Consider the following 230686-nt stretch of genomic DNA (forward strand, 5'->3'; position numbering starts at 1 on the left):
GAGCGGTTGTCCGCTGTGATCCGGCGCACATCGCGCCCCGCTTTATTCCAGTCCCAGCTCGTCTTTTAGCTCCTTGAGGTAGCGGCGGCTGACCGGTACCCGGGCCCCGCTCGGGGTCACGATCTCCGCCAGCTGATTCTCCAGCAAACGGATTTCGAAGATGGCGGCCGGGGCCACCAGATACTGGCGGTGACAGCGCAGCAGCGGGGTCTTCTCCTCGAGGGACTTGAGGGTGAGCTGGGTGTGAAACAGCTCGCCCTGGCAGGCGACATGGACACCGCCGAGATCGGAGAAGGCGTACTCCACCTGGGAGGTTGGGAGCAGCCGCACCCGGTTGTGCAGGTATCCGGGGATATGGTGGATGCTCGGAGCCAGGGTCCCGACCGGTTGCGGGGTGATGTCCTGCCTGAGCCGCGCCAGGGTCTTGGCGAGGCGGGCCGGCTCCACCGGCTTGAGCAGGTAGTCGAAGGCGTTCTCCTCGAACGCCTGGATGGCGTAGTCGTCGAACGCGGTGACAAAGACGATGCGGGGCAGGGGATCGAGCATGGCCACCAGCTCCATGCCGCTGAGCTTGGGCATCTGGATATCGAGAAACACCACATCCGGCTTGCGTTGCTGGATGAGGCCGAGCGCCTCGATGGCGTTGCCCGCCATGCCCAGGATCTCGATGTCGGGATCGCTGGCCAGCAGCTCTGCCAGCTCCTCGCGGGCATAGGGCTCGTCATCGACGATCAGGGTGCGGATCATGTCATCTCCTTGGCGGTAGTGCGGGGTTGTCGTGGGAGCGTCAGGGAGACCCGGGTCCATTGCTCTGGCTCCCACTGGACGTCAATGCCATAGCGCTCGCCAAAGGCACTCTTGAGGCGCTTGTCCACCAGGCTCATCCCCAGACCATCCCCCTGGCCGGATGGTTGCCAGGCCCCGGCGTTGTCTTCGACGCAAAGGGTGATCGCCTCGGGGGTCTCCCTCGCGAATAGGCGAAGTCGCCCCTCTCCCAGCAGGGAGCAGATGCCGTGCTTGATGGCATTCTCGATGAGGGGCTGCAGGGTGAAGCTCGGCAGTTGCACCTCGGCAAGGTGGGGCGGGATCTCGTTGATGACGGTGAGCCGCTCGCCAAAGCGGGCCTGCTCTATCTCCAGGTAGGAGAGGCAGTGCTCCTGCTCCTCCCGCAGCGTGGTCAGGCCGCTCTGGCGCTTGAGGTTGTTGCGAAAGAAACGGGAGAGGTGCAGCAGCAGCTCCCGTGCCCGTCCCGGATCGCGGCGGGTAATGGCGCTGATGGTGTTGAGGGTGTTGAACAGGAAGTGGGGGTTTATCTGTGCCTGCACCAGCTTGAGCTCGGATTGCACCAGCAGGCGCTGCTGCTGCTCCAGGCGGCCTGCCAGCAGCTGCTGGGACAACAGGTTGGCGATCCCTTCTCCCAGGGTGTGATTGATCTTGAGGAAGAGCCGCTTCTTGGGCTCATAGAGCTTGATGGTGCCGATCACCCCCTCGTCACCCTGCAGGGGGATCACCAGCACGGAGCCGAGCTGGCACTGGGGGGAGATGCTGCAACGATAGGGCTGGCTGTTGCCATCGGCGAACTGCACCTTGTTCTGGGCGATGGCTTGCAGGGTGATCGCCGAGGTGATGGGAGTGCCCGGCTTGTGGTGATCTTCCCCGGTGCCGATGAAGGCGAGGATTTTGTCGGTGTCCGTGATGGCGACGGCGCCGACGCCGGTCTCTTCCTGAACGATATGGGCTATCTTGCCGCTGGCCTCCGGAGTGAACCCCTGGCTCATGATGCCGACGGTGCGGTTGGCGATGGTGAGCGCCTTGGCGGAGAAGACCCGGGAGAACTTTTCGTACATCCGCTGCTGGTCGCGGATCATGCTGATGAAGAGCGCCGCCCCGCAGGAGTTGGCGAGGATCATGGGGGTGGCGATGGTGCGCACCAGCAGCAGGGACTTGTCGAAGGGGGTGGCGACCAGCAGGATGATCACCATCTGCATGATCTCGGCCACGAAGGTGGTAAAGAAGGCGACCCTGGGTGCAAAGAGGTCATTGACCCTGCCTGCCCGCATCAGCCGCCAGTGAACCAGCCCCCCCAGCAAGCCTTCGCAGGTGGTGGAGATGGCGCAGGCGAGATCGGTGAACCCCCCCAGGGTATAGCGGTGCAGGCCGCCGGTCAGCCCCACCAGGAATCCCACCAGGGGGCCGCCCAGCAGTCCCCCCAGTACGGCACCGACCGCCCGGGTGTTGGCGATGGCGTCATCGATGTCGAGGCCCACATAGGTTCCCAGGATGCAAAAGCAGGAGAAGATGACATAGATGAGCACCTTGTGGGGCAGCCTGACGGAGTAGTTGGCCAGAGGACGCAGCAGGGGACTCTTGGAAAAAAGATAGGCGATGACCAGACTGACGCTCATCTGCTGGAGCAGAGAGAGGACTAGTTGCATAAAAAAGCTTCCTCAAACACCATGCCGGAGCCGGGCGTTGTCATGACGCAGGGTGAGCCTGAGCCCGTCTTGATGCGGGCTGCGGGCTGAACGCTGCGGCAGTTTGCCAGAATGGAGAAATAAAACCATATAAAATCAGCACGTTAAATTGATATTTGTGTAACCTGCGCCCGCTTGATATTGCTGATGCGAGCATGAAGGTATCCACCGGATACGCCACACGGAGGTGGCATGCTCCGCCCGGCCATCGGCTGGGCGTTTTTTATCCAGCTCCAATGGTGGACGATTTCGAGGGGACCTGAGCAATTATTCAGGTTTGTCCAATGAGTTATCCCCAGCTTCTGGGGATAACTCAGAAGGCGAAATAGTAACAGACCCGCCGACCCAGACCGAAAAAGGCGCGTTGCGCGTCGTCCAGCTCTTCCTGTCTGAGGGTGGCGACGATGCTTCGCGCATCTTCCCGCAGATCGATCATGGCCACCCCTTCCGGCCGCTGTCCCTTGAGGTAGGGCAGCACCTTGGGTCTGAGGGGCATGCTGGGCTCGGTGGAGAGCACCAGGGCCAGGGCATCGTCATCCAGGCGCACCAGGGAACCCGGTGGATAGACCCCCAGCACTTTTATCAGCAACCTGACCTGGGTTTGCTCGAACTTCTTCTGGGAGAGCTTGTAGAGCTGGCCGATCACCTGGCTGGGTCCCGGCGGGTTGAGGCCGCTGCGCGGGTGAAGCAGCTCGTCATAGTGGTCCACCAGCCCGATGAGGCGGGCGAGGGGGGGGATCTTGTCGCCCTTGATCCCGAGGGGAAAACCGCTGCCATCGAGGCGTTCGTGATGCAGGTAGGCGACCTCGCGGATCCTGGGTTCGAAAGCCTGCAACTGGTTGAGCATCTCCAGTCCGTACTGGGGGTGCATGTTGAGGAAATTCTGCTCCGCCTTGCTGAGCTCCCCCCGCTTCTGGATGATCTGGCTCGGGATCCTGAGCTCGCCGATGTCGTGGAGCAGGCCCGCCAGACCGGTCTCCTCGATCTCGACGGGATTCATGCCAAGCTCCCGTGCCATCAACATGGCGATGAAGGCCACGCTCAGGCTGTGTTGCAGCAGGGTATCCGTGTTCTGGCTGCGGATGAGGTGCAGACCGAGCAGTCCCTGGTGTTCTGCCAGACGGGCGGCGGTGCTGCGCACTATCTGCGCGGTATTGGCCAGGCCTTCGTCCGGTTTGAGGTTGAGGGCGCCAAGGGCGTCGCGAAGATCTGACAGGGATTGACCGAACGCCTTGTCCGCGATGCGAAGGGAGCGCCTGAACGCCTTTTCGTCGAAGGTGGGGCCCTCAGAAGAGGGGGCGGTATCCCCGGTGTCGCTCATCTCAAGAGAGGGAACGGGTTCGGCCCGCAGCAGGGGCTCTACCGGCAGATCGCTCTTGTCGGGATCCACCATCAGCAGGGGCAGGTCGAGGTGGCGGATGATGTCGAGCTGCTGCTGGTCCTTGATTTTGAAGGCGTTGAACATGAAAGGGTGGCTCGTCCATCCCGTGGGAAGATGGATGTAGTGGCCGACTCTCAACTGCTCGATAGAGGCCTGTATCAGCGCCATGGACTAGCTCTTCTGTCGAATTTGCCTATCAACAAGCTAGCAAAATTAAACAGATAGACAAACAAAAAAGCCCGCGCATGTGCGCGGGCTCTTGTCATCCGTGGCGTTTATCAGGCCTTGGATTTTTTCTTGTTGTCCACCTTGGTGTCGACCTTGGCTGCAATCGGGGCGGCAGCAGGGGCTTCCTCGATGAAGGGACGGCCGTAGTAGGTGTCCATCAGGATGGCTTTCAGCTCGGTGATCAGCGGGTAGCGCGGGTTGGCGCCGGTGCACTGGTCATCGAAGGCTTCCAGGGCCAGCTGGTCTACCTTGGCCAGGAAGTCCGCTTCGTTCACGCCGGCTTCGCGGATGGAGGCCGGGATCCCCAGGGTGGCCTTCAGCTCGTCCAGCCAGGTCAGCAGCTTCTCGATCTTGGCGGCGGTACGGTCACCGGCAGCGGTCAGGCCCAGGTGGTCAGCCACTTCGGCGTAGCGACGGCGAGCCTGCGGACGGTCGTACTGGGAGAACGCGGTCTGCTTGGTCGGGTTGTCGTTCGCGTTGTAACGGATGACGTTGCTGATCAGCAGGGCGTTGGCCAGACCGTGGGGGATGTGGAACTCCGCACCCAGTTTGTGGGCCATGGAGTGGCACACACCCAGGAAGGCGTTGGCAAACGCGATACCGGCGATGGTGGCGGCGTTGTGCACCTTCTCGCGGGCAACCGGGTCGTTGGCGCCGTTGATGTAGCTGGAGGGCAGGTAGTCCTTCAGCAGTTTCAGGGCTTGCAGCGCCTGACCGTCGGAGTATTCGTTGGCCAGCACGGAGACATAGGCTTCCATGGCGTGGGTCACTGCGTCGATACCACCGAAGGCACACAGGGATTTGGGCATGCCCATCACCAGGTTGGCATCCACGATGGCCATGTTCGGGGTCAGCTCGTAGTCGGCCAGCGGGTATTTCATGCCGGTGGCGTCGTCGGTCACGACCGCAAACGGGGTCACTTCAGAACCGGTACCGGACGTGGTGGTGATACAGACCAGTTCGGCCTTCACGCCCATTTTCGGGAACTTGTAGATACGCTTGCGGATGTCCATGAAGCGCATGGCCAGGTCTTCGAACGCGGTGTCCGGGTGCTCGTACATGACCCACATGATCTTGGCGGCATCCATGGGTGAACCACCACCCAGGGCGACGATCACGTCCGGCTTGAAGGAGTTGGCCATCTCGGCGCCCTTACGGACCACGGACAGGGTGGGGTCGGCTTCCACTTCGTAGAAGATCTCCACTTCCATGTTCAGCTTCTTGAGCAGGCGAACCACTTCATCGGCATAGCCGTTGTTGAACAGGAAGCGGTCGGTCACCACCATGGCGCGCTTCTTGCCTTCCAGGTCGCCCAGGGCGATCGGCAGGGAACCACGACGGAAGTAGATGGATTTCGGAAGTTTGTGCCACAGCATATTTTCTGCCCGTTTTGCGACTGTCTTCTTGTTGATCAAGTGCTTGGGACCGACGTTCTCGGAGATGGAGTTACCACTCCAGGAGCCGCAACCCAGGGTCAGGGACGGGGCCAGCGCGAAGTTGTACAGGTCACCGATACCACCCTGGGTGGAGGGGGTGTTGATGAGGATACGGGCGGTCTTCATCTTGTCGCCGAAGTACTTGATGCGGTCGGCATTGCGATCCTGGTCGGTATAGAGACCGGAGGTGTGGCCGATACCACCGATGTTGACCATGTCGCAGGCCATTTCGACGGCTTCTTCGAAGTTCTTGGCACGGAACATACCCAGGGTCGGGGAGAGTTTCTCGTGAGCGAACTCGTCCTCGGCACACAGCTCCAGACCTTCACCGATGAGGATCTTGGTGGTGGCTGGCACGGTCACACCGGCCATGGCGGCGATCTTGGTAGCAGGCTGGCCCACGATGTCGGCGTTCAGGGCGCCGTTGATCAGCAGCACTTTACGCACCTTGTCCGCTTCGTCCTTGGAGAGGATGTAGCCGGCGTGGGTCGCGAAACGCTCCTTGACCTGGTTGTAGATGGCGTCGACCACGATGACAGCCTGCTCGGAGGCACAGACCACGCCGTTGTCGAAGGTCTTGGACATCAGGATGGAGGCGACGGCACGCTTCACGTCGGCGGTTTCGTCGATGACGATGGGCACGTTGCCCGCACCCACGCCGATGGCGGGTTTGCCGGAGGAGTAGGCGGCCTTCACCATGCCCGGGCCACCGGTGGCCAGGATCAGGTTGATGTCGTCGTGACGCATCAGGGCGTTGGAGAGTTCGACGGAGGGTTGATCAATCCAGCCGATGATGTCTTTCGGCGCACCGGCAGCCACGGCAGCATCCAGTACCAGCTTGGCAGCGGTATTGGTGGAGTTCTTGGCGCGGGGATGCGGGGAGAAGATGATGGCGTTGCGGGTCTTCAGGGAGATGAGGGCCTTGAAGATCGCAGTGGAAGTCGGGTTGGTGGTCGGTACGATACCGCAGATGATGCCTACCGGCTCGGCGATGGTGATGGTGCCCATCTCGTCATCTTCACTGAGGATGCCGCAGGTCTTCTCATCTTTGTAGGCGTTGTAGATGTATTCGGAGGCGAAGTGGTTCTTGATAACCTTGTCTTCGATGATACCCATGCCGGATTCAGCCACGGCCATCTGGGCCAGGGGGATACGGGCGTTGCTGGCGGCCAGAGCGGCGGCGCGGAAGACCTTGTCTACCTGCTCTTGCGAGAAGCTGGCGAATTGACGCTGTGCTTCTTTGACGCGGGCAACCAGTGCATCCAGTTCAGCCAAATTGGTTACTGCCATGTTTATCTCCTGATGATTTGAAAACTGTTTAGTAAGACCTTGGCAATGCCCGGCAATTATAGCCACCTTGTCAAGGCGAGAATCACCATAACGGGGTATTTACATGCCTTAGTAAACTGTTTTTCTGACTCGATTATAGGGTCGGGATGTGTCAGAAAAGATTGATCTGGATCATATGTAACAAAAGAACAAAAGAAATTTTGTTTCACCCCTTATCGCACCACTATGTTACGGGAGTGTGTCATCCTTTCTTGGCATCACGAGCTGCTGTCACGCGCCCTTGAAATATCTGCTCAGGGAAGGGGATCCGATGAATTCTCGCCTTGACCGGGATGGGGGAAGGTGGCATTGCCATGATGGCGGCAGAACGCCTAGCCCCCTGACGTTTCATTTATGTTGAGAAAGGGGTTGTTGTTTTCATCCAGTCGCCCTGGCGAAACAGCACATCTGGCGGTGGCAGGGAGCTTGTCACCTCTGCACAGCCGGCCCCACTGGCACCGCACCAGGGTGAGAAAGGCCAAAATCGGGGTCACAGGAGCGGGTGGGGGCGGCAAGCAGGTGTGGTGAGAAGCAAGGGTGCCATTTGCCGAAAATATCGTTTCTTGGCTGAGGGTTGATATAACGCGCTGTCATGGCACCCGGCGATGTTAATGGTGGCCACTCTCCCTTAACAACCCGATATGTTGAATTTTGTCGATACATTAGCGGAACTAACTAAAAAGCCCCGGTAAGGGTGAGATTATTTGATTGGAGAAGGGAAAAGCCATGGTGTAAATTTACGCGTAGTTTGGGGGTTGGCCCCTTGTGGCTCGTATTGGTTCTGGATGGCGCCTATGGCAGCAATAGACTTCTCTTTATACCTGAAATTTTTCGTCGGCCTGTTTGCGATCATCAACCCGCTGGGTCTGTTGCCGGTTTTTGTGAGCCTGACGGGCCACATGTCGCCGGAGGAGCGACGCAAGACCAACACCACCGCCCACATTGCCGTGATGATCATCCTGATGGTCTCCATGTGCATGGGACAGCTCATCCTCGACAGTTTCGGCATCTCCCTGGCGTCGTTTCGCATTGCCGGTGGCTCGCTGATCACCCTGATCGCCTGGTCGATGCTGCAGGGCAAGCTGGGGGAGGTGAAGCACAACAAGCAGGAGAAGGGGGAACTGGCTGCGCGTGAATCTATTGCCGTGGTGCCCCTGGCTCTGCCGCTGATGGCCGGACCCGGTGCCATCTCCTCTTCCATCGTCTATGCCAGCCAGAAGACCCTGCCCCAGATGGCCGGCATGTTCGTGGTGGTGGTGGCGTTTGCCTGCTGCTCCTGGCTCATCTTCCGTGCCGCTCCCCTGCTGTTCAAGCTGATGGGCAACACCGGCATCAACGTGGTGACCCGTATCATGGGTCTCATCATGATGTCCCTTGGCATCGAGATCATCGTGGCGGGCATCAAGGGAGTCTTCCCCGGTCTGGTGTGAGCCAGGTCCGTTTTTGTCGGAGCCGGTCCTTGTGACCGGCTTTTTATTGTTTCTTTTTTGTTGGTCATTTCCTAGAATCGAGCGGCCTTGTACGAAAAATGACCGCTGCGGGATATTTAAATGCTGAATAAATGGTTTTAAGTTGTTTTTTTGACCATGAAAGCGGCCTGTTCCTGATGATATCTATTGCATTATCAGAATTGTCAGGGAATTATGCGGGCAGCGAGGTGTTTATCTCGTGGATAACAAATGCATGGAATGTTCTTGTTGGAGTATGGAAATGACTCATAGAAAAACAATTATTAATACCCTTTTATTGACTGCACTTTTCGGTGGCGCCACCCTGGCTCACGCCGCCGATGTCCCCGCCGGTACCAAGCTTGCTCCCGAGCAAACCCTGGTGAAAGGCAATGGTTCCGAACCCGCCACCCTGGATCCCCAGAAAGTGGAAGGTACCCCCGAATCCAACGTATTGCGTGACCTGTTCGAAGGTCTCGTCTCCTCCGGCCCCAAGGGTGAGACCCTGCCCGGCGTCGCCGAGTCCTGGGAAACCAAGGACAACAAACATTACGTGTTCCACCTGCGCAAGGATGCCAAGTGGTCCAACGGGGATCCCGTCACCGCTCATGACTTCGTCTTTGCCTTCCAGCGCGCGGTGGATCCCAAGACGGCCTCTCCCTACTCCTGGTACATGGAGATCCCGACCATCGTCAATGCCTCCGACATCATCGCGGGCAAGAAGCCGGCCGACACCCTGGGCGTGAAGGCGGTGGACGATCACACCTTCGAGGTGCAGCTGGAGAAGGCGGTGCCTTACTTCGTCAGCATGCTTTCCCACACCACCACCTATCCGGTCCCGAAGAAGGTGATCGAGAAGTTCGGTGACAAGTGGACCCAGCCCGGCAACATGGTATCCAACGGCGCCTACGTGCTGAAGGACTGGGTGGTCAACGAGCGCGTCGACGTCGAGCGCAACCCCAACTACTGGAACAACGGCAAGACCGTCATCAACAAGGTGACCTACCTGCCCATCCAGTCCACCAACGCCGAGCTGAACCGCTATCTGGCTGGCGAAGTGGATCTGACCTACAACATGCCCATCGAACGCTTCAAGCAGATGAAGAAAGAGCTGCCGGACGAAGTAAAGGTCAGCGGTTATGTGGGCACCTACTACTACCAGTACAACTTCAAGCACAAGCCGTTTGACGACGTGCGGGTGCGTACCGCCCTCTCCTATGCCATCGATCGCAACGTGATCGCCGACAAGGTGATGGGCAAGGGTGAGACCCCGGGCTACACGCTCGTGCCTGACTTCGTGGACGGCTTCAAGCCGGTGGCGCCGGCCTGGTCCAAGCTGACCCAGGCAGAGCGCGATGCCAAGGCGAAAGAGCTGCTGACCGAAGCCGGTTACGGCCCGGGCAAGCCGCTCAAGTTCGAGCTGCTCTACAACACCGACGACAACCACAAAAAGGTGGCCGTGGCCGTCGCCTCCATGTGGAAGAAGCTCGGCGTGCAGGTGAGCCTGGTGAACCAGGAGTGGAAGACCTACCTGGAGACCAAGAAGCAGGGTAACTTCGACGTGGGCCGCGCCGGCTGGATTGCGGACTACAACGAAGCCTCCTCCATGCTGGATCTGATGCAGACCACCCACGGCAACAACGACGGCAAATACTCCAACCCGACGTTCGACAAGCTGATGAGCGAGTCCCGCAACCAGGTGCATGCCGAGGCGCGCAACAAGCTCTATGTCCAGGCCGAAGAGATCCTGGCCAAGGACATGCCGATCGCCCCCATCTATCAGTATGTGACCTCCCGCATGGTCAAGCCCTACGTGGGTGGCTACCCGGCCAACCCGCTGGACAACATCTACAGCAAAGACATGTACATCGTTGCTCACTGAGTAAAGAAACAAGTCGCATAACAAGCAGGGCCCGCCAGACGGCGGGCCTTTATTACAACCGCGACCCTTTGGAAGCAGTACAGGACAGGAAATGTCTATGTTGAAATTCATCCTTAAACGTCTACTGGAAGCGATCCCGACTCTGCTGGTCTTGATCACCGTCTCCTTCTTCATGATGCGCTTCGCCCCGGGTAACCCCTTTACCAGCGAACGCGCCCTGCCGCCGGAAGTCCTGGCCAACATCGAAGCCAAATATGGCCTGGACAAGCCCATCGGCATGCAATACCTCACTTACCTCGGCAACCTGGTCCAGGGGGATCTGGGGCCCTCCTTCAAATACAAGGACTTCACCGTCAATGATCTGGTGAGCCAGGCCCTGCCTGTCTCCGCCAAGATAGGCTCGGTCGCCTTCCTGCTGGCAGTGACCCTGGGGGTCACCTTCGGCACCATTGCGGCCCTGAAACAGAACACCCTCATCGACTACCTGTTGATGTCGTCGGCCATGGCCGGGGTGGTGATCCCCGGCTTCGTGCTGGCACCGCTGCTGGTGCTCTTCTTCAGTATCTATCTGGGCTGGTTCCCGGCGGGGGGCTGGCAGGGGGGCGGCGCCCAGTTCATGGTACTGCCGGTGTTCGGCATGATGATGTACTACATCTCGGCCATCTCCCGCATCATGCGCGGCAGCATGATCGAGACCATGAACTCCAACTTCATCCGTACCGCCCGCGCCAAGGGGCTGCCCCTGCGCCACATCATCCTCAAGCACGCGCTGCGCCCGGCCATGCTGCCGGTGGTCTCCTACCTGGGACCGGCCTTCGTGGGCATCATCACCGGCTCCGTGGTCATCGAGACCATCTTCGGCCTGCCGGGGATTGGCCAGCTGTTCGTCAACGGTGCCCTCAACCGTGATTACTCCATGGTGCTCGGTCTGACCATTCTGGTCGGCGCCCTCACCATCACCTTTAACGCCGTGGTCGATATTCTCTATGCCGTCATCGATCCCAAGATCCGTTACTAAGCCGGGAGTTCATCATGGTAGTCACAACTGAAAAGCGCGAAGCCGTCGAGGCGTTCGCCCAGAAAGTGGAAGTGGTGGAAGGACGCTCCCTGTGGAAGGATGCCCGTCGCCGTTTCCTGCGCAACAAGGCGGCCCTGACCAGCCTCATCATCCTGACCATCATCGGTCTGGCGGTGATCGTGGGGCCCCACCTGTCCCAGTACACGTTCGATGACCCGGACTGGGGGGCCATGCAGAGTGCCCCGGACATGGAGACCGGCCACTGGTTCGGCACCGACAGCCTGGGGCGCGATCTGTTCGTGCGTACCCTGCTCGGCGGGCGCATCTCGCTGATGGTCGGCATCATGGGGGCCCTGGTGGCCGTCATCATCGGCACTCTGTATGGCGCGGCCTCCGGTTTCATCGGCGGCCGGGTCGACAGCCTGATGATGCGGGTGCTGGAGATCCTCAACGCCTTCCCCTTCATGTTCTTCGTGATCATGCTGGTGACCTTCTTCGGTCGCAATCTGGCCCTCATCTTCCTCGCCATCGGCGCGGTGAGTTGGCTCGACATGGCGCGGATCGTCCGCGGCCAGACCCTGAGTCTCAAGAGCAAGGAGTTCATCGAGGCGGCCCACGTCTGCGGCGTCTCCAAGTGGAAGATCATCACCCGTCATATCGTGCCCAACGTGCTCGGCATAGTGGCGGTTTACGCCACCCTGCTGGTGCCGGGGATGATCATGTTCGAATCCTTCCTGAGCTTCCTGGGTCTGGGCGTGCAAGAGCCCATGACCAGCTGGGGCGCCCTGCTGGATGAAGGCTCCAAGTCGATGGAAGTGGCCATCTGGCAACTCCTGTTCCCCGCCGGTTTCATGGTGGTGACCCTGTTCTGCTTCAACTTCCTCGGGGATGGTCTGCGTGATGCCCTCGATCCCAAGGATCGGTAAGACGCAAGCAATGCCGTAGGACCCGTCCGCTGGTCACATAGCGCCAGCGGGATGGGCAGGCCTGCCTCACGACAGATCGATAAGGAGTGTTTATATGAAATTACTGGATGTGAAAGATCTGCGGGTCGAGTTCAAGACCCCGGACGGCAATGTGGTGGCCGTCAACGACCTCAACTTCTCCCTCTCCGCCGGCGAAACCCTCGGGATCGTCGGGGAGTCCGGCTCCGGCAAGTCCCAGACCGCCTTTGCCATCATGGGGCTGCTCGCCAAGAACGGCGTCATCACGGGGTCGGCCAAGTTCCAGGGAGAGGAGATCCTCAACCTGCCGGAGTCCAAGCTCAACCGTATCCGCTCCGAGAAGATCGCCATGATCTTCCAGGATCCCATGACCTCCCTGAACCCCTACATGAAGGTGAAGGATCAGCTGATGGAAGTGCTGATGCTGCACAAGGGGATGACCAAGGCCGCTGCTTTCGAGGAGTCTGTGCGCATGCTGGACGCGGTGAAGATCCCCGAGTCGCGCAAGCGGATGAACATGTACCCCCACGAGTTCTCCGGCGGCATGCGCCAGCGGGTGATGATCGCCATGGCGCTCCTGTGCCGCCCGCAGCTGCTCATCGCCGACGAGCCGACCACGGCGCTGGACGTGACGGTGCAGGCCCAGATCATGACCCTGATGAACGAGCTCAAGCGCGAGTTCAACACCGCCATCATCATGATCACCCACGACTTGGGCGTGGTGGCCGGCATCTGCGACAAGGTGCTGGTGATGTACGCCGGCCGTACCATGGAATACGGCAAGGTGAACGACATCTTCTATCGGCCGAGCCACCCCTACACCGAGGGTCTGCTGCGCGCCATTCCCCGTCTCGACACCGAAGGGGAAGTGCTGCCCACCATCCCGGGCAATCCGCCCAACCTGCTGCGTTTGCCCACCGGTTGCCCCTTCCAGGAGCGCTGCCACCGGGTACACGAGATTTGCGGCCAGCAGTCCCCCATCCTCACCCCGTTCAACGACGGCCGGGAGCGGGCGTGCCACTGGGTATCGGATGCCATGATCAAGGGAGTGAACTAAATGGGTACTGACAAGAAACTGCTGCTGGAAGTGTCCGACCTCAAGGTTCACTTCCATATCAAGAGTGACAAGGCCTGGCCCTGGGCCAAGCCCTCCGCCCTGAAGGCGGTGGACGGGGTGACCCTGCGCCTCTACGAAGGGGAGACCCTGGGCGTAGTGGGGGAGTCCGGTTGCGGCAAATCCACCTTCGCCCGTGCCCTCATCGGCCTGGTACCGGCCACCGACGGCAAGGTGGTGTGGCTTGGGCAGGACTTGACCAAGCTCGAGCAGAACGCCCTGCGGGAGAAGCGCAAGGAGATCCAGATGATCTTCCAGGACCCGCTGGCCTCCCTGAACCCCCGCATGACCATAGGGGACATCATCGCCGAGCCCCTCATCACCTTCTACCCGACCCTGCCAAGGGAAGAGGTGAAGGAGAAGGTGCGCGCCATGATGACCAAGGTGGGTCTGTTGCCGAACCTGGTGAACCGTTACCCCCATGAGTTCTCCGGCGGCCAGTGCCAGCGCATCGGCATCGCCCGGGCGCTCATCCTCGAGCCCAAGATGATCATCTGTGACGAGCCGGTCTCGGCTCTGGATGTCTCCATCCAGGCTCAGGTGGTGAACCTGCTCAAATCCCTGCAAAAGGAGATGGGGCTCTCCCTCATCTTCATCGCCCACGACCTCTCCGTGGTCAAACACATCTCCGATCGGGTGCTGGTGATGTACCTGGGCAACGCGGTGGAGCTCGGGACCGGCAAGGAGATCTTCGCCAATCCTCTGCACCCCTATACCAAGGCGCTGATGTCGGCGGTCCCCATCCCGGATCCGGATCTGGAGCGCAGCAAGGTCATCCAGATCCTGGAAGGGGACTTGCCATCCCCCATGAATCCGCCCTCCGGCTGCGTGTTCCGCACCCGCTGCCCGGTGGCAGGCCCGGAGTGCGCCAAGACCAGGCCCCAGCTTGAGGGCAACTTCGACCACGCGGTTTCCTGTCTCAAGGTGGATCCGCTCTGAGAACCTGTTAACGATCTTGCTGCGAGGCCGTGATCAAGGCTCATGCGCTGTTCGGAATCCTCATGTATTCATATACATTCCGGTTCCTGCGCTGCTCTTTACCTTGTTGACGACCTCTCGCGACAGCTCGTAAACAGGTTTTCAGGAGAACCGTATCGAGAAGGGCGCGTGCTGGCGCCCTTTTTATTGCATGGGGGATAAGATGCCTCTTGGCGCCAGCGGTTGTCGCTGCTACTATCCGCCGCACAAGGGGAGTAACTTCTCGCCGGTTTGTCGTCATTACGGTGCACCCATATCCTGCAGTGCACCCGGCAGCCGGGCAGTCGATGTCAATCGGCTGTAAGTGAGACCTTGCCGAGAGGCAAGGTGTATCTGCTCCAAACGCGAACCCACTGCCTCCCGGCCGTGGGTTTTGTCGTTTTGGGAGAAGTGAAAATGGGTGAATGGTGGATGTGGACCGGTTTCTTCAGCATAGTGCTGGTCCTGTTGTGGATTGATATCCGCTTTGTCGGTGGCGGCAAGGCGCACAAGGTGTCGCTGAAAGAGGCGGGCATCTGGTCTCTCATCTGGGTCAGCGTGGCGCTCCTGTTCAACCTAGCCATCTGGCTCTGGCTGGATCACAGTGCCGGGCGCGAAATCGCGAACCAGAAGGGGCTGGAGTTTCTCACCGGTTACCTCATCGAAAAGGCATTGGCGGTGGACAACGTCTTCGTCTGGTTGATGCTGTTCGGCTACTTCGCCATCCCGGCGGAGCTGCAGCGCCGGGTCCTGCTCTACGGGGTGCTGGGGGCCATCGTGATGCGCGCCGGCATGGTGTTCGCGGGCAGCTGGCTCATCGAGCAGTTCCACTGGATCCTCTACCTGTTCGGGGCCTTCCTGCTGCTGACCGGTGCCAAGATGCTGTGGGCGGCCGACAAGGAGCCGGATCTCGAGAACAATGCCCTGCTCGGCTGGATGCGTCGTCGCTTCAAGGTGACCGAGACGCTGGAGGGAGAGAAGTTCTTCGTCTGGCGTGACGGTGTGCGCTACGCGACCCCGCTGCTGCTCATCCTGGTGCTGGTGGAGGTGAGCGACCTCATCTTCGCGGTGGACAGTATCCCGGCCATCTTCGCGGTGACCACGGATCCCTTCATCGTGCTCACCTCCAACATCTTCGCCATCATGGGGCTGCGCGCCATGTACTTCCTGCTGGCCGGGGTGGCCGATCGTTTCGCCCTGCTCAAATACGGCCTGGCGCTGATCCTGATGTTCATCGGGGTCAAGATGTTGCTGCTCGATATCTTCAAGATACCGACCGGCATCGCCCTTGGCGTGGTGGCGCTGATCCTGCTGGCCTCCATGGGGCTGAGTCTGCTGATGACCCGCAAAAAGACGGCATGAACGGCGCAGTAAAAAGGGCTCCCTCGGGAGCCCTTTTTCATGTCAGCAATTTGCTTAGCGCTTGATCTTCTTGGGGTTGGTGTAGCCCCAGACGGTGTACATGTCCGCCAAGAGGGCACCGTTGTACTCCTCCAGATCGGATTGTTTCACCTCGGCATCACCCTGGCGTCCGAACAGGACCACCTCGTCACCGGGTTTGATCCCCTTGATGTCGGTGACGTCCACCATGGTGGTGTTCATGGAAGTCTTGCCCACGACGGGGGCCTTCTGGCCATGGATCAGCACATAGGCCTTGTTGCTCATGGCGCGGCGGTAGCCGTCGGAGTAGCCCATCGGCAGGTTGGCCAGCAGGGAGTCGCGCTTGAGGGTGAAGGTGCGGTCATAGCCGACGGTGTTGCCCGCCGGGTAGTGGTTGACGGAGGCGACCTGGGTCTTGAACGCCATCACCTTCTTGTACTCGTTGTAGGAGGGAATGGTGTCGCCATAGATGATGCCGCCCGGGCGCACCATGTCAAAGTAGGCTTCCGGCACTTCCAGGGTGGCGAAGGAGTTGGCGGCGTGGATGGTGAGCTTGCTGCGATCCAGCTTGCCGGCGTCGATGAGCCACTGGTAGTCCAGCTTGAACTGGGCCAGCCCCAGCTTGACGTCCTCTTTCTCCTCCACCGGGAAGTGGGTCATGATGCCGACCGGGGTGATCCCCTTGAGCTTGAGCATGGCCAGGGCATCGGCCTTGGCATCGTCCTGGCGCAGATCGATGCCGTTGCGGCTCATGCCGGCGGAGTTCAGGCCGATGTGCACCGGGACGTTGGTGTGATGGCGCTGGGCGATGTCGGCGATCCCCTTGGCGCTCTCCAGGCTGCCGATGAGCTCTTCCAGCTTGTAGGGCAGGGCCTGCTCCACTTCATCCGGGGTGGCGGCACGCACCCGCATCAGGCGACCTTCGAAGCCCTTCTCGCGGGCAACACGTGCTTCTTCGTTGCTGGCGATGCCGATGCAGGGGATGCCTGCCTTGACCACGGAAGGGACCAGCAGGTCGATGCCGTGACCGTAGGCGTCCGCCTTCATGATGGCGCAGATCTGCGGGCCCTTGTCACCGAGGCGATTCTTCAGGGTCTGGATGTTGTGCTCGAAGGCACCGAGATCCACTTCCAGCCAGGCGTTGGCGGCGGTCTGTTCCTGACCGTTGCGGTGGTCGTCGGCGAGCGGCAGATAGGGGGCGGCGACCGCCTGGCCGGCCAGCAGGCCAAAGATCAGGGTCGCGAGCAGTGTTTTCTTGTGCATGGGGCAAGTCCTTTCTTATTGTCTTGAGTTGAGGCTGGGCTCATCGCTGAGGCGAGCTGCGGCATGGCTGGTCATAGCATGTTGCTATGCTAATGATATATTTCACTTTTTATCCAGATGCCGACTCTGGGAGTGTATCTCAACGGCGTCAATCGTGGCACGTGTTGCAGGAAGAAAATATGAAGCTGACGTTGCGGATTCCACCGCTGCTGCTGTTCGTCGTCATCGTGCTCGCCATGTGGCTGGGGCGGGGCGAGGGGAGGGCAGCGCCCCTGTGGCTGGTGCTGGTCGCCACGCTGTGGCTGGCGGGAGCCCTGCTGGGAGGCGGTGCGCTTCTGCATTTCTGGCAGCAGCGCACCACCGTGCACCCCCAGCGGCTGGAGAGCAGCCGGGTGCTGGTGACCCGGGGCGTCTATCGCATCAGCCGCAATCCCATGTACCTGGGGCTGCTCTGCTGGACCCTGGCGCTGGCGTGCTATCTGGGAGGCATGGCAGTGTGGCTCGGGCCGCTGCTGCTCTGGGGCTGGCTTACCCGCTTCCAGATCCTGGCGGAGGAGCAGGCGCTGCGGCGACAATTCGGCGATGCCTATGACGACTATTGCCGACAGGTCAGGCGCTGGTGCTGAGGCGCGGCGTGCCCCATCAGGCATATGACAACGGCCCGCAGAGGCGGGCCGTTGTCATGGGGGTCAGGGGATCACGCCTTGGCGGTGTCCACCTCGCCGAGGGGAGCGGTCTCCCCCAGGCTGTCTTCGCTCTTGGCCACCACGCTCGCGGCGATGGCGTTGCCCAGCACGTTGGTGGCGGAGCGCCCCATGTCGAGGAAGTGGTCGATACCGAGCAGCAGCAGGATGCCCGCTTCCGGGATGTGGAACTGGTTGAGGGTGGCGGCAATCACCACCAGGGAGGCGCGGGGCACCCCGGCCATTCCCTTGGAGGTGACCATCAGCAGCAGCAGCATGGTGATCTGCTGGGCCGTGGAGAGCTCGATGCCATAGGCCTGGGCGATGAACATCACCGCGAAGGTGCAGTACATCATGGAGCCGTCAAGGTTGAAGGAGTAGCCCATGGGGAGCACGAAGCTGGCGATGCGCTTGTCACAGCCGAACTTCTCCAGCCTGTCCAGGGTCTTGGGGTAGGCAGCCTCGGAGCTGGCGGTGGAGAAGGCCAGCAGGATGGGTTCGCGAATGAGGGCGAGCAGAGTCAGGATGCGGCGGCGGATGAAGAGGCTGCCCATGGCGATGAGCAGCAGCCAGAGGCAGCCGAGCGCCAGATAGAACTGGGCCATGAAGGTGCCATAGGTGGCGAGGATGCCGAGCCCCTCCTTGGCGACCATGGCGGCGATGGCGCCAAACACCGCGAACGGGGCGAAGTTCATCACGTAGCCGGTCACCTTGAGCATGATCTCGGCGCCGCTGGCCATCAGCTTGACCACGGGCTTGGCGTCGTCCCCCAGGGCGGCGGCGGCCAGCCCGAAGAAGAGGGAGAAGACCACGATCTGCAGGATCTCGTTGGTGGCCATCGCCTCGACCACGCTTTTCGGGATGGCGTGGGTCACGAAATCCTTGAGGGAGATGGCAGTGGCAGCCACGCCGGAGCTGGCGCCGTCATCGGGCAGGGAGAGGGAGAGCCCCACCCCAGGTTGCATCAGGTGGACCATGACCAGCCCCAGGGTCAGGGACATCAGGGAGGCGAGCATGAACCAGCCCAGGGTCTTGACGCCGATGCGGCCCACGGTGCGGGTGTCGCCCATCTTGGCGATACCGACCACGAGCGTGGTGAACACCAGGGGGGCGATGATCATCTTGATGAGGCGCAGGAAGATGTCGGTCAGCAGGGTGATGTCATCGGCAAAGCCTGCGGCCTGTGCGGGCGCGAGCAGGCGATAACCCTGCCCGGTCACGATGCCAAGCAACATCGCAATGAGGATGGCAACGGTCAACTTGTTCATTTTCATGGGGGAGTTCCGGTTTCGATAGGTGCAATGCCTGTGCAGGCGGCGAGGGGCCGCCTCAGTCCTTTTTTGTGAACCGGGCGGTGGAATCCAGACAGCCGGTGTGCTGGAGCATGCCTAATCGCGAAGGGGAAATCCAGTGACTTGTTTCGGAGTTTTGCGCTGTTGTTAGCTGCATTTGATATGCATCTTGTGATTTATTTGTATTAATCGCTGTTTATTTTAATTTTTGCGAGATAAACGGCTTCCATGCTCTGTGCGTCCCGGGGGCTGGCCTCCAGGGTGAAGACGAGCAGGGCCGAGGTGCGATGTTCCACCTGCATGTCGTCCATGAAGGTGTCTGGCTCGTACTCGTCGAACCCGAATTGGGGGCGGGTCGGGGTGACCCTGACGGCATCCCGCGACAGGGTCAGCGTCTCGACCCGAATCCAGGGGTATCCCTTTGCCAGTGCCACCTCACCGGCCCGCTTGAGCACGTATTTGCGCGCCGTTTCCCTGTCCACCAGATCGTTGCCCACAAACTCCAGTTGCCAGCGGGCCGGGCCAAGCTGGGTCTGTGAAAAACCGGTCTGGCCATTCCAGAACGATTTTTCACTGTCATAGGCGGTGGCGCAGCCCGCGAGCTGGCCGACCAGCAAGGCGCTGAGGGCAAGGGTGCAGAAAGTACGAAGGGAAGGCAACATGATGCGGGCCGCTTGGCAAAGGGGGTTTTACTACAGCATAAAGGGGTTGGAGAGACAATCGCGGTGGAAGACCATAAAAGAAAAGGCCTTGTCGTCTGACAAGGCCTTTCTCGGGGAATTTGGTCGGTGTGAGAGGATTCGAACCTCCGACCCTCTACACCCCATGCAGATGCGCTACCTGGCTGCGCTACACACCGACGGAGTCAGCTCGGCTGACGGGGAGGGAGTTTATGGAGATGCCCCGACCCTGTCAACAGGGGAAATTCAGGTTCGAGATCGTTTGCCTGCTTTGCGAGCAACTTCGGATCAAAGTGCGACCAGTGGTGCATTTTGTCGGCACCTCACCGCTGTCTTGCAGTAAAAACGGCCACCCGGAGGTGGCCGTTTGGCGTGATGCTCTCAAGCCGAGATCAGCGGTTGAAGGTGAGTCGCTTGCCCAATACCTTGTCGGTGACTTGGCCGTTCTGCCAGGCTATTTGCCCGTTGACCAGGGTCATCTCAAGCAAGGCGCGCTGGAAGCGGTCATCATCCAGATCAGCGGTTGAAGGTGAGTCGCTTGCCCAATACCTTGTCGGTGACTTGGCCATTCTGCCAGGCTATTTGTCCGTTCACCAGGGTCATCTCGATGGTGCTCTGGAAGCGGTAGCCGTTGAACGGGGACCAGCCGCACAGGTAGAGCAGGTTGCTGTCGGTGACCACATAGGGCTTGCCGAGATCCAGCAGCACCAGGTCGGCGAAGTAGCCTTCCCGGATGTAGCCGCGATCCTGCACCTGGAAGCGCTCGGCCACCGCGTGGGAGGTCTTCTTGACGATGGTTTCCAGGCTGAAGACCCCGTTGTGGTAGAGCTCCAGCAGCGCCTGCAGGGAGTGCTGCACCAGGGGCACGCCGGACGGCGCCTTGAAGTAGCTGTTCTGCTTCTCTTCCCAGGTGTGGGGGGCGTGGTCGGTGGCGATGATGTCGAGCACGTCGTTGCGTACCGCATCCAGCAGGGCGTGCTGGTCGGCAGCGCTCTTCACCGCCGGGTTGCACTTGATCTGGCTGCCCAGGGTGTCGTAGTCCGCCTCGTTGAAGAAGAGGTGGTGGACGCACACTTCGGCGGTGATGTTCTTGTCCTTGAGATCCTTCAGATCCGGGGTGGCGGTAAAGAGTGAGAGCTCTTTCGCCGTGGTCAGGTGCAGCACGTGCAGCTTGGCGCCGTACTGCTTGGCCAGGGAGACCGCCATGCTGGAGGATTTGTAGCAGGCGTCCGCGCTGCGGATGCGGCCGTGCTCGCGCATGGGCACGTCTTCGCCCCACTTGGCGCGAGCTTCGTCTTCCAGCACCTTGATGGACGGGGTGTCCTCGCAGTGGGTGACGATCATCACCGGGCTCTCGCGGAAGATGGCTGCCAGGGTCTCCTGGTTGTCCACCAGCATGTTGCCGGTGGAGGCCCCCATGAAGATCTTGATGCCGCAGGACTGCTTGGGATCGAGTTTCTTGATCTCTTCCAGGTTGTCGTTGGTGGCACCCAGGTAGAAGCTGTAGTTGGCGGCGGCGGAGTTGGCGGCGATCTGGTATTTGGCTTCGAGAGCGTCGATGGTGGTCGTCTGGGGATTGACGTTGGGCATTTCCATGAAGCTGGTGGTGCCACCGGCCACGGCGGCCCGGGATTCACTGGCGATGGTTCCCTTGTGGGTCAGGCCGGGCTCCCGGAAGTGGACCTGATCATCGATCATCCCGGGGATGAGATGGCGGCCCGTTGCATCGATCACCACGGCATCGGGGGCACTGATGTCCGGGGCGACGCGGGCGATCCGCTCACCCTCGATCAGGACGTCGGAGGCATAGATGCGGCCTTCGTTGACCAGGGTGGCATTCTTGATAAGCAATTTGTTCATGGGGGAGTCCGGTTCCTTTGTCAGTGATCGCGGGTCATAATAGCGCAAACCGCCCTTTCTCTGTAGCAAGGCCTGAGTAATGAAGTTATTTGTTAGAGATTTGACTGTGATCGATTCCAGCTATTTATGCGAGCGCCGCGGCATGGTGGGCGAGAGCTGGCTGGTGGACATCGAGATGAGCGGCGAGCTCAACGAGATGAGCATGTTGCTGGACTTCGGTCGGGTGAAGAAGCTCATCAAGTCCATCATCGATGAAGAGGTGGATCACAAGCTGCTGGTGCCGACGGAATGTCCCCTGGTCCATGTCCACGCGCTGGACAACGACGAGAGTACCGTGGATCTGCTGCGTCCGGGTCGCGCCATCCACCTGCGCTGCCCGACCCAAGGGTTTGCCTTCATTCCCGCCCCCCAGGTGGATAAAGAGTCGGTGACCCGCTATCTGCTGGGGGTACTGGCCAAGCGTCTGCCCGGCAACATCAAGGATCTCTCCCTGACGTTGCGTTCGGAGCGCATCGAGGGCGCCTTCTACCACTACAGCCACGGCCTCAAGAAGCACGACGGCAACTGCCAGCGCATCGCCCACGGCCACCGCTCTCCCGTCGAGATCCTGGTGGACGGGGAGCGTGACGAGGAGCTGGAGTTCAACTGGGCCGAGCGCTGGGCCGACATCTACCTGGGCACCGAAGAGGACAGGGTGGCCCTTGGCGAACTCGCCCTGAGCGAGTGGGCCGAGGCGTCACTGAAAGAAGGGGACGCTCACTACATCGGCTTCAAGTACGTGGCGCCCCAGGGGCTGTTCCAGCTCGCCATGCCGGCGGCGGAGGTGGAGATGATCGACACCGACACCACCATCGAGTTGCTGGCCCACTACATCGCCCGAGAGGTGAAGAAGCAGGTAGGGGACAAGTTCGTCAAGATTGTCGCCTATGAAGGGGTCGGCAAGGGCGCCATCGCCTACGCCTGATCCAGGTTCTTCGCTGCCATGAAAAGGCCCCGCCAATGCGGGCAATGCTGATCAGTTAAGGATCCATTGACCGATCCTTCTGCTGTAGGACAATCCGGAACCAATCACTAGTTCCGGATTTTTTATGTCTATTGCAAACGATCTGAACGATGTTGTTGAGGCATCTGGCGACATGCTGGCTCGGCTGGCCATTTTTGCCGACCATATTCCCGACGAATGGATTACTGCCGCTGCCGCCTTGTCTGAAAAGGCCACTATCCGCCGACGCCGCTTACCTTCTGATATGGTCTTGTGGCTCGTCGTGGGGATGGCCTTTTTCCGCAATGAGCCCATCTCCGAGGTCGCTCGGCGCCTCAACATCTGTGCAGAAGGGTTGGCCAATGATGCCTTGCTCGCGGACAGTGCCCTGTCTCAGGCCCGTCAGCGACTCGGCAAACAGCCGCTCGAGTGGCTGTTCAAACAGTGCGCCGATGTGTGGGGGCGGGAACGTTATCCTGAAGACCATTGGCACGGTTTACAGGTCTTTGCCATCGATGGGGCCCTGTTCCGAACCCAGGATATGCCTGAACTCAGAGCACATTTCGGCTCGGGTAACACCTCAACCAACCGGCAGACACCCTACCCGATGCTGCGGTTGGTCACGCTCATGAATGTCCGCTCGCATGTCATTGCCAACGCGGCCATCAGCCCGTACCGCAAAGGGGAAATCCCCCTGGCCAGCGAGTTCATTCACTCATTGCCGGACAAGTCAGTGACCCTGCTGGATAAAGGCTTCTTCGGTGCCGACCTGTTGCTGCGTATTCAGGCCGAAGACACCGACCGTCACTGGCTCATCCCGGAACGCAAGGGGCTGGTATACACGGAACTTGAGCGCTATGGCGACGGTGACCGTCTGTTGCAAATGACGGTCTCGCCTCAGGCTCGCAAGAAAAACCCGGCGTTGCCGACACACTGGCAAGTTCGCGCAGTGACCTATGAGGTGGCAGGCAAGGAGAAAACGGTCTTTACCTCCCTGCCCGTGGCGCGATTCAGTGCAGCTCAGGTGGCGACCCTGTACCACGAGCGCTGGGAAATCGAGCTGGGATACCGGGATATCAAAAGCGCGATGCAGCACAACGCCATCACGCTGAGAAGCAAGAAAGTGAACTTGGTCTATCAGGAGCTGTGGGGATTGCTGCTTGGATACAATCTGGTCAGGCGGGAGGCCAGCCAGGCCGCCGTAGCCCATCAGCGAGCGCCCAATGAGGTGAGCTTTAAGTTTGCCTGTCAGTTCATCGCGAACCAGATGGCAGTGATGGCGGGCGCGTTATCGCCAGCCCATACGCCACGGAGGTTGGCGGAGTTGCGGGGCTGCATAGGCGTCATGTTCATAGAAAAACGCCCCAGGCCATCGAGACCCAGGGCGGTGAAGATATCAAAGACCCGTTTTCCGGTAAATCGCAATGCGGCTCCGCTTAAGTGAACAGCATTGCCGCCAATGCGGGGCCTTGTCGTATCGGGTCGTGGCCATCAGGCACTGAGGCGGAAGCGCTGGACCAGCCCCTCCTGCTGCTCGGCAAGGGAGTCGAGCTGCTGGCTGGTCTCGGCTACCCGCTCTATGCCCTGATAGTTGAGATCCGAGATGTCGGAGATGCGGTTGAGGTTGGTGGCGATGTCGGCGCTGGTGGCCTGCTGCTGCTCGGCGGCGGAGGCTATCTGGCTGGACATGTCGCTGATGAGCACCACGATGCCCTGCACCTCTTCCATGGCGTTGTTGGCCTGGGAGCTCTGATCCACGCAGCTGTCCATCTCGCGGGAGCACTCCTGCATCACGTTGACTGCCCGGGCGACGCCTTGCTGCAGGTTCTCGATCATGGTCTGGATTTCGCTGGTGGACTGGGCGGTGCGGCCAGCCAGGTTGCGCACCTCGTCGGCCACCACCGCAAACCCGCGTCCCTGCTCGCCGGCACGGGCCGCCTCGATGGCGGCGTTGAGGGCCAGCAGGTTGGTCTGCTCGGCGATGCCGCGGATGACGTCGAGGATGTTGCCAATCTGGCCGCTCATGGCGCTCACGTCGCCAATCACCTTGCCGGTCTGCTGCAGCTTGCCCGCGAGCTGGTGGGTGGTGGTGATGTTGCCTGCCATCACCTTGCGCCCCATCTCGGAGGCTTTCTCCACATCCTGCACCCGCTCCAGGGTCTGGTTGGCGGCCTGGGCAACCTCCCGCACCGAGGCCTCCATCTGGGTCATGGCGGCGGCGACCGAGGCGGTCTCCTGACGCTGTTTCTCCAGATCCGCCCGCACCGATTCGGTGGTGTGGCGGTTGTCGTGGGCGGCGCTGTTGAGCTGGGTCGAAGCCTGGGAGAGCTGCTTGAGCACATCCCCCATCTGGTGGATCAACAGGTTGATCTGGCTGGCGAGCTGGCCGAATTCGTTCTGGCTCTTGAAGCCGACGCGCTGGGTCATGTCACCCTGGGTCACCTCGGTCAGCACCCGCAGCAGCTCTTTCAAGGGGCGGCGGATGGCCTTGCCCAGGGTGAAGGCCACCAGGATGGCGACGAAGATGGCGATGGCGATGCTGATCCCCTGGGTCAGGGTACTCTGGGTCTGCACCCGATCGGAGGCCTGGATGCTGGCGTTCATCAGCTGCTGGCTCTGGGCGGTGATCCCCTCCAGCTTGTTCTGGATGCTGAGGATGAGCTGGCTCGCCTGCTTGCTCTGCTCGCGCATGGCCTGCTGCTGCTTCATCAGGACCAGGTATTGGGAGAGCACGCCGTCATTGCCCGTGGTGTCGCGCACGAAGCCATGGACGTAGTGGCCCATGTTGTTGTCGAAATCCTTGAGCTCCCCCTGGAGATCCTTGATGGTGCTGTTGAAGCCCTCGATCTGCATCTTGTTGCGCTTGAGAGCCGCCTCGATGGGGGCGGGGATGCTCTGGTTGAGGGCATCCATGGTGGAGAGCTCGATGGCGGAGAGCTTGGTGGTCAGGGTCTCGGAGAGCATTTTGATGAAGCTGTCGTCGATGGTGACCATCATGTCCCCCAGGTTCTTCTTGAACTGGGGCAGGCTGACCTGGAACTGGCCCTTGGCCTGATTGACCTTGTGCAGCCGGGTGAGCAGGGCCTCGTGTTCGCCGGGCAGGGTCTGGGTCAGTTGCAGGTAGTCATCCACCAGCTTGACGAGGGCAGTCATGTCCGCCTGCAACTGGGGATGAACCGCCACCTGCTGTTTGAGGCTGGCGACCATCTTGTCGACCTGGCCCTTGGCCTGTTGCAACTCGGCCACTTCCGCCGGCAGTTGCTTGAGATCCTGCTCGGTCAGCACGTCGGTGAGCCATTTGTTGGCGCTGAGCAGGCTTATCTGGGTCTGGCTGCTGGCGAGTACCAGCGGCATGGACTCCTGGGTCACCTGATCCAGGGCGCCGCTGAGTTCGCTCTGGCCGCGAAAGGTCAGTACCGCACTGGCGACCATGACGGCGACCAGGATGGCAAAGCCCAGATAGACTCTCTGTAAGATCGAGAGGTCTGACATTGTTTGTTTCATTATTGTCCCGCTGTCTGTGCAAAAGTCCCTTGCCTGAGTACCCCGTCCCTTTGATACCCTGCATGCCCCGAAGGGGATGCCGTTGTGGTTCGCGGGACGTCTCCTCGCTATCGGTATTCTTCACAATAACTGAAGCGATTGGGACAACGGCTGTGCCAAATGTCGGCTTGTGTCACACTTGGCGCGTTGCGGCGGCCTGTTTGGGAGCCGCTTGAGCTTTGTATTGAATTTTCTTTTTCCTATAAAGGAGTTACCCATGGCGCAAGAAACCATTTTCAGCAAAATCATCCGCAAGGAGATCCCCGCCGACATCCTTTATCAAGACGATCTGGTGACCGCGTTTCGCGACATCCAGCCCAAGGCCAAGACCCATATCCTGATCATTCCCAACGTGCTCATCCCCACCGTCAACGACGTGGAGCCGGATCACGAGCTGGCGCTGGGCCGGATGTTCACCGTGGCCCGCAAGCTCGCCAGCGACGCGGGCATCGCCGAGGACGGCTACCGCCTCATCATGAATTGCAACCGCCACGGCGGGCAGGAGGTCTATCACATCCACCTGCACCTGGTCGGTGGCGAGCCCCTGGGACCCCTGCTGAGCCTGTGATGCGCCTCGTCCCGTCGACCGGCCTGCTGTTGGCCGGTCTGCTGCTGGGGGGCTGTGCCTCCCAGTGGAAAGACATGTTCGTCTCCTACTCGGATCAGATGGTGCCCCTGCGCAACCAGCTGCTGCTGGGCCATGCCGCCGAGGCCCTGCCCGAGGTGCGCGAATCGACCCCGGGGGACGACACCTTCGTGCTCGACCAGCTGGAGAAGGGGCGCATCGCCTGGCTGGCGGGTCAGGACGGCCCCAGCAAGCAGGCCTTTGCCGCCGCCGACAGCCGGCTTGCGTGGGAAGACAATCAGGCCGAGTACCGCCTGAGCCAGGGACTGGCCCAAGCGGGCAGCCTGCTCACCAACGATCAGACCCTGGCTTACCAGGCGCCCGATTACGAGCGCACCATGCTGCACCACTATCTGGCGCTCAACTACTTGCAGCGCGGGGATGCCGACGGCGCCCTGGTAGAGGTGCGCCGTGCCAACCAGGTGCAGGAGCAGGCCCTTAAACGGCGGGCTGACGAGGTGCGCAAGGCCGCGCAGGAGGGGGATCGGGAGGACGAAGCCGGGGAGATGCGCCAGCTGATGTCGCGCGGCGCCCCCGAGCTCGATCGCCTGATAGGCCAGGTGAAAAACGGTTTCCAGAACGCCTACACCTTCTATTTCTCCGGCTTGCTCTACGAGGCGGCCGGGGATCTCAACGACGCCTGGGTCGATTACCAGCGCGGCTACCAGATAGCGCCGGACAACCAGAGCCTGCAGGATGCCTTGCTGCGCCTGGCCCGGCTTCGCGGCTCTCCCGAGGAGCTCAAGGAGACCGAGCAACGGATGGGCCGCAAGGCGCCGCAGCCGGTCAAGGATGAAGGACAGCTGGTGGTGCTGTTTGAAGATGGCCTCATCCCGGCGCGCCGGGAGCTCTTCCTGCCGCTGCCCATCTCCACCTCCAGCGGCGATTTTCGTACCTTTACCGTGGCGGTGCCCTATTACGACAATCGGGCCAGCGACGGCGCCCCGCTCACCCTGTCGGTGGGCAAGGGGGTGGCGCAGACCAGCGAGCTGGTGAGGCTGGAGGCGCTGGCGGCCAAGGATCTGCAGGAGCGGCTGCCCGGCATGCTGACCCGGCAGGCCCTGCGGCTGGTGGCCAAGGAGCAGGTACGGCGCACTGCCGCCAAGGAGGGGGGGGATGTGGGCAACATCCTGGTGGGGATCTTCAACACCCTCTCGGAGCGGGCGGATACCCGCAGCTGGCTGACGCTGCCCGCCAAGGCCTCGAGCTGGCAGGGGATGGTCCCGGCCGGGAACGTCACCCTGACCCTGGGGGCGGGCAGCGCCATGCGCACCCTGCCACTCAGCGTCCACGCCGGGCGCACCACCCTGGTGTGGGTACAGCGCCTGGGGAGCGGGCTCACGACCCGGGTGATGCCCCTCTAGGGGGAACCGGATATGGCAACTCAGATGAATGACCGGTCAGGCCGACGGCCACCGGCAAGGAGAGCAAGATGAAAGCACAAGGGTTGGCCCTGGGCCTGGTTCTGCTGCTGACGGGCTGTGCCACCAATACTTCCGGCGTGGCGCTCTATGGCGCGGCCGGTGCGGCGGCGGTGGCCGAGCAGCATCAAAACGTCAACGTCACCCTGACCGAACTCAGCCGGCGTCAGCAGAACGGCCTGTTGCAGGTCAACGTGGCGGCGGCCAGCACCCAGCGTGGTGACCACACGCTGCAATATCTCTTCTACTGGTATGACGACGCGGGGCAGGAGGTGGCCAGCGATGGCCGCGGCTGGACCCCCCTCAAGCTGCATGGCTACCAGACCCGCACCCTGTCCGCCCTGGCGCCGAGCCCGGCTGCACGGGGTTACCGGATTTACGTTCGCGAAGTGATGGAGGAATCCTACTGATGAAAATGAATCATGCCCTGCTGATCCTGACCGGCGCCCTGCTGCTGGGCGGCTGCTCCAGCACCACCGTCAGCTATGGCGATCCCACCGAGACCGAGACGGTGACCGTCGATTACGGCTCCTCCGACTTGCAGGCCATCGCCGACAAGATGGCGGATTCCATGCTGGCGTCCCCGGCCACCAGCGAGATCACCGCCGGGGGCCGCCCGGTGATGTTCATGGACTCCATCCGCAACAAGACCTCGGAGCACATCGACACCGAGGCCATCACCGACACTATCCGCACCAAGCTGCTGCGCTCGGGCAAGTTCCGCTTCGTGGACATGAGCAAGGTGGCGGCGGTCAAGCAGCAGCTCGAATACCAGCAGGGCAGCGGCATGGTGGATCCCGCCACCATGGTGCGGCTCGGCAAGCAGACCGGTGCCCGCTACATGGTCTATGGCAACCTCGCCAGCATCGTCAAGGACAACGGCAAGGTGAAGGACGTCTACTACCAGATGACCATGAACCTGATGGATGTGGAGAACGGCGAACTGCTGTGGGCCGATCAGAAAGAGATCCGCAAACAGGCCAAGAAGTCCACCTTTGGCTGGTGAGGACCCGCGGGGGCAGGGGGATCTGGCGGAGCTGGCACTCCTCGCCAGTCTGCCGGCGCCCTGGGATCAGGGGCGCCTTGAGCCGCTGGGCCAGGGCCTGACCAACGGCAACTACCGGCTCAGCCTCCCCACTGGCGAGCAGGCCTTCCTGCGCCGCGGTCATCCTGATCCGGTGCGCCTTGGCATCGACCGGGCCACCGAGTGGCAGCTCTACCAGGGGGCGGTGGGGCAGGGGCTGGCGTTGCCCTGTCATCACGGCGATCCCGCCACCGGCCTGATGCTGCTGGCGTGGTGCGACGAACCCAACTGGGCCGAGCAGGCGCCGCCTCTCGCCGCGCAGCCCCGCCTGATGGCGGATGTGCTGGTGCGGCTGCACCGCCTGCCGGTGCCGACCGTGGTGATGGCGGTGCGGGCTCACAGCGGCGGGTATCGGCAGCGTCTGGCCCATATCCCTCCCTGGCTGCCCGCGCTGGAGCGGGCCCTGCTCGCGAGCCGGGAGCCGGACGACTGCTGGCTCCCTTGCCATCACGATCTCAATCCGGCTAACTTGTTGGGGGCGCGGCCCTGGGTCATCGACTGGGAGTACGGCGCCGCCGGTCATCCTGGGTTCGAGGTCGCCAGCATTCAGCGCACCCACGGCTGGAGCGAAGAGCAGCGGTGCCAGTTGGAGAGCTGCTATCTTGAAGCCATGGACGGGGCACCGACGGGGTTGGGGCCCCGGGGATTCCAGGCCGACGCCTTCCTGCCCTGGGTCGATTACATCGGCCTGCTGTGGGCGCTGCTGATGGCCGAACAGCAACCCGGGCCCGAGTATCAGGCCCTGATCGACATCAACCGCCAGCGCCTGGAGTGATGCCCGGCAACGGCCCGCGCGACGCGTGTATTCAATGAATGGGAGGCATGCATGGTGACCACATTCTCATGGCGTCAACCGCGTAGCTGGAGCCTGCTGCTGCTCTGCCTGCTGCTGACGGGTTGCGCCACCCGGGTGATCTACTACTGGCTCGACTCGGCCATCGTCTGGCAGCTGGACGACTACTTCTCCCTGGACCGCAGCCAGAAGAAGCTGCTGGACCAGGAGGTGAAAGGGCTGATGGCCTGGCACCGGCAGCATGAGCTGCCCATCTATGCCCGGGATCTCGACGCCCTGGCCAAGGCGGTGGCCAGCCCCATGAGCCCGGCCCAGGTGACCCTGCATCTGGACAGAACCCAGGCGAGCCTGACCCGTACCCTGGAGAACGCCATTCCCCGCACGGTGCGCCTCGCCAAGACCCTGACCGACGATCAGGTGGCTCGCTTCATGGCCGATCGGGTGAAGCGCCAGCAGGAGCGCCAGCACGATTTTGCCACCCAGTCGAAGGCCGAGATGATCAAGGGCTTTCGGGAGAAGATGAACGAGCGCCTGGTGTTCTGGATTGGCAAGGTGAAGCCGGCCCAGGAGCCTCTCATCACGCAGTGGGCCGAGTGGCAATACGAGATGATGGCCCCCTGGCTCGACTTTCAGGAGGCCTGGACCAAGGAGCTGGATCGGCTGATGAAACAGCGCCAGAGCCCGGATTTCGGCCAGGAGCTGACCCGCTTGCTCCAGCAGGGGGACGGCCTGATGGATGGCCGCTTCACCGGCTACACGGACCAGTCCCGCCAGCGTACCATCCAGTGGCTGAGCGATCTCAGCCACTCCATGGATCTCTCCCAGCGGGCCCACCTCTACACCCTGCTCAAGGACTATGCCGAGGACTTCGAGGGCATGACCCGCAGCCGCTGAGGGGGCGGTGAGACAACACAAGGGCGGCGGGCCCCGGGCCTGCCGCCCTTGTTCTTGTGGGGCAGGCTGTGGTAGCTTGCCCTTTCTATTGTGTGGGAATTAACTTTTGAACCTGACCGACAACGTGAAACTGGCGGCGATGACCCTGCTCATCACCCTCGCACTGTTGTTCTCTACCCTCTCGGTGGAGGGGGTCAAGGTACCCGCGTTCCAGCCCTCGGCCCAGCAGGCCCACTCGCTGGCGGAGGGGGCGGCACCTGCCGACGCAAGCCCGGTGGCCCACGGCGTCAGCGGCAGTGATGATGGCATCGTCAAGTTCGTCGGCTCCCACCAGAATCACCTGCTGCGCCTCGAGCACTCCCTGAGCCGCGATCATCAGCCCGGCAGCGTGGTCTACGAGCTGGTGATGAGCTGGTCCCAGCAGGCGATCCTGCTGCTGCTGTGCGGCCTGCTGTTCTATGCCGCCCTCTTCTACCCGGGGACGAGCTTTCGCGATCACTTCGCCGGCATTCACAGGCGCCGCCTGCAGCGCCGGCATCTGCAGTACCGCTTCGCCCAGAGCTTCCTCGCCTGATCCCGATGGGGTCAGCTTGCCACCTGTTGCCTCATCTTCTCTCTGTTGCTGTTCACTTTTAGTGAACGGCTAGGCTGTCTTGTTTCATTTTTTTGCACGGTGCGACCCCGGTTTCGCCCCTTGCCATCGCCTGACAGAGGCCGATTTCATGAGAAAAAAGAGTCATACCGTGTTGAACCGCATGAGCCTGTGGCAGTACGCCCTGTTGCTGCTGATGCTGGTCACGTTCGCGTTCTATTCCCTGCCCACCTTCTTCGGTGAGCAGCCCTCCCTCGGTCTGCACGGCCAGTCGCGCCTGAGCGACGCGCAGCGCACCCTGCTGGCCGAGAACCACATCGACCCCCTCAAGCAGATCGCCCAGGGTGGCCGGATGGCGCTGGTGTTCGCCAGCCAGGGGGAGCAGCAACTGGCCAAGCAGTTGCTGGAGCAGCAGGGGTTGGACAGCGCCGCCCTGACCCTGGAGTTCTACTCCAATGCCCCGGCCTGGATCAGCCGGCTCGGCGCCGACCCCATCAAGCTCGGGCTGGACCTGCGCGGTGGCTCCCAGCTGCTGATCGGGGTGGACGTGGATTTCGTCATCGACAACCAGACCAAGAACCTGGTGGATACCCTGCGCACCCGTTTTCGCGAGGCCAACCTGCGCGGTGCCAGCGTGATGCGCACCGCCCAGGGGAGCGTGGCCGTCACCCTGCCCGACGTGGCGGGGCAGGAGGCCTGGCTCTCCATCATCAAGGAGAGTGCCGGTACCCGCCAGGATCAGTGGACACTGAGCCGCTCCGGCAATGCACTGACCCTGGTGCTGAGCGACGCCGAGCGCACCCTGCTGGTGAACAACGCCGTGACCCAGAACCTGTCGATCCTGAAAAAGCGGATCAACGAGCTCGGCATCGTCGAGGCCTCGGTGGTGCGTCAGGGGCAGGACGGCATCCGCATCGAGCTGCCGGGGGTGCACAACCCCAAGCAGGCGAAAGAGGTGATCGGCGCCACCGCGTCCCTGGCCTTCTATGAAGCCAAGGCCGACAGCCGCTTCTTCATGGCGGATCGCAGCGGCCAGGCGGTGGGGCTGGCCCGCCAGCCGGTGCTGAGCGGCGAGCACATCGTCGATGCCCGCGCCAACATGGGGGAGATGGGGCAGCCCCAGGTCAACATCGTGCTCGACACCCTGGGGGGGAGCAAGATGAACCAGTTCAGCCGCCAGCACGTGGGCAAGCCCATGGCCACCGTCTTCACCGAGTACAAGACCAACGCCGAAGGCAAGCTGCGCGCCCGAAGCGAGGTGATCAACGTCGCCACCATCCAGACCGCCCTTGGCAACCAGTTCCGCATCACCGGGATTGGCAGCCTGCCCGAGGCCCAGGAGCTCGCCATGCTGCTGCGGGCCGGGGCCCTCACCGCGCCGCTGAAGATCCTGGAAGAGCGCAGCATAGGCCCGACCCTGGGTCTGCAGAACATCGAGGCGGGCTTCACCGCCCTGGCGTTCGGCATGGCGGGCATGATGCTGTTCATGATGGCCTGGTATCGCAAGTTCGGCTGGGTCGCCATCACGGCGCTGGTCGCCAACCTGCTGATGCAGGTGGGCATGCTGGCGGTATTGCCTGGCGCCGTACTGACCCTGCCGGGGATCGCCGGTCTGGTGCTCACCGTCGGCATGGCGGTGGATACCCATGTGCTGATTTTTGAGCGGATCAAGGACCGGCTGCGGGAAGGGGGTTCGTTGGCCAACGCCATCGACTTTGGTTATCGCTCGGCGTTTCGCACCATCTTCGATGCCAACATCACCACCCTCATCTGCGCCGTGGTGCTCTATGCCATCGGTTCCGGGCCGCTGCAGGGCTTCTCCATCACCCTGATCCTGGGGCTCATCTCCAGCATGGTGACCGGCATCTGGGGCACCCGCGCCATCATCAACCCCCTGTGGGGCAACAGCCGCGCCAAGCTGCTGAGGGTATGACCATGAACCGACTTCATCACCATGACGCCGCGCCCGTGAGTCTGCATGACCTGCGCACCGACCGCTTCCTGCCGGGAAGCCTGTACCACCTGACGTCGAGGGAAGAACAATGCTGAGAATGATCCTGGCCATGGGGCTGACCCGCTGGCGCTATATCGGGCTGTGGGCCTCCGTGCTGCTGACCCTGGCCTGCGTGGCCGTCCTTGCGACAAAAGGGCTCGCCCTCGGGCTCGATTTCACCGGCGGGATCCTGCTGGAGTTTCGCATCCAGACCCTGAAAGAGGCCCATGAGCTCAATGCTCTGCTGACGGCGCCCCTGGCGGGGGTGGTGGAGCTGCACGGCGCCGGTGTGCCCGGCGAGTGGCTCATCAAGCTGCCCCCCCACGCACTGCCCTGGGCGGCGGAGGATCTGGCGACCATGCTGGGGCAGCAACTCGCCCTGCCGGTGGAGCTCTTGCGCACCACCATCGTCGGGCCCCAGGTGGGCGCGGAGCTGTTCCAGCAGGGGATGCTGGCGGTGCTGGTGGCCTCGCTCGCCATCTCCGCCTACCTGGCGGTGCGCTTCGAGTGGCGCCAGGCCATCGGCATCCTGGTGTCGGTACTGCACGACGGTCTGGTGGCCATCGGGCTGCTCGCGCTCTTTGACATCGAGTTCGACCTCAACGTCATCGCGGGCCTGATGGCGGTGATAGGCTACTCCCTCAACGACAGCATCGTCATTTCGGACCGGTTGCGGGACTTGCTGGGGTCGCGTACCCGCATGGGGATCCACGAGTGCTCGGACGTGGCCATCAAGGCCACCTTCAGCCGCACCATGATCACCTCGGGCACCACCCTCTTCACCGTGGGGGCCCTGCTCCTGTTCGGCGGCGACGCCCTCTACGGCTTCTCCTTCACCCTGTTCGCCGGCATCCTGGTGGGGACGCTCTCCTCCATCACGGTGGCCTCCACCGTGCAGGAGCTGCTGGGGCTCTCCCCCCAGGCCTACCAGAAAAAAGAGGAGGAGCTGGCCGAGGCGGCGTGACCGGCGAGCGCCCTGTCACGGGGCTCATGGGCGGCCAGTGCGGCCGCCCCGGGCAAAAAAGGAAGGCGAATGCCTTCCTTTTTCCATTCTGCCAGAGGGGGGCGGCGGGTGTGACGCGGCCGAGCAGAAGTTGAAAAGTGTAATGAAATGCATGTTTTAGGCGCTATTTTCGGGGCCCGCATCGGCTACCCTGGCAGGGAGTCTATGGATGGAGTAAGCACTCATGAATATCGCTCGTCGGCTTCAACTCATTGCCCTGCTGGTCATGCTGGCCCTGGGGTGTCTCAGCTGGTTCAGTATCAGCAGACTCTCCTCCGCCAATGCGGATCTCAGCTATGTAACAGACAACACAGTCCCCAGCATTTCCACGATCAAGGAGATACAAACAGACTTCTAAGCCCTGCATTCATTGATCCAGGCGCACGTGCTCAACACCGACGACGGCAAGATGAGTCAGATAGAGCAGAGCATTGCATCCCTTCACACCAAGATTGACGCCCTGCTGAGCCAGTATGAAAGCGGGATGATCTCCAATGAGGAGGACAGGCAGCTCGTCGCCGATGATCGGCGCCTGGTTGCCCAGTACGGCAAGGCTTCTGAAGACGTCCTGCGCCTGTCCCGCGAGAACAAGAATGTGGAGGCCAGAGAGGCGATCGACAAGGAGCTTGCCCCCTTGTTTGAGCAGCTTTCCCAGGCCATCGACAAGCACGTCCACTTCAACATCCAGCAAGGTGACGCCGTCAAGCTGCGAGGCGAGCAGAATGCCGATAGCAGCATGCAGGCCCTGTTGTTCATCTCGGTGGGCGCGGGTGCCCTCACGCTGGTGCTCTTTCTCTGGCTGTTCAGGCAGGTCGCCAATCCCCTCCGTCTGGCCATGGCGACCCTGTCCGAGATCCAGCGCGACCTGAACTTCCCCCTGCGGGCCAATGTGAGCCAGCAGGACGAGATCGGCCAGACGCTGACGGCGGTCAACCGCCTGCTGGACACCTTGCAGCAGACCTTCACCGAGTTCTCGGTGGGCAGCCTGCAGATCAAGAGCACGGCAGAGTCCCTCTCCCAGGCGGCCCAGCACATGGCGGAGTCGGCGAGTCAGGCCAATGACGCCACCAGCCTTATCGCCGCCGGGGTGGAGGAGATGAGCGTGAGCATCACGGACATCTCCCAGCGCACCCAGGAGACCAGCCGCATCACCAATGAATCCGGCAAGCTCGCCAGTGACGGCGGGGCCACCATAGAGCGCACTGTGCTCGCCATCAACGACATCGCCGACGCCATTCGTCAGGCCTCCCGCGATGTGACGGCGCTGGGGGAGGGGATCTCCCGCATCGGTGGGGTGGTGAACGTCATCAACGATGTGGCGGGGCAGACCAACCTGCTGGCGCTCAACGCCGCCATCGAGGCGGCGCGGGCCGGTGAGCAGGGACGCGGCTTTGCGGTGGTCGCCGACGAGGTGCGCAAGCTGGCGGAGCGGACGGCCCAGTCGACCCAGGAGATCTCAAGGACGGTGGAGGCTATCCAGCAAGGGTCCGAGGCCACGGTGGCCAGAATGGTCCTGGTGGAGGAGAAGGTGGCGCAAGGGGTGGCCATGGCGACGGAAAGCGGGGCCATCATCACCCAGATCCGCCAGGCCTCCCATCGCGTCATGGATCAGGTCGGCGAGATCACCCTGGCCATCCGCGAGCAGACCTCGGCGGCGGAATCCATCGCCCTCCAGGTCGAGCAGATAGCCCAGGTGGTGCAGCAGACCAGCAGCACGGCGGAGGAGACTTCCGCCGCCGCAGAGGAGCTGAACGTGACCACGGAGAATATCCACCAGCAGATCTCCCGCTATCGCATCCAGTGATACGCGGATCGGTTGTTCTCTCCCCGCCATGCCCATGGCGGGGATTTTTTTATGTCAGAACCCCGAACCGGGCTGTTGCAGGAAGGCGGCCTCTTCCTCCGTGCTCGCCCTGCCCAGGATGGCGTTGCGGTGGGGGAAGCGGCCAAAGTGATCGACGATCACCTGGTGGCGCCGAGCAAAGTCGGCAAAGCCTTCGAAGGTGGCCCGGGCCGGGCCTGTGGCCTGCTCGTCGGCCAGGGCCTCGAACAGGGCGACGCTTCTGGCCTGCTGCTCTCTGGATTCCGCGTGCTCGAGGGGCAGATAGAAGAAGACCCGGGCCAGCGGCGAGAGCCCCTTGTCGACCCCGAGGGTGAGCCCCTTGAGGCACAGCGCCCTGGCCTTGTCGTCCTGGGCGAAGGCGGCGGGAGTGTGGCGGTGAAGGTTTCGCGGCAGCTGGTCCAGCAGCAGGATGAGGGCCAGGCGCCCTGCGGGATCGCCCTCCCAATGGGCGAGCTCGCCCGCTGCGGCACGGGCCGCCAGTTCGCCGAAGCGTGAGGCCAGCAGGGCATCGGTCTCGCTGCTCTTGCCCCACCAGAGGGGGGCCTGACGGGCGGCACGGGGAGCGTCGTCTGCGTCATCGCCAAACCAGAAATCGAGCAGAGGTTGCCAGGGTTGCATGGGAACTCCTTGGGCCGGTGGCCGTGAGGTGAAAACGGAGCAGGGGATCTGCCATGGGGGGCTGCCGCCGTGGCGGCTTCCCGTTACACTGTGCCATCTTTTGCCCCAAAGGGTGATCCCCGGATGGGCCCGTGGCCCCCTGATCTCCTCATCACCCTGACCGGGGCAGCCCGGATGTGTCCCACTCAATAGAAGGAATGCCAGATATGGCCGGAGCCAGTTTGTTGACCCTGATCGATGATATTGCCAGCGTGCTCGATGATGTCGCCCTGATGACCAAGGTGGCGGCGAAGAAGACGGCCGGGGTGCTGGGGGACGATCTCGCCCTCAATGCAGAACAGGTCTCCGGGGTGCGGGCCGAGCGTGAGCTGCCGGTGGTGTGGGCGGTGGCCAAGGGATCGTTTCGCAACAAGCTCATCCTGGTGCCTGCCGCCATCGCCATCAGTGCTCTTATCCCCTGGCTCATCACCCCGCTCCTGATGCTGGGGGGGGCCTACCTCTGTTTCGAGGGGGCGGAGAAGCTGGTCCACAAGTTCCTGCCCCACGAGGAGGAGGCGCATCAGGCGGCGCCGGTGCCCGAGGATCTGGCGGCCTATGAGCGCCAGAAGGTGAAGGGGGCCATTCGCACCGATTTCATCCTCTCGGCGGAGATCATCGTGATCGCCCTCGGCACCGTGCAGGGGTCGAGCCTGGGCCTGCAGATCGCCGTGGTGGCGGGCATCGCCCTGCTGATGACCGTCGGGGTCTATGGCCTGGTGGGGCTCATCGTCAAGCTCGACGACATCGGTCTGCACCTGCTGCAAAAGCCCGATGGGGGCGCCGTGCGCCGGGCGGTGGGGCAGGGGCTGCTGGTGACGGCGCCCCGTCTGATGCACCTGCTTGCCCTGGTGGGCACCATCGCCATGTTCATGGTCGGCGGCGGCATTCTGGTCCATGGCTGGCCCTTCCTCCATCATCTCATCGAAGGGACGGCGGACACGGTGGCCGCCCTGCCCGGGGTCGGCGGGGTACTGGCCGTGGTGACGCCCACCCTGCTGAGCGCCCTGGCCGGCGTGGTGGCAGGGCTGGTGCTGGTGGTGGCCATGACCCTGGTGAGCAAGCTTCAGCCCGCCAAATAGGTCGCTTGTCGGGGGAGGGCCGACAGGGGCCGTCGCACTCGGGGGCGTTCTTCTGCTGGTTGCCTCGAATGGGGGCTAGGCAAGTGCCTGGCCCCCTTCGTACTATCCGGTTTCACCCGCCCGCAGAGGCGGGGTGACCCGATATGGACGCAAACAGACAAGGACAACCATGAAACCACCCGTTTGGCGAGATGATCACATCTATGCCGCCCCCGACGATCCTGCCATCGAGGCCGCCTTCCAGGAGGCTGCCCGCGCCCTTACCCGGCTTGACGCCCTCCTGGCGGACCTGCCGGATCCCGCCCATCCCGTTGCGGATGCCAATGCCCTGCGCCACCTGCTGCGGGCCATCCGCCGCGAGGCCAACGGGGTGAAGACCCTGGCCTGGAACAGCCAGGTCTATGGTTACAACCGGCTGAGCCAGAACGGGCGCGACGAGGAGGCCCGGGTACTGCTCTCCCGGGGCCAGCAGCTGGAGGCGACCCTGGCCCAGCGCAGCAAGCCGGTGGACCTGTTCTGGGTTCGCGCCCCCGAGTCACTGGTGCGCACCCTGCTGCAAGATCCCGAACTCTTCGAGCTGGCCTACCACATCCATCACGACAGAGCGCTGCAGGATCAGTGGCTTTCGCTCGAGAGCGAGCAGCTCATCGAGGGGTTGGCGGTGGACGGCCTGCAGGGGTGGGGGGATCTCTACGACAACCTGGTGGGGCGGCTGCTGCCGGTGGTGGAGGGGGTGCCCATGGGGCTTGCCCAGGCGGACAACCTGCTCGCCCACCCGGACAGGGCGCGGCGCGCCAGTGCCTGGCACGCCATCCAGGGCGCCTGGGAGGCGGAGCAGGAGACGGTGGCCGCCATTCTCAACGCCATCAACGGCTGGCGCAACGAGCTCGGCCGCCAGCGCGGCAAGGGGCGCAGGCTGGATGCCCTCGAGGTCACCTGCCACCAGGAGCACATCACGGGCGCGACCCTGGAGACCCTGATGGCGGCGGCCGGGGAGCACAGGGAGCTCGGGCGCCGCGCCTTGCGGGCCATGGCCTGTGCCCAGCAGATCACCGACTTCGCCCCCTGGGATCTCTTTGCTCCGGCGCCCCAGGCCGTGCACGGCAAGTTCGGCTTCGAGCAGGCGCTGAATCTGGTGATGGAGGCCTTTGCCGCCTTCGATCCCGAGATGGGGGCGTTTGTCCGCATGATGGCCGACAAGGGGTGGATCGATGCCGCCCCGAGCGAGCACAGGCGAAGCGGCGGCTATTGCACCGAGTATGCCGATCCGCCCGAGCCAAGGGTCTTCCTCACCTTCGAGGGGACCATGGACAACGTCATCACCCTGGCCCATGAGCTCGGCCACGCCTGGCACAGCTGGTTGCTGCGGGATGTTCCCTTCGAACAGAGGGGCTACCCCAAGACGCTGGCGGAGACCGCCTCCCTCTTTGCCGAGATCCTGGTGCGCGATGCCCTGCTGGCCGCCACCGACAAGGTGGAGCAGCGCCGGGCCATCGCCTGGCTGGACGGGGAGCGGGCCGCGAGCCTGCTCCTCGACATCCCCGCCCGCTTTGCCTTCGAGCGCGCCCTGGTGACGGCGCGGGAAGCGGGTTACGTGGGGGCGAGCCAGATGCGGGAGATGATGAAATCGGCGCAGCAGCAGTGCTATGGTGACGCCCTCAGCCAGTATGACGAGCTGTTCTGGGCCAGCAAGGGTCACTTCTCCATCGCCGAGTCCGGGTTCTACAACTACCCCTATCTGTTTGGCTATCTCTTCAGCCTGGGGCTCTATGCCCAGCATGCGCGGGCCGGGGGCGAGTTTGTGCCCGCCTATCGCGCCCTGCTGCGAGATACCGGCCGCATGAGCGCCGAGGCGCTGGTGGAGAAGCACCTGGGGGTCGACATCCGCGAACCCGGGTTCTGGCAGGAGAGCCTGCGCTATGTGGAAGAGGCGGTGGTGCGCCTCGAGCGGCTGGTGTGATGCCTGCCCGCGAAGGTGGTGGCTCTGGCCACCTGGATTTCACGACGGGCCAGGCCCGTCCCTGACGATGAGCGTTCGATGCAACAACGAGTCTATCCACAGCAGTGGCAAAATGATCACATCTACCCCTCCCTCGACAGCTGTGTCCTCGAGGCGGACATGAGTCTGGCCCGCGCCAGCCTGGCCGAACTGAGCGGTTTTATCGAGGGACTGGCCGAGGTTCCGCGCACCCCAGGCGCCTTGCAGGACTTCCTCAGGGAGGTACGCCTGCGGGCCCGGCGCATTCGCGACATCGGCTGGAACATCGCCGTGCTGGCCGCCTGCAAGGGGAGCCAGGACGCCCGGGATCCCCTCGCCAAGCAGGTTGCCTCCCGGGCCCGTGCCCTCAATGCGGATCTGTTCAAGACGCTTGCCCCCATCGAAGATCTGATGCTGGGGCTGCCTGCGCCCGAGTTTGAGCAACTGATGGCCGACCCCCTGCTCGGGGAGGAGGGGTACCGGCTGCGCCACGAGCGTCGCTTGCAGGATCAGCGGCTGCCGGTGGAGGCGGAGCAGCTGGTCATCGGCCTTGGCACTGATGGCCTGCACGCCTGGGGCAACCTCTACAACGATCTGGTGGGCAAGATAAGGCTGGTGATCGCGGGTCGCGAGATGGGGCTGGCAGAGGCGAGCAACTTGCTCTCCAGCCCGGATCGTGCCCTGCGCAAAGAGGCCTTCGATGCCATCAGCGCCGGCTGGGAAGGGGAGCAGGAGACGGTGGCAGCCATCCTCAACGCCCTCAACGGCTGGCGCCTGGAGCTCTCGCGCCAGCGCGGCAAACACCGGCGCCTCGATGCCCTGGACGTTTCCTGCCACCAGAGCCACATCGAGCGGGCGACCCTGGATACCCTGATGGCGGAGACCTGGCAGGCCCGCCATCTGGGCCAGCGGGCCCTGGTGCTGATGGCCGGTCACCTCGGCCTCGAGGTGCTGGGGCCGGAGGATCTCTTTGCGCCGCCCCCTGCCGCCAGTCGCCGGGAGATCCCCTTCGAGGAGGCGGTCGACATCATCGCCCAGGCCTTCGCGCGCTTTGACCCCGAGATGGGGGACTTTGCCCGCATGATGGCCGAGCGCGGCTGGATTGATGCCGCCCCCACCCCCAACCGGCGCACCGGGGCCTATTGCACCAAGTTTGCCGAGCCGGTGGAGCCGCGTGTCTTCATCACCTATGCGGGCACCATGGACAACGTCATCACGCTGGCCCACGAGCTCGGTCACGCCTGGCACAACTGGCTCATCCGCGACTTGCCCATGAGCCAGCGCAGCTACCCCATGACCCTGGCGGAGACCGCCTCCATCTTCGCCGAGACCCTGGTGCGCAGCGCCCTCTACGAGCAGGCCCGAAGCGCCGAGGAGCGTCTGGCCATCGCCTGGGCGGATGCCGATGGCGCCGCCACCTTCCTGGTCAACATCCCGGCCCGCTTCGACTTCGAGCGGGCCCTGGTGGCCGAGCGCGAGCAGGGCTATGTGTCGTCGGCCCGGCTCAAGGGGCTCACCGACGAGGCCTGGGGGCGCTGGTACGAGCAGAGCCTCGACCGCTATCACCCCCTGTTCTGGGCCGCGAAGGCGCACTTCTCCATCGCGGGCTTCGGTTTTTACAACTACCCCTACCTCTTTGGCTATCTGTTCAGCCTCGGGGTCTATCAGCAGCTGATGAGCCGCCAGGCCGCAGGGGAGGCGGGGGTGGCCGAGGCCTACCGTGCCCTGCTGCGAGACACAGGTCGCATGAGCGCCGAAGAACTGGTCGAACGGCATTTGGGGCAGGACATTCGAAAACCCGCCTTCTGGCAGGGGAGCCTGGCCCTGGTGGAAGCGGCGGTGGCGCGCTTCGCCCAGTGCGGCGGGTAACCTCGCCAGACCCGGTTTGCGCCATGTCCCGCCGGGGCATGGCGCTGCCACAGCCGCCCCGACGCGCGGTTTGGTGGCCCGAAGGGGCGTGATCCAAAGCAAGAAAGTGGGATGTTTTGGTGGCGCTAGGCCCTGTCGCTGGGGTAGTTTCGATAGAACCGACACAGTTTTTGAGGTCTTGTCCATGATCATCTATCTGCATGGCTTTGATGCCACCAGCCCCGGCAATCATGAAAAAGTGCTGCAGTTGCAGTTTATCGATGATGATGTGCGTTTCGTGCACTACAGCACGGTTCACCCCCGCCACGACATGAGCCACCTGCTCAAGGAAGTGAAGAAGCAGCTCGACATGAGCACCGATCCCAAACCCCTCATCTGCGGCGTGGGCCTGGGTGGCTACTGGAGCGAGCGGATCGGGTTTCTGTGCGGCATCAAGCAGGTGGTCTTCAACCCCAACCTGCACCCGGAAGAGAACATGCAGGGCAAGATCGACAGGCCGGAAGAGTACGAGGACATCGGCACCAAGTGTGTAACCGAATTTCGTAATAAAAATTCAGGAAACTGCCTGTGCATCCTTTCCGTTCAGGATGAAATCCGCGATAATCGGGACACTGAACGTGAATTGAAGAACTATTACGACATCGTATGGGATGAGCGCGAGACCCATAAGTTCAAGAACATCTCGCACCATCTGCAACGGATGAAGGCCTTCAAAGAAGCCTGAGCCATCACGTCAACCGATTTCGTTTTAGGGAGCCAATGGCTCCCTTTCGTTTTGAGGAACCAAGGAAAATCATCATGATGAATATTGTCGTTGTAGGCGGTGGCGCCGGTGGTCTCGAGCTTGCGACCAGCCTGGGCCGCAAGCTGGGCAAGAAGAACAAGGCCAGGATCACCCTGGTGGATCGCAATCGCACCCACCTGTGGAAACCCCTGCTGCACGAAGTGGCCACCGGCTCCATGGATGCGGGCATCGATGCCCTGAGCTACCAGTCCCACGCCAAGAACCACGGCTTCGAATTCCAGCTCGGCAGCTTGACCGACATCAAGCGCGACGAGAAACGCATCGTGCTGGCCCCCATCCACGACGAGAGCGGCGCCCTGGTGGTCAACGAGCGGGAAGTGGCTTACGACATCCTGGTGATGGCCATCGGCTCGGTCTCCAACGACTTCAACACCAAGGGCATCAAGGATCACTGCATTTTCCTGGACAGCCCCTCCCAGGCGCACCGCTTCTACAACAGCATGATGAACCGCTTCCTGCAGTTCGCCACCGAATACCAGCCCGGTGACAAGGTGAAGATCGCCATCGTCGGCGGCGGCGCCACCGGCGTCGAGCTCTCCGCCGAGCTCTACAACGCGGTGGAGCAGCTCTACGCCTACGGCTTCAAGAACCTCACCACCGACAGCCTCAAGGTGACCCTGGTGGAAGCGGGCCCTCGCATCCTGCCGGCCCTGCCGGAGCGCATCAGCGGCTCCGCCCATCAGGAGCTGGTGAAGCTGGGCGTGGACGTGCGCACCGCCACCATGATCACCGAGGCGACCAGCGATGGTCTGCACACCAAGGATGGGGAGCTGATTGAAGCAGACCTCATGGTGTGGGCCGCGGGCATCAAGGCGCCGGACTTCATGAAGGAGATCGCGGGCCTGGAAACCAACCGCATCAACCAGCTGGTGGTCCACGAGACCCTGCAGACCACCCGGGACGAGAACATCTTCGTCATCGGCGACTGCGCCGCCTGCCCACAGCCGGACGGCAAGTTCGTGCCGCCCCGCGCCCAGTCCGCCCACCAGATGGCGACCCAGGCGTTCAAGAACATCCTGGCCAAGATGAATGGCGGCGAGATGAAGCCTTACCGCTACCACGACCACGGCTCCCTGGTCTCCTTGAGCCGCTTCTCCACCGTGGGCAGCCTGATGGGCAACCTGATGCGCGGCTCCATGATGGTGGAAGGCTACATCGCGCGCCTGGTCTACATCTCCCTCTACCGGATGCACCAGGTGGCCCTGCACGGCTACATCAAGACCGGCCTCATCATGCTGGTGGGCCGCATCAACCGGGTGCTGCGCCCGAGCATGAAGCTGCACTGAGTGCATGGCGGCTGCCGCTGCGAACATCAAAAAGGAGAGGCTTGCCTCTCCTTTTTTTATGGCCGACGCGGGGCGCTCCTGGCGGCGCCTGCCGCCGTTCAGGGCGAAGACGCAGAGGGCCGGTGCAGCTGCCGTCGTGTCTGCAGCATCAAGGCCCCGCTTTCATCGTGGCCGGAAGCCCTCTCCCCAGCACCGGTGCCCAAGGTCGCTTTGCGGGGGAAAGTGTCACGACACAGGCCCTATGGATGGCACCTTGATGAACCTGGCGGGCGCTGTGCTTGAAGCCCCTGGCCACGCCGGGCTTATGCTTTGGCAAACGCCTTGCTACCATGACGGCAACGGTGCTTCGCGCACCCAGTCCAACTCACAGGAGACCTCATGATCCTCTCAACCACCCCCACCCTGGAAGGCAAGGCCATTCGCGAGTACCGCGGCATCGTCGTGGGCGAAGCCATCCTCGGCGCCAACATCTTCAAGGATCTGTTCGCCGGCATCCGCGACATCATCGGCGGCCGCTCCGGCGCCTATGAAAAAGAGCTGGCTCGGGCCCGGGAGATCGCCTTCGAGGAGCTCAGGGAGCGCGCCGCCGCCCTGGGTGCCAACGCCGTGGTCGGCATCGACATCGACTACGAGGTGGTGGGCCAGAACGGCAGCATGCTGATGGTCAGCATCAGCGGCACCGCCGTGGTGATCTAGCCCGCCAGTGCCCGGCCCTGCATGGCCAAACGCCCCGTCACAAGCCGACCCCGAGGTCGGCTTTTTGTTGGGTGTGACGCGCAAAGGTGGGCGCAAGTGAGTGGGGCTCAAGGCCTGAACGTATCGAACGCTCCGATGGCTCTGGGCTGGCCGGGAATGAGGGAGAAAATGGCCCGGCCCGGAGAAGGTGCGGGAACATGGGGGGGCACAGGGCATGAAGGTCGGCAAAGTTGTTCAATTTTGCTATTCGATAATGAGTTATCGTTTGATATATCTAAACAAAAAATGACCTGTCAGGGGTCGCAGAGCACAGGTCGGGACGAACATGGCGAGGTGCAGGCGGCACTGTACTCGCATCCCGCCCATAAAAAGAGGTCGCCCGGGCGACCTCTTTGTCGTCTGCTAGTTCGCTGCGGATCAGGGCAGGGCATCGGGCCGGAAGGTGTTGCAAGGATCTGTGTCCCTCGTGTCTCAATCGATCAGGGCAATGCATCGGGCCGGAAGCTGGCGCGGATCTGCGGCACCAGGGGGGAGGGGTCGAAGCCTTTCTCCTCACCGAGCACCGGGTGGAGCAGGGGTTGGTCACGGATGGGGGTGAGGTCCCCCGCCAGCAGCTGTCTTGTGGCCTGGCCCATCTGGTAGAGCTGGCGAACCGGGTCGAACTGGCGGGCGAGATCCAGCCCGTCCCCGGCCCGGGTGAAGGCCATCATGGGGATCTGGTAGCTGGCATCCCGTGGCGGTTTGGCGCCGTGGATACCCTTGCCCGCCGACATCAGGAAGGGCTGGTGGTCCCCGAAGGCCACCACCAGGTAGCGTTTGCCGGAGTTGTCCAGGGTCTTGAGCAGCCGCTCCAGGGAGGCCATGGCATCCACCACCCCGGTGTAGTAGGTGTTGAGCAACTGGGTATCCGCCGGGCTCTGATCCGGGCAGGCGCCGCTGCGCTGCTGGGCCCGGTAGCGATCCCCGTCGAAGGGGCCGTGCCCCTGCATGGTGACCGCGTAGGCGAACAGGGGCTGATCGTCCTGGTTGCTGCGTTTGAGCAGGTGATCGATGAGGGCATCGTCGGAGATGTAGAGCCCCTTGTGCTCGAGGGCGGTGAAGCGGGTATCGAACCAGCGCTCCTGATAGCCGAGGGCCGGGATCGCCTTGGCGCGGCCCCAGAACTTCTCCACATAGGGGTGGGCGAACAGGGTCTGGTAGCCGCTTTGGGCTGCGCTGCGCGCAAGGCCGGGCACCTTGTCCGAGAGGTAGTAGTAGGGCACCACCCCCTGTTTGAGCAGGCCCACCGGCAGGCCGGTGTTCATCTCGAACTCCGCCAGTACCGTCATGCCGCCCGTGGTGGGGGAGTGAATGGTCTTGCGCCATTGGGCCACGCTGGCGGGCAGGTTCAAGGTGGGGGCGGGGGCGCAGAGACGGTCCTGCCAGTCAAGCCAGAGCGACTCGTATTGCAGCACGATCACCAGATCGAAGCGGGGAGCCCTGGGCTGGGCGGGCAGGCTCAGCTCCGGGGTGCGCTCGTTGATCTGCAAGGGGTAGCGAAACACGTTGCCGCTTTGCAGCATCTCGTCCACCAGGTTGAACAGGTAGAGGCCGGGGCCGGCGCGGATGATGTCCCTGTGGTAGTTCACCGCCCTGTCCACGTAGCGGATGTTGGCCCCGAGCAGCTTGTTGCCGGTCTGGGTGGCGAACACGCAGAGGGCGAAGAAGGCGGCGGTGGCGGCGGCGGTGCGCAGCAAGCCCCGCAGGATCCAGCGGGAGAGGGCGAAACGCCACACCAGAAAGAGGAGCCCCAGCACGACGAGCACCGGCACCACAGGGTGCTGATCGAGCAGGATGTGCAGCAGGGCCAGCAGGTTGCCCAGATCGTCCCCCCCCAGCGGCACCCCGTAGATGGCGATCTTCATGAAGTTGGCGAGCAGCCCGATGCCCGAGAGGGCGGTGAAGAGCAGCCCCATATAGAGGCTGAAGCCCGCGAGGGCACAGAGGCTCCAGCCCAGCACCATGCTGCCCCAGGCGAGGTAGTAGTGCTCTGGCCGAAAGCCCGACCAGAACAGGAATTCCCCCAGCTTGAACACCACGAAGCCGTGAAGCAGCACGAAGGTGAGGTTGCCGAGCAGCAGGCTGCCTGCCACCCGGGCGCGGTAGCTTCGGCGCAGCCGCGGCAGCAGGGCCTTGAGCACGGCGGCGCTCACCAGCAGCACCAGCAGCAGGCTGGTCATCAGGTAGAGGAGGTTGAAACCGCGCTCCGGCAGGGTCTGGAGGATCTGGCTGTATTCGGCGCTCTCCGGCCTGTCTGCCAGCAGCAGCCCGATGCGCAGCTGGTAGCGGCTGTCCAGGGCGTCGTCGGGGGCGCGTAGGGCGCTGTTGAGGCTCAGGGTGCAGCGCTCCTTGCGGCACTTCTGGCGCTTGTCCACCGCCTGGCTCAGCTGATCGATGCGCACCCCTTTGTCGTTGAGCAGCTCCACCCGCACCTTGTCCCCCTCCTGTAGGGGTTTGAGCAGTTGCCACTGGCTGCGCACCACCAGATAGAAGCCCCGGTTGTCACTTTTGTAGAGCAGGCTGTAGCGATGGAGGGTCGCGATGGGCTGATCCGCCGGGCCCAGAATGAGGGGGGCGGTACGCCCGAGCCAGCTGACGGGGTTGAGCAGCGGCAGGGCGAGGGTCAGCAGCAGCAGGGCGGTCAGCAGACCCAGCAACAGCCCGGCCAGGGGCTGGGAGGCGGGGCGGTGGCCGGTGACGGGGGCATTCATAAGGGCTCATCCTTGGAGCGGTCATGGCAGCGACGACTGCCTCTATTTTGACCCGATGGTGCGTGGCTTGTTCCTTGATGTCAATTTAATGACAACAAGATGAATATTCCGTGATGAGTACAGTGAAGCAATTTGTGATCCCGATCCGCCAAGGGCACTCATTCTGTGATGAAAGCGTCATCATGAGCCTTTGCTGCTGGTCTGGGAGGGGGGCGCTGTTTAGTCTCTCAGTAACGGTTGGAGGTACATGTATGAATCCCAAAGTTGCGGCGCGTCAGGCCAGATTGCTCCAGATGCTGGAGAGCAAAGAAGAGATCCGGATCGGGCGGGAGCGGGACTGCCCCCTGCCGCTGCCACAGCTCGTCCGGCTGACCGAGGATCACCCGGACGTCGTCAAGGTCTACGGTCACGGGCTCACCGCCGAGGTGTTCCATCTCAAGGTGGAGGGGCACCACTGGTGCCTGAAACGCTGCCGCCAGGACTCTCTGGTGGCCAATGTGGACGGCAAGACCGCCTTTCTCACCGAGCTGGAGCGCCGCCGGGAGATAGAGAGCCTGCGGGAGCTGCACCCCACCATTCTCTCCAACGTGGTCTGTACCAGTTTCGGCTCCGCCCGGGCCGGGGTGCTGGTCTCCCCCTGGCTGCGGGGGGAGCCGGTGCGCACGCTCTGCGAGCGGAACCTGGCGCAGATGCTGGCGGTGGAGGCGGAGCTGGCCCGCTGGGGCTGGTTTGACTGGGATCCGAGCCCGGGCAACCTGCTGGATGACGGCCAGCATATCTCGGTGTTCGATTTTGGCTACATGTGGCCCTTCGATCCCCTGCACGAGTTCAACTCCAACGGCCTCACCGATCCCGACTTCCACGTGCCTGAGCGGCTGGAAACCCGCACCCTCTCCGGGCTCTGGCTGGACGAGGCGGATCCCTTGCCGCTGTTTCGCCGCTGGCGCGAGCTCTGCCTCGCCTGGGCCAGGGGAGAGCTGCAATACCTGTCGCGGGAGGGGGCGAGCGCCCCCGTGCTGGCGCGGATGCAGGGACTGGTGGGGGAGTGGAGTGCGGCGCTGGCAAGCGACGAGGCGCTGGCGGCCAACTGGTGGCGCGACATGTACCGCAGCCATCGGCTCGACATCCTGGACGATCTCAGCGGCAAGAGCTGCGGCCCGCTCACCCTGCGCCGCCTCGACTGGCTGGAGCAGGCGGTACGGGAGCACTTCCCGGCCCTGGTGGACAATCTGGCCCCTGACGAAGCGGGGCTCGGTCAGGCCGGGTTGCTGCAACGGCTGGGAGGGTTGCGCGAGCAGATCCGGGCCAATCTGCTGCCCACCCGGGCTACCCTGGTCACCAGCTGATGGTGGAAGAAGAGTGACAAGAGGGGCGCCGCGGCGCCCCTCTTTGCTGAGTGGGGAAGGCCGCCCCGGGTGTGATGGGGCGGAGGAGGCTCGTTGTGTGCCAGCGCCGGGGCGACTCAGTCGAGCAGTTCCCGGTGCAGGCAGTTGACGATGTGGCCCGCCTCGTCCTCTTTGACCAGGAAGCAGAGGTTGTGGGCGCTGGCGCCGTAGCAGATCATCCGGATGTTGTGCTCGCGGATGGCGTCGAACACCTGGCTGCCCACCCCGGCCGCCTCGCTCATGCGGTTGCCGATGAGCGCCACCAGGGCGAAACCGGTCTCCACTTCCACCTTGCACAGCTGGCCGAGCTCCGCCAGCACCTTGTCGTTCAGGATGGGTTCGCCGTTGCTCTGGCTGCCGGTGTGATCCAGAGTCAGGGAGACGCTCACCTCGGAGGTGGTGATGAGATCCACCGAGATGCGGTGACGGGCCAGGATGCCGAACACCTCGGCCAGGAAGCCGTAGGCGTGGAACATGTTGAGGCTGTGCAGGGTCACCAGCACCTGCTGGCGGCGCAGGGCCACGGCCCGGAACAGCGGGTTGCTGCGGGTGGTGGCGCGGATCCAGGTGCCACCGGCGGCGGGGTCCTTGGCAGAGCCCACGAACACCGGGATATCCTGGCGCAGCGCGGGTTGCAGGGTGGCCGGGTGCAGCACCTTGGCGCCGAAGGTGGCCATCTCCGCCGCCTCCACGAAGCTGATTTCGGGGATGGGGCGGGCGCGGGTGACCAGGCGGGGATCCGTGGTGTAGATGCCGGGCACGTCGGTCCAGATCTCGATGCTGCCTGCGTCCAGGGCCTCGGCCAGGAGGGCCGCGCTGTAGTCGGAGCCGCCACGGCCGAGGGTGGTGGTGCGGCCATCGCCGTCGGCACCGATGAAGCCCTGGGTTATGACCAGGCTGTCACCCAGCAACGGGCCCACCGCCTGCTGGCAGAGGGCGCGGGTTGCCGCGAGATCCACGGTGGCCTTGCCAAAGCGGCTGTCGGTGCGCAGCAGTTGGCGCGCATCCTGCCACTGGGCCTTGACCCCGCGCTGGTGCAGGAGTTCGGTGAAGAGACGGGTGGACATCAGCTCGCCGCAGGCGATGAGGCGATCGGCGAGTTCGGCGTCGGTGTGCTGACTGGCCTGGCGGGCCATGGTGCGAATGTCGCCGAGCTGGGCATGGATGAGGGCGCTCACGTCGCTCGGGTTGCCAAGGGCGGCCAGAATGGCCAGCTGGATGTCGGCAAGCCTGGCAAGCTGGGCATCCTGTCCGGCTTCGTCCAGTTCACCCTGAGCCAGGCTCACCAGCAGGTTGGTGACGCCGGCGCTGGCGCTCAGCACCACCACCCGGGTCGCCGGATTGGCCAGCACCACGTCGGCGCAGTGGTTCATGGCCGCGGCATTGGCGACGCTGGTTCCGCCAAACTTGGCGACATTGATCGGGTTCATTGCATACTCCTGTCTCAAGGTGAAAATCCGGTTTCATCGGGCAAATAGAGAGGAGGAGGCAAAAAATGGCAGGAAAACGCGAGGATCCCGGCCAGAAGCACTCCACCTGCAGAGCCCATCCCGTACCGGCCCCAAGGTGGGGCGCGGTGTGGGATGACCACTACCGATGACAACCCGGGGGATTCAGCCCCCGCAGCCGACGTGGCGGTGTCCAGTCACTCGCCTCGTCTCGGCGCTGCTCCCCCTGACCCAAGTTCACCGGACACTGGTGTCCTCCCCTGGGCTGCCTGGGCAGCGCTCCTCTTCTGGTGCCACCTGTGACAGGTGGCGTGCATGTACAAATACCTTGGTCTGGATTGCACTGTCAATCGAGTTCGTAAAAAAGAACAAAATTGACGGTAACCAGGCACAAGATCAATCAGTTACGAAATGGTCTTGGACAAAACCTTGGAGCGACGCTGCCAGTTGTAGAAGCGCTGGCGCTCCACCGGCAGATCTTCGACTTCCAGGGGATCGAAGCCCCGCTCCCGGAACCAGTGGATGGAGCGGGTGGTGAGCACGAACAGGCGACGGATGCCGAGCCGCTTGGCCCGCTCGGCCACCTTGGCGATCAGGGTGTCTCCCCGGTTGGAGTTGCGATACTCCGGGTGGATGGCGACGCAGGCCATCTCGGCCATGGCTTCTTCCATGAAGCAGTAGAGCGCCGCACAGCCGATGATGAGGCCGTCCCGCTCGATGATGGTGAACTTGTCTATCTCCATCTCCAGCTGCTCCCGGGAGCGGCGCACCAGGATCCCTTCCTCCTCCAGAGGACGGATGAGATCCAGGATGCCGCCGATGTCCTCAATGGTCGCGGCCCGGGCCCGCTCGGCGCTTTCGCGCACGATCTGGGTACCCAGCCCCTCGCGGCTGAACAGCTCCTGCAGCATGGCGCCGTCGTCCTGATAGCTCACCAGGTGGGAGCGGGGCACGCCACCCCGGCAGGAGGCGATGGCCGCGCGCAGGTAGCGGGCGGTGCCTGACATCTCTTCTCCCGCTTGCTCCAGCGCCACCAGCAGCTCTTCGGCCTGCTCGGGGAAGAGCTCGGAGATGGCCTCCCCGTGCCTGTCCATGACCCCCTGGGTGCTGCTGAAGCAGATGAGCTTGTCGGCTTTGAGATCCACCGCCACCCGGCGGGCTACCTCTTCCGAGCTCAGGTTGAAGCTCTCGCCGGTGACCGAGCAGCCGATGGGGGAGATGAGCACCAGGCCGTGCTGATCCAGCTGGCGGGTGATCCCCTCCACATCGATGCGACGCACCCGGCCGCTGTGGCAGAAGTCGATGCCGTCATCCACACCCAGCGGCTGGGCGGTGACGAAGTTGCCGCTCACCACGCTGATGCGGGCCCCCTGCATGGGGGTGTTGGCGAGCCCCATGGAGAGCTGGGCGGTGATGTCGTATTGCAGACCGCCGCACACCTGCTTGATGATGGCGAAACTGGCATCGTCGGTGACCCGGATCCGCTTGTGATACTGGGCCTGGATGCCGGCGCGGGCCAGGGCCTCGTCATTTTGCGGACGCGAACCAAACACCAGCACCAGGCGGATCCCCAAGGTCTGCAGCAGGGCGATGTCGCTGACGATGTTGGCGAAATTGGGGTGACAAATGGCTTCCCCGCCGATCATCAGGACGAAGGTGGCACCCCGGTGCACATTGACATAGGGGGTGGATTGCCGAAAGGCATGGACCAGGCTGGGTTCGCGTTCACGCACGTGTTTCATTCCATAAAAAAGCAGCAATTCGCCCAATATATGAAAATAAATTCACAAATCAAGACTAAATATCGACTTGATATTTTTTTGTCGCCATTTTGACCAGTGCGGGCGGGGAGGGGAAGACGCAGGCGAGGGCGGGAGGGGCGCCCCGGGGGCCGCTCCCTGGTTGATCCGGGCTAATAACCTGATATCTTCGGTGTTCCTTTTCGTCAGCCGCATTGCGCGGGGTTTTATACAAGGACAGGGCATATGGAGCAGATTATTTCACCGGCAGAGGCGCTGCCGGGACGGCGGGAAGCGCTGGAGATTGGCCTGGTGCATGCAGTAAACGGCCACCCGACCCAGGGGCCCTGGCCCGAGGGGATGGAGCTTGCCTGGTTCGGCATGGGCTGTTTCTGGGGGGTGGAGCGTCTGTTCTGGCAGCAGCCCGGAGTCTATTCCACCGCCGCCGGGTATCAGGGGGGACTGACCCCCAATCCCACCTACAAGGAGGTGTGCAGCGGCCTGACCGGCCACGCCGAGACGGTGCAGGTGGTGTTCGATCCCAAGGTCATCAGCTATGGGGATCTCGTCAAGCTGTTTTGGGAACACCATGATCCGGCCCAGGGGATGCGCCAGGGTGGCGACATCGGCACCCAGTATCGCTCCGTCATCTTCGTCGGGGACGACACCCAGGAGGCGATTGCCCAGCAGAGCCTGGCCGCCTACCAGCAGGCCATGACGGCGAGCGGTGATGGGCGCACCATCACCACCCGCATCCTGCCGCTGGCCCCCTTCTACTATGCCGAGGATTATCACCAGCAATATCTGGAGAAGAATCCCGAGGGGTATTGCGGCTTGGGGGGCATTGGCGTCTGCCTGCCTCCCAGCCTGAATCGCTGAGGCATCAATGCATACCACGGGGGCCATCAGGCCCCCGTGTCATTGTGATGAAAAATAATTGAAAAAAATGCGTCAGGTGGGGAACTAAACTGAACCCTGGCTGACCAACAGGGTAGCGACCACGGATGGTTGCCAAGACCAGACACATTTTTTTGCCCCGATATTCATTACTCTGACAAGCGCGATGAATTGACAATGCTAGCAAGCAGGGCTGCCCGATGAGGCGGCCCTTTTCATTGGGCGTCCCGCCTCACTCCTCGCCTCATTGCATCTCGTCCCCTTGCCGTCACGGCAGGGGCGGGGTCAGTTGATGGTGCTGTCGAACAGGTTCTTGATGAGGTCGATGAACTCGATGAGGAAGGCTTGCTGGGCTTCGCTGGGGGCGGACAACCAGACGGCGGAGAGCACCTCTTCCAGGTCGGCGACCACGGCATCGGCCTCCTGCATGATCAGGAAGCGCACCTTGGGGTCGAGCTGGGGGTTCTGCTCGCAGATGGCCATCAGGTTGTCGGCCACCCGGCTGCTCACCAGATCCTCGATGGTCTGGGCGCCGCCGCCCTGTTGCTGGCTCTCGAACAGACCCAGACTCTCTACCAGATACTCGATCAGCGCAATGTAACCGTCGCTCTCTACCACCATGATGGCTGCCCTTTCTTCATTGCCTTGGGGAAATGGTGCGTATTTTAGTGGCTGAACCCGTCATGGCAAGCGGCAGTGGAGCCGATGGCGGATAAATTGGACACCGCCGCGCTCCACCGTCTCCAATCCGGTCAGCAGGAAGCCGTGACGCAGGAAGAGGGCGAGGCTGAAGGCGCTCGCCTCCGTGGTGAGGCTGCCAAGCCCCATCTGGCTGGCGGCTGCCAGCACCCGCTCCAGCAGCAGGGTGCCGAGCCCCTGGCGCGGATGATCCGCGCTCACGTAGAGCAGGCTGAGATGACCGTCATCGCTCAGGGTGGCAAAGCCAAGGGGCACATCGTCTTGCTCGATGACCCAGCCATGGTGCTCGCGCAACTGGCTGGCAAGCCCCGGGTGATGGGCGCCCCTGGCCCACTGCTCCACCTGCTCCGGGCTGTAGTGCGCAGGCCCCAGACGGCGTACCGACTGCTCGAACAGATCTAAAAGCCTTGGTATGTGCGCCTCCTCGAGGGGGACGATGCGGGGAGAAGAAGGAGACGGCATGGGTCAATCCTCCCTGATGGTCGCGCGGGGGGCCTGGGGCCGCTTCGCCCTGGGCAGGCCCGCCACCACCCGCTCATAGGAGTGGACTATCCAGCCCTGCCAGAGATCGTCAGACAGGCCTTCGCTCAGGGTCACCGTGTTCCAGTGCTGCTTGTTCATGTGCCAGCCCGGTTTCACCTCGGGGTGGATCTCCCGCAGCAGCAGGGCGAGCTCGGGTTCGCACTTCAGGTTGATGGAGAGGGGCTCCGCCTGCCAGTCCACCAGGGCAAACATCTTGCCGGCGATGCGGTAGACCAGGATCTCCGGGCCGAAGGGGGTGTCCTCGGTGGCGCCGGGCTGGCTGAGCAAAAATTCACGCAATTGAACGAGGGTCATGGGGACTCCAGGCTGGTCCGATCATGGTGGAAGCATGTTCACCGGGGTGAGCCTTCTGTTAATATGCGCGCCGAGTATACCCCCCATCACCCCGGGAGCCCATGAGATGTTGTACCACAAGACCTTTGAACTGGGTCCCGATCGGGATTGGGTGGTGTTCGTGCACGGCGCGGGCGGCAGCTCCTCCATCTGGTTCAAGCAGTTGCGGGCCTACCGGGAGCACTTCAACGTGCTGCTGCTCGACCTTCGCGGCCACGGCCAGTCCAACCAGCTGCAGCAGGTGGTAAAGGGGCACTACAGCTTTCGGGCCGTGACCGAGGACATCCTGCGCCTGCTGGATCACCTGCGCATCCCCCACGCCCATTTTGTCGGCATCTCCCTTGGCACCATCCTCATCCGCCACCTGGCGGAGCTTCGCCCCGAGCGGGTCAAGAGCATGGTGCTCGGCGGTGCCATCCTGCGTCTCGACATCCGCTCCCGGGTGCTGGTGCAGCTTGGCCGCCTCGGCCAGCACTTCCTGCCCTACATGTGGCTCTACCGCCTGTTCGCCTTCATCATCATGCCGCGCCAGCACCATCAGGAGTCCCGCAACCTCTTCGTGCGCGAGGCTCGCAAGCTCTGCCAGAAGGAGTTCAAGCGCTGGTTCCGTCTCGCCACCGAGGTGAACCCCCTGATGCGCTACTTTCGCGAGCGGGCCCTGCCCATTCCCACCCTCTACGTGATGGGGGAGGAGGATCACATGTTCCTCGCCCCGGTGCGCGAGCAGGTGGCCCGCGACCCTTACAGCCGCCTCGAAATCATCGAAAAGTGCGGCCACGTCTGCAACGTGGAGCAGCCGGATCACTTCAACCGCCAGTCCCTGGCGTTTCTCTCCCGTCAGGCGGCGTCATCCGCCCTTTGAGGCCCGGCAAGGGCCTCAGATGAAGTAGTGGCCAATCTCCAGATAGCGCTGGCGGATGTGCTCGATGAGCAGCCTTATCTTGCGCGGCGGCTGGCGGGTGAAGGGGTAGACGGCGTAGATGCCGAGCTTCTTGCCCACCCGGTCGGGAAACAAGTCCACCAGATCCCCCTGCATCAGGTCGTGATAGACCAGACAGCGCGGCACATAGACGATGCCGCGCCCCCCCAGCGCCGCCTTGCGCAGGGCTCCGGCGTTGTCGGTTGAAAAGCTCCCCGATACCGACACCAGATAGTTGCCCTCTTCCCCCTTGAAGGCCCACTCCGAGGCCCCCGTGCTCTGGTAGGCGTAGCGCAGGCAGTTGTGGGTGAGCAAATCCGACGGCTCCCGCGGTGCCCCGAAGCGGCGCACATAGGCGGGGGCGGCGCAGATCACCCACTGGGAGTCGAGAATGTGGCGGGCAATCAGGCTCGAGTCATCCAGATAGCCGGTGCGAATGACCAGATCGAACCCCTCTTCCACCAGGTTGACGAAGCGGTTGTCCAGCGACATCTCCACCGTGAGCCCCGGGTGCTGCTGGCAAAAATCGGCCACCGCATCGGCCAGCAGCAGTTCGCCGGAGATGGTGGGTACCGACATCCGCACATGACCGCTCACCTTTTCACCAAATCCCGCCACCGCGTCGAAGGCGTCCAGAGCGGCGGCCTTCACATTTTTGGCACCTTGATAGAGCGCCTTGCCCGCCTCGCTCAGGGTGAGCCGGCGGGTGGTGCGATAGAGGAGCTGCACCCCGAGCTCCTCCTCAAGACGCCCGATCCGCTTGCTAACCACTGAATTTGTCAGGGAATTTTGTTCAGCTACCTTGCTGAAGGATCCGGCCTCCACCACCTGGGCGAAGAGGATGAGGTCATCGGTACTGGCCATATTGATCAACTTTTGGAACGAATGTTGTTCATTATTTCCATATATCGCGAAAAAGGAACAGGGTAAGGTCACGTCCGCTTAACAAAACAACAACAAGGTGCGCCTCTGCACCCCTCTGGACAAGGACGCAATGATGACAGACACCCTGCTGGCCCTGGTGGCCTTCTCGCCGATCCTGGTGGCCGCCGTGCTGCTGGTCGGCCTCAACTGGCCCGCCAAGCGCGCCATGCCCGTCGCCTTCCTGTTGACCGTGTTCATCGCCCTCTGGGGCTGGCAGATGAGCCCGACCCGGGTATTCGCCTCCACCCTGCAGGGGCTGGTGATCACGGTGACCGTGCTCTGGATCGTGTTCGGCGCCATCCTGATGCTCAACACCCTCAAACACACCGGTGCCATCACCGCCATTCGCGGCGGTTTTACCAACATCTCGCCGGACAGGCGCATCCAGGCCATCATCATCGCCTGGTGCTTCGGCGCCTTTATCGAAGGGGCCTCGGGCTTTGGCACCCCGGCCGCCATCGCCGCGCCCCTGCTGGTGGCCATCGGCTTTCCGGCGCTGGCCGCCGTGCTGCTCGGCATGATGATCCAGTCCACCCCGGTGTCGTTCGGCGCGGTGGGCACCCCCATCCTGGTGGGCATCAACAAGGGGCTGGATAACCAGGCCATCGGCCAGACCCTGAGCGCCGGTGGCAGCAGCTGGGACATCTACCTGCAACAGGTGACCACCAACGTGGCTCTCATTCACGCCACCGTCGGCACCCTGATGCCGGTGCTGATGGTGATGATGCTGACCCGCTTCTTCGGCCGCAACCGCAGCTGGACCGAGGGGCTCTCCATCCTGCCGTTTGCGATTTTCGCCGGGCTCGCCTTCACCGTCCCCTATGCCCTCACCGGCATGCTGCTCGGCCCCGAGTTCCCGTCCCTCATCGGCGGTCTGGTGGGGCTGGCCCTGGTGGTGACGGCGGCGCGAGCCGGTTTTCTGGTGCCCAAGAACTCCTGGGATTTCGCCCCCGAGAACGAGTGGCCCGCCGAGTGGCTGGGCTCCTTGAAGCTCGATCTCAAAGAGGCCGCCGCCCGCCCCATGTCGCTGCTGCTGGCCTGGCTCCCCTATGTGGTGCTGGCCCTCTTGCTGGTGGCGAGCCGGGTGAGCCCGGCATTCAAGGCCAGCCTCTTGTCGGTGAGCCTCGCCTTCACAGACCTCCTGGGGGAGAAGGGGGTCAGCGCCTCCATTGAGCCGCTCTACCTGCCTGGCGGCCTGCTGGTGCTTTGCGCCCTGCTCGCCACCTGGCTGCAATCGCGCTCCCTCGCCCCCTTCGGTCGGGCGCTGGGGGAGTCCAGCCGCACCCTGATCGGCGCCGGCTTCGTGCTGATTTTCACCGTGCCCATGGTGCGCATCTTCATCAACTCCGGGGTCAACGGGGCGGATCTCGCCAGCATGCCGGTGACCACCGCCAATTTTGCCGCCGGGCTCGTCGGGGAGTTCTTCCCGGCGCTCAGCGCCACCATCGGCGCGCTGGGGGCCTTTATCGCCGGCTCCAACACGGTATCGAACATGATGTTCAGCCAGTTCCAGTTTGAAGTGGCCCAGACCCTGGGGGTCTCCACCGCCGCCATGCTGGCCCTGCAGGCAGTCGGCGCCGCCGCGGGCAACATGATTGCCATTCACAACGTGGTGGCGGCCTCGGCCACCGTGGGGCTGCTCGGTCGTGAGGGGGCGACGCTGCGCAAGACCGCGCTGCCGACCCTCTACTACCTGCTGGTCACCGGCCTTATCGGGCTGGCGCTCATGTACAGCTTCCACATCTCGGACGCACTGCTGCAGCTCAAGTAAGGAGAGCAAGTGATGAAGGTAATGCGGGTCTACCCGGCCAAGCCGGCCGATGTCTATCTCTACGCCACCTGTCTGGTGGACCTGTTCGACCCGGTGGCGGGGCTCGATGCCATCGCCCTGATCGAGCGGGAAGGGATAAGGGTGCACTTTGTCGAGAAACAGACCTGCTGCGGGCAGCCGGCCTACACCTCGGGTCACGAGGAGGAGGCGCGCAAGGTGGCGCAAAGCCAGATGGCGCTCTTCCCCAAGCCCTGGCCGGTGGTGGTGCTGTCGGGCTCCTGCGGCGGCATGATGCACCACCACTACCGCCGCCTCTTCCCCGAGAGCCCCGAGGTGGCCGATTTTTGCGATCGGGTGTTCGAGCTCACCGAGTTTCTGGCCCGGATCTGCCGGGTGCGCTGGCACGGGGTGGGGGAGGCGAGCATCGTCATGCACACCTCCTGCTCGGCCCGACGCGAGATGCAGGTACACACCACGGCCCGCAGCCTGCTGGGGCAGCTCGATGGCGTCACCTTGCATGAACAGGCCTACGAGAGCGAGTGCTGCGGCTTTGGCGGCATCTTCTCGGTGCGTCACCCCCACATCAGCCAGGCCATGGTGGAGGACAAGACCCGCCACCTGCTGGCCACCGGCGCCGACACCCTGGTGAGCGCCGATTGGGGGTGCCTCTTGAACATCAAGGGATCCCTGGCCTATCAGGGCAGGATCTTGCCTGCCACCCATCTGGCGAGCTTCCTGCTCGCCCACAGCCGCCCCGACAGTGACGAAATAGCTCATAACGGCGCCGCTGTTAGCGATTTGGCTCATACCAAAGAGGCCCAGCCCCATGTCTGATCACGCCAAGTATTCGCCGCGCCGCTTCCATCCCCAGGCCGAGGCGGCCCTGGCCGACCCGGTGCTGCGCCAGAATTTTCGCGGTGCCATGGATTACCTGCGCGCCAAGCGCCGGGATGCCTTCGCCGATCCAGCCGAGGAGGCGGCGGTGCGCGATGCGGCGGAGCAAATTCGCAAGCGCTGTCTCTCGCGTCTGCCGGACCTGCTGGAGCAGCTCGAAGCCAACTGCGAGCGCAACGGCATCCGGGTGCACTGGGCCCAGACGCCGGCCGAGGCCAACGCCATCATCCTCGGTATCGCCCAAAAAAACGGGGTGAGCAGCATCGTCAAGGGCAAGTCCATGGTGAGCGAGGAGGTGGGTTTCAACCACGAGATGGCGCGCCACGGCATCCATTGCCTTGAGAGCGACATGGGGGAGTTTATCGTCCAGCTCGACGGCGACACCCCGTCACACATCATCATGCCCGCCATCCACAAGAACAAGCAGGAGGTGAGCGACACCTTCGCCGGCAATCTGGAAGGCTTCACCCCCACCACGGACGTGGACGCCCTGATCCAGACCGGACGGCGGGCCCTGCGCGAAGAGTTTCGCCGCGCCGGCATGGGGCTCTCCGGCGTCAACTTTGCGGTGGCCGAGACCGGCAGCCTGTGTCTGGTGGAAAACGAGGGCAACGGGCGCATGTGTACGACGGTGCCCAAGGTCCACGTGGCCATCACCGGCATCGAGAAGGTGGTGGAGTGCCTATCCGACGTGCCGCCCCTTTACAGCGCCCTGACCCGCTCGGCCACCGGTCAGGCCATCACCACCTACTTCAACGTCATCAGCGGCCCGCGCCGGGCAGGGGAGCTGGACGGCCCGGACGAGGTGCACCTGGTGCTGCTCGACAACGGCCGCAGCCAAGCTTACCGGGACGAAGAGCTGCGCAAGACATTGCAGTGCATCCGCTGCGGCGCCTGCATGAACCACTGCCCGGTCTACACCCGCATCGGCGGCCACGCCTATGGCACCATCTACCCGGGGCCCATCGGCAAAATCATCTCCCCCCATCTGCTGGGGCTGGAGAGCACGAGCGATCTGGTGACCGCATCGAGCCTGTGCGGTGCCTGCGGCGAGGTGTGCCCGGTGCGCATCCCCATTCCCGACATGTTGCAGCGCCTGCGCCGGGAGGCCAAGCACGACGTACAGCCCGGTCACGAACCGCTGGCGGGGCAGGGGGCAGCCAGGAACCGGCTCGAGACCCTCGCCATGCAGGGCTTTGCCTTTGCCGCCACCCACCCGCGCCTCTATCACGCCGCAACCGGGGTGGCCGGTCGCCTGCGGGGGCTGATGCCCAAACACCTGGGCCCCTGGACCCAGTGCCGCGAAGCCCCCAAACCCGCCCCCCAGAGCCTGCACGCCCTGCTGCGCCAGAAGAAGAAGGAGTCCTGAGATGTCGAGCAAAGAGGCCATATTAAGCCGCCTGCGCGGCGCCGCCACCCCCATGGCACATGCCCCCCATGGCTGGCAGCCCTGGCGCGGAGAGGATGAACAGGCGCGGCGCGAGCGCTTTGTTGCCGGGATCAGCGCCAGCCACGCCGAGATCCTGACCGTCAAGGAAGCAACCCTTGCCCGGGATCTGGCCGCCTGGCTGGATGAAGAGGGCGTGACGATTCTGGCCTGTGGCCAGGGCGGCCGCTGGCAGGAGGCGGTCGCGGCCGCCTGCGCCGGGCGATCTGTGCTGACCCCCGCAGGCAAGTTCGCGAGCTGGAAGGACGATCTGTTCGACGTCTGTCAGGCGGGTATTACCCACTGCGCGGGCGCCATCGCCGATACCGGGACGCTCGTATTGCTGCCCGATGGCGGCGAGCCGCGCACCTTGTCCCTGGTGCCCCCCTGCCATATCGCCCTGCTGGCGGCTTCCACCATAACCGACAACCTGGTGGGGCTGGTGGCGGCCGGGCGCTGGCAGCAGGCCATGCCCACCAATCTGCTGCTGGTCTCCGGCCCCTCCAAGACCGCCGACATCCAGCAGACCCTGGCCTACGGCGCCCATGGCCCGAGCCGCCTCTTGGTCGTGCTGGTGGAGGATTGCTGATGCGCTGGAATGAATTTGATGCCGCTGTGCTCTCGCGCATCCCGCAGGAGCGCCTGGTGAGCGACCCGGACTTGCGATTGGCCCACGGCACGGACGCCAGCTTCTATCGGCTGGTGCCCGAGCGCATCGTGCGCCTCGACTCCCTCGAAGAGGTGCGCTTCGTGCTGTCGGTGTGCCGCGAATTGGGCCTGCCGTGCACCTTTCGCGCCGCCGGTACCAGCCTCTCGGGCCAGGCCCTGAGCGATTCGGTGCTCATCACCCTGACCGACAGCTGGCGCGGCCACCGCATTCTGGACGAGGGGGCACGCATCGCCTTGCAACCCGGGGTGATCGGCGCCGATGCCAACCGCTATCTGGCGCCCCTGGGGCGCAAGATTGGGCCGGATCCCGCCTCCATCAACGCCTGCAAGCTCGGCGGCATCGCCGCCAACAACGCGAGCGGCATGTGCTGCGGCACCGCCCATAACAGCTATCACACCCTGCACGCCATGACCCTGCTGCTGGCCGATGGCACCGTGCTGGAGAGTGGCGATCCCCAGAGCCGCGCCGCCTTGGCGGCCAAGCGCCCGGAGTTGCTGGACGGGCTCGCCGCCCTGCGTGCCGAGGTGCTGGCGAACGCCGAGCTTGCCGCCAAGATCCGCCACAAGTACCGGCTCAAGAACACCACCGGCTACGCCATCAATGCCCTGCTCGATCATGAGGATCCCGTCGATATCCTCACCCACCTGATGATCGGCTCGGAGGGGACTCTCGGCTTTATTGCCGAGGTGGTGCTCGACACCGTGCCCGAATACCCCCACAAGGCCTCGGCCTTGCTGGTGTTTCGGGACGCCGAGCAGGCGTGTCTGGCCACCTCGCGCCTGAAAAGTGCGCCGGTGGCGGCGGTGGAGCTGATGGATGGGCGATCCCTGCGCTCGGTGGCGGGCAAGCCCGGCCTGCCGGATTTTATCAAGACCCTGGACCTGGCTGCCTGCGCCTTGCTTGTCGAGGTGCATGGGGAGTCGAAAGAGGAGCTGGTGGCTCGCTGCGAGCAGGTGACGGCCATGGCGGCCGAGTTCGTCCAGGTCGCCTCTGTGCCTTTTACTATCGACAGCGCCGACCTCTGGGCCATTCGCAAGGGGCTCTTCCCGGCGGTGGGGGCGGTGCGTACCACAGGCACCACCGTCATCATCGAGGATGTCGCCTTTCCCATCGAGCGTCTGGCGGAAGGGGTGGCGGGGCTGCAGGCCCTGTTCGATCGCTTCGAATACGGTGAAGCCATCATCTTCGGCCACGCGCTGGAGGGGAACCTGCACTTTGTCTTTACCCAGGGGTTCGACGATCCGGCCCAGGTGCTCCGCTACGGCGCCTTTATGGACGCGGTGGCGGAGCTCGTCGCGGTGCGCTTTGGCGGGTCTCTCAAGGCCGAGCACGGCACCGGCCGCAACATGGCCCCCTATGTGGAGCTGGAATGGGGGCCGGAGGGGATGGCGCTGATGCGCCGCATCAAGGCGCTGCTGGACCCGGACGGCCTGCTCAATCCCGGCGTCATCATCAACGATGACCCCAAGGCCCACCTGGCCCATCTCAAGCCCATGCCGGCGAGCGATGCCATCGTGGATCCGTGCATCGAGTGCGGCTTTTGCGAGGCGGTCTGCCCCTCGCGCACCCTGTCGCTCTCGCCGCGCCAGCGCATCGTGCTTTACCGCGAACTGGCCCGCCGCACTCGTGCCGATGAGCCCTCCCGCGAGCTGGCCCGGCTGTTTGACTATCAGGGGATTGAGACCTGCGCCGCCACCGGGCTGTGCGCCGATCGCTGCCCGGTGGGCATCAACACCGGAGCGCTCATCAAGAAGCTGCGCTCTGACAAGTACCAGCGCTTCGTGCCCATCGCCCGCTGGAGCGCCGATCACTTCGCCGGCGTTACCCGCACGGCCCGCAGTGCGCTGGGCCTAAAAGCCATTGCCGGGAAGGTGTTGGGAGACAAGGCGCTGGCAGGGTTGGTGAACGGGGTTCGCCATCTGAGCGGCCAGCGCACGCCCGCCTGGCTGCCGACCCTGCCGGGGCCGAGCCGCTACCTGTGGCCGCAAGGGGAGGGGAGCCATGGCGGATCCAGCGAGCGTGCTGTGGTCTATCTGCCGTCGTGCGCCAGCCGGGTGTTCGGCCAGCAGGAGGAAGCCCCGTCACTGCCGGACGTGGTGTTATCCTTGCTCAAGAAGGCGGGCTGCCGGGTCATAGTGCCGGCGAGAGTTGAGGGGCTCTGTTGCGGCATGCCCTATGACAGCAAGGGGATGAGCGAGGTAGCGGGAGCCAAGCGCAGTGAGCTGGCCGAGGCCCTGTGGCAGGCAAGCGAGCAGGGGCGCTGGCCCGTGCTGCTCGACACCAGCCCCTGTGTGCAGCGACTGCTCTCGGGGGCGCTCGGCAAGGGCCTTCGGGTGTTTGAGCCCGCTACCTTTGTGCTGGAACACCTGCTGCCCCACCTTGAACTGACCCCCATCGATGAGACAGTGATGCTCCATATCACCTGCAGCAGCCGGCGCATGGGGCTGGGTGATAAGATGCTGGCGGTGGCCCGCGCCTGTGCCCGGGAGGTGATCGTGCCTGAGCATATCCAGTGCTGCGGCTTTGCTGGCGACAAGGGGCTGATGACCCCGGAGCTCAACGCCGCGGCCCTCGCCAGCCTGCCCGCCCAGGTCCCCAACGATTGTCGTCAGGGATTCAGCAACAGCCGCACCTGTGAAATGGGGCTCAGCCAGCACGCCGGCATTCCCTATCACAGCATTCTCTATCTGGTGGATCAGGCAGCGAGATAGGAAAACTAAACGGCAGGATAACTATCCTGCCGTTTTCAATGGGGTGAACAAGGTGGCTTAAAAACGGGACTTGTCTGGTGCTACATGCTATGAAAGGGGCCGATGCTGATACGAACGATGGCAAGGAAGGATTGATGACGCCGCTGAACCACTATCTGCCTGCCTATCACTTCTGTGAAGAGCACGCTCGCGACATTGCCGCCGACCCGCGCTCCGTCATCCAGGCGGCGGCCAACTATCGACCGGAAGCGGATCCGGCCTTTCGCCACCTGATCGGCTTGCGGGAAGTGCCGATGCGCCTTGGGTACCTTCTCGGCCGCCAACAGAGCGCCAGCCCGCCTCCCTTTGGCCTGCACAGATTCGTGCCGCTCGACAGCCATGACGACAACACGTTGCTCTACGGCCTTGTCGGCCGGTTCTGGCGGCCGGACTTTGGTCTGGTGACCATAGCGGACAGTCAAGCTTATCTGGACTTTGCGGCGCCAGGCGTTGCCAAGCTCGCTCTGGGGTTTTCGGCCAGCCGCCAGCCAAACGGCACCACTCGGTTGACCACCCAGACAAGGGTGTTCTGCCCGGATCTGGCCTGCCGCCTCAAGTTTGCACCTTACTGGTATCTGATCCGCCCCGTCAGCGGCCTGATCCGGCGCCGGATACTGGGCGCCATCAAGGCAGAGAGCGAAAGAGGGTTGTAAAGCCATGCCGGAGTGTTCACCTGTGCTTTCACTTTTTGGCACAAACAGAAGATGAGGGATTAATGACGTCTGAGTTCCCCATTGCCGTGCTTGTAGCCATGGAATACGGCCGCATCTGTGAAATGGGGCTCAGCCAGCACGCCGGCATTCCCTATCACAGCATCCTCTATCTGGTGGATCAGGCGGCGAGATAAATATCCCCCCCCGGTCGAATATATTCGGCCGGGGGGAGTGGGTGGGATTTGAGCACATATTTATTGGTTTGACTATCGTGGCTTAGGCAAACAATCTGAATAATGTGCAATCACTGAAAATATTTCCTTCTGAATATTCTGGCGGCCAGTAAGTATTCCCATCTCCTGAAAGGCGATAATATTTAAGCCATTACTTATGCGAAATAACTGTTCGATGAGCTCTGGTGGTGCCTTGTGTTTCGTCCAAAAAACAGCATGAATACCAGAATGAACGAAAGAATTTAAGGGGAGCCAAGAGCTGTCTTTGAATTCATGAAATGAAATCAACAGGTTTTTAATTTGAGGGATATTATCCAGCTCACCAAGCATCACATTGACAGTGGGAATGTTTTTGCTTGCTTGTTGAGACTCTGTATTTAAAACCGCATCTAGCTTTTCGACTTGTAGATCAGTAGCACAATACAGAGCCCAAACGCTCCTTACTAGTGCTTCGTATTGAGATCGCAGTGTTGCGCCAATCCCTAGAATCAAGCCTTGCGAGCATAATAACCTAACAGCATAGGAAAACTGCATCGAGCTAATGGCTAATGTTAAGGATAGTTTGGTTCTTGTATCACCATTATATATAGTGTGGTCTACAACCTCGCTCAATCTTTCAAATAGCTGCTCAGTTTTTATGAAATCCATGAGAATGTCCTCATATAACTTCTGAAGTTTATTGTCGTGAACTTGCTATCAATTATTTGTCTGTAAGTCTATTTTATGTATCGCAGCGCCTGAAGAAGCTGAGAGTTTAAAAATAGTCTAGCTTACAGAGAGTCCTATTGCTTGAATAGTCTAATAATCCCCTTTACTCTGACGACATCTTATGAATAAAGGGGGGCAAATTTCCATTCAGCTTGCTGATCGCCATTTTAAATTCTCTTGAGTAGGTTCGATTAATATGGAGTAATCGAACCTGTAGCGTTATGTTCAAGTTGAAGTCATAAAACATCAGTATTAATCAATTAATGCATTGAACTTTCTTCTCAGTAGCGAGTATTCGTTTGATCTTGGGTTGTTTTGCCGCTCTCGAATAAGCTCAAAGAGTTCATTGTCATCTAATGTTATAATAAAGCCACGAGCATCTTTGGCTGTGTCAATGCAGCGTAACAGTAAACGTCCGTCATCCTCAATTTCTCTGCAAGTTAATATCCCGACTTTTCCTCTATTAGGTGAAAACCTACCAGCCAGCTGATCTAACTCAGGATTTCCAATTTCTTTCCCGTAGTTTTTGCATTCGATAAATATCATGGAACTTGGGTAATGTAATGATAGCCAAGAGAAAAAGCCATTTTTCGCTTCATTTGAATATGTAATATCAATTCGTTTTCGCCCATCGTGTATATTTTTTTGTTTTGTTGGATAGCAGAGTGATGGGTATAATAATGATGTTAGTATTTTTTCTATAACATTCTCATAATCAGTTGCGAACTGTTTTCCAGTAGGGATAGCTTGTAACTCAGAAATAAGAACATCCCAATCAGGTTTATCTGACTCTTCAACCTCAGATAGCTCTTCATGAGTTAATGGTAATGGAGGGTTGGATTTCTTTTGTTCACGATATTCTTCTAAGATATGTGGCCTTTTAAGTGTCTCTTTAACAACAGCTAACTTGTCAGACCCATACTTTTCCATCAGAGCTTTTTTAGTAACTCGTTCAGACCCATTTTGTAGAAGTTCAACTAGAGATGATCTCGCTCGTAATTCTTCCAGTTGCATTTCAGGTAACAAATAATGCCTATAATATTCATCATATTTATAAGAAACTTTTTGTCTTACTAAGACTTTAGGGACTAAAATTATTTTCCCATAATCTGTAACTGGTAAATTAACAAAGCTATTTTCCCAAGCTTCCTTTATTGGATTCCAAATTGGGCCTGACTCAACGCCATTGACTAATGGTATGTCATAATACCTGCACATATCCTGAGTATATCTAATCAAGGGGCCTCTAAGTATATTGCAGACGGCATCAGATATCATATCTGTGCCAATGCCATTAATTAACCTGATTACCCATGACCCTCAGCCAGCTTCAAGAGCCGATATGGCATCGGAGGGCTTGCCACGACTGCATGCCCCAATTCTACCAACATGCTATTGAGGTCAAAACGATGATTAAACCGGAAGCAGTATTCCGCAAGATGCCTTGGTAAATGCTTCGCTCCGAGCGTATGGCAACTGCCCCGCAGCGAGTTTTTCACATTTCCTATCATCGTGTTTACCCAGTTGAATGCCGGATGATCCAGCCAGTCCAGGTTGCCCCCGGTGACAACTCCCAGGTGCTCACAATTGGCCTCCTTGACCGCTTTGAAACAGGCCAATCCATCGGATATCACCGCGCTACCACTGGCAATATGCCGTTTTGCCCAATCAGCAACGGACTTGGTTTTGAAACCATCGACCACCGTCATCCGCATCTTGATTGGATGTCCTTCCTTGTTCAGGGCCACTGCTGCCACAAACGGCGTCTTGCCTGCCGCGCCCCGACCCCGTTTGCCACCACGGCGCTCGCCACCCCAGTAGACATCATCGAGCTGAATGATGCCGCTGATGGGCTGCTTGTCATCGGACTCTTTCATGGCTTGCAGCAGCTTGTGCTTGAGCATCCAGGCGGTGTCATATTTGACGCCCAACTGGCGCTTTAGCTCCATCGCTGACAAGCCTGTTTTGGTTTGTGACAACAGGTGCATTGCCAGAAACCACTTGGTCAGTGGGAGCTTGGTGTTTGCGAAAATCGTGTTTCCAGTCAATGACATCTGGTGACGGCAGTGATTGCATTGCCACACACGTGGCCGCCTTCTCAGGCGACAACAGGTCTTGTTGGCACATTCAGGGCAGACAAAGCCGTTAGGAAAACGCCAAGTGAACAGCGCGTTTTCGCACTGAGCCTCAGTGCCATAGTCCTTGAGAAACTCAAACAGGCTGTAGCCTTTCTGGAATTGGATTTTGCTTTTGGCCATGATCTCGCACCTCGATAACTGTACGTAAGATCAGTATAGTTCGTGGTAACTGACTGCTAATCATGGGTAATCAGGTTAATTAATAGGCATGTATCTTCTAAGTCTTGTAATAAACCAGTTAGTGAGGCTTGGCTTTTTGATAGTGCCCCCCATACTGATTTTGCTGAGAGTGCTCCGAAAGCATGACCTCTGCTTTCTCCTTTTGAATACCCTAGATGAAATTCATTACGTTCATTGAGTGACGAAAGAAGGTTTTGGGCACTGGTATGGTTGCCATTTTTGATATAATTCAAGACGGTTTCGAAAAAACTTTGTAAAAGTGAGGATAATTCATTACCCCAAGTGGAATCTAATGCTTTCCTGATTACCCATGATTAGCAGTCAGTTACCACGAACTATACTGATCTTACGTACAGTTATCGAGGTGCGAGATCATGGCCAAAAGCAAAATCCAATTCCAGAAAGGCTACAGCCTGTTTGAGTTTCTCAAGGACTATGGCACTGAGGCTCAGTGCGAAAACGCGCTGTTCACTTGGCGTTTTCCTAACGGCTTTGTCTGCCCTGAATGTGCCAACAAGACCTGTTGTCGCCTGAGAAGGCGGCCACGTGTGTGGCAATGCAATCACTGCCGTCACCAGATGTCATTGACTGGAAACACGATTTTCGCAAACACCAAGCTCCCACTGACCAAGTGGTTTCTGGCAATGCACCTGTTGTCACAAACCAAAACAGGCTTGTCAGCGATGGAGCTAAAGCGCCAGTTGGGCGTCAAATATGACACCGCCTGGATGCTCAAGCACAAGCTGCTGCAAGCCATGAAAGAGTCCGATGACAAGCAGCCCATCAGCGGCATCATTCAGCTCGATGATGTCTACTGGGGTGGCGAGCGCCGTGGTGGCAAACGGGGTCGGGGCGCGGCAGGCAAGACGCCGTTTGTGGCAGCAGTGGCCCTGAACAAGGAAGGACATCCAATCAAGATGCGGATGACGGTGGTCGATGGTTTCAAAACCAAGTCCGTTGCTGATTGGGCAAAACGGCATATTGCCAGTGGTAGCGCGGTGATATCCGATGGATTGGCCTGTTTCAAAGCGGTCAAGGAGGCCAATTGTGAGCACCTGGGAGTTGTCACCGGGGGCAACCTGGACTGGCTGGATCATCCGGCATTCAACTGGGTAAACACGATGATAGGAAATGTGAAAAACTCGCTGCGGGGCAGTTGCCATACGCTCGGAGCGAAGCATTTACCAAGGCATCTTGCGGAATACTGCTTCCGGTTTAATCATCGTTTTGACCTCAATAGCATGTTGGTAGAATTGGGGCATGCAGTCGTGGCAAGCCCTCCGATGCCATATCGGCTCTTGAAGCTGGCTGAGGGTCATGGGTAATCAGGAATGCTTTTATACTGGTCGGGTCTAGAAAAACAGGGATATCTGTATCCAGTCTAATGTCTACAAAATCAAGATAAGGTTGTGTCTTTCCTAATTTATAATATTCAGATACTCTCATATATCTTCCTTTTATATATTAAATGAAAACTTATATGCCTCTATTTTTTTTGCATCATATATTTTAATTAATGATTTCAGTGCAAACCTTCTTATCACTTTGTTGTTATGGCAAGACCTATGATGCAACGAGGGCCGGATGAGTAGGGTATCAAGCGCGACTCCACTTGTTGAGTGAAACGTTTTACATGAGTGGGGATTGACTCGTTAGTTTGATGGAGATCAGAAATCAGGAGGGGGAGGTGGCTTGGTGCAATGCGTTATGGAAAGGATACGCAGATATGGTAAAGCGGGGCAGGCTTAACCCCGCTGATAAAAAAGTAGAGGGGAAAATGACAAAGAGACGTAGCAGGTCGTCGGCTCAATACCCCGTCATCTCCAGATAGCCGAGTCCTTGCGCATCGCCCTCCACAGTCACAGCCCCCTCCCAGTAGTCAAAGCGTCCCGTCATGGCCTGATTGGGTTGACGCGCCTTGATAACGAGATTCAAATCAGCGGCCTTAAGCTGCCACTCGACGGGGTAGAGCTGCCCCTTGGGGCCACGCCAGGTCTTGCCGGGGGTGAGGCGGATCTGCTCAGGATTCAGCACCCGGCTGCTGCCGTCCCGTTCAATCAGGATGCCGTAGCGGTTCTCGGGCTTGTTTTCGGAATGGGCGCGGCCCGATTTGGTGCGCAGGCGAAACAGCATCAGCTCGCGGCCATCGTCAAATTGCAGCGAAAACCAGTCCCAGCCCGATTGCCACTGGGCCAATACCGAGCTGCTCCACTCGTGATCAAACCACCCCTCACCGCTGACGTTGCGGGTCTCCCCATCCAGGGTCAGGGTGCCGCTGATGGTCAGGCGGGGGTAGGAGTAGTAGAAGGAGGCGTTGCCCGGGCTCTTCTCGCTGTAACCCGCTTTGCCTTGCAGCACCGCGGGCTTGGCGGCACTCACCTTCACATCAAGATCCCCCGCCTTGCTCTGCACCTTGAGGGTGGCGGGAAAGAGCGATTCCCCTTGAGAGGTAAGCACCCACTCTTTCAGCCAATACTCACCGCCGCTGGCACCGGCGAGCCCTGGCCCCTGGCGGCTGGTGCGCTCGTCCTGCTGGTGGCTGCCTTTGCTCACATCCGTGATGGCGAACTGGGCAAGCCAGAGCTGGGGGGTGAGCCAGGGGTTCTCCGAGGTGAGCTCCTGTTCAATGCCTTGGCGAAACAGGGTCCACTGCATGCCGTAGCCGCGCCCCTGCTCGTCTTTGAGGTTGCCGGTGAGATACCACCACTCGGAGCGGTAGTCGGGGTGGGCAGCGTGATCCGCGGGCAGGTTGATGGATTGACCCGGCTGGGCCTTTTTGAAGTGATCGTTGCCGCCACCCAGGATGGCCCCCAGAGCGCTGGCCTGCGCGTGGCCGCTTATGGCAATAAGCGGGATCAAGCGGGCTGCAAGCCACAGGGTCCGTAAAGAGGACAAGATTCCCCTCACCCTGGCCCTCTCCCGAAGGGAGAGGGGATGGTTCGCGGCAGCTCTGTGCGCTTCTCTGCGCTGAATCAAGTGCGGTGACAGAGATCTGGTCAATGGGGACGTCAAGCCATGGCTGAGCCAGTGCGCCAACCGATATGTCATACCACTCTCCTTGCGGCGTACCAGGAGGCCAGCGCCCCGCACACCGGCGCCAGCAGAAGCGCCGTGACGGCGTGCAGGGGGGCGGCCTCGAAGGCCAGCCGCCAGCCAAAGGCGCGGGGGTTGACCACCTCAATCAGCACCCAGGCAAGGCCATAGCCCACCGGCAGGGCCAACAATGCGGTGAGCAGTCCCAATCCCGCCCCTTGCCACACCAGCAGCCGGCGGCAGTGGCGGGGGCTCAGGCCAAGGCTTTGCAGGGTCTGCAACTCGCCGCGCCGGGCCAGCCCCAGCACCATAAAGGCCGAGCCGATGCCGACGAAGGCGATCCCCAGAATGAGCAACTTCAATAGCTCGGTCACCACAAAGGTCTGATCGAACACCCTGAGGGCGGCGGCGTGGATGGCGGGGGCGGGCAACAGGTTCACCTGCTCGCCAAACTGGCTCCTGAGCCTGTCGCCAAGGTGCTCGGGGTCCGGGCTGAAGAGGGCAAGGGATTGCACCTTGCCCCCTTCGAAGGCATGCAGTATCTGCCCCTTGTCGCTGCCGTAATCCTGATAGACGCCGGTGACGGTGAAAGCCCTCGGCCCCCCCTCGCTGGTTACCTCGAGGCGCTGGCCCACCCTGACCCCGAGGCGAACCGTCAGCGGTTCGCTCGCCAGCACCTCGTCGGGAGCGGCGGGCCAGCGCCCGGCCAGCAGGGGATAGGCGGCTTTGAGCTCGGGAATAAAGTCCATCTGCGCCCACTCGATGGGCTGCCCCTGCCAGCGGGCGGGGAGCACGGCGCGGCGGGAGGCGGCGCGCACGTCCGGCGAGGCGAGGATGGTGTTGAGGGTCTGCTCGCCGAGGGCGCCCCTGCTGCCTGCCACCCCTTTGGGGGCGGTGACGTAGAGATCGGCGGCCAGACGCTGGCCGAGCCAGATCTCCACGCTCGAGCGAAAGCTCGACACCATGACCCCGATGCCGATGGCTGCGGCGATGGCCAGTTGCAGCGCCATCACCGCGATGGCGGTGCGATCCAGGTGATAGAGGGTTTCTGCCACCCCGAGCCGGGCGGTGAGGGGGCCGCGTGCACGCAGCCGCCCCAGCAAGGAGCGAAGGGCATCGGGCAGCAGGAGGGCCATGGCGAGCAGCCAGCCTCCGGCCACGAAGAGGGCGCCGCCAAGGCCGGTTTCTGGCCGCCATAGACACAGGGCGCACAGCAGCAGGATGGCGATGGCAAGGCCCCGGCGTTGCCAGGGGTGAGCCGGTGGGCGACTGTTGCCCTCTCGCAGCGCAAGGGGGGATTGGCGCAGCAGTTGCCACCAGCCGGGCAGGTTGGCGGCAAGCATCCCCAGAAGGCCAATCACCAGCGCCTTGCCAAGGCTCGTCGGGGAGAGGCGCAGCAGGTCGATGGGGTTGGGGCCATAAAGATCGGCCAGCGCCTGGGTGAGCTGCCCCATCAGGGCGAGGGCCAGCAGGCTCCCCAGCAGCAGCCCGAGCAGGGTGCCGATGCTGGCGAGGATCACAAGCTCCAGCATGAGCCAGCCAAGCACCCGGCGCGGCGGCATCCCGAGGATGATGAGCTGGGCGAGCAGGGGGCGGCGCACGCTCTGCACGAAGCGCTGGGCGTTGAACACCAAAAACAATCCCACCGCCATGGCGAGCAGGGAGAGGGCGGTGAGGTTCAGCGCCAGCGCATCCCCGAGCTGGCTGGCATCGAGCGCCGGGCTGATGGGCTCAAGCCAGAGGGGCTGATGGGGGGCATAGGATTGCAGGGCCGCCTGCAGGGCTCTTTGCAAGGTATTGGCCTCTTGCTCACTGAGTTTGAAGACGATGCGATCCAGTCTGCCTTCCTTGCCAAGCAGCGGCTGGGCGAGGCCGATGTCGGTCACCAGCAGCCGCTCCATGGGGACGGCGCCGGGCTCGAAGGTGCCCGCAAGGGTCAGGGTCAGGGGGCGCTGCCCCTCATCCCCCAGCACAAAGGTTCGCGACTGACCCGGTTGCCAGCCAAGGCGCCTTGCCTCGGGGGCCGCCAGCCAGACACTGTCGGCGCGATTCAACGAGACATCGGGTTGGCTGTCTGGCGCATCGCCAAAGAGGCGGCGCAGGGGGCCGGGGTTGAAGAGATCCATCCCCAGCAACTGGAAGCTGCGCCCCTGCTCGTCCTTGAGCCAGGCGTGAAGCTCTGGCATGGCGTCGAGGTTCGGCTGGCTTCGCACCAGCCTCACGTAGACTTGCTCATCCAGGCCACCCTGGGGGGCCAGGCGGTAGTTGGCCTCCCCGGCGAGCTGGCTGCGGGCGGCGACGAAGTTGGTGCGGGCGCTGTGGTTCAAGAGCTCGATGGCCACCACCAGGGTGACCCCGAGGGTGAGCCCTGCCAGGCTCATCAAAAGCAACCAGGGGTGAGAGCGATAAAGGCGCAGCAGTGCCTTGAGCGGCAACATCAGCAGGCCCCCCGGCAGACGTCAGCCATGGCGGCGCCCCTTGAGCTCGACCAGCTGTCCCCCTTCAAGGCGCAGCACCCGATCCGCCAGGTCGCCATAGCCCGGGTTGTGGCTCACCAGCAAGAGACCTGCGCCGGTATCGCGCACCGCCGCCATCATCAGGGCCATCACCTGCTCGGCGTTGTGTTCATCAAGGCTCCCGGTGGGTTCGTCGGCGAGCAGCCAACGGGGCTGATGAATGAGGGCACGGGCCAGCGCCACCCGCTGGCGCTGGCCGCCGGAGAGCTGCTCCGGCCAGGCGTGGCGCTTGTGGCCCATGCCAAGGCGCACGAGCAGGGCATCGAGGCGCCCATCGTCCTGGGGCAGGTTGTTTATCTGAAGGGGCAGAGCGAGGTTCTCGGCCACGGTCAGGGTCGGCAGCAGGTTGAAATCCTGATAGACGATGCCGAAATGGCGCCCGCGAAGCCGGGCCCGCTCGTCTGTCGGCAGGGTGTCGAGACGGGTCTCTTCCAGCCAGATCTCCCCCTCGTCCGGGGCGATGAGACCGGCGATGAGGTTGAGCAGGGTGGACTTGCCACAGCCGCTTTGCCCCAGCAGCAGGCAGGTTTCCCCCGGGGTGAGGGCGAGATCCAGCCCCTCGAACAGGGGGAGCGTCTCGCCGCCGTTGGCGAAGCGTTTACTGAGGTTGCGCAGGCTAAGCATGGGATAACCGTTTGATGGTCAATGGCTTTCACAATGTCCGTCACTATGCCAGTTAGTGATCGCGCCTGCAAAAGGGATGGGGATCCTCGCTGGATCCCGCTCGCCTGAGGTGGTTAGAATAGGGTCTTCCATGGGTCACAGGATGAGCAAGGATGTTACACAAGCAAGTCAGTTTTATCGTCGACAGCAAGGGCGTCAAGCAGGCTGCCGTGGTCCCCATCGATATCTACAACGAGCTGATGACCCTGCAAAAGGCCCTCTCCGACAACAAGCCGGGGGAGCGAGAGCTCTACCACTTCAACGGCAAGGGGGCAGAGGCCCATGGTTATCCGGTGGGCAAGCGGCAAAACCCCGGTTTCATGGTCCAGGCGGGCTCCACCGCCAACGGCGAGGATGCGGCCTCCCTGCGCGAGGCGGTGATCGAGCTGCGCCAGGAGCTGCTGGGCAAGGGGGTGCTCGTTCCCCACCCCGAAGGGGGCTTCATCTTTACCGCCGATCAGCTCTTCAACAGCCCGAGCCTGGCCGCGAGCCTGGTGGCGGGCAACAACCGAAGCGGGCTGGATGCCTGGCAAAACAGCGCAGGCTACACCCTCAAGCAATCGGGTTTTGGCAAGAAGACCTCCTGATGACGGGGCCCGGCAACGGGCCTCGCTCATGTTTGCCTGAGAGCCCGCGGCGGGCCGCTCATCAGGATGACAAAGAGGCGGCCTCCCTTTGCGCTGCTAGCCTCAATGCCAGACGCCTGCCAGGAGATGCCGCCATGTCTGGACTCCTTCGCCTCGTGCCCGGGGCGGCCCTGCTCAGTGCCCCCGCCGCTGCGGGCAACGGCCCCCTCGATCTGACCCACAGCGGGGTCGGGCTCTTTGCCCTCGCCATCTTCGCCCTGGCTTATGCCCTGGTGATGGCCGAGGAGTACCTGAAGCTGCGAAAATCCAAGCCGGTGCTGGTGGCCGCCGGCATCATCTGGATAGCCATCGGCCTGGTCTATACGGGGCAGGGGCACAGCGAGCTGGTTCAGGCCGGGTTTCGCCACAACCTGCTGGAGTATGCCGAGCTGATGCTCTTCTTGCTGGTGGCCATGACCTATGTGAACGCCATGGAGGACAGGCTGCTGTTCGCCGTGCTGCGGGTACGCCTGGTGCAGGCGGGATTCAGCCTGCGTACGCTCTTCTGGCTCACCGGTTTTCTCGCCTTTTTCATCTCACCCGTGGTGGACAACCTCACCACGGCGCTGCTGATGTGCTCAGTGGTACTCAACGTGGCCAACGGGGAGCGCCGCTTCATCAACCTGGCCTGCATCAACATCGTCGTGGCGGCCAATGCGGGCGGCGCCTTCAGCCCCTTTGGCGACATCACCACCCTGATGGTGTGGCAGGCGGGCAAGGTGCCGTTCCAGCAGTTCTTGCTGCTCTTCATCCCCGCCCTGCTCAACTTCCTGGTGCCGGCCACCCTGATGAGCCTGATGGTGCCCCGTCTGGTGCCCGCCATGCCGGGCGAGATGGTGGTGCCAAGGCGCGGCGCCGTTGCCATCGTGCTGCTCTTTGTGCTCACCATAGTGACCGCCGTCGCCTGTCATCACTTCCTGGGGTTGCCCCCCGTGCTCGGCATGATGATGGGGCTGGGCTACCTGCAATTTTTCAGTTTCTATCTGCGAAAGACCCAGCCCGTCACCCTGGCCCGGGCACGGGCGCTGTATGAGCGCACCGGGGACGAGGCCAGGCTGCTGCGTCTGGGCTCGGTGGTGCCGTTCGATGTGTTCAACAAGATTGCCAAGGCGGAGTGGGACACCCTGCTCTTCTTCTACGGGGTGGTGATGTGCGTCGGGCCTCGGGTTTATGGGGTATCTGGCGCTTGCCTCCCATTTCCTCTATGACGGTGGCGATCCGACCCTGGCCAACGTCGCCATCGGCCTGCTCTCCGCCCTTATCGACAACATTCCGGTGATGTTCGCCGTGCTCTCCATGGAGCCGCAGATGAGCACGGGGCAGTGGCTGCTGGTGACATTGACCACCGGGGTGGGGGGCAGTCTGCTTTCGGTCGGCTCCGCCGCCGGAGTGGCTCTGATGGGGCAGGCCAGGGGCATGTATACCTTCGTCGGGCACCTCAAGTGGTTGCCTGCCATTTTGCTTGGCTATATGGTCGGCATAGGGGCGCACCTGTGGCTCAACAGCGCCCTGTTTTAGGGAATCCGGTTCCAGGCACCAGGGAGAGGCAAGATGGGACAACTGTTCGAGGCGCTTTCGCCGCGCCATGTCACCTTTATCGAGGGGCAGAAGATCTTCTTCGTCGGTACGGCAGCCGCGAAGGGATCGGTCAATCTCTCCCCCAAGGGCGGGGATTCGCTGCGCGTCCTCGATGCCCACACCCTGGCCTGGCTCAACCTGACCGGCAGCGGCAACGAGTCCGCAGCCCAGGTGCTGCAACAGCCGCGCATGACGGTGATGTTCTGCGCCTTCGAGGGGGCGCCGCTTATTCTGCGGGCCTATGGCCAGGCACGGGTGCTGCACCGCACTGATCCGCAGTGGCCGTCGTTGCTGGCGCTGTTCCCCCCAAGTGTCGCGGCTCGCCAGATCTTCCTGCTGGACATTGAACGGGTCCAGACGTCGTGCGGCATGTCGGTGCCCCTGTTTGACTATCAGGGAGACAGGGAGGATCTCGCCAACTGGTCGGCACGCCAGGGGCAGGAGGGGATAGAGGCCTACTGGCGCAAGAAGAACCAGCTAAGCCTGGATGGGCTGGAGAGCGAGATCCTGGCGCGCAGCGGGTTGCAGGCAGATGACTGAGGCCTGCGCCCCGATGCAAAAAGCCCTGTCCATGGACAGGGCTTTTTCATTGCAGGGCATCAGGGGACGCGCTTGCCGCTCAGCAGCCAGTAACTGAGGGCCGACCCCAGGCCGCAGCCGGCGATGGCGATGGCCATGGGGAGCGGCGATTCAGGGGGATTGAGGTTGACCAGGACCCCCACCAGGGCCCCAAGGCCAAAGCGCAGGGTACCCGCCAGCGCCGAGGCGGTGCCTGCGGACTGGGGGAAGTGGCCCATCAGGCCGGTCATGGCGTTGGCCCCCACCAGGCTGATGTGGCCGACGAAGAGCACGACGGGGATGACGATGCCCCACAGGCCCCCGGTCTGGCTCCAGGCGTTGTAGATGAGCAGGGCCCCGGCGAGCGGCAGCACGGTCAGGCCGTATCGCAGCATGCGTTCGGCACCCACCCCTTTCACCAGCCGGCTGTTGGCGAAGGTGACCACCATCATCAGCAGGATATTGAGACCAAAGAGCCAGCCGTAGTGCTCGGTCGGCACCTTGAAATACTCGATGTAGACATAGGGGGAGGCGCTCAGGAAGGCGAACATGCCGGAGCTCGACAGGGCGCCGCACAGCACATAGCCCATGGCACCACGGTGGGAGAGCACCCCCCAGTAGTTGCGAAGCACCTGCCCGAGTCGCAGGGGCTGCTTGTGCTCGGGTTTGAGGGTTTCCTCAATCTTCCACTGCATCACCAGGCAGATGAGCAGGCTGATGGCCACCAGCAGCCAGAAGATGACCCGCCAGTCGCTGTGAGCACTGATGTACCCCCCCACCACGGGGGCCACCAGGGGGGCGAGGGTCATCACCAGGATGACGAAGGACATGGCGCGGGAAAACGCATCCTTCTCGAACAGGTCGCGCAGCAGGGCGTTGACCACCACGGAACCCGCGGCGCCCCCTGCGGCCTGCAACATGCGCCAGGCGAGGAGCTCAGGCAGGGAGTCCGCCATGGCGCAGCCCACGGAGGCCACGGCAAACATCGTCAGGCCCGCCAGGATCACCGGCTTTCTGCCGAAGCTGTCGGCGAGCGGCCCGTAAAAGAGCTGGCCGATGGCAAAGCCCCCCAGGAAGGCGCTGATGGTGAGCTGGGCGCCGTCGATGCTGGTAGCCAGATCCCGGGCGATGGCGGGAATGGCGGGCAGATACATGTCCACCGCGAGGGGAGTCAGGCCCGCCAGGGCGCCGAGCAGGATGAAGAGGAAACGGGGGGAGAGGGAGCTGGCTTGGGGCATAGGGTATCCGAGTCGTGGGCTGGGCCGGGTTAAGAGGCAGGTGTTGAGTCTATCAGTTTTGGCGGGCGCGATCAGGTGCATCCTGCCCGATGCCCTTTTGTCGGGTGCGGTGCCAGAGCAGCCAGAGCCAGGCAAGCCATCCGAGCAGGGAGAGGGCATTGCCGGTGCGCTCCGGCCAGCGTACCGCCAGGGTCAGGGTGAGGCTGTGGTGGCCCGCCGGAACCCAGAGTTGCATCAACCCCTGGCGATTGGCGCTCACCGTCAGCGTCAGGTGCCCGTCGAGGCGGGCCTCCCAGCCGGGGTAATGGTATTGGTGCAGGACCAGCCGGGTCGGCACCCGGGCCTTGATCTCCAGCGCCAGGGCGCGGGGTTGCCAGCGGGTCAGGGTCCAGCTTGCGCCTGGCGGTTCGGCGCTGACGGGCGGCTGGAACTCCTCCTTCCAGGCGAGCAGGGTCGGGGCGAACATGCCCCCCGGCACCTGCCTTGGCCTGTATTCCCGGGCACTGCGCTTGCTGTCGAACTCGAATGCCATGGCCTCCCGTTCGGGGGCCTGGGTGAGGGGGGCGTGACGCACATAGGCCAGGGTGGAGAGGAGGGTCAGCAGAAATACTCCCCACCAGAGCCCCTGCCAGAGACGATGGGGCTGGGTGCCGAGCGCCACCACGGCGACCGTGGCAAGGGCGAGCACCAGGTTGAGCCGCCAGGGAAACTGCACCCGCTGCAAGGGGGGAAGCAGGCTCCAGAGAGGCTGGCTCGGGGGCAGCATCATCAGGAAGGCGACGACGCCGATCGCCCCCCAGCACAGCAGCTCGGGGTGGCGCGGCTCCCGGGCGGCGGCCCAGGCGATGAGCAGCAGGGCCAGGGTCAGCATGCTTTGCCACGCCAGGTGACCGCGAAAACGCCAGTCCTCCCAGGCGCTGGGCAGGCGGTCGAGAAAGTTGCGCCTGTAGTCGAACATGCCGCCACGCATCAGCTCCATGGAGATGGCCCCCTGATCCGCCAGGGCGGGCAGCAGCAGGGCGGCTGCCATGCAAAGCCCCACACCCTGGGCGACGAGGGCTTGCCAGCAGGGCGTCAGAGTGCGGGTGCGTCTGGCGAACCAGAAGGCGCGCAAGGTGACCAGCCCCATCATGAGCAAGAGGCTGGGGAGGTGGGAGAAGGCCAGCAGCGCCAGCCCCAGGATCAGCAGGGGCAACCCTTGAGGTCGTTCGCGGTGGGCGAGATCCTGCCCCAGCAGGATAAGGGGAGCCCAGGCGAAGGCCCAGAACTCCGCCAGGGCGAAGCGGGCATAGAGATCTATGGCGACATGATAGGGCAGCGCCAGATAGAGCAGGCTGGCGGCCAGGGCCCGGCCAGGGGGCGCGGTGGCACGCAGCCACAGATAGGCAAACACCCCGGAGAGCAGCAGGGCCAGGGTGGCGCTGCCAAGCAAAGGGTAGATGGCCTGCTGGGGGTGGGCACCGGGCCCGGCAAAGAGGGCGCTGACGTAGTAGGGGAGCGGGGGATAGAAGAAGAAGGTGGGGCTGCCGAAGCCGCCGTTCATGGCCATCAGCCAGCGGGGATAGAGTTCCCCCTGCCAGAGCTGGCGGGCAAAGTAGTGGCCGGAGAGCAGGTGATGAAACAGATCGTGTCCCTGGCTGCCCCCCTGCCACCAGAGCGGCAGCATCAGCAGGGCGCAGGCCAGCAACAGGGCCAGCGCGACCCGGATCCCCTCCCCGGTTCCGCTCGTGTTTCTTTCCATTGCACTGGTTCCTGACAGACCCGGCTGTGAGTGTAGACGAGTCGTGCGATGCCCTCGCAAGCGCCCGGTTCAGCGGGGCAGGGCGAGCCAGAGGCCGGGTTCGGCGTGAAAGCGGGGGGAAAACCAGAGGGTGTCATAAGGGCCTGGTAGCGCCTCTGCCCCCAGGGGGCGGCGGCTGAGGCGGCAGGCCCCCTGGGTGAGCGCAAGGGCGGCATCCCCCCGGTACCAGCCGTCGGTGACGGGCAGGGTTGTGGTTTCCCTAAGCAGCCTCACTCCCCACTGGGTCACCAGCGCCGGGCAGTTTTTTTCGGCGACTCTGGCCGCCTGCACCATGGCGGATGGGCGGGGTGGGGTGAAGGTCACCGCGAGCAGCAGCAATCCGGCCAACGCGACCAGCCCAACTCCTCGGCGTGGCAGCCAGCCTGCCAGCAGCACGAGGCCGAGCAGGGTGATGGGCGCCAGATGACGGGGATTGTCCGGATTCTGGCCAAACAGGGTCCAGAGCAGCAGGGCGAGCCAGTAGAGCGTCCAGAGCACGGAGGGGGTCGCATTGTGATCTTTTGACCGTTGCCAGAGTGGCAGTATCAGCAAGGCTCCCATCAACAGGGGCCAGAGCGGGGTGAGCTGATCGTTGAAGGTATTCGCCCAGCTCAGCAGTCGATCCCCGTGGGCCGCCGCCGTGTTGCCCCAGAGGGTAAAGTGGCCGTCGGTAAAGCGCCGCCCCTCGCTGAAATAGGCCCAGCCATCGGCCTGCCAGACAAACAGCAGGCAGGCTAGCCCCACCAGCGCGATGGGGAGCACAAACCTGACGCGCGTGCCCTGCTGCGCCATCCCCAGCCAAAGGGGCAGCAGGGCCAGCACGAAGTAGGAGGGGCGCAGCGCCAGCATGAGGCCCAACAGCAGACCCGCCAGCGCTATCTTGCGCTGTTGCAAAGCCAGGAGCGCGCCCAGCCAGGCGGCCAGCGCCGGCCCGTCGGACAGGCCGGAGAGGGCGAGCGTCGGGGTGAGCGGCAGGGCCAATACCAACAGCCAGACAGGCGCCAGCAGGCTGGGCCGCTGCCACAATCTGGCCGCGAGGAAGGCGGCGAGCGGCGCCAGCAAGCTGCTCCCCAAGAGGCTGGCCCACTGCACCGCGCGGGCCGGCTCGTCCACCGCCAGATTGATCAGCCGCGCCAGCCAGATAAAGGCGGGGTAGCCCGGAAAGTGGGGGGAGAACTCCAGCACGCTGAAGCGCACCACCCCGTGGGCAAAGTTGAGGGCATCGTCGGAATCGAGCGCCACGGGGAAGGTCAGCAGCCAGCCAAGCCAGGCCAGTTGCAGCAGGGCAAGCAAGTAGGGTCGATTAGCGAAGCGTAATCGGCCGTGGCGACGCCCCCCTTCTCCCCTTGCGGGAGAAGGGGTGGGGATGAGGGGGGCCGTCGTCATCGATGAGAGGTCATCAAAGCGGCGCCAGCACGGTCATCAGCGCTTTTTCGGCATCGCCAAAGGCAGCGGCATCGGCAGGTTTGGCACCCACGCCGAACACTCCCGGGTTGCCGATGGCATCCAGCACCTTGGCCAGAGCCTGTTCGGCGGCCTTGCGATCTCCTTCATTCAGGGAGGGGAGGATCAAATCCAAGAAGCGCTTGCTCTTGACCACCAGCACCTTGGCGGTCTGGTAGTCGCCAAGGTTCTGGCTGGCCCCCTCGAGGCGGCGCTCGATCTCCGCCTTGTAGGCCCGGTTGAGCAGGGCGGCGGTAGCTGCGGCGTCTTTGGCCTTGATGGCGGCCGCGAGCGGTGCTTGCAGCTCGACCTTGTGGTGCTGTTCCAGATAGGTCAGCTCCTCGGCAATCTCGCTCAAGGTGGCACTGGCATCCTTGCCGTCAGTGGCGGCGCCCAGCAGTGCCTCGCGGGCATCGATCAGCGGCTCCTTGCCGGCGGCGGCGTAGGAGTAAGCCTGCGCCTGACCGCTCAGGGAAAGCAGCAGGGTGAGGGCAAGTAAACCCGGGCGGATGGTCATCCTGTTCTCCTTACATTTGCCAAGAGGTTATGCCAATGGCGCGGTCATCAGGCCACGCTCTGGGTTTCAATGACGGTATTTTCGTTGCGATGATTGAAGATGGCGTGACGTCTGTCCACCCCGTCGATCACCATGTCTGCGGCCATCATCCCCATCTCCATGGCGGTGTCGGTGAAGATGTAGCGGAATGTCCCCTGACGGCCGGTCATGATGAGGTTGGTGATCGGCATCAGCGCCTTGATGGCTTCGTTGCGGCGCACCTGATAACCCAGATCCATCAGCGGATAGGCGTATTCACTGCGCGCTTCGAATGTCTCATCGCCGAGCTTGGCTGTATCGACGCCGAGGCTGGCGAGATCGGCGGTGACCCGACCGCGCAGATCAGAGAGCGGTGCCTGCCAGGTGGCATCCCCCGGGTTGCAGGGGATCTCCAGCATCACGGATGTTTGCCCCCGAGGCGCCATAAAGGGGCTGCGCCGGCGGGGCTCCTGCAGACGGGTCGCCAGAATATGGGGGTCGGAGAGGTACTGCCAGGTGTTGTCCGACAGGTTCTCCTGTTTGAGGGGCATATTGACGAAGCGAAGCGACCGGTAGTGGAGATCGCACGGCAAGCCCAGATGCTGGCAGGTGAGCGGCAGCGGCAGGGTGGAGATCACCTGATCAAAGCGCTCGCTCTGTTCAACGTCATCTTGTTTCCAATACACCCGTTCAATGCGGCCATCAGCCTGCTCGAGACGGGTGATGGTGGCGCCGGTCTTGAGCAGGGCCCCTTCGGCCACCAACCGCTCCCCCAGGGTGGTGAAGATCTGGCCAAAGCCGTACTTTGGATAACGATATTTGCGGGCATAGGTGCGCACCGACATGCTGCCGTTGCGCCTTGGCAACAGGCGGCGCGCCACGTCTTTGAGATCGATCAGGCTGATGCGCTGGCCAGCCCAGTCGGCGGAGAGCTTGTCCGGGTTGATGCCCCACAACTTGCCGGTGTAGCCCTCGAAGAACTGGCGGTAGAGGGTGCGACCGAAGTGGCTCTGGATCCACTCGGCAAAGCTCGCCTTGGCAAAATCGGTGGGCTTCTTGGCAAAGGGCAACAGCAGCAGATCCTTCACCGCCCCGGCCATCAGGGCCAGCGGCGCCGTCTTGAGCAGGTTGGGCAGGTTCAAGGGGTAGTCATAGGTACGCCCGCCAAAGCGGATGACGCTCTTTCGCTCGGCGTGGAGCAGGTCGTCCCCCATCAGCTCGTCGATAAAGGCGAGCAGCTCGGGGTTCTTGGTGATGAAGCGGTGGCCGCCGTAGTCGAAGCGATACTCGCCGTCACGCCCCTTGAAGGTCTGGGTGGCGCACATGCCGCCGACGACCGGCTCCTGCTCGAACAGGGTGACCGCAAAACCGGCCTGGCGCAGGCGCCAGGCGGCCATCAGACCGGCAGGGCCGGCGCCCAGCACCGCAATGTGCTTCTTGTTGTTGTCGTTCATGAGTGTTCCGAAACGGCGTGATAGCTGGGGGAGCCCGCCTGTGCGCGGCTCCCGAACAGAGTGTTATCCCGGGCTCAGCCCCTGGTCGGGGCGGCGCTCCCCTGGGGGCGATAGCTGCGATGCCAGAGGGTGACAAAGATCATGAGGTAGCCGGCCCAGGTCAGCAACTGCAGGCCGGCCGGTGAGGCATTGTAGCCAAACAGGGCGCGCAGGAAGGTGCCGAATACCCCCTGATCGTCGAGGATGTGGCTGATGTTGAAGACCGGCGTTGTCCAGAAGGTGATGACGTCCGCTGCCTGCAACATGTTGACGGCGGACGAGAGCAAGCCTGCGGCGATGATGATGATAAGCAGGCCGGTCCAGCGGAAGAAGGGGGCCAGCGCCACCTTGCGGGTGGAGCGCAGCAGCCCCCACACCAGCACCACAGAGACCAGCAGCCCCGCCAGCGCCCCCATCAGCCCCTGGTGCAGATCCACCCCTTGCCCGGAGTAGACCAGGGCCGAGAAGAAGAGCACGGTTTCAAAGCCTTCGCGCATCACCGCAAGGAAGGCGAGCAGCACCAGACCAAACAGGTTGCCACCGTCGATGGCGGCATCAATGCGCGCCGTCATGGCCCCCACCTGGGATTTGGCCTGTTTTTGCATCCAGATAGCCATATAAGTGAGCACCAAGGTGGCGAAGATCAGGATCCCCGCCATCAAGAGGTGGTTGTAACGTTCGCTCTCGAACTGGCTCACCACCACCTGGAACAGGAAGGCGACGACAAGGGAGGCGACAAGACCGAGGCCCACCCCCAGATAGATGAACTTGTTGTAGCGGCTCGCCCCCAGCTTGGCGAGGTAGGAGAGGCAGATGCCGACCAGCAGGAAGGCTTCCAGCCCCTCGCGCAGGGTAATGAGAAAACTTGCGAACATCAGGATTGAGGCTCCGTATCGGGCGTGACGGGGAGGGGCTGCAGGGTCAGTTGCAGCCGATTGAGTTGCACTATGGGTGGCTCCGGCAAGCTCGGCTCGGCGGCGCGCACCGCATCATTGACCCACTTGGGGTAGGTGCGGAAATTGAGTCTGATATCGGCCTTGAAGGGCCCCTGGGCATCAGCGGGCAGCGGCCAGACTTCATCGCGCCAGCCATCGGCCGGGATGCGGGTGTCTTCAAGGAGCTTGGCGTAGCGCCAGAACTTGAGCCCCACCGGCTTGCCTTCGGCATCGCCAAACACTTTTCTAAATAGCCGCGCATCCTCAGGGACGGCGCCGTTCACCGGCTGGCCGCTTTCAAGCACCCGCTTGCCGCTGGCGTCGGTGACGGTCAGCTCCAGCCAGAGTTCACGGAAATCGGCGACCCCGGTGGGCAGGGCGTGGCCGGCGCCGGTATTGGCGACTCTCACTACCAGCGCGGGCTGGCCACTCTGGTTTTCAATGCGGGCCGAGAGGGTTGCGCTGGAGCGCAAGAGCGCCAGGCTCTCCTGCTCAAGGGTTGCACTTCTCAGCCCCACCAGCTGATGCTGGGCGCCGGTAAAGTTGTGGCGATAGAGCCGTTCTTTCACGGTGCCGTTTTCGGTGGACTGGCCCGCCACCGGCGCGCCGCCGTTGCCCGGCTCCGGATTCATGTGGCAGTCGATGCAGGTGCGCCGTTTGGCAGGATCTTCGGCTTTGGCGAAGCTGGATTTTTTCCACTCATCCCAGGTGTTGACGATATTGGCGCCGGTGCCCGGGGCAAACTCGTTGTGGCACGACTTGCACAGGGCCGCGTCCCGGTAGAAATCCTTCTGGTAGGAGGCCTTGTGCATGGCGGGGCGGGCGTTGATCTGCCGCTCTGCCAGCCAGTGCTGGAGGCTGCCCCCCGGGGCATCCTCGAACACATAGCTCTCGCGGTCTTTCAAATTGACCGTAAAGGCGCTGTTGCCGCCTGCATCCTCGAGCCGGGTGATGCGATGGCAGAGCACGCAGCCGGTGCCTTCTTCCACCACGGGCTCGCCTTTCTGGTGGGCCGCAATGAGCGAAGCCCCACCCTGCTCGAACATGTGAGAGCCCTTGGGCAGATCAGTCTGGCCGTTCATCACCTGCTGGGGCATGTGGCAGCCCTGGCACCACTGGCCGAAGGCCTCCCCTTCGGTTTCGCGGGCCAGCGCCTGCACCACCTTGTAGTAGGGGTGAGAGTTGCCCATCAGCCGGTGGTTGCTCTCGCTCCAGTCCTGGAACGCCTGTTGGTGGCAGTTCTGGCAGGAGGCGGAGTTGAGCCACTCTTTCGGGTGGGTGGTCGGCGCCTTGGCAGGATCCCTGCGCGGGGCATCGAGCCTGAGCCAGTTGGCCAGATAGGGGAGGTTGCCGTCACTGGTCACGAAAGCGTGCAGATCCTCCATCATCGCCTGCACCTCGGGCTGGGGCCTCGCGGGGTCAACCGCTTCGGCCCCATCGCGGGTGTCATGGCCCATGCCGCCCTGGGTCTGCTGGGTCATGCGCAGGTATTCGCCGATAACGTCCCCCGCCACCATGTTGGCGAGGTTGGCGTGGCCGTTGATGGCGTTGTCGCCGCTCTGCTGGCGATGGGCCGCCATCAGATAGCGGTTGGTGAAATTGAACCCGTCCAGATGGCAGGAGTTGCAGCTCATCCAGTTGTCTCCCGCCATGGGGAAGCGGCTGTTGGCGGCGGTATTACCCAGGTTGAACAATCGTTCACCGCGCTTGAGGGCTGCGGGGCGGGGATCGGTCTCTACCAGTTTGGCGAAGTGGGGCACATCGACGGTGACCCGGGCAAACGGGCCGCTGCCGCCGCTATTGAGACGGGTGAGATCCTGCCCCATGACGTTGTGGACCAGGATGTGGTCGCCATCGATCAGCAGATCGCGCGGATTCTGGCCCGGCAGGTGACGCAATAGCTGGGTCGCCTTGGCGCCCCCCTGAAACTTCTTGCGGCGGTGGCGGTTGTTGTTCTGCTTGCCGCTGCGCGACAGGTCGAACACCAGCAAGTCTTCGGAACCCGCCAGGGTCAGATAGACCCGCTTGCCATCGGCGGCGAAGCGCGCCGCGAACGGGTTGGAGACGATCTGGCTGCGGTTGCCGACGCTGGGCAGGTTGATCTGCAAGAAGAGCTGTTTTCTTTCATCGACCCGCTCCTTCTCTTCATCGAGATCGATGATGGAGACGGCCGGGAAGACGGTGCTCTGAAACTGGAAAGGGTGGTCGAAACTCCAGAGCACGTGGGGCAGCCAGGCTTCGCTGCCATCGGGGGAGAGGGCGATGCCGTCCAGCAGGCGCGGCAATCCCTGGGAGTCGCTCGGGGTATCGCTGTGGGCTTCCGCCAGGGTGATGAGCTTGGGCTTGGGCAGAGTAGCCCCCTTAGCGTCCTTCTCAAGCTTGGCAAGATCATAGATGGCGAGCTGGCCTGTCATGGCGTGGGTGAGCAGCAGGCGATCGTCGTCGGTCAGTGCCAGCCCGCGGGGAGTCTCGGCGGTTTTTGCATCCAACTGGAGGTTGCCCGCCCTGTCATAAGCCTGAAGGCGCCCTCCCTCGAACAGCGTGACCCAGAACCACTGACGCTTGGGATCGAAGATGACGCCATAGGGTCTATGGCCGGTGGGGATCGCCTTGTCCAGGGTGAGATCATCCTCCAAGAGCAGCAGGCGATCGCCGCTGTAATCGGTGACCAGCAGGGTGCCGTCGTCTGCGCGGGCCAGCTGGCGCAGATCGCCCCTCAGTTGTGCCTCTTTGAGTCGCTTGCCGCTATCGCGCTCAAGCAGGGTGACCGAGCCAGCACTCTGGTTGGCGGTGACGAGGCGCGGGGCGCTCCCCTCGTCATAGGCAATCATGGCGGCGCCCATCTCCCGGGCCGAGGCGGTCCCCAGCAGCAGGGCGGCCAACATCAGGGATAACAACAACTTCAACATATGATCAGGTGCGCCATTTCAAGATGGTCCAGCGCCAGGCGTGGCGCAGCACCAGGGGCGTCAACGCGAGGGCGCTCAGCCAGTGGGCCCAGCTGGCAAGGTTGCCGAGGCTATCCCCCGGGGTGCCGTGCAGCACCAGCACCAGTCCGCTTGCCAGACAGATCAGCAGCAAGGCTTCGATGATGCGCCCGGTGGTGCGCAGAAAAGGCTTGCGGCTTTTGCGCAGCAGGCTGCGATGGGAGAGCCAGAAGGCGCCAAACAGCAAGGGGAACAGGGTGAGCGAGAGGGCGACGTGCAAAAACAGGTTCCAGCGCGCCAGGGACCAGGTCGGTGTCAGGGGTTCCCACAGCAGCAGACCGGAGAAAAACATCAGATAAAGGGCACCCTCGGCCGCCTGATGGTGATAGGCCAGCCACTGCCAGCAGTGTCGTGGTGAGAGGGAAAGACTCGTCATGGGTGCTCCAGCTCCCGGGCGGTTCAGCCCGGGGCGAGCAAGTTTACAATGCAGTAAGGGTAATGAAAAGAGTTATCAATTCGGCTCTTGATGAATAGACCCTGAATGGCGCCGGGCCCTATTTGTGCTCCGCCAGCCGCTCGGTCACCGCATAGATAAGTGCCGCGGTGGAGAAGGCGAGGAAGACGATGACCGACCACTTCATCTCGATCTCGTTGCCGGTGCCGTCGTCAAGGAAGGCTTTGAGCACCTCGATGCCGGCGATGGTCACCAGAGAGTTGATGACGATGAGCTTGAGGGACGCGAAGTTGATCTTGCTGAGCCAGTTGTCGCCGAGGGCCGCTCGCTGCTCCGGGGTCTTGATGAACTGCACGTAGCCGCAGATAGCCACCAGGATCAGCATCTGGGCCACCAGCACGAAGTCCACCAGGGTGAGTACCCCCGTGATGAGATCCAGATAGTGGATGTCGATGATGTCGCGGCACAGCACATAGAGCTGCATGGCGAACTTCACCATCAGGAGGGCGACACAGATAAGGATGCAGACATAGAAGGGGAACATCATCAACCGGCTGCCGTTGAGCATGACGTTGAAGCGGCGCATGGGAAACTCCATCGAAAAGGAAGGCAGCCAGAATATCCGGAAAGAAAGGAGCGGGAAAGCGCCTTGGCGCCTCCCGCCCGGCCTAGAGGGGGAAGGTGGGAAGGCCCTGGAACAACTGTTGCAACCCCTCGCCCCAGGCCTTTCGCAGCGCCACGAAATGGGGATTCTGTTCGGTGATGCGGTGCTGGTTCGTCGCCGAGAAGCTGCCCTCGTGATAGACCAGGGCATCCAGGGGCAAGCCCACCGACAGATTGCTGCGCAGGGTCGAGTCGATGGAGATGAGGGCGCACTGCAATGCGGTCTGAAGCGGCGTCTCATGGTGGATGATGCGATCGATGATGGGTTTGCCGTACTTGCTCTCACCAATCTGGAAGTAGGGGGTGTCGGCGCTCGCCTCGATGAAGTTGCCCTCCGGATAGATGTGGAACAGGCGGTGGCGCTCCCCCCGGATCTGCCCCCCCAGCAGGATGTTGCAGCCGAAGTTGATATGGCCCTGCTGCTGACCCCCATCCCGGCTGATGACGGTGCGTATGGTCTGGCCGATGAGGGCGGCAGCCTCGTAGAGGCTGGGGAGGGCAAGGAGCTCCTGCCCCTCCGTCAGCAGGCTGATGACGCTCTGGGTGGTGGCCAGATTGCCGGCGCTTTGCAGCACTATCACCCTGTCCTCCCGGGTGAAGAGGTGCAATTTGCGGAAGGTGGCGATGTGATCCACCCCCGCATTGGTGCGCGAGTCGGACGCAAACACCATGCCGTCTTGCAGGCACATGGCGACGCAATAGGTCATGACCGCACTCCCGCCAGGACTCTCCCGGTCTTCATTGCTGCTGTCCATCCAGGCGGGTCACCTGCGCCTGGCTCTGCAACTGTTCGCACCCGCCGCCATAGCGCACGCCGCGCACCGGACAGGCATCCAGATAATCCATGCCGACCGCGAGCTTGAGGTGCTCGCTGGTGGAGCTGGTGAGGTTGGTGACGTCGAACGTGTGCCAGCGCTCCTCGATCCACACCTCGGCCCAGGCGTGCATCGCCACGTGGCTGTTGTCCTGGCTGTAGAGGTAACCGCTCACGTACCGGGCCGGCAGGCCGGCGTGGCGGCAGCAGGTCAGGAAGACATGGGTGTGGTCCTGACAGACGCCGCTGCCCGAAGCAAGTGCCTCGTCGGCGCTGAAGGTGGCATCCGTGCTGCCAGGTTGATAGGGCATCAGCACCAGGATGCGTGCCATCAGGCTCTGCAAGTCGGCCAGGGTCGGCTCCTCTGGCAGGCAGGCCTTCGCAAGATCCTGCAGGGCCGGGGTCGGGCGGGTGAGGGGGGTGGGCCTCAGGTAGCTCAGGGGAGAGATGAGGGAGGACTCCTCATCTTCCGGGGCGTCGTCGCAGATCTCCACCTCCCCGTGGGCGCGGATCAGGATCCCCTCGTGGGGGGACTCCAGGCTCAGCACGTGCAGTATGTTGCCGTAACCGTCCGTGGTGCAGGTGGCCTCCCCCGGCAGCTCCAGCTCCCAGGAGAGGATCTGCTGGCGGGCCGTGCTGTGGGGGGTCAGGCGCAGGTACTGGGTACTACGGCGCACCACGTCGGCATAGTGGTAGCGGGTCTGGTGATCGATGATGAGTCTCATAATACCTCCAGGTAGGCGGCGTGGATGCTCTGGCCGATGGCGCCGATGTCGCTGAGGAAATCACTCAGGTACTCCTGCATGCCGAGGGCAAAGACATCGTCGATGGCGCCATAGGTCAGATGGGCGTTGAGTATGGTGGTCAGGCGCCGGGGCGTCTGACCGGCGTTGCCCTCGATCTGGGCCAGGATCAGCTCCATCTCGTCGAGGCAGGCCCGCAGGGAGCGCGGCACTTCATTGCGCAGGATCAGCAGCTCGGCGATGGAGGCATGGGAGAGCGTCTTGTAGAGGGTCTGGTGGGCCTCGTAAGCACCCACTGACCGCAACAGGGCGTTCCAGCGGTAGAACTCGCGCACGCTGTCCTCGTCCTCCCGGATCACCTGATACTTCACGGTCAGGATGCGCGCCGTGTTGTCGGCCCGCTCGATGAAGGTACCAAGGCGCAGGAACCAGAGCACGTCACCGCGCATGATGGTGCCATAGGTGGCGCCGCGAAACTGGTGGGAGCGCTCCTTGATCCAGTCGAAGAACTCCTGGGCCTGGCCGCTGGAGAGCCCCGCCTGGCGGCGCCGGCGGATCTCTATCCAGGCGGCGTTGATGCTCTCCCACACCTCACCGGGGATCTTGCCCCGCACGGCGTGGGCGTTGTCCCTGGCCATGCGCAGACAACTGAAGATGCTGCTCGGGTTCTCCTCGTCGAAGCAGAAAAATTGCAGCAGGTTCTCCATGTTCACCTGGCCGTAGCGGGCCAGGAAGGGCTCGTGAGTGCCGCTGATGGTGAGGGGCGCCACCAGCTCGCTGTGATCGGCGTCGATGGAGGGCATCAGCGACATGGTCTGGGTGACGTCCAGCATGCGCGCCGTGTTCTCCGCCCGCTCCAGGTGGCGGGACATCCAGTAAAGTTCGCTTGCGGTGCGGCTCAGCATGGGCTGCCCTCCATGACCCAGGTGTCCTTGGTGCCACCGCCCTGGGAGGAGTTGACCACCAGGGAGCCTTCGGTGAGGGCGACCCGGGTCAGGCCGCCCGGTACCAGGCGCAGCTCCTGCCCCGTGAGAACGAAGGGGCGCAGGTCGATGTGGCGGGGGGCGATGCCGGCGTCGACGAAGGTCGGGCAGGTGGAGAGGGAGAGGGTCGGCTGGGCGATGTAGTTGTCCGGCCGCGCCTTGAGCAGCTCGCGAAAACGGGCCAGCTCCTCGCGACTGGCGCAGGGGCCGATAAGCATGCCGTAGCCGCCGGCGCCATGGACCTCCTTGACCACCAGCTCCTCCAGATTGGCCAGCACGTGGGAGAGGGCAGCCGGCTCGCGGCACTGCCAGGTGGGCACGTTGTTGAGAATGGGATCTTCCCCCAGATAGAAGCGGATCATCTCCGGCACATAGGGGTAGATGGACTTGTCATCCGCCACCCCGGTGCCGATGGCATTGGCCAGCACCACGCCGCCAGCGCGGTAGACCGAGAGCAGCCCGGGCACGCCGATGAGGGAGTCCGGGTTGAAGGCAAGGGGATCGAGGAAGTCGTCGTCGATGCGGCGATAGATGACATCCACCCGTTTCAGCCCCGTGGTGGTGCGCATCAGCACCTGACCATCCTTGACCACCAGATCCGCGCTCTCCACCAGCTCCACCCCCATCTGCTGGGCGAGGAAGCTGTGCTCGAAGTAGGCGCTGTTGAAGCGCCCCGGGGTCATCACCACCACGCAGGGGTTGTCCACCGGGCTGCTCTCGCGCAGGGTCTGCAGCAACAGGGCCGGGTAGCGCTCCACCGGGGCGATGGGCTGGTTGTGAAACAGCTCCGGGAAGAGGCGCATCATCATCTTGCGGTTCTCCAGCATGTAGGAGACCCCGGAGGGGGTGCGCAGGTTGTCCTCCAGCACATAGTACTCACCGTCGTGGTTGCGGATGATGTCGACCCCTGTGATGTGGACATAGGTGTCCCGGTGCAAGTCGACCCCCTGCATGCAGGGCTGGTACTGGGCATTGGTGAGGATCTGGGCGGCCGGGATCACCCCCGCCTTCAGGATGCGCTGATCGTGATAGATGTCGTGCAGAAAGGCATTGAGGGCGGTGACGCGCTGGCGGATCCCCTTGTCCAGATGTTGCCACTCCCGGGCGGGAATGATGCGGGGAATGCTGTCGAACGGGATGAGGCGCTCGGCGCCGTCCCCATCCCCGTAGACGTTGAAGGTGATGCCGACCCGGCGAAACAGCAGGTCGGCCTCTTCACGCTTGCGTTCTATGCTCTTCTCGTCGGTCTGGTGCAGCCACGAGAGGTAGGCGTGGTAATGATCGCGAAACTGGTTGTCGGTGAGCAGCATCTCGTCGTAACAACCGGGTCCGGGGGGCTTGATGGGCAGCATAGGCAACTCCTTGTGACGTCCCTGCGTACATCACAAAGTGCAAGGGCTGTGCCAGCCAATTGAGTCGCTATCGAGGCCAGTGTCAGTAATTTTTTATTGAAAAATCATATGGATGACTTTTATGTCATCACGGGGCAAGGCAGGGCGCACCAGAGTGGTACCCCATAGAGGGTAAGCCTGCGCCATCTTGTGGCAACAGGCCATGAGGGCAAGGGACGGGCGCATCGGGATGCGGGGGCGGAAGGCGAGCGCCCTTGCCCCGAGGTGGGGCAGGGGGATAAGAAAGAACCCGACCGATGGCCGGGCTTGGGGGGATTCAGGCACCGGGAGTGGAGGGGCGGCCTGCTGGCCCCAACGTTCAACCTTCTGGCAGGGGATCATGCAGGGACGGGGCCAGGGCAAACCAGGCCGAAGCCAGGTCCGGGCTGCCCAGCGGCGTCGCGGCCATGAGGTCACGAACGTCAAACTCGTCCGGCACGCTGGCGGCGTGATGTTCCCAGACATGATCCAGCGTGGCTTCCTGCCGTGCGGGCAGGGCGGCAATCTCGGCGGGGCTGCAAAGCCCGTGGTGCAGGAGCTGGGGAGCATAATCGAGCATGAGCTGCTCCCGGCAGGCCGTGCGGATGTCGTCCCTGCTCCCCAGGTGACGCAAGGCTTCCAGGTTGCCAGCAAGCCAGCCGAGGCGGGCTGCTTCACAGCCGAGGTCGTGCCATGCGGCCAGTTTGTCCGTCGCGTCGGCCAGTTGCTGATTCATCTGTCGGCGCATCCGCAGCAGCAGTTGGCCCAGGGGAGTGCCGTCATCCAGGAATTCATCAGGCCAGGCCAGAATATCCTTCGCCACCTTCATCAGGACGGGCATGCTGTCTCCCTCGGCGGTGCCGACCAGATCGCACAGTTGCAGGGTAGGAGCGATGCGATTTCGCAGGAATTTTCCCTGGGCACCACACCGCTGCATGCAATGTTGCAGGGAGGTTCGCATCAGTTCGACGGCGACGGCTTTGACCAGGCCTGCGTCGGTCTGAAAGCGGGAGGAGTGCCGTCCATCCGGCAAATGTCGTTGCTTTATCCCTTCGTACAGCGCCATGGCGGCCAGCCCCGTCACATAGGCACGAGTCAGTATCCGGCGGTGCAGGGCATGGTGCGCCAGCGGTATGACCCGCCCGTTGTGGGCGTGCAGCGGTCGTTGCTGCGCGTAGTGAATGGCCAGTGCGAGGCTCAGTTTCAAGCCGGGGATCAGGGAGGCGGTCAGCACCAGTTTTCCCCACTCAACACGGCGCAGGGAGCTGAAGAAAATGTCGCGTTGGCTGGCAAGACGAGAGTGAAAGATGCCCCCAGCACTGATGTCGTGCTCATGACCCCTGAGCCATGCCCAGCGGGGGAGCGCCACCTGTTCGAAGGTGATGATGGCGTGATCCACCACGTCGAAGTAGGGGAGGTCGAGCACGTCCGGGCTGGAGACGCTGACCCCCTGACACAGTGCGCCACGGGCGTCCCGGCAGGGCACCAGAAAGGGATGAATGCCGCAGTCTTGCTTGCCGACCCACAATCTGGCCATCACCACGCTGCTCTTGGGTTGCCCTTCCAGGGCGATGTAGGGCATGAACTTGGCGGCATGCCGATGGGGGGTATGGAGGATAAAACCGTCAGTGGCACAGTCGTAGCGGACTTCGGTTGCCATGCTCATGGCATTGTTGCCACAACCCAGTTCGGTGACCAGATAGAGCCCGTGAGTGCGCAGGGCCAGAGCCTCCTCAATCTGGCCGATGATCTCCGGATGGTGCCGATCCCCCAGCTCCAGCAGCGTGCCGAGATAGAGATTGTAATGACTGGCCAGCAAGGGGCAGAGCCCCCCTTGCCGGGTCAGGCAGGGAGACTCCATCAGGGTGAGGAGGGGGGCCAGGTCGTCAACGATATCCTCTTGCCCGAGTGCAGCCGTGCTGGCGACAGTGTGGAAAATCCGGTAGATGGCCCGGGTCCGTTGTGCCTTCTCGAGATGATGGAGATCGGGGAACAGGGTGTCGTTGAGTGCCAGGGCATGCAGGCGACTGGCCAGTGAAGCAGGGTGTGACATGATGGCTCCTTGACTGGTTAGATCCAAATGGTCCCTTTTGAATCAATCATAGTCTTTGGGATCTCTGTGACACCCTGGTGACGCGCCTAGGGACGAGTAAGGGTCGTCATCGAAGGCCATGGGGAATCAGGAAAGCAAGCAGGTGGCGGTTTGGCGCGCCATCGGGCAGGGGGGGGCCGTGGACAGGCCCGGAAGAGCAGATATGAAAAAGCCCAGCCAAAAGGCTGGGCTTTAAAATGTGGCTCCCTCGACAGGACTTGAACCTGTGACATACGGATTAACAGTCCGCCGTTCTACCGACTGAACTACGAGGGAATTGGCTCCTCCTACTGGACTCCATTCATTTATCAACGGATTGGGATAACCGCCGAGCCGTCGTGTCCGTCGCGACTTTTTAGCCATTTATGATCCCACTTGAGCGAGCTTGATGATAAGCCCCAAACGTTTCCCATGTGATATTGATCAGATGTCTTATGGTTTGCGCTTGCCCAAATGATGAACTGCGTTAGTCTGTCGTGCATCATCTGTAAAAAGGATAATAAAATGAATGTCATACAGCAGCAGGCAGTCGCACTTCTTGAAAACGTGGCTCGCTGGGCTGAGGTCACTCGTCGAGCGAAATCTCGCTATCAGGCCGAGCTGGCACCAGATTTCAGCCTGATGGACTGGCTAAAGAATGATGAACTAAATAACTGATCCCAATAGTGCTACACCTTCGCTGTGCCATAGCCATTCCCCGGGAAAGGAGACACGGTATCCATGAAGTGTTTCACTCGGGCCAGCAGGTTTGCCATCCCTCTGCATTGATGATTGCGCGTGATGGTTTCATGTAACTTGTGCCATAGCCGTTCTATGTGATTAACCCAAGGGCTGTAAACTGGCTGGAACACCAGGCAGAACTTGGGATTCTTCTTCAACCATCGCTCGGTCTGTTTGCTTTTGTGAATGATGTAGTTATCGAGGATCAACGTGATGGTTTTGGCTCGTCGGTAGTGGTGGCGCAGCTTTTCCAGCATGGCAATAAACAGCGATGAGTTTTTCTTGATCCCGCTGACGTAAAGTACCCTTCCGTTGCCTGCGTGGAGAACGCCTGCCAGATAATGCTTGGCATTCTGCCCCGGTGTGACAACCCGCTTTTGCTGCGCTCTGAACATCCAGTCGGCTCCTAATTTGGGATTGAGGTCTATATCGACTTCATCCTCATAAAACACCGGATTATCGGCATCACAGCGGGCCAGCGCGGCGTCGATATTCGCCATTTTTTCCTGATAGGCTGGGTCTTTTATCCGCAAGGTCGGCACGGGCCTGCGCCAGACAATGCCCATACGAGGTAACCATCGGCGGAGCGTGGAGGCTGCCACATTGAGCCCTGTTAACCGATTGATTTTTATAGCCAATAGTTCAGTACACCAACGGCTGCGCTGATAACCAAAATCTTGCGGAGAAAACTGCATGAGCAGCACCAGTAGGGTGACAATCTTGGCGATAGGTAAGACTGGGGCACGGCCAGCCGGTAAGGCTTCTAGCGCATCTATGCCTTCATCTCGATACCACCGAAGCCAACGACCGATGGTCGAGCGCGCAGCGCCGGTAAGGTGATGAACATCGGTGATCGTGCGTCCTTCATGTAACAGCAAGATGGCCATCAAGCGACGAGCATGTCCTTTATCACGGGTGGCATGGATGATTTTGTGAATGCGGCGCCGTTGTGGTCGTGGCAGAGGTGGTAGGATAGGCATCAACTCAGTCCTTTGGGTGTGGCTTGTTTTGTTTAGCGACTAATCAGATCGCACAAACTGGACTGAGTTCCCTTCCTCCGGTGATCTACTATTCGGAACAGCTATTTAGATCCTTTTAAATTAAAAATGAAGTTTTAAATCAATCTAAAGTATATATGAGTAAACTTGGTCTGACAGTTACCAATGCTTAATCAGTGAGGCACCTATCTCAGCGATCTGTCTATTTCGTTCATCCATAGTTGCCTGACTCCCCGTCGTGTAGATAACTACGATACGGGAGGGCTTACCATCTGGCCCCAGTGCTGCAATGATACCGCGAGACCCACGCTCACCGGCTCCAGATTTATCAGCAATAAACCAGCCAGCCGGAAGGGCCGAGCGCAGAAGTGGTCCTGCAACTTTATCCGCCTCCATCCAGTCTATTAATTGTTGCCGGGAAGCTAGAGTAAGTAGTTCGCCAGTTAATAGTTTGCGCAACGTTGTTGCCATTGCTGCAGGCATCGTGGTGTCACGCTCGTCGTTTGGTATGGCTTCATTCAGCTCCGGTTCCCAACGATCAAGGCGAGTTACATGATCCCCCATGTTGTGCAAAAAAGCGGTTAGCTCCTTCGGTCCTCCGATCGTTGTCAGAAGTAAGTTGGCCGCAGTGTTATCACTCATGGTTATGGCAGCACTGCATAATTCTCTTACTGTCATGCCATCCGTAAGATGCTTTTCTGTGACTGGTGAGTAAATAACTGATCCCAATAGTGCTACACCTTCGCTGTGCCATAGCCATTCCCCGGGAAAGGAGACACGGTATCCATGAAGTGTTTCACTCGGGCCAGCAGGTTTGCCATCCCTCTGCATTGATGATTGCGCGTGATGGTTTCATGTAACTTGTGCCATAGCCGTTCTATGTGATTAACCCAAGGGCTGTAAACTGGCTGGAACACCAGGCAGAACTTGGGATTCTTCTTCAACCATCGCTCGGTCTGTTTGCTTTTGTGAATGATGTAGTTATCGAGGATCAACGTGATGGTTTTGGCTCGTCGGTAGTGGTGGCGCAGCTTTTCCAGCATGGCAATAAACAGCGATGAGTTTTTCTTGATCCCGCTGACGTAAAGTACCCTTCCGTTGCCTGCGTGGAGAACGCCTGCCAGATAATGCTTGGCATTCTGCCCCGGTGTGACAACCCGCTTTTGCTGCGCTCTGAACATCCAGTCGGCTCCTAATTTGGGATTGAGGTCTATATCGACTTCATCCTCATAAAACACCGGATTATCGGCATCACAGCGGGCCAGCGCGGCGTCGATATTCGCCATTTTTTCCTGATAGGCTGGGTCTTTTATCCGCAAGGTCGGCACGGGCCTGCGCCAGACAATGCCCATACGAGGTAACCATCGGCGGAGCGTGGAGGCTGCCACATTGAGCCCTGTTAACCGATTGATTTTTATAGCCAATAGTTCAGTACACCAACGGCTGCGCTGATAACCAAAATCTTGCGGAGAAAACTGCATGAGCAGCACCAGTAGGGTGACAATCTTGGCGATAGGTAAGACTGGGGCACGGCCAGCCGGTAAGGCTTCTAGCGCATCTATGCCTTCATCTCGATACCACCGAAGCCAACGACCGATGGTCGAGCGCGCAGCGCCGGTAAGGTGATGAACATCGGTGATCGTGCGTCCTTCATGTAACAGCAAGATGGCCATCAAGCGACGAGCATGTCCTTTATCACGGGTGGCATGGATGATTTTGTGAATGCGGCGCCGTTGTGGTCGTGGCAGAGGTGGTAGGATAGGCATCAACTCAGTCCTTTGGGTGTGGCTTGTTTTGTTTAGCGACTAATCAGATCGCACAAACTGGACTGAGTTCCCTTCCTCCGGTGATCTACTATTCGGAACAGCTATTTACTCAACCAAGTCATTCTGAGAATAGTGTATGCGGCGACCGAGTTGCTCTTGCCCGGCGTCAACACGGGATAATACCGCGCCACATAGCAGAACTTTAAAAGTGCTCATCATTGGAAAACGTTCTTCGGGGCGAAAACTCTCAAGGATCTTACCGCTGTTGAGATCCAGTTCGATGTAACCCACTCGTGCACCCAACTGATCTTCAGCATCTTTTACTTTCACCAGCGTTTCTGGGTGAGCAAAAACAGGAAGGCAAAATGCCGCAAAAAAGGGAATAAGGGCGACACGGAAATGTTGAATACTCATACTCTTCCTTTTTCAATATTATTGAAGCATTTATCAGGGTTATTGTCTCATGAGCGGATACATATTTGAATGTATTTAGAAAAATAAACAAATAGGGGTTCCGCGCACATTTCCCCGAAAAGTGCCACCTGACGTCTAAGAAACCATTATTATCATGACATTAACCTATAAAAATAGGCGTATCACGAGGCCCTTTCGTCTTCAAGAATTTTATAAACCGTGGAGCGGGCAATACTGAGCTGATGAGCAATTTCCGTTGCACCAGTGCCCTTCTGATGAAGCGTCAGCACGACGTTCCTGTCCACGGTACGCCTGCGGCCAAATTTGATTCCTTTCAGCTTTGCTTCCTGTCGGCCCTCATTCGTGCGCTCTAGGATCCTCCGGCGTTCAGCCTGTGCCACAGCCGACAGGATGGTGACCACCATTTGCCCCATATCACCGTCGGTACTGATCCCGTCGTCAATAAACCGAACCGCTACACCCTGAGCATCAAACTCTTTTCATGATATATCTCCCAATTTGTGTAGGGCTTATTATGCACGCTTAAAAATAATAAAAGCAGACTTGACCTGATAGTTTGGCTGTGAGCAATTATGTGCTTAGTGCATCTAACGTTCAAGGTGAGCGGACTCGCGCGGCTTTATGCGCGAGGTCCGCTCGAGCGCCAGGGCGGGAGCACACTTTGTTGATATTTTAACCAAAGAATAACTGAGCCCGATAGTCGTCATTCCAGCCGGCTCTTTTTAGCTTGTTTCTCTGACTTCGAGCACCACAATTGCTCTGTTTTACGATATTCAATACGAACCGCCGGAATAGCGCCATATTCTCGACCGCATCCTCCATCGCTATCCTGGAAGCATCCTCGTTGAACACCACATCAAGAATGTAATGCTGGCTGTTCTCTATCCGCCAGTGCTGCCGTATATAGTGCCCTAGCAGCTTGTGCTTGGGGGATAACGAGCTGACATAGTAAGAGGTATCTACCGTTCCTTTTCCGTTGGCGCTGCGGTGACGCTCAACGGCAATGATGCTGCGGATTGTCGGCCATTTCTCCGTCAACTCTGGCGGTAATTTGGCTTTTAATTGAAATACATAACGCTCTTCCTGGCGGCCATGTCCACTCTCTTTGTGCTCGACGACAATCTTCTCTTTCTGGGCGTCAAACAGTGACTGGAATTGCGATTGAACCGCTTGATACAGCTTCGGTTGATTATTCTTGACCTGTACCACTACATGAGCCTTCTTCTCGCTGATTTTCTCCAGTGTCTCACGCTGACAATGCAACGCATCGAGTGTGACAACGGCTCCTTTTAGCTCAAGAATGTCCAGCATATCTTTGACGGTTTCGATTTCCCCCTTCTTGTTAGGGGTTGCTTTCTGGCTTAACACCAGCCCATTTTCGGTATCGTAAGCCGTGACCAACTGAAGCGCATCCTTGGCATTTCCCCGAAAGGAGCCGCGTAACACCTTGCCATCAAAGGCAATGATGGGTTTGCCCTGATGAGTGCGCTGTTCATTGACCCAGCACAGCAACGCTTCAAGCAAGGTATCGATGACAATGCAGCGCAGAATGCGGGCAACCGTGTGACGCCGCGGGATGCCGTTGGCAAAGGGGCGATGCTGACGGAGCCAATCGATCTTTGAATCGCCATAGGTTTCGATGTCATTCCAGCCCTCGGCACCACTCATGATGGCACTGATGACAAGGAACATGACATCAACCAGGTTATGTTTACGATTGATCTCAGAGCGAGTTTCTTCGACAAGGGTAAGGTGTTCAATCAACGTCATAGCGCGTGCCTCCTGCATGGAGACGCGATTAGATCACAGACGATCTGCCTGTTCAAATTTCATTAACAAAGTGCGATCCCGCCCTGGCTCGAGCGCAGGGTTATGCATCTGCTCTCGATGACGCCACATATCATTTGTTACCCATCAACACGGGTAATTCCACGAGAATATCCTCTCGTGCTTTAGACCCGCCGGGAATATCGGACTTTTCCTTTCCTATTTCCAATCGGGCGAAAACAACTTGCCGTCCGTTTTTTTCAGCCCAGCCCACGAACCAGCCCTGCGGACGACTTTCATTTATCTTGCCGTTATTGTCCCGAAGCCAGCCGCTGCCGCTTTTTCCATGTACAGCCCATCCTTCGGCTGCCTGGTACTGCGGGATTGTGGCATACGCCATGTCATAAGCCGCTTCGGATACAGGCAGCTTATGCGCGACAAAGCGTAGAAGAAACTGAATTTGCTCCTTGGGAGATATGGTGAGCGACGACATCAGCCATGACTGGGTCAAGCCGTTATGCTTCCCCGAGTCACCGGAAACATCTTGATTACCGTACTCAAATTTCTTTACGTATTCCGTGAACCGATCAACTCCCAGACGGCTTGTTAATTGCTGCGAGAACCAGACAACAGAGTCGCTTTGCCATAGCGCCGGATAGACTTGTTTGTATGTGCGATCTCTCGGAGACGGGTTGTATTCCGGCTTCAATTCCCACGTAGGTGATTTTGGCGACTGCAAGATTCCACTATCAAACCCCATGATTGCCAATGGAAGTTTAAAAGACGAGCACGGAGACACACGACGGGCACATTCTCCGGTCTCATATAAGGTATTTCCGGTAATGGCGTCTGCGATGATGGTGCATTTAAGCGTTTCAACCTCATCAGAAGCCACGGAACTGATTGGGAGAGTGGCGGAAACGAACACCAACATATGCAGCAGCAAAATTTTTTTCATCAAGGTATCCTTCATTGCTCCGCTGTGCGCTTAATAGGTGCATAACTTTGTTTTAGACATTATTTGCCGACTACCTTGGTGATCTCGCCTTTCACGTAGTGAACAAATTCTTCCAACTGATCTGCGCGCGAGGCCAAGCGATCTTCTTGTCCAAGATAAGCCTGCCTAGCTTCAAGTATGACGGGCTGATACTGGGCCGGCAGGCGCTCCATTGCCCAGTCGGCAGCGACATCCTTCGGCGCGATTTTGCCGGTTACTGCGCTGTACCAAATGCGGGACAACGTAAGCACTACATTTCGCTCATCGCCAGCCCAGTCGGGCGGCGAGTTCCATAGCGTTAAGGTTTCATTTAGCGCCTCAAATAGATCCTGTTCAGGAACCGGATCAAAGAGTTCCTCCGCCGCTGGACCTACCAAGGCAACGCTATGTTCTCTTGCTTTTGTCAGCAAGATAGCCAGATCAATGTCGATCGTGGCTGGCTCGAAGATACCTGCAAGAATGTCATTGCGCTGCCATTCTCCAAATTGCAGTTCGCGCTTAGCTGGATAACGCCACGGAATGATGTCGTCGTGCACAACAATGGTGACTTCTACAGCGCGGAGAATCTCGCTCTCTCCAGGGGAAGCCGAAGTTTCCAAAAGGTCGTTGATCAAAGCTCGCCGCGTTGTTTCATCAAGCCTTACGGTCACCGTAACCAGCAAATCAATATCACTGTGTGGCTTCAGGCCGCCATCCACTGCGGAGCCGTACAAATGTACGGCCAGCAACGTCGGTTCGAGATGGCGCTCGATGACGCCAACTACCTCTGATAGTTGAGTCGATACTTCGGCGATCACCGCTTCCCTCATGATGTTTAACGTTTGACATGAGGGGCGGCCAAGGGCGCCAGCCCTTGGACGTCCCCCTCGATGGAAGGGTTAGGCAACACTGCGTGTTCGCTCGAATGCCTGGCGTGTTTGAACCATGTACACGGCTGGACCATCTGGGGTGGTTACGGTACCTTGCCTCTCAAACCCCGCTTTCTCGTAGCATCGGATCGCTCGCAAGTTGCTCGGCGACGGGTCCGTTTGGATCTTGGTGACCTCGGGATCATTGAACAGCAACTCAACCAGAGCTCGAACCAGCTTGGTTCCCAAGCCTTTGCCCAGTTGTGATGCATTCGCCAGTGACTGGTCTATTCCGCGTACTCCTGGATCGGTTTCTTCTTCCCACCATCCGTCCCCGCTTCCAAGAGCAACGTACGACTGGGCATACCCAATCGGCTCTCCATTCAGCATTGCAATGTATGGAGTGACGGACTCTTGCGCTAAAACGCTTGGCAAGTACTGTTCCTGTACGTCAGCAAGTGTCGGGCGTGCTTCTTCTCCGCCCCACCACTCGACGATATGAGATCGATTTAGCCACTCATAGAGCATCGCAAGGTCATGCTCAGTCATGAGGCGCAGTGTGACGGAATCGTTGCTGTTGGTCACGATGCTGTACTTTGTGATGCCTAACTTTGTTTGGAAATGTTGAATACTCATACTCTTCCTTTTTCAATATTATTGAAGCATTTATCAGGGTTATTGTCTCATGAGCGGATACATATTTGAATGTATTTAGAAAAATAAACAAATAGGGGTTCCGCGCACATTTCCCCGAAAAGTGCCACCTGACGTCTAAGAAACCATTATTATCATGACATTAACCTATAAAAATAGGCGTATCACGAGGCCCTTTCGTCTTCAAGAATTTTATAAACCGTGGAGCGGGCAATACTGAGCTGATGAGCAATTTCCGTTGCACCAGTGCCCTTCTGATGAAGCGTCAGCACGACGTTCCTGTCCACGGTACGCCTGCGGCCAAATTTGATTCCTTTCAGCTTTGCTTCCTGTCGGCCCTCATTCGTGCGCTCTAGGATCCTCCGGCGTTCAGCCTGTGCCACAGCCGACAGGATGGTGACCACCATTTGCCCCATATCACCGTCGGTACTGATCCCGTCGTCAATAAACCGAACCGCTACACCCTGAGCATCAAACTCTTTTATCAGTTGGATCATGTCGGCGGTGTCGCGGCCAAGACGGTCGAGCTTCTTCACCAGAATGACATCACCTTCCTCCACCTTCATCCTCAGCAAATCCAGCCCTTCCCGATCTGTTGAACTGCCGGATGCCTTGTCGGTAAAGATGCGGTTAGCTTTTACCCCTGCATCTTTGAGCGCTCTGATCTGAATATCGAGGGACTGCTGGCTGGTTGAGACCCGCGCATAACCAAAAATTCGCATAAAAATGTACCTTAAATCGAATATCAGACACGATGTGTCTATTATGCCAAAATGACGATTTAATGGACACTCAAACGAAGCCGTTTTACTATGTCTGATAATTTATAACATTTCGTACGGTTGGAAAAATGTTACTAAATGCCCGTCAGGCAGGGAGGCCGATATGCCCGTTGACTTTCTGACCACTGAGCAGACTGAAAGCTATGGCAGATTCACCGGTGAACCGGATGAGCTTCAGCTGGCACGATATTTTCACCTTGATGAAGCAGACAAGGAATTTATCGGAAAAAGCAGAGGTGATCACAACCGTCTGGGCATTGCCCTGCAAATTGGATGTGTCCGTTTTCTGGGCACCTTCCTCACCGATATGAATCATATTCCTTCCGGCGTCCGGCATTTTACCGCCAGACAGCTCGGGATTCGTGATATCACCGTTCTTGCAGAATACGGTCAGAGGGAAAATACCCGCCGTGAGCATGCAGCGCTGATACGTCAGCACTATCAGTATCGTGAATTTGCCTGGCCCTGGACATTTCGCCTTACCCGTCTTTTATATACCCGGAGCTGGATAAGCAACGAACGTCCTGGCCTGCTTTTCGATCTGGCGACAGGGTGGCTTATGCAACATCGTATTATTCTCCCCGGAGCCACTACGCTGACCCGGTTGATTTCAGAGGTAAGGGAAAAGGCGACGTTGCGCCTGTGGAACAAACTGGCACTGATACCGTCAGCCGAACAGCGTTCACAGCTGGAGATGCTGCTGGGGCCAACTGATTGCAGCCGCCTGTCTTTACTGGAATCACTGAAAAAGGGCCCTGTGACCATCAGTGGTCCGGCGTTTAATGAAGCAATTGAACGCTGGAAAACTCTGAACGATTTTGGCCTGCATGCTGAAAACCTGAGTACACTCCCGGCTGTGCGCCTGAAAAATCTCGCACGTTATGCTGGTATGACTTCGGTGTTCAATATTGCCAGGATGTCACCGCAGAAAAGGATGGCGGTTCTGGTTGCCTTTGTCCTTGCATGGGAAACGCTGGCGCTGGATGATGCATTGGACGTTCTGGGGTTCTAAGCGGGAATCCCAGAAAATTCCGTCATTCCGTATGATGAAAATTCAGTCGACTCCTCGCTTGACGTGACGAGCGCCAAAAGCCTGCCGCATCTGCCTGGCGCGCTCGAGCTCATCGCCATGCAAATACATCGACGTCGTGGCGATCGACGCATGGCGTAGGTTGTCGCGCACCGCGGTGAGCTGAGCTCCCCGGGCCAACGCATGGCTGGCATGACTGTGACGCATCCAATGAGGCGTGGCACGGCGCAGCTTTTCGGCGGCGACCGGATGATCGGCCTCAATGGCCTCAGCGGCTTGCGTAAAGAATCTTCGCAACACGCACCAAAGGTGAGGGCCGGTGATGCCGGCATTACCGTCTTCCCCAAGACTGCCCACCAGGGGCGTTTTCGGATTCCACCGTTCCCGGCTGACTGGCAGTTGACGCTGTGCCAAGTATTGGTCCAGCGCCGTATACGCGAGCGGCGGCAAGGCCACCTTACCTGGTTTGCCACCTTTGCCAACCAAATGCAGCCAGTGGTCACCGTGCTCGTCGAGGCGGACATTACCCAGGACGGCGCCGACCAGTTCGCTAGCGCGCAGGCCCGTGGCATAGCCGAAGTCGAGCATGAAGCGCAGGCGTTGTGCTGCCGGCTCGGACCAGCCGTAGGACCATTCCAGGCCGTCTGCAATGGCGCGCAGCAGTAGCCATTCTCCCTCGGTAAAGCCTCGCGCCGTATCCAGTGCGGGCCGCAAGGCGTGACCGCGTACCTTGACGCCGGCGAAAGGGTTGGCCAGCACATAGCGCTGCTCGATGAGCCACCGGAACAGCGCCGAGAGCACCGTCAGCGCATACGCTGCCGAGCGTGCGGACAAGCCGCCCGAGAAGGGGCGCCATTCCACCGAATCGCGTGGTCGAGGTGGCCCCACCCAACGCTCGCGCGGGGTCGGGTGCCGGACAAAGGCCCGGTACGCGATTGCATCGTCCGTGGTCAGGGATGATAGCGCCCGTCCGCGTTCGACGATGGCCCACAGGATTAGCCGCGCAGCCTCCTTGCGATAGGCGCGCTGTGTGGCGACAGTCTCGTGCAGCGCCAGCCAGGCCTGCACGGCCTCGTAGTCGTTGGTCGCATTCAGCGTGCAAGCGTTGCGCGGGGCCCGGAAATTGCCCTGCGAGCCGTCGACTTCGTTCGGCAGACGCAACTGCTCCCACGGCACGATGCCGCTGGGCTGAATAATCGGGATCAGGGCCCGGGCGCGCTCGGTGAGCTGCGGATGTGCGGCAAAGAAAGCCTCGACCTGCCGGGCGCCTGTCATGCCGAGTCCCTCGATGGCTTTCCACCAGCCACGCCGGCGGGGAATGCGCACGGTCAGCGCCGAGAGGGTGTGGATACCGTACGCCTGCAGTGCCCTGACGGTCCTCGGAGACAGCCACTGGTCGATGCTGTCGCTGATCTGGGGCTTCGGCGCCGGCAGCGTGGGCAAGAGCCGGATCGCGCGTTCGACGGCACCCGCGCGCCCCTGTCGCTCTTCGGGGGCGTGCTGGAACACGTCGGCCAGATCCGGCCGGTGGCGGCTGTTGGCGAAAACGATGAGCTGGCGGCGGATATGCCCCAGCATCCCTCGCGCTGATTGACCGGCGGCCTTGCGTGCCGCCAGGTAGTGTTCAACGGCCGCGCGAGAGCTGAGTCCCGCGTACCAGCCGCGCAAGGCAGCCAGCGAATCCGCATCGGGAAAGCCGACTGGGGTAGAACTCGAAGCCGTAGTCTGGCCCGTTTTCATATGGACAGGTTGCGATTCGAAAAGCGAGTAACGCGATAATAACGATTATTTCAGTAGAATCGAAAATGCCCCATGTTTCTACGAAACCTCAAGATAGCAAGAACGGGCCATGAGCAAGAAGAACAAGCTACTCAGCGTCCTATCCGACGCCGAACAGGAGGCCTTGTATGGCCTGCCGGAGTTCGATGATGCGCAGCAGCTGGAATATCTGGCTGTGACAGAAACCGAGTTGGCGCTTGCCAACAGCCGGCCCAGTCTTCATGCCAAGGTCTATTGCCTCTTGCAGATCGGCTACTTCAAGGCCAAGCATGCCTTCTTCAGTTTCGACTGGGACGAAGTCGAGGACGATTGCGCTTTCGTGCTGAGCCGCTATTTCCACGGCGAGGTGTTCGAACCCAAGGCGATCACCAAGCATGAACGCTACACCCAGCGCGAGCAGATCGCCAAACTATTCGGCTACTGGCCGTGGTCGGCCGCCTTCCTGCCGCAGCTCGAGCAGCAGGCCGCACGGACCGTGCGGCGTGACGTAACGCCGGGGTTCGTCGCCGCCGAGCTGATCGTCTGGCTCAATGAGCACAAGATTATCCGGCCCGGCTATACGACCTTGCAAGAGTTGGTCAGCGAAACGCTATCCGCCGAGCGCCGGCGCCTGGGCAATCTGCTGGAGCAAGCGTTGGACGAATCTGCCAAGGCCGCGCTGAGCCAGCTTCTGGTCCGTGATGACACCCTGTCGCAACTGGCGGCGCTCAAGCAGGACGCCAAGAATTTCGGCTGGCGCCAGATGGTCCGCGAGCGCGAAAAGCGCGCCACGCTGGAGCCGCTGCACGCAATCGCCAAGACACTGCTGCCTAAACTCGACGTCTCGCAGCAGAACCTGCTGTACTACGCGAGCCTGGCAAACTTCTACACCGTCCACGACCTGCGCAATCTGAAGGCCGATCAGACCCAACTCTACCTGCTGTGCTATGCCTGGGTACGCTACCGGCAGCTCTCCGACAACCTGGTCGATGCGATGGCGTACCACATGAAGCAGTTGGAGGACGAAAGCAGCGCTGGTGCCAAACAATCCTTTGCCGACGAGCAGGTGCGCCGTCAGCAGGAAACGCCGCGGGTAGGCCGCCTGCTGTCACTCTACGTTGATGATAGCGTGGCCGATCCCACGCCCTTCGGCGAGGTGCGGCAGCGCGCCTACAAGATCATGCCTCGCGATACGCTGCAAACCACGGCGCAGCGTATGAGCGTGAAGCCGGCGAGCAAGCTGGCCTTGCAGTGGCAGGCGGTGGACGGGCTGGCCGACCGCATGCGCCGCCATCTTCGTCCACTGTACGTTGCGCTCGACCTCTCCGGCTCCAATCCAGACAGTCCATGGCTTGCCGCGCTGGCCTGGGCCAAAGGTGTTTTTGCCAAGCAGCAGCGGCTGTCGCAACGGCCACTCGACGAGTGGCCCGCGGCGACACTTCCGAAACGCTTGCGGCCGTACCTGCTGACCTTCGACGCCGACGGTAAACCAACCGGCCTGCACGCTGACCGCTACGAGTTCTGGCTGTACCGCCAGATCAGGAAGCGTCTCCAATCGGGTGAACTCTACCTCGACGACAGCCTGCAACACCGGCACTTCTCAGATGAACTGGTTGAGATGGACAGGAAGATCGATGTGCTCGCAAAAATGGAGATCCCCTTCCTGCAGCAACCCGTCCATGCCCAACTCGATGCGCTGACTGCCGAACTGCGCACGCAGTGGCTGGCGTTCAACCGCGAGCTGAAACAGGGCAAGCTGACGCACCTCGAATACAACAAGGACACGCAGAAACTGACCTGGCGCAAGCCCAAGAGCGAGAATGAGAAAGCGCGCGAAAAGGCATTCTACGAGAAGCTTCCGTTCTGCGACGTGGCCGACGTGTTTCGCTTCGTCAACGACGAGTGCAAGTTTCTGTCGGCGTTCACGCCCATGCAGCCGCGCTACGCGAAGAAGGTCGCCGACGCTGACAGCCTGATGGCGGTCATCATCGCGCAAGCGATGAACCACGGCAACCACGTCATGGCGCGCACCAGCGACATCCCGTACCACGTGCTGGATAGCGGCTACCAGCAGTACCTGCGCCAGGCAACGCTGCACGCGGCCAACGACTGCATCAGCAACGCCATCGCCACGCTACCGATCTTCCCATACTACTCGTTCGACCTCGAAACGCTGTACGGTGCCGTCGACGGGCAGAAATTCAGCGTCGAACGGCCGACCGTGAAGGCGCGCTATTCGCGCAAGTACTTCGGGCGCGGCAAGGGCGTGGTCGCCTACACGCTGCTGTGCAACCACATCCCGCTCAACGGCTACCTGATCGGCGCGCACGACTACGAGGCCCACCACGTGTTCGACATCTGGTATCGCAACACGTCGGACATCATGCCGACCGCGATCACCGGCGACATGCACAGCGTCAACAAGGCCAACTTCGCCATCCTGCATTGGTTTGGCCGGCGGTTCGAGCCGCGCTTCACCGACCTCAACGCGCAATTGAAAGAACTCTACTGCGCTGACGATCCAGCACAGTATCAGGCGTGCCTGATTCGGCCAGTCGGGAAAATCGACTGCGATCTCATCCATCGCGAGAAGCCGAACATCGACCGGATCGTCGCCACACTCGGGCTGAAGGAAATGACGCAGGGCACGCTGATCCGCAAGCTGTGCACCTACACCACGACGAACCCGACGCGGCGCGCGATCTTCGAGTTCGACAAGCTCATCCGCAGCATCTACACGCTTCGCTACCTGCGCGATCCGCAACTGGAACGCAACGTGCACCGCTCGCAAAATCGCCTCGAGTCCTACCATCAGCTACGCTCGGCCATTGCCCAGGTCGGCGGTAAGAAGGAACTGACCGGTCGCACCGACATTGAAATCGAGATCAGCAACCAGTGCGCACGGCTGATCGCCAACACGATCATTTTCTACAACTCGGCAATCTTGTCGCGGCTGGTGACCAAGTACGAGGCGGCCGGCAACAGCAAGGCGCTGGCACTCATCACAAAAATTTCGCCTGCGGCATGGCGGCACATCCTGCTCAACGGGCACTACACCTTTCAAAGCAGCGGCAAGACGATCGATCTCGATGCGATCGTCGCAGGCCTGGAACTGGAGTGACGGAATTTTCAGCGGTTCCGTGTTAGCAGCAGTGTAAAACTGACCCACCCCAGCGAAGTAAAACTGATCCACCTGGGCTAGTTTGGCGGCCTTTTCGAGGCCGTCGATGTTGACCCAGGAGCAAACCGTGGAAATCAGAGTTCTTGCCCGACAGGGCCACTCCATCCGGCACATCGCCCGCACGTTGGGGGTCTCGCGCAATACCGTGCGCCGCTACCTCCGCGATCCGTCGGTAGCGCGATACCAGCCCCGTGAACCACGCCCCACCAAACTGGGGCCATTTGAATCTTATCTGCGGCAACGGGTCGAGCAGGCCCACCCCATCTGGCTGCCTGCCACCGTCCTGAATCGGGAAATCCGCGCTCAAGGGTATGGCGGCGGTCTCTCGTTATTGCGCGCCTTCCTCGCCACGCTCAAGCCCGCCCGCCGCGAAGCAGGTCCGGCCGTCCGTTTCGAGACCGAGCCCGGACGGCAGTTGCAGGCTGATTTCGTGGTCTTGCGCCGGGCCAGATCCCCCATGTCGGCCTTCGTCGCCACGCTGGGATACAGCCGCATGACGTTTGTCACCTTCGTACCGGACGAATCCTTCGAGTCCGTGCGGGACTCCCTGTTGCTGGCTTTTGACTATCTGGGCGGTGTGCCCCGCGAGGTGTTGTTCGACAACATGAAGACCGTGGTGCTGGAACGCGATGCCTACGGTGACGGCAAGCACCGTTTTCACCCCGGCTTGCTTCAACTGGCCGATGACCTGGGGTTCCGGATCCGGCTGTGTCGCCCGTATCGGGCCCAGACCAAAGGCAAGGTCGAGCGCTTCAATCGCTACTTCCGCGAGAGCTTCTACAACCCGTTGCTGACCCGGATGAAGGGCACGGGGCTGCTGCTCGATTGTGCTGCTGCCAACCGACGCGTCCGTGACTGGTTGGCAGACGAGGCGAATGTGCGGGTCCACGCCACCCTGAACGAGCGCCCCATCGACCGTTGGCGGCAGGAGCGGGAACACCTGCAACCCTTGCCATCCCGTGTGCGGCGCGACGAGGCCCCCCTGCTGGATAACAGTCTCCGCCCGGTACCACTGGAATCTCTCCAGCACCCACTGTCTGTCTATGACGCAATTGGGGAGGCCTGCCGATGAACCTCCAGCATGAGCGGATCGACGCCCTGTGCCAGCAACTCAAACTCGAACGGGTGGCAACGCATTACCCCGTCCTGGCGCAGCAGGCGGTGCGCGAGGACTTCAGCTTCACCGACTTCCTGGAACACCTGTTGCGGCATGAAGCGGGGTGTCGCCAGCAGCGCAGCCGCGAACTGCTGACGCGGATGGCTTGCTTCCCGGGCATCAAGACCCTGGAGGACTATGACTTCAGCTTCAACCCCGGCGTGCCCAAGGCACTGGTGCAGGAGCTGGGCAGTCTGGCGTTTGTCGAACGGGCCGAGAACGTGGTGCTGATCGGACCCTCTGGCATCGGCAAGACCCACCTCGCCATCGCCTTGGGTTACAAGGCCGCGCAAGCCGGGGTCAAGACACGCTTCATCACGGCAGCCGACCTGATGCTGCAACTGAGCACGGCGCAGCGACAAGGGCGGCTGAAGGAATACTTCAACCGCGCCATCCTCGGTCCACGGCTGCTGGTGATCGATGAGATCGGCTACCTGCCTTTCGGACGCGAGGAAGCGAACCTGTTCTTTCAGGTGGTGGCGAAGCGCTATGAGAAAGGGGCGATGATCCTGACCTCGAACCTGCCGTTCAGCCAGTGGGCCGACGCGTTTGCCGGCGATACCACCCTGACAGCCGCGATGCTGGATCGGCTGCTGCACCATGCCCATATCCTGACCCTGAGCGGCGAAAGCTACCGCTTGAAGGACAAGAGGAAGGCGGGAGTGGTCAGGAAAAATTCCAAACCCGAATGATCCAGGTGGGTCAGTATTACTTTGGTGATTCAGGGGTAAAGTGGGTCAGTTTTCAGTTGGTGTTGACACCGGCGTACCCTCGGTGCTATCTTCGCGCCCCAATAGTCGGGGCTTGGCCAGGACTTCCTGAGGCCGTCCGTAACGTGGATGCCGAGGTCAGGCGAGGTGGCCGACCCATGAACGCCGACCTGATTCGTTTTTCAATAGCGCTGGACGTTGTGGTGCCAGGGACTTACCAACCCGATGTGTGCCCATCCGGGGCAGTTACAGCCGTTACAGCCTCTGGAGAGGGAGCGGCTTGCCGCTCGGTGATAATCCCAGCTGTAGCGGCCTGATTACATCCGGCCGCTACACCTAGCTCCACCTTCAAACAAGGAATATCGTTGATGTCACTGTATCGCCGTCTAGTTCTGCTGTCTTGTCTCTCATGGCCGCTGGCTGGCTTTTCTGCCACCGCGCTGACCAACCTCGTCGCGGAACCATTCGCTAAACTCGAACAGGACTTTGGCGGCTCCATCGGTGTGTACGCGATGGATACCGGCTCAGGCGCAACTGTAAGTTACCGCGCTGAGGAGCGCTTCCCACTGTGCAGCTCATTCAAGGGCTTTCTTGCTGCCGCTGTGCTGGCTCGCAGCCAGCAGCAGGCCGGCTTGCTGGACACACCCATCCGTTACGGCAAAAATGCGCTGGTTCCGTGGTCACCCATCTCGGAAAAATATCTGACAACAGGCATGACGGTGGCGGAGCTGTCCGCGGCCGCCGTGCAATACAGTGATAACGCCGCCGCCAATTTGTTGCTGAAGGAGTTGGGCGGCCCGGCCGGGCTGACGGCCTTCATGCGCTCTATCGGCGATACCACGTTCCGTCTGGACCGCTGGGAGCTGGAGCTGAACTCCGCCATCCCAGGCGATGCGCGCGATACCTCATCGCCGCGCGCCGTGACGGAAAGCTTACAAAAACTGACACTGGGCTCTGCACTGGCTGCGCCGCAGCGGCAGCAGTTTGTTGATTGGCTAAAGGGAAACACGACCGGCAACCACCGCATCCGCGCGGCGGTGCCGGCAGACTGGGCAGTCGGAGACAAAACCGGAACCTGCGGAGTGTATGGCACGGCAAATGACTATGCCGTCGTCTGGCCCACTGGGCGCGCACCTATTGTGTTGGCCGTCTACACCCGGGCGCCTAACAAGGATGACAAGCACAGCGAGGCCGTCATCGCCGCTGCGGCTAGACTCGCGCTCGAGGGATTGGGCGTCAACGGGCAGTAAGGCTCTGAAAATCATCTATTGGCCCACCACCGCCGCCCTTGCGGGCGGCATGGATTACCAACCACTGTCACATTTAGGCTAGGAGTCTGCGCGGCAGAGCCGTGTGACCGGTTTTCTGTAGAGCACTGACGATGGCGGCGGCGCTCTCTGCAATTGGCAAGGCGTCGGCGCCAAGGATACCAATCTTGCGGCGCGCGGCGTGTTATGACGACTGGGGTGCATTTGAGCCGCCCCATTTAACCTTCGCCCTCACAGATACGCCATTCGCCTCAGATTTAGCGCCATGCAGACGAGCTTCCACTCGGCTTGCACCTTGTCCAGGCCCCTCATGCTGAACTGACGCAATCCCATCACCGCCTTGATCCAACCATTCGGAGCCTCCACGATCGACTTGCGCCGGCGGTAAGCTGCATCGCCTTGCTCCGTTTTCAATTTCGCCGCAATCGCCGCCGTATGCGGATGGGTCTTGGCATTGACCTTGGCATCTTCACGTCCCTCGCGGCCGAGGGCAACGATGACATCGCCGTGGTGATCGGCGACCTTTGCCAGAACAGCCTCACTACGGAATCCCGCATCCGCCAGCGTCTGGGCCGGCATTTCTCCGGTGTTGGCCTGAACTGCTGCCAGCATGCCCAGCAGCGCCTGACTGTCCGCGGCGCAGTTGGTCAACTCCGCCGCCACGATGATCTGGTGCTCGGCATCGACCGCTGTGTACCCGTTGTAGCTCTGCTCGGAGCCACCACCGGCGTGTTTCATGATCCGGCTGTCCGGATCGGTGAAGCTTTCCTGATCACGGTCATCCGGCACACCAAACTCGCGTTTGTACGAGCCACCGCCCTTGTCCGAGCCATCCGGATGGCGAGGCCGGCGGCCATCGTCTTCGCTGCGCCCCCGGGCCTGGTCCGCTTCACGCTGGCGCGCTTCCAGGCGCGCCTTTGCCGCCTGGATCGCCTCCAGGCGCTTCTCGCGGCGAGAAATCTCGGCAGGAATGTCCAGCTCCGGCTCGTTACGCTCCTGGTCGTCGGTAGCCTTGGCGCGATCAAGCAGCGCCTTGATCTCGCAATGCAATTCGTCCTCGGCCGGCTTCATGCGCTTATAGCTCATCGCCTTGTGGCGGCTGGCGTTGGCTTTTACCTTGGTGCCGTCGACCGCGATCGTGCCAAGCTTCACCAGCCCACATTCGCGCGCCAGTTGCACCACCTGAACGAACAAATTCTCAAGCTCGGTCAGGTGTAGGGCACGGAAGTCACTCAGCGTGCGGTGGGCCGGGAAGTTTCCAGCGGCCAGCACACGCAACGCGACATCCTCGTACAGCTTCCTGGCTAGTTTGCGCGAAGAGAAGACGCCGCTCGCGTAACCATAGATCAGCACTTTGACCATCATCGCCGGATGAAACGGCTGATTGCCCGGACCACCGCCGGCATACCGGGCGTGGAATGCGCTCAAGTCCAGCGTATCGACAGTCTCGCTGATGAAGTAGGCAAGATGCCCTTCAGGTAGCCACTCTCCCAGAGAAGGGGGCAGCAGATAGGATTGGTCGGGTCGGTAAGGAAGGTAACTGGCAGCCATCCCCGTATCGTCCTCGATCTTCCGCCGATTTGGCTTCTGCCGCGCAGGCTCCTAGGCCACCGTAGCTAAACATACGAGAAAAACCGCTTCTTGAGCGCTCTCTGAGACCACCTTGCCGACAACGCAGAAACGGTTGCGGAAAAATCGGCGTTTCCGGCGTACGCCACCCGACCTGGACGAACTATTGCGGACCTGGAACTGGAGTAGCGGAATTCCCCGGGGTTTCAGCGTCGCGCCACAGCGCCTCAGATAGATGCGGTAGCCTTTGGCGGGTCGTCATGCCGCGGACCACCCCCCCAAAAAATTCCACAATGCGGAATGGCGGAATTTTCTGGGGTTCCCGCTTACCCCCCCATTCAGCGTGCAAGCGTTGCGCGGGGCCCGGAAATTGCCCTGCGAGCCGTCGACTTCGTTCGGCAGACGCAACTGCTCCCACGGCACGATGCCGCTGGGCTGAATAATCGGGATCAGGGCCCGGGCGCGCTCGGTGAGCTGCGGATGTGCGGCAAAGAAAGCCTCGACCTGCCGGGCGCCTGTCATGCCGAGTCCCTCGATGGCTTTCCACCAGCCACGCCGGCGGGGAATGCGCACGGTCAGCGCCGAGAGGGTGTGGATACCGTACGCCTGCAGTGCCCTGACGGTCCTCGGAGACAGCCACTGGTCGATGCTGTCGCTGATCTGGGGCTTCGGCGCCGGCAGCGTGGGCAAGAGCCGGATCGCGCGTTCGACGGCACCCGCGCGCCCCTGTCGCTCTTCGGGGGCGTGCTGGAACACGTCGGCCAGATCCGGCCGGTGGCGGCTGTTGGCGAAAACGATGAGCTGGCGGCGGATATGCCCCAGCATCCCTCGCGCTGATTGACCGGCGGCCTTGCGTGCCGCCAGGTAGTGTTCAACGGCCGCGCGAGAGCTGAGTCCCGCGTACCAGCCGCGCAAGGCAGCCAGCGAATCCGCATCGGGAAAGCCGACTGGGGTAGAACTCGAAGCCGTAGTCTGGCCCGTTTTCATATGGACAGGTTGCGATTCGAAAAGCGAGTAACGCGATAATAACGATTATTTCAGTAGAATCGAAAATGCCCCATGTTTCTACGAAACCTCAAGATAGCAAGAACGGGCCATGAGCAAGAAGAACAAGCTACTCAGCGTCCTATCCGACGCCGAACAGGAGGCCTTGTATGGCCTGCCGGAGTTCGATGATGCGCAGCAGCTGGAATATCTGGCTGTGACAGAAACCGAGTTGGCGCTTGCCAACAGCCGGCCCAGTCTTCATGCCAAGGTCTATTGCCTCTTGCAGATCGGCTACTTCAAGGCCAAGCATGCCTTCTTCAGTTTCGACTGGGACGAAGTCGAGGACGATTGCGCTTTCGTGCTGAGCCGCTATTTCCACGGCGAGGTGTTCGAACCCAAGGCGATCACCAAGCATGAACGCTACACCCAGCGCGAGCAGATCGCCAAACTATTCGGCTACTGGCCGTGGTCGGCCGCCTTCCTGCCGCAGCTCGAGCAGCAGGCCGCACGGACCGTGCGGCGTGACGTAACGCCGGGGTTCGTCGCCGCCGAGCTGATCGTCTGGCTCAATGAGCACAAGATTATCCGGCCCGGCTATACGACCTTGCAAGAGTTGGTCAGCGAAACGCTATCCGCCGAGCGCCGGCGCCTGGGCAATCTGCTGGAGCAAGCGTTGGACGAATCTGCCAAGGCCGCGCTGAGCCAGCTTCTGGTCCGTGATGACACCCTGTCGCAACTGGCGGCGCTCAAGCAGGACGCCAAGAATTTCGGCTGGCGCCAGATGGTCCGCGAGCGCGAAAAGCGCGCCACGCTGGAGCCGCTGCACGCAATCGCCAAGACACTGCTGCCTAAACTCGACGTCTCGCAGCAGAACCTGCTGTACTACGCGAGCCTGGCAAACTTCTACACCGTCCACGACCTGCGCAATCTGAAGGCCGATCAGACCCAACTCTACCTGCTGTGCTATGCCTGGGTACGCTACCGGCAGCTCTCCGACAACCTGGTCGATGCGATGGCGTACCACATGAAGCAGTTGGAGGACGAAAGCAGCGCTGGTGCCAAACAATCCTTTGCCGACGAGCAGGTGCGCCGTCAGCAGGAAACGCCGCGGGTAGGCCGCCTGCTGTCACTCTACGTTGATGATAGCGTGGCCGATCCCACGCCCTTCGGCGAGGTGCGGCAGCGCGCCTACAAGATCATGCCTCGCGATACGCTGCAAACCACGGCGCAGCGTATGAGCGTGAAGCCGGCGAGCAAGCTGGCCTTGCAGTGGCAGGCGGTGGACGGGCTGGCCGACCGCATGCGCCGCCATCTTCGTCCACTGTACGTTGCGCTCGACCTCTCCGGCTCCAATCCAGACAGTCCATGGCTTGCCGCGCTGGCCTGGGCCAAAGGTGTTTTTGCCAAGCAGCAGCGGCTGTCGCAACGGCCACTCGACGAGTGGCCCGCGGCGACACTTCCGAAACGCTTGCGGCCGTACCTGCTGACCTTCGACGCCGACGGTAAACCAACCGGCCTGCACGCTGACCGCTACGAGTTCTGGCTGTACCGCCAGATCAGGAAGCGTCTCCAATCGGGTGAACTCTACCTCGACGACAGCCTGCAACACCGGCACTTCTCAGATGAACTGGTTGAGATGGACAGGAAGATCGATGTGCTCGCAAAAATGGAGATCCCCTTCCTGCAGCAACCCGTCCATGCCCAACTCGATGCGCTGACTGCCGAACTGCGCACGCAGTGGCTGGCGTTCAACCGCGAGCTGAAACAGGGCAAGCTGACGCACCTCGAATACAACAAGGACACGCAGAAACTGACCTGGCGCAAGCCCAAGAGCGAGAATGAGAAAGCGCGCGAAAAGGCATTCTACGAGAAGCTTCCGTTCTGCGACGTGGCCGACGTGTTTCGCTTCGTCAACGACGAGTGCAAGTTTCTGTCGGCGTTCACGCCCATGCAGCCGCGCTACGCGAAGAAGGTCGCCGACGCTGACAGCCTGATGGCGGTCATCATCGCGCAAGCGATGAACCACGGCAACCACGTCATGGCGCGCACCAGCGACATCCCGTACCACGTGCTGGATAGCGGCTACCAGCAGTACCTGCGCCAGGCAACGCTGCACGCGGCCAACGACTGCATCAGCAACGCCATCGCCACGCTACCGATCTTCCCATACTACTCGTTCGACCTCGAAACGCTGTACGGTGCCGTCGACGGGCAGAAATTCAGCGTCGAACGGCCGACCGTGAAGGCGCGCTATTCGCGCAAGTACTTCGGGCGCGGCAAGGGCGTGGTCGCCTACACGCTGCTGTGCAACCACATCCCGCTCAACGGCTACCTGATCGGCGCGCACGACTACGAGGCCCACCACGTGTTCGACATCTGGTATCGCAACACGTCGGACATCATGCCGACCGCGATCACCGGCGACATGCACAGCGTCAACAAGGCCAACTTCGCCATCCTGCATTGGTTTGGCCGGCGGTTCGAGCCGCGCTTCACCGACCTCAACGCGCAATTGAAAGAACTCTACTGCGCTGACGATCCAGCACAGTATCAGGCGTGCCTGATTCGGCCAGTCGGGAAAATCGACTGCGATCTCATCCATCGCGAGAAGCCGAACATCGACCGGATCGTCGCCACACTCGGGCTGAAGGAAATGACGCAGGGCACGCTGATCCGCAAGCTGTGCACCTACACCACGACGAACCCGACGCGGCGCGCGATCTTCGAGTTCGACAAGCTCATCCGCAGCATCTACACGCTTCGCTACCTGCGCGATCCGCAACTGGAACGCAACGTGCACCGCTCGCAAAATCGCCTCGAGTCCTACCATCAGCTACGCTCGGCCATTGCCCAGGTCGGCGGTAAGAAGGAACTGACCGGTCGCACCGACATTGAAATCGAGATCAGCAACCAGTGCGCACGGCTGATCGCCAACACGATCATTTTCTACAACTCGGCAATCTTGTCGCGGCTGGTGACCAAGTACGAGGCGGCCGGCAACAGCAAGGCGCTGGCACTCATCACAAAAATTTCGCCTGCGGCATGGCGGCACATCCTGCTCAACGGGCACTACACCTTTCAAAGCAGCGGCAAGACGATCGATCTCGATGCGATCGTCGCAGGCCTGGAACTGGAGTGACGGAATTTTCAGCGGTTCCGTGTTAGCAGCAGTGTAAAACTGACCCACCCCAGCGAAGTAAAACTGATCCACCTGGGCTAGTTTGGCGGCCTTTTCGAGGCCGTCGATGTTGACCCAGGAGCAAACCGTGGAAATCAGAGTTCTTGCCCGACAGGGCCACTCCATCCGGCACATCGCCCGCACGTTGGGGGTCTCGCGCAATACCGTGCGCCGCTACCTCCGCGATCCGTCGGTAGCGCGATACCAGCCCCGTGAACCACGCCCCACCAAACTGGGGCCATTTGAATCTTATCTGCGGCAACGGGTCGAGCAGGCCCACCCCATCTGGCTGCCTGCCACCGTCCTGAATCGGGAAATCCGCGCTCAAGGGTATGGCGGCGGTCTCTCGTTATTGCGCGCCTTCCTCGCCACGCTCAAGCCCGCCCGCCGCGAAGCAGGTCCGGCCGTCCGTTTCGAGACCGAGCCCGGACGGCAGTTGCAGGCTGATTTCGTGGTCTTGCGCCGGGCCAGATCCCCCATGTCGGCCTTCGTCGCCACGCTGGGATACAGCCGCATGACGTTTGTCACCTTCGTACCGGACGAATCCTTCGAGTCCGTGCGGGACTCCCTGTTGCTGGCTTTTGACTATCTGGGCGGTGTGCCCCGCGAGGTGTTGTTCGACAACATGAAGACCGTGGTGCTGGAACGCGATGCCTACGGTGACGGCAAGCACCGTTTTCACCCCGGCTTGCTTCAACTGGCCGATGACCTGGGGTTCCGGATCCGGCTGTGTCGCCCGTATCGGGCCCAGACCAAAGGCAAGGTCGAGCGCTTCAATCGCTACTTCCGCGAGAGCTTCTACAACCCGTTGCTGACCCGGATGAAGGGCACGGGGCTGCTGCTCGATTGTGCTGCTGCCAACCGACGCGTCCGTGACTGGTTGGCAGACGAGGCGAATGTGCGGGTCCACGCCACCCTGAACGAGCGCCCCATCGACCGTTGGCGGCAGGAGCGGGAACACCTGCAACCCTTGCCATCCCGTGTGCGGCGCGACGAGGCCCCCCTGCTGGATAACAGTCTCCGCCCGGTACCACTGGAATCTCTCCAGCACCCACTGTCTGTCTATGACGCAATTGGGGAGGCCTGCCGATGAACCTCCAGCATGAGCGGATCGACGCCCTGTGCCAGCAACTCAAACTCGAACGGGTGGCAACGCATTACCCCGTCCTGGCGCAGCAGGCGGTGCGCGAGGACTTCAGCTTCACCGACTTCCTGGAACACCTGTTGCGGCATGAAGCGGGGTGTCGCCAGCAGCGCAGCCGCGAACTGCTGACGCGGATGGCTTGCTTCCCGGGCATCAAGACCCTGGAGGACTATGACTTCAGCTTCAACCCCGGCGTGCCCAAGGCACTGGTGCAGGAGCTGGGCAGTCTGGCGTTTGTCGAACGGGCCGAGAACGTGGTGCTGATCGGACCCTCTGGCATCGGCAAGACCCACCTCGCCATCGCCTTGGGTTACAAGGCCGCGCAAGCCGGGGTCAAGACACGCTTCATCACGGCAGCCGACCTGATGCTGCAACTGAGCACGGCGCAGCGACAAGGGCGGCTGAAGGAATACTTCAACCGCGCCATCCTCGGTCCACGGCTGCTGGTGATCGATGAGATCGGCTACCTGCCTTTCGGACGCGAGGAAGCGAACCTGTTCTTTCAGGTGGTGGCGAAGCGCTATGAGAAAGGGGCGATGATCCTGACCTCGAACCTGCCGTTCAGCCAGTGGGCCGACGCGTTTGCCGGCGATACCACCCTGACAGCCGCGATGCTGGATCGGCTGCTGCACCATGCCCATATCCTGACCCTGAGCGGCGAAAGCTACCGCTTGAAGGACAAGAGGAAGGCGGGAGTGGTCAGGAAAAATTCCAAACCCGAATGATCCAGGTGGGTCAGTATTACTTTGGTGATTCAGGGGTAAAGTGGGTCAGTTTTCAGTTGGTGTTGACACCGGCGTACCCTCGGTGCTATCTTCGCGCCCCAATAGTCGGGGCTTGGCCAGGACTTCCTGAGGCCGTCCGTAACGTGGATGCCGAGGTCAGGCGAGGTGGCCGACCCATGAACGCCGACCTGATTCGTTTTTCAATAGCGCTGGACGTTGTGGTGCCAGGGACTTACCAACCCGATGTGTGCCCATCCGGGGCAGTTACAGCCGTTACAGCCTCTGGAGAGGGAGCGGCTTGCCGCTCGGTGATAATCCCAGCTGTAGCGGCCTGATTACATCCGGCCGCTACACCTAGCTCCACCTTCAAACAAGGAATATCGTTGATGTCACTGTATCGCCGTCTAGTTCTGCTGTCTTGTCTCTCATGGCCGCTGGCTGGCTTTTCTGCCACCGCGCTGACCAACCTCGTCGCGGAACCATTCGCTAAACTCGAACAGGACTTTGGCGGCTCCATCGGTGTGTACGCGATGGATACCGGCTCAGGCGCAACTGTAAGTTACCGCGCTGAGGAGCGCTTCCCACTGTGCAGCTCATTCAAGGGCTTTCTTGCTGCCGCTGTGCTGGCTCGCAGCCAGCAGCAGGCCGGCTTGCTGGACACACCCATCCGTTACGGCAAAAATGCGCTGGTTCCGTGGTCACCCATCTCGGAAAAATATCTGACAACAGGCATGACGGTGGCGGAGCTGTCCGCGGCCGCCGTGCAATACAGTGATAACGCCGCCGCCAATTTGTTGCTGAAGGAGTTGGGCGGCCCGGCCGGGCTGACGGCCTTCATGCGCTCTATCGGCGATACCACGTTCCGTCTGGACCGCTGGGAGCTGGAGCTGAACTCCGCCATCCCAGGCGATGCGCGCGATACCTCATCGCCGCGCGCCGTGACGGAAAGCTTACAAAAACTGACACTGGGCTCTGCACTGGCTGCGCCGCAGCGGCAGCAGTTTGTTGATTGGCTAAAGGGAAACACGACCGGCAACCACCGCATCCGCGCGGCGGTGCCGGCAGACTGGGCAGTCGGAGACAAAACCGGAACCTGCGGAGTGTATGGCACGGCAAATGACTATGCCGTCGTCTGGCCCACTGGGCGCGCACCTATTGTGTTGGCCGTCTACACCCGGGCGCCTAACAAGGATGACAAGCACAGCGAGGCCGTCATCGCCGCTGCGGCTAGACTCGCGCTCGAGGGATTGGGCGTCAACGGGCAGTAAGGCTCTGAAAATCATCTATTGGCCCACCACCGCCGCCCTTGCGGGCGGCATGGATTACCAACCACTGTCACATTTAGGCTAGGAGTCTGCGCGGCAGAGCCGTGTGACCGGTTTTCTGTAGAGCACTGACGATGGCGGCGGCGCTCTCTGCAATTGGCAAGGCGTCGGCGCCAAGGATACCAATCTTGCGGCGCGCGGCGTGTTATGACGACTGGGGTGCATTTGAGCCGCCCCATTTAACCTTCGCCCTCACAGATACGCCATTCGCCTCAGATTTAGCGCCATGCAGACGAGCTTCCACTCGGCTTGCACCTTGTCCAGGCCCCTCATGCTGAACTGACGCAATCCCATCACCGCCTTGATCCAACCATTCGGAGCCTCCACGATCGACTTGCGCCGGCGGTAAGCTGCATCGCCTTGCTCCGTTTTCAATTTCGCCGCAATCGCCGCCGTATGCGGATGGGTCTTGGCATTGACCTTGGCATCTTCACGTCCCTCGCGGCCGAGGGCAACGATGACATCGCCGTGGTGATCGGCGACCTTTGCCAGAACAGCCTCACTACGGAATCCCGCATCCGCCAGCGTCTGGGCCGGCATTTCTCCGGTGTTGGCCTGAACTGCTGCCAGCATGCCCAGCAGCGCCTGACTGTCCGCGGCGCAGTTGGTCAACTCCGCCGCCACGATGATCTGGTGCTCGGCATCGACCGCTGTGTACCCGTTGTAGCTCTGCTCGGAGCCACCACCGGCGTGTTTCATGATCCGGCTGTCCGGATCGGTGAAGCTTTCCTGATCACGGTCATCCGGCACACCAAACTCGCGTTTGTACGAGCCACCGCCCTTGTCCGAGCCATCCGGATGGCGAGGCCGGCGGCCATCGTCTTCGCTGCGCCCCCGGGCCTGGTCCGCTTCACGCTGGCGCGCTTCCAGGCGCGCCTTTGCCGCCTGGATCGCCTCCAGGCGCTTCTCGCGGCGAGAAATCTCGGCAGGAATGTCCAGCTCCGGCTCGTTACGCTCCTGGTCGTCGGTAGCCTTGGCGCGATCAAGCAGCGCCTTGATCTCGCAATGCAATTCGTCCTCGGCCGGCTTCATGCGCTTATAGCTCATCGCCTTGTGGCGGCTGGCGTTGGCTTTTACCTTGGTGCCGTCGACCGCGATCGTGCCAAGCTTCACCAGCCCACATTCGCGCGCCAGTTGCACCACCTGAACGAACAAATTCTCAAGCTCGGTCAGGTGTAGGGCACGGAAGTCACTCAGCGTGCGGTGGGCCGGGAAGTTTCCAGCGGCCAGCACACGCAACGCGACATCCTCGTACAGCTTCCTGGCTAGTTTGCGCGAAGAGAAGACGCCGCTCGCGTAACCATAGATCAGCACTTTGACCATCATCGCCGGATGAAACGGCTGATTGCCCGGACCACCGCCGGCATACCGGGCGTGGAATGCGCTCAAGTCCAGCGTATCGACAGTCTCGCTGATGAAGTAGGCAAGATGCCCTTCAGGTAGCCACTCTCCCAGAGAAGGGGGCAGCAGATAGGATTGGTCGGGTCGGTAAGGAAGGTAACTGGCAGCCATCCCCGTATCGTCCTCGATCTTCCGCCGATTTGGCTTCTGCCGCGCAGGCTCCTAGGCCACCGTAGCTAAACATACGAGAAAAACCGCTTCTTGAGCGCTCTCTGAGACCACCTTGCCGACAACGCAGAAACGGTTGCGGAAAAATCGGCGTTTCCGGCGTACGCCACCCGACCTGGACGAACTATTGCGGACCTGGAACTGGAGTAGCGGAATTCCCCGGGGTTTCAGCGTCGCGCCACAGCGCCTCAGATAGATGCGGTAGCCTTTGGCGGGTCGTCATGCCGCGGACCACCCCCCCAAAAAATTCCACAATGCGGAATGGCGGAATTTTCTGGGGTTCCCGCTTACCCCCCCATTCAGCGTGCAAGCGTTGCGCGGGGCCCGGAAATTGCCCTGCGAGCCGTCGACTTCGTTCGGCAGACGCAACTGCTCCCACGGCACGATGCCGCTGGGCTGAATAATCGGGATCAGGGCCCGGGCGCGCTCGGTGAGCTGCGGATGTGCGGCAAAGAAAGCCTCGACCTGCCGGGCGCCTGTCATGCCGAGTCCCTCGATGGCTTTCCACCAGCCACGCCGGCGGGGAATGCGCACGGTCAGCGCCGAGAGGGTGTGGATACCGTACGCCTGCAGTGCCCTGACGGTCCTCGGAGACAGCCACTGGTCGATGCTGTCGCTGATCTGGGGCTTCGGCGCCGGCAGCGTGGGCAAGAGCCGGATCGCGCGTTCGACGGCACCCGCGCGCCCCTGTCGCTCTTCGGGGGCGTGCTGGAACACGTCGGCCAGATCCGGCCGGTGGCGGCTGTTGGCGAAAACGATGAGCTGGCGGCGGATATGCCCCAGCATCCCTCGCGCTGATTGACCGGCGGCCTTGCGTGCCGCCAGGTAGTGTTCAACGGCCGCGCGAGAGCTGAGTCCCGCGTACCAGCCGCGCAAGGCAGCCAGCGAATCCGCATCGGGAAAGCCGACTGGGGTAGAACTCGAAGCCGTAGTCTGGCCCGTTTTCATATGGACAGGTTGCGATTCGAAAAGCGAGTAACGCGATAATAACGATTATTTCAGTAGAATCGAAAATGCCCCATGTTTCTACGAAACCTCAAGATAGCAAGAACGGGCCATGAGCAAGAAGAACAAGCTACTCAGCGTCCTATCCGACGCCGAACAGGAGGCCTTGTATGGCCTGCCGGAGTTCGATGATGCGCAGCAGCTGGAATATCTGGCTGTGACAGAAACCGAGTTGGCGCTTGCCAACAGCCGGCCCAGTCTTCATGCCAAGGTCTATTGCCTCTTGCAGATCGGCTACTTCAAGGCCAAGCATGCCTTCTTCAGTTTCGACTGGGACGAAGTCGAGGACGATTGCGCTTTCGTGCTGAGCCGCTATTTCCACGGCGAGGTGTTCGAACCCAAGGCGATCACCAAGCATGAACGCTACACCCAGCGCGAGCAGATCGCCAAACTATTCGGCTACTGGCCGTGGTCGGCCGCCTTCCTGCCGCAGCTCGAGCAGCAGGCCGCACGGACCGTGCGGCGTGACGTAACGCCGGGGTTCGTCGCCGCCGAGCTGATCGTCTGGCTCAATGAGCACAAGATTATCCGGCCCGGCTATACGACCTTGCAAGAGTTGGTCAGCGAAACGCTATCCGCCGAGCGCCGGCGCCTGGGCAATCTGCTGGAGCAAGCGTTGGACGAATCTGCCAAGGCCGCGCTGAGCCAGCTTCTGGTCCGTGATGACACCCTGTCGCAACTGGCGGCGCTCAAGCAGGACGCCAAGAATTTCGGCTGGCGCCAGATGGTCCGCGAGCGCGAAAAGCGCGCCACGCTGGAGCCGCTGCACGCAATCGCCAAGACACTGCTGCCTAAACTCGACGTCTCGCAGCAGAACCTGCTGTACTACGCGAGCCTGGCAAACTTCTACACCGTCCACGACCTGCGCAATCTGAAGGCCGATCAGACCCAACTCTACCTGCTGTGCTATGCCTGGGTACGCTACCGGCAGCTCTCCGACAACCTGGTCGATGCGATGGCGTACCACATGAAGCAGTTGGAGGACGAAAGCAGCGCTGGTGCCAAACAATCCTTTGCCGACGAGCAGGTGCGCCGTCAGCAGGAAACGCCGCGGGTAGGCCGCCTGCTGTCACTCTACGTTGATGATAGCGTGGCCGATCCCACGCCCTTCGGCGAGGTGCGGCAGCGCGCCTACAAGATCATGCCTCGCGATACGCTGCAAACCACGGCGCAGCGTATGAGCGTGAAGCCGGCGAGCAAGCTGGCCTTGCAGTGGCAGGCGGTGGACGGGCTGGCCGACCGCATGCGCCGCCATCTTCGTCCACTGTACGTTGCGCTCGACCTCTCCGGCTCCAATCCAGACAGTCCATGGCTTGCCGCGCTGGCCTGGGCCAAAGGTGTTTTTGCCAAGCAGCAGCGGCTGTCGCAACGGCCACTCGACGAGTGGCCCGCGGCGACACTTCCGAAACGCTTGCGGCCGTACCTGCTGACCTTCGACGCCGACGGTAAACCAACCGGCCTGCACGCTGACCGCTACGAGTTCTGGCTGTACCGCCAGATCAGGAAGCGTCTCCAATCGGGTGAACTCTACCTCGACGACAGCCTGCAACACCGGCACTTCTCAGATGAACTGGTTGAGATGGACAGGAAGATCGATGTGCTCGCAAAAATGGAGATCCCCTTCCTGCAGCAACCCGTCCATGCCCAACTCGATGCGCTGACTGCCGAACTGCGCACGCAGTGGCTGGCGTTCAACCGCGAGCTGAAACAGGGCAAGCTGACGCACCTCGAATACAACAAGGACACGCAGAAACTGACCTGGCGCAAGCCCAAGAGCGAGAATGAGAAAGCGCGCGAAAAGGCATTCTACGAGAAGCTTCCGTTCTGCGACGTGGCCGACGTGTTTCGCTTCGTCAACGACGAGTGCAAGTTTCTGTCGGCGTTCACGCCCATGCAGCCGCGCTACGCGAAGAAGGTCGCCGACGCTGACAGCCTGATGGCGGTCATCATCGCGCAAGCGATGAACCACGGCAACCACGTCATGGCGCGCACCAGCGACATCCCGTACCACGTGCTGGATAGCGGCTACCAGCAGTACCTGCGCCAGGCAACGCTGCACGCGGCCAACGACTGCATCAGCAACGCCATCGCCACGCTACCGATCTTCCCATACTACTCGTTCGACCTCGAAACGCTGTACGGTGCCGTCGACGGGCAGAAATTCAGCGTCGAACGGCCGACCGTGAAGGCGCGCTATTCGCGCAAGTACTTCGGGCGCGGCAAGGGCGTGGTCGCCTACACGCTGCTGTGCAACCACATCCCGCTCAACGGCTACCTGATCGGCGCGCACGACTACGAGGCCCACCACGTGTTCGACATCTGGTATCGCAACACGTCGGACATCATGCCGACCGCGATCACCGGCGACATGCACAGCGTCAACAAGGCCAACTTCGCCATCCTGCATTGGTTTGGCCGGCGGTTCGAGCCGCGCTTCACCGACCTCAACGCGCAATTGAAAGAACTCTACTGCGCTGACGATCCAGCACAGTATCAGGCGTGCCTGATTCGGCCAGTCGGGAAAATCGACTGCGATCTCATCCATCGCGAGAAGCCGAACATCGACCGGATCGTCGCCACACTCGGGCTGAAGGAAATGACGCAGGGCACGCTGATCCGCAAGCTGTGCACCTACACCACGACGAACCCGACGCGGCGCGCGATCTTCGAGTTCGACAAGCTCATCCGCAGCATCTACACGCTTCGCTACCTGCGCGATCCGCAACTGGAACGCAACGTGCACCGCTCGCAAAATCGCCTCGAGTCCTACCATCAGCTACGCTCGGCCATTGCCCAGGTCGGCGGTAAGAAGGAACTGACCGGTCGCACCGACATTGAAATCGAGATCAGCAACCAGTGCGCACGGCTGATCGCCAACACGATCATTTTCTACAACTCGGCAATCTTGTCGCGGCTGGTGACCAAGTACGAGGCGGCCGGCAACAGCAAGGCGCTGGCACTCATCACAAAAATTTCGCCTGCGGCATGGCGGCACATCCTGCTCAACGGGCACTACACCTTTCAAAGCAGCGGCAAGACGATCGATCTCGATGCGATCGTCGCAGGCCTGGAACTGGAGTGACGGAATTTTCAGCGGTTCCGTGTTAGCAGCAGTGTAAAACTGACCCACCCCAGCGAAGTAAAACTGATCCACCTGGGCTAGTTTGGCGGCCTTTTCGAGGCCGTCGATGTTGACCCAGGAGCAAACCGTGGAAATCAGAGTTCTTGCCCGACAGGGCCACTCCATCCGGCACATCGCCCGCACGTTGGGGGTCTCGCGCAATACCGTGCGCCGCTACCTCCGCGATCCGTCGGTAGCGCGATACCAGCCCCGTGAACCACGCCCCACCAAACTGGGGCCATTTGAATCTTATCTGCGGCAACGGGTCGAGCAGGCCCACCCCATCTGGCTGCCTGCCACCGTCCTGAATCGGGAAATCCGCGCTCAAGGGTATGGCGGCGGTCTCTCGTTATTGCGCGCCTTCCTCGCCACGCTCAAGCCCGCCCGCCGCGAAGCAGGTCCGGCCGTCCGTTTCGAGACCGAGCCCGGACGGCAGTTGCAGGCTGATTTCGTGGTCTTGCGCCGGGCCAGATCCCCCATGTCGGCCTTCGTCGCCACGCTGGGATACAGCCGCATGACGTTTGTCACCTTCGTACCGGACGAATCCTTCGAGTCCGTGCGGGACTCCCTGTTGCTGGCTTTTGACTATCTGGGCGGTGTGCCCCGCGAGGTGTTGTTCGACAACATGAAGACCGTGGTGCTGGAACGCGATGCCTACGGTGACGGCAAGCACCGTTTTCACCCCGGCTTGCTTCAACTGGCCGATGACCTGGGGTTCCGGATCCGGCTGTGTCGCCCGTATCGGGCCCAGACCAAAGGCAAGGTCGAGCGCTTCAATCGCTACTTCCGCGAGAGCTTCTACAACCCGTTGCTGACCCGGATGAAGGGCACGGGGCTGCTGCTCGATTGTGCTGCTGCCAACCGACGCGTCCGTGACTGGTTGGCAGACGAGGCGAATGTGCGGGTCCACGCCACCCTGAACGAGCGCCCCATCGACCGTTGGCGGCAGGAGCGGGAACACCTGCAACCCTTGCCATCCCGTGTGCGGCGCGACGAGGCCCCCCTGCTGGATAACAGTCTCCGCCCGGTACCACTGGAATCTCTCCAGCACCCACTGTCTGTCTATGACGCAATTGGGGAGGCCTGCCGATGAACCTCCAGCATGAGCGGATCGACGCCCTGTGCCAGCAACTCAAACTCGAACGGGTGGCAACGCATTACCCCGTCCTGGCGCAGCAGGCGGTGCGCGAGGACTTCAGCTTCACCGACTTCCTGGAACACCTGTTGCGGCATGAAGCGGGGTGTCGCCAGCAGCGCAGCCGCGAACTGCTGACGCGGATGGCTTGCTTCCCGGGCATCAAGACCCTGGAGGACTATGACTTCAGCTTCAACCCCGGCGTGCCCAAGGCACTGGTGCAGGAGCTGGGCAGTCTGGCGTTTGTCGAACGGGCCGAGAACGTGGTGCTGATCGGACCCTCTGGCATCGGCAAGACCCACCTCGCCATCGCCTTGGGTTACAAGGCCGCGCAAGCCGGGGTCAAGACACGCTTCATCACGGCAGCCGACCTGATGCTGCAACTGAGCACGGCGCAGCGACAAGGGCGGCTGAAGGAATACTTCAACCGCGCCATCCTCGGTCCACGGCTGCTGGTGATCGATGAGATCGGCTACCTGCCTTTCGGACGCGAGGAAGCGAACCTGTTCTTTCAGGTGGTGGCGAAGCGCTATGAGAAAGGGGCGATGATCCTGACCTCGAACCTGCCGTTCAGCCAGTGGGCCGACGCGTTTGCCGGCGATACCACCCTGACAGCCGCGATGCTGGATCGGCTGCTGCACCATGCCCATATCCTGACCCTGAGCGGCGAAAGCTACCGCTTGAAGGACAAGAGGAAGGCGGGAGTGGTCAGGAAAAATTCCAAACCCGAATGATCCAGGTGGGTCAGTATTACTTTGGTGATTCAGGGGTAAAGTGGGTCAGTTTTCAGTTGGTGTTGACACCGGCGTACCCTCGGTGCTATCTTCGCGCCCCAATAGTCGGGGCTTGGCCAGGACTTCCTGAGGCCGTCCGTAACGTGGATGCCGAGGTCAGGCGAGGTGGCCGACCCATGAACGCCGACCTGATTCGTTTTTCAATAGCGCTGGACGTTGTGGTGCCAGGGACTTACCAACCCGATGTGTGCCCATCCGGGGCAGTTACAGCCGTTACAGCCTCTGGAGAGGGAGCGGCTTGCCGCTCGGTGATAATCCCAGCTGTAGCGGCCTGATTACATCCGGCCGCTACACCTAGCTCCACCTTCAAACAAGGAATATCGTTGATGTCACTGTATCGCCGTCTAGTTCTGCTGTCTTGTCTCTCATGGCCGCTGGCTGGCTTTTCTGCCACCGCGCTGACCAACCTCGTCGCGGAACCATTCGCTAAACTCGAACAGGACTTTGGCGGCTCCATCGGTGTGTACGCGATGGATACCGGCTCAGGCGCAACTGTAAGTTACCGCGCTGAGGAGCGCTTCCCACTGTGCAGCTCATTCAAGGGCTTTCTTGCTGCCGCTGTGCTGGCTCGCAGCCAGCAGCAGGCCGGCTTGCTGGACACACCCATCCGTTACGGCAAAAATGCGCTGGTTCCGTGGTCACCCATCTCGGAAAAATATCTGACAACAGGCATGACGGTGGCGGAGCTGTCCGCGGCCGCCGTGCAATACAGTGATAACGCCGCCGCCAATTTGTTGCTGAAGGAGTTGGGCGGCCCGGCCGGGCTGACGGCCTTCATGCGCTCTATCGGCGATACCACGTTCCGTCTGGACCGCTGGGAGCTGGAGCTGAACTCCGCCATCCCAGGCGATGCGCGCGATACCTCATCGCCGCGCGCCGTGACGGAAAGCTTACAAAAACTGACACTGGGCTCTGCACTGGCTGCGCCGCAGCGGCAGCAGTTTGTTGATTGGCTAAAGGGAAACACGACCGGCAACCACCGCATCCGCGCGGCGGTGCCGGCAGACTGGGCAGTCGGAGACAAAACCGGAACCTGCGGAGTGTATGGCACGGCAAATGACTATGCCGTCGTCTGGCCCACTGGGCGCGCACCTATTGTGTTGGCCGTCTACACCCGGGCGCCTAACAAGGATGACAAGCACAGCGAGGCCGTCATCGCCGCTGCGGCTAGACTCGCGCTCGAGGGATTGGGCGTCAACGGGCAGTAAGGCTCTGAAAATCATCTATTGGCCCACCACCGCCGCCCTTGCGGGCGGCATGGATTACCAACCACTGTCACATTTAGGCTAGGAGTCTGCGCGGCAGAGCCGTGTGACCGGTTTTCTGTAGAGCACTGACGATGGCGGCGGCGCTCTCTGCAATTGGCAAGGCGTCGGCGCCAAGGATACCAATCTTGCGGCGCGCGGCGTGTTATGACGACTGGGGTGCATTTGAGCCGCCCCATTTAACCTTCGCCCTCACAGATACGCCATTCGCCTCAGATTTAGCGCCATGCAGACGAGCTTCCACTCGGCTTGCACCTTGTCCAGGCCCCTCATGCTGAACTGACGCAATCCCATCACCGCCTTGATCCAACCATTCGGAGCCTCCACGATCGACTTGCGCCGGCGGTAAGCTGCATCGCCTTGCTCCGTTTTCAATTTCGCCGCAATCGCCGCCGTATGCGGATGGGTCTTGGCATTGACCTTGGCATCTTCACGTCCCTCGCGGCCGAGGGCAACGATGACATCGCCGTGGTGATCGGCGACCTTTGCCAGAACAGCCTCACTACGGAATCCCGCATCCGCCAGCGTCTGGGCCGGCATTTCTCCGGTGTTGGCCTGAACTGCTGCCAGCATGCCCAGCAGCGCCTGACTGTCCGCGGCGCAGTTGGTCAACTCCGCCGCCACGATGATCTGGTGCTCGGCATCGACCGCTGTGTACCCGTTGTAGCTCTGCTCGGAGCCACCACCGGCGTGTTTCATGATCCGGCTGTCCGGATCGGTGAAGCTTTCCTGATCACGGTCATCCGGCACACCAAACTCGCGTTTGTACGAGCCACCGCCCTTGTCCGAGCCATCCGGATGGCGAGGCCGGCGGCCATCGTCTTCGCTGCGCCCCCGGGCCTGGTCCGCTTCACGCTGGCGCGCTTCCAGGCGCGCCTTTGCCGCCTGGATCGCCTCCAGGCGCTTCTCGCGGCGAGAAATCTCGGCAGGAATGTCCAGCTCCGGCTCGTTACGCTCCTGGTCGTCGGTAGCCTTGGCGCGATCAAGCAGCGCCTTGATCTCGCAATGCAATTCGTCCTCGGCCGGCTTCATGCGCTTATAGCTCATCGCCTTGTGGCGGCTGGCGTTGGCTTTTACCTTGGTGCCGTCGACCGCGATCGTGCCAAGCTTCACCAGCCCACATTCGCGCGCCAGTTGCACCACCTGAACGAACAAATTCTCAAGCTCGGTCAGGTGTAGGGCACGGAAGTCACTCAGCGTGCGGTGGGCCGGGAAGTTTCCAGCGGCCAGCACACGCAACGCGACATCCTCGTACAGCTTCCTGGCTAGTTTGCGCGAAGAGAAGACGCCGCTCGCGTAACCATAGATCAGCACTTTGACCATCATCGCCGGATGAAACGGCTGATTGCCCGGACCACCGCCGGCATACCGGGCGTGGAATGCGCTCAAGTCCAGCGTATCGACAGTCTCGCTGATGAAGTAGGCAAGATGCCCTTCAGGTAGCCACTCTCCCAGAGAAGGGGGCAGCAGATAGGATTGGTCGGGTCGGTAAGGAAGGTAACTGGCAGCCATCCCCGTATCGTCCTCGATCTTCCGCCGATTTGGCTTCTGCCGCGCAGGCTCCTAGGCCACCGTAGCTAAACATACGAGAAAAACCGCTTCTTGAGCGCTCTCTGAGACCACCTTGCCGACAACGCAGAAACGGTTGCGGAAAAATCGGCGTTTCCGGCGTACGCCACCCGACCTGGACGAACTATTGCGGACCTGGAACTGGAGTAGCGGAATTCCCCGGGGTTTCAGCGTCGCGCCACAGCGCCTCAGATAGATGCGGTAGCCTTTGGCGGGTCGTCATGCCGCGGACCACCCCCCCAAAAAATTCCACAATGCGGAATGGCGGAATTTTCTGGGGTTCCCGCTTACCCCCCCGTTCTGGACGCCATGCTGGCCGTTATCATCCGTGACGCCAGAAAGATTGGGCAGAAAAAACGGCTCCGCTCGCTGAAGGATCTGGATAAATCTGCATTGGCGCTCGCCAGCGCATGTTCGTACCTGCTGAAAGAAGAAACACCGGACGAATCGATTCGTGCTGAGGTGTTCAGCTACATCCCAAGGCAAAAGCTGGCTGAAATCATCACGCTTGTCCGTGAAATTGCCCGGCCCTCAGACGATAATTTTCATGAAGAAATGGTGGAGCAGTACGGGCGCGTTCGTCGTTTCCTGCCCCATCTGCTGAATACCGTTAAATTTTCATCCGCACCTGCCGGGGTTACCACTCTGAATGCCTGTGACTACCTCAGCCGGGAGTTCAGCTCACGGCGGCAGTTTTTTGACGACGCACCAACGGAAATTATCAGTCGGTCATGGAAACGGCTGGTGATTAACAAGGAAAAACATATCACCCGCAGGGGATACACGCTCTGCTTTCTCAGTAAACTGCAGGATAGTCTGAGGCGGAGGGATGTCTACGTTACCGGCAGTAACCGGTGGGGAGATCCTCGTGCAAGATTACTACAGGGTGCTGACTGGCAGGCAAACCGGATTAAGGTTTATCGTTCTTTGGGGCACCCGACAGACCCGCAGGAAGCAATAAAATCTCTGGGTCATCAGCTTGATAGTCGTTACAGACAGGTTGCTGCACGTCTTTGCGAAAATGAGGCTGTCGAACTCGATGTTTCTGGCCCGAAGCCCCGGTTGACAATTTCTCCCCTCGCCAGTCTTGATGAGCCGGACAGTCTGAAACGACTGAGCAAAATGATCAGTGATCTACTCCCTCCGGTGGATTTAACGGAGTTGCTGCTCGAAATTAACGCCCATACCGGATTTGCTGATGAGTTTTTCCATGCCAGTGAAGCCAGTGCCAGAGTTGATGATCTGCCCGTCAGCATCAGCGCCGTGCTGATGGCTGAAGCCTGCAATATCGGTCTGGAACCACTGATCAGATCAAATGTTCCTGCACTGACCCGACACCGGCTGAACTGGACAAAAGCGAACTATCTGCGGGCTGAAACTATCACCAGCGCTAATGCCAGACTGGTTGATTTTCAGGCAACGCTGCCACTGGCACAGATATGGGGTGGAGGAGAAGTGGCATCTGCAGATGGAATGCGCTTTGTTACGCCAGTCAGAACAATCAATGCCGGACCGAACCGCAAATACTTTGGTAATAACAGAGGGATCACCTGGTACAACTTTGTGTCCGATCAGTATTCCGGCTTTCATGGCATCGTTATACCGGGGACGCTGAGGGACTCTATCTTTGTGCTGGAAGGTCTTCTGGAACAGGAGACCGGGCTGAATCCAACCGAAATTATGACCGATACAGCAGGTGCCAGCGAACTTGTCTTTGGCCTTTTCTGGCTGCTGGGATACCAGTTTTCTCCACGCCTGGCTGATGCCGGTGCTTCGGTTTTCTGGCGAATGGACCATGATGCCGACTATGGCGTGCTGAATGATATTGCCAGAGGGCAATCAGATCCCCGAAAAATAGTCCTTCAGTGGGACGAAATGATCCGGACCGCTGGCTCCCTGAAGCTGGGCAAAGTACAGGTTTCAGTGCTGGTCCGTTCATTGCTGAAAAGTGAACGTCCTTCCGGACTGACTCAGGCAATCATTGAAGTGGGGCGCATCAACAAAACGCTGTATCTGCTTAATTATATTGATGATGAAGATTACCGCCGGCGCATTCTGACCCAGCTTAATCGGGGAGAAAGTCGCCATGCCGTTGCCAGAGCCATCTGTCACGGTCAAAAAGGTGAGATAAGAAAACGATATACCGACGGTCAGGAAGATCAACTGGGCACACTGGGGCTGGTCACTAACGCCGTCGTGTTATGGAACACTATTTATATGCAGGCAGCTCTGGATCATCTCCGGGCGCAGGGTGAAACACTGAATGATGAAGATATCGCACGCCTCTCCCCGCTTTGCCACGGACATATCAATATGCTCGGCCATTATTCCTTCACGCTGGCAGAACTGGTGACCAAAGGACATCTGAGACCATTAAAAGAGGCGTCAGAGGCAGAAAACGTTGCTTAACGTGAGTTTTCGTTCCACTGAGCGTCAGACCCCTAGTTGCCCTTGCGCAATAACCTGAGCTAGCCAATGTAATAGAGCCGCTAGGGCGGCCTCTTTCTGCTCGCCGGTCACCGTCTGCTGCTGGCCACCTGGTGAGCTCACCATCAGTTGGCCACCGTAGATCCCGCCCTTGATGTAAATGCTCACCGGTGCCTGCTGCTGGGCCTGCTGCTGCTCCTGAACTGTGAACGTCATCCCTTCCCCCTGGATCCCTGCGTCGGCCAGATCGAGTGCCCACATCAGCACTTGATTTCTAACCGCATCGAGGAGACTGCGCAGCTTACTCGCCCCCAAGGAAAGTGCCGGTGTCATGGGCACCTCTAGCATTGGCCGCAAGATGGCAACCTGATACGGCGTAAATGAGAGCCGAGCCGGATAGCCAGAGGACGCCAGATCTTCCAGCTCACTGACAGCACTGCCCAGACTGCAGGCTGTCAGCAATTCGACCAGCTCAGGAGAATCAGCATGCAGCGGGATCCATCCTCTCGCGGGGTTGTTTGCTACCAGCTCACCCCGTAGCCGCCGGTAGGCTGGCAGCTCAACGCCATCGGGGTATCCCTGCAGCTCATGATTGATCCAAGCGGCCCATTCGGGCTGTTTGAGCAGACGAGCGGCCACCAGGGCCTTGCGCAGCAGATCGGTGGTCTTGACAGTCGGTTCGCTGGCCATGGCGATGAGTTCAGGGATAAGGTCGGGCATTGATGCGCTCCTGGGCGACAAGGGAGCCCCATTGTACCCGGTTTGGCCATGTCGGTTGCAGGCCTGCAAGCAGGCAGGATCCCGCCACCCTCACGGAACGGGTGCAGGGCGCGCACTGGCTGCTATCCCTGAATGCAAAACGGGGACGCAGCCCCGCTCATGCCCCGACGATAGCGATCAGCCGCCGCTCAAGGTGGCCAGCCACTTCAGCACTAGCTCGCTCAGCACCCCGCCGCCGGCGCTTTGCAGCACTGCCAGCGCACTACCACCGGCCAGCACGACGAACAGCGGCCATTTCCGCTTGGCGGTGGCGGCCTGGGGCTTGAGGGTATCCGGCTCGCTCTGCCGTGCGTCGCGGCCTGCCGGCTGCCGTGGCGCATCCGCGCACCCCTGCGCCAGCCCGGACGGATCCGCGGCCTTCTGCTCACCGGTGACGGTTTGCTGTTGCTGGCCCCCAGGCGAGCTAACCATCAGTTGGCCACCGTGGAACCCGCCTTCGATGTGAACGGTCACCGGCGCCAGCGGCTGGGGTGGGGAGGGTATCTCGTACCCCTCGATCCCCGCCTCAGCCAGGTCGAGCGCCCAAGCATGCAGTTTGTCCCTAACCGCATCAATGAGGCCCTGCACCTGATTAGACCCCAGGGCAACTTCTGGCTGACCCGGCAACTGAAACTCCCTCATCAAAAAAGCACTTTCTTCAGACGAGAAGAACGACCGAACCACTTTACCGGGTACGGCCAGCCCCTCCAGTTCGCCCATCTTGCGACCAAACCGACATTCGGAAAAAAACATGCTCATCTCGGGATCCCGTATTGGCAACGGCAACCTCCCGTGACCAGGCACATCGACCTTGAGCTCACCATATAACACACGGTAGCGCGGTAAATCCCCGGACTGCGGGTAGCCGTGCAACTCCGAGTTGATCCAGTCGATCCACTCGGTTTGATTGAGCCGGCGGGCGACCACCAGGGCCTTGCGCAGCAGATCGGTGGTCTTGACGGTCGGATCGCTGACCTGGTTGATGAGGTCTGTGAGTAGGGCGGGCATCAAGGCGCTCCTGGGCGATAAAAGAGCCCCAGTGTACCCGATTTGGCCCGCTCGACTGCAGCCCCGCTGGCCGGATTTGGGCTTGGCTTTGGCCGTTGACCTAGAAGACAAAACGGTGGCCAATGCCAGTCCCCCAAACCGCAGTATCTGCGTGATATAATGGCCCTTTCGTGTCCACTTGGTTTCGCTATGACGAGCAAAGATCACGGGGTCTTCGGCTCCCCTAACCAAAACGTTACACACCCCGCTGGGTTGGCTTGTTATGGCATGATCCCCGAGATTGTGTCTAAAGGTGAGCGGATCCCTGCTGGCGAGATCTTCTTGAGAGTCGGCAGACATACAGGCCCAAACAGAGGCTTTGGCGTTCGCCATATCTGGGCTGAACATGAGAAGGAATTGACCAAGATGGGCTACCACACCATCAACGATGTGGCCCGCTATATCAGCGACATTATTCGGCCTGGAGCCAAGATATATTGTGAGTTCAACAGTGCAGCGGGCCGCCACCGTCCTACCGTCCTGAAATCCCCGCTCGGACTCGTTGTGCTTGAGCCCAGGGAAGCACCGGAAACCGCATCTGGCCACATCTATACGGTTGTTACCGCCTATACAAAACGCACCGCACATGGCGTTCTGGTGGGGAACGTACAATGAAAAAGGGCACACCGTAATGTGCCCTTTATGAAAGGTTGGTAGCCGCAGCGTTTCCTTAGCTCATGGGTTCGGAAACCGACTCGTTTGTCGAACTACCGTCAGATAACCAGCTATCTGACTGCCCAATGTAGAAGGTCAATTACTGGTTGATCCCCCCTACAGATGCTCTTGCAGCAAAATGAGTTTATCAAAGTTACCCAGTGGGTAACAAGAGAAGAGATAATTATCTCAAGCATGGCAACTCATTCCTTGTGCTTTCCCCCGCCCAAAGATGCTAAGCGTTCCTGCTTATCGCCAGCAGGCAAGCGCAGCGCGGCAGCGTCCTTTTGCCCTTGGCTTTGGCCGTTGGCCCAGACTCCCAAACGCCCCTTGGCCAGCCCCTCACCACAACATATGATGCCGCTGCAGCGGCGATCGACCACTAAATAGCTGTTCCGAATAGTAGATCACCGGAGGAAGGGAACTCAGTCCAGTTTGTGCGATCTGATTAGTCGCTAAACAAAACAAGCCACACCCAAAGGACTGAGTTGATGCCTATCCTACCACCTCTGCCACGACCACAACGGCGCCGCATTCACAAAATCATCCATGCCACCCGTGATAAAGGACATGCTCGTCGCTTGATGGCCATCTTGCTGTTACATGAAGGACGCACGATCACCGATGTTCATCACCTTACCGGCGCTGCGCGCTCGACCATCGGTCGTTGGCTTCGGTGGTATCGAGATGAAGGCATAGATGCGCTAGAAGCCTTACCGGCTGGCCGTGCCCCAGTCTTACCTATCGCCAAGATTGTCACCCTACTGGTGCTGCTCATGCAGTTTTCTCCGCAAGATTTTGGTTATCAGCGCAGCCGTTGGTGTACTGAACTATTGGCTATAAAAATCAATCGGTTAACAGGGCTCAATGTGGCAGCCTCCACGCTCCGCCGATGGTTACCTCGTATGGGCATTGTCTGGCGCAGGCCCGTGCCGACCTTGCGGATAAAAGACCCAGCCTATCAGGAAAAAATGGCGAATATCGACGCCGCGCTGGCCCGCTGTGATGCCGATAATCCGGTGTTTTATGAGGATGAAGTCGATATAGACCTCAATCCCAAATTAGGAGCCGACTGGATGTTCAGAGCGCAGCAAAAGCGGGTTGTCACACCGGGGCAGAATGCCAAGCATTATCTGGCAGGCGTTCTCCACGCAGGCAACGGAAGGGTACTTTACGTCAGCGGGATCAAGAAAAACTCATCGCTGTTTATTGCCATGCTGGAAAAGCTGCGCCACCACTACCGACGAGCCAAAACCATCACGTTGATCCTCGATAACTACATCATTCACAAAAGCAAACAGACCGAGCGATGGTTGAAGAAGAATCCCAAGTTCTGCCTGGTGTTCCAGCCAGTTTACAGCCCTTGGGTTAATCACATAGAACGGCTATGGCACAAGTTACATGAAACCATCACGCGCAATCATCAATGCAGAGGGATGGCAAACCTGCTGGCCCGAGTGAAACACTTCATGGATACCGTGTCTCCTTTCCCGGGGAATGGCTATGGCACAGCGAAGGTGTAGCACTATTGGGATCAGTTATTTAGCACTTTCGCGTTATCTATGTTTTTTACTATCCCCTAATGAAAGTCATGGGCAGTCAATATTGTTTCTAAGAGGATTTACCAATCTCATTGAAAAGATGGGACACAATAGCCCTATAGTTGATAAGGACTGCCTTTATAAGGCCAGAGTAGATTATGAAGTCATTATAGAAAATGGCAGAAAAATAGATCTTTTGTTGACAACATCAGACGGTTTTATTGCTATAGAAAATAAGCCATGGGCTGAGGACCAAGAGAATCAATTAAGAGACTATGCGCAATGGCTAAATAAGATGGAGAGACCGTGGAAATTAATATACTTATGCAATCATGAACCCGGCGAATGGACTCTTCCGCATGACACGCCAGACTCTTTGAAACAACACATTCTGACAATATCTTGGTATGATGTCATCAGATGGTTAGGCGATTGTTTATTGTACGTTCGTGCAGGCACAGTCAGAATCTTTGTTGAGTCACTAATTAAATACATAAATCAACCTGATTACCCATGATTAGCAGTCAGTTACCACGAACTATACTGATCTTACGTACAGTTATCGAGGTGCGAGATCATGGCCAAAAGCAAAATCCAATTCCAGAAAGGCTACAGCCTGTTTGAGTTTCTCAAGGACTATGGCACTGAGGCTCAGTGCGAAAACGCGCTGTTCACTTGGCGTTTTCCTAACGGCTTTGTCTGCCCTGAATGTGCCAACAAGACCTGTTGTCGCCTGAGAAGGCGGCCACGTGTGTGGCAATGCAATCACTGCCGTCACCAGATGTCATTGACTGGAAACACGATTTTCGCAAACACCAAGCTCCCACTGACCAAGTGGTTTCTGGCAATGCACCTGTTGTCACAAACCAAAACAGGCTTGTCAGCGATGGAGCTAAAGCGCCAGTTGGGCGTCAAATATGACACCGCCTGGATGCTCAAGCACAAGCTGCTGCAAGCCATGAAAGAGTCCGATGACAAGCAGCCCATCAGCGGCATCATTCAGCTCGATGATGTCTACTGGGGTGGCGAGCGCCGTGGTGGCAAACGGGGTCGGGGCGCGGCAGGCAAGACGCCGTTTGTGGCAGCAGTGGCCCTGAACAAGGAAGGACATCCAATCAAGATGCGGATGACGGTGGTCGATGGTTTCAAAACCAAGTCCGTTGCTGATTGGGCAAAACGGCATATTGCCAGTGGTAGCGCGGTGATATCCGATGGATTGGCCTGTTTCAAAGCGGTCAAGGAGGCCAATTGTGAGCACCTGGGAGTTGTCACCGGGGGCAACCTGGACTGGCTGGATCATCCGGCATTCAACTGGGTAAACACGATGATAGGAAATGTGAAAAACTCGCTGCGGGGCAGTTGCCATACGCTCGGAGCGAAGCATTTACCAAGGCATCTTGCGGAATACTGCTTCCGGTTTAATCATCGTTTTGACCTCAATAGCATGTTGGTAGAATTGGGGCATGCAGTCGTGGCAAGCCCTCCGATGCCATATCGGCTCTTGAAGCTGGCTGAGGGTCATGGGTAATCAGGTAAATCAATCAATTAACGGAGAATTTATTGTGGATAACAACGATGAGTTATCTGAAATCATCCAAAAAGATAGTAATACTATAGAGTCTGCATTTCTTATTTATAACCAGATAGAAAGTGCGCGTAAAAAGTTATATGAAAAATTGATTTCAGATCTGAATAAAAAACTGATTCCATATGATTTAAAAATCAACTTTACTGATGTAGATACATCTAGTCGATGGGCTGGGTTTTATATACCTTTAAGTTCTAGTGATACTTATTGTCTTTGCTGGGAGTTTGACCGCGCTAACTTTAATGGTTTGTACTTTGGTATATCAGGAGTAAGTAAAAAAGAAGGCCAAACTGCTAACATTTCAGCAGCGATGTCAGAACTTTTCCCTCATATGCAAGGTAAATCAAATAAATATTGGTCATGGTGGAGTTGGGACCTAGATCCACAGGGGAAAAATAGGATTCCTCAAAACTGGGGTAATGATGGTGCGGTCTGGGCAAAGCTCGGTGAACGTGATGAAGACAGTGTCTTTGCTGCACTGTATGAAGTGATAATTACTATTCACGAAAAAATTAATATGAAGCTATTTATGTAAGGATGAATAATTGATAAGCCACCATAGACACTAGGAAAATGCGAGCTATTCCTGTGAGTCATTATAGCATCGGGAGCGCATTCCCATCGTGGCAATCACCTATATCACTAAGGTTTTGGCCTACTAAACAATGTGAGATGGTGAGCGAGCTGAGATCTCTTTGACGGGTCGCAAACCCTAATATCAGGAGCCATTGGTAACATCAGATAGAAAAAACGCCAGCCCCGAAGGACTGGCGTTGATATTTTACTCATTTTATCCCAGTAGAGATTCTGCTACGCCATCGTTTTCCTCACAAGATTGATCTTCTCGCGACGGTTGCGTCGGGGTGACGGAAGGATCCGCCACGTCGTCGAATTCGCCACGACTTTGGTTAGCTTTTGGCTCGAACCAGACGTTGTAGTATCTGTCAGTTGCCCGCCCTCGAATGACTTGAACTCCGTTGCTAGTAAGGGCATCTAGTAGCACATGTAGCTTCCGAGACATAGCGGCTGCACTTTTGGGCATGTCTGACCCAAGACCGACAGACGTTTGGGCTTCCAAAGCGCTGAGCAACTCATGGGGAGTACCGTGCCAAGGATTGCTCTTGGAGTAACGCTGAGCAAACGTGGACAAGGAAACGAAGAGAGAGTCATCCACAACACCCGCTACTTTTGCTTGTTCAACGTTCTGTTTGTATGCCTCTTGTAGTACTCCTGCTTCTTGGCCAAGCACAGCTTCCAAACCAGCAACCCAAAGAGAGAAATCCGCCATGCGGCTTCGATAGAGTACCTTTGCAGAGCCTTTCGTAGCAATGATCTTGGCTGTTAATACATGTAATGTATAAATTAAGGAAGGTAGCTGCTCCTCGAGTTTTGCCGACAATTCAGATTCTGAGCATCTCGCTTCATCTGGTATCGGCTTTAGAGTGATATTCAGACATCGACTAACCAGGTCGCTTTCCGTTACAAAAGTATGGATACCGTTCAATACAAGAGCGCAGCGCATATCCATGCTGAACTCTTCACCATCAGTGTATAATTTACGACCAGCAAGAGACCCTCCAGTGGCGACGACACAGAGACCATCGCTCAGTTCCTGACGTATAAATCGAAGGTTATCGTAAATCAGCACATGGTTATTCTGAGATGAAATCGCGATATCTTTGATGTTTTTCGGCATTGCTTGGCTAGGTACTGCACATGGGTCAACTAACTGCCTAATAATTTTGTTGCACATAAAGGACTTACCCGAACCCGCTGGTGCTTTTACCACTAGTATCGGAAACGGTAGCTGGGCAGCTTTGGGGGTAGCGATTGTATATGTCAGCCACGCCAGCAACAGCAGCTTCTGTGCGTTGTTATTGCAGTTGAACAAGTTCAGCAATGCTTTGATATCAAACTTCTGGACTAACTCTGGCATAGCCAGCATGGTATTAGTTTCAGTGAAGAAAATTCCTTCTGGCAGCGTGGAGACAACGCTGATACCCGTCCCCATATTCTGGAGAAAACGGCCGTTACCCAAGTTGTATATGTACCCTTCAAGATAAGGTGCCACTCTGTTGTGAACAACAACAGGCAGTGCATCTTCAAAGGCAAAGGCTGCAATTTCATCCAGCACATCTTTTAGCCTATTTTCGTTGAGGCGTTCGCCGCGACTTCTTGCGAAGGAGCGAATGGATGCTATAACTCTATCGGATTTGTGTGTATGGCATATCCCTGGTTGATTTTCATATACAACGTAAGGGCCCTTATAAAGCTTAACCGTAGCCAGATATGCTGTACTGAATTCAACCGCATCAAATTTTTTGCTCACCATCACACCACCCCCACTTGACCATCGAAAACACCATCCACCTTCACATTGAGCTCAAAACCGTCCAGCACTAAGGCACTGGCTTGCTTGAGCAATGCGATCGCTTTCGCTACCTGCTGATCTTGCTCAGCAATAGGAACTCGAATAAGGAACGCATCATGGATGGTCAGGCGTAGGTCGATACCCGCATCTACTAGGCCGATAACTGCACGACGCATGATGTCTGCGCCAGCCGCTTGAACAGGCCAGTTGCGAACAGCAAGAGGGTTACTCAGTGGTGTAACGCGGGCTGCCCAGTCCAGACAGTTGACATAGCCGTCACGAAAAGCCAGCTGAGAGCGGTGGTTCAGCTCTGCATCGACACGGTAGAATATTTCTTTTAATGCTCGCCAGTAACGCTGCGCTACTTCAAGGGGGATCTTGTGCTCTTTGGCATAGGCAGCAGCAGATTGACCGTAAGAATGCGGTAGGACTAGCTTTTTAAGCGAATCCCTATCCAAACCAGCGAGATGAGGGTGGCTACCAATATGAAGATATAGGTCGCCAGCTAGGTAAGCTGCCAGGAGCTCTTGGTCATTCGCAAAACAGGCCGCGATAGCAGGCTCCTGCTGGGCGAAATCGACCAAGATATACAGAAATCCGGTTGCTGGATTGAGGACAAACGGCCAGAACTTCTTTTTTAGGGAAGTCAGACTTGGCCCGTAAATCACATTTCTGCCTGTCGTCGTTGCGAATGGCTTCGATTTATGCCGAAGCATGAATGCGTCATCGGTGTTCATGTTGGTAAAGTCCTTGGATCGCCCAAGGGCATCAAGAACAACATGACCCCCCTGAGCATTGTTGATTAGGGGTTGGAATAGAAGGGGGCGTATTTCTACGCCCTTTTGATGGATGTGATAGTTAAATCTGGCGTATGTAAAGGGGATGTTACTGAATGTAATAGGGTGTTTTGCTTCATCGAGTGATGAAGAAGTATACGGGGACGTATAGGTAGGAAGATTCTTGCAAGTAATAATGTTCGAATTTTTTCGTTTTATAAATAAGGCGTTAAACCTTGAGCTACAAGATGTCATTTATTGTAGCGAGATCGATGTCGATATTTAACGCGTAGTCATCATCTAAAGATGACTTATTCATGGTTGATTTTTCACCAATTTCTTCATCTATGGCGCTCTTGTTATCGGTGGGTGAAATTACAGCATACTTCTGAAAGATTGGATGCTGCCGACTGTCTATGATGGATTCTGCAAATGTCAATTCTAATAAGCTCACGTACTCCTGATCGGTTATAGGAAGAATGGCTATATCAGAGCTACCAGTGAAAGCATAAGAGTCTGCCAAGCGCGTTGTCGTATAGACCGCAAAGTTGGACTCCATTAACTCTCTCTTCGAACGTGTGTATAGGTCCTGAGAATACATATGGATTTGCATCATGCCCAACCCACCCTGCTCAGAACGAAATGGTATGAAGCAATACTGCTTTACTAGGTCACCGAGTTCTGGAACCAGTGCGCTATTGACTGGGTAGAAACGACGACTACCGGCAGTTCTGTCATTGAAAATGAACATATGCATGCTTCGTTCTTTGTCAAGAAGGAAGTGTACTTGGTCTGCTGGGAGCTTAAAAATCTCAGCTTGCGCCAATGCGACGCGATCCACGACACATCCCTTCAATCGATCTATCACTAGAGTCATAAAAACCTCATTATAAATGTGGTCCTTTACGCTCTCTAAAATGGGAGAGGTTAGTTTCGTCTAATTTTTAAAGAGCGTAAGGATTGTTTTAAATATCCTTAAAAATCAAGTCGATATGGCTGACTTGATGAGAGAGATACTACGCATGAAACGAACTAAGGTCAATATGGGTAGCAGCCAGTAAGAAGGTAGTCATGAATAGAGATTGATATAAAATTCGAAAAATACAGATATATAGTCAACGGCATGTCTGTTTATGTAAGTTTGTTGACATTTTTAAAAAAATCAGAATCATTGCTAATCACCTTCAAAAGCCGTTTTAAACGCGTATAGATTATTGGGGGTTGTAATGAAGACGCCTGCCTGATGACTTCGCTAAAAAAGATGTGCATAAAATAAAGCCGGAAAAAAATAAAAAATATTTTTTTGTGGCCCCTTATCTGACTGGGAAAATGCACCTTTCAGTGGTTTTACTGGGGATGTCGACGGTGCGTCGAATCGACGAACTACCCCCGTCGAGCCGACACCACCGTCGAGACTTTTACTCTGTTGGCTGGTATTGAACGAAAAAAAAGCGGGATTGCTCCCGCTTTCATGCCACCGACCTTGCTCTACTCGTACAAACTGACGCTGCAATCCTCTCTGGATGTCATACAGTCTCGGGCTGGGCTGCCATCTGGTTCAATCTGATAAATCCGATCCTTCTCTACTCGATATATAGCAGAGCTTGTCTTGAGGGGGATGGCGAACGGGCCTTTCCAATCCACAGAGCAGCTTGGCTCCTGGAAGTTGCCATTGTCATCCATCAAGGCGGCACCACAGCTTTCGATAACAGTCAGACCATTCTTCTGGATCGTGATGTATCGCTCTGTGCCGTTTCCACCTGCAAAGTTAAAGCTGCGTTTGCCGATGAAGGGGAGGGGCTGTTTCCCATATAGAGCTGTTTGGGGGGCGGCTTCTTCTTTGGCTGCTTCGCACATCTTATCTAGCAGTGCATCGATCATGAGGTCAGATTGTGGCTGGCCGTTTATCTCCAAGGCTTCCACGCTGAACTCTTCACCTTGGATCCACATCTGGAGCAGGCCACGAACAGGTCTATCTCCATATGTGAACGTGCCACTCACGTTGACCAGCTTGCGGCCATCAGTGGCTTTGCCTGCCGACCACTCGGGATCCTTAAAGAAGCTATCGGCCTGCTGCTCCAAGGTGACGCCTGGACAGCTTTCCAGTTCTCCCCCTTTTACGGTCAGTTCGTCCAGTTTGTTGAACATTCCGGCTTGAGCTGCAGGAACCGTTAACAGCAGGCAAATAATAGCTGTTAGGGAACCACTTATAATATTCATTGACAATGTTCCTTTTAGTCATTGTTGTATTCAGAGTTAAATATGTTGCTGCGTCAGTAAACTTGTTGCATTCTTGACATGAATACCTTCACGTAAGCTTTGTTGTTTATTAGCTCGCCGTTGATAGTGAACACCACAAATCCTTTTGCATTGCCATACAGAGCTCGATTCATATCACTATTGTCATTGAGGAGTACTGATGGGCCTGAGTTTGAAAAACAATGTATCTTGGCAGCGCCAGGATGCCCAGATTTATCATTAACCCAAATAGCTTGTTCCATCCCCATCCCTGATGGGCAATTTGTGGTCTCAACTAATCTAAATTCTTCCTTAGCGATGTCTGGAAAGTTGATTGGTTTAAGGTCTAACGAGAATCCGTTTTTTGTCAGCTGGAACTCTCGACTGGCAAGTACGTGACGCTTGATTGCCCCCGTATTGGAATGCAATATTTCATCCGTGCCTTCATCGGCTAACGGGCTGCCAATTTTAGTGATATAGGGTGGATGCCTAGGGCTTAGAGTGGTTGCAAGTGACTGGGTTTCATCTACAGCCTTGCCTTGTAACATTGATAGGCACTGCTGTTGCTTTGCTCTAACATGTATTCCAGCACTATTTTTGATAGCCTCACAATTTTTCTCGGTGGGTGTCCATTTTTCCTTTTGTACTGGCATCGAAGTTTCTTGAGCCGCGTTGGGATCAAGTCCAGCGGCAAGGTTATCGAGCGGAGCAAGTGCATCATCTACGACCTTGTTCAAGGCAGAACCAAAATCATCTCCATTGGAAACGCAGCCTGATAAGGCCATAACTAAAATCGAACAAGCAGTTTTTCTAAACATAAATAACTCCATTGTAAAAACAAATAACAATTACCAAATCCATTGAAATGCTTTAATTTTTTGAAGGTTGTAACGTTTGTCGAAATCTTCTTGAGTCAGGCAAAGCACCCGAATAAACTCGATAAGAGATAGAAAAACAGGAATCCAAGTTATGCAGCCAGCGAGATAGATAAGACCCCAGCCCCAGTTGCCAGCGTAAAATTTATGTAACCCCAAACCGCCACCGAAAAACATCATCAGGGCCATAACAGATTTTCGCTTGCCGCGATGATGAACTTGGTCAATCGTAGTCGTCTGTACTTCCTGTACTTCCTGTACTTCCTGTACTTCCTGTACTTCCTGTACTTCCTGTACTTCCTGTACTTCCTGTACTTCCTGTACTTGTGGTTGTGTTGAGTCACTAACTGTGAGTTTAGTTATATTGTCAGTCGCAGGGATATAGGTCCCATCGTCAAGTGCGGCAAGTCGTTTGCTTATTGGTGGATGTGTTGAAAATATTTCTGAGAAGCCGAGTCGGCCTGATATTTTGAACGTTGCATAAGCACTCTGTTCAAGAGGTATCTTGGATGTGTCATTTGCGAGTGACTTCAGCGCATTCATCATGGGGCCTTTACCCAAAAGTACTGCCGCAAAAGCATCAGCCCGATATTCTCGTGATCTTGAGAACGCCTTCACAACTAAACTACCCAGAAGGGTCAGTACAAGAGCCGCTATCGTTTTAATTAGCCATAACGTAAATTCAACAACCCAGCTGAAGCTATCACCAAAAATATTCAGTACACGTAATAGGTTAAGCGGTAGGGTAGCTATTAATGCGTATTCCGGCGAAGTTGAACAGCCATTCCGGCCAACGTGAACACCCTGATCCTTAACGCGCTCACGTCACCCCGTTTCTAACTCGAGTGTTCAGATTGGGTCAACTCACTTCTCCTCTTTCTCATCGATTCTCCCTTCAGTGACAGCCGGTGAGCGTTGTGCATCAGCCGGTCCAGGATCGCATCTGCCAGAGTGTTGTCCCCCAAGCTCGCGTACCACTCTTCCGTTGGCAGCTGACTGACCACGACCGTCGAGTATTTCCCGTACCGATCATCCATGATCTCCAGCAGGGCGTTGCGCTGCTCGGCATTCACCGCTTCCAGTCCCCAGTCATCCAGGATCAGCAGCTCTATCCTTGCCAGTTGACCCAGCAGTCTGGCGTAACTGCCATCTACCTTGGCCTGGCTCAGCTCAAGTAGCAGACGCGGCAGCCGGTAGTAACGAGTGCTGTGCCCCTGCTGACAGGCTTGGTAGCCCAGCGCACAGGCTAGGTAGGTTTTTCCGCAGCCACAGGGGCCGGTAATGAGCAGGTTCTGGCCCCGGCGCAGCCACTCTCCTTGGGCCAGGTTTGCCACCTGTGACCGCTCCAGGTTGCGTGCAGACTGGTAGTCCACCTCTTGCACCGTGGCCTGGAGTTTGAGCCTCGCCTGCTTGACCAGCCGAGCTTGTTTACGCTGCTCCCGGCTCAGTTGTTCGTGTTCGACCAGCAGGCTTAGCCGCTCGATGAAGGGCAGCCCTTCGTAGGTACTTGCCTGTTCCAGTTGTTGTTGCACGGCATCCGCCATGCCAGTCAGTTTCAGGTGTCTCAAGCGGGTCAGCGTTTGTTGGGTCATGGGTTTTTTCCTCGTTAGTGGAAGCTCTGGGGGCCGCGGATGTTCTCGTGCTCTTGCGGCAGTTCTGGATAACTGAGCGGACTTGCGGGCAGTTGGTCGCGGCCACTGGTCAGCACCGACTTGAGCTGCTTGAGCCGCACCAGTCCTTCCCGGTTGGCCAGCTGGCAACAGGCTTCGACTCGTGATGGCGGATACTCCCGGCTAAGACTCAGCAGTCCCAGGCAGAGTCGGTATGCCTGCTCGGCATGGGCTTTCTCTGCCTGCCGTTCGCTAACCCAGCACAAGGTGCCCGGTCCGATGTCGGCAGCCCACTGCTTAAGACGCCCTGGCGTCCAGCGTTGCTGCTTGCTGTGACGTTCCGGCATGTGCTCAGGGAGTGTGCTCATCCCCGGGATGGTTTTACGCGGATGGCTCGCGACCAGCTGTTGCTGGTGATAGACCTGAAGCAGGGTATCGCCCGCATGGAGCTCCAGTTGCTGACCCACATACTGGTGCGGCACCGAGTAATGGTGCTGCTCATAGCTGACGTGATAGTCGATGTTGACCTTGACCGTTTTGATGGCGACATAGCGATAGGGATGCACCGGTAGTGACCCCAGTGCCGGGCGGTCCAACTGCTCAAACGCCTCGCGTCGGTTACCGGGCAGCTGCTTGAACGGGCGCTCGTTGAGCTCATTCAACAAAGCCCGGATGCACTGGTTTAGCTCGGCAAGCGAGAAGAAGGTCTGATGGCGTAGACGAGCCAGGATCCAGCGCTCGACGATCTGCACACCCACCTCGGCCTTGGCTTTGTCCTTAGGCTTGTAAGGGCGAGCTGGCATCACCGCCACCTGATAGTGCTCGGCCAACTGCTGGTAGCTGGGGTTGAGCTCGGGATCGTATCGGCAAGCCTTGCTGACACCGCTCTTGAGGTTGTCGGGGATCAGCAGTACCGGTGTCCCGCCGAAAAACTCAAAGGCACGGACATGGCTTTGCAGCCAGTCCGGCAGTGACTGGGACCAGGTGGCCTCGGCAAAGGTGTAGTTGGACGCACCGAGCACGGCGACAAAGACTTGTGCCTGACGGACCTCACCCGTAGTCGGCGACACGATGGGCACCGTGGGCCCGCAGTAGTCGATAAAGAGCTTTTCCCCCGCCTTGTGGATCTGGCGCATGGAGCGCTTTTGCAACTGACACCAGGACTTGTAACGGTCACAGAACTGGGAGTAGCTGTAACAGCTATTGGGATAGCGCTGGGTGTACTCCTCCCAGAGCAGCTGTTTGGAGACCCCCTTGCGCTTGAGCTCCTGATGGACAGAGGGCCAATCCGGCACAACATGGCGGGCCGAGATGGTGGTATCGGCCTGCGGATAGAACAGGGCAGCCAGTCGGCCATCATCAAGCTCGGTAGGTAAGGGCCAGGTAAGGCCGAGCGCCTGGGCACTTTTGAGGAGTTTCTGGATGGAGCCGACACTGACCTTGGTACAGATACTGATTTGGCGAACAGAGAGGTCAGCTTCCAGCCGCAGTCGCAGCACTTCACGAATTTTACGCATTGCAATCCTCTTGGCAGACATAGGCTCTTCCCTGGCAAAAGGGAGAGCGTATCAAAGGTTGTTAAATCAATGCGTTAAGGATGATTCCGGTGAATGTGAACAGTGATTCCGGGATGTTGAACACTGTTTCCGGAAAGGAGGGGCGAAGTGTTCAGGTTGAACCGGAATGAGCGTTCACATTGGTCCGGAAATGGTGTTCACGTTGAATCGGAATTGGTGTTCATGATCGGCCGGAATATGCAATTAAAACAATGCTATTGATAACTCCCTGTAAAAGAACAGTCCCTAACATGTCTCGGTTGGCTATATGAGCAATTTCATGCGCTGCGACAGCCTGTATCTGTTCTCGATCCATTTTATTCAAAAGGCTGGAGCTAAAGGCAACAAGTGCATTACTGGGGGAGGAGCCTGTAGCGAATGCATTTATATCTGGACTGTCATAAACACCAACCTCGGGTACACAGTCCAGCCCTGCACGTGTTGCCAGCTCAGCGACCATTTCATATAAATGTTTCTCCTCGTTTGACGCTGGATAACGATGGTCAATAACTTTGACTCCATGTGCCCGTTTAGCCAACCATTTACAAAACATCAGCGAAAGCAATGCACCAGCAAAACCTAAAAATGGTATAGCTAGTGCGCCGGGGCCTGTCCACACAAGGCCAATAACCAGCCCCCCGTTCAACAACAGGAACCATTTAAGGAATTTCGCGTTTGATAGTGATTTCAGTTGTGCCACCGATACATTGTTATGGTCTGTGGGTTCCGTTATATTAATCTGTTGCGTATTTATCGGTATCTCGATTGGCATAGGGACGTGATCTGTAGTCTTTTCTTCGTGTAACGGCCATATTGTCCTATTGATAGGGGATGTGATAACTTCTGCGATCGTTTTGGCTTTCTTCTTGGCCGTACCGAAAGTATCTATGGCATCAGCGAAAGAGCCTGTCAGTGATATCTCAACAATCCCTTCTTCTGGCGAGCTGAAATTCACGGTAACGCGCAACCCGAACGGATTGATACCGTACTTCCAAGATGCTTCCAGTATCCCCTTGGCTCGGTCAGCAACCTTGATGGTGCCGCCCTCTGCTTGTAGGTGGGCAGCAATGTGTTCGAAGACAACTTCATAATCGTCATGACTGCGTAAAATAAGGTCGGATTGTTTAGTTATCGTAGGGGACTCCATGATGATTTTTCTCCTTGCTTGTTAGGCTATCTATAGTGGTGATTGCCCCCGACAGCTGGTGTCGGGAAGTGAATTAATTGGCGTGAAAAAATCTGCTCACATCCGGCTAAGTAGGGCTTTGAGGTCACGTTTTACCAATTGCTGTATACCTTTAGGGGAAACTACCTCTAAGTAGGGAATGTAGGTTTTTATCACAGGCAACAATTGAGAACCACTAAAAACGCGGCTTGCCAGCAAGATGCTGCCGTCCTCCAGCTCTCTGATAAGAGCCTGCTCGGGAAGGATGTTCCTGAGCTTGAATTCGTGGGCGATAGGCGAAGCTGCCTTGATCACGACTTCGTGAGTGGGGATGGCCTCTTGCTCGATGAGGTGTTGAAGAAGTTGCTGCTGTGACTCGCTGATCGTTGCTGGCGTTTCTATCTGCTGAAGGTTGGCGATACTCGACAAGGGTTCGATAAATGGCGTATCCGCCGTTACCCCTGCCAAGTACCAGCGGCCCCGCTTATTGACCAAGCGGTATGGCTCAATCTCTTGCTCTGCTTGCTCACCGACCCATGACAGCCTGACTTTGAGCTGTTGGCTGATGGCCTTGGCAAGTGGCTTTAGCCATTGGTGATGACTGTCATCTTCATCGAGTTGAAAGCCTGCAAGGACGAATACAGGCGTCGATGCAGGGTTGAGCCAGAGCTTGATCAGACTTTCGTGATCATCCGGGAACAATGCTTTGGCCCCGAGTTGCTTGCACAGACGAAGGATGGCAGGAGTCGATGCTCTGCCGAAATAGGATGGGTCGAGCCAATAGGTTTGTCCCTCACGCTCCAGTGGCAGATAAGCCAGTCTGACATTCAGGTCTCGCTGGACCGTGCGAGCCGAGACATTGAACTCGGTGGCCAGTTCGGAGATCACCAGTTGTTGCCCGTTATTGAGCTTGGTCAGGATCACGCCGAGGCGTTGGGCTAGGGTGTCGTGTTCTGCCATCCAAGGAAGCATCGTTGTCAAAGGTGTCCTAGTGTCGCGTAAGCGCCCGACAGGGCGTGTCGAGCCGGAATTTTCACGACGTGCAGGATTTTGGATAAGCAGAGTTGATATAGCGGCGGGCGAGTTGTTATCTACTGTAGGGGTAACTGGAAAGCACATGGATGAATGTGCAGGCACCACGGTACTATCGCAGATGTCTGATTGAGTTGACGGTAAATCTAGGGGATGGGGAACTGCGTTACGTCTGTAGGTCATCGGGTATCATCCAGAGCTGCACAAACCTTTGCCGCAAAGCAAATAGGTTAATCAAAAGGTTGATTTTTGATGTACGGTGCAACACTGGAGTCCCTACAACGCTAAGCGCGATCTAGAAGGGACGGCAAGTGCCTGTAAACGCCACTGCTCAAATCATATAAAACGTCTACGTGTGAGACCTTACCTAAGTATGGTGTTATAAATCAAGGGATTTTTCGTCGATTAGGGTAACTCAACTGGTGGTTTTTCTTGTTGCATGAAGCGTTTTGACACTATGCCGACGGTCGCGTCGAGGCGTCGAGTTTGTCCGTCAGCTCGTCACGACCGTCGGCATTTTTTCCTAAATTCCTCCGTTTTGGCTGAGTTGGGGTAGGGCTGAGTGGGCTGTGTTGCTAGGTATCAACGCCTGTTCCACACAGTTGGCCACTTGGGTACTGGTGTGCCTCAGCCTGCTGGCGTGCAGGTGGGCATATCGTTGGCTAGTCTGGCTGCTGGCATGGCCCAACTGGGCTTGCACGTCATACAAGGTTCCGCCACTGGAGACTATCAAGGCTGCAACGGAGTGGCGGCAAGTATGGATACAGACTGGTCCTTCAATCCTTGCTCGCTTAAGCATTCGGTTAAATGGTCTGGTGACGTTGTTCAGCGGCTGGCCCTGTTTCTGTCCTGGAAACAGATAGGGATTTCCTTCGATAGGGTGTGTCTCCTTGAGGATCTGCATGGCCATATGGTTGAGGTGGAGGATCCGGCTTTTACCATTCTTGGTGTGGGGGATGAACAGGGTCAGCTGGGATTGATCGAGGTGTCCCCACTTGGCCAGCCTCAACTCGTCCTTACGCAGCCCTGTCAGCAACAGCAGTTTGACGTACTGACCGGCATAACGGTTTTCATCGATATCCGCAGCCATAAACAGCCGTCTGATCTCCCCTTTGTCCAGATAGCGGGTGCGTTGGTTGTTCTCGGTCAGGCTCTTGAGATGTCTCATTGGGTGTTGCTCCAGATAACCCATTCGAACGCTCCAAGTCAGGATCGCTTTAAGCAAAGTGGTGATCCGGTTGTTGGTGGCTGGCTTTACCTTGCTCAGCAAGTTGGTTTGCAGGGCCTGGCCCTGTTCCAGTTTTATTTCCGAGAGTAACCGTGATCCCAAGGCTGGCTTTAGGTGGTCACGAAAGCGTTGTGCATCATCCCGCCATGATCGTTTGTGGTGCATGGCATAGGGGAAGTAATGCTGTTCAAACAACTCGGTCAGGGTGAGTTCCTGCCGCTTATCTTCCTTCTGCTGCTTGGGATCGATGCCCTGCGAAAGCAGCCGTTTATAGTCTGTGGCGATCTCTCTGGCCGTGTTCAGGTCAACATCGGGAAAGCGACCTATGGATATAGCCCGTTTACGTCCTTGCCAGAGATAACGAAGCAGGAATTTCTTGGAACCTTCCCCTTTGCCTACCAGACATTTAAAGCCTGGGATCAGGGTGTCGCTGTATTCGGCTTCAGTTGACCTGGCATGGGGTGGGTTCGGTGGTAGCGCCTCAATGGCTTTTTGAGTGAAGCGAAATCGGGAGGGAGCATTTGCCATCGTCTGTCTCCTGTCATTTGATAAGTGGGATAGGGCTGGTCTGCCCAAGAAAAAACAGCACAGGGATGTCAATTCCTTGTGCTGCCGAGATGAGATTGGGGATTGGCTGAGCCTAATGCTGGTCTCAGGCCAGAGGTGGAACAGGGCTTGGCCAACTTCCGGTCGATATCCGGTCTTCTGGGCGGGAAAATTCGTCAAGCGTAGAAATTTGCTGTCGGTGGCGACGTGCTGACGAATTGACCTAAACGGTTCCCGACGCTTCGTCGCCACCGACGCGACTTTTTGAGTTTCTTGCCTGAACTGGATCAGTCAGGTGTCACCGTCAGGGTGAATACATCCATCTGGGCATAGCAGCAAAAGTTAAGCTGCCAGAGCTCAAACCACTCATGCACCTCTGCCAGTGACATTTTCCCCATCAACGAGTGGGTGTACTCACCCATGCTGAAATCGAAATCCAACTCTTTGGCCAACTCAGTGCACCAGCCTTGGCCCACATAGGCAAAGTCAGTGACATAGCACAGATGCCAGCCGTCATCCCAGCGTTCTAGGCGGATCTCGACAGGGTGATAACCACCTGTGGTGGCACTGTAGTCTGGGTCTCGATAGTTGAGGGTCAGGGCTGCTGGTGTTGGACCATCTGGGATTTCATCAGGGAAATCCTCCAGCGCCGAGCTGATGGCCTGCTCCAGTAGCGTTTGCAGGTCGTGACTTATCCTCACAGGCAAGCCCGTGATAACGAGGGTAGGTTTCATATCTTGGTTCTCGTTGAGGTTGAGTAAAGGGGTAGGGGAGAGTAGGAGGCTGGAACGGTTACTGGGCTGCGTTGGTCGCTTCTGGGAGTTTGGCCTTCAGGCTATCGAACCACTCGGTATGCTTGCCCGTGATCAGATGGCCGAACCGGACGTCCGGTGCTGCCTTGGTCAACTCCAGATGGCGCAGCACAGCAGCCAAGAACCCCGCGTTATTGCTGCTGCCTTTGAAGTGCCAGATCACCTTGAACAGGCCGGAGGTAAATGCCTTATCCGGCTGTTGCTCGTTTAGCAGAACGACGACTTGTGCCAGACCGAACCACTCCTTGGAACAGAGACCTCCACCGCTGCTACCGGTCAGACGGATCAACAGTTCATCCTGTTCGGGTTCATGGCCAATCTCATAGCCCACGGTGGTAGTTGAGCCTGGCGAGAGCAGGGTGGCTACGCCACTGACCAAGACCACTTTGGCTGGTGATACTTGTATGCCATCAAACTTGGCTGTAGCAGTCGTATTTACTTGCTGTTTGGCTGCTTGCTTATCGGTTTTGGTGTTCATGCTTAGCATCCTTCGAGATAGTCAGATAGTGGATTTCAGGTAGATAGTGGTGCCCAAATCAGGCGAGGTTTGATCTGGTTTGAGATCGAAGGCCAGATGCTGGAATACAGGAAGTGGGGCAGACAAGGCATCAAACGGTGAGCCATAGCCAGAGAAGCGATATGCCTCCCATGCTTCGACAGCTGGGAGAGGCAGCCAGAACACGGCATCTTCAGCACAGTCGATCAGCTTGATAGTTCCCGCCGCTAGCCGCCAGTAGTCAGCGTAGTAACCGTTGTCGTCATCCCGGACTGACTCACCAGTGTGGGATGCTATCGAGATCAATACTTCGGGCGCTTCGCTGTGCAGGGACTTGGCCTTGAGCACGGTCGCCTCTTTGATCACGACCAGCAGCACAGGCTGATTTTCCTCTGGCAGGAACTCAGGAACATACATACCGTTTGTGATGACCTCTTGCATCAACAAGCTCAACGTCTGCCAGCTGTAGGCGTACCCCTTGAGCGTTTCGTGGGATGCGTATTTCCCTTCTTGAATGAACTCATCCATGGCTATCTCCCTCAGTCTGCTGGCCCAGTGATGTAGCCGATAGTGCCGCCGATGATGGTGCCTGCGACGGCTCCTGGGATACCGCCTTTGGCACCGACGCCAGCTCCGGTGATAGCGCCTTTGATTGCTCCCTTGGTGCTGCCCTTTACCGTGAAATCGATACTGCCGTCTCTCATTGGCTTGATACTGATCGCGGCGACTTGTTTACGTAAAATTTGGTGGATAAACATGTTCTGTCCTTTGGATCGTGGATATGAAAAAGGCCCTGAGCGGTTAGCTCAGGGCCTGATGTTCTGGATGAACATAGTTTTAATATGTATTTAAAATGCGGTTTTTTTACGGCATCATGGTTTCCAATGAAGACATATAGTATGCTGTCGATAAAAATCGGCTATAGAGACTTAATATGGAGTGTTGTGTGGACGAGAAAAAATTTGACATAATATACCCTGCAACTAACGGTGGTGAACCAATAAAGACAATGGATCGGGATGGTAAAATTTTATTTCGCTTCCCTGATGTGGTTCGAGTCTTGGCAAAAGACAATGAAAATATTTCATACAACACAGGTGTTAAGTCTGGATTCGGTGGTCTTTTAAGTAAACTTTCTTCAGTGTTGAAAGAGAAAGAAAAATATATTATCCCTTTGTCTGGGAAAAATGAATATGGCTTCGACTACGAGTTCTATATAACAGAGGCTGGGCTATATCGAATCGTAACCATTGATGATAGTGAAGCATCTGTTCGATTCCAAGATTGGATTTTTGAAGATGTACTACCATCCATCCGAAAATATGGTATTTATCCCCCCCCGAAAGAGGGCGCTTCTGAGTTAAGTACCATGGTGGCATTGTTGCAGCAGAACGTTTCTATTTTGGCAAGAGAAATTGAGAAACGTGAAGAGTTAGAGAAAAAAGTCAACGTTATCGAGAATCGAGTTAACTTGATAGAGCAAAGCATTGATAGCATTGATATGTACTTACTATCAGATTTTATTGTTGCACGGGATATTGCATTGCCAATTGAAGATCTATGGGCGTGGTGTGAAAAAATCCGTCTTGAGACTCGAGCGGATTGTCAGAAGTGTTTATCTGGTGATCGATTTAAAACAAAATATCCGTTGTTTGTAATTGAGCAGGCTATTGAGCATGTAACAACATGCATGCGGTTGGCGAGCAGATAGGTTTATGATATATGCTTTGAAACGATCCTAAGTTGTTAGCTCAATGTTGGTTTTTTTAGTTGACAGTAATTCAAAATTCGTTTGATAAGAAAATTGATACAAATGTAAACTATAAATGTATTTTATGAGGTCCATAAGGTGGCATTTCCTGAAAGGTTGTTTGATTTGGTTTATATCCCGACTTTAGAGGAGAAGCTTGATGAACTTGCTTTTCTTGCTGAAGTTGAAAATTGGAACTACAATCAAGCTGATGAATCAAGTAGTAAGCCAATATTGTTTAACTATTTACAATATACATATCAGCGACTTAGAGAGGAGGACAAAATTGAACTCTCAGATGATGGACAGTTACTGACATTTAATACTGGATTAGTGACGTTAAATCAAGAGGAAATATATTCATACTGTACTGTGAATAGGAATCAAAATGCCAAGCAAAATTGGTATTTTAATTCATGGGAAAGGAAGGGTTCGGCTTCATTAAATGGTTTTTCTCGTTTGCCTGAAATGGCTCATTATTTTAATGATCCATCATCATTGGTTTTTGATTTTAGAAAAGAGGTTAGAACCAACATAGAGCATATCATTTCTGATAATAAATCCCGCTTTCCAGAACCGTATAAAAATCTGAGTGATTATGAATTACAGGTTTATCTGAAAGGTGCAATATCTAATGCGATTGAGCGTGTTAGAAGAAATTATAAGACTGCGATACCTCATTATTATAAAGGACGCGTACAGTTAATGCTTCCGCTGTGTCTTGGTAAGCCTAATGAGGCGAGCTTAGCTATCGTGGTGGAGGATATGGGGGCATACTATCGTGCTGCGACTTGTTTAACCCTCAGCATGGCATATAACAATGCACGTCTATTAGCTCGCCCCGACCGAGATTGGCTTAAGCCTTAACAGTAAATTTCAATGCTGCGTGGCTGCGTGGCTGCGTGGCATTGAACTTATATATCGTTTAAAAATTCATACGGTTGCTGCTAAAAAATCTCTATTGTTTTTTTGGGGTTTTTAAACTATATTATATAGCTATACCCTTAAGTTGTTAGAACACTCATAAAGTTTATTTGTAATGACTGATTTTTCAAAAATCAATTGGATTTCCCATTAGATTTAGAGTCAACCTTGAACTTTGCAACGACCAATGAATAATCATCTACAGGGCCATTACGAATAATTCTTTTATAAAGGCTAGTAGTGAAGCTGTTTGGGTTTTTAATTGTGCTATCTGCAAAACGCGGGCGCAGGTCCCAATGATGATGGGCTCCATCAGACATAATATAAATATTTATTTCATCACTATCCCGCACCAAATCCTCCATAGGTATGAATTTGCTTTGAAAATTAAGTGGTATATCTTTAGAGATAGCTGATGTTAATGTGTTTTTACCACCTAGCTTTTTTAACTCTTTCTTGCTATAGAGGTTTTGGTCTAGCAAAATTTGGTGCTGGGTGTGATCTCTAGTCAGTTGTTCCAATCTAGAATCTGAATTTATATATAAACGACAGTCACCGATATGGCCGATATGGAGACCAAATGAATTTATATAAGCAAACGTCAGAGTTGTTGCTGCTTCACGATAAAGAGCATTTTTTTCGGATAACTCAGACACAGCATTTTTAATGGATGTGAATAAAAAATCTAGATTGCCAATATGGCCTGCATCAATCCCCTGCAATAAACTTTGAACGGCGCCTCTAGACGCATGTTCAGCACCAGGATAAGACCCAACACCATCTGCAATCGCCAACAAATAGCCCTGTTTGACAAAGTGAGGCGCAAGAACGGTATCTTGATTTGTTCGCGATGATGTCTTTGCATAAGAGAAAAGACCACAAGAAAGCATTGATATCATATTTTATTCCTTTTTTTAATAGATGCCAGCTCCTGAGTAATCTCTTCAACTGAATTAAAACGATTCGCTGGTCGCCATGCAGTACACTTATCAACTAGGTCACGAATACCGGCTATATTATCAAAATTCATTTCGTCAATAATCACCCCCAATGCAAATATATCAGTTTGCACAGAGTATACACCAGCAGCTTCAATCTCTGGCGCCATATATTTACCAGTCCCCATTTTTGTAGCTACTTTCGTGAGAATCTCTGATGCTGGATTGTCCTTGTCAGCATTTTTCACTAAACCAAAATCAGATATTTTGTATATGCCATTTCCGAAATTAAGAATATTTGATGGTTTCAGGTCTCGATGCAAGTAACAAGGTTTTCGATTATATTCTTCTCCTCGCGTAGTATGCATATAATGCACTCCTGACAGGAGCATCTCAGCGATTCTCATTTTTTGGGAGTTATCAAGCTTTCCAGATGCTAGGTCAGAACTTAAGTCGCTAATAGCTAAATCCATCACAAACCAAGGGCTGTCTTGATGAAGGTTATGGAGGTATACTGGAGCTATATTGGGGTGCACACATCGAGCCTGATATACAACTTCGCGTTGAAAGCGCCGATGAAATTCTTCTTTACTCACCCCGTCTGCAGGACATAAAACTTTTTTAGCATAATCACCACATTTATTTCCACTGGCCGTGTATAATTCTACCTTTTCCACAAAACCAAAACCACCGCGGCCAATTTCAGTAACAGTTTTAATTACATAACTATGGTGACGCTCTTCCATACTACCTATCCAAACATAACTGAAAGTCAAAATTTACCTCTTTTTGAGATAAAGGTCTATTATTAAACTTGTTTTTTACGTCATCCATCACTTCGGGAATTCAGATAATAAGTGCGACACTCATGGATGAATGGCGAGAGGTGGCCAACTGCTGATTGGTGGTACCCTTATGCTCGCCAAAGTAAAAGCAGTATCACCATGAGCTATCAGCAGTTGACCGAGGGGCAACGATACCAGTTATCGGTGCTTCGCGCACAGGGGATGTCCATCCTTGCCACCGCACGCGCCATTGGCGTTCATCGCTCCACCCTCTACCGGGAGCTGCGTCGTAACGCCGGGCCGCAGGGCTACCAGCCAGACAATGCGCATCAGCACGCCACCCACCGACGGGCCAGTGCGGCCAAATCTCGGCTATCTGCCGATGTCATCCAGTTTGTCGAGCTGACACTCGCCTGGTGGTGGAGCCCGGAGCAGATAAGCGCGGTGGGCAAGCAGATAGGCCTCATGGTGAGTCACGAGTGGATATACCGCCATGTGGCCGCCGACAAAGCCCGGGGTGGCCAGTTGTACCGCCATCTGCGCCAGGGCCACAAGCGCTACCGCAAGGGGGCGAGCAGCCTGCGTTCTCCCATCAAGGAAGCCCGCTCTATTGATGAACGGCCGGCTATCGTCGATAGCCGGGAGCGGCTCGGTGATTGGGAGGCGGACACGGTGCTGGGCAAGCAAGGCACAGGTGCACTGGTCACCCTGGTGGAGCGCAAGAGCCGGCTCTATCTGGTCAAGCGGGTCGCGAGCAAACAGGCTGGGGTGGTGCGGGATGCGATAATCGAGATGTTAACGCCCTACATCGAGCAGGTGCATACCATCACCTTTGACAACGGCGGCGAGTTTGCCGAACACAAGGCGATAGAGGAAGCGCTGGGTGCCGAGACTTACTTTGCGCACCCTTACTCTTCGTGGGAGCGCGGTCTGAACGAGAACAGCAATGGGCTGTTGAGGCAGTTTATCCCAAAGGGAACAGACCTGAGAGAGGTCACGGACGAGGATGTCAGGAGAGCGGAGCAGTGGCTCAACCTACGACCTCGGAAATGTCTCGGATTCAGGCAGCCTGTCAAGGTATTCGAAGAGTACTGTCAGGCGGCATAGGCGAGTGTCGCACTTCGAAGTTGAATTCGCGCTTTAGTGTCCTTAACCATTCTTTCATATGAGTGAGGTGTGGTAGGGAATTCACGAAATGTTCCTTCACCGCATAGATGACCTATCTGGTTACGACATCCATGCCGTCTGAAATGGATTATTCTCTTCTGGTGTGAAAGTTACCGACGATCGCGTCGGCGTGACGACCAGTCACCTCGTCGGCATCGACGCGACTTTGCACAACTCCTGGCAAACTCAGCTACAGCCCAAAAGACCGGATATGCCCCAGAAACTCTCCGGTCTTGCCCACTAACCATTCCTCTTCCCTTGCTCTTCGTGATCGCCTCCATCTTCCAATCTGTGTTATCTCCACGCCAGAGCCACTTGCTCCGGTCTGATCATACCCATGGTCTCCCAGCAGAAAGACCGGAAGCTGTGACCGGAGGTTTTTTCTGGGGGTATTTACGCCAGGGGAGGGGATGGCTTCTGGTTTGGGCTAGATCGTGACCCATTCGCCAGCTGAGCTGACCGGATAGGGACCGGAGTAATCGGTAGTCGAAGTTGAGTTGAGAGATAACAGGGAGAGTGGATCGTTCACTGCGAGGGGAATGTGGCAGAGCAAGCGGTGAGGGATAGCGATCTGGGCTTGAAACCATGGAGAGATAGATATGAAAAAGCCCAGTTATAAAACTGGGCTCTTTTCGCAATCCGAAGACAGGACTTGAACCTGTGACATACGGATTAACAGTCCGCCGTTCTACCGACTGAACTACGAGGGAATTGGCTCCTCCTACTGGACTTGAACCAGTGACATACGGATTAACAGTCCGCCGTTCTACCGACTGAACTAAGGAGGAATAGCCTGTCTCGTCGAGACGGGGCGGATATTAATGGCCCATCTCCCGGGTGTCAACCCGCCTGTCGGCGTAAAAAACGGCTTTTTGGCCCGTTTGCCCAAAACTTGGGCAACGCGGACTATTTTCAGCACAATCAGGAGCTTGAGATCGCGACTTCGGTCGGGTTGTGCCTGCTTGGTATCCTGATTCCCGCATACTGCCAGGAGGAGGCGTGGTGTCGTTCATCCGCAGAGTACAGTGCCCGGGGAAACCTGCCGTGGCGGGAAACGGCGTTGATATTCGGGGTGTCACCGACAATACTGCGCGCTCATGGCCATTTCTTGATCCCGCCCATCGAATTATCTGGCCGGGTCGGGTATGGTTGCCTTCGATACCATCGCCGCGTCGACAGCTCTGCCGGCCCTTGATGATGATCGGGTGCCGGTTCACCCCGGCCTTTGTCTCCCTCTTCTGGTATTACCCTAGACATGCACAATCAAGCTTCCTTACAAGGCGTGAAGCTGGCCATCGCATTGCGCCAATCCTGCATTGACGAACCCTACAGCGTGGCGCGCTTTGGCCGCGACCTCATCGCCGGCATCACGGTCGGCATCATCGCCATTCCCCTTGCCATGGCGCTGGCCATCGCCAGTGGGGTGCCGCCCCAGCACGGGCTTTATACCGCCATCATCGCCGGCATCGTCATCGCCGTGACCGGGGGATCCCGCTTCTCCATTTCGGGCCCCACTGCCGCCTTCGTGGTGATCCTCTACCCGGTGGCCCAGCAATTTGGCGTGGGCGGCCTGTTGATGGCCACCCTCATCTCGGGCTGTTTCCTTGTGGCCATGGGCATGGCGCGTCTCGGGCGCCTCATCGAGTACATTCCCCCCTCGGTGACCCTGGGGTTCACCGGTGGTATCGCCATCGTCATCGCCACCCTGCAGATCAAGGATTTCTTCGGCCTGCAGGTCCTGGAGATGCCGGAAACCTATCTGGGCAAGGTACAGGCGCTGGCCCATGCCCTGCCAAGCTGGCAGTGGGGGGACACCCTCGTCGGGGTGGCGACGCTGGCGGTGCTGCTGCTCTGGCCGAGATTGCGCCTGCCGGTACCCGGCCATCTGCCCGCCGTGCTGGTGGGGGTGGGGCTCGGGTTTGGTCTGCACCAGTTCGGGGTGGACGTCGCCACCATCGGCAGCAAGTTCAGCTATACCCTGGCCGATGGAACCCGGGGCATGGGCATTCCCCCCATCGCTCCGACCCTGGTGATGCCCTGGGCGCTGCCGGGGCCGGACGGGGCGCCGGTTGAGTGGAACCTCGCCGCCATCGAGCGGCTGCTGCCCGCCGCCTTCTCCATGGCCATGCTGGGGGCCATCGAATCCCTGCTCTGCGCCGTGGTGCTCGATGGCATGACGGGTCGCAAGCACAGCTCCAACGGCGAGCTGGTGGGGCAGGGCCTTGGCAACATCCTGGCCCCCTTCTTCGGTGGCATCACGGCGACGGCCGCTATCGCGCGCTCCGCCGCCAACGTGCGGGCCGGTGCCACCTCGCCCATTTCCGGTATTGTCCATGCGCTGGTGGTGCTGGCTGCCATCCTGGTGCTGGCTCCCTGGCTCTCCTGGTTGCCGCTCTCTGCCATGGCGGCCCTGTTGCTGCTGGTGGCCTGGAACATGAGCGAGGCCCACAAGGTGGTGGATCTGGTGCGCCGGGCGCCCAAATCCGATGTACTGGTGCTGCTGGTCTGCCTGTCGCTGACCGTCATCTTCGACATGGTCATCGCCATCACCTTCGGGGTGATCCTGGCCTCTTTGCTGTTCATGCGCGAGATAGCCAAGATGACCAAGCTGCACAACCTGGCGGATCACAAACGCTATGCCAGCGAGGTGTCCCCCTCGACCCTTGTGTACAAGATCAATGGACCGTTGTTCTTTGCCGCCGCCGAGCGGGTTTTTGACGAATTGCTTGCCCAGGTGAAGGACCACAAGGAGTTGATCCTGCAAATGGAGGCGGTCTCCATCCTGGATGCTGGCGGTCTCACCGCCTTCCAGCAGTTCGCAAAACGCATGGCCAAGGCGGGGGTCCGTCTCAAGGTGGCTGAATTGCAATTCCAGCCTCTCAAGACCCTGGCGCGGGCCAAGGTGCGTCCGGTGGCGGGAGAGCTGGAGTTCTACGGCTCGCTGGAAGAGGCTATTCGAGGAGAACATTTGCACGAAGCGGTTGAAAATTGATGGAAAGGGATAGGAAACGGCATATTTTTAGTCACTTGGTTCGCTTATTGAGCAAACAGTGGCAAAAGATAAAAAATTGCATTGACCGCCTCGCGCCTATCCCTTACATTACGCCCCGTTCCAGCGCAACGGCGCAGCGAATTCGTGTTGGCTGAACACGTTAAAGCACAGACCAAAATTGGGTGCGGTGTCCGAGTGGCTGCCCACCGACGAAGTCGGCAAGATGCACGCGCAGCGTGCTCCGAAAGCCACTTCAAGCAGTGAAAATTTGGTGAGGTGTCCGAGTGGCTGAAGGAGCACGCCTGGAAAGTGTGTATACGGCAACGTATCGAGGGTTCGAATCCCTCCCTCACCGCCACATTGAGAACCCCTGCTTTCGAGCAGGGGTTTTTCTTTATAGGTCAAAAACTTCCTGATTTCATAGCGATTTTGTGATCAACCCTTCCATCCCGGCACTTCCGAGGTGGTACAAAAAGGTGGTACAAAATGAGGTCTATGAGCAACCTACTCCAAAACCGAAATGGCACGTGGTATGCCCGCGTTGTCATCCCTAAAGCACTCCGCCCTTTGCTCAACGACCAGTGGGAGTTTCGTCGTTCTCTGAATACCACGAACGAGTCTGAAGCCCGTCGGGCCGCTCTGCCTGTCCTAGATGAACTTTATCGCCTGCTGGAGGCCGCCAAGATTGATCTAGCGGTGCGGCCCCTCGACCTCTCCAACGCCGCAGACTGTTGGTACAACTCGATGATAGAGAGGCTGGACGAACCTGATGTACGTGGTCGCTTCATTCGTCAGGTGTGGGATGGTGATGGTTTGGTCTGGGAGGACTACACCGAAATTCTGACCAAGCTGGAGGAGGAAAAAGACGCCAAACGAACCCGCGATGTGCAGAAAGGGCTTGCCCGCTTCCTGACCTGGATGAAGCCTTACATCGACGAGGCATTCCAGCTCACGGGGCTTCGCCTGTGCGTCGATTCGGCCAACTATGTCGCTTTCGCCGAGCTGCTGGCGGGCAAGTTCAAGGCCCTCTCCAGAGCGGTCATACAGAATGCCGCGACGAACGCCAATCAAAGACGTATCGGTCAGCCTGAGATCCCTCTGGTTCCTGCTGGTGATACCACCGTCACCACAATCAGCACTCGGGGGATCCGCTTATCTGCCCTGTTTGAGCGTTACAAGGCCACCATCAAGCGACGAGAGCCGAAGAAAGCCGATGGTCGCATCCTTGAGTATCAGGTCGCAGTGGAGCGGTTCATCGAGCTGATGGGCGATAAGGGCATCGAAGATATAACGAAGCGTGACGTTGCCGAGTTCCGCAACTTGATGGAGCAACTGCCAGCTCGCCCCAAACGCCATGTGTCCGCCATGCCGTTACGCCAGCAGATCGCCTATGCAGCAGAGCACCGTTTTCCTCGTCTGACTGCTGCTACCGTCAAGAAACTGGGGCGAGCCCTGTCAGCGGTGCTAGGTCATGCGGTGGACGATGGCCTGCTGGAGTTCAACCCTGCTCACGGGGCCAAGTACACAGAAAGCGTCATCAACCCGCTGGCTGAGCCGGAGCGCCCGTACACCTCGACCGAGCTGGCAACCATGTTCGGTTCCCCGCTGTTTGCCAGACGTACCCAGCATACCCGATTCGGGGAGGCTCACTACTGGGTGCCGCTGATGCTCTACTACACAGGGGCTCGGGCCGAGGAGATTTGCCAGCTCTACGTAGCGGATGTCATACAGCAGGATGGCGTCTGGTTCTTCCGAGTTGCTGAGTTGCGGGAAGACCAGAGCGTGAAGAACCGCAGCAGTAACCGAGACATACCTATACACCCCCATCTGCTGGCGCTTGGTCTAATGGACTATGTTCGCACCTTACCTGCGGATGGCCGCCTGTTCCCCCTGTTGCAGCCTGAGGTATCCTGATTTTCACAGACAGTCCCGATTGTTACGATGAGACAATCGGGGGTATTGAATGAAATCGAGAGAACACTATTCACCAGAGTTTGCATATTCCCACGCATGGCGATCGCTCAATAACATTCATGCCGATCACGTAATAACATCCATGCCGATCACTCAATAACATCCCACGCCGATCACTTTTTACCCTCGATGGGAAACCATGATCGGCATCCATGTTATTGGTGACTTTTTCTCCCCGCTTCGTTAAACCCGCACTTTCCCATCTGCTCCAACAGAGGAACGTGCATGTCTGCGAGGCCTATCACTGTGAGAAAACTCAAAGAAATTCTTCGCCTTAAATATCAGGCTCAACTGGCTCATCGGCAGATCGCCCTCAGCCTGCATATCTCTCCTAGCACCGTATCCTATTACCTCAACCGGGCGGCTCAACTGGGTATCATGACCTGGCCCCTGTCTGAGTCCTGGGATGATGTCTCCCTGGAGCGCGCATTTCTCAAGACCTGCTCTGTCCATAAAACTCAGCACAAACCCACTCCCAACTGGGCCTTGTTGCATCAGGAACTCAAAAAACCAGGTCAAAAAGGCGTGACCCTCGAGCTGCTATGGCAGGAGTACGCCGAGCGCCATCCAGGCTCCCACTACAGCTACAACCACTTCTGTCGGCTCTATAAAGAGTGGGCGGCGCTGCTGCAACCCTCGATGCGGCAGACCCATATTGCGGGCGAAAAACTCTTTGTCGACTACTGCGGCCAGACCATGCCCATTGTCGATCCGCATACCGGCGAGATCCTTTACCGGGCCCAGATCTTTGTCGCCGTGCTGGGGGCCTCCAACTACACCTTTGCCGAGGCCACCCGCTCCCAGCAGCTCGATGACTGGGTGATGAGCCACAAGCGCGCTTTCGAGTTCTTTGGCGGTGTGCCGCAATTGGTGGTACCTGATTGCCTCAAGAGTGCCGTCAGCGTGGCGCGCAATACCGATCCGGATCTCAACCCTACCTACCAGATGCTGGCGGCCCATTTCGGTACGGCGATCATGCCCGCGCGGCCCCGCAAGCCGAAGGATAAGTCCAAGGCGGAGGTGGGCGTGCAGATCGTCACCCGCTGGATCCTGGCGGTGCTGCGTCATGAAACCTTCCATAGCCTGGCCCAGCTCAATCAGCGAATGGGTGAACTGCTGACCCGGCTCAACCAGAAATCCTTCCAGAAGCTGCCTGGCTGCCGTGCCTCACTGTTTGCCGAGCTCGATGCACCGGCGCTCAAGCCGTTGCCGGATTATCCCTATCACTACACCAAAGTAGTGCCGGTGCTGGTTGGTAAGGACTACCACGTCGATCTGGAAAAGCACTATTACTCAGTGCCCTATGCCTTGCAGGGCAAGCGGCTGGAGGCGCATCTGGCCGAGCATACCGTCACGCTGTACCACGCGGGCAAGATCGTGGCCGAACACCAGCGGAGTCATCACAAAGGCCAGCACAGCAGCCTGCGTGAACACATGCCCGCGCATCATCAGGCACTGCTGGAGTGGTCGCCAGAGCGACTGCTTGGCTGGGCGGCGTCCATCGGCCCCTACACCACGCATTGGGTGGATGGCTTTATCCGGCAGGCAGAGCATTCGACGCAAGCGGTGCGCCCTTGCCTGGCCTTGCTGGGGCAGAGCAAAACCTATGGCAAGGAGCGGCTGGAAGCGGCCTGCCTCCGGGGGCACCTGACCGGCGCCAACCGGCTGCACAACATCCGCAGCATGCTCAAGCATGGCCTGGAGGAGCAACAACTCATTGCCAACGAGCGACAGGATCCGCTGCAAGACATCCGTCATGACAATGTCCATGGCGAGCACTACTTCCACTAACCCCACGGATCAGGAGAAGCCGATGCAATTACACCTCGATGAACAACTAAGCCGCCTGCACTTGAGCGGCATGAAACAGGCTCTGAACCAGCAGCAGGCCCAGAGCATGCTGTACCTGGATATGGGTTTTGAAGAGCGGCTGCAACTATTACTGAGCCATGAGCTGGTGCAGCGGGAGCAGAGGAAAACCAACCGCCTGGAGAAGCAAGCCCGGTTCCGGCTAGCCGGACAGGTGGAGCAGCTCGACTATCGGGCGGGTCGAGGCGTGAGCAAAGCGCAGATCCGCCAACTGCTGGAAGGACACTGGCTGAGTCATCAACAAAACCTGCTGCTAACGGGCGCGGCAGGCTGTGGCAAGAGTTACCTGGCGTGTGCCCTGGGCCGTTACTTTATCCGGCAAGGAGTGGGCGTGCGGTATTACCGGCTGAAAACCCTACTTGAAGAGATGCGACTGGCCCAAGCGGATGGCAGCTATCCGAAACTGCTGGAGCGGGTAAGCAACATAGGGGTACTGATCCTGGATGACTGGGGCATGGAGATGCTGGACGCGAGCGAACGCAGCAACCTGCTGGAGATCATCGATACCCGCTACGGCAACGTCTCAACGATAGTGGCGAGCCAATTGCCGGTGGAGAAGTGGTACGGGATGATCGGAGAGGCAACCTTCGCCGAGGCGATCTTGGACCGACTGATCCACAGAGCGGTGCGCGTGACCTTAACGGGAGAATCGATGAGAAAACAGGGCGCCAACTTGACCGATGCCGATCAGGCGGAGTAAAAGGAAGACGCTATAAACGCGGGCAGAAAAAAAGTGATCGGCATGATGTTATTGGCTGATCGACATGATGTTATTAGCCAGAGTTTCGGGCAGAGGCGGTTCGACTGGTGTTGGAGCAAGGCCTTGGCCAAGCTGAAGCCGCCAGAAGGTTGGGTATTGCCAAAGGCACACTGAGCAACTGGGTGGTCGCAGCCAAAGGAGGAAAGGATACATCGGCCATTCCCGGAGCGCGTTCTGTCGCCGAGCTGGAGGCTGAAGTGGCCCGGCTACGCAAAGCTCTCGCACAAGCCAACATGGAGCGCGACATCATAAAAAAGGCCGCCGCGTACTTTGCTCAGGAGTCACTGCCAAGTACGCGTGGATAGCCAACCAACAGGACCTCTATCCCATTTCCGTTATCTGTCGTGTGCTGGAGGTCTCTCGTGCGGGCTTCTACCACTGGCGCCACCGTCCACCGTCACAGCGCCAACAAGAAGATGAACGACTCAAGGTCGCCATTCGGGCTGCTCACAGCAAGACGCGCCAGACCTATGGCGCAGCGCGTTTACAAGCTGAGTTGGCCGCCGAAGGATTTTACGCTGGGCGGGACCGGATTGGACGATTGCGCCGTGAAATGGGGTTGTCTTGCAAACAAAAGCGCAAATTCAAGGCGACAACCCATTCTGCTCATTCCCTGCCCGTGGCGGAGAATCTCCTTGGTCAGGTCTTTGCGCCGACGAAGCCCAACGAAGTCTGGACCGGTGATATCACCTATATCGCCACCGACGAAGGCTGGCTTTATCTGGCTGGTCTCAAGGATGTGTTTACCTGTGAGATAGTGGGTTATGCGATGGGAGAGCGAATGACCACCGGGTTGGTCAGTCAGGCGCTGTTTCGGGCTGTGCAGCAGAAGAGGCCACCCGTTGGGCTTATTCATCACACAGACCGGGGCAGTCAGTACTGTGCCAAGGCTTACCGGGCTCTCCAGGTACAATTTGGCATGCAGACCTCCATGTCACGCAAGGGGAACTGCTTCGACAATGCCCCGATAGAAAGCTTCTGGGGGTCTCTTAAAAATGAACTGGTTCACCACCATAGATTCGAGACGAGAGCGGAGGCCAAGGCAGCGATTCAGGAATACATAGAGATTTTTTACAACCGCCAGCGTCGGCATTCACGACTTGGCAATGTCAGCCCGGCGGAGTTTAACAAGAGGTATTGGAGAACTGCTCAGGCTGCTTGATCCGGGACTGTCCGATCTTGTCAGGACACCTCAGCCCTCTGGCCCCAAGCAGAACTACCATGTGCGGCTGGGTGTATGGTGGCAGCGGTACTTACGTGAAAAGCTCAAAATCGTCCGGGAAGATATTCAGCCGTTCCATAGCTTCCGGCACACCTTCATAACCCTGCTACGGACAGCCGGGGTGCGTGAGGACGTGCAGAACGCCCTCACGGGGCACAGCCAGCATGGTGATAGGACGGCGACAGGGCGAAACTATGGGGCCTACACGCTGGGCCAAAAGCTGGCCGCAGTAGAAGTCATTCCTTTGGTTCCCATATCAACCCATGACGAACAACTACAAGCTGAGACACAGTAGGAGGCCGTATTGGACATCAATCAAATCTTCATCGGCCACCACTCACTAGGTCTCATTAGCCCACGGGGAACGCTCTCGCAGATACCCGGCTTCAATGGGCGGTACAGCCAGTATGTCAGGCGGGCGATAGACAACATCCGACGGATGGAGGGGCTGGAACTACCGGAGATGCTCGAGCCAGATAATGGATTGGGGACATGGACCCCCCTGCAAGCCTTGGCGGTACTGACCTATGGCCCCAGCTCTCACCTGAACGTGGAGCTGATAGCGGAAATCGAACGGCTGTCTGGGCAAGTATTGCCACGAGAGGAACGGCAGAGCCGCCATGAGGCCGCGTTTTACGTGAAGCACTTGGCCCCTCTGTTTGCTGCTTTTGAAGCACAGCAGCCGGGTTTGCAAACAGAGGTAACGCCGCAGTTCGCTTGCGGCCCATACCGGGTCGATTTTCGCGTAGATATGCGGTGGTTCGACCGGGATGGGCATTATTTCGACAAGCCGATCCGGCAGGAAGCGTACTTGCTGGAGTTTGACGAAGCCTATCATCTGGAGCCAGCGAACCGCCAAGCAGACCACCAGCGTGATGCCTACATCGAGCAGCAGACGGGCCTCAGACCGCTCAGGATTCGCCATGAGGAGCAAGAGCTGTGGGCTACCATTTGCCGGACTCAGGGACGCATCCTAAGCGTGGAGGAGTACCTGCAAGGGCTGCTGGGGGCGATGGCAGAGCCGGGCGATAGCCGACATTTCGACATCACACGGGAGTCTGCCCAGAGTGCTTATACCTGCGATCCCGCCGGGTATCTGCGATATCCAGCTCAGCCGGGACGAGACCTAAAAGCGATTGCAGAGCGGCTTGGCTGGCAGTTGAGTCAGAGGCATAGCGGTAATCTGGCCTATCACCGTCTAACCCCGCCGCGAGTGACGGCCAATCGACACATTTTGGGGTGATGTATCTGGTTAGTTTGAGTCTCATCGACACATCCAGCAGCGTGTTCATGGGCTTTTCGGCGGTATGTGTCTGGTGTTCCAGCTGTTCCAGCCCGATATATATACCCGTTTAGTTACTCAGACACTTATCTATTTACTGCACCGAGGGGGGAACCTACCAGCCATCCGAAGGAGCAAGATCAAGAAGATTGCAACGATCTTGCCCGGTTGGTTGCCCTGAAAAAACTATCCCAAACTCCACCAGCTTAAGGAAAACGAGCAGGCAACATTCAGACCCAACGCCGGTATAAGCCAGATGAGACCAACACCATAGGAGAACCCCATGGAATACATCACATCTGGCCCCTTGTCGGGAGCCATCCAGCAAGGAGCAGGCGTATGAATGAGCAGCAAGGAAACCCGTTACTGAAAGCGTTGGAGGCGGCACTGCTGGCAGCCTTGGGCGTCCTCATTAAGGAGGCCGTTAACTCGATGCAGACACCGCCGCCCCCGCCGAAGGAGCCGGACGCTCAATAGACCATGCCTGTGTGACAGACCGGAAGCCCCCCGGCAACCCCTGTCACACGGGTTGGTTTTCGAGTTTTGACACGTTTTTCTTGCAGGGTCTTGAACCTATTGGAGGCCATCATGGCAATCATCGGGTATGCCCGTGTCTCGACCACGGGGCAATCGCTGGAGCAGCAACTGATAGCTCTGGCGGAGTGTGAAAAAGTTTTTCATGAGCAGGTCAGCGGTAGCAAGACGGATAGGCCGCAACTACAGGCAATGCTCGAGTTCGCCCGGTCTGGGGACGTGCTAAAAGTCACCAAGCTGGATCGTCTGGCCCGGAACACCCGGCACTTGCTGGAGATCACAGACCAGCTACACGCCAAAGGGGTAACATTACAGATCCAGAATCTGGGCATCGACACGGCCACTCCGACAGGCAAGCTGATGCTGACGATGATCGGAGCCATCGCCACGTTCGAGCGGGAAATCATGCTGGAGCGTCAGGCGGAAGGGATCGCCTTGGCGAAGGCCAAAGGGGTCTACAAGGGCCGGAAGCCGACAGCGATGGAGAAGCGGGACGAAGTGCTGCATCTTCTATCGCAAGGCATCGCTAAAGCATCAGTGGCAAAGCGGTTGGGTATCAGCGTGTCGAGTGTCCATCGTATCAGTACAGCATCATGACCTATACGAGTGGGGAACAAATGGAACAAGAAGTAGATGACAGCCTTCACTCTTCGCATTCTTCTTTCCGGGAAAAATTGCTAGAGCATCTGTTCATTGCGGAGCTACTCAAGAAATCTTGGAAAACAGGGCGTTGTGACATCGAGGTGGCAAAGTCTGAGGTGGATAGTAAAGGGTATGACCTCATCGTTGAAGCTGAGGGGATCTTACGGCATATTCAACTGAAGTCGACTAAGCTGGGCGGAAAAGCTGCCAATCAGAAAATCCACCAATCGTTGTCTTCAAAACCATCTGGATGTGTTGTGTGGATGTTCTTTGATGATGTGTCACTGCAAGTAGACCATTATCTATTCTTTGGCGGGGCTCCGGGTGAAAAATTACCTTCTCTCGGGGATAAAGTTGCCAAGCACACCAAGGGAAATGCAGATGGTAAAAAGCTTGAACGCCCGATGATCAGACAATTGCCGAAGGGGAGCTTTACCAGAGTAGACACATTCGAACAGCTGTATGAAAGGCTGTTTGTACTATAAATGTGGTACAGATAAGTGGTACAGAAGTAAGATTTGCATCTATGATTATCGCAATGAAATCAGCGGGTTACTGAGTGGCAGATAGTATCGAGGGTTCGAATCCCTCCCTCACCGCCAAATTGCAAAAAACCGACCTGATGGTCGGTTTTTTTGCTTTGGGGAAGCATTTTCCGCTCATGTGGAAGAGGAAGGGGGGAGCGCCCTCGTCGGGTTCAAGCAGAGCAGTTTGCCGGGATGAACGGCCGCAGGCCGCCCCGAAGGGGTGAGCCACGCAGTGGCGAATCATCCCTCCCTCACCGCCAAATAAAACAAAAGGCCCCGTCGAAAGACGGGGCCTTTTGTTTTATCCGACGACGGGCGGCTCGGTTCGGGCCCAGGTTCGAGAGGCGGGCAGGATAGCCCGCATGGATGACCAGAGGCCGCCCGCAGGGCGAGCGCGAGTCGCTCCTGACCCATCCTCAGATGTCAGAACCGGCCAGATGGTCGGTTTTTTGCTTTGGGGAAGCATTTTCCGCTCATGTGGAAGAGGAAGGGGGGAGCGCCCTCGCCGGGTTCGAGCAGAGCAGCTTGCCGGGATAAACGGCCGCAGGCCGCCCCGAAGGGGTGAGCCACGCAGGGGTGAATCATCCCGCCCATACAATCTGATCATGCCTGTGATGGGGGTGGCTCGCAGGCGAAGCGGAGATTCCGCTGGTCTGGTTTGGGGAAGCAGCGTGAAGGTAGAGATAAACTCCGCCACGCGCAATATGTTGCATTCATGCCAGTCATTTATGCTGCATGTGCAAGGTTTAATGGGCAAATGCATTGATTGCGCAACTTGTTGCGTCATGGCGCCGGTGCGCGAATCGGTTTTATATTCAACTAATTGTTTTAAAACAAAAAAATGTCTTGGCATGGTCACTGCTAACGGATTCGGACGAGTGTCATAACCGTTCAACCATCAGGAGCAATTCCATGCCAACTCCATGTTATATCAGCATCGAAGGTCAAACCCAAGGCAACATCACTGCCGGTGCTTTCACCTCCGATTCCGTCGGCAACATCTTCGTGCAGGGCCATGAAGACGAGATGCTGGTACAAGAGTTCCAGCACGTCGTCACCGTGCCGACCGATCCGCAATCCGGTCAGCCTGCCGGTCAGCGTGTCCACAAGCCGTTCAAGTTCACCGTTGCCCTGAACAAGGCCGTGCCGCTGATGTACAACTCCCTGGCCTCCGGCGAGATGCTGCCGAAAGTGACCCTGAAGTGGTACCGCACCTCCGTCGAGGGCAAGCAGGAGCACTTCTTCAGCACTGTGCTGACCGATGCCACCATCGTCGACATCGACTGCCAGATGCCCCACTGCCAGGACCCGACGAAGTCCGACTTCACCCAGCTGATCCAGGTCTCCATGGCCTACCGCAAGATCGACTGGGAGCACACCGTTGCCGGCACCTCTGGTGCGGATGACTGGCGCGCGCCGATCGAAGCGTAATTCCGAGCCAAAGGGCACTGCTTGCGGTGCCCTTTTATTGTCTCTGCAAGGACAACCTGCCCGGAGACCGTATTTCCGATTTTTCAACCCACGCATTTTTTCTTCTGTCCGTTTGCCTGGTGTGAGCGGGTGCAAGAAAAAATCCGAGTTTACGTCTTGCCGCACGCCGTCAAGGGCGTGCGGCAGCCATGGTGAAAGAAAAATCCAGGCGATGGCGAAGCTCTCACACGGCTTGATGTGCCCCACCTGATGGGGCCGCACGATATTTCAGGGGCGCGCAGCGATGGCAGACAGCACAGGATTACAATTTACCGTCAAGGTGGGGGCCCTGCCCGAGAGCACCTTTGTGGTGGCCGAATTTGCGCTGGATGAAGCGCTCAACCGGCCGTTCAACCTGCGCCTTGAGCTGGCCAGTGCCCAGCCCGACATCGACGTTGGCGTCGTGCTGGACCAGCCGTGCGAGCTCTTGGTGTGGTACAGCGGCGAGTTGCAGCGCCGGGTGTGCGGGGTGGTCAGTGACTTCGCGCAAGGCGACAGCGGCTTTCGCCGTACCCGCTATCAGCTTATGGTGCAGCCAGCGCTGTGGCGGCTGTCACTTCGCCACAACTCCCGCATCTTTCAGGCACAAAAGCCCGATGAAATCCTCTCCATCCTGTTGCAAGAGCACGGCATCACCGATTACGCCTTTGCTCTCAAAAACGAGCACGCCAAGCGGGAATACTGCGTTCAGTACCGGGAAACCGACCTCGATTTCGTGAACCGCCTCGCCGCCGAAGAAGGGATGTTCTACTTCCACGAGTTTGAAGCGGGCAAGCACCGCATCGTGTTTGCCGATGACGCAGCCGCCCTGACCGCTGGCCCCGAGCTCTTCTTCAACCTCGGCAACCGCTCGCTCGAGCAGGGGCCCTATGTGCGCCAGTTCCACTACCGCGAGGCGGTACGCCCCTCGGATGTGGGGCTCAAGGACTACAGCTTCAAGACCCCGGCTTATGGTCTCTCCCACAAAAAGGTGGGAGCGGAGCTGACCCACCAGCGCGATACCTACCAGCACTTCGATTTTCCGGGTCGCTACAAAGCGGACCCGAGCGGCAAGGCGTTTGCCCAGCACCGGCTCGATGCGCTGCGCAGCGATGCCGTGGCGGGCCAGGCTAAGTCCAACTGCGCCGCCTTGCAGCCGGGGCAGAGCTTCTCGCTCACCGAACATCCCAACGGTAGCCTCAACACCGACTGGCAAATCGTGCGCATCCAGCACACCGGCTTGCAGCCACAGGCGCTGGAAGAGGAGGGGGGCAGCGGCCCCACCGTCTACCACAACGAGTTCGGGGTGGTGAAAGCCAGCACCACCTGGCGAGCGCGCATCGGCAGCCCGGAAGTCCCTCATAAGCCGATGGTGGATGGCCCGCAAATTGCCATGGTGGTGGGCCCCGACGGTGAGGAGATTTACTGCGACGAGCATGGCCGGGTGAAGCTGCAATTCCCGTGGGACCGCTATGGTTCGAGCAACGACCAGAGCTCCTGCTGGGTGCGAGTCTCGCAAGGCTGGGCTGGCGGTCAGTACGGCATGATGGCCATCCCGCGCATCGGCCACGAGGTCATCGTGAGCTTTCTGGAAGGGGACCCGGACCAGCCCATCGTGACCGGTCGCACTTTCCACGCTACCAACCGGCCGCCGTATGAGCTGCCTGCCAACAAGACCCGCACCGTGCTGCGCACCGAAACCCACCAGGGGGAGGGTTTCAACGAACTGCGCTTTGAAGACCAGGCGGGGCAGGAAGAGATTAACATCCACGGTCAGAAAGACCTGAACGTGCTGATAGAGAACGATGCCGCCTGGCACATCAAACACGACGAACACAGGGACATCGACAGTGAGCGGGTGACCCGCATCAAGGCCAATGATCACCTCACTGTGAACGGTGAAAAACGGGATCACATCAAGGCCGACTATTCACTCGGCGTTGACACCTCCATGCACCAAAAACTGGGTGACAGCTGGCTGACACAGGCCGGGCAGGAAGTGCACGTCAAAGCCGGTGCCAAGGTGGTGCTGGAGGCGGGCTCAGACATTACCGTCAAGGTCGGCGGCTGCTTCATCAAGGTCGATGGCGGTGGTGTGACCCTGGTGGGGCCCACCATCAAGATGAACTCGGGCGGCAGCCCGGGGGCCGGCTCGGGATGGGGCGGCAAGTCACCATTGGGTCCTCTGGGTGTCAGTGTTCCCCCCAAACCCAAGGTACCGCTCACGCCTGCCCAACTGGCCACCATGAAGAGTGCCGCCCCTTTCTGTGAAGAGTGTGAAAAATGCAAGGAGGGTGGCTGTGAGATTTGAGAGCACGCCGCTGGAAGCGTGGATACAGAGGCAATCAGCCCCTCTTTATGCCGTGCTGGCGGGGGCCAGCGATGCGGCTCCCTTGCAGCACTACTACCAGCTCGATGGCCGCGAAACGCCACGCGGGCTCTATCTCGGCACCCCTTATGAGGACTGGCATCCCGTCATGCCCTATCTGGTTGCGCTCGACAAGGAGAGCCCCTTTATCGAGTGGGCGCAGGGCGCCGAGGCGAGAGACTGGGGCTGGATAGTGGCGAGCGAGCAGCCTGTCGATGCCCTCTATGCCCATCTGCAGGGGCTGACCCAGATCTGGCACCAGGGGGAGGCGGTCTTCTTCCGTTACTGGGATGGCGTGTATCTGAAGCGCATTCTGGTCCAGCTGGGAGAGGATTTCACCGCCCTGCTGCCTGGAGTGAACGGGATCTGGGTCGGAGGGGACGGCTTCGAGTGGACTTCATCAGAAGCCGAAGTACCACGCGCATTCCCCTGGTGGGTGCTGCCCCCCGCCATTGCCGCGACCTTGGCGAGACAGGATCCCGCCCCTCTTATCAACAACCTGATGCAGCAGTTGGCGGATCACAACGGTCAGCTCTACTGGGCGTTTCCCGAGGCGAACCTGCGCTGCAAGGTCGCCCGCTTTGTTTCCCGTCATCCATCCCCCGATATCGATCTGTTTCCGGCGCTGGAAGCGGCGCTGATCAATGAGGTTCAAGCATGAGCAATGTCGGCCAGGCCGTCTTCAACGAAGTGATCGCCGATTATCGCAACGTCCTGAGTGCCTATCGCAAGGATGCCGAGAGTTTCTTCCTGGGTGACATGCTCAGCATGGACATGGAGCAGACCATCAAGGTGGGCGACAAGACCATCACGGCATCGTCCGGCAGCAAGAAGGCGCAGTCCGTGGTGACGCAGTGCCCGCTAAGCGGCACGCTGCGTCTGGTTCATCTGTTCGAATCCGTCAGGTTTATTCCCATCGGCAATACCCCATACAAGGTGGAGGCGGGGAAACTGGTGCGCGGACGTTTTGTCAGCGAGGCGGTAGCCAAGGAGGGAACCCTGGATGCCAAGGGCATTGCCGAGGTTGGTAAGCTGACCCCGGGCAAGTCCTATCGGGTGACCTTCTACCCCAATGTGAAGAAGAGCGATCTGGATACGCTGTTTGCCTCTTATGCCCCGGTTCAAAAAGACCTGGAGGCATGGCTTACCAAGGAGTGGAACAGTGAGCACAAGGTTGCCTGGGCTCGTTACAGCGGTACTGGTGGCGGGTTTGGCAGCCATGCTCTTGCGGCAGCAAGCGGTATCGGCAAGGCACTGGTCGGGGTGTGGGACGATCTTAAAACCATCTACAACCTGCTGGCCGATCCGGTAGGCAATGCCAAAAAGCTGGCCGAGTTCGGGGTGGACGCAGCGGCCATGGCCAAGGCCGGGGCCTCCCAGATGGAAGCTGCCATGCTGGTACTGCAAGATGAGGCGCTGCTTTATCTTTATGCCTATGCCCTGGTGTGCTGGGTCAAGATGTTGCCCCCGGATCAGCAGACCGAGTTTGGTGCTCAGGTGATTTCGTCGGTACTGATTGACGTGATCATCGGGGTGGTGCTGACCGGCGGGGCAGGCCTGGCTGCACGCTATGGTGCCAAGGCTGCCACCATGGCCAAGAACAGTGACCGGGTCATGCGACTGGTCACTTCCCTGGTCGATCTCTCCAAAAAGCACAATTTGGCCCAGCACGCCCAGCAGGCGAAAAAGGTGCTGATCACCGGGGCTGCACCGTTGAGCCCGGCCAAAAAAGCGGATCTCAAGCTGGTCGATGGCAATGCCAACACGCTGGTGGAAAAAGGCACGGCGGCCAAACGCCGATTCCAGGGGCACACCGAGATCAAACAGGTGAACAAGACACCTGATGCCTCCAAGCAGGCAGTTACCCCGAATAACCGGCCCCATCAACCGGAAGCCAGCACCTGCAAGAACAACTGCCCGGTCTCCATGGTGACGGGGGAAGAGTTGCTGGCACTGCAAGATGGCGAACTGCCGGGCTTGCTTCCCTTTGTCTTCGGGCGCCTCTATCGCACCTCCGCCGTCGCGCAATCCTGCGGCATGGGGCTTGGCTGGACGCATGCCCTTGCGCACCGACTTGAACGTCACGGCGATACCCTGACTTGGTGGGATGAGGAGTCCCTGGCAACCGAACTGCCGTTGCCATCAGCCGCCAGACCCATGGTGACCAACCTGTTGTCGGAGGCGGCGGTCTACCTCGGTGACGAGGCTGATGAAGTGATCCTGGCCAAGGCTGGTTCGCCGTTCCTGCATTTTACCTGGCATGGCGAGATCGGGCGGCTGACCGGTTTTTCCGATCCCTACGGCAATCGACTGACAGTGCGTTCTGACCGTCAAGGGCGCCCCGCCTGGGTTGAAAATGAGGCTGGGCTGGCCCTTCGTCTCGCCTACGAGGGCGACCACATCATGGCGCTCGAGTTGCAGCGCTTTGATGGCATTGCCTGGCAGCCCCAGGTCACGCTGCAACGCTACCACTACGATGACCATGGTCACCTGGTGGCGGCCGAGAATGGGGCCGGGGAGGGCGAGCGTTATCGCTATCGTGATGATGGGGTCATTGTGGAGCGCCGTCTGGCTGGCGGTGCCGGTTTCTTCTGGGAGTGGGAAGGGGAAGGCAAGGCTGCCCGCGCCATCCGCCACTGGAGCGATGTGGCGGGTTTTGATGTCACCTATGGCTGGGATGATGACAAGGGCGAGGTGACGGTACTCAATGCCGATGGCAGTCAGGAGGTGTATCAGCACGACAGCCAGGCACGTCTTGTCCGCCAGCAGGATCCGGATGGTGCGATAACCGAGTTTGCCTACAACGGCAAGGGTCAGAAAGTACTGGCCCGTGATCCGCTGGGGGCCGAGACCCATTATCACTACGACGAAGAGGGGATGTTGGCCCTCGAAGTGGCTCCCGACGGCAGTCAGACTGCCTATCACTACTGGGATGGCCGGGTTCGCAAGGTAGTGCAGGGGGAGCGCGAATGGCGCTTTGAGCACAATCCGCAAGGGGATCTGATTGCCAGGCGGGATCCCCTGGGGAACGAAACCCGTTATGGCTATACCCCTCAGGGCAAGCTGTGCTCTGTGGTTCACCCGGACAGCACCCGCACCGAATTGGTGTGGAACCGCCTTGGCCAGCTGATCGAAGAAAAAGGGGTCGATGGCGGGATAAGCCGCTGGCGCTATGACGAGCGGGGCCGCCAGATCGTGCAGCAAGACCCGCGTGGCGCAATCACACGCTATGAATGGGACGCGGCAGATCGCCTCAGTGCCGTCCATCTGCCCGGGGGCGGCGTTCGCCGCTATGAGTACAACGCCTATGGCAAGGTCACGGCGCAGTGGGACGAGCTGGGTCGCGAGACACGTTTCGAATATCACCCCGGCCTGCATCTGGTGAGTCGGCGCATCAACCCCGATGGCAGCGAGCTCAAATACCGCTACGACAATACCAAGCTGTTCCTCAGCGAAATCGAGAACGAGCATGGTGAACAGCATCGTATCCATTACCATCCCAACGGGCTGGTAGCTCGGGAAACCGGCTTCGATGGTCGCACCACCGCCTACCGTTATGACCTCAACGGACGCCTGAGCGAAAAAGTGGAGTTCGGCAAGCAGGAGACCGAGCTGGTCACCCGCTATGAGCGCGACCCCATGGGGCGCTTGCTGAAAAAATCCCTGCCAGATGGTCGCGAGATCGTCTTCGAGTATGACGGCCATGGCCAGCTCATCCGGGTCGACGACGGTGCCTGGCCCCTGGCATTTGACTACGATGGTGCCGGTCATCTGGTGGCCGAGCATCAGGGGTGGGCCTCAAGCCATTTCCGATACGATGCCATGGGACGGTTGTCACACTGGCAACTGCCTGACGGCAACCGGCTTGGCTATCACTATCAGCACGGGGCGCTTGGCGGCATTGATCTCAACGGCGCCGAACTCACTCGCCACCAGGTGGTGGGTGGGCTTGAGCTGCGCAGGCAGCAAGGGGCACTGACCCAGCAGTACGAATATGACGAGCAGGGGCGCCTCTCGGCACTGCGTCTGCAGCGGGGCAAGCAGGTCGCCCGCGAGCGGCACTATGGCTATGACAGAACGGGCAACCTGCTGCGCATCGATGACAGCGTGCAGGGGGAGCAGCACTACCGCTACGATCCGCTGGACCGCTTGCTGGAGGTGCGGGGCGAGCTGACCGAGCGCTTCTTGCATGATCCGGCCGGCAACCTCCTGGGTGAACGTTCGGGTGGTCAGTTCGATGGGGCCCGCACCCAGGGGAACCGGCTGCTGTTGAGTGGCGATCGCCACTTCGAGTACGACGAATTTGGCCGATTGGCGCTGGAGCGGCGCGGCAAGGGCCAGCAACTGGTGACCCGCTATCACTACGACTGCCAGCACCAGCTGGTGAGGGCTGAACTGCCCGATGGCAGCACTGCCTGTTATGACTACGATGCCTTTGGTCGCCGCATTCGCAAGACGGTAAAGGGTGCAAAAGGCGAGCAGGTTACCGAATTCCTGTGGCAGGCCAACAACCTGATTGCCGAGAGCCACTATCTGCTCGGTAATGACAAGCATCGTACTGACGAGCAGTACCGCAGCTTTATCTATGAACCCGGCAGTTTCAAACCCCTGGCACAGCTGGAAGGGGAGGGGCAGAAGGCCGAGGTATTCCACTACCAGCTTGATCACCTGGGCACGCCCTTGGCACTGACCCGCACAAGCGGGGCCACCGCCTGGCAGGTGCGCTATCGAGCCTATGGTAATGTCTGGCGTGAAGAGATCGCTGAGGTGGCAACGCCCTTGCGTTTCCAGGGGCAGTATTATGATGCCGAGACGGGGCTTCACTACAACCGCCACCGCTACTACCAGCCCGGCACGGGTAGATTTATCACCCCTGACCCGATAGGCTTGGCTGGCGGGCTCAATAACTACCAGTATGCCCCCAACCCTACAGGCTGGGTGGATCCGCTAGGGTTAAGTAAAGTAAAAGCTGGATGTCAGCTTATATCAAAAGCAATATCCAAAACAGCGAAGGATGTTTCTGCCTCTTATCAAGGAAAGGATCCATACTTTGGTATCGATAGGTTAAAAGATATTTTGCTACCAAAGGGAACCAAATTAGCTCATATCACTTGGAAAGAAAAAGGGGGAATAACAGGTAATTATTTCACTACCCCAGAAGCCGTTGAAATTAGCCGTGCTAAAGATGGTCTTGTTAGCTCCAGAGCACTAAATCAAGGAGTTCAAGTGTATGCCGGGGATGGCAGGACAGAATACAAAAAGTTTGTTCAAATATTTGAAGTACATGAAGACATACCCATGGGAGGTGCTGCGACTGGACCCACTAAAGCGAACCCTCAGTTTAACCCTGGCAGATACCAGACACATAATCAATATTTTATACTTGATGAGTTCTTGTTGAAATTAAAACCTGTCGATGGCACATTGGAAATGATGAAGAATACAACAGCACCTGATGTTTCGAAAAAACTGGAAAGCTTGAGGCGGTCAAAAAAATGATTGCAATTAATAGAAGTGCATCTTCTGAAGAAAAGGATTACTATCACTTGCAGCCAGTCGTTGACTATCTTTTAAGTAAAGGGAATGTCTCTCACAATGATTTCTTATGGGGGAACAATAGAACAGGCTACTTTTGCCACTTGGAGAAGGACATAGACTTTGATGACCTATTGTCAGTTTTTGAGTTTCCCGACACGATTAAAATAAATAAAAATGAACAAACTATCGATTGCTTCACTACATATAGTGTAATTAAGGGGGGGGTGGGTAATAAATTGTAACTGGAAATAATATTGCTAACCTTTTAGGTGATGAATGCTATTATTTTCCATGAAAACACCATTAGTATTGGGTGGTGTATTCTCTACTCGTCATAGAAATTCAGTGACATAGATACTCTGGTATCTAAGCGTGAGGGTGTCTGATTTTCAATTGAACTCTACACAGCAGAACTTCTGAGTTTTAGAAAGGATGTAATATTGGTTTTTATAACTTGGCAATAAATTTAATTCTGTATCTCACCACATTAATAAATTTAACCAACTCAAAGCACTGTAATAAAACCTATGAAGAAACTCTTTCCAATATGCCTACTATTTATGCTTGTTGGTTGTGCCAACCAATTAAATTATTTATCTGATATCAAGTTACAAAATGCCGCCCAACAGGGTCAGGGCAAGGCGCAATATGAGCTGGCCAACCGTTTGGCAGCGAAGCCGGATTATCCTGAGGCGATGCGCTGGATGAAGCAGGCTGCCGATCAAGTCGGTCCGCTGGCGGCAGATGCCGATATTCGGGGCAAGGCTGCGCTACAGGTGGGAAGCTGGTATCAGGCGGGGTTGGGAGAGCCCAAAAATCCTGCACTGGCCAGGCAGTGGTGGCAGCGCTCCGCCAAGTTGAGCAATTCGGAGGCCAGCTATCAACTGGGTCAGGAGTGCCGGCAACGGCACAAGGGGAAGCTTACCAGTGAGTGTCTCGACTGGCTCGAGCATGCCGCCAAGCGGGATCATGGGAATGCCCAGCTGGTTCTGGGGCAGTGGTATACAGGTCAGGCGGGGCCGATGAAGAGGCCGTCAAGTGGCTGAAGAAAGCCGCTGAACAGGGTAATCGTGATGCTCAACTCCTGGAAAAAGGACAAGCAAGAAATGACGCGGTGCTGATGATGCGCAAGGAAGGATTGGCGCACTGGAAGAAGATATCGGGGTATCACCGTCGCTCACTGGCAGAGACAACGATGTATGGGTTCAAACAGTTGTTGTCAGGGAAAGTCAGTCTGCGTAACTACAACCGCCAAGTGGGAGAGGTAATGGCGTATGTCAGCGCCATAAACAAACCCAATACCCTGGGTCTGCCTGTCAGAAAGCCCCGAGTGTAACGGTCACTTGGGGCTGGGGCAGTTGTGGCTTGATGGTTGATTTGGTAAACAACGTCCCGTACTGGTGATATCAATGCTGACATAAATCAGAGAGCTAGGAAAAAATTGCATTTGACTTTTATAAGGGGCAGGGGGTTGCCGAAGAAAGCATGCCTAGTCATTTGAATGGAATTGACTACAGTCACGATGTGCGTGTTGAAACCCTCAACAGAGGTAAAAAAGTATATCAGTATCAATCACCAGGTGCCCCACAAGGTAATTACTATGCACTGCATTGCGGTGTAACGTCATCAGAGTTGGGTATTGGTAAGATGGGATAATAGGGCTAAAGGTACAATGGAACTTAAACTGAAAAAACAATATGTAGTTAATGAAAAAACTAAAGTGATTCGTTCTACCTCTAAGGCAATTGATGATACTTGGTCTGTTAGAGGTGTGAGTCAGTCATCTTCTGGTGGAGGCACCCAGCTCTTCACCACAGAGAAAAATATATTCGTAGAGAGTATTGAATAATGATTAATAAAGATGATTTTCAACAAATGGCTTTGAAAAACCGTTTTTTATTAGAGCAGTTTACAGATTTCAAAGAATTTTTTTTGTCATGGACCGCTTTGCTAAATAAGAATGGTGATAGCTATCTGATCGAGAATGATGGTCGGGAGGGGTGGTTGATTTTGTACTCAGAGAATTCTAATGGAGGATGGGATGAGGTGCAAAAGGTTGTTTCTCATAAGTTTCACAAAGATGACTACGTAAAGCAATGTGAATTATGGCTGTCTAGAATATAAAAATGTAAATGTTGTGGTGCATGCGATTTTGGGTGAGCCTTCGAATGGTTGCGGTTGTATATCAAACATTGTCGTAGGCTCGATTTTTCCCTGCGTAATCCGGTATTTTCTGAGTAATCAGTGCAGATCAGGTTATAGCTGGGTAATTTTATTAACTCAGTCATTTTTTAAAAAGATGGATGTGTAAAGGTCAGAATAACGCCATTTTCTTATCTTTTTATATGTTGACTTCCCCTTTACTGTCAGGTAGCGGGCTAGGCTGTGTTCTCAAAATGCTGGTTTTCTGTCCACTAATTGTTCCCGTAAGTAACGAAGGCAGAAAGCCTGCTTGATAAAAGCAGCAAAACTTCCTGCCAGCTTTTCATACCTCGTTGAGAATCGGCGAAACTTCTTCAGCCATCCGAAGCACCGTTCGACCACATTTCTCCTACGATAACGAGCTTTGTCTAACACCAGTGGACGTCCCTTATGGTGCCGTTGCTGGTCGCTGCGTTGCGGGATAACCGCTTTTATCTTTCTGCGCCGGAGTTCTGCCCGCAGAGCCCTGCTGCTATAGGCCTTATCTGCGGCAAGATGTGTTGGCCGCGTGCGATAACGGCCTGATGAAGTCGGGAGCCTTGCCATGGCCAACGCACTTGTCGCATATCTGATTTCCGCTGACTGCCCCGGCGAAAGGCAGAACCCCAGCGGTAAACCATTACCATCAGTGACCAAGTGAATTTTGCTGCCAAAACCACCACGAGAACGACCAAGAGCTTGATTCACCGGAGTGTTTTTTTACGCGCTCCGGCAGCATCTTTGGATGCTCTGACATTGAAGCCGTCAATGCACCAGAGGTCGAAGCCGATAAGCCCTTCTTGATTGAGATGCAGTTGCAGTGCTGCAAGGATGGCATCGATACGACCTGTGCTTTGCCAACGTCGAAAGGCGTTGTAGACCGAGTTCCATGGGCCGAAACGTTCTGGCAGATCTCGCCAAGGTGCGCCGGTGTGAAGTATCCAGAGAATGCCATCAAGCACTTGGCGTGGCTCACGAGTAGGGCGTCCGCTTATGCGGCGGCATAGAAAAATCAGGGATGTATTATTTATCTATACCGGTTAGCAATGGCATGTTTGACTATGAAGAATATTATGAAATAACTGAGGGTGAATTTAACGATTATAGGGGAAATGAAGATAAAACATTTCGGTTTGCTGAAATGTGCCGCAACCGTAAAGTAGATGAAAGATTGATAATAAAGCCAGGAAGCAATCGTGGAGTAGCAGTATAAAGGGTGTGGTGGGGATATGGGAGTTGGTAATAGATGTTGGGACGACCTATATTTTTACCGCGTTAAATAGCTTTATTGGTGAGGTAATGACTTGGAAGTATTTATTGATAAATGCTCCAGGTATGGAATGGATGGAATTGTAAAACTAGTGCCTAATAAAGAAATGCTTTAATCTGTAAAGGCTGATGCAATTGATGTTTTACCAAAGGAATGATTATGACCGAAGGTGAATACTTTAGAGAGCAATTAATAACCTTTATTGAAAATCATAAAGAGGATTTTATTTCTGACTATGAATATTTAATTGAAATCCTCAAAGATAAAAATAGAAGAATACCGTTCAGGGGGATTAAGGAGAGTATGAGAGGGTGCGACCAATCAAAGTACTCTGATGCTGAGAAAGAAATGCTTGATGAAGCTATGTATCGTTATGGTTAGAGCAAAATAAATATTGAGGCTCTCCCAGGTGGAAGGCTGCCGACAGGGAAGTGAAACTGTTATATCAACTGATATACATAAAGGAGGATAAGGTCGATATATTGCCAGGAGAATGATATGGGTAGGCATAAATTAAGAGATGATGCAAAAAGATTGATAGAAAATCATCTTTTAGGTATAGCATCCAGATGCTAAACGTTTCATCGATATAATATCTGACGATCAACGCCCCATTCCAATTAGAGCGATATTTGAACATGTTAGTATATTTAGCAAAAAGCCATTCAGTTCCGAGGAAAGAGATTTGGTAGATGAACTAATGTATTTATATGGATGAACTAACTCTGCTAGAGTAAGCGCCCGTATTAATATGTGCAGGGCATAGGGTTAATAAGTTTGGTGTAATTGGAAATCATCAGAGAAATTTGTATAGTATGGTTATCGTCGGTCACTGGACTTAACCTTTATTAATTCAGGAAGTGGATATGTATAGGTTAGGATAACGTAATACCATGACCTTTTTATTTGTTTTCTTTCCCTCTACGGCAAGATGACGACCGAGCAGGACGAGCTGGGTTTTCAGCTATTTCAAGCATGATGTCATGGGCGGCCAGTCTACTAGCAGTCGCTCGATGGCAACAAGCTTGCATAGTCTTGCCACAGGAATAAAAATGAGAGTTTATTTAAATGATGATGATATTTCTTGGGTTTATGATGGTAAAGAAATAAAAGTGATAGGTGATTATGTTGACGCTGCTTATGATAAGAAGTTAGATGGTGTGGCGGCTTTAAATGCCTCTGGCATTAGTTTTTTTGATAAGGAGGGAGATTTACTTTTCATTACCCGTTTTTCATTTAAAGAACCTGGCAGTTGCATATATTGCTTAGCAAACCAATCGGCTTCAGCAGAAAAAACAGTGAGAGTTGTTCTTGCACATGAACCGTCATTTAAAGGTGAGCGTTTTTGGCAACATGATATTAATATTGAAAATGGAACTATTTCAGAGCCACTTGCAAAATGGCGATGAATGAAAGAGTAGCTCCCCTCCGGGGATACATAATGCAAGGATGAGGTGATAGTCGGTTTAAATATAAAGTGGCTACTGGCAATGAACCAGGGGCAATTTCTGGTGAATGGGTTCCTGGCGGGAAAACTAAAGGCGGGGCAAAAGAAGCCGCATTGCATGGTGCGGAAAACATAAAACATGATGGAAATATAGAAAAACTTCTTAGTTATTTTGATGATACGATGAGATTGCAATAATGAAGCCATATAATGAAATTGAGTTCATATCAGAGTTTAAAACAAAACCATGGAATTTCTTTAGAGGAAATGAGGGATTCTTGGTTATGGACCGAGATTGGGGAGAGCATAGCCATCATCGTTCAACTGGGCGTCTTCTAACCTATATTGAACGGGGGGACCTATCACTAGAAAATCTTACGAAAGGAATGAATGCGTTTATCGGCACGCTAGATAAAGATAGTAAAGAAGATTTCTTTCAATTTACCGCTAGTGCTTGCTATATCTATTGCTCCATATATGATGTGGATTTTTATCCATACAAAATAGAAGATGACTTTTTTTTACCTGGTCATGCTTGCTACAGTACGGCAAAAAAATACATTGATGGTATAACTTTTGACTACCATGATCAACATTATGCATGTTTGATAAAAAAGGAATACCCTAAATCAGGCTTGGCAAATATTTTGCTGTGACCCCTTTAGTTTTCTCTAGAATATTGTTGAGTGTTTTTATTATGTGTTTTTGGTATTTTGGGTGTTTCTACTAAATCTGTTATTATCCTCTTGTTTAAAACTGCGGGCGTTATAGATGGTATATCGAGCTTTACTATCGATGTTAGTAGCTAGTTTGCTTATTGCATGTACTACAACTACACGACTCACCGAGTCTGAACTCTCCCAAGCTGCCCAGCAAGGCCAGGGCAAGGCGCAATATGAGCTGGCCAACCGTTTGGCGGCGAAGCCGGATTATCCCGAGGCGATGCGCTGGATGAAGCAGGCTGCCGATCAAGTCGGTCCGCTGGCGGCAGATACCGATATTCGGGGCAAGGCTGCGCTACAGGTGGGAAGCTGGTATCAGGCGGGGTTGGGAGAGCCCAAAAATCCTGCACTGGCCAGGCAGTGGTGGCAGCGCTCCGCCAAGTTGGGCAATGGGGAGGCCAGCTATCAACTGGGTCAGGAGTGCCGGCAACGGCACAAGGGCAAGCTTACCAGTGAGTGTCTCGACTGGTTCGAGCATGCCGCCAAGCGGGATCATGGGAATGCCCAGCTGGTTCTGGGGCAGTGGTATGCAGGTCAGGCGGGGGCCGATGAAGAGGCCGTCAAGTGGTTGGAGAAAGCCGCCGAACAAGGGAATCGGGATGCCCAATTCCAGCTTGGCGCTCGCTATGAGCAAGGGAAAGGGGTGATAAAGCGCGCCGATCTTGCCCTGCGCTGGTATGAGAAAGCCGCAGCCCAGCAACAGCCGGACGCTTTGCTGGTACTGGCGAGCAAGGCGCCCTCTGAAGAGGCATTCAGCCTCTATCAGCGCGCCGCCAATGCTGGGGCTGCTCCTGCCCAGCTGTGGTTGGGGCAGGCCTATCTGAGGGGGGATCTGGTTGCCCAGGACCTTGCGCTTGGCCGTTATTGGCTGGAGCTGGCGGCAGGCAATGGTTCCCATGACGCCGAATATCAATTGAGCCTGCAGCAGAGCGATATCACCGCACGGGAGCACTGGCTGAATCTGGCTGCTGCGGGGGGGGTGAGCCAGGCTCAGCTTGAACTGGCGACCCTGCAACAGGAACGGGGGGAGTTGAAAGCTGCGCGCAAGAGCCTCTCTCTGGCCGCCTCGCAGGGCAATGTCGAGGCTCGATATGCCTACGGCGAGATGCTGCGACTGGGGCTGGGTGGTGAGGCTGATTACACCGAAGCCATGAAACAGTATCGGGCTGCGGCAAACGCCAATCATCGGCAAGCACAATATCGCATGGGCATCATGCGTGAGCAGGGATGGGGAGCCCCCCGCAATAGATTGCATGCTTATGCATGGTATTTATTGGCCGCAACGGATGGCAATATTGATGCAACCGCCGCCAGCCGTGAACTTGAAAAAGGCATGACGGCACAAGAAAAAAGTGCCGGTCAAAAACTGGCGCAGCACTGGTTCATCAGGCTGGATAAACACGGTGAAATGGGGCAGGCGTCAGAGGGCATATGATGCCATTCCCATAACATGAATGAGATATAGTGATAAAAATAACAGTGAGTGGATAAAGCCATTTCCCACTTATTATCGCCATCCAATACCGCCTTGATAATGCATCCTGGCGGTTTTTTTGACAAAAATAATATCGGATGTTGTCAGAAAAATCTCTTTTTGTGTTCGGAAAATGAGCGCGGCTTATGGCTTATCATGAGAGGTCATGAAGATTTAAAATCATATTTTTCCTATTTAACTCTTCACTAAATACAACTTTCATACACTTTTTGTCCAAGTTTACATTTTGATGGCTTGACTCTATCTTGTTGTTTTTATTTGTTTTTGTGGGTTTATTTTGATTTTGATACATGTGCAAATATATTTGTCGTTGACGTTATCATCATCAAAAATATACCATTCGCTACAAATGGCTCTTAAGCCAGGTATGATCTCTAACGAAGAGTAGAGACGTAATCGGATTGTATTGAATAACAAGCTGAATGCTGCTTTTTGGATATCCAGGCTCTCTCCTGGAATATATCGAAAAGGCGTGGTTGTCTGGTGCTTTTTTGTTCATTTTCGTCCTGAGCACGTCAACTGTCATTTTTTACAGTTGCCGACAAAAGCATTGGCTATAAGCTTTTGGGTCTTCATGGATCCTCAACTTGGTATCTAGAGCATGGGAAAAGGGATTGATGGCGCCACTGTTGCGCCCAAAGAACGTATCAATATCAAATATGTGCCGGCAACCGGTGGCCAACAGGCGGAAATAGAGCTTCCGTTGACCATGATGGTGGTTGGAAATATGAAAGGGCGCTCTGAAGAGACCCCCATCGAGGAGCGTCAGACCGTCTCCATCGACAAGAATAATTTTTCTTCCGTCATGAAAGAATCTGCACTGGAGCTGAATTTTTCGGTTCCCAACCGCCTGGAGGAGAACAGCCAGGACGAGTTGCCCGTGTCGATCAAAATCCAGTCCCTGGAAGACTTCACCCCTGACAGCGTTGCCCAGCAAGTGCCCGAGTTGCGCAAGCTGCTGGAGCTGCGTGAGGCGCTGGTTGCCCTGAAAGGGCCGCTTGGCAATATCCCCGCCTTCCGCAACCGTCTGCAGGATCTGCTGTCCAGTGACGACGCTCGCGAGCAATTGCTCAAGGAGCTGGATTTGATTAAGCCTGCCGAGTGATCAGCAGATTAATTGACTGACTTATAAGGAAAAATTATGTCTCTGGTCGAAGAACAGGTTCAAGCGGGGGCGAGTGCAGCCTCCTCGTCCCTGCTGGACGAAATCATGGCGCAGGCCCGCATCACCCCGGTGGATGAGGGTTATAGCGTCGCCAAGCAGGGCGTTGCAGCCCTGATTGCCAACATTCTGGACAGCGGCACCACCACAGAGCCGGTGAACAAGGCGCTGGTGGACAGCATGATCGTCGAGCTCGACAAGAAACTCGGCAAGCAGATGGACGTCATCCTGCACGCCAAGGAGCTGCAAGAGCTGGAGTCCTCCTGGCGCTCCCTGAAGCTCCTGGTGGATCGCACCGATTTTCGCGAGAACATCAAGATCCAGGTGCTGCACGCCACCAAGGAAGAGCTGCTGGAAGATTTTGAATTTTCTCCTGAAATCACCCAGTCCGGCCTCTACAAGGGAAAGTGCGAACAAGTATCCCACGAACAAAAAATGAAAATTTTAGTCATTTAATATCAATGGGTTACCAGTAAATGCTCTCGTGCCATATGACTTATTCGCACCTTCCCTAGGGAAGGTGCGAATAAGCGGGGAAATTCTTCTCGGCTGACTCAGTCATTTCATTTCTTCATGTTTGAGCCGATTTTTTCTCCCGTAAATGGGCCTTGTTGCTCAAATCGGGGAACTATCTGTCATCTCGGTGATCTGATCCTGTAGCGCAGTCTCCGAGAGCATCAGATGGGCAAGTCCAAGCACAAGATCAGCAACTGGCAGCAGTACAACCAAGCCTTGGTGCAACGCGGTTCGTTGACCATCTGGATGGACGAACAAGCCATTAAGCAGTGGCATTGCCTGGTCCACCATGGCCGCCGAGGGAGAGGTTTCCACTACAGTGACACCGCCATTGAGACGGCCCTGATGCTAAAAGGCTTGTTCAAGTTGCCGCTGCGGGCGCTAGAAGGCTTCATTAACTCGTTGTTCCAACTGATGGCGGTGCCTTTGCAGTCGCCGGACTATAGCTGTATCAGCAAGCGCGCCAAGACCGTCGACATCAAGTACCGCGTCCCCAGCCAAGGCCCGGTGGCTCACTTGGTCATTGATGCAACCGGCCTCAAGGTCTATGGCGAAGGCGAATGGAAAATTCGCAAACACGGCAAGGAGAAGCGACGAGTGTGGCGCAAGCTCCACTTGGCGGTGGATGCCACAACCCATGCGGTCATCGCTGCCGAAGTCAGCCTGGAGACGGTGGCGGATAACGAGGTGTTACCGACGTTGCTCAACCCCTTACGACGCAAGATAAAACAGGTCAGCGCCGATGGTGCGTATGACACCAAGGCCTGTCATGCGCTACTGAAGAAGAAGGGGGCGAAAGCCACCATACCGCCGAGAAAAAATGCGGCACCGTGGGAGGAAGGCCATCCCCGCAACGAGGCGGTGACGGCGCTCAAGGCCGGTGAACTGAAGCAATGGAAGAAAGACTCCGGCTATCACCAGCGCTCGATAGCCGAGACCGCCATGTACCGGTTCAAGCAACTCATCGGGCCAACGCTGAGCCTGCGGAACTACAACGCCCAGGTGGGCGAAATCCTGGCTGGCGTGAAGGTGATGAACAAGCTGATAGGGCTTGGTATGCCTGTTCGCCAGCCAGTGAATTGAGTGGTATCAACGGGTTGGGGAACGGCCATCCAGCGACGGATTTGATCAACAACGCCCCGTAAATGCCTTGAATCAGCCTATTTAGACCGTTTCTTCGCCATTTAAGGCGTTATTCCCAGTTTTTAGTGAGATCTCTCCCACTGACGTATCATTTGGTCCGCCCGAAACAGGTTGGCCAGCGTGAATAACATCGCCAGTTGGTTATCGTTTTTCAGCAACCCCTTGTATATGGCTTTCACGAAGCCGAACTGTCGCTTGATGATGCGAAACGGGTGCTCCACCTTGGCCCGGATGCTGGCTTTCATGTATTCGATGTTGATGGCCGTTTTGTTCTTGCGTGGATGCTGTTTCAAGGTTCTTACCTTGCCGGGGCGCTCGGCGATCAGCCAGTCCACATCCACCTCGGCCAGCTCCTCGCGCTGTGGCGCCCCTTGGTAGCCGGCATCGGCTGAGACAAATTGCTCCTCTCCATGCAGCAGATTACCCAGCTGATTGAGGTCATGCTCGTTGGCCGCGGTGGTGACTAGGCTGTGGGTCAGGCCACTCTTGGCATCGACACCAATGTGGGCCTTCATGCCAAAGTGCCACTGATTGCCTTTCTTGGTCTGATGCATCTGCGGATCGCGTTGCTGCTCTTTGTTCTTGGTCGAGCTGGGTGCCTCAATGATGGTGGCATCGACCAAGGTGCCTTGAGTCATCATGACGCCTGCTTCGGCCAGCCAGCGATTGATGGTCTTGAACAATTGGCGGGCCAGTTGATGCTGCTCCAGCAGGTGGCGGAAATTCATGATGGTGGTGCGGTCCGGCAAGGCGCTATCCAGGGATAACCGGGCAAACAGACGCATGGAGGCGATTTCGTACAGAGCATCTTCCATCGCGCCATCGCTCAGGTTGTACCAATGCTGCATGCAGTGAATGCGTAGCATGGTTTCCAGCGGATAAGGTCGCCGGCCATTACCAGCCTTGGGGTAAAACGGCTCGATGACTTCCACCATGTTTTGCCATGGCAGGATCTGCTCCATGCGGGACAAGAAAATCTCTTTTCTGGTCTGACGGCGCTTACTGCTGAATTCACTGTCGGCGAAGGTAAGTTGATGACTCATGATGAACCCTTTTTCATGGCTCCAGATGACAAACATGATCTCATATCAGGGACTTGTTCGCACCTTCCCTAGCTCTCACCGTTCCCTGGTAACGGCCTCAACGGAGCTGGTTGTCGCGTGAGTCATACTAATCGGCGGGTGAAAAAACAGAAGGGGGAGCCGTTGAAAACCGGCGCAACGTCATAAATCGGGACCTCAAGAGGGCATTTATTGTTTGGTTTTGTTAAACGATAACTAGTCATCGAATAGAAAAACCAAACAATATGGGCATGGTTTCTGGCCGTGCTGGCTTGTCTGGAGGCTGGTGGGGAGTGAGTTGGGGCAATATGGGGGGGCTTCCCGGTTTCCCCGATTTGCCGGGAATTGGTTTGGCAATCATGGTGTGATCTGGGTTGTGGGGATAGGGGAGGTTGCCGCTCAGTGCAGTGCCCCGACCGGGGTGATGTTGGGCCGTCAGGCACTGTGGCGGGATCGGCCATTGGCGCCCGGGGCCGGCTCGGGTATAGTCCTGCGCCAACAAGATAGGTTCGGATGGAGGCGTCGGCGCCGCTTCAGACAAGCGGGCCGAATCACTCCTTCGGCGCGGCTTTAAAGGATATCCCCATGAAATTCAGTCCCCTGCTCGATGAGATGATGAAGGCGCTGCAGGTCTTGCCGGGCGTGGGCCCCAAGTCCGCCCAGCGCATGGCGTTCACCCTGCTGGAGCGCGAGCGCAGCGGCGGTCTGCGCCTGGCCTCCCTGCTCAATCGGGCGCTCACCGAAATCGGTCATTGCAGCCACTGCCGCACCTTTACCGAGAACGATCGCTGCGAGATCTGCGCCAATCCCAAGCGCGAGGAGAACGGCCTGCTCTGTGTGGTGGAGAGCCCGGCGGACGTGGCCGCCATCGAGCAGACCGGCCAGTTCTCCGGCCGTTACTTCGTGCTGATGGGCCACCTGTCGCCCCTTGACGGCATCGGCCCCGAGGAGCTGGGGCTCGATATCCTGGAGCGCCGCCTGCAAGAGGAGCAGATCAAAGAGCTGATCCTCGCCACCAACCCCACCATCGAGGGGGATGCCACCGCCTGGTACATCGCCGACATGGCCCGCACCGCCGGGGTGGAGGTGAGCCGCATCGCCCACGGTGTGCCGGTGGGCGGGGAGCTGGAGCTGGTGGATGGCACCACGCTCTCCCACTCCCTGATGGGGCGCCAGCGTCTGAGCTGAAGACGCCACGAACCCCACCCCTCCCCTTGGCAGGGGAGAGAGCAATGGACCCCACCCCAGCCCTCCCCTTGGCAGAGGAGGGGGCTACGAATCCCACCCCTCCTATGTCAGGGGAGAGCAAGGCTGACCCCGCTATTGGCTCCACGCTCGATCCCAATCTGACCCTCCTCGCCAGACAGGGGATGGCAGTGCACCTCCCCCTTGTGAAGGGGGAGGCCGGGAGGGGGTTGCATCTGTGGGCCAAGCGAGGGGCCGGTGTGCAAATTTGCTCTCAAGTTTGCACGCAAGCCCCTTGATATTTGAAAGGCCAACCCCATCTAGCTTGGGAATCTGTTCAACCCGACGTTTTGAGGACTGGTCGATGACCCAAAGTGTTCACGCCGAAACCCACGGCTTTCAGACTGAAGTCAAACAACTGCTGAGCCTGATGGCTCACAGCCTCTACTCCAACAAAGAAGTATTCCTGCGCGAGCTGATTTCCAACGCCTCCGATGCGGCGGACAAGCTGCGCTTCAAGGCGCTTTCCGATGCCTCTTTGTTCGAAAACGACGGCCAGTTGCGCGTGCGCCTGGTGGTGGACAAAGAGAACAAGACCCTGACCATTTCGGACAACGGCATCGGCATGACCCGTGACCAGGTGATCGAGCACCTGGGCACCATCGCCAAGTCCGGCACCGCCGAGTTCTTCAAGAACCTCTCCGGTGACCAGGGCAAGGATTCCCAGCTGATCGGCCAGTTCGGGGTGGGCTTCTACTCCGCCTTCATCGTGGCCGACAAGGTGACCGTGGTCTCCCGCGCCGCCGGCACCGCGCCGGAGCAGGGCGTGCAGTGGGAATCACAAGGGGAGGGCTCCTTCACCGTGGCTGACGTGACCAAAACCGGTCGCGGCACCGACGTCATCCTGCACCTGCGCAGCGATGAAGAGGAGTTCCTGGACGACTGGCGCCTGCGCTCCGTGGTCAGCAAATATTCCGACCACATCAGCGTGCCGGTGGAGATGTTCAAGGAGGGCACTCCGGATCGGGAAGAAGACGGTGAAACCATCGTCGGCACCCCGGGGGAGTGGGAGCAGGTCAACCGCGCCACTGCGCTCTGGACCCGCAACCCGAAGGACATCAAGGACGAGGAGTACCAGGAGTTCTACAAGCACGTCGCCCACGACTTCGAAGATCCGCTCCTGTGGGGTCACAACCGGGTGGAAGGGGCCCAGGAGTACACCAGCCTGCTCTACATCCCGGCCCGCGCGCCGTTCGATCTCTACAACCGCGAACAGAAGCACGGCCTGAAACTCTATGTGCAGCGCGTCTTCATCATGGACGACGCCGAGCAGTTCATGCCGACCTACCTGCGCTTCGTGAAAGGGGTGCTGGACTCCAACGATCTGCCGCTCAACGTCAGCCGTGAAATCCTGCAGGACAACAAGGTGACCGCCTCCCTGCGCAAGGCCTGCTCCAAGCGCGTGCTCACCATGCTCAACAAGCTGGCGAAAGAGGATGGCGAGAAGTACGCCAAGTTCTGGAGCGAGTTCGGCAATGTGCTCAAAGAGGGCCCGGCCGAGGATTACGCCAACCGGGAAGAGATCGCGAAGCTTTTGCGCTTTGCCAGCACCGCCGGTGAGGGCGAAGCCCAGACCGTCTCTCTCGAGGATTACGTTGGCCGCATGAAGGAAGGTCAGCAGAAGATTTACTACATCACCGCCGACTCTTATGCCGCTGCCAAGAACAGCCCGCACCTCGAGATCTTCCGCAAGAAGGGCGTCGAAGTGCTGCTGATGTGGGAGCGGGTGGACGAGTGGCTGATGAGCCACCTGACCGAGTTCGACGGCAAGCAGCTGGTCTCCGTCACCCGTGGCGAACTGGATCTCGGGGATCTGGAAGACGACGCCTCCAAGCAGGCGCAGGAGGAGGCCGAAAAAGCCAACGCCGGTCTGGTGGAGCGGGTCAAGAAGAGCCTCGGGGAGGCGGTGAAAGAGGTGCGCGTCACCCACCGTCTGACCGACTCGCCGTCCTGCATCGTCACCGACGCCCACGGCATGAGCACCCAGATGATCAAGCTGATGCGCGCCGCCGGTCAGCCGGTGCCGGAGCAGAAGTACATCCTGGAGCTCAACCCCGACCATGCCCTGGTGAAGAAGCTCGGCACCATCGAGGATGAGAGCCTGTTTGGCGAGTGGGTCTCCCTCCTGCACGAGCAGGCCCAGCTGGCGGAGCAGGGCGGCCTCAATGATCCGGCGAGCTTCGTCTCCCGTATCAACCGTCTGCTACTCCAGGCGTGATGTGATTGTGATTGGCCCACTGCATGACAGTGGGCTTTTTTTTTGGCCGTTCCCCTCTGGTGCGCTGCTGCATTTTCAATCATTTTTCGTGGTCGTCGTCTGCGTCTTTGGTCGCAGAGACGGGGCGGGAGTGTGGTGATAATCTGGCCACTCACACGGGGCGAGCTTGTTAATACGGGCGAAAACGTGTAGTTTTTTGCCTTCTCAAGAATTGAATAACCAATCAACTAGGAGCGTGTATGCGCATTGTTCTGTTGGGAGCTCCGGGCGCCGGCAAGGGTACCCAGGCTCAGTTCATCATGGAAAAACACGGTATTCCGCAGATCTCCACCGGCGACATGCTGCGTGCGGCGATCAAGGCGGGTACCGAGCTGGGCCTCAAGGCCAAAGCCGTGATGGACGCAGGTCAGCTCGTCTCCGACGACATCATCATCGGCCTGGTCAAAGAACGCATCGCGCAACCGGATTGCGCCAACGGCTTCCTGCTGGACGGCTTCCCCCGCACCATTCCCCAGGCGCAAGCCATGAAGGATGCCGGTGTGACCGTGGACTTCGTGCTGGAATTCGACGTGCCGGACGAAGAGATCGTCAAGCGCATGAGCGGCCGCCGCGTGCACTCCGGCTCCGGCCGTACCTACCACGTGGTGTTCAACCCGCCGAAAGTGGAAGGCAAGGATGACGTGACCGGCGAGGATCTGGTGATCCGTGCCGACGACGAAGAGACCACAGTGCGCAAGCGTCTGGATGTCTACCATCAGCAGACCGCGCCGCTCATCGGTTTCTACGGCAAGGAAGCGGAAGCGGGCAACACCCGTTACGTCAAGATCGACGGCACCCAGCCGGTGGATCTGGTCAGCCAGCAACTGGCCGCCATTCTCGGTTAAGCCATTCAGGGCCGGCAGGACGCAGCCGTTCGCCGGTTGGCGACGAGAGTGAGAAAAGGGTCCATACCGGGCCCTTTCTTGCATTCCATTCCCACGACACAGAACGACAGGATGCTAACGTGACCACGAAAACCGGGATCTTGCTGGTCAATCTGGGTACCCCGGCCGCGCCGACCACGGCGGCGGTCAAGGCGTTTCTCAGCCAGTTTCTGCACGATCAGCGGGTCGTCGACCTGCCGCGCTACCTCTGGTGCCCCTTGCTTCACTTCATCATCCTGCCGACCCGCTCCCCCAAGGTGGCCAAGCTCTATCAGCAGGTATGGACCGAGCAGGGCTCCCCCCTGATGGTCATCAGCCAGCAGCAGCGCGCGGCCCTGGAGCACGAGCTCAAGCGGGAAGGAGTCGAAGTGCCGGTGGCGCTCGCCATGACCTATGGTGCCCCGTCGCTGGCCGATGGCTGGCAGGCCCTCAAGGCCCAGGGGGTCAACCGGGTGATCCTGCTGCCGCTCTATCCCCAGTATTCGGTCAGTACCACCGCCTCGGTGTTCGACGCCTGGGCCAGGGCGATGAAAACCGAGCGCAATCTGCCGGTGGTGCGGCTCATCCGCGATTACCATGCCCACCCGGAGTACATCCAGGCGCTGGCCATGAGCGTGCGTCGCCACTGGGAGCAGCACGGCCAGGGGGAGCATCTGCTGATGTCTTTCCACGGTATTCCCGAGCGCTACGAGCGGGAAGGGGATCCTTATGGTCATCAGTGCAGGCGCACCGCCACCCTGCTGGCGGAGGCGCTGGGGCTGGCCCCGGAGCAGTGGACCGCGAGCTTCCAGTCCCGCTTTGGCAAGGAGGAGTGGCTCAAGCCCTACACGGACCTGACCGTGGCCGAATTGCCCTCTCGCGGCGTCAAGCGGCTCGATGTCATCTGCCCGGCCTTCTCGGCGGATTGCCTCGAGACCCTGGAAGAGATCCAGGTGCAGAACCGGGAAATCTTCATGGCCGCCGGTGGCGAGCAGTTTGAATACATCCCGGCCCTCAACAGCGATCAGGCCCATATCCGCATGATGGTTTCCCTCATCTGTCGCGAGCTGGCATGATGGCCGTTCTCATCCGGTGCCCGACGTGGCGGACGTTCGGATTCAACGATAAAGGAGTGTCCTGATGATGCATATCACGCTGATTTACGCCGGCCTGCTCGGGCTCTTGTTCCTGCTGCTCTCCTTCTGGGTGGTCAAGCGCCGCGCCCAGTTCAGGGTGATGATAGGGGAGGGGGAAGCCCCCGAGATGCTGGCCGCGATCCGCGCCCACGGCAACTTTGCCGAGTACGTGCCCCTCACCCTGCTGTTGATGGCCCTGTGCGAACTGGCGGGGGTCGGGGCGCTCTGGCTGCACCTGGGCGGTGTGCTGCTGCTGGTGGGTCGCATCCTGCATGCCATCGGCATCCAGATCCCCAGAGCTCCCAACATGCCGCGCCTCTTCGGCACCCTCTTCTTCTGGCTGTCGCTGGGGATGTTCTCGGTGCTGGCCCTGGTGCAGGGGCTCTCGGCAAGCTGAATGTCATCCCGCAACACCACCCCGCCACGGGGTGGTTTTTTGTGGCAGCCAAGTCAAACGTTTTCCTCGCAAACCCTTGTCTATACTGACCTCAAAATTCAATCGTGCGACTTTTCGGCGTGGTGGATTGTGTTAAAATCCCGCCCCTCTTTTCCCCAGAGCACAGAAGATTGCCATGAAATTTCCCGGTCAGCGCAAGTCCAAACACTACTTCCCGGTCGACAGACGTGATCCCCTGATCCCGCAGAATTCCCAGCTCACCGAACTGGGCAAGGCCTATGTAGTGGGCATCGATCAGACTCTGGTGGATATCGAAGCCCATGTGGACGAAGACTTCCTGAACCGGTACGGCCTGAGCAAGGGCCACTCCATGCTCATCTCCGACGAAGTGGCGGAGCTGGTCTACGACGAGCTCAAGGCCAACAACATGGTGGTGAGCGAATTTGCCGGCGGCACCATCGGCAACACCATGCACAACTACTCCGTGCTGGCGGACTCCCACTCCATCCTGCTTGGCGTCATGAGCCAGGACATCCGCATCGGCAGCTATGCCTACCGCTATCTGTGCAACACCTCCTCCCGGGTCAACCTCGACTACCTGCAGCCGGTGGACGGCCCGGTCGGGCGCTGCTTCACCTTCATCACCGAAGGGGGAGAGCGCAGCTTTGGCATCAACGCCGGCAAGATGGATCACCTGGATGTGGACCACATCCCCGAGACCATCATCAAGGAGGCCTCGGCCCTGGTGATCACCGCCTACCTGGTGCGCGGCGCCGACGGCACCCCCATGAAGGAGGCCGCCATGGCCGCGGTGCGCTATGCCCGCGAGGCCGGGGTGCCTGTGGTGCTGACCCTGGGCACCCGCTTCGTCATCGACGAGAATCCCCAGTGGTGGCGCGATTTCATCAGCGAGAACGTGACCGTGCTCGCCATGAACGAGGACGAGGCGGAGGCCCTGACCGGGATAAAGGATCCCCTCGGCGCGGCCGACAAGGCGCTGGACTGGGCGGACATGGTGCTCTGCACCGCCGGCCCCATCGGCCTCTACATGGCGAGCTACACCGACGAGGACTACAAGCGCGAGACCACCCACACCCTGCTGCCCGGCGTCATCCCCGAGTTCAACATGTACGAGTTCAGCCGCCCCATGGCCCGGGACAAGTGCCGCAAGCCTGCGCGTATCTACTCCCACATCTCCCCCTACATGGGCGGCCCGGAGAAGATCAAGAACACCAACGGGGCAGGGGACGGGGCGCTGTCCGCCGTGCTGCACGACATGGTGGCGAACGCCTACCACCGCATGAACGTGCCGAACTCCGCCAAGCATCTCTCGGAATTCCTGACCTACTCCTCTCTGGCCCAGGTGTGCAAGTACGCCAACCGGGTGAGCTACGAGGTGCTGGCCCAGAGCAGCCCGCGCCTCTCCCGCGGGTTGCCGGAGAAGGAAGACAGCCTGGAAGAGGTGTACTGGGAGCGGTGATACCTCTTCCTGTCGACCACGAGAAAGGGTGCCACTGGGCACCCTTTCTTGTTTTTGGGGCTGGATCATGTTTTTGGCATCGCTTTTGCTGACATCGTGGACAGCCCGCGTCGCGGCGGCATACCTTGTGTTAAGGATATGTAGCTGCTGCGGGGCGAGGGTATGTTGAGACAATGGAGTATCGGTCGGCGTCTGTCGCTGGTGACCCTGATGGTGCTGGCGCTGCTGGGACTGCTGCTGTTCTTCTGCCTGCAGATCTATCAGCAGGGGCTGATGGGGGAGAAGAGCCGCCAGACTCAGGCTCAGGTGGATACCGCCTACAGCCTGGTGGCGGGGCTGGAAGCCAGGGTGCGCAAGGGGGAGATGGACGAGGCGAGCGCCAAGGCCGAGGCGCTGGCGCTGATCAAGGGGTTGCGTTACGGCAACGATGACTATTTCTGGATCAACGACAGCCACCCCACCATGGTGATGCACCCCATGAAACCCGAGCTGGACGGCAAGGATCTCTCCGGGGTGGAGGACAAGCAGGGGCTCAGGCTGTTCGTCGCCTTCGCCGATCTGGCGCGGGCCCAGGGCGCGGGGGAGGTGGCCTACTACTGGCCCAAACCGGGGGTGGACGAACCGGTACGCAAGATCTCCTACATCAAGCGCTTCGCCCCCTGGGACTGGATCATCGGCACCGGCGTCTATGTGGACGACGTCGAGGCCCAGTACCGGGAGGTGCTGCACACCCTGCTGGGGATCGGGCTGGTGCTGGCCCTCCTGCTGTTTGCCGTGGTTGGCCTCATTGTGCGCAGCATCGTCGTACCCCTCTCCCGCTCGGTCTCGGCCCTTGGCAACATCGCCAGGGGGGAGGGTGATCTGCGGGTACGTCTGCCGGAGTCGGGGCGTGACGAGCTGAGCCAGCTCAGCATCAACTTCAACCTCTTCGCCAGCCAGATGGCGCAGCTGGTGGCCCGCAGCCAGCAGATAGCGGATCAGAACCGGGTGCATGCCCACCAGCTGGCCGAGGTGGTGGAGCGTACCGGCGCCATCGTCACCGGCCAGGAGCAGGATACCCTGCGGGTGGCCAGCGCCATGGAGCAGATGACGGTGAGCAGCCGCGAAGTGGGCCAGCACGCGGCCCAGGCCGCCGACGCGGCGGACTCGGCCCTCAATCTGGCCCAGCATGGCCGCGAGGTGGTGGTCCAGACCCGGGAGTCCATCAGCCAGCTGGCGGACGAGATGGTGGAGACGGTACAGGCGGTGAGCCGCCTCGAGCAGGAGACTCAGCAGATTGGCTCCGTGCTCGACGTCATTCGCGGGGTGGCGGAGCAGACCAACCTGCTGGCCCTCAACGCCGCCATTGAAGCGGCACGGGCCGGGGAGCAGGGGCGCGGCTTTGCGGTGGTCGCCGATGAGGTGCGTACCCTGGCGACCCGCACCCACAGCTCCACCGACGAGATCCGGCAGATGATCCAGCGGTTGCAGGAGGGGGCCGGCAAGGTGGTCAGCGGCATCAGCCAATTACAGCAGCTCTCCCGCGCGACGGCGGACAGGGCCGGCGATGCGGATGTCGCCATCAATGCCATCGATGGATCCGTCCACACCATTACTGCCATGAATGGGCAGATTGCCACGGCGGCGGCGGAGCAGAGTCGAGCGGCGGAGGAGATCAACCAGCGGTTGGTGGCCATCACCCAGCTGGCGGCGGATGCCCTGGCCCAGAACCGGCTGACCGAGCAGGCATCCGGGCAACTGGCGCTGGCCTGCGACGAGCTGGGGGCCCTGGTGGCGAAATATCGCATCTGACGGCCTTTATCCCCGCTTTTTCGGGATAAGGCTTGAGTCTGGGGGGCTTTTGGGACACCATCTGCCCCATTCTCGGCCAGCCCTGGCCGACAGCCTGCCATTGCTTTGCAAGAGAGAGACCCCATGAGCAAACTAACTGACAATCTTGACGCCAATTTCCAGCTGTTCATCGAAGAAGTCCGCGAGTCGGGTCAGGTGTGGGGTCTGCGCTACGGTGAAGATTGGGTGGTGTGCCGCTCCGCCGAGTTCGAAGATGCGGACGTGATGCCGCTCTGGTCCGCCGAAGGGGATGCCCGCCTGCACTGCGTGGACGAGTGGGCGGATTACGAGCCGGAAGTGATCGAGCTCGAAGAGTTCCTGGACATCTGGATCAACGATCTGGACGAGGATGACGTGCTGGTCGGCCCGAACTGGAACGCCGATCTGGAAGGTCAGGAGCTCGAGCCCATCGAGCTGGCCAAGGCGCTGGTGGAACTGGACGCCTGAGTCTGCCGTCCTGCCGGATTGTGATGAGCCGGCCCCCGGAAGGGGGCCGGTTTTTTTATGGCCGCCATGGGCCATGAAAAGGCGATTTGCCTTTGCACCCGTCCCGGGGATGGGTCATCATCAACCCTTTGCCGATCGGGAGGTGCCATGTTTGTCTTTGACGTGACCACGAAGGCGGGGGCGCAGGGGAGGATCCAGGTGCAGGCGCTGGACTGGAGCCAGAGCGGCCCGGTGAGCTTTCAGTGTGACAGCGACGAGCTGGCCCTGGTGCTGCTGAGCGGGTGCCGCTGCGATGCCGTGGGGTACTTCAATCTGCTGGGGGGCAGCAAGCCGCTCTACGTGGAGCAGTGGCTCACCTATTTGCAGGAGCGTGGCCAGCTGGAGAAGGTCACGGCCCGCCAGGAGAGCCCGTCCCAACCCGATTACCTGACCCGGGCCGGGCTGGCGGACGACGAGCTCAATGCCCTGCTCGGCCAGATCTACAAGGTGGCCGGGTTCAACCGCCTGCAGATCAACCGCTACCTGAAGCATCGCCACAACCCGACCATGCTGGCGACCCGTTACGATCAGAAGGAGCTGGAGCGTTATCGCCAGCTCAACGACATCATTCTGACCCTGTTGAAGCTGAAACCGTCTCCGTGAAGATCCCCATCTGACCGATCTCCGGCCCCAGCTCCTGGGGCCGGGCGATGAGGTAGCCCTGCAAGCCGTCCACATACATGCTCTGCAGCATCTGCTTCTGGCCTATCTGTTCCACCCCTTCCGCGATCACCAGGCAGCCCATGCGATGGGAGACGTCGACGATCATCCGCACGAACTGCTGATTGGTGAGATCCTGCTCCAGCTCGGTGATGAGACCGGGGTCCAGCTTGATGTAGTCGGGTTTGAGCTCGCGAAACAGGCTGAAGGAGCCGATCCCCTTGCCGAAGTTGCAGATGGCCGAGCGGCTGCCGTGGCGCCTGAGCAGCTCGAACAGCCGCCTGGACCCGGTCAGGTTGCGCTCCAGGTGCTCCTCGTCGAGCTCGAACACCAGGTTGGCCCCGATGTCGGGGTCTTTTTGCAACTGGTGATCCAGCCAGATGAGAAAGGCGCTGTTTTGCAGCAGGGAGCCCGGCAGATTGAGACCCCATCGGCTGTTGTGGCCTCCGAAGGCGCGGTATTGGCGGATGACATGGCGGATCACCATCTGGGTCAGGCGCAGTACCATGTCCAGCCGCTGCGCCATGGCGAGCAGGGTATCGCTTGGCAGCACGGTGCCGTCGCTGCTGCTGAAACGGGGATAGATCTCGTGATAGGCGAGCATGCCGCGATGCAGGGGCTGGATGGGCTGGCAGGTGAAGCTGACGCTCTCCTGCTCCAGCAGATCGGTCAGCACCTGGGTCCAGTGACGCTGACCCTGCACCTCGACCACCTCGTCGTTCTGCTGGATGGCCCAGCCATTGACCACCTCCGTCTGGGCGCGGGCCAGCGCGAGATCCGCCCGGGCCAGAATGGCCTCTATCTTCTGCTCGCTGCTCAAGCGGGTCATGCCCGAGTAGGCGGCGCTCTCGAGCTCGTGATCGTGCTGATAGCGATCGAAGGCGAGCTTCAGATCCCGTCCCAGCAGATGGGGCGGGATCTGGGCCAGGGGAGGCAGCAGGACGGCAAAATCGGCCCCCGAGATGCGATAGACCCGGTGGCCCGGGAAGCGGCTGACGGTGTGGCTGATGAGGGCGGCGATGTCCCGGATGTAGGCATCCCCGGACTGGAAGCCGCGCTGGGCGTTGAGGGTCCCGAGCTCGGTGGCGCGGATGAGCACCAGGATGGCGGTCTGGGTGTTTTCCTGTTGCAGCAGCTCGGTCAGATCGCGCCGGAAGGCGTGGCGGTTGCCAAGGCCCGTCATCTCGTCCCGGGTCGCCTGATTGTGCAATTCGGTGATCTGGCGGTGGGCATCGATCTCGGCCTCATTGAAGGACGCAAGGAGCTGGAGCAGAGCCGTTTGTGCCTGTACGCTGTCGAGCATGGCGGGATCCCGCTGCTGCAGCGCCAGCAGCCAGCGTTGCTCCTGCCTTGCCTTTTCCCCACGGCGCACGCTGTGGGTGAGAAAGAGCAGCAGGGCGAATCCCGTCAGGGTGGTCATCAGGACCAGCAGCAGGGTGAGCGGTGAGGCGGGGGGGGCGAGCAGCACTCCCTGCAACAGCAGCATGGGAATGCAGACCAGTGCGCTGACCAGCAGCAGGTTTCCCTCATGTTTATTCAACATCGTTTCATCTCTTGATGATGTTCATGATGTAGAAATTCTAACCAAGTCGCTGGCGCAAAACATGAGTACTCACGCAACTCCACGATAAAGCGCCGGCGGAATGCAACTAAATGTGAGTGAAAACACTTTCATGGTCTGTAAAAAAAAGCGAAGATGGGTTGAAAACAGCCCCAACAGAGCAGAGGTAGATATGTTGCTAGAACCCGTAGACACCGCCAAAGCACGGCAACTATTGAATCAGAGTATGGCCTTGGTGCTCGCAGGGGGACGGGGCAGCCGCCTGAAGCAGTTGACCGATAACCGCGCCAAGCCCGCCGTCCACTTTGGCGGCAAATTCCGTATCATCGACTTCGTGCTCTCCAACTGCATCAACTCCGGCATCCGCCGGGTGGGTGTGGTGACCCAGTACAAGTCCCACAGCCTGTTGCGCCACCTGCAATCGGGCTGGTCTTTCCTGCGTTACCAGATGAACGAGTTCATCGACTTGCTGCCCGCCCAGCAGCGGGTGGACGAGGTGCACTGGTATCGCGGCACCGCAGACGCCATCTACCAGAACGTCGACATCATCCGTGACTACGGTCCCAAGTACATCGTGGTGCTGGCGGGGGATCACATCTACAAGATGGACTACGCCGCCATGCTGCTCGATCACGTGCGCCTCGGTGCCAAGGTGACGGTGGCCTGTATCGAGGTACCGCGCTGCGAGGCATCGGCCTTCGGCGTGATGGACATCGACGAGCAACGCAAGATCCGCGCCTTCGTGGAGAAACCGGCCAATCCGCCCGCCATGCCGGGCTGCGAGGATCGCTCGCTGGCCTCCATGGGCATCTACATCTTCGAGGCGGAGTACCTCTACCAGTTGCTGGAAGAGGACATCCACAATCTGGAGTCCAAGCACGACTTCGGCATGGACGTGATCCCGCGCATCGTGGGCGAGGGCAAGGCCTTTGCCCACCCGTTCAACATGTCCTGTGTCGGGGCCAAGGAGGGGCAAAAACCCTACTGGCGTGACGTGGGGACCCTGGATTCGTTCTGGGAGGCGAACATGGACCTTGCCTCCGTGGTGCCCGAGCTCGACATCTATGACGAGAACTGGCCCATCTGGACCAGCCAGAACATGTCGCCACCGGCCAAGTTCGTGCAGGACAGAAACGGCCAGCACGGCATGACCATCAACTCCATGTTTGCGGGGGGCTCCATCGTGAGCGGCTCCTTCGTGCTCAACTCGGTGTTGTTCACCAACGTGCGGGTGCACTCCTTCTGTACCCTGGATCAGGCGGTGATCTTCCCCGGGGTCGAGATCGGGGCTGGTTGCCGCTTGCGCCGGGTGGTGGTGGACAAGGGGTGCAAGCTGCCAGACGGCCTGGTGGTGGGGGAGAACGCGGACGAGGATGCACGCCGCTTCTACCGCTCCGAGCAGGGCATCGTGCTGGTGACCAAGCCGATGCTGGCCAAGCTCGGCTAACCTCGTCGACACAGACAAAAAAAGGGAGCCCTGGGCTCCCTTTCTATTGGTGGTCGATTTATTTCTCGCTGACTAGGGCCTTGCCGGCCATCACCATGGCGGTGCCATGCTTGCCACCGGCGGCGGTCACTTGCGGGACGCCATCTTCGTCGGTGTCGCTGCCGGCACCCTCGATGACGTTCTCGCCGGAGTCGCCGACCCATTCGGCCATCTGCATGCCGCCGTTGACGGTGCCGCGGAACCAGCTCACGTAGCGCTGGGTCAGCTGTGCCAGCTCAAGCTCGGGTGCCTTCTCGGCCCCTTCGTTGCGCAGGTTCAGCATGGCAGAGCGCAGGGCGCCGGAGATGGCGGCCTGGGTCCAGGGGGTGTATTCACCCTGCTTGCCGGCGAGCCAGGTTCCGGCCTTGGCATTGAAGTAGGCCTTGTCGGCGGCGATGAAGAGCTCGCGCGCCGCGGTGCGGTACTTGGCATCCGAGGTGGCCAGGAAGGCGGCGGTCAGGCCGCGGATGGCGGCGAACTGCGCGTCGATGGACTGACCGGCGTCAAGCTTACCGCCCAGGGTCAGACCGTCATGGACCAGGCCGTTCTTGCCCTTGAGGTTGGCGAGGATGAAATCGGCCTGCTTGCGGACCAGTGCGATCGCCTGCTCACCCTGTGGGGTCTTGAGGTTCAGCTCGCCATTGTCACCGGCGGAGTAACCCACCGGCAGCGCATCCTGGGCGCGCTGGAAGATCTGTAGGGCGACCAGAGCGTAGGCGGCGTCGAAGGTAGTGACGTGCCCGGCCTGTTTGCCAGCTTGCCAGCTGTCGACCAGGGTGCCAGCCTTGGGCTCGAAGTGCAGGGCCTGCAGGTTTTTGAAGGTGAGGTTGGAGAGGTTCAGGGCCAGGGAGAAGGCATCGCTGCCCGCCACCGCCTTGCCCAGATCGTTGGTCTGGTTGGCAGCCGGAGCGGCGGCGAACGGGGCACCATCAAACACGGCGTGGAAGGCCGGGTTCTGGTTGGTGTTGGCCGTGCGCTGATCGCTGAAGGCGTAGAACTCGGAGAGGGGCCACAGCAGCATCCAGGCGTCGCGCAACTGGGCGGAGCCGTCCACGACCTCCAGCTTGCCGATGGCACCGGCGTCGTTCTTGCTGGTCTCGGTCACTTTCACCTGATGAGGGAAGTAGACAACCCCCTTGGCCGGATCGTACTGCGGGGTGATTTTGGCGCCCAGGGTCTTGCCGTCAAAGCCGAGCTGACCCTGCAGGATGGCCAGCTTGTCGATGGACTGCTCGGTCAGCATCATGCCGTTGAAGCCGTCGGCGGCAGAAACCCCCAGCTTGTGCTTGCCGTCCTGATCCATGGTGGCGGACGCGGCTTCCACCTCTTCATCGGTCTCGGCTACGTGCATGCCGCCGAGGAAGTCCTGGGACCACATCACTTCCTTGAGCAGGATGCCGCCCACGGCGGCCGGGACCAGCAGGTTGTCACTGCCGCTCCAGCGCAGGGTGGCGTAGTCGCGGAAGTAGGCGGGGACCTGGGTCTTGACGCTCTTCTCGTTGCCCTTGGCGGTCTTGATGGTGATCTGGTCACCGTTGACCGGGGTGGCGTTCACGGCCTGGGCGAACTCCGGGTTGGCGGAGGCGTAGGGCAGGGAGAGGGGATACATGCCCTGGGGAATTTCATCGGCGGGGAAGCCGACGGCCTCGGCCATGGCCAGTACCCGTTTGCCCAGGTCGGCCAGGGTGCCGCCACGGGCCTGGTTTTGCGGCCCGTTTACCAGATGGGGGCCCATGCCGGACTGGTAGTTGAGGGCGTACATTGCCTCTTCGGAGTATTCATAGGATTCGATGCCGGCGGCGAAGTCGAACGGGGTCGGCTCGTCGGCGCGGTTGGCGTCCAGCACATCCAGATCCAGACCAAGGGCCTCGGCCAGCGGCTCGCCGGAGAGCTCGAATTCGGTGTAGGCCAGCATGTTGGCGGCGGTGTTGAACGTCTTGTCCTCCACCTTGACGGCAGCCTGTGCGGCGCTGCTGAGGAGTGCGCAGGCGATCGCCTGCACCAGTACGGTTTTTCTCATGTCCTTCTCACCATATTGTTGATTTTATTATGACGCTTCTCATGAATCTAAATGAGAATGGTGTGCATTATGGGGCAAAGGGCGGGGCTTGAGAAGAAAAAAACCGCGCCCCGGTGGGGTGAAGAGGAGAGGCGCGGCGGCAGGTGTCACATCAGTTTGAAGGGGATGACCAGTCGGCCCGGCTCCACCTTGAGGGCTTCGACCTTCTCCTTGATCCGCGCCTCGTTCTGGCGGCTGCCATCGAGCCGGTAGACGGGGGTTTGGGAGAGGAACAGGGAGAGGGACTGGTTGAAGGTGGGCAAGAGCGGGGAGAGGGCGGTGCCCACGTCCGCCGGCTCGGTCTTGACAGAGAGCAATTCGAGATCGCGCAGATAGATGGCGCCCTGCTCGGCCACGTAGTCGGGGCGGGCACTCAGGGAGAGGCGGATCTTCATCTGCTGGCTGCCCAGCGGGCTCGCCACCTGCAGCTCGCCGGCGGCATCCAGCTCGACCTTGTCGGCCTGGCTGCGGCCGATGCGGCTTTGCATGTCATCGAGTCGGATCTTGCTCGACATGATGCCGGGGATCCCCAGCTGTTTCTCGAAGGCGACTCGCTCCTTGAGGTACTGGTTGATCTCCCCTTCGCTGACGCTGTACTGGGTCAGCGAGCAGGCCGCCAGCAGCAGGGCGAAGGGAAGCAGAAGCAGGTGTTTCAACATGGGAGGGTTCCATTTTCGGGGCTGTCACAAGAGGTGGCGCCATCTTAGAGGCAAAGCGGGTTGGCCGCCAGTGGGGCCTCTATGACCGGTTTCTGTCGCATCCCCCATATGGGGATGGCAATCCGTTTTCATTCGAGTAGCTATTTCCCTTCACCGCCAGCAGGCCCGCCCTGGCGTCATCCCCGACATACCCACAGACAAGCTCCTGTTTTAACGATGCAAAATCCCATTGACCCCGCGATTTCAAAGCGAGTATTTTACCGCCGCACAAAGTCAAATTGATAATCATTATCATTTTGAATCTTCTTTGAGGGTATGACGTGAAGACTCGAGTAATGGACAATGGCACACCTGCCGAGGCGAAGATGTCGCCTGATTTCTTGTTTACCTCGTGTCAGGGCACGATCAGTGCCACTGACCTGGGGCAACCCATCACCACCCCCGCCTGCGAGTGGCCCCTGCTGGCACAGCAGATAACCCTGGCCCTCGATGCCGCCAGGGCTGCCGGCCAGAGCAACCCCCTGCTCATCGGTGCTTTTGCGTTTGATCCGGCAGAGGCTTCCTGCCTCTATGTGCCCGGCCGTTATGAGCGGAGCGAGAAACTGGCCCCGACAGAGCCGACACCGGCGACAGAAGTGGAGCAGACCGTCGAGGCCAACCGGGTCATCTCGGTGCAGAGCACCCCGCCGGCCAGCGAATTCCAGGCCTCGGTCAGTGCGGCGCTGGATGCGTTTGCACAAGGTCGGCTCGCCAAGGTGGTGCTGTCGCGCAAACTCACCCTTACCCTGCACCAGCCTGCCGACCCTAAGCAGGTGATGGCCCGTTTGATGGCCCAGAATCCCCACGCCTTCCACTTCTCCCTGCCGCTCGGCCAGGGTCGCCGCCTGCTGGGCGCTAGCCCAGAACTGCTGCTGCGGGTCAGCGGGGGAGAGGTGTTCACCCACCCGTTGGCGGGTTCCGCCCGTCGGGCGAGCGAACCGGCGCAAGACGAAATGGTGGCCCGGGATCTGCTGGCCTCTCGCAAGGATCAGCATGAACACAAGTTGGTGATCGACGAGATCCGCCGGGTGCTGACCCCCCACTGCCGCGAGCTGGCGATCCCCGCTCATCCCTCGCTGATGAGCACGGATACCCTCTGGCATCTGGGCACTCCCATCGCTGGCCGGCTCAATGGCGGCGAGGCGTCGGTGCTCTCCTTGGCCTGCCAGCTGCATCCCACCCCGGCCCTGTGCGGCTATCCCACCGAACTCGCCCGCCAGTTCATCCGCGAGCAGGAGCCCTTCCGGCGCGCCCTGTTCAGCGGCATCGTCGGGTGGTGCGACAGCCAGGGCAACGGTGAGTGGGCCGTGGTGATCCGTTGCGGCGTGCTCTATGGCCATCAGGTCGAGCTGTTTGCCGGCGCCGGTATCGTCGCTGGCTCGGATCCCGCCATGGAGTGGGCCGAGACCGGCACCAAGCTGGGCACCATGCTCAAGGCACTGGGCCTGAGTCCGGAGGTCGCGCAATGAGCGATACCAACCGCTTCCTGCCCTATACCCGCTGGCCCGACGAATTGGCCCAGCGTTACCGCACCAAGGGCTATTGGCGCGGCGAGCCGCTGACCGCCATGCTGGCGCGTCAGTGCGAACTGGCCCCCGACGCCGAGGCCATCCTCTGCGGCGAGCGGCGCTTGAGCTATGGCGAGCTGGACGCCGCCTCGAGCCGGCTGGCCGCAAATCTGGCCCGCCACGGCCTGGGGGTGGGGGATACCGCACTGGTGCAGCTCCCCAACGTGGCCGAGTTCTATCTGGTGTTCTTCGCCCTGCTCAAGGCCGGCATCGCGCCGGTCAATGCGCTCTTTAGCCACAACCGGCTGGAGCTTCTCTCTTATGCCGAACAGATCACTCCGCGCCTCTTTGTCGGCTCGCTGGCTCACCCGCTGTTTGCGAGCAAGGGTCGCGAGAGCGAGTTGCTGACAACCATCGGCGCCGAGCTGGTGCTGCTGGATGGTGACGCAGGAGAGCTGGGGCTGACCCGCTGGTTGGCGAAGGGGGCTGAGAGTGAGCCGGTGAAATCTGGCCCGACCCCGGCGGACGAGGTGGCTTTCTTCCAGCTCTCCGGTGGCAGCACCGGCACTCCCAAGCTCATCCCCCGCACCCATGACGATTACCTGTACAGCGTGCGCCGCAGCAATGAAATCTGTGAATTGGGGCCCCACACCCGCTATCTGTGTGCCTTGCCGGCGCCCCACAATTTCCCCCTGAGCTCCCCTGGTGCTCTGGGGGTGTTCGAGGCGGGCGGCACAGTGGTGCTCGCACCCGATCCCAGCCCCATCAGCTGTTTCCCGCTGATCGCCCGCCACAGGATCAATCTCACCTCGCTGGTGCCGCCGGCGGTGTCGCTCTGGTTGCAGGCCGCGGAAGCGGATCCCACTGCGCGCACTCAGCTCGAGAGCCTCGACTTGCTGCAAGTGGGTGGCGCCAAGCTGGGGGAGGCGGTCGCCAGCAAGATTGGGCCGCTGCTCGGCTGCCGGCTGCAGCAGGTGTTCGGCATGGCGGAAGGGCTGGTCAACTACACCCGGCTCTCTGATCCCGACGAGAAGGTCATTCACACCCAGGGCCGCCCCATGAGCCCGGACGACGAGGTGCGCATCCTCGATGAGGCGGGCAATCCGGTTGCCCCCGGCGAGCCTGGTGCCCTGCACACCCGCGGCCCCTATACCTTCCGCGGTTACTACCAGAGCCCGGCCCACAACGCCCGGGTGTTCGATGGCGAGGGTTTCTACTGCTCCGGCGATCTGGTGGTACAGGATGCCGATGGTTACCTCACCGTGGTGGGGCGGCAGAAGGATCAGATAAACCGGGGCGGCGAGAAGATCGCGGCGGAAGAGGTGGAAAACCAGCTGCTGCACCATCCGGCCATTACACATGCGGCCCTGGTCTCCATGCCTGACAGCGCCATGGGGGAGAAGAGCTGCGCCTTCATCGTCAGCACGGATCCCGCCTTGAAGCCGCTGGCCTTGCGCAAGTTTCTGCGCGAGCGCGGGGTGGCGGACTTCAAGCTGCCCGACCGTTTCGAAACTCTGGACGCCCTGCCCATGACGGCGGTGGGCAAGATTGACAAGCAGGGGCTGCGGGCGCGCATTGCGCACGCCATCGCCGCCAACCAGCCTCTACAGCATAAAAACTAGTAAGGAATCATGACGTTATGGCTATCCCAACCCTGAACAATTACGCCATGCCCAGCCAGTGGAAGGCCAACAAGGTCGACTGGTCTCTGGATCCCAAGCGCGCCGCCCTGCTGATCCACGACATGCAGGAGTACTTCACCGCCTTCTATGGCGAAAACAGCCCGCTGATCGCGGCGCTCACCGAGCAGCTGGCCGCCGTGCGCAAGCAGTGCAAGGCCCTCGGCATCCCGGTCTTCTACACCGCCCAGCCCAAGGATCAATCCCCTGAAGATCGCGCCCTGCTCAACGACATGTGGGGCCCGGGTCTCAACAAGCGGCCCGAGCAGCAGCAGGTGGTGGCAGCGCTGCGCCCGGAGCGTGACGACACCGTGCTGGTCAAGTGGCGTTACAGCGCCTTCCAGCGCTCCGAGTTGGAGCAGATGCTCAAAGCGCTGGGGCGGGATCAGCTGATCATCGGCGGCATCTACGGCCATATCGGCTGCATGATGACCGCCTGTGACGCCTTCATGCGCGACATCCAGCCCTTCTTCCTGGCGGACGGGGTGGCGGATTTCTCCCTGGCCGACCACCAGATGGCGCTCGACTACGTGGCGACCCGCTGCGGCAAGGTGATCCGCTGCGAGGAGGTGCTGGCCCTTGCCTCGGCCTCCGCTTCTGCCGCCCAGCCCACCAATCCGTTGCTGACGTATGAGGGGCTCAAGGCGCGGCTGCTGAGTCACATCGACGAGGACGAGGGGGAGTTTGACCCCGACGAGAACCTCATCGACTACGGTCTGGATTCGGTGCGGATCATGGCCCTGCTCACCGAGTGGCGCGCCGCCGGGGTGGAGCTCGGCTTCGTGGATCTCGCCAAGCTGCCGACCCTCAACGGCTGGTGGCGCCTCATCGAGGCCAAGCTGGCAGCCCAGGCCCTGGAGGTGGCCCCATGAACCGTTTCCCCTTGACCATCCCCCAGCAGGGGCTCTGGTCCGGACATCTGCTCAACGATGACAAGGCGATGTTCAACACCGCCGAGTGCATCGCCTTCGACGGCAAGGTCGAGGCGGCCGTGCTGGTCGCAGCCCTTGCCAAGGCGGTGGGGGAGTGCGAGGCGCTCAAGGGCCACTTCGAAGACGATAAGGAGGCGGTCTGCTTCGTCTCGCATGAGCTGCCCCTGGCCTATGAAGAGGTCTCCCTCGAGCGCGATGACGAGACGCTGGCCCGCGCCTGGGCCTGGGCCGATCTGCGCCGCCCGTTCGAGCTGACCCAAGAAGCGCCCTGCCGTTTCGCCCTGCTGCGCGGCCCCGGCCGCGATTATCTCTACAGCTGCGTGCACCACATCGCCCTCGACGGCTTTGGCACCACCTTGCTGTTCCAGCGCATCGCCGAACTGTATGCAGAGGGGCTGGCCGGTGAGATGAACTCCCCATCCCCCTTCGGCTCGTTGGCTGAAGTGCTGGCAGAAGAGGCGAGCCGCGAGCAGAGCGGCAAGAACGCCGCCGCCCGCGCCTTCTGGCAGGAGCAGCTGCAAGGCTGGCCCGAGGTGAAGTCCTTTGGCGAGACCCGCGCACCGATCGCCGCCGAATTTATCCGCGAGAGCCGTCCGCTGCCGGCGGCGCTCTGGCAATCCCTGACCGGCTTTGCCGACGAGCACAAGCTGGGTTGGCCCGATCTGCTGCTGGCCGGTCTCTCGGCCCAGCTGTCGCTGTCGAGCGGCCAGGATAAGACCCTGCTCGGCCTGATGATGATGAACCGCATCGGCTCGGCGTCGCTGACCGTGCCCTGCATGCAGATGAACATTACCCCGCTGGCGCTGACTCTGGGTGAAGAACTGGATCTGGCGGGAGCCGCTGGCGCCGTGGCCAAGGCCAAGCGCGGGGTGCGCAAGCACCAGCACTACCGCTACGAGCTGCTGCGCCGCGACCTTGGCCTGGTGGGGGGTGACAAACGCCTGTTCGGCCCGCTGGTCAACATCATGCCGTTCGATCACGCTCGCCGCTTCGGGCCGCTATCTGCCCATATTCTCAACATCAGCGCCGGGCCGGTGGAGGATCTCACCATCGAGGTGCAGGTCGGCGTCGATGGCCAGCCCAGACTGGATCTGGACGCCAACCCCGGCTGCTACCAGCAGGGGGATCTGGCTGCCATCGCCGATACCCTGTTTGCCCTGCTGGGCCGCTGGCTGGCCGAGCCCACCCAGACTCTGGGGGCGCTCAAGGCCGACTGGCTGGCCGAGCAGCGAGCCAGCGCCCTGATCGCCGGCCCCTCCCATGAAGTGATCAAGGCTCGGCCTGTGCTGGAGGCGCTCTGCCATTTCGCCGCCCAGACCCCGGACAAGATTGCCTTGATTCAGAGCTCGGCGCAGGGAGAGGCCCGCTTCAGCTACGAGGCGCTGCTGGCCAGATCCGAACAGATGGCGGCCGCCCTGCAGGCCGCAGGCGTCGCCCCCGGCGACAAGGTGGGGGTCATGCTGGCCCGCACCCCCCAGGCCATCTTCGCCCAGCTGGCGGTGTTGCTGGCGGGCGCCGTCTACGTGCCGCTCGACCCCGAGCAGCCGCTGGAGCGCCAGGGCCATATTCTGCGGCTGGGGGAGGTCAAGACCCTGATCACCCAGGCCGAGTACCGCCACAAGCTGGCCAGCCTGTTTGAGGGGCGCACGCTCCTGGCGGGGGATCTGGTGAGCGATAACCGCTTGAACCAGCCGGCCGCCGGCCGTGCCGTCGCCTACCTGATGTTCACCTCGGGCTCGACCGGCCTGCCCAAGGGGGTGGCGGTGAGCCACGGCGCGCTGGATCACTTCGCCGCCGCCGCCCGCTGCCGTTATCACCTGGATGAAGACGCGCGGATGTTGCAATTCGCCCCCTTCAACTTCGACGCCAGCATCGAGGAGGTGTTCGCCACCCTGAGCGCCGGCGCCACCCTGGTACTACGCACCGACGCCCTGCTCGAATCCATGCCCGCCTTTGCGGCCGGGGTGGAGCAGATGGGGATCACCCACCTCGACCTGCCCACCGCGTTCTGGAACGAGTGGGTGGTGGCATTGACGGCGGGTCAGGCCCACATTCCTGCCGGGCTTACCACCGTCATCATCGGCGGCGAGGCGGTCTACCCCGAGCAGCTGGCCCAGTGGCAGCGCCAGGGTCGCTCCGATGTGCGCCTGTTCAACACCTACGGTCCCACCGAAACGACCGTGGTGGTGACCACTCAGGAGCTGCAACAGGAAGACCCGAGCCAGGCCCAGTTGCCCATCGGTCTGCCGCTGCCCGGCATGCAGGCGCTCATTCTGGGGGCGGGGGAGCAACCCGCCGAGGAAGGCGAGCTGGTACTGCTCGGCCCGCAGCTGGCCAACGGCTATGTGGGGGGCGTACAAGGCAGCTTCGATACCTTGCGGGTTGGCGCGGAGCTGATGCCCGTCTATCGCACCGGCGATCGGGTGCGCCTGGTGTCCGGCCGGCTGGTCTACCTCGGCCGGCGCGACAACGAATTCAAGATAAGCGGTTATCGCATCCAGCCCGGCGAAGTGGAGGCCCAGCTGCTGGCCCTGCCCGGGGTGGATGAGGCCTGCGTGCAGGGGGTGAGCATCGGCAGCGTGCGCCGGCTGGTGGCCTTCGTGGCGGGGCCGGAGCGCGACAGCCGGGTCATCAAGGCGCAGCTGGCCAGGGTGCTGCCTGCCGCCATGATCCCCACCGACTATCGCCACTATGACCAGCTGCCTCGCACCGGCTCCAACAAGCTGGATCGCAAGGCCTTGCTGGCCGCCTACCAGGCGGGCGGCGAAGCCCTGACCCTGGGCAGCGAGACCGAGAACCGGGTCGGCGCCATCTGGCAGCAGATCCTGGGGCTCGCCACCATGGCGCCCACGGACAACTTCTTCGAACTGGGGGGCCAGTCCCTGCAGACCATCCAGATAGTCAACCGGCTCGGCGCCGAGTTCGGGGTGCAGGTCAAGGTCTCCGACGTGTTCGATCACCCGCGCCTCGACGACTTCTGCCGTTTCCTCGACGGCCTGCTTGCCGAGGACGAAGAGAGCGTGGAGATGGTGTGGTGATGGATAAGGAGCAACAAGCAATGGCCTTTGATTTCAGTGGCAAGCGGGTCTGGGTGACTGGGGCCGGGCGCGGCATCGGCCGCGAGGTGGCAACGCAGTTCGTGGCGGCCGGCGCAATCGTGGTGGGGCTGGATCTGGCGTTTTCCGAAGCCGACTACCCCTATGCCACCCGGCTGCTCGATATCGGCGACTCGAAGGCGGTCAACGCCTGCTGCGCAGCGCTGCTGGCAGACGGCGGGCTCGATGTGCTGGTGAACGGGGCCGGGGTACTGCGTCTCGGCCCCACCGAAACCTTAAGCGATGATGACTGGCACGACTGCATGACGGTCAACGCCAGCGGCGTCTTCTATCTGCTGCGGGCCCTGGTGCCCCACTTCAAGGGGCAGCGGCGCGGCGCCATCGTCACCATCGGCTCCAACGCCGCCCATGTGCCGCGCATGCAGATGGCGGCCTATTGCGCCTCCAAGGCGGCGGTCACCAGCCTGACCCAGACGGTGGGGCTGGAGCTGGCCCCCTTCGGCGTGCGCGCCAACCTGGTGTCGCCGGGCTCGACGGATACCCCCATGCTGCGCGGCATGCTGCCAAGCGAGGAGGCCATGGCCCGCACCATTGCCGGGTTGCCGGAGCAGTTCAAGCTCGGCATCCCCTTGCGCAAGGTCGCCACCCCGGCGGAGATCGCCCATACCGTCCTCTTCCTGGCCTCGGATCTGGCCAGCCACATCACGCTGCAGGATCTGGTCGTCGACGGCGGCGCCACCCTGAGTGCCTGAGGCTTGAGAAACAGATGAACAATATGATTTTGCTGTTGAAACAGCTGGAACGGCAGGGAGTGAAGCTTGGGCTGAACGAGAAAGGCCAGCTTATCTCCCAGTCGAGCAAGGAGGCGGTGACACCGGCCATCGGCGCCACCATCAAGGCCCACAAGGATGAGCAGGTGCGCTGCCTGGCGGCCCGCGCCGCTTTCGAAGAACCTATCGCCACCGAGGGCGCCCGGCAGGGGCCGCTCTCCTCGTCCCAGAGCGGGCTCTGGTTTATCGAGCAGTACGAGGAGGCCTCCCACCTCTACAACATGCCGGTCTATTTTCGCGTCAAGGGAGAGCTGGACACGGCGGCGCTGGAGTTTGCCTTCGACCACCTGTTTGCCCGCCACCCCAGCATGCGTACCCGCTTCATCAAGGACGAAGCGGGCAGGGGGGCCCAGGAGATCCTGCCCCATACGCCCTTCAAGTTGCACATTGAGAACGTGAGCGCAGAGCCCGCAGCCGAGCGGGAGGCCTATGTGGCCAGGCGGGTACGCGAGGAGATAGGCCGACCCTTCTCCCTGACCCAGGGGGATCTCAGTCGGGTGCACCTGATCCGCCTCGGCAGCCACGAGCACGTGCTGCTGATCACCCAGCACCACATCATCTCCGACGGCTGGTCGGTCAAGAACATGTTCGCGGATCTCAAGCGCGCCTTTCTTGCCCATCAGAACCGTGAGCCCCTGCAGGTGAGCGAGCTTCCGCTCACCTACATCGATTATGCCCGCTGGTTCAACTCGGACCGTTTCCTCGATTATCACGCCGAGTTCAAGCCGTTCTGGGTCGACCGGCTCGGTGGCAGCCCCGAGGTGCACGGTCTACCGCTCGACAAGCCGCGCCCGGCCCATCAGGACAGTGGCGGCGAGCTGGTCTTCTCCACCATTGACAACGATCTGTGGGAAAGCTTCAAGCGCCTCTGTCAGCGCCACAGCACCTCCAACTTCATCGGTCTGCACGCCCTGTTTGCCTTGCTGATGCTGCGCCAGAGCGGCGAGAAGGAGGTGGTGATCGGCACCCCGCTTGCCTATCGCGAGCGTCACGAAATCGAGTCGCTGGTGGGCTTTTTCGTCAACACCCTGGTGCTGCGCACTCAACTCAGCGGCAAGCCCAGCTTTGTCGACTATCTGCAGCAGTGCCGGGAGGAGGATCTGGCGGCCTTCGATCACCAGCTCTACCGTTTCGAGGCGCTGGCCGAGGCCATCGGCGCCGATCGCACCACCGCCATCAACCCCATCTTCCAGATCATGCTGGTCTATCAGGCCAAGGTGGACTTCAACGATCTCATCCCCGGCTGCCAGCTGGTGGAGGAGACCTCGCCGGTGCTGCCGGCCAAGACCGACATCTCGGTCAAGGTGACCGAGCTGATGGACTCCGTCAGAGTGGACTGGCTGTTTGCCACCGCCCTGTTCGAGCGAGAGACCATACAGGCCTACGCCGATCGCCTGCTGCACCTGATGCGCGCCGTGGTGGCGGCCCCCGAGACCGACATCTGGCAGTTGCCGCTGGAGGCGGGCACCGACCAGGCAGCGCTGGCCGCCGAGCTTGCCGATCTGCCGCCGGATTACCCGAGCCGCGACACCCTGCTCTGTCATATCGAGCGGCGTGCTATTCAGTTGTCGGACGCGTTGGCGGTCAGCGACTGCGCGCAATCGTTGACCTATGGCGAGCTGGAAACGCGTGCCAACCGGCTGGCCCACTGGCTGCTGGCTCAGGGCGTCACCCCGGGCGCCGCCATCGGCATCCAGGCCAGGCGCGATGTGGCCTTCGTCATCGCCCTGCTCGCCTGCTGGAAGGCGGGGGCGGCTTATGTGCCCCTCGACCCTGCCTATCCCGCCGAGCGGCTGGCCCATATCCTCACCGACGCTGGCATCAGCCTGGTGCTGGGGGGCGTGCCGGACCCACGGCTTGACGAGGCGCTGGCGGGCACGACTGCCGAATATCACGATCTGCACGGGCTGGCGCTGGACAAGATGCCAACCAGCACACCCGCACTGCCCCGGGACGCCGCCATGCTGGCCCAGATCATCTACACCTCCGGCAGCACCGGCCTGCCCAAGGGGGTCATGGTGGAGCAGGGCAGCCTGGTCAACCTGATGGCGGATCACGGCGAGCGCATCGCCCTTGGGAAGGGTGGCGCCATGTTCAACTGCATGTCCCTCTCGTTCGATGCAGGCAACATGACCACCCTGCTGCCGCTCTACTGCGGCGCGGCCCTGCACTTCGGCGAGCCGGGCGAGGGGGTGATCAGTGCCGCGATCGCTCGGGGTGCCAGCCATATGATTTTGCCGACCGCCCTGCTCGCGAATCTATTGCCAGCGGCGGATCTCGGTTCCCTCAAGGCCATCGGCTTTGGCGGCGAAGCGTGCCCGAGCAGCCTGGTGGAGCGTTGGGGGGAGCGGGTGGCCCTCTTCAACATGTACGGCCCGACCGAGTGCACCGTCACCGCGCTCTGCGCGCGGCTCACTCCGGGGGCGCCCATCACAATCGGTCGACCCGTCAACCACCTGAAGGCGCTGATCCTGGACGAGGCGGGCAACCCCTGCCCGGTGGGAGTGCCCGGCGAGCTCTGCCTGGCGGGGCTGGGGCTGGCCCGCGGCTACCTCAATCTGCCGGCGCGCACCCAGGAGGCCTTTATCGAGCTGGCGCTGGCGGAACGTACCCATCGCCTCTATCGCACCGGCGATCGGGCCCTGCTGCGCCGCGATGGCAACATCCAGTATCTGGGCCGGATAGACGAGCAGATCAAGCTGCGCGGATATCGCATCGAGCCGGGTGAGATAGAGACCCGGCTTGCCGAATTGTGCCCAGCCATTCGCCAGATCAAGGTGGTGGTGCAGGAGGGGCGCCTGCTCGCTTACGCCTGTTTGCAGGCCGGGGCAAGGGAGCCCGACGGCGACGCCCTGCTACAGCGGGCCGGCGAGTGCCTGCCCGAATACATGGTGCCGGCGCGCCTCTGCTGGCTGCCCGAGATGCCGCTCACCCCCAACGGCAAGCTGGACTTGCGCCGACTGCCCGCCATCGTCTGGCAGCAGAGCAAGGGTGAGCCACAAAACGAACTGGAGCAGACCGTGCTCGCCATCTGGCAAGGGGTGCTCAAGCAACCGCTCGGGGTGGAGGATGACTTCTTCCGGTTGGGCGGTGACTCCATCCTCAGCATCCAACTCACCACCCGGTTGCGGGATGCGGGATTGCACTGCAGCGTGAAGGACGTGTTCGAAGCCAAGACGGTGCGCCGCCTCTGCCGCCAGCTCGGCCAGCAGCAGGCGGTCAGCCACAGGAGCGAGCAGGGCAGCCTGACGGGCGAGTTCCCGCTCCACCCCATCCAGCACTGGTTCTTCGAGCAGGGCTTTGCCAAATCCGGTCACTGGAACCAGGGGGTGATCCTGCGCCTGCCGGCCGGGGTGGACGATGAGGACCTGCGCGGCTGGCTGAATGCCCTGCGCCAGCACCACGATGCCCTGCGTCTGGCGGTGACCCCGACCGGCCAGCGCTACCTGGCCGAACTGCCATTGCCGCCGCTGCCGACCCTGGATGCCGCCAATCTCGATGAGGCTGAGCTGCAAGCCCGCCTGACCGAGCTGCAGGGAGATCTGGATCCTGCCAGCGGCCACACCCTGGCCTGGGCCCGCCTGCGCAATCTCTCCTTGGAGGGGGATCGGGAGGGCGAGACGGTGGAGGGGCTCTTCCTTGCCTTCCACCACCTGGTCATCGATGCGGTCTCCTGGCGCATCCTGGCCGAGGATCTGGCCCGGGTGAGCAGGGGTGAGCCGCTGCCCGCCAAGGGCAGCAGCTATCGCCAGTGGGGTGAGGGGCTCGCGGCCTACGCCAAACGGGAAGAGGATCAGCTTGGCTTCTGGCTGGCTCAGGGGGAAGGCAGCCAGGGTCACCTGCTGGAAGCGGCGCGCGCCACCGATGGCCGCGCCGCCGCCAGCCTGCTGCAACTGAGTCAGGAGACCACGGCTCGTCTTATCGACGCCGCCAACCAGGCCTACTTTACCCGGGTGCCCGACCTGCTGCTGGCGGCCCTGACCCGTACCCTGAGCGAGCTGGGTTACGGCAGCCGTCACTGCGTGATGCTGGAAGGGCACGGCCGCGAGGCCATCGATGCTGAACTGGACGTGAGCCGTACCCTCGGCTGGTTTACCAGCACCTACCCGCTGGCGCTGGCGGATGCCAAGGAGTGGGATGCGCTGGTGTGCGCCACCAAGGAACAGCTGCGCGCCGTGCCGGACAAGGGGGTGGGCTTCAACGCCCTGCGACTGCACCACCCCCGTGGTTGGGCACTGCCCGAAGCCCTGATCGTCTTCAACTACCTGGGGGTCAGCCATCAGGGCGAGGCCGCTCAGCCCTGGCAGCCCCTGCCGCTGGCGCCGGGGGCACCTACGTCCCCTGACAACCTGCCGCGCGAGCTGGTCAGCCTGCACGGGGGCGTGTTTGATGGCCGCCTCACCCTGCGCCAGGTCGGCGCCCTCAACCAGCAAGGGAGCGACGCTCTGATGGCGCGGCTGGCGGACAACCTGACGGCGCTGGTGGAGCACTGCTGCAACCTGAAGGCGCCGCGCCATACCCCGAGCGACTTCCCGGGGCTTGACCTCTCGCAAGCTGGGCTCGATCGGGTGCTGGCCGGGCGCGAGGTGGAGACCCTGCTGCCCATGACCTCGCTTCAGCAGAGCATGTTCCATCACAGGGCGCTGCTGCCCCGGGATCACGCCTATCACCTGCAGACCGAAATCGACTATCACCAGCCGCTGGACGTGGCGGTCTACCGTCAGGCCTGGCAGGGGCAGATTGCCCGCTGGCCGGCCCTTCGCAGCGAACTGGTACTGGCGGACGGGGTGGCGCTGCAGCGCATTCTCAAGCACGCCGAGTTGCCATTCCACTATGAGGACTTGTCCGAGGTGGGAAATGCAGAGACACGGGTCCAGGCATACCGCGAGCAGGATCTGGCCCGCCCGATCCCGCTGGAGCAGGCCCCCCTGCTGCGCCTTGCCTGTTTCAAATTGGCCCCCGATCACCACAAGGTGATCTTCAGCGCCCATCACGGCGTGCTGGATGGCTGGAGCGGTCCCGTGTTGCTGGGCTCCCTGCATCGCGGCTATCAGGCGCTGATGAACGGCCTGTTGCCGCAGCGCGAGCCGGATACCGCCTGGCTCGAATTTGGCCGCCATATCGCCAGCCAAGCCCGCAGCGCCGACGCCTACTGGCAGGGGCGGGGCGAGCTCTTGGCAACGCCCAACGATCTCGCCTGCCTGTTCGGGGTGACGCTGGACGCGGGCTCAAGCGGGCGCCATACCCAGCAGCGACCGGCGGTGTGCGCCACGTCGTTGCCGGCCGAGGTGGCGACCCTGCTCGCCCATCGTGCCCGCGACCTTGGCGTGACCGCGGGCCTGTTGGCCCAATATGCCTGGCACCGTCTGCTGGCACGCCGCTCTGGCGATGCCATCACCCTGGTGGGCAACGTGACCCCGGGTAGGGATTACCCCATCGAGGGGATCACCGCGAGCGTCGGGCTCTATATCAACAGCCTGCCACTGGCCCTGGCGTGGCGCACCGAGTTGAGCTTGGCCGAGCATATCGCCCTGTTGCAGACCGACCTGATGGCACTCAATGAGCACGGCACCCAGTCGCTGGCGGCACTGACCAAAGGCCGGGCGCGTCTGTTCCAGAGTCTGTTCGTGTTCGAGAACTATCCCATGCCGGCGGCCCCTGTCGCCCCCGAACCTCACCAGCTGGTGCCACGCTTTGGCGCCGTGGTGGAGAAGGTGGAGCTGCCGCTCTCCTTGGTGGTCAGCAGCCGGGGTGAGACGCTCCAGTTGCGCCTCGAGTTCGATGGCGAGCAGATCCCCGAGGCCCGGGCAGAGGCGGTGCTGGCTGACTGGCTGGCCGAGCTCGACTGGCTGGCGCAGGCGGATCTGGGCCAACCGGCCAGAGTGGCGACGGCACAGCCCCCGGTGATGCCGCAGGTGGTCGCCACCAGGGCGGAGCCCAGCCTGGCTCAGCCGCCGGCCGAGGCCCGCGCGCTGGTGGCCCTGTGGGAGCGCCAGTGCGGCGTGCCCGGCATCTGGCAGCAGACCCTGTGTGAACTCGGGGTGGATTCGGTGCAGCAGCTCGCCCTGCTGGCGGCCCTCAACGAGGCGTTCGCGCAGGATCGGGCGCCGCTCACCCTGCAGACCCTCAAGGCCCACCCATCCCCCAGCCGGCTCTATCGGCACTGGCTGGTGCGCCAAACGGAGGCCGCGCTATGACGATGACCATCAAGCATAAGGCTCCGGCCGTGTCACCCATGAGAGGCGCCCCCAAGGGGACGGCCAACCTGGGGGCGCGGCTGGCGGCTTGTCTGGCCGCCAGCCCGCTGGCCCCCGCCATCCATATGGGCGGATCAGATGAGCAGTGGCTCAGCTACGGCGCGCTCAATGCCAGAGTCGGCGAGATTGCCGCCCGATTGCAGGGGCTGGCGGTGGGGGAGCGGGTCGGCCTCTATCTCTCCCGCAGCCCCGATCTGGTGGCCAGCCTGCTGGCCTGCCTGCGGCTTGGCCTCACCTTCGTGCCCCTTGAGCCGGACTTTCCGGTGGCGCGGCTGCAGGGGATCGCCCGTCAGGCGCGCCTGTCGGCGGTGATCTGCGACGGTGACAGACCGGCTCCCGCCTTCGGTTGTCCGCTGCGCACCCTCGATGGGCCGGCAGCGGTAGGGCCCGTCTCCTGGCCTCAGGTGGATGACGCCCTGGCTGCCTACATGATATTCACCTCGGGCTCCACCGGCGAGCCCAAGGGGGTGATCATCAGCCGGCGGGCCCTGCTCTGCTTCCTCGACGGGATCCGCGAGCGGCTCGGGCTCTCACCGAGCTGCCACTGGCTCTTCATCACCACCCCGGCCTTCGACATCTCCCTGCTGGAGATGCTGGGGCCGCTCTGGAGCGGTGGCCGGCTCACGGTGGCCGGCGGCGAGTACAACAAGGATTCGCTGGGGATGCAGGCCTTGGTCGAGGCCGACCCCTCCATCAACTGGCTGCAGGCCACCCCGGCCTGCTGGCGCATGCTGCTCAAAGCGGGCTGGCAGGGGCGCAATACCCTCACCGCCCTGTGCGGCGGCGAGGCGCTGGACTCAGGGTTGGCCGAGCAGCTCTGTGCCCGCACCCGGCGGCTGTGGAACTGCTACGGGCCGACCGAGGCCACCGTCTGGTCGCTGGTGAGCGAGGTGCGCTGGCCACCGGTCGATGGTCAGATCACCATCAGCCACAGCCTGCCCGGCTATCGGCACTGGGTGCTGGACGAGGCGGGGCAGCCGGTGGCAGAGGGGGAGTGCGGCGAGCTCTGCATCGAGAGCCCGGCCCTGTGCGAGGGGTACTGGCGCAAGCCGGCCTTGACCAGCGCCGCCTTCCTGCGCCTTGCCACCCATCGCCTCTATCGCACCGGTGATCGGGTGCGCCTCCTTGGGGCGGACCGCTTCCTCTATCTGGGACGGCGCGACGATCAGGTCAAGCTGCGGGGTTTTCGCATCGAGCTCGGCGAGGTGGAGGCGGGACTGCGCCGCCAGGCCGGAGTGCAGGAGGCGGCGGTGCGTCTGGTGGGTGAGGAGGACGAGGCCATGCTGGTGGGCTACGTGGAGGCGAAAAGCGGGGTGACGCTCAATCGCCTCGCCCTGCGCAAGGGGCTGCAGGCGACGCTGCCTCACTACATGGTGCCGGCGCGGCTTATCCTGCTGGATGCCCTGCCCAAGACCGGTAGCGGCAAGCTCGACAGAAAGGCGTTGCCATTGCCGGAGTAGACGGCCTTGCCGAGCCATGGATAAAAAGAAGCCCGCATCATGCGGGCTTCTTGTTGGCCGTCAACCGAGGGGGGATTAGTGAGCGATGGGGGCGGCATCCGGTTTGGTCAGCAGGCGCTCGACGTCGTCGATCACCTTGAGGGCCGCCTGGGGGCCGCCGGTGGAGGTCCAGAGTGACCCGTCCACGGCGCCGAAGCGCTTGCCCTTGATGGCGCCGAGCTGCTGGAAGGCCGGGGTCTGCTCGGCCTGCTTCATGGCATCCACCGCATCCCCGCTGGTGCTGAGGGTGCCGATCACCAGCCAGTCACCGTCCAGCAGGTTGAGGGATTCGAGGCTCAGGGCCGGGGAGTGGGGGCTCTTGTCGCCAATCTGGTGGGAGGGTCGGGTGAGCCCCATCTCGGTGACCACGCTGCTGGCAAAGGTGCCGCCGTGCATGTAGCTCGGCCCCTTGGGGTTCCAGCGCACTATGCTCATCTGTTCCCCCTGATGCTGTGCAAGCTTGCTGCGGGCCTCTGCCAGGCGAGCCTCATACCGGGTGAGGAACGCCTTGGCCTCGGCCCCCCGGTTCATCGCGTCGGCACTGCGGTCGAACACGGTTTTCCAGGGCTCGCCCCAGTTGCCGGTGACGACGGTGGGGGCGATCTCCTTGAGCAGGGCCAGGAGCTCGGGCTTGGTCTGGCCGGTGAGGATGAGGTCCGGCTCCAGATCGATGAGGGTCTCCAGATTGGGGTTGTCCAGATCCCCGACCACGGCGATCTCCTTGCCCGCCTTGCCCAGCAGATAGCGGGGCAGGGTGGACTGGCCGCGTCCATTGACGGTGCCTACCGGCTGCACCCCCAGAGTCAGGGCGCTGTCGAGATCGAGTTCGCTCAACACGACGACTCGCCGGGGCGCATCGGGGACGCTCTGGGGCTGGCCGTTGGCATCGATGACCTGGCGGCTGCCCGCCTGGGCTTGGAAGCCCGTCAGGCTGGCCAGCATGAGCAAGGTGGCCAGCGGGGAGAAGATCTTCATGGTGACATCCTTATGGGTGAAATCGGTGGGCCGGAGTCTGTGGAAAGTGCCTGAGAGCCGCCCGGCCAGCCCCGAATGGGCGGGGACATGCTACCACAAAGCAAGTGAGAAACGTTGTCATTTGTATTTGTGGCATGACCTCGGCTTGCTTTGGTACCATCGCAGGCCCCTGTCAGGAGCCTTTCATGTTGCCTCGTTGTCCCTCACTCGATGGACCCTTTGTCCGTCAATTCGATACCTTGTGCCTGCCGGGTCTTGAGACGCTGCCTCTTCATCGGGTCTGTTTTGATCCCGCCGCCTTCTCGCCGGAGTGCTTTGGGGCGCAGGGCATCATCCTGCCTGCTTCATTGCAGGGGGCTGCCCCCAGGCGCCTCGGGGAGTTTCTGGCAGGGCGTCTCGCAGCCCGTGAGGCCCTGCGACCCTTCGGTCTTGCAGGATGCAGCGTGGCCATCGGCGCTGCCCGGGAGCCACTCTGGCCTGAAGGGGTGGAGGGGAGCATCAGCCACAGCCAGCTGGCGGGGCAGGGGCTGGCCCTGTGTGCGGTGCGCCCGGGCCAGGAGGGAATCGGGCTGGATCTGGAGGCCTGGCTCGATGGCGACCAAGGGGCGAAGCTCTGGCCCGGCATCATGGATGGGGAGGAGTGGGGACGGCTGGAGGCGGGGGCTCACGACGCCCAGCTGAGCCTGGCAGAGGGACTGACTCTGGTTTTTTCCGCCAAGGAGAGCCTCTTCAAGGGGCTCTATTCCCGGGTGGGGCGCTACTTTGACTTTCTCGATGCCCGCTGGCTCGCCATGACGGCGCAGACTCTCACCCTGGAGCTCAAATGCCCGCTGACGCCGACCCTGCCAGCCGGCTGGCGCGCCACCCTGCACTGGCAAGCCCTGCCGGGGGGCGTGCTCACCGTCTTGCTGCTGTGAGCACGATGCCAGCGCCCGGATAACGCCAACGCAAAGCCCAGAGAAAGAAACCGCCATCAGGCGGTTTCTTTCTCTGGCACAGGGTATGGCTCAGGCCGACACGCCATGGTCGGCGCGCAGGCGAGGCACTTCGTCAGCCCGTCGGCGGGGCACGATGACAGGGGCCCCGTCGCCGGGGGCGTGCAGTATGTCCACATCGGTCTGGTAGAGGCGATCGATGAGGGGCTTGGTCACCACCTCCCGGGCCGGGCCCATGGCCTGGATGGCGCCATCCCCCAGAGCAATCAGCTCGTCACAGTAGCGGGCGGCGGTGGCGAGATCGTGGATGACGATAAGCACCGTCTTGCCCTCGGCGGCGACCCGATGGATGGCTTCCATCACCTCGGTCTGGTGGCCGATGTCCAGCGCGCTGGTGGGCTCGTCCAGCAAGATGATGTCCGCATCCTGGGCCAGCACCATGGCGAGCCACACCCGCTGGGCCTGACCGCCGGACAGCGAACTGGCGCTCTGGTGCCAGATGGCATCAAGCTGCATCCGCTCCCGGGCCCAGTCCACCATGCGGGCATCTTCCTCGCTCCACTGATTGAACCAGCCCTGATGGGGATGGCGGCCATATTGCACCAGCTGCTCCACCAGGATACCGGGGGGGACCAGGGGGCGCTGGGGCAGATAGGCGAGTTCCCGAGCCAGGGCTTTGGCGCCATAGGCACCGAGTGGCTTCTCCTTGAGCAGGATCTCCCCGGACCGGGGTTGCTCCTGTCCCGCAAGGAGCTTGAGCAGCGTGGATTTGCCACCGCCGTTGGGGCCGACGATCCCCACCAGCTTGCCCCGGGGGAGGGAGAAGGAGATCTCCTTGAAGATGGTCTTTTGCGGGTAGCCGAACTGGAGTCGGTTCACGGTGAGCGTCATCGGGCGGCCCTCGGTCTGTATTGAAAATGGATGAATGCCATGGTCAGTCGGCCTTCTGGCGATCTTTGAGCAGGATGAAGAGCAGCAGCAGGCCGCCGAGAATGCGGGTCATGATGCCGGTGGCCACCTCGTGGGGGCTGGCCAGCACCCGCACCAGGGTGTCGCTTGCGAGCAGCATCAGGGCGCCGCACAGGGCGGCAATCCAGAGCGGCACGATGCGATCCCGGCTGAGCCAGGAGGCAAGGATGGGGGCCGCCATGGCGATGAAGACCACGGGGCCACCGATGGCGGTGCCAAGGGCTGCGACGATGATGGCCTGGGCCAGCACCCCCAGCTGCACCCGGTTCACGTTGACCCCGAGAGTACGGGCGGTGACCGGTCCCAGGCGCAGCACACCGAGGGAGCGGGAGAGACAGACGGTCCAGGGGCAGATGAGCAGGAGCAGCAGGCTCACCGGCAGCAAGGTGCCATAGCCCTGACCGACGAAGTTGCCCATGTTCCACAGATAGAGGCTGGTGAGGTGCACCAGGGACTGAGTGGACATGACGAACTGGCCGAGGGCGTTCATCAGCTCCGAGACCCCGATGCCGATCACCACGAACAGGTAGCCCTGCTCCCCCGGCTTGTTGCACAGGGCATAAAGCACGACGGCGGCAAACAGGGCGCCGAAGGGGGCGGCCCACCAGGGCCAGGTGCCCAGCGTCAGATAGAGGGAGAAGATGATGATGGCCAGGGATGCCCCCTCGTTGACCCCGATCATGTCCGGGGTGGCGAGGCGGTTGCGCACCAGGGTCTGCACCAGGCAGCCCGAGAGTCCCATGGCGGCGCCGGCCACCAGCACCGCCAACAGGCGCGGCAGTCGGATCTTGAAGACGGTCACCTGATCGAGTCGGCTTCCCTCCCCGAGCAGGGTCTGGATCACCCCCATCATGGTGATCTTGCCGGAACCCAGGGTGAGGGCCAGCAGGGAGAGCAGAGTGAGGGTGACCAGGAGCCACAGGGTGATGAGCCAGGCGCGGCGGTGCAGCAACAGGGTGCGGCTGCCAAGGCGAAGGCAGAGGGTGCCGCTCGGGAGTGAGAGAGAGTTCTTCATGGGCGTGGCACCTTATTTGACGGCCAGCAGGGAGCGGAAGCCGCCGCTGCGCACCACCAGGATGAGCACAGGCGCCCCGATGAGCGCCAGAATGACGCCGTTGGGCAGCTCGTAGGGCTGGATAAGCCAGCGGGCCAGCACATCGGCACCGAGCAGAAAGAGCACCCCGAACAGGGCAGAGAAGCGCACCTGGATGGCGAGGCGAACCGGCTCCACCAGGCGGGCGCAGTAGGCGGCGAGGAAGCCGACAAAGCCGATGGGACCGGCGATGGCGATGGCGCAGGCGGTGAAGAGCGTTGCGGCCAAGAGCACGCCGATCCGCACCCGGGTGGGGCGGATGCCGAGGGCCCTGGACTGGTGATCCCCCATCTGCATCAGGGTGAGAGGGCGACAGAGCGCCAGGGTCAGCAGCAGGGCGGCCAGGGCGAAGGGGACCACGGTGAGTACCGCTTCCAGACTGGAGGCGGCAAGGGACCCTAAGTTCCAGAAGCGGAACTGCTCCAGCACCACCCGGTTGGAGAGCAACAGGAAGTTGGAAAGACCGCCGAAGGTGGCGGAGAGGGCGACTCCTACCAGGATGAGCTTGAGGGGGTTGGAGCGCCCCACCATGAGGCCGAGGCCCAGCACGATGAGGTTGCCGAGCAGGGCCCCCATGCCGGACCAGAGCAGATACCCGTAGGCGGATTCGACGCCAAACCAGGTGAGGCCGATCACCAGGGCAAAGACGGCGCCGGCATTGACCCCGAGCAGGCCGGGTTCGGCCAGGGGGTTGCGGGTGGCACTTTGCAGCATGGAAGCCGCCAGGGAGAGTGATGCCCCCACCACCAGGGCTGCCAGGGTACGGGGCAGGCGCAGGGTATGGACTATCATGGCGAGCTTTTCATCGGCCACGAAGGCGGGATCGCCCATCAGGAAACCGGCGACCTCGCGGCCACCATAGACACCGGCCCCGGTGGCCAGTGACAGACAAATCAGCAGGAAGAGGAGCAGCACGCCGAGCCAGAACAGCCGAGCTTGGTATCTGAGCACTCAATGACTCCTTGAATTCGGGGAGGCAGAAACGCAAAAAGGGAGCCCCGCGACCGGGGCTCCCGCATACAGGATGGATTACAGCTTGTAATCGACCCCTGCGTAGACGGTGCGACCTTCCAGGATGAAGTCGGCGTCGGTCGCCACCTCGTCACGCTGGGTGTTGGTGAGGTTGGTGATGCCGAGCTTGAAGTCCAGGGCCGGCGTGACGGTCCACTTGGTGTTCACGTCCAGGGTCTGGTAGTGCTTGGAGGTGAATGCCTGGGCGTTGCGGGCCGGCACCTTGATCACCTGGCTGCCGACATACTGCCAGGCCAGGTTGGCGCTGACGACGTCGCTCGCCTTCCAGTCCAGGCCGATGTTGCCGGTGTGATCCGGGGTCTTGGCCAGATCGTCACCCGTGCTCTTGTCTTCGGAGTCCAGCAGGGTCAGGTTGCCGGTCAGCTGCACGTTGTCCAGCACGTCGAACCAGCCGGTCAGCTCCAGCCCCTTGATGCGGGCCTTCTTGACGTTGAGGTAGGTCATGACGGTCGGACGGTAGCCCGGGCCCCACTGATCGCTCTGGATCAGATCCTCGATCTCGTTGTGGAAGCCGGTCACGCCTGCACCGAAGCGATCGGCGTTGTAGGCGGTGCCAAGCTCGTAGCTGACGGAGGTTTCCGGCTTCAGATCCGGGTTGCCTATCACCTTGCAGGCGCCGCGGCAGGCGGTGGTGGCGAACCCTTCGCTGGACTGGGCCAGGGTCGGGGCCTTGAACGCCTTGCCGGCGCCGCCCTTGATCACCCACTCGTCACTCAGGGAGTAGAGGGCGTAGGCACGGGGGCTGAACTCGTTGCCATAGGTCTCGTGGTGATCCAGACGGCCGGAGAGCGTCAGGGCCAGATCCCCAAAGCCGAACTCGTCTTGCAGGTAGAGAGCGCTCTGGCTCGCATCCACGCTGCCGTTCTGGATGCTGCGGCTGTGCTCCAGCTCGGTCTTGCGGAACTCTGCACCCGAGGTCAGCAGGTGATCCCCGAGGTAGCCGCTCAACTGGCCATCCACCGTGTTGTTGGTCTGGGTGATGTCGGCGGCACCACCGTTGAGCTGGGAGTCATCCATCAGATCGGTCTGCTCGAAGTAGTAACGAGCGCGGCTGTCGAAGTGTTCCCAACGGCCGTTATGGGTCAGCCCCAGGCTCAGGCGATCGAGTTTCTGCACGTTGTGGGGGGTGGCCGGTGCGGTCGGGGCACGGGGCACGTTGTTGAAGTAGCTGTCCATGTCGTTCTGGTTGTAACCCAGATCGAAGTCGATGTCCTGGTTGTCGGCCACCAGCCACTTCAGGCTGGAGAGCACGTTGACCACTTCCCGTTTCTCCAGGGCGTCGGCATCCGGGTTATTGGACTGATCGCTCTTCCAGCGATCCCGCTGATAGCCTTCCACCACCACGCTGCCCAGCAGCTTGTTGTCGATCAGGGCGCCGGAGACGAAGGCGCTACCCTGGTTGGCATCCCCGCCATCCCCCTTGGTGGGCATGGTGTGGGTGTAGCCGACGGCCGCTTCGGTGTTCTCCTTGGCCTGGCGCAGGATCACGTTGACCACGCCGCCGAGGGCATCGGCCCCGTACAGGGAGGAGACGGGACCGCGGATCACTTCGATGCGCTCGATGGCGGCCATGGGGATGGAGCTCAGGTCGAAGTCGTTGCCAAAGGAGCTGCCCAGGGTCTCGCGGGCGTTGACCCGCTTGCCGTTGACCAGCAGCAGGGTGTAGTCACCGCCCATGCCGCGGATCTTGATCTCGTTGCGACCCGTGGGGTTGGTGCCGATGATGTTGACACCGGGCACGTGCTTGAGGGCATCGCCGATGTTGTTGACGTTCATCTTGTCCAGATCGGCGCGGGTGACCACGGAGACGCTGGCCGGGGCGGTCAGCTCGGTGTGCTTGGTCTGGGTGGCG

The 230686-nt window shown here is 59.5% G+C and carries 181 protein-coding genes, 4 tRNA genes, 11 pseudogenes and 1 riboswitch (1 of these 197 running past the window's edge); of the genes and pseudogenes, 110 read left to right on the plus strand and 86 right to left on the minus strand.

What is annotated here, in order from left to right; all coding sequences use genetic code 11:
* Positions 1-42: 42 nt before the first annotated feature.
* From btsR to adhE, 4 genes are all read right to left on the minus strand, one after another.
* Entirely contained in the window at positions 43-747 is a 705-nt protein-coding gene (gene btsR, locus C3F36_RS19390) for a two-component system response regulator BtsR (RefSeq protein WP_104455721.1), read from the minus strand.
* On the minus strand, positions 744-2435 hold the full coding sequence (locus C3F36_RS19395) for a sensor histidine kinase (protein ID WP_104455722.1): 1692 nt from the start codon (positions 2433-2435) through the stop codon (positions 744-746). Before C3F36_RS19395 ends, btsR begins: the two co-directional genes overlap by 4 nt.
* Positions 2436-2787: 352 nt before the next feature.
* Positions 2788-4023, minus strand: a complete 1236-nt coding sequence (locus C3F36_RS19400; protein ID WP_104455723.1) for an HD-GYP domain-containing protein — start codon at positions 4021-4023, stop codon at positions 2788-2790.
* A gap of 110 nt (positions 4024-4133) precedes the next feature.
* Positions 4134-6809, minus strand: coding sequence for a bifunctional acetaldehyde-CoA/alcohol dehydrogenase (gene adhE / locus C3F36_RS19405; RefSeq protein WP_104455724.1), 2676 nt, complete (start codon positions 6807-6809; stop codon positions 4134-4136).
* An 833-nt stretch (positions 6810-7642) separates the two neighbouring features.
* Between adhE and C3F36_RS19410 the strand changes: the two genes are divergently transcribed.
* The 7 genes from C3F36_RS19410 (at position 7643) to C3F36_RS19440 (ending at position 15573) form a co-directional block, all read left to right on the plus strand.
* Positions 7643-8278, plus strand: a complete 636-nt coding sequence (locus C3F36_RS19410) for a YchE family NAAT transporter (RefSeq protein ID WP_010674328.1) — start codon at positions 7643-7645, stop codon at positions 8276-8278.
* A 280-nt stretch (positions 8279-8558) separates the two neighbouring features.
* Complete coding sequence (locus tag C3F36_RS19415) at positions 8559-10178, plus strand: ABC transporter substrate-binding protein (RefSeq protein ID WP_104455725.1); 1620 nt, start codon at positions 8559-8561, stop codon at positions 10176-10178.
* A 97-nt stretch (positions 10179-10275) separates the two neighbouring features.
* Positions 10276-11196, plus strand: a complete 921-nt coding sequence (gene oppB, locus C3F36_RS19420; RefSeq protein ID WP_010674330.1) for an oligopeptide ABC transporter permease OppB — start codon at positions 10276-10278, stop codon at positions 11194-11196.
* A gap of 14 nt (positions 11197-11210) precedes the next feature.
* The gene (gene oppC / locus C3F36_RS19425) at positions 11211-12122 is read left to right on the plus strand and encodes an oligopeptide ABC transporter permease OppC (RefSeq protein ID WP_010674331.1); all 912 of its coding nucleotides are present in this window, start codon (positions 11211-11213) and stop codon (positions 12120-12122) included.
* A gap of 94 nt (positions 12123-12216) precedes the next feature.
* Positions 12217-13197 carry an ABC transporter ATP-binding protein gene (locus C3F36_RS19430; RefSeq protein WP_104455726.1) on the plus strand — a complete coding sequence of 327 codons (981 nt, stop codon included), beginning with the start codon at positions 12217-12219 and terminating at the stop codon, positions 13195-13197.
* Positions 13198-14193, plus strand: a complete 996-nt coding sequence (oppF, locus tag C3F36_RS19435; RefSeq protein WP_010674333.1) for a murein tripeptide/oligopeptide ABC transporter ATP binding protein OppF — start codon at positions 13198-13200, stop codon at positions 14191-14193.
* A 435-nt stretch (positions 14194-14628) separates the two neighbouring features.
* Positions 14629-15573: a TerC family protein gene (locus tag C3F36_RS19440; protein ID WP_041212841.1), complete on the plus strand. Its 945-nt coding sequence runs from the start codon at positions 14629-14631 to the stop codon at positions 15571-15573.
* Positions 15574-15627: 54 nt separating this feature from the next.
* Here the strand turns inward: C3F36_RS19440 and alr are convergent, their stop codons facing one another.
* The gene (gene alr / locus C3F36_RS19445; RefSeq protein ID WP_104455727.1) at positions 15628-16854 is read right to left on the minus strand and encodes an alanine racemase; all 1227 of its coding nucleotides are present in this window, start codon (positions 16852-16854) and stop codon (positions 15628-15630) included.
* A gap of 179 nt (positions 16855-17033) precedes the next feature.
* Here alr and C3F36_RS19450 point away from each other — a divergent pair, with 179 nt between their 5' ends.
* Positions 17034-17480, plus strand: coding sequence for a methyltransferase family protein (locus tag C3F36_RS19450; protein WP_010674336.1), 447 nt, complete (start codon positions 17034-17036; stop codon positions 17478-17480).
* A 71-nt stretch (positions 17481-17551) separates the two neighbouring features.
* Here the strand turns inward: C3F36_RS19450 and C3F36_RS19455 are convergent, their stop codons facing one another.
* The 3 genes from C3F36_RS19455 to C3F36_RS19465 form a co-directional block, all read right to left on the minus strand.
* Positions 17552-18811 (minus strand): dicarboxylate/amino acid:cation symporter, encoded by a 1260-nt coding sequence (locus tag C3F36_RS19455; RefSeq protein WP_104455728.1) that lies wholly within the window; start codon positions 18809-18811, stop codon positions 17552-17554.
* Positions 18812-19014: 203 nt separating this feature from the next.
* Complete coding sequence (locus tag C3F36_RS19460) at positions 19015-19491, minus strand: CC0125/CC1285 family lipoprotein (RefSeq protein WP_041212844.1); 477 nt, start codon at positions 19489-19491, stop codon at positions 19015-19017.
* 120 nt (positions 19492-19611) lie between these two features.
* Positions 19612-19688: transfer RNA gene (locus C3F36_RS19465), tRNA-Pro, on the minus strand.
* A gap of 33 nt (positions 19689-19721) precedes the next feature.
* Between C3F36_RS19465 and C3F36_RS19470 the strand changes: the two genes are divergently transcribed.
* Positions 19722-20036: a hypothetical protein gene (locus C3F36_RS19470; protein ID WP_104455729.1), complete on the plus strand. Its 315-nt coding sequence runs from the start codon at positions 19722-19724 to the stop codon at positions 20034-20036.
* Here C3F36_RS19470 and C3F36_RS19475 read toward each other — a convergent pair.
* A complete protein-coding gene (locus C3F36_RS19475; RefSeq protein ID WP_039038976.1) occupies positions 20026-21369 on the minus strand; it encodes a dihydroorotase in 1344 nt (447 codons plus the stop codon). The genes C3F36_RS19470 and C3F36_RS19475 overlap by 11 nt on opposite strands.
* 79 nt (positions 21370-21448) lie before the next feature.
* Between C3F36_RS19475 and C3F36_RS19480 the strand changes: the two genes are divergently transcribed.
* Together C3F36_RS19480 and C3F36_RS19485 are read left to right on the plus strand one after the other, a co-directional pair.
* Positions 21449-22333: a 6-carboxytetrahydropterin synthase gene (locus C3F36_RS19480; protein WP_199769622.1), complete on the plus strand. Its 885-nt coding sequence runs from the start codon at positions 21449-21451 to the stop codon at positions 22331-22333.
* A gap of 124 nt (positions 22334-22457) precedes the next feature.
* The gene (locus C3F36_RS19485; RefSeq protein WP_049636880.1) at positions 22458-23795 is read left to right on the plus strand and encodes an IS4-like element ISAeme15 family transposase; all 1338 of its coding nucleotides are present in this window, start codon (positions 22458-22460) and stop codon (positions 23793-23795) included.
* A 47-nt stretch (positions 23796-23842) separates the two neighbouring features.
* Here C3F36_RS19485 and C3F36_RS19490 read toward each other — a convergent pair whose 3' ends face one another.
* Entirely contained in the window at positions 23843-25855 is a 2013-nt protein-coding gene (locus C3F36_RS19490) for a methyl-accepting chemotaxis protein (protein WP_104455730.1), read from the minus strand.
* A 256-nt stretch (positions 25856-26111) separates the two neighbouring features.
* Here C3F36_RS19490 and hinT point away from each other — a divergent pair, with 256 nt between their 5' ends.
* The 10 genes and pseudogenes from hinT to C3F36_RS19540 all read left to right on the plus strand — a co-directional run bounded on the left by hinT (position 26112) and on the right by C3F36_RS19540 (position 36103).
* Positions 26112-26462, plus strand: a complete 351-nt coding sequence (gene hinT / locus C3F36_RS19495; protein WP_010674343.1) for a purine nucleoside phosphoramidase — start codon at positions 26112-26114, stop codon at positions 26460-26462.
* A complete protein-coding gene (locus tag C3F36_RS19500) occupies positions 26462-27883 on the plus strand; it encodes a COG3014 family protein (RefSeq protein ID WP_185367341.1) in 1422 nt (473 codons plus the stop codon). The genes hinT and C3F36_RS19500 overlap by 1 nt, the downstream gene beginning before the upstream one ends.
* Positions 27884-27951: 68 nt before the next feature.
* Complete coding sequence (locus C3F36_RS19505; protein WP_104455731.1) at positions 27952-28350, plus strand: YcfL family protein; 399 nt, start codon at positions 27952-27954, stop codon at positions 28348-28350.
* Complete coding sequence (gene lpoB, locus C3F36_RS19510) at positions 28350-28946, plus strand: penicillin-binding protein activator LpoB (protein WP_010674346.1); 597 nt, start codon at positions 28350-28352, stop codon at positions 28944-28946. The genes C3F36_RS19505 and lpoB overlap by 1 nt, the downstream gene beginning before the upstream one ends.
* Positions 28936-29799: a phosphotransferase gene (locus C3F36_RS19515; protein ID WP_104455732.1), complete on the plus strand. Its 864-nt coding sequence runs from the start codon at positions 28936-28938 to the stop codon at positions 29797-29799. The genes lpoB and C3F36_RS19515 overlap by 11 nt, the downstream gene beginning before the upstream one ends.
* Positions 29800-29850: 51 nt before the next feature.
* Entirely contained in the window at positions 29851-30711 is an 861-nt protein-coding gene (locus C3F36_RS19520) for a DUF6279 family lipoprotein (protein WP_042017226.1), read from the plus strand.
* A gap of 106 nt (positions 30712-30817) precedes the next feature.
* A complete protein-coding gene (locus tag C3F36_RS19525) occupies positions 30818-31285 on the plus strand; it encodes a hypothetical protein (RefSeq protein ID WP_042883117.1) in 468 nt (155 codons plus the stop codon).
* 148 nt (positions 31286-31433) lie between these two features.
* Positions 31434-33236, plus strand: a complete 1803-nt coding sequence (gene secD, locus C3F36_RS19530; protein ID WP_029314367.1) for a protein translocase subunit SecD — start codon at positions 31434-31436, stop codon at positions 33234-33236.
* A 109-nt stretch (positions 33237-33345) separates the two neighbouring features.
* Positions 33346-34260 (plus strand): protein translocase subunit SecF, encoded by a 915-nt coding sequence (gene secF / locus C3F36_RS19535; RefSeq protein WP_029314368.1) that lies wholly within the window; start codon positions 33346-33348, stop codon positions 34258-34260.
* Between the two features lie 223 nt (positions 34261-34483).
* Positions 34484-36103, plus strand: a pseudogene (locus C3F36_RS19540) (methyl-accepting chemotaxis protein).
* A 54-nt stretch (positions 36104-36157) separates the two neighbouring features.
* Here C3F36_RS19540 and C3F36_RS19545 read toward each other — a convergent pair.
* Complete coding sequence (locus C3F36_RS19545; protein WP_104455733.1) at positions 36158-36760, minus strand: DUF924 family protein; 603 nt, start codon at positions 36758-36760, stop codon at positions 36158-36160.
* A gap of 206 nt (positions 36761-36966) precedes the next feature.
* Between C3F36_RS19545 and C3F36_RS19550 the strand changes: the two genes are divergently transcribed.
* The 6 genes from C3F36_RS19550 (at position 36967) to C3F36_RS19575 (ending at position 44512) form a co-directional block, all read left to right on the plus strand.
* Positions 36967-37878: a DUF808 domain-containing protein gene (locus tag C3F36_RS19550; RefSeq protein WP_104455734.1), complete on the plus strand. Its 912-nt coding sequence runs from the start codon at positions 36967-36969 to the stop codon at positions 37876-37878.
* Positions 37879-38047: 169 nt separating this feature from the next.
* The gene (locus C3F36_RS19555) at positions 38048-39838 is read left to right on the plus strand and encodes a M3 family oligoendopeptidase (protein ID WP_104455735.1); all 1791 of its coding nucleotides are present in this window, start codon (positions 38048-38050) and stop codon (positions 39836-39838) included.
* Positions 39839-39916: 78 nt separating this feature from the next.
* Entirely contained in the window at positions 39917-41725 is a 1809-nt protein-coding gene (locus tag C3F36_RS19560; RefSeq protein WP_104455736.1) for a M3 family oligoendopeptidase, read from the plus strand.
* A gap of 184 nt (positions 41726-41909) precedes the next feature.
* Positions 41910-42449, plus strand: coding sequence for an alpha/beta hydrolase YcfP (gene ycfP / locus C3F36_RS19565; protein ID WP_005331594.1), 540 nt, complete (start codon positions 41910-41912; stop codon positions 42447-42449).
* Positions 42450-42523: 74 nt separating this feature from the next.
* Entirely contained in the window at positions 42524-43816 is a 1293-nt protein-coding gene (locus C3F36_RS19570) for an NAD(P)/FAD-dependent oxidoreductase (RefSeq protein ID WP_042015040.1), read from the plus strand.
* A 378-nt stretch (positions 43817-44194) separates the two neighbouring features.
* The gene (locus C3F36_RS19575; RefSeq protein ID WP_104455737.1) at positions 44195-44512 is read left to right on the plus strand and encodes a heavy metal-binding domain-containing protein; all 318 of its coding nucleotides are present in this window, start codon (positions 44195-44197) and stop codon (positions 44510-44512) included.
* Between the two features lie 479 nt (positions 44513-44991).
* Here C3F36_RS19575 and C3F36_RS19580 read toward each other — a convergent pair whose 3' ends face one another.
* Positions 44992-47262: an LTA synthase family protein gene (locus tag C3F36_RS19580; RefSeq protein ID WP_104455738.1), complete on the minus strand. Its 2271-nt coding sequence runs from the start codon at positions 47260-47262 to the stop codon at positions 44992-44994.
* A 251-nt stretch (positions 47263-47513) separates the two neighbouring features.
* Here C3F36_RS19580 and C3F36_RS19585 point away from each other — a divergent pair, with 251 nt between their 5' ends.
* Positions 47514-48608, plus strand: coding sequence for a hypothetical protein (locus tag C3F36_RS19585; protein ID WP_010674362.1), 1095 nt, complete (start codon positions 47514-47516; stop codon positions 48606-48608).
* 116 nt (positions 48609-48724) lie between these two features.
* Here the strand turns inward: C3F36_RS19585 and lysC are convergent, their stop codons facing one another.
* Positions 48725-50077, minus strand: coding sequence for a lysine-sensitive aspartokinase 3 (lysC, locus tag C3F36_RS19590; protein ID WP_010674363.1), 1353 nt, complete (start codon positions 50075-50077; stop codon positions 48725-48727).
* A gap of 87 nt (positions 50078-50164) precedes the next feature.
* Positions 50165-50390, minus strand: a riboswitch (Lysine riboswitch).
* Between the two features lie 109 nt (positions 50391-50499).
* Entirely contained in the window at positions 50500-51828 is a 1329-nt protein-coding gene (argA, locus tag C3F36_RS19595) for an amino-acid N-acetyltransferase (protein ID WP_041215931.1), read from the minus strand.
* A 252-nt stretch (positions 51829-52080) separates the two neighbouring features.
* Here argA and msrA point away from each other — a divergent pair, with 252 nt between their 5' ends.
* Positions 52081-52713 (plus strand): peptide-methionine (S)-S-oxide reductase MsrA, encoded by a 633-nt coding sequence (gene msrA, locus C3F36_RS19600; RefSeq protein ID WP_104455739.1) that lies wholly within the window; start codon positions 52081-52083, stop codon positions 52711-52713.
* 303 nt (positions 52714-53016) lie between these two features.
* Here msrA and C3F36_RS19605 read toward each other — a convergent pair whose 3' ends face one another.
* Genes C3F36_RS19605 through C3F36_RS19615 form a run of 3 tightly spaced genes read right to left on the minus strand, consistent with a single transcriptional unit; the run spans position 53017 to position 54267 of the window.
* On the minus strand, positions 53017-53352 hold the full coding sequence (locus C3F36_RS19605; RefSeq protein WP_104455740.1) for a DUF3802 family protein: 336 nt from the start codon (positions 53350-53352) through the stop codon (positions 53017-53019).
* A gap of 60 nt (positions 53353-53412) precedes the next feature.
* A complete protein-coding gene (locus tag C3F36_RS19610) occupies positions 53413-53892 on the minus strand; it encodes a GNAT family N-acetyltransferase (protein WP_041215401.1) in 480 nt (159 codons plus the stop codon).
* Between the two features lie 3 nt (positions 53893-53895).
* On the minus strand, positions 53896-54267 hold the full coding sequence (locus tag C3F36_RS19615) for an MmcQ/YjbR family DNA-binding protein (protein ID WP_010674368.1): 372 nt from the start codon (positions 54265-54267) through the stop codon (positions 53896-53898).
* A 106-nt stretch (positions 54268-54373) separates the two neighbouring features.
* On the opposite strand from C3F36_RS19615, the gene C3F36_RS19620 reads away from it, so the two are divergent.
* Positions 54374-55168, plus strand: a complete 795-nt coding sequence (locus C3F36_RS19620; RefSeq protein ID WP_010674369.1) for an alpha/beta fold hydrolase — start codon at positions 54374-54376, stop codon at positions 55166-55168.
* A gap of 15 nt (positions 55169-55183) precedes the next feature.
* On the opposite strand, the gene C3F36_RS19625 is transcribed toward C3F36_RS19620, so the two are convergent.
* Positions 55184-56161 (minus strand): LysR family transcriptional regulator, encoded by a 978-nt coding sequence (locus C3F36_RS19625; RefSeq protein WP_080988704.1) that lies wholly within the window; start codon positions 56159-56161, stop codon positions 55184-55186.
* Between the two features lie 61 nt (positions 56162-56222).
* Here C3F36_RS19625 and C3F36_RS19630 point away from each other — a divergent pair, with 61 nt between their 5' ends.
* The 7 genes from C3F36_RS19630 to C3F36_RS24035 all read left to right on the plus strand — a co-directional run bounded on the left by C3F36_RS19630 (position 56223) and on the right by C3F36_RS24035 (position 64507).
* Complete coding sequence (locus C3F36_RS19630; protein WP_104455741.1) at positions 56223-57920, plus strand: L-lactate permease; 1698 nt, start codon at positions 56223-56225, stop codon at positions 57918-57920.
* Positions 57921-57932: 12 nt separating this feature from the next.
* A complete protein-coding gene (locus C3F36_RS19635) occupies positions 57933-58754 on the plus strand; it encodes a (Fe-S)-binding protein (RefSeq protein WP_104455742.1) in 822 nt (273 codons plus the stop codon).
* Positions 58747-60183: a LutB/LldF family L-lactate oxidation iron-sulfur protein gene (locus C3F36_RS19640; RefSeq protein WP_104455743.1), complete on the plus strand. Its 1437-nt coding sequence runs from the start codon at positions 58747-58749 to the stop codon at positions 60181-60183. The genes C3F36_RS19635 and C3F36_RS19640 overlap by 8 nt, the downstream gene beginning before the upstream one ends.
* Before the next feature lies 1 nt (position 60184).
* A complete protein-coding gene (locus C3F36_RS19645) occupies positions 60185-60829 on the plus strand; it encodes a LutC/YkgG family protein (RefSeq protein ID WP_104455744.1) in 645 nt (214 codons plus the stop codon).
* Positions 60829-63621 carry an FAD-binding and (Fe-S)-binding domain-containing protein gene (locus C3F36_RS19650; protein ID WP_104455745.1) on the plus strand — a complete coding sequence of 931 codons (2793 nt, stop codon included), beginning with the start codon at positions 60829-60831 and terminating at the stop codon, positions 63619-63621. Before C3F36_RS19645 ends, C3F36_RS19650 begins: the two co-directional genes overlap by 1 nt.
* 134 nt (positions 63622-63755) lie before the next feature.
* Complete coding sequence (locus C3F36_RS19655; protein WP_104455746.1) at positions 63756-64313, plus strand: hypothetical protein; 558 nt, start codon at positions 63756-63758, stop codon at positions 64311-64313.
* Positions 64314-64375: 62 nt separating this feature from the next.
* Entirely contained in the window at positions 64376-64507 is a 132-nt protein-coding gene (locus tag C3F36_RS24035) for a hypothetical protein (RefSeq protein WP_267893431.1), read from the plus strand.
* A 72-nt stretch (positions 64508-64579) separates the two neighbouring features.
* On the opposite strand, the gene C3F36_RS19660 is transcribed toward C3F36_RS24035, so the two are convergent.
* From C3F36_RS19660 to C3F36_RS19665, 3 genes are all read right to left on the minus strand, one after another.
* Positions 64580-65194 carry a DUF6988 family protein gene (locus C3F36_RS19660; protein WP_233759674.1) on the minus strand — a complete coding sequence of 205 codons (615 nt, stop codon included), beginning with the start codon at positions 65192-65194 and terminating at the stop codon, positions 64580-64582.
* A gap of 312 nt (positions 65195-65506) precedes the next feature.
* Complete coding sequence (locus C3F36_RS23390; protein ID WP_158656155.1) at positions 65507-66532, minus strand: hypothetical protein; 1026 nt, start codon at positions 66530-66532, stop codon at positions 65507-65509.
* Between the two features lie 29 nt (positions 66533-66561).
* The gene (locus tag C3F36_RS19665; RefSeq protein ID WP_043851557.1) at positions 66562-67512 is read right to left on the minus strand and encodes an IS1595-like element ISKpn3 family transposase; all 951 of its coding nucleotides are present in this window, start codon (positions 67510-67512) and stop codon (positions 66562-66564) included.
* A 434-nt stretch (positions 67513-67946) separates the two neighbouring features.
* Here C3F36_RS19665 and C3F36_RS19675 point away from each other — a divergent pair, with 434 nt between their 5' ends.
* The gene (locus C3F36_RS19675; RefSeq protein ID WP_043851557.1) at positions 67947-68897 is read left to right on the plus strand and encodes an IS1595-like element ISKpn3 family transposase; all 951 of its coding nucleotides are present in this window, start codon (positions 67947-67949) and stop codon (positions 68895-68897) included.
* Positions 68898-69378: 481 nt separating this feature from the next.
* Here C3F36_RS19675 and C3F36_RS19680 read toward each other — a convergent pair whose 3' ends face one another.
* The 3 genes from C3F36_RS19680 to C3F36_RS19690 all read right to left on the minus strand — a co-directional run bounded on the left by C3F36_RS19680 (position 69379) and on the right by C3F36_RS19690 (position 73745).
* Positions 69379-70431, minus strand: a complete 1053-nt coding sequence (locus tag C3F36_RS19680; protein WP_199769728.1) for a lipocalin-like domain-containing protein — start codon at positions 70429-70431, stop codon at positions 69379-69381.
* 185 nt (positions 70432-70616) lie between these two features.
* Complete coding sequence (locus tag C3F36_RS19685) at positions 70617-73043, minus strand: FtsX-like permease family protein (RefSeq protein ID WP_104455748.1); 2427 nt, start codon at positions 73041-73043, stop codon at positions 70617-70619.
* Positions 73044-73064: 21 nt separating this feature from the next.
* Positions 73065-73745, minus strand: coding sequence for an ABC transporter ATP-binding protein (locus C3F36_RS19690; protein ID WP_104455749.1), 681 nt, complete (start codon positions 73743-73745; stop codon positions 73065-73067).
* Between the two features lie 152 nt (positions 73746-73897).
* Between C3F36_RS19690 and C3F36_RS19695 the strand changes: the two genes are divergently transcribed.
* The 3 genes and pseudogenes from C3F36_RS19695 (at position 73898) to C3F36_RS19705 (ending at position 76528) form a co-directional block, all read left to right on the plus strand.
* Positions 73898-74371, plus strand: a complete 474-nt coding sequence (locus C3F36_RS19695) for a DUF4357 domain-containing protein (RefSeq protein ID WP_010674381.1) — start codon at positions 73898-73900, stop codon at positions 74369-74371.
* A 134-nt stretch (positions 74372-74505) separates the two neighbouring features.
* Positions 74506-75928: pseudogene (gene nhaD, locus C3F36_RS19700) on the plus strand (sodium:proton antiporter NhaD).
* Between the two features lie 33 nt (positions 75929-75961).
* Positions 75962-76528, plus strand: a complete 567-nt coding sequence (locus C3F36_RS19705) for a pyridoxamine 5'-phosphate oxidase family protein (RefSeq protein ID WP_042863680.1) — start codon at positions 75962-75964, stop codon at positions 76526-76528.
* 59 nt (positions 76529-76587) lie between these two features.
* On the opposite strand, the gene C3F36_RS19710 is transcribed toward C3F36_RS19705, so the two are convergent.
* The 15 genes from C3F36_RS19710 to C3F36_RS19780 form a co-directional block, all read right to left on the minus strand.
* Positions 76588-77784 carry a Bcr/CflA family multidrug efflux MFS transporter gene (locus C3F36_RS19710; RefSeq protein ID WP_010674385.1) on the minus strand — a complete coding sequence of 399 codons (1197 nt, stop codon included), beginning with the start codon at positions 77782-77784 and terminating at the stop codon, positions 76588-76590.
* 52 nt (positions 77785-77836) lie between these two features.
* Complete coding sequence (locus C3F36_RS19715) at positions 77837-79525, minus strand: 6-pyruvoyl-tetrahydropterin synthase-related protein (RefSeq protein WP_104455750.1); 1689 nt, start codon at positions 79523-79525, stop codon at positions 77837-77839.
* Positions 79526-79594: 69 nt separating this feature from the next.
* Positions 79595-80857, minus strand: a complete 1263-nt coding sequence (locus C3F36_RS19720) for a hypothetical protein (protein ID WP_104455751.1) — start codon at positions 80855-80857, stop codon at positions 79595-79597.
* Between the two features lie 106 nt (positions 80858-80963).
* The gene (locus C3F36_RS19725; RefSeq protein ID WP_104455752.1) at positions 80964-81524 is read right to left on the minus strand and encodes a hypothetical protein; all 561 of its coding nucleotides are present in this window, start codon (positions 81522-81524) and stop codon (positions 80964-80966) included.
* Between the two features lie 47 nt (positions 81525-81571).
* Positions 81572-82996, minus strand: coding sequence for an FAD-dependent oxidoreductase (locus C3F36_RS19730; protein ID WP_104455753.1), 1425 nt, complete (start codon positions 82994-82996; stop codon positions 81572-81574).
* Positions 82997-83070: 74 nt separating this feature from the next.
* Positions 83071-83910 (minus strand): FTR1 family iron permease, encoded by an 840-nt coding sequence (locus C3F36_RS19735; RefSeq protein WP_039038942.1) that lies wholly within the window; start codon positions 83908-83910, stop codon positions 83071-83073.
* Positions 83910-86879 carry a YncE family protein gene (locus tag C3F36_RS19740; RefSeq protein ID WP_199769623.1) on the minus strand — a complete coding sequence of 990 codons (2970 nt, stop codon included), beginning with the start codon at positions 86877-86879 and terminating at the stop codon, positions 83910-83912. The genes C3F36_RS19735 and C3F36_RS19740 overlap by 1 nt, the downstream gene beginning before the upstream one ends.
* Before the next feature lie 4 nt (positions 86880-86883).
* Entirely contained in the window at positions 86884-87333 is a 450-nt protein-coding gene (locus C3F36_RS19745; RefSeq protein ID WP_039038940.1) for a hypothetical protein, read from the minus strand.
* Positions 87334-87451: 118 nt separating this feature from the next.
* Positions 87452-87937, minus strand: coding sequence for a YqhA family protein (locus C3F36_RS19750; RefSeq protein WP_010674393.1), 486 nt, complete (start codon positions 87935-87937; stop codon positions 87452-87454).
* An 82-nt stretch (positions 87938-88019) separates the two neighbouring features.
* Positions 88020-88721 carry a peptidase gene (locus C3F36_RS19755; protein ID WP_010674394.1) on the minus strand — a complete coding sequence of 234 codons (702 nt, stop codon included), beginning with the start codon at positions 88719-88721 and terminating at the stop codon, positions 88020-88022.
* A gap of 31 nt (positions 88722-88752) precedes the next feature.
* Positions 88753-89553 (minus strand): transglutaminase family protein, encoded by an 801-nt coding sequence (locus C3F36_RS19760; RefSeq protein ID WP_010674395.1) that lies wholly within the window; start codon positions 89551-89553, stop codon positions 88753-88755.
* The gene (locus C3F36_RS19765) at positions 89550-90476 is read right to left on the minus strand and encodes an alpha-E domain-containing protein (protein WP_010674396.1); all 927 of its coding nucleotides are present in this window, start codon (positions 90474-90476) and stop codon (positions 89550-89552) included. The genes C3F36_RS19760 and C3F36_RS19765 overlap by 4 nt, the downstream gene beginning before the upstream one ends.
* Positions 90470-91906 carry a circularly permuted type 2 ATP-grasp protein gene (locus C3F36_RS19770; RefSeq protein WP_010674397.1) on the minus strand — a complete coding sequence of 479 codons (1437 nt, stop codon included), beginning with the start codon at positions 91904-91906 and terminating at the stop codon, positions 90470-90472. The genes C3F36_RS19765 and C3F36_RS19770 overlap by 7 nt, the downstream gene beginning before the upstream one ends.
* Positions 91907-92264: 358 nt before the next feature.
* Positions 92265-93977, minus strand: a complete 1713-nt coding sequence (locus tag C3F36_RS19775; protein ID WP_104455754.1) for a hypothetical protein — start codon at positions 93975-93977, stop codon at positions 92265-92267.
* A 239-nt stretch (positions 93978-94216) separates the two neighbouring features.
* Positions 94217-94292: transfer RNA gene (locus C3F36_RS19780), tRNA-Asn, on the minus strand.
* A gap of 228 nt (positions 94293-94520) precedes the next feature.
* On the opposite strand from C3F36_RS19780, the gene C3F36_RS23395 reads away from it, so the two are divergent.
* Complete coding sequence (locus C3F36_RS23395) at positions 94521-94673, plus strand: hypothetical protein (RefSeq protein ID WP_158656157.1); 153 nt, start codon at positions 94521-94523, stop codon at positions 94671-94673.
* 11 nt (positions 94674-94684) lie between these two features.
* Here C3F36_RS23395 and C3F36_RS19785 read toward each other — a convergent pair whose 3' ends face one another.
* The 11 genes and pseudogenes from C3F36_RS19785 to C3F36_RS19830 form a co-directional block, all read right to left on the minus strand.
* Positions 94685-95716 carry an IS630-like element ISAhy2 family transposase gene (locus tag C3F36_RS19785; protein WP_001809438.1) on the minus strand — a complete coding sequence of 344 codons (1032 nt, stop codon included), beginning with the start codon at positions 95714-95716 and terminating at the stop codon, positions 94685-94687.
* Between the two features lie 177 nt (positions 95717-95893).
* Positions 95894-96454 (minus strand): annotated as a pseudogene (bla, locus tag C3F36_RS19790) (class A beta-lactamase); the annotation flags it as partial.
* 14 nt (positions 96455-96468) lie between these two features.
* Positions 96469-97500 (minus strand): IS630-like element ISAhy2 family transposase, encoded by a 1032-nt coding sequence (locus C3F36_RS19795; RefSeq protein ID WP_001809438.1) that lies wholly within the window; start codon positions 97498-97500, stop codon positions 96469-96471.
* Positions 97501-97608: 108 nt separating this feature from the next.
* A pseudogene (locus C3F36_RS19800) lies at positions 97609-97914 on the minus strand (serine hydrolase); the annotation flags it as partial.
* Between the two features lie 182 nt (positions 97915-98096).
* Positions 98097-98252 (minus strand): helix-turn-helix domain-containing protein, encoded by a 156-nt coding sequence (locus tag C3F36_RS24195; RefSeq protein WP_040223181.1) that lies wholly within the window; start codon positions 98250-98252, stop codon positions 98097-98099.
* A 3-nt stretch (positions 98253-98255) separates the two neighbouring features.
* Positions 98256-98399: pseudogene (locus tag C3F36_RS24200) on the minus strand (recombinase family protein); the annotation flags it as partial.
* 208 nt (positions 98400-98607) lie between these two features.
* A complete protein-coding gene (locus C3F36_RS19810) occupies positions 98608-99705 on the minus strand; it encodes an ISAs1-like element ISAs1 family transposase (protein ID WP_010676219.1) in 1098 nt (365 codons plus the stop codon).
* Between the two features lie 130 nt (positions 99706-99835).
* The gene (locus C3F36_RS19815) at positions 99836-100660 is read right to left on the minus strand and encodes an oxacillin-hydrolyzing class D beta-lactamase OXA-9 (protein WP_000722315.1); all 825 of its coding nucleotides are present in this window, start codon (positions 100658-100660) and stop codon (positions 99836-99838) included.
* A 59-nt stretch (positions 100661-100719) separates the two neighbouring features.
* Positions 100720-101508, minus strand: coding sequence for an ANT(3'')-Ia family aminoglycoside nucleotidyltransferase AadA1 (aadA1, locus tag C3F36_RS19820; RefSeq protein ID WP_001206315.1), 789 nt, complete (start codon positions 101506-101508; stop codon positions 100720-100722).
* Between the two features lie 69 nt (positions 101509-101577).
* Positions 101578-102132, minus strand: a complete 555-nt coding sequence (locus tag C3F36_RS19825) for an aminoglycoside N-acetyltransferase AAC(6')-Ib' (RefSeq protein ID WP_014454105.1) — start codon at positions 102130-102132, stop codon at positions 101578-101580.
* 233 nt (positions 102133-102365) lie between these two features.
* Positions 102366-102923, minus strand: coding sequence for a recombinase family protein (locus C3F36_RS19830; protein WP_001217881.1), 558 nt, complete (start codon positions 102921-102923; stop codon positions 102366-102368).
* 163 nt (positions 102924-103086) lie between these two features.
* Between C3F36_RS19830 and C3F36_RS19835 the strand changes: the two are divergent.
* A pseudogene (locus tag C3F36_RS19835) lies at positions 103087-103986 on the plus strand (DUF4158 domain-containing protein); the annotation flags it as partial.
* A 51-nt stretch (positions 103987-104037) separates the two neighbouring features.
* On the opposite strand, the gene tnpR reads toward C3F36_RS19835, so the two are convergent.
* Positions 104038-105753, minus strand: a complete 1716-nt coding sequence (tnpR, locus tag C3F36_RS19840; RefSeq protein WP_004152391.1) for a Tn3-like element Tn4401 family resolvase TnpR — start codon at positions 105751-105753, stop codon at positions 104038-104040.
* Positions 105754-105862: 109 nt separating this feature from the next.
* Between tnpR and tnpA (C3F36_RS19845) the strand changes: the two genes are divergently transcribed.
* The 4 genes from tnpA (C3F36_RS19845) to C3F36_RS19865 all read left to right on the plus strand — a co-directional run bounded on the left by tnpA (C3F36_RS19845) (position 105863) and on the right by C3F36_RS19865 (position 112068).
* Positions 105863-108892: a Tn3-like element Tn4401 family transposase gene (tnpA, locus tag C3F36_RS19845; protein WP_004152392.1), complete on the plus strand. Its 3030-nt coding sequence runs from the start codon at positions 105863-105865 to the stop codon at positions 108890-108892.
* A gap of 106 nt (positions 108893-108998) precedes the next feature.
* A complete protein-coding gene (gene istA, locus C3F36_RS19850; RefSeq protein ID WP_004199214.1) occupies positions 108999-110024 on the plus strand; it encodes an IS21 family transposase in 1026 nt (341 codons plus the stop codon).
* On the plus strand, positions 110021-110800 hold the full coding sequence (gene istB, locus C3F36_RS19855) for an IS21-like element ISKpn7 family helper ATPase IstB (RefSeq protein WP_004152394.1): 780 nt from the start codon (positions 110021-110023) through the stop codon (positions 110798-110800). The genes istA (C3F36_RS19850) and istB (C3F36_RS19855) overlap by 4 nt, the downstream gene beginning before the upstream one ends.
* Before the next feature lie 386 nt (positions 110801-111186).
* Positions 111187-112068 carry a carbapenem-hydrolyzing class A beta-lactamase KPC-2 gene (locus C3F36_RS19865; protein WP_004199234.1) on the plus strand — a complete coding sequence of 294 codons (882 nt, stop codon included), beginning with the start codon at positions 111187-111189 and terminating at the stop codon, positions 112066-112068.
* A gap of 249 nt (positions 112069-112317) precedes the next feature.
* On the opposite strand, the gene C3F36_RS19870 is transcribed toward C3F36_RS19865, so the two are convergent.
* The gene (locus C3F36_RS19870) at positions 112318-113637 is read right to left on the minus strand and encodes an IS1182-like element ISKpn6 family transposase (protein WP_004152397.1); all 1320 of its coding nucleotides are present in this window, start codon (positions 113635-113637) and stop codon (positions 112318-112320) included.
* Positions 113638-113991: 354 nt separating this feature from the next.
* Positions 113992-114642 (minus strand): annotated as a pseudogene (locus C3F36_RS19875) (phage integrase family protein); the annotation flags it as partial.
* A gap of 109 nt (positions 114643-114751) precedes the next feature.
* Between C3F36_RS19875 and tnpA (C3F36_RS19880) the strand changes: the two are divergent.
* The 4 genes from tnpA (C3F36_RS19880) (at position 114752) to C3F36_RS19900 (ending at position 120957) form a co-directional block, all read left to right on the plus strand.
* On the plus strand, positions 114752-117781 hold the full coding sequence (tnpA, locus tag C3F36_RS19880) for a Tn3-like element Tn4401 family transposase (RefSeq protein WP_004152392.1): 3030 nt from the start codon (positions 114752-114754) through the stop codon (positions 117779-117781).
* Between the two features lie 106 nt (positions 117782-117887).
* Complete coding sequence (gene istA / locus C3F36_RS19885) at positions 117888-118913, plus strand: IS21 family transposase (protein ID WP_004199214.1); 1026 nt, start codon at positions 117888-117890, stop codon at positions 118911-118913.
* On the plus strand, positions 118910-119689 hold the full coding sequence (istB, locus tag C3F36_RS19890; RefSeq protein WP_004152394.1) for an IS21-like element ISKpn7 family helper ATPase IstB: 780 nt from the start codon (positions 118910-118912) through the stop codon (positions 119687-119689). The genes istA (C3F36_RS19885) and istB (C3F36_RS19890) overlap by 4 nt, the downstream gene beginning before the upstream one ends.
* Before the next feature lie 386 nt (positions 119690-120075).
* Entirely contained in the window at positions 120076-120957 is an 882-nt protein-coding gene (locus tag C3F36_RS19900; protein ID WP_004199234.1) for a carbapenem-hydrolyzing class A beta-lactamase KPC-2, read from the plus strand.
* Between the two features lie 249 nt (positions 120958-121206).
* Here the strand turns inward: C3F36_RS19900 and C3F36_RS19905 are convergent, their stop codons facing one another.
* Both C3F36_RS19905 and C3F36_RS19910 read right to left on the minus strand, forming a co-directional pair.
* A complete protein-coding gene (locus C3F36_RS19905) occupies positions 121207-122526 on the minus strand; it encodes an IS1182-like element ISKpn6 family transposase (RefSeq protein ID WP_004152397.1) in 1320 nt (439 codons plus the stop codon).
* 354 nt (positions 122527-122880) lie between these two features.
* Positions 122881-123531: pseudogene (locus tag C3F36_RS19910) on the minus strand (phage integrase family protein); the annotation flags it as partial.
* Between the two features lie 109 nt (positions 123532-123640).
* Here C3F36_RS19910 and tnpA (C3F36_RS19915) point away from each other — a divergent pair.
* The 4 genes from tnpA (C3F36_RS19915) to C3F36_RS19935 all read left to right on the plus strand — a co-directional run bounded on the left by tnpA (C3F36_RS19915) (position 123641) and on the right by C3F36_RS19935 (position 129846).
* Positions 123641-126670, plus strand: coding sequence for a Tn3-like element Tn4401 family transposase (tnpA, locus tag C3F36_RS19915; RefSeq protein ID WP_004152392.1), 3030 nt, complete (start codon positions 123641-123643; stop codon positions 126668-126670).
* A gap of 106 nt (positions 126671-126776) precedes the next feature.
* Positions 126777-127802, plus strand: a complete 1026-nt coding sequence (gene istA, locus C3F36_RS19920; RefSeq protein WP_004199214.1) for an IS21 family transposase — start codon at positions 126777-126779, stop codon at positions 127800-127802.
* Positions 127799-128578, plus strand: coding sequence for an IS21-like element ISKpn7 family helper ATPase IstB (istB, locus tag C3F36_RS19925; protein ID WP_004152394.1), 780 nt, complete (start codon positions 127799-127801; stop codon positions 128576-128578). Before istA (C3F36_RS19920) ends, istB (C3F36_RS19925) begins: the two co-directional genes overlap by 4 nt.
* A 386-nt stretch (positions 128579-128964) precedes the next feature.
* Positions 128965-129846, plus strand: a complete 882-nt coding sequence (locus tag C3F36_RS19935) for a carbapenem-hydrolyzing class A beta-lactamase KPC-2 (protein ID WP_004199234.1) — start codon at positions 128965-128967, stop codon at positions 129844-129846.
* 249 nt (positions 129847-130095) lie between these two features.
* Here C3F36_RS19935 and C3F36_RS19940 read toward each other — a convergent pair whose 3' ends face one another.
* Complete coding sequence (locus C3F36_RS19940; protein ID WP_004152397.1) at positions 130096-131415, minus strand: IS1182-like element ISKpn6 family transposase; 1320 nt, start codon at positions 131413-131415, stop codon at positions 130096-130098.
* Positions 131416-131769: 354 nt separating this feature from the next.
* Here C3F36_RS19940 and C3F36_RS19945 point away from each other — a divergent pair.
* Positions 131770-133881: pseudogene (locus C3F36_RS19945) on the plus strand (Tn3-like element Tn3 family transposase); the annotation flags it as partial.
* A gap of 24 nt (positions 133882-133905) precedes the next feature.
* Here C3F36_RS19945 and C3F36_RS19950 read toward each other — a convergent pair.
* Positions 133906-134619 carry an AbiTii domain-containing protein gene (locus C3F36_RS19950; protein WP_158656158.1) on the minus strand — a complete coding sequence of 238 codons (714 nt, stop codon included), beginning with the start codon at positions 134617-134619 and terminating at the stop codon, positions 133906-133908.
* Positions 134620-134796: 177 nt separating this feature from the next.
* Positions 134797-135666: an AbiTii domain-containing protein gene (locus C3F36_RS23400; protein WP_158656159.1), complete on the minus strand. Its 870-nt coding sequence runs from the start codon at positions 135664-135666 to the stop codon at positions 134797-134799.
* A 189-nt stretch (positions 135667-135855) separates the two neighbouring features.
* Here C3F36_RS23400 and C3F36_RS19960 point away from each other — a divergent pair, with 189 nt between their 5' ends.
* From C3F36_RS19960 to C3F36_RS23405, 5 genes are all read left to right on the plus strand, one after another.
* Positions 135856-136320 carry a hypothetical protein gene (locus C3F36_RS19960; RefSeq protein WP_233759675.1) on the plus strand — a complete coding sequence of 155 codons (465 nt, stop codon included), beginning with the start codon at positions 135856-135858 and terminating at the stop codon, positions 136318-136320.
* Between the two features lie 530 nt (positions 136321-136850).
* Complete coding sequence (locus C3F36_RS19965; protein WP_001809438.1) at positions 136851-137882, plus strand: IS630-like element ISAhy2 family transposase; 1032 nt, start codon at positions 136851-136853, stop codon at positions 137880-137882.
* Positions 137863-138417, plus strand: a complete 555-nt coding sequence (locus C3F36_RS19970) for a PDDEXK-like family protein (protein WP_199769624.1) — start codon at positions 137863-137865, stop codon at positions 138415-138417. The genes C3F36_RS19965 and C3F36_RS19970 overlap by 20 nt, the downstream gene beginning before the upstream one ends.
* 60 nt (positions 138418-138477) lie before the next feature.
* The gene (locus tag C3F36_RS19975) at positions 138478-139428 is read left to right on the plus strand and encodes an IS1595-like element ISKpn3 family transposase (protein WP_043851557.1); all 951 of its coding nucleotides are present in this window, start codon (positions 138478-138480) and stop codon (positions 139426-139428) included.
* The gene (locus C3F36_RS23405; protein WP_158656161.1) at positions 139421-140023 is read left to right on the plus strand and encodes a hypothetical protein; all 603 of its coding nucleotides are present in this window, start codon (positions 139421-139423) and stop codon (positions 140021-140023) included. Before C3F36_RS19975 ends, C3F36_RS23405 begins: the two co-directional genes overlap by 8 nt.
* Positions 140024-140278: 255 nt before the next feature.
* On the opposite strand, the gene C3F36_RS19980 is transcribed toward C3F36_RS23405, so the two are convergent.
* The 15 genes from C3F36_RS19980 to C3F36_RS20050 all read right to left on the minus strand — a co-directional run bounded on the left by C3F36_RS19980 (position 140279) and on the right by C3F36_RS20050 (position 154951).
* The gene (locus C3F36_RS19980; protein ID WP_158656163.1) at positions 140279-141820 is read right to left on the minus strand and encodes a hypothetical protein; all 1542 of its coding nucleotides are present in this window, start codon (positions 141818-141820) and stop codon (positions 140279-140281) included.
* Positions 141820-142596, minus strand: coding sequence for a DNA polymerase (locus C3F36_RS19985; protein WP_158656165.1), 777 nt, complete (start codon positions 142594-142596; stop codon positions 141820-141822). Before C3F36_RS19985 ends, C3F36_RS19980 begins: the two co-directional genes overlap by 1 nt.
* A gap of 280 nt (positions 142597-142876) precedes the next feature.
* Positions 142877-143476 carry a hypothetical protein gene (locus tag C3F36_RS19990; protein WP_139440468.1) on the minus strand — a complete coding sequence of 200 codons (600 nt, stop codon included), beginning with the start codon at positions 143474-143476 and terminating at the stop codon, positions 142877-142879.
* Positions 143477-144123: 647 nt separating this feature from the next.
* Positions 144124-144855, minus strand: a complete 732-nt coding sequence (locus tag C3F36_RS19995) for a hypothetical protein (RefSeq protein ID WP_104455760.1) — start codon at positions 144853-144855, stop codon at positions 144124-144126.
* A gap of 53 nt (positions 144856-144908) precedes the next feature.
* Positions 144909-145691 (minus strand): hypothetical protein, encoded by a 783-nt coding sequence (locus C3F36_RS23410; protein ID WP_158656167.1) that lies wholly within the window; start codon positions 145689-145691, stop codon positions 144909-144911.
* A gap of 30 nt (positions 145692-145721) precedes the next feature.
* Positions 145722-146501, minus strand: coding sequence for a M48 family metalloprotease (locus C3F36_RS23630; RefSeq protein WP_324806716.1), 780 nt, complete (start codon positions 146499-146501; stop codon positions 145722-145724).
* An 83-nt stretch (positions 146502-146584) separates the two neighbouring features.
* Positions 146585-147340 (minus strand): IS21-like element ISAs29 family helper ATPase IstB, encoded by a 756-nt coding sequence (gene istB, locus C3F36_RS20010; protein ID WP_000194037.1) that lies wholly within the window; start codon positions 147338-147340, stop codon positions 146585-146587.
* A 14-nt stretch (positions 147341-147354) separates the two neighbouring features.
* Positions 147355-148896, minus strand: coding sequence for an IS21-like element ISAs29 family transposase (istA, locus tag C3F36_RS20015; RefSeq protein ID WP_104455763.1), 1542 nt, complete (start codon positions 148894-148896; stop codon positions 147355-147357).
* Between the two features lie 199 nt (positions 148897-149095).
* Positions 149096-150061: a M48 family metalloprotease gene (locus C3F36_RS20020; RefSeq protein ID WP_104455764.1), complete on the minus strand. Its 966-nt coding sequence runs from the start codon at positions 150059-150061 to the stop codon at positions 149096-149098.
* A gap of 96 nt (positions 150062-150157) precedes the next feature.
* Complete coding sequence (locus C3F36_RS20025) at positions 150158-151039, minus strand: helix-turn-helix transcriptional regulator (RefSeq protein WP_158656169.1); 882 nt, start codon at positions 151037-151039, stop codon at positions 150158-150160.
* A gap of 595 nt (positions 151040-151634) precedes the next feature.
* Positions 151635-152867 carry a tyrosine-type recombinase/integrase gene (locus C3F36_RS20030; protein WP_104455766.1) on the minus strand — a complete coding sequence of 411 codons (1233 nt, stop codon included), beginning with the start codon at positions 152865-152867 and terminating at the stop codon, positions 151635-151637.
* 305 nt (positions 152868-153172) lie between these two features.
* The gene (locus C3F36_RS20035; protein WP_104455767.1) at positions 153173-153619 is read right to left on the minus strand and encodes a DUF2787 family protein; all 447 of its coding nucleotides are present in this window, start codon (positions 153617-153619) and stop codon (positions 153173-153175) included.
* Positions 153620-153677: 58 nt separating this feature from the next.
* On the minus strand, positions 153678-154175 hold the full coding sequence (locus tag C3F36_RS20040) for a hypothetical protein (protein ID WP_042657613.1): 498 nt from the start codon (positions 154173-154175) through the stop codon (positions 153678-153680).
* Between the two features lie 21 nt (positions 154176-154196).
* Positions 154197-154721, minus strand: coding sequence for a hypothetical protein (locus C3F36_RS20045; RefSeq protein ID WP_104455768.1), 525 nt, complete (start codon positions 154719-154721; stop codon positions 154197-154199).
* An 11-nt stretch (positions 154722-154732) separates the two neighbouring features.
* The gene (locus C3F36_RS20050; protein WP_069528337.1) at positions 154733-154951 is read right to left on the minus strand and encodes a hypothetical protein; all 219 of its coding nucleotides are present in this window, start codon (positions 154949-154951) and stop codon (positions 154733-154735) included.
* A 188-nt stretch (positions 154952-155139) separates the two neighbouring features.
* Here C3F36_RS20050 and C3F36_RS20055 point away from each other — a divergent pair, with 188 nt between their 5' ends.
* Together C3F36_RS20055 and C3F36_RS20060 are read left to right on the plus strand one after the other, a co-directional pair.
* A complete protein-coding gene (locus C3F36_RS20055; protein WP_158656171.1) occupies positions 155140-155904 on the plus strand; it encodes a BRO family protein in 765 nt (254 codons plus the stop codon).
* A 138-nt stretch (positions 155905-156042) separates the two neighbouring features.
* Entirely contained in the window at positions 156043-156810 is a 768-nt protein-coding gene (locus tag C3F36_RS20060; protein WP_158656172.1) for a DUF3825 domain-containing protein, read from the plus strand.
* 191 nt (positions 156811-157001) lie between these two features.
* Here the strand turns inward: C3F36_RS20060 and C3F36_RS20065 are convergent, their stop codons facing one another.
* Both C3F36_RS20065 and C3F36_RS20070 read right to left on the minus strand, forming a co-directional pair.
* Complete coding sequence (locus tag C3F36_RS20065) at positions 157002-157766, minus strand: PP2C family protein-serine/threonine phosphatase (RefSeq protein WP_104455771.1); 765 nt, start codon at positions 157764-157766, stop codon at positions 157002-157004.
* Positions 157763-158551, minus strand: a complete 789-nt coding sequence (locus C3F36_RS20070; RefSeq protein WP_104455772.1) for a serine/threonine-protein kinase — start codon at positions 158549-158551, stop codon at positions 157763-157765. The genes C3F36_RS20065 and C3F36_RS20070 overlap by 4 nt, the downstream gene beginning before the upstream one ends.
* Before the next feature lie 198 nt (positions 158552-158749).
* Between C3F36_RS20070 and C3F36_RS20075 the strand changes: the two genes are divergently transcribed.
* Positions 158750-159697, plus strand: a complete 948-nt coding sequence (locus C3F36_RS20075; RefSeq protein WP_104454191.1) for an IS30-like element ISAs2 family transposase — start codon at positions 158750-158752, stop codon at positions 159695-159697.
* 772 nt (positions 159698-160469) lie between these two features.
* On the opposite strand, the gene C3F36_RS20085 is transcribed toward C3F36_RS20075, so the two are convergent.
* A tRNA-Asn gene (locus C3F36_RS20085) sits at positions 160470-160545 on the minus strand.
* Between the two features lie 467 nt (positions 160546-161012).
* Here C3F36_RS20085 and dauA point away from each other — a divergent pair.
* From dauA to C3F36_RS20180, 19 genes and pseudogenes are all read left to right on the plus strand, one after another.
* Positions 161013-162749: a C4-dicarboxylic acid transporter DauA gene (gene dauA, locus C3F36_RS20090; protein ID WP_104455773.1), complete on the plus strand. Its 1737-nt coding sequence runs from the start codon at positions 161013-161015 to the stop codon at positions 162747-162749.
* Between the two features lie 270 nt (positions 162750-163019).
* Positions 163020-163107, plus strand: a tRNA-Ser gene (locus C3F36_RS20095).
* 137 nt (positions 163108-163244) lie between these two features.
* Positions 163245-164663 carry a DUF6538 domain-containing protein gene (locus C3F36_RS20100; protein ID WP_104455774.1) on the plus strand — a complete coding sequence of 473 codons (1419 nt, stop codon included), beginning with the start codon at positions 163245-163247 and terminating at the stop codon, positions 164661-164663.
* A 285-nt stretch (positions 164664-164948) separates the two neighbouring features.
* Positions 164949-166514, plus strand: coding sequence for an IS21-like element ISAs27 family transposase (gene istA / locus C3F36_RS20105; protein WP_043851823.1), 1566 nt, complete (start codon positions 164949-164951; stop codon positions 166512-166514).
* Between the two features lie 22 nt (positions 166515-166536).
* On the plus strand, positions 166537-167292 hold the full coding sequence (istB, locus tag C3F36_RS20110; RefSeq protein WP_043851824.1) for an IS21-like element ISAs27 family helper ATPase IstB: 756 nt from the start codon (positions 166537-166539) through the stop codon (positions 167290-167292).
* Positions 167293-167396: 104 nt separating this feature from the next.
* A protein-coding gene (locus C3F36_RS20115; protein WP_104455775.1) for an IS3-like element ISAeme20 family transposase occupies positions 167397-168514 on the plus strand; the annotation gives its coding sequence in 2 pieces (ribosomal slippage) (positions 167397-167613 and positions 167613-168514; 1119 coding nt in all).
* A 364-nt stretch (positions 168515-168878) separates the two neighbouring features.
* Positions 168879-169817, plus strand: coding sequence for a hypothetical protein (locus C3F36_RS20125; protein ID WP_104455777.1), 939 nt, complete (start codon positions 168879-168881; stop codon positions 169815-169817).
* A gap of 378 nt (positions 169818-170195) precedes the next feature.
* Entirely contained in the window at positions 170196-170333 is a 138-nt protein-coding gene (locus C3F36_RS23425) for a hypothetical protein (RefSeq protein WP_010674054.1), read from the plus strand.
* Positions 170334-170444: 111 nt separating this feature from the next.
* A complete protein-coding gene (locus tag C3F36_RS20130; RefSeq protein WP_104456100.1) occupies positions 170445-170987 on the plus strand; it encodes a recombinase family protein in 543 nt (180 codons plus the stop codon).
* A 20-nt stretch (positions 170988-171007) separates the two neighbouring features.
* Positions 171008-171517 (plus strand): hypothetical protein, encoded by a 510-nt coding sequence (locus C3F36_RS20135; RefSeq protein ID WP_049047471.1) that lies wholly within the window; start codon positions 171008-171010, stop codon positions 171515-171517.
* Positions 171518-172471: 954 nt separating this feature from the next.
* Positions 172472-172990 (plus strand): type VI secretion system effector Hcp1, encoded by a 519-nt coding sequence (hcp1, locus tag C3F36_RS20140; protein ID WP_104455778.1) that lies wholly within the window; start codon positions 172472-172474, stop codon positions 172988-172990.
* Positions 172991-173273: 283 nt separating this feature from the next.
* Entirely contained in the window at positions 173274-175319 is a 2046-nt protein-coding gene (locus C3F36_RS20145; protein ID WP_104455779.1) for a type VI secretion system Vgr family protein, read from the plus strand.
* Positions 175309-176037 (plus strand): DUF4123 domain-containing protein, encoded by a 729-nt coding sequence (locus tag C3F36_RS20150; RefSeq protein WP_104455780.1) that lies wholly within the window; start codon positions 175309-175311, stop codon positions 176035-176037. Before C3F36_RS20145 ends, C3F36_RS20150 begins: the two co-directional genes overlap by 11 nt.
* Entirely contained in the window at positions 176034-180875 is a 4842-nt protein-coding gene (locus C3F36_RS20155; RefSeq protein WP_233759676.1) for an RHS repeat-associated core domain-containing protein, read from the plus strand. The genes C3F36_RS20150 and C3F36_RS20155 overlap by 4 nt, the downstream gene beginning before the upstream one ends.
* 647 nt (positions 180876-181522) lie before the next feature.
* Positions 181523-181995, plus strand: a pseudogene (locus tag C3F36_RS20165) (tetratricopeptide repeat protein); the annotation flags it as partial.
* Positions 181990-182250, plus strand: a pseudogene (locus C3F36_RS23635) (IS5/IS1182 family transposase); the annotation flags it as partial. The pseudogenes C3F36_RS20165 and C3F36_RS23635, both read left to right, overlap by 6 nt.
* A gap of 104 nt (positions 182251-182354) precedes the next feature.
* The gene (locus C3F36_RS24205) at positions 182355-182570 is read left to right on the plus strand and encodes a polymorphic toxin type 46 domain-containing protein (protein WP_353933820.1); all 216 of its coding nucleotides are present in this window, start codon (positions 182355-182357) and stop codon (positions 182568-182570) included.
* Positions 182554-182763: a polymorphic toxin type 46 domain-containing protein gene (locus tag C3F36_RS24040; protein WP_267893433.1), complete on the plus strand. Its 210-nt coding sequence runs from the start codon at positions 182554-182556 to the stop codon at positions 182761-182763. The genes C3F36_RS24205 and C3F36_RS24040 overlap by 17 nt, the downstream gene beginning before the upstream one ends.
* On the plus strand, positions 182763-183038 hold the full coding sequence (locus C3F36_RS20180) for a hypothetical protein (RefSeq protein ID WP_104455784.1): 276 nt from the start codon (positions 182763-182765) through the stop codon (positions 183036-183038). Before C3F36_RS24040 ends, C3F36_RS20180 begins: the two co-directional genes overlap by 1 nt.
* A gap of 267 nt (positions 183039-183305) precedes the next feature.
* Here C3F36_RS20180 and C3F36_RS20185 read toward each other — a convergent pair.
* A protein-coding gene (locus tag C3F36_RS20185) for an IS5 family transposase (protein ID WP_406569380.1) occupies positions 183306-184126 on the minus strand; the annotation gives its coding sequence in 2 pieces (ribosomal slippage) (positions 183306-183817 and positions 183817-184126; 822 coding nt in all).
* A gap of 20 nt (positions 184127-184146) precedes the next feature.
* Between C3F36_RS20185 and C3F36_RS20190 the strand changes: the two genes are divergently transcribed.
* From C3F36_RS20190 to C3F36_RS20215, 9 genes are all read left to right on the plus strand, one after another.
* Positions 184147-184308 (plus strand): hypothetical protein, encoded by a 162-nt coding sequence (locus C3F36_RS20190; protein ID WP_197713262.1) that lies wholly within the window; start codon positions 184147-184149, stop codon positions 184306-184308.
* A gap of 216 nt (positions 184309-184524) precedes the next feature.
* A complete protein-coding gene (locus C3F36_RS20195; RefSeq protein WP_104455785.1) occupies positions 184525-184746 on the plus strand; it encodes a hypothetical protein in 222 nt (73 codons plus the stop codon).
* Between the two features lie 632 nt (positions 184747-185378).
* Positions 185379-185774, plus strand: coding sequence for a hypothetical protein (locus C3F36_RS23430; RefSeq protein ID WP_141227087.1), 396 nt, complete (start codon positions 185379-185381; stop codon positions 185772-185774).
* Between the two features lie 68 nt (positions 185775-185842).
* Positions 185843-186010, plus strand: coding sequence for a hypothetical protein (locus tag C3F36_RS23435; RefSeq protein ID WP_158656173.1), 168 nt, complete (start codon positions 185843-185845; stop codon positions 186008-186010).
* Complete coding sequence (locus C3F36_RS23440; protein WP_158656174.1) at positions 186010-186468, plus strand: hypothetical protein; 459 nt, start codon at positions 186010-186012, stop codon at positions 186466-186468. The genes C3F36_RS23435 and C3F36_RS23440 overlap by 1 nt, the downstream gene beginning before the upstream one ends.
* Positions 186469-186607: 139 nt before the next feature.
* Positions 186608-187969 (plus strand): tetratricopeptide repeat protein, encoded by a 1362-nt coding sequence (locus C3F36_RS20200; RefSeq protein ID WP_233759677.1) that lies wholly within the window; start codon positions 186608-186610, stop codon positions 187967-187969.
* 661 nt (positions 187970-188630) lie between these two features.
* A complete protein-coding gene (gene tssB, locus C3F36_RS20205; RefSeq protein WP_041215379.1) occupies positions 188631-189134 on the plus strand; it encodes a type VI secretion system contractile sheath small subunit in 504 nt (167 codons plus the stop codon).
* 36 nt (positions 189135-189170) lie between these two features.
* Positions 189171-189647 carry a type VI secretion system contractile sheath domain-containing protein gene (locus C3F36_RS20210; RefSeq protein WP_233759678.1) on the plus strand — a complete coding sequence of 159 codons (477 nt, stop codon included), beginning with the start codon at positions 189171-189173 and terminating at the stop codon, positions 189645-189647.
* 225 nt (positions 189648-189872) lie between these two features.
* Positions 189873-190790 carry an IS5 family transposase gene (locus C3F36_RS20215; protein WP_104454370.1) on the plus strand — a complete coding sequence of 306 codons (918 nt, stop codon included), beginning with the start codon at positions 189873-189875 and terminating at the stop codon, positions 190788-190790.
* Between the two features lie 122 nt (positions 190791-190912).
* Here the strand turns inward: C3F36_RS20215 and C3F36_RS20220 are convergent, their stop codons facing one another.
* Complete coding sequence (locus tag C3F36_RS20220) at positions 190913-191893, minus strand: IS5-like element IS5 family transposase (RefSeq protein WP_233759679.1); 981 nt, start codon at positions 191891-191893, stop codon at positions 190913-190915.
* Between the two features lie 603 nt (positions 191894-192496).
* On the opposite strand from C3F36_RS20220, the gene recR reads away from it, so the two are divergent.
* The 9 genes from recR to C3F36_RS20275 all read left to right on the plus strand — a co-directional run bounded on the left by recR (position 192497) and on the right by C3F36_RS20275 (position 202208).
* Positions 192497-193099 carry a recombination mediator RecR gene (recR, locus tag C3F36_RS20230; RefSeq protein WP_010674419.1) on the plus strand — a complete coding sequence of 201 codons (603 nt, stop codon included), beginning with the start codon at positions 192497-192499 and terminating at the stop codon, positions 193097-193099.
* 361 nt (positions 193100-193460) lie between these two features.
* On the plus strand, positions 193461-195374 hold the full coding sequence (gene htpG, locus C3F36_RS20240; protein ID WP_104455789.1) for a molecular chaperone HtpG: 1914 nt from the start codon (positions 193461-193463) through the stop codon (positions 195372-195374).
* Between the two features lie 239 nt (positions 195375-195613).
* On the plus strand, positions 195614-196258 hold the full coding sequence (adk, locus tag C3F36_RS20245; protein ID WP_010674422.1) for an adenylate kinase: 645 nt from the start codon (positions 195614-195616) through the stop codon (positions 196256-196258).
* 119 nt (positions 196259-196377) lie between these two features.
* Positions 196378-197352 carry a ferrochelatase gene (hemH, locus tag C3F36_RS20250; RefSeq protein ID WP_104455790.1) on the plus strand — a complete coding sequence of 325 codons (975 nt, stop codon included), beginning with the start codon at positions 196378-196380 and terminating at the stop codon, positions 197350-197352.
* A gap of 64 nt (positions 197353-197416) precedes the next feature.
* Complete coding sequence (locus C3F36_RS20255) at positions 197417-197809, plus strand: MAPEG family protein (protein ID WP_104455791.1); 393 nt, start codon at positions 197417-197419, stop codon at positions 197807-197809.
* Positions 197810-197984: 175 nt separating this feature from the next.
* Positions 197985-199289, plus strand: coding sequence for an inosine/guanosine kinase (locus C3F36_RS20260; protein WP_010674425.1), 1305 nt, complete (start codon positions 197985-197987; stop codon positions 199287-199289).
* A 162-nt stretch (positions 199290-199451) separates the two neighbouring features.
* Complete coding sequence (locus C3F36_RS20265; RefSeq protein WP_233759680.1) at positions 199452-201080, plus strand: methyl-accepting chemotaxis protein; 1629 nt, start codon at positions 199452-199454, stop codon at positions 201078-201080.
* Positions 201081-201203: 123 nt separating this feature from the next.
* Complete coding sequence (locus C3F36_RS20270; protein WP_010674427.1) at positions 201204-201566, plus strand: DUF2750 domain-containing protein; 363 nt, start codon at positions 201204-201206, stop codon at positions 201564-201566.
* A gap of 147 nt (positions 201567-201713) precedes the next feature.
* Complete coding sequence (locus C3F36_RS20275; RefSeq protein ID WP_104455792.1) at positions 201714-202208, plus strand: hypothetical protein; 495 nt, start codon at positions 201714-201716, stop codon at positions 202206-202208.
* On the opposite strand, the gene C3F36_RS20280 is transcribed toward C3F36_RS20275, so the two are convergent.
* A complete protein-coding gene (locus C3F36_RS20280; RefSeq protein ID WP_104455793.1) occupies positions 202171-203808 on the minus strand; it encodes an EAL domain-containing protein in 1638 nt (545 codons plus the stop codon). The two genes, C3F36_RS20275 and C3F36_RS20280, sit on opposite strands and share 38 nt — an antisense overlap.
* Before the next feature lie 190 nt (positions 203809-203998).
* Here C3F36_RS20280 and glgC point away from each other — a divergent pair, with 190 nt between their 5' ends.
* Positions 203999-205273 carry a glucose-1-phosphate adenylyltransferase gene (glgC, locus tag C3F36_RS20285; RefSeq protein ID WP_010674430.1) on the plus strand — a complete coding sequence of 425 codons (1275 nt, stop codon included), beginning with the start codon at positions 203999-204001 and terminating at the stop codon, positions 205271-205273.
* Between the two features lie 58 nt (positions 205274-205331).
* Here glgC and C3F36_RS20290 read toward each other — a convergent pair whose 3' ends face one another.
* Together C3F36_RS20290 and C3F36_RS20295 are read right to left on the minus strand one after the other, a co-directional pair.
* Positions 205332-207332: a hypothetical protein gene (locus C3F36_RS20290; RefSeq protein WP_104455794.1), complete on the minus strand. Its 2001-nt coding sequence runs from the start codon at positions 207330-207332 to the stop codon at positions 205332-205334.
* A gap of 146 nt (positions 207333-207478) precedes the next feature.
* A complete protein-coding gene (locus C3F36_RS20295; protein ID WP_104455795.1) occupies positions 207479-208030 on the minus strand; it encodes a lipoprotein in 552 nt (183 codons plus the stop codon).
* 320 nt (positions 208031-208350) lie between these two features.
* Here C3F36_RS20295 and C3F36_RS20300 point away from each other — a divergent pair, with 320 nt between their 5' ends.
* Genes C3F36_RS20300 through amoH form a run of 7 tightly spaced genes read left to right on the plus strand, consistent with a single transcriptional unit; the run spans position 208351 to position 223791 of the window.
* Complete coding sequence (locus C3F36_RS20300; protein ID WP_104455796.1) at positions 208351-209538, plus strand: isochorismate synthase; 1188 nt, start codon at positions 208351-208353, stop codon at positions 209536-209538.
* Entirely contained in the window at positions 209535-211199 is a 1665-nt protein-coding gene (amoE, locus tag C3F36_RS20305; RefSeq protein ID WP_104455797.1) for an amonabactin biosynthesis (2,3-dihydroxybenzoyl)adenylate synthase AmoE, read from the plus strand. The genes C3F36_RS20300 and amoE overlap by 4 nt, the downstream gene beginning before the upstream one ends.
* 17 nt (positions 211200-211216) lie before the next feature.
* Entirely contained in the window at positions 211217-212128 is a 912-nt protein-coding gene (gene amoB, locus C3F36_RS20310; protein WP_104455798.1) for an amonabactin biosynthesis bifunctional protein AmoB, read from the plus strand.
* Complete coding sequence (amoF, locus tag C3F36_RS20315; protein WP_104455799.1) at positions 212125-215226, plus strand: amonabactin biosynthesis non-ribosomal peptide synthetase AmoF; 3102 nt, start codon at positions 212125-212127, stop codon at positions 215224-215226. Before amoB ends, amoF begins: the two co-directional genes overlap by 4 nt.
* A gap of 20 nt (positions 215227-215246) precedes the next feature.
* Entirely contained in the window at positions 215247-215996 is a 750-nt protein-coding gene (amoA, locus tag C3F36_RS20320) for an amonabactin biosynthesis protein AmoA (protein ID WP_104455800.1), read from the plus strand.
* A gap of 14 nt (positions 215997-216010) precedes the next feature.
* Positions 216011-222271, plus strand: a complete 6261-nt coding sequence (amoG, locus tag C3F36_RS20325) for an amonabactin biosynthesis non-ribosomal peptide synthetase AmoG (RefSeq protein ID WP_104455801.1) — start codon at positions 216011-216013, stop codon at positions 222269-222271.
* Complete coding sequence (gene amoH, locus C3F36_RS20330; protein WP_104455802.1) at positions 222268-223791, plus strand: amonabactin biosynthesis glycine adenylation protein AmoH; 1524 nt, start codon at positions 222268-222270, stop codon at positions 223789-223791. The genes amoG and amoH overlap by 4 nt, the downstream gene beginning before the upstream one ends.
* Before the next feature lie 75 nt (positions 223792-223866).
* Here amoH and C3F36_RS20335 read toward each other — a convergent pair whose 3' ends face one another.
* Positions 223867-224805, minus strand: coding sequence for an ABC transporter substrate-binding protein (locus tag C3F36_RS20335; protein WP_104455803.1), 939 nt, complete (start codon positions 224803-224805; stop codon positions 223867-223869).
* A 185-nt stretch (positions 224806-224990) separates the two neighbouring features.
* On the opposite strand from C3F36_RS20335, the gene C3F36_RS20340 reads away from it, so the two are divergent.
* Positions 224991-225722, plus strand: a complete 732-nt coding sequence (locus tag C3F36_RS20340) for a 4'-phosphopantetheinyl transferase family protein (protein WP_104455804.1) — start codon at positions 224991-224993, stop codon at positions 225720-225722.
* Positions 225723-225812: 90 nt separating this feature from the next.
* On the opposite strand, the gene C3F36_RS20345 is transcribed toward C3F36_RS20340, so the two are convergent.
* The 4 genes from C3F36_RS20345 to C3F36_RS20360 all read right to left on the minus strand — a co-directional run.
* Complete coding sequence (locus C3F36_RS20345) at positions 225813-226631, minus strand: amonabactin ABC transporter ATP-binding protein (protein WP_010674442.1); 819 nt, start codon at positions 226629-226631, stop codon at positions 225813-225815.
* 43 nt (positions 226632-226674) lie between these two features.
* On the minus strand, positions 226675-227724 hold the full coding sequence (locus C3F36_RS20350; RefSeq protein WP_104455805.1) for an amonabactin ABC transporter permease subunit 1: 1050 nt from the start codon (positions 227722-227724) through the stop codon (positions 226675-226677).
* Between the two features lie 12 nt (positions 227725-227736).
* A complete protein-coding gene (locus C3F36_RS20355; protein WP_010674444.1) occupies positions 227737-228753 on the minus strand; it encodes an amonabactin ABC transporter permease subunit 2 in 1017 nt (338 codons plus the stop codon).
* A 78-nt stretch (positions 228754-228831) separates the two neighbouring features.
* On the minus strand, positions 228832-230686 hold the 3' portion of the coding sequence (locus tag C3F36_RS20360) for a siderophore amonabactin TonB-dependent receptor (RefSeq protein WP_042017256.1). The gene runs 119 nt beyond the window's last position; the window shows 1855 of its 1974 coding nt (coding positions 120-1974); its start codon lies off the right edge, out of view; the stop codon is at positions 228832-228834.

This window comes from Aeromonas sp. ASNIH2 (assembly GCF_002934795.1).
Classification (GTDB): Bacteria; Pseudomonadota; Gammaproteobacteria; order Enterobacterales; family Aeromonadaceae; genus Aeromonas; species Aeromonas caviae.

What these genes read in the sequence shown, in the direction of transcription:
- C3F36_RS20340 (WP_104455804.1), top strand. Translation starts at nt 224,991, where the DNA reads ATGTTGCCTCGTTGTCCCTCACTCGATGGACCCTTTGTCCGTCAATTC.
- C3F36_RS19415 (WP_104455725.1), top strand. Translation starts at nt 8,559, where the DNA reads ATGACTCATAGAAAAACAATTATTAATACCCTTTTATTGACTGCACTT.
- lpoB (WP_010674346.1), top strand. Translation starts at nt 28,350, where the DNA reads ATGAAAATGAATCATGCCCTGCTGATCCTGACCGGCGCCCTGCTGCTG.
- secF (WP_029314368.1), top strand. Translation starts at nt 33,346, where the DNA reads ATGCTGAGAATGATCCTGGCCATGGGGCTGACCCGCTGGCGCTATATC.
- C3F36_RS20255 (WP_104455791.1), top strand. Translation starts at nt 197,417, where the DNA reads ATGATGCATATCACGCTGATTTACGCCGGCCTGCTCGGGCTCTTGTTC.
- C3F36_RS19745 (WP_039038940.1), bottom strand. Translation starts at nt 87,333, where the DNA reads ATGACGAGTCTTTCCCTCTCACCACGACACTGCTGGCAGTGGCTGGCC.
- C3F36_RS19960 (WP_233759675.1), top strand. Translation starts at nt 135,856, where the DNA reads ATGACGAGCAAAGATCACGGGGTCTTCGGCTCCCCTAACCAAAACGTT.
- tssB (WP_041215379.1), top strand. Translation starts at nt 188,631, where the DNA reads ATGGGAAAAGGGATTGATGGCGCCACTGTTGCGCCCAAAGAACGTATC.
- C3F36_RS19675 (WP_043851557.1), top strand. Translation starts at nt 67,947, where the DNA reads ATGGCCAAAAGCAAAATCCAATTCCAGAAAGGCTACAGCCTGTTTGAG.
- amoE (WP_104455797.1), top strand. Translation starts at nt 209,535, where the DNA reads ATGAGCGATACCAACCGCTTCCTGCCCTATACCCGCTGGCCCGACGAA.
- C3F36_RS23425 (WP_010674054.1), top strand. Translation starts at nt 170,196, where the DNA reads ATGAATGAGCAGCAAGGAAACCCGTTACTGAAAGCGTTGGAGGCGGCA.
- C3F36_RS19580 (WP_104455738.1), bottom strand. Translation starts at nt 47,262, where the DNA reads ATGAATGCCCCCGTCACCGGCCACCGCCCCGCCTCCCAGCCCCTGGCC.
- C3F36_RS19770 (WP_010674397.1), bottom strand. Translation starts at nt 91,906, where the DNA reads ATGCTGCCCATCAAGCCCCCCGGACCCGGTTGTTACGACGAGATGCTG.
- C3F36_RS19395 (WP_104455722.1), bottom strand. Translation starts at nt 2,435, where the DNA reads ATGCAACTAGTCCTCTCTCTGCTCCAGCAGATGAGCGTCAGTCTGGTC.
- C3F36_RS19905 (WP_004152397.1), bottom strand. Translation starts at nt 122,526, where the DNA reads ATGGCTGCCAGTTACCTTCCTTACCGACCCGACCAATCCTATCTGCTG.
- C3F36_RS19690 (WP_104455749.1), bottom strand. Translation starts at nt 73,745, where the DNA reads ATGCTTAGCCTGCGCAACCTCAGTAAACGCTTCGCCAACGGCGGCGAG.
- C3F36_RS19900 (WP_004199234.1), top strand. Translation starts at nt 120,076, where the DNA reads ATGTCACTGTATCGCCGTCTAGTTCTGCTGTCTTGTCTCTCATGGCCG.
- C3F36_RS19640 (WP_104455743.1), top strand. Translation starts at nt 58,747, where the DNA reads ATGTCTGATCACGCCAAGTATTCGCCGCGCCGCTTCCATCCCCAGGCC.
- msrA (WP_104455739.1), top strand. Translation starts at nt 52,081, where the DNA reads ATGGAGCAGATTATTTCACCGGCAGAGGCGCTGCCGGGACGGCGGGAA.
- C3F36_RS19570 (WP_042015040.1), top strand. Translation starts at nt 42,524, where the DNA reads ATGATGAATATTGTCGTTGTAGGCGGTGGCGCCGGTGGTCTCGAGCTT.
- C3F36_RS19695 (WP_010674381.1), top strand. Translation starts at nt 73,898, where the DNA reads ATGTTACACAAGCAAGTCAGTTTTATCGTCGACAGCAAGGGCGTCAAG.
- C3F36_RS20350 (WP_104455805.1), bottom strand. Translation starts at nt 227,724, where the DNA reads ATGAAGAACTCTCTCTCACTCCCGAGCGGCACCCTCTGCCTTCGCCTT.
- C3F36_RS19650 (WP_104455745.1), top strand. Translation starts at nt 60,829, where the DNA reads ATGCGCTGGAATGAATTTGATGCCGCTGTGCTCTCGCGCATCCCGCAG.
- C3F36_RS19810 (WP_010676219.1), bottom strand. Translation starts at nt 99,705, where the DNA reads ATGACGTTGATTGAACACCTTACCCTTGTCGAAGAAACTCGCTCTGAG.
- istB (WP_000194037.1), bottom strand. Translation starts at nt 147,340, where the DNA reads ATGACCCAACAAACGCTGACCCGCTTGAGACACCTGAAACTGACTGGC.
- C3F36_RS20030 (WP_104455766.1), bottom strand. Translation starts at nt 152,867, where the DNA reads ATGGCAAATGCTCCCTCCCGATTTCGCTTCACTCAAAAAGCCATTGAG.
- istA (WP_043851823.1), top strand. Translation starts at nt 164,949, where the DNA reads ATGTCTGCGAGGCCTATCACTGTGAGAAAACTCAAAGAAATTCTTCGC.
- C3F36_RS19400 (WP_104455723.1), bottom strand. Translation starts at nt 4,023, where the DNA reads ATGGCGCTGATACAGGCCTCTATCGAGCAGTTGAGAGTCGGCCACTAC.
- C3F36_RS19450 (WP_010674336.1), top strand. Translation starts at nt 17,034, where the DNA reads ATGAAGCTGACGTTGCGGATTCCACCGCTGCTGCTGTTCGTCGTCATC.
- C3F36_RS20280 (WP_104455793.1), bottom strand. Translation starts at nt 203,808, where the DNA reads ATGTTGAATAAACATGAGGGAAACCTGCTGCTGGTCAGCGCACTGGTC.
- dauA (WP_104455773.1), top strand. Translation starts at nt 161,013, where the DNA reads ATGCACAATCAAGCTTCCTTACAAGGCGTGAAGCTGGCCATCGCATTG.
- aadA1 (WP_001206315.1), bottom strand. Translation starts at nt 101,508, where the DNA reads ATGAGGGAAGCGGTGATCGCCGAAGTATCGACTCAACTATCAGAGGTA.
- C3F36_RS20200 (WP_233759677.1), top strand. Translation starts at nt 186,608, where the DNA reads ATGTTAGTAGCTAGTTTGCTTATTGCATGTACTACAACTACACGACTC.
- C3F36_RS19485 (WP_049636880.1), top strand. Translation starts at nt 22,458, where the DNA reads ATGTCTATTGCAAACGATCTGAACGATGTTGTTGAGGCATCTGGCGAC.
- C3F36_RS20270 (WP_010674427.1), top strand. Translation starts at nt 201,204, where the DNA reads ATGAGCAAACTAACTGACAATCTTGACGCCAATTTCCAGCTGTTCATC.
- C3F36_RS19775 (WP_104455754.1), bottom strand. Translation starts at nt 93,977, where the DNA reads ATGTCACACCCTGCTTCACTGGCCAGTCGCCTGCATGCCCTGGCACTC.
- C3F36_RS20100 (WP_104455774.1), top strand. Translation starts at nt 163,245, where the DNA reads ATGAGCAACCTACTCCAAAACCGAAATGGCACGTGGTATGCCCGCGTT.
- C3F36_RS19830 (WP_001217881.1), bottom strand. Translation starts at nt 102,923, where the DNA reads ATGCGAATTTTTGGTTATGCGCGGGTCTCAACCAGCCAGCAGTCCCTC.
- istB (WP_043851824.1), top strand. Translation starts at nt 166,537, where the DNA reads ATGCAATTACACCTCGATGAACAACTAAGCCGCCTGCACTTGAGCGGC.
- C3F36_RS19470 (WP_104455729.1), top strand. Translation starts at nt 19,722, where the DNA reads ATGGAGATGCCCCGACCCTGTCAACAGGGGAAATTCAGGTTCGAGATC.
- C3F36_RS20135 (WP_049047471.1), top strand. Translation starts at nt 171,008, where the DNA reads ATGGAACAAGAAGTAGATGACAGCCTTCACTCTTCGCATTCTTCTTTC.
- tnpA (WP_004152392.1), top strand. Translation starts at nt 114,752, where the DNA reads ATGAGCAAGAAGAACAAGCTACTCAGCGTCCTATCCGACGCCGAACAG.
- C3F36_RS19645 (WP_104455744.1), top strand. Translation starts at nt 60,185, where the DNA reads ATGTCGAGCAAAGAGGCCATATTAAGCCGCCTGCGCGGCGCCGCCACC.
- hcp1 (WP_104455778.1), top strand. Translation starts at nt 172,472, where the DNA reads ATGCCAACTCCATGTTATATCAGCATCGAAGGTCAAACCCAAGGCAAC.
- C3F36_RS19950 (WP_158656158.1), bottom strand. Translation starts at nt 134,619, where the DNA reads ATGCCCGACCTTATCCCTGAACTCATCGCCATGGCCAGCGAACCGACT.
- lysC (WP_010674363.1), bottom strand. Translation starts at nt 50,077, where the DNA reads ATGAACCCGATCAATGTCGCCAAGTTTGGCGGAACCAGCGTCGCCAAT.
- C3F36_RS20070 (WP_104455772.1), bottom strand. Translation starts at nt 158,551, where the DNA reads ATGGAAGAGCGTCACCATAGTTATGTAATTAAAACTGTTACTGAAATT.
- alr (WP_104455727.1), bottom strand. Translation starts at nt 16,854, where the DNA reads ATGCACAAGAAAACACTGCTCGCGACCCTGATCTTTGGCCTGCTGGCC.
- C3F36_RS24035 (WP_267893431.1), top strand. Translation starts at nt 64,376, where the DNA reads ATGACGTCTGAGTTCCCCATTGCCGTGCTTGTAGCCATGGAATACGGC.
- amoB (WP_104455798.1), top strand. Translation starts at nt 211,217, where the DNA reads ATGGCTATCCCAACCCTGAACAATTACGCCATGCCCAGCCAGTGGAAG.
- C3F36_RS19995 (WP_104455760.1), bottom strand. Translation starts at nt 144,855, where the DNA reads ATGAATATTATAAGTGGTTCCCTAACAGCTATTATTTGCCTGCTGTTA.
- C3F36_RS19965 (WP_001809438.1), top strand. Translation starts at nt 136,851, where the DNA reads ATGCCTATCCTACCACCTCTGCCACGACCACAACGGCGCCGCATTCAC.
- istB (WP_004152394.1), top strand. Translation starts at nt 110,021, where the DNA reads ATGAACCTCCAGCATGAGCGGATCGACGCCCTGTGCCAGCAACTCAAA.
- amoH (WP_104455802.1), top strand. Translation starts at nt 222,268, where the DNA reads ATGACGATGACCATCAAGCATAAGGCTCCGGCCGTGTCACCCATGAGA.
- C3F36_RS19545 (WP_104455733.1), bottom strand. Translation starts at nt 36,760, where the DNA reads ATGCAACCCTGGCAACCTCTGCTCGATTTCTGGTTTGGCGATGACGCA.
- C3F36_RS20155 (WP_233759676.1), top strand. Translation starts at nt 176,034, where the DNA reads ATGAGCAATGTCGGCCAGGCCGTCTTCAACGAAGTGATCGCCGATTAT.
- C3F36_RS19430 (WP_104455726.1), top strand. Translation starts at nt 12,217, where the DNA reads ATGAAATTACTGGATGTGAAAGATCTGCGGGTCGAGTTCAAGACCCCG.
- secD (WP_029314367.1), top strand. Translation starts at nt 31,434, where the DNA reads ATGAGAAAAAAGAGTCATACCGTGTTGAACCGCATGAGCCTGTGGCAG.
- C3F36_RS19615 (WP_010674368.1), bottom strand. Translation starts at nt 54,267, where the DNA reads ATGACCCTCGTTCAATTGCGTGAATTTTTGCTCAGCCAGCCCGGCGCC.
- amoA (WP_104455800.1), top strand. Translation starts at nt 215,247, where the DNA reads ATGGCCTTTGATTTCAGTGGCAAGCGGGTCTGGGTGACTGGGGCCGGG.
- hinT (WP_010674343.1), top strand. Translation starts at nt 26,112, where the DNA reads ATGGCGCAAGAAACCATTTTCAGCAAAATCATCCGCAAGGAGATCCCC.
- C3F36_RS19490 (WP_104455730.1), bottom strand. Translation starts at nt 25,855, where the DNA reads ATGAAACAAACAATGTCAGACCTCTCGATCTTACAGAGAGTCTATCTG.
- C3F36_RS19730 (WP_104455753.1), bottom strand. Translation starts at nt 82,996, where the DNA reads ATGAACGACAACAACAAGAAGCACATTGCGGTGCTGGGCGCCGGCCCT.
- istB (WP_004152394.1), top strand. Translation starts at nt 118,910, where the DNA reads ATGAACCTCCAGCATGAGCGGATCGACGCCCTGTGCCAGCAACTCAAA.
- C3F36_RS20220 (WP_233759679.1), bottom strand. Translation starts at nt 191,893, where the DNA reads ATGAGTCATCAACTTACCTTCGCCGACAGTGAATTCAGCAGTAAGCGC.
- C3F36_RS19815 (WP_000722315.1), bottom strand. Translation starts at nt 100,660, where the DNA reads ATGAAAAAAATTTTGCTGCTGCATATGTTGGTGTTCGTTTCCGCCACT.
- C3F36_RS19630 (WP_104455741.1), top strand. Translation starts at nt 56,223, where the DNA reads ATGACAGACACCCTGCTGGCCCTGGTGGCCTTCTCGCCGATCCTGGTG.
- C3F36_RS20180 (WP_104455784.1), top strand. Translation starts at nt 182,763, where the DNA reads ATGATTAATAAAGATGATTTTCAACAAATGGCTTTGAAAAACCGTTTT.
- C3F36_RS20130 (WP_104456100.1), top strand. Translation starts at nt 170,445, where the DNA reads ATGGCAATCATCGGGTATGCCCGTGTCTCGACCACGGGGCAATCGCTG.
- istA (WP_004199214.1), top strand. Translation starts at nt 126,777, where the DNA reads ATGTTGACCCAGGAGCAAACCGTGGAAATCAGAGTTCTTGCCCGACAG.
- C3F36_RS19870 (WP_004152397.1), bottom strand. Translation starts at nt 113,637, where the DNA reads ATGGCTGCCAGTTACCTTCCTTACCGACCCGACCAATCCTATCTGCTG.
- C3F36_RS19685 (WP_104455748.1), bottom strand. Translation starts at nt 73,043, where the DNA reads ATGTTGCCGCTCAAGGCACTGCTGCGCCTTTATCGCTCTCACCCCTGG.
- C3F36_RS20065 (WP_104455771.1), bottom strand. Translation starts at nt 157,766, where the DNA reads ATGATATCAATGCTTTCTTGTGGTCTTTTCTCTTATGCAAAGACATCA.
- C3F36_RS19865 (WP_004199234.1), top strand. Translation starts at nt 111,187, where the DNA reads ATGTCACTGTATCGCCGTCTAGTTCTGCTGTCTTGTCTCTCATGGCCG.
- C3F36_RS19765 (WP_010674396.1), bottom strand. Translation starts at nt 90,476, where the DNA reads ATGCTGAGCCGCACCGCAAGCGAACTTTACTGGATGTCCCGCCACCTG.
- C3F36_RS20040 (WP_042657613.1), bottom strand. Translation starts at nt 154,175, where the DNA reads ATGAACACCAAAACCGATAAGCAAGCAGCCAAACAGCAAGTAAATACG.
- adhE (WP_104455724.1), bottom strand. Translation starts at nt 6,809, where the DNA reads ATGGCAGTAACCAATTTGGCTGAACTGGATGCACTGGTTGCCCGCGTC.
- C3F36_RS20275 (WP_104455792.1), top strand. Translation starts at nt 201,714, where the DNA reads ATGTTTGTCTTTGACGTGACCACGAAGGCGGGGGCGCAGGGGAGGATC.
- C3F36_RS19740 (WP_199769623.1), bottom strand. Translation starts at nt 86,879, where the DNA reads ATGTTGAAGTTGTTGTTATCCCTGATGTTGGCCGCCCTGCTGCTGGGG.
- C3F36_RS20290 (WP_104455794.1), bottom strand. Translation starts at nt 207,332, where the DNA reads ATGAGAAAAACCGTACTGGTGCAGGCGATCGCCTGCGCACTCCTCAGC.
- C3F36_RS19550 (WP_104455734.1), top strand. Translation starts at nt 36,967, where the DNA reads ATGGCCGGAGCCAGTTTGTTGACCCTGATCGATGATATTGCCAGCGTG.
- istA (WP_004199214.1), top strand. Translation starts at nt 108,999, where the DNA reads ATGTTGACCCAGGAGCAAACCGTGGAAATCAGAGTTCTTGCCCGACAG.
- C3F36_RS20035 (WP_104455767.1), bottom strand. Translation starts at nt 153,619, where the DNA reads ATGAAACCTACCCTCGTTATCACGGGCTTGCCTGTGAGGATAAGTCAC.
- C3F36_RS20050 (WP_069528337.1), bottom strand. Translation starts at nt 154,951, where the DNA reads ATGTTTATCCACCAAATTTTACGTAAACAAGTCGCCGCGATCAGTATC.
- C3F36_RS19460 (WP_041212844.1), bottom strand. Translation starts at nt 19,491, where the DNA reads ATGTTGCCTTCCCTTCGTACTTTCTGCACCCTTGCCCTCAGCGCCTTG.
- C3F36_RS20210 (WP_233759678.1), top strand. Translation starts at nt 189,171, where the DNA reads ATGTCTCTGGTCGAAGAACAGGTTCAAGCGGGGGCGAGTGCAGCCTCC.
- C3F36_RS19985 (WP_158656165.1), bottom strand. Translation starts at nt 142,596, where the DNA reads ATGAACACCGATGACGCATTCATGCTTCGGCATAAATCGAAGCCATTC.
- C3F36_RS19575 (WP_104455737.1), top strand. Translation starts at nt 44,195, where the DNA reads ATGATCCTCTCAACCACCCCCACCCTGGAAGGCAAGGCCATTCGCGAG.
- C3F36_RS19970 (WP_199769624.1), top strand. Translation starts at nt 137,863, where the DNA reads ATGGCACAGCGAAGGTGTAGCACTATTGGGATCAGTTATTTAGCACTT.
- C3F36_RS19735 (WP_039038942.1), bottom strand. Translation starts at nt 83,910, where the DNA reads ATGTTCGCAAGTTTTCTCATTACCCTGCGCGAGGGGCTGGAAGCCTTC.
- amoG (WP_104455801.1), top strand. Translation starts at nt 216,011, where the DNA reads ATGAACAATATGATTTTGCTGTTGAAACAGCTGGAACGGCAGGGAGTG.
- C3F36_RS19975 (WP_043851557.1), top strand. Translation starts at nt 138,478, where the DNA reads ATGGCCAAAAGCAAAATCCAATTCCAGAAAGGCTACAGCCTGTTTGAG.
- C3F36_RS19635 (WP_104455742.1), top strand. Translation starts at nt 57,933, where the DNA reads ATGAAGGTAATGCGGGTCTACCCGGCCAAGCCGGCCGATGTCTATCTC.
- htpG (WP_104455789.1), top strand. Translation starts at nt 193,461, where the DNA reads ATGACCCAAAGTGTTCACGCCGAAACCCACGGCTTTCAGACTGAAGTC.
- C3F36_RS20295 (WP_104455795.1), bottom strand. Translation starts at nt 208,030, where the DNA reads ATGTTGAAACACCTGCTTCTGCTTCCCTTCGCCCTGCTGCTGGCGGCC.
- C3F36_RS20195 (WP_104455785.1), top strand. Translation starts at nt 184,525, where the DNA reads ATGACCGAAGGTGAATACTTTAGAGAGCAATTAATAACCTTTATTGAA.
- C3F36_RS19500 (WP_185367341.1), top strand. Translation starts at nt 26,462, where the DNA reads ATGCGCCTCGTCCCGTCGACCGGCCTGCTGTTGGCCGGTCTGCTGCTG.
- C3F36_RS20260 (WP_010674425.1), top strand. Translation starts at nt 197,985, where the DNA reads ATGAAATTTCCCGGTCAGCGCAAGTCCAAACACTACTTCCCGGTCGAC.
- C3F36_RS19480 (WP_199769622.1), top strand. Translation starts at nt 21,449, where the DNA reads ATGAAGTTATTTGTTAGAGATTTGACTGTGATCGATTCCAGCTATTTA.
- C3F36_RS20025 (WP_158656169.1), bottom strand. Translation starts at nt 151,039, where the DNA reads ATGGCAGAACACGACACCCTAGCCCAACGCCTCGGCGTGATCCTGACC.
- C3F36_RS19710 (WP_010674385.1), bottom strand. Translation starts at nt 77,784, where the DNA reads ATGCCCCAAGCCAGCTCCCTCTCCCCCCGTTTCCTCTTCATCCTGCTC.
- C3F36_RS23395 (WP_158656157.1), top strand. Translation starts at nt 94,521, where the DNA reads ATGAATGTCATACAGCAGCAGGCAGTCGCACTTCTTGAAAACGTGGCT.
- C3F36_RS19440 (WP_041212841.1), top strand. Translation starts at nt 14,629, where the DNA reads ATGGGTGAATGGTGGATGTGGACCGGTTTCTTCAGCATAGTGCTGGTC.
- C3F36_RS19750 (WP_010674393.1), bottom strand. Translation starts at nt 87,937, where the DNA reads ATGCGCCGCTTCAACGTCATGCTCAACGGCAGCCGGTTGATGATGTTC.
- tnpA (WP_004152392.1), top strand. Translation starts at nt 105,863, where the DNA reads ATGAGCAAGAAGAACAAGCTACTCAGCGTCCTATCCGACGCCGAACAG.
- C3F36_RS19940 (WP_004152397.1), bottom strand. Translation starts at nt 131,415, where the DNA reads ATGGCTGCCAGTTACCTTCCTTACCGACCCGACCAATCCTATCTGCTG.
- C3F36_RS20145 (WP_104455779.1), top strand. Translation starts at nt 173,274, where the DNA reads ATGGCAGACAGCACAGGATTACAATTTACCGTCAAGGTGGGGGCCCTG.
- C3F36_RS19980 (WP_158656163.1), bottom strand. Translation starts at nt 141,820, where the DNA reads ATGGTGAGCAAAAAATTTGATGCGGTTGAATTCAGTACAGCATATCTG.
- istA (WP_104455763.1), bottom strand. Translation starts at nt 148,896, where the DNA reads ATGTCTGCCAAGAGGATTGCAATGCGTAAAATTCGTGAAGTGCTGCGA.
- C3F36_RS19655 (WP_104455746.1), top strand. Translation starts at nt 63,756, where the DNA reads ATGACGCCGCTGAACCACTATCTGCCTGCCTATCACTTCTGTGAAGAG.
- C3F36_RS19715 (WP_104455750.1), bottom strand. Translation starts at nt 79,525, where the DNA reads ATGGAAAGAAACACGAGCGGAACCGGGGAGGGGATCCGGGTCGCGCTG.
- C3F36_RS20345 (WP_010674442.1), bottom strand. Translation starts at nt 226,631, where the DNA reads ATGACGCTCACCGTGAACCGACTCCAGTTCGGCTACCCGCAAAAGACC.
- C3F36_RS19475 (WP_039038976.1), bottom strand. Translation starts at nt 21,369, where the DNA reads ATGAACAAATTGCTTATCAAGAATGCCACCCTGGTCAACGAAGGCCGC.
- C3F36_RS23430 (WP_141227087.1), top strand. Translation starts at nt 185,379, where the DNA reads ATGGCAACAAGCTTGCATAGTCTTGCCACAGGAATAAAAATGAGAGTT.
- C3F36_RS19560 (WP_104455736.1), top strand. Translation starts at nt 39,917, where the DNA reads ATGCAACAACGAGTCTATCCACAGCAGTGGCAAAATGATCACATCTAC.
- C3F36_RS19665 (WP_043851557.1), bottom strand. Translation starts at nt 67,512, where the DNA reads ATGGCCAAAAGCAAAATCCAATTCCAGAAAGGCTACAGCCTGTTTGAG.
- oppF (WP_010674333.1), top strand. Translation starts at nt 13,198, where the DNA reads ATGGGTACTGACAAGAAACTGCTGCTGGAAGTGTCCGACCTCAAGGTT.
- tnpR (WP_004152391.1), bottom strand. Translation starts at nt 105,753, where the DNA reads ATGAAAACGGGCCAGACTACGGCTTCGAGTTCTACCCCAGTCGGCTTT.
- C3F36_RS20190 (WP_197713262.1), top strand. Translation starts at nt 184,147, where the DNA reads ATGTTTGACTATGAAGAATATTATGAAATAACTGAGGGTGAATTTAAC.
- C3F36_RS19660 (WP_233759674.1), bottom strand. Translation starts at nt 65,194, where the DNA reads ATGGATTTCATAAAAACTGAGCAGCTATTTGAAAGATTGAGCGAGGTT.
- C3F36_RS19410 (WP_010674328.1), top strand. Translation starts at nt 7,643, where the DNA reads ATGGCAGCAATAGACTTCTCTTTATACCTGAAATTTTTCGTCGGCCTG.
- C3F36_RS19605 (WP_104455740.1), bottom strand. Translation starts at nt 53,352, where the DNA reads ATGGTGGTAGAGAGCGACGGTTACATTGCGCTGATCGAGTATCTGGTA.
- C3F36_RS19705 (WP_042863680.1), top strand. Translation starts at nt 75,962, where the DNA reads ATGGGACAACTGTTCGAGGCGCTTTCGCCGCGCCATGTCACCTTTATC.
- C3F36_RS19755 (WP_010674394.1), bottom strand. Translation starts at nt 88,721, where the DNA reads ATGACCTATTGCGTCGCCATGTGCCTGCAAGACGGCATGGTGTTTGCG.
- btsR (WP_104455721.1), bottom strand. Translation starts at nt 747, where the DNA reads ATGATCCGCACCCTGATCGTCGATGACGAGCCCTATGCCCGCGAGGAG.
- C3F36_RS20045 (WP_104455768.1), bottom strand. Translation starts at nt 154,721, where the DNA reads ATGGATGAGTTCATTCAAGAAGGGAAATACGCATCCCACGAAACGCTC.
- C3F36_RS19555 (WP_104455735.1), top strand. Translation starts at nt 38,048, where the DNA reads ATGAAACCACCCGTTTGGCGAGATGATCACATCTATGCCGCCCCCGAC.
- ycfP (WP_005331594.1), top strand. Translation starts at nt 41,910, where the DNA reads ATGATCATCTATCTGCATGGCTTTGATGCCACCAGCCCCGGCAATCAT.
- C3F36_RS23400 (WP_158656159.1), bottom strand. Translation starts at nt 135,666, where the DNA reads ATGCCCGCCCTACTCACAGACCTCATCAACCAGGTCAGCGATCCGACC.
- C3F36_RS19505 (WP_104455731.1), top strand. Translation starts at nt 27,952, where the DNA reads ATGAAAGCACAAGGGTTGGCCCTGGGCCTGGTTCTGCTGCTGACGGGC.
- istB (WP_004152394.1), top strand. Translation starts at nt 127,799, where the DNA reads ATGAACCTCCAGCATGAGCGGATCGACGCCCTGTGCCAGCAACTCAAA.
- C3F36_RS19785 (WP_001809438.1), bottom strand. Translation starts at nt 95,716, where the DNA reads ATGCCTATCCTACCACCTCTGCCACGACCACAACGGCGCCGCATTCAC.
- C3F36_RS19620 (WP_010674369.1), top strand. Translation starts at nt 54,374, where the DNA reads ATGTTGTACCACAAGACCTTTGAACTGGGTCCCGATCGGGATTGGGTG.
- C3F36_RS19520 (WP_042017226.1), top strand. Translation starts at nt 29,851, where the DNA reads ATGGTGACCACATTCTCATGGCGTCAACCGCGTAGCTGGAGCCTGCTG.
- C3F36_RS20075 (WP_104454191.1), top strand. Translation starts at nt 158,750, where the DNA reads ATGAGCTATCAGCAGTTGACCGAGGGGCAACGATACCAGTTATCGGTG.
- glgC (WP_010674430.1), top strand. Translation starts at nt 203,999, where the DNA reads ATGTTGCTAGAACCCGTAGACACCGCCAAAGCACGGCAACTATTGAAT.
- C3F36_RS19760 (WP_010674395.1), bottom strand. Translation starts at nt 89,553, where the DNA reads ATGAGACTCATCATCGATCACCAGACCCGCTACCACTATGCCGACGTG.
- C3F36_RS19455 (WP_104455728.1), bottom strand. Translation starts at nt 18,811, where the DNA reads ATGAAAATGAACAAGTTGACCGTTGCCATCCTCATTGCGATGTTGCTT.
- C3F36_RS20020 (WP_104455764.1), bottom strand. Translation starts at nt 150,061, where the DNA reads ATGGAGTCCCCTACGATAACTAAACAATCCGACCTTATTTTACGCAGT.
- C3F36_RS23440 (WP_158656174.1), top strand. Translation starts at nt 186,010, where the DNA reads ATGAAGCCATATAATGAAATTGAGTTCATATCAGAGTTTAAAACAAAA.
- C3F36_RS20335 (WP_104455803.1), bottom strand. Translation starts at nt 224,805, where the DNA reads ATGAAGATCTTCTCCCCGCTGGCCACCTTGCTCATGCTGGCCAGCCTG.
- amoF (WP_104455799.1), top strand. Translation starts at nt 212,125, where the DNA reads ATGAACCGTTTCCCCTTGACCATCCCCCAGCAGGGGCTCTGGTCCGGA.
- tnpA (WP_004152392.1), top strand. Translation starts at nt 123,641, where the DNA reads ATGAGCAAGAAGAACAAGCTACTCAGCGTCCTATCCGACGCCGAACAG.
- C3F36_RS23410 (WP_158656167.1), bottom strand. Translation starts at nt 145,691, where the DNA reads ATGTTTAGAAAAACTGCTTGTTCGATTTTAGTTATGGCCTTATCAGGC.
- recR (WP_010674419.1), top strand. Translation starts at nt 192,497, where the DNA reads ATGAAATTCAGTCCCCTGCTCGATGAGATGATGAAGGCGCTGCAGGTC.
- istA (WP_004199214.1), top strand. Translation starts at nt 117,888, where the DNA reads ATGTTGACCCAGGAGCAAACCGTGGAAATCAGAGTTCTTGCCCGACAG.
- C3F36_RS20215 (WP_104454370.1), top strand. Translation starts at nt 189,873, where the DNA reads ATGGGCAAGTCCAAGCACAAGATCAGCAACTGGCAGCAGTACAACCAA.
- C3F36_RS20265 (WP_233759680.1), top strand. Translation starts at nt 199,452, where the DNA reads ATGTTGAGACAATGGAGTATCGGTCGGCGTCTGTCGCTGGTGACCCTG.
- C3F36_RS19725 (WP_104455752.1), bottom strand. Translation starts at nt 81,524, where the DNA reads ATGACCATCCGCCCGGGTTTACTTGCCCTCACCCTGCTGCTTTCCCTG.
- C3F36_RS19795 (WP_001809438.1), bottom strand. Translation starts at nt 97,500, where the DNA reads ATGCCTATCCTACCACCTCTGCCACGACCACAACGGCGCCGCATTCAC.
- C3F36_RS19585 (WP_010674362.1), top strand. Translation starts at nt 47,514, where the DNA reads ATGAATCCCAAAGTTGCGGCGCGTCAGGCCAGATTGCTCCAGATGCTG.
- C3F36_RS19610 (WP_041215401.1), bottom strand. Translation starts at nt 53,892, where the DNA reads ATGCCGTCTCCTTCTTCTCCCCGCATCGTCCCCCTCGAGGAGGCGCAC.
- adk (WP_010674422.1), top strand. Translation starts at nt 195,614, where the DNA reads ATGCGCATTGTTCTGTTGGGAGCTCCGGGCGCCGGCAAGGGTACCCAG.
- C3F36_RS23390 (WP_158656155.1), bottom strand. Translation starts at nt 66,532, where the DNA reads ATGATATCTGATGCCGTCTGCAATATACTTAGAGGCCCCTTGATTAGA.
- C3F36_RS23405 (WP_158656161.1), top strand. Translation starts at nt 139,421, where the DNA reads ATGGGTAATCAGGTAAATCAATCAATTAACGGAGAATTTATTGTGGAT.
- C3F36_RS19935 (WP_004199234.1), top strand. Translation starts at nt 128,965, where the DNA reads ATGTCACTGTATCGCCGTCTAGTTCTGCTGTCTTGTCTCTCATGGCCG.
- oppB (WP_010674330.1), top strand. Translation starts at nt 10,276, where the DNA reads ATGTTGAAATTCATCCTTAAACGTCTACTGGAAGCGATCCCGACTCTG.
- oppC (WP_010674331.1), top strand. Translation starts at nt 11,211, where the DNA reads ATGGTAGTCACAACTGAAAAGCGCGAAGCCGTCGAGGCGTTCGCCCAG.